190 protein-coding genes, 3 tRNA genes and 2 other RNA genes (2 of these 195 running past the window's edge) are annotated in these 230,686 nt (G+C 64.4%); 82 read left to right on the top strand and 113 right to left on the bottom strand.

Annotated elements, in window-relative coordinates:
• On the top strand, positions 1 to 432 hold the 3' portion of the coding sequence (locus LAN61_06945; GenBank protein MBZ5540243.1) for an alpha/beta hydrolase. The gene continues 663 nt to the left of window position 1, outside the view; the window shows 432 of its 1,095 coding nt (coding positions 664–1,095); the start codon falls outside the window, past its left edge; the stop codon is at positions 430 to 432.
• Positions 433 to 511: 79 nt separating this feature from the next.
• On the top strand, positions 512 to 1,183 hold the full coding sequence (locus LAN61_06940) for a dienelactone hydrolase family protein (GenBank protein MBZ5540242.1): 672 nt from the start codon (positions 512 to 514) through the stop codon (positions 1,181 to 1,183).
• A 245-nt stretch (positions 1,184 to 1,428) separates the two neighbouring features.
• On the opposite strand, the gene rnpB is transcribed toward LAN61_06940, so the two are convergent.
• An RNA gene (gene rnpB, locus LAN61_06935) (RNase P RNA component class A) lies at positions 1,429 to 1,915 on the bottom strand.
• A gap of 98 nt (positions 1,916 to 2,013) precedes the next feature.
• Positions 2,014 to 4,032: an NAD-dependent DNA ligase LigA gene (ligA, locus tag LAN61_06930; protein ID MBZ5540241.1), complete on the bottom strand. Its 2,019-nt coding sequence runs from the start codon at positions 4,030 to 4,032 to the stop codon at positions 2,014 to 2,016.
• A 92-nt stretch (positions 4,033 to 4,124) separates the two neighbouring features.
• Between ligA and LAN61_06925 the strand changes: the two genes are divergently transcribed.
• Both LAN61_06925 and LAN61_06920 read left to right on the top strand, forming a co-directional pair.
• A complete protein-coding gene (locus LAN61_06925) occupies positions 4,125 to 5,069 on the top strand; it encodes a diacylglycerol kinase family lipid kinase (GenBank protein MBZ5540240.1) in 945 nt (314 codons plus the stop codon).
• 8 nt (positions 5,070 to 5,077) lie between these two features.
• Positions 5,078 to 6,112 carry a metal-dependent hydrolase gene (locus tag LAN61_06920; protein ID MBZ5540239.1) on the top strand — a complete coding sequence of 345 codons (1,035 nt, stop codon included), beginning with the start codon at positions 5,078 to 5,080 and terminating at the stop codon, positions 6,110 to 6,112.
• Positions 6,113 to 6,131: 19 nt separating this feature from the next.
• Here the strand turns inward: LAN61_06920 and LAN61_06915 are convergent, their stop codons facing one another.
• From LAN61_06915 to bioB, 5 genes are read right to left on the bottom strand one after another with little or no spacing between them, the layout of a single operon-like run.
• Positions 6,132 to 6,764, bottom strand: coding sequence for a VTT domain-containing protein (locus LAN61_06915; protein MBZ5540238.1), 633 nt, complete (start codon positions 6,762 to 6,764; stop codon positions 6,132 to 6,134).
• A 60-nt stretch (positions 6,765 to 6,824) separates the two neighbouring features.
• Complete coding sequence (gene bioA / locus LAN61_06910; GenBank protein MBZ5540237.1) at positions 6,825 to 8,123, bottom strand: adenosylmethionine--8-amino-7-oxononanoate transaminase; 1,299 nt, start codon at positions 8,121 to 8,123, stop codon at positions 6,825 to 6,827.
• A gap of 5 nt (positions 8,124 to 8,128) precedes the next feature.
• Positions 8,129 to 8,764, bottom strand: a complete 636-nt coding sequence (gene bioD, locus LAN61_06905) for a dethiobiotin synthase (protein MBZ5540236.1) — start codon at positions 8,762 to 8,764, stop codon at positions 8,129 to 8,131.
• Positions 8,761 to 9,939: an 8-amino-7-oxononanoate synthase gene (locus LAN61_06900; GenBank protein MBZ5540235.1), complete on the bottom strand. Its 1,179-nt coding sequence runs from the start codon at positions 9,937 to 9,939 to the stop codon at positions 8,761 to 8,763. The genes bioD and LAN61_06900 overlap by 4 nt, the downstream gene beginning before the upstream one ends.
• The gene (gene bioB / locus LAN61_06895) at positions 9,929 to 10,906 is read right to left on the bottom strand and encodes a biotin synthase BioB (protein ID MBZ5540234.1); all 978 of its coding nucleotides are present in this window, start codon (positions 10,904 to 10,906) and stop codon (positions 9,929 to 9,931) included. Before bioB ends, LAN61_06900 begins: the two co-directional genes overlap by 11 nt.
• Before the next feature lie 453 nt (positions 10,907 to 11,359).
• Here bioB and LAN61_06890 point away from each other — a divergent pair, with 453 nt between their 5' ends.
• Entirely contained in the window at positions 11,360 to 13,822 is a 2,463-nt protein-coding gene (locus tag LAN61_06890; protein MBZ5540233.1) for a sodium-translocating pyrophosphatase, read from the top strand.
• 164 nt (positions 13,823 to 13,986) lie between these two features.
• Here the strand turns inward: LAN61_06890 and LAN61_06885 are convergent, their stop codons facing one another.
• Together LAN61_06885 and LAN61_06880 are read right to left on the bottom strand one after the other, a co-directional pair.
• Entirely contained in the window at positions 13,987 to 14,277 is a 291-nt protein-coding gene (locus tag LAN61_06885; protein ID MBZ5540232.1) for a hypothetical protein, read from the bottom strand.
• A gap of 22 nt (positions 14,278 to 14,299) precedes the next feature.
• The gene (locus LAN61_06880; protein MBZ5540231.1) at positions 14,300 to 15,124 is read right to left on the bottom strand and encodes a YihY/virulence factor BrkB family protein; all 825 of its coding nucleotides are present in this window, start codon (positions 15,122 to 15,124) and stop codon (positions 14,300 to 14,302) included.
• Between the two features lie 199 nt (positions 15,125 to 15,323).
• On the opposite strand from LAN61_06880, the gene LAN61_06875 reads away from it, so the two are divergent.
• Positions 15,324 to 15,818 carry a hypothetical protein gene (locus LAN61_06875; GenBank protein MBZ5540230.1) on the top strand — a complete coding sequence of 165 codons (495 nt, stop codon included), beginning with the start codon at positions 15,324 to 15,326 and terminating at the stop codon, positions 15,816 to 15,818.
• A 91-nt stretch (positions 15,819 to 15,909) separates the two neighbouring features.
• Here LAN61_06875 and LAN61_06870 read toward each other — a convergent pair whose 3' ends face one another.
• The 4 genes from LAN61_06870 to LAN61_06855 all read right to left on the bottom strand — a co-directional run bounded on the left by LAN61_06870 (position 15,910) and on the right by LAN61_06855 (position 18,667).
• Positions 15,910 to 16,500: a hypothetical protein gene (locus LAN61_06870; protein ID MBZ5540229.1), complete on the bottom strand. Its 591-nt coding sequence runs from the start codon at positions 16,498 to 16,500 to the stop codon at positions 15,910 to 15,912.
• A gap of 4 nt (positions 16,501 to 16,504) precedes the next feature.
• Positions 16,505 to 16,801 carry a PilZ domain-containing protein gene (locus LAN61_06865; GenBank protein MBZ5540228.1) on the bottom strand — a complete coding sequence of 99 codons (297 nt, stop codon included), beginning with the start codon at positions 16,799 to 16,801 and terminating at the stop codon, positions 16,505 to 16,507.
• A gap of 126 nt (positions 16,802 to 16,927) precedes the next feature.
• Positions 16,928 to 17,719 (bottom strand): hypothetical protein, encoded by a 792-nt coding sequence (locus LAN61_06860; GenBank protein MBZ5540227.1) that lies wholly within the window; start codon positions 17,717 to 17,719, stop codon positions 16,928 to 16,930.
• Positions 17,720 to 17,728: 9 nt separating this feature from the next.
• The gene (locus tag LAN61_06855; protein ID MBZ5540226.1) at positions 17,729 to 18,667 is read right to left on the bottom strand and encodes a hypothetical protein; all 939 of its coding nucleotides are present in this window, start codon (positions 18,665 to 18,667) and stop codon (positions 17,729 to 17,731) included.
• A 164-nt stretch (positions 18,668 to 18,831) separates the two neighbouring features.
• Here LAN61_06855 and LAN61_06850 point away from each other — a divergent pair, with 164 nt between their 5' ends.
• On the top strand, positions 18,832 to 20,289 hold the full coding sequence (locus tag LAN61_06850; GenBank protein ID MBZ5540225.1) for a sodium:solute symporter: 1,458 nt from the start codon (positions 18,832 to 18,834) through the stop codon (positions 20,287 to 20,289).
• Positions 20,286 to 21,689, top strand: a complete 1,404-nt coding sequence (locus tag LAN61_06845) for an amino acid permease (protein ID MBZ5540224.1) — start codon at positions 20,286 to 20,288, stop codon at positions 21,687 to 21,689. Before LAN61_06850 ends, LAN61_06845 begins: the two co-directional genes overlap by 4 nt.
• A 144-nt stretch (positions 21,690 to 21,833) precedes the next feature.
• Here the strand turns inward: LAN61_06845 and LAN61_06840 are convergent, their stop codons facing one another.
• Positions 21,834 to 23,102 (bottom strand): DUF1343 domain-containing protein, encoded by a 1,269-nt coding sequence (locus tag LAN61_06840; protein ID MBZ5540223.1) that lies wholly within the window; start codon positions 23,100 to 23,102, stop codon positions 21,834 to 21,836.
• Between the two features lie 149 nt (positions 23,103 to 23,251).
• On the opposite strand from LAN61_06840, the gene LAN61_06835 reads away from it, so the two are divergent.
• The 3 genes from LAN61_06835 to murA all read left to right on the top strand — a co-directional run bounded on the left by LAN61_06835 (position 23,252) and on the right by murA (position 28,782).
• Entirely contained in the window at positions 23,252 to 26,224 is a 2,973-nt protein-coding gene (locus LAN61_06835) for a serine hydrolase (GenBank protein ID MBZ5540222.1), read from the top strand.
• A gap of 242 nt (positions 26,225 to 26,466) precedes the next feature.
• On the top strand, positions 26,467 to 27,369 hold the full coding sequence (murQ, locus tag LAN61_06830) for an N-acetylmuramic acid 6-phosphate etherase (GenBank protein ID MBZ5540221.1): 903 nt from the start codon (positions 26,467 to 26,469) through the stop codon (positions 27,367 to 27,369).
• Positions 27,370 to 27,498: 129 nt separating this feature from the next.
• Complete coding sequence (murA, locus tag LAN61_06825) at positions 27,499 to 28,782, top strand: UDP-N-acetylglucosamine 1-carboxyvinyltransferase (GenBank protein ID MBZ5540220.1); 1,284 nt, start codon at positions 27,499 to 27,501, stop codon at positions 28,780 to 28,782.
• Positions 28,783 to 28,937: 155 nt separating this feature from the next.
• On the opposite strand, the gene LAN61_06820 is transcribed toward murA, so the two are convergent.
• Positions 28,938 to 30,509 carry a B12-binding domain-containing radical SAM protein gene (locus LAN61_06820; GenBank protein ID MBZ5540219.1) on the bottom strand — a complete coding sequence of 524 codons (1,572 nt, stop codon included), beginning with the start codon at positions 30,507 to 30,509 and terminating at the stop codon, positions 28,938 to 28,940.
• A 462-nt stretch (positions 30,510 to 30,971) separates the two neighbouring features.
• Here LAN61_06820 and LAN61_06815 point away from each other — a divergent pair, with 462 nt between their 5' ends.
• Together LAN61_06815 and LAN61_06810 are read left to right on the top strand one after the other, a co-directional pair.
• Positions 30,972 to 32,270 (top strand): molybdopterin-dependent oxidoreductase, encoded by a 1,299-nt coding sequence (locus LAN61_06815; GenBank protein ID MBZ5540218.1) that lies wholly within the window; start codon positions 30,972 to 30,974, stop codon positions 32,268 to 32,270.
• 14 nt (positions 32,271 to 32,284) lie between these two features.
• Complete coding sequence (locus LAN61_06810; protein MBZ5540217.1) at positions 32,285 to 32,698, top strand: sulfide dehydrogenase; 414 nt, start codon at positions 32,285 to 32,287, stop codon at positions 32,696 to 32,698.
• Between the two features lie 709 nt (positions 32,699 to 33,407).
• Here the strand turns inward: LAN61_06810 and pnp are convergent.
• Together pnp and rpsO are read right to left on the bottom strand one after the other, a co-directional pair.
• A complete protein-coding gene (gene pnp, locus LAN61_06805; GenBank protein MBZ5540216.1) occupies positions 33,408 to 35,573 on the bottom strand; it encodes a polyribonucleotide nucleotidyltransferase in 2,166 nt (721 codons plus the stop codon).
• A 216-nt stretch (positions 35,574 to 35,789) separates the two neighbouring features.
• The gene (rpsO, locus tag LAN61_06800) at positions 35,790 to 36,035 is read right to left on the bottom strand and encodes a 30S ribosomal protein S15 (GenBank protein MBZ5540215.1); all 246 of its coding nucleotides are present in this window, start codon (positions 36,033 to 36,035) and stop codon (positions 35,790 to 35,792) included.
• A 240-nt stretch (positions 36,036 to 36,275) separates the two neighbouring features.
• Here rpsO and LAN61_06795 point away from each other — a divergent pair, with 240 nt between their 5' ends.
• Positions 36,276 to 36,983, top strand: coding sequence for a VIT1/CCC1 transporter family protein (locus LAN61_06795; GenBank protein ID MBZ5540214.1), 708 nt, complete (start codon positions 36,276 to 36,278; stop codon positions 36,981 to 36,983).
• Positions 36,984 to 37,146: 163 nt separating this feature from the next.
• The gene (locus LAN61_06790) at positions 37,147 to 38,778 is read left to right on the top strand and encodes a bifunctional GNAT family N-acetyltransferase/carbon-nitrogen hydrolase family protein (protein MBZ5540213.1); all 1,632 of its coding nucleotides are present in this window, start codon (positions 37,147 to 37,149) and stop codon (positions 38,776 to 38,778) included.
• A gap of 30 nt (positions 38,779 to 38,808) precedes the next feature.
• Here LAN61_06790 and cfa read toward each other — a convergent pair whose 3' ends face one another.
• The 5 genes from cfa to LAN61_06765 form a co-directional block, all read right to left on the bottom strand.
• Positions 38,809 to 39,924, bottom strand: coding sequence for a cyclopropane fatty acyl phospholipid synthase (gene cfa / locus LAN61_06785; protein ID MBZ5540212.1), 1,116 nt, complete (start codon positions 39,922 to 39,924; stop codon positions 38,809 to 38,811).
• 226 nt (positions 39,925 to 40,150) lie between these two features.
• Complete coding sequence (folE, locus tag LAN61_06780; GenBank protein MBZ5540211.1) at positions 40,151 to 40,753, bottom strand: GTP cyclohydrolase I FolE; 603 nt, start codon at positions 40,751 to 40,753, stop codon at positions 40,151 to 40,153.
• A 13-nt stretch (positions 40,754 to 40,766) separates the two neighbouring features.
• Positions 40,767 to 41,210 (bottom strand): 6-carboxytetrahydropterin synthase, encoded by a 444-nt coding sequence (locus tag LAN61_06775; GenBank protein MBZ5540210.1) that lies wholly within the window; start codon positions 41,208 to 41,210, stop codon positions 40,767 to 40,769.
• A complete protein-coding gene (locus LAN61_06770) occupies positions 41,207 to 41,629 on the bottom strand; it encodes a 6-carboxytetrahydropterin synthase (protein ID MBZ5540209.1) in 423 nt (140 codons plus the stop codon). The genes LAN61_06775 and LAN61_06770 overlap by 4 nt, the downstream gene beginning before the upstream one ends.
• Entirely contained in the window at positions 41,629 to 42,711 is a 1,083-nt protein-coding gene (locus LAN61_06765; protein MBZ5540208.1) for a glycosyltransferase family 2 protein, read from the bottom strand. Before LAN61_06765 ends, LAN61_06770 begins: the two co-directional genes overlap by 1 nt.
• Before the next feature lie 69 nt (positions 42,712 to 42,780).
• On the opposite strand from LAN61_06765, the gene LAN61_06760 reads away from it, so the two are divergent.
• Positions 42,781 to 43,299, top strand: a complete 519-nt coding sequence (locus LAN61_06760) for a TlpA family protein disulfide reductase (GenBank protein ID MBZ5540207.1) — start codon at positions 42,781 to 42,783, stop codon at positions 43,297 to 43,299.
• A gap of 83 nt (positions 43,300 to 43,382) precedes the next feature.
• Here the strand turns inward: LAN61_06760 and LAN61_06755 are convergent, their stop codons facing one another.
• The 6 genes from LAN61_06755 to LAN61_06730 form a co-directional block, all read right to left on the bottom strand.
• Positions 43,383 to 44,636, bottom strand: a complete 1,254-nt coding sequence (locus LAN61_06755; protein ID MBZ5540206.1) for an ABC transporter permease — start codon at positions 44,634 to 44,636, stop codon at positions 43,383 to 43,385.
• On the bottom strand, positions 44,637 to 45,893 hold the full coding sequence (locus LAN61_06750) for an ABC transporter permease (protein ID MBZ5540205.1): 1,257 nt from the start codon (positions 45,891 to 45,893) through the stop codon (positions 44,637 to 44,639).
• A 21-nt stretch (positions 45,894 to 45,914) separates the two neighbouring features.
• On the bottom strand, positions 45,915 to 47,141 hold the full coding sequence (locus LAN61_06745) for an efflux RND transporter periplasmic adaptor subunit (protein ID MBZ5540204.1): 1,227 nt from the start codon (positions 47,139 to 47,141) through the stop codon (positions 45,915 to 45,917).
• A 382-nt stretch (positions 47,142 to 47,523) separates the two neighbouring features.
• Positions 47,524 to 47,787, bottom strand: coding sequence for a DUF5676 family membrane protein (locus tag LAN61_06740; protein MBZ5540203.1), 264 nt, complete (start codon positions 47,785 to 47,787; stop codon positions 47,524 to 47,526).
• Positions 47,788 to 47,789: 2 nt separating this feature from the next.
• Positions 47,790 to 48,077 carry a YHS domain-containing protein gene (locus LAN61_06735; protein MBZ5540202.1) on the bottom strand — a complete coding sequence of 96 codons (288 nt, stop codon included), beginning with the start codon at positions 48,075 to 48,077 and terminating at the stop codon, positions 47,790 to 47,792.
• 54 nt (positions 48,078 to 48,131) lie between these two features.
• On the bottom strand, positions 48,132 to 50,504 hold the full coding sequence (locus LAN61_06730) for a heavy metal translocating P-type ATPase (protein ID MBZ5540201.1): 2,373 nt from the start codon (positions 50,502 to 50,504) through the stop codon (positions 48,132 to 48,134).
• Positions 50,505 to 50,577: 73 nt separating this feature from the next.
• On the opposite strand from LAN61_06730, the gene LAN61_06725 reads away from it, so the two are divergent.
• Positions 50,578 to 50,799: a hypothetical protein gene (locus LAN61_06725; GenBank protein ID MBZ5540200.1), complete on the top strand. Its 222-nt coding sequence runs from the start codon at positions 50,578 to 50,580 to the stop codon at positions 50,797 to 50,799.
• Positions 50,800 to 51,447: 648 nt separating this feature from the next.
• On the opposite strand, the gene LAN61_06720 is transcribed toward LAN61_06725, so the two are convergent.
• A complete protein-coding gene (locus LAN61_06720) occupies positions 51,448 to 52,644 on the bottom strand; it encodes a galactosyldiacylglycerol synthase (GenBank protein MBZ5540199.1) in 1,197 nt (398 codons plus the stop codon).
• Positions 52,645 to 52,808: 164 nt separating this feature from the next.
• On the opposite strand from LAN61_06720, the gene LAN61_06715 reads away from it, so the two are divergent.
• The 3 genes from LAN61_06715 to LAN61_06705 all read left to right on the top strand — a co-directional run bounded on the left by LAN61_06715 (position 52,809) and on the right by LAN61_06705 (position 56,616).
• A complete protein-coding gene (locus tag LAN61_06715) occupies positions 52,809 to 53,693 on the top strand; it encodes a PHP domain-containing protein (protein ID MBZ5540198.1) in 885 nt (294 codons plus the stop codon).
• A 4-nt stretch (positions 53,694 to 53,697) separates the two neighbouring features.
• The gene (locus LAN61_06710; protein ID MBZ5540197.1) at positions 53,698 to 54,246 is read left to right on the top strand and encodes a phosphatase PAP2 family protein; all 549 of its coding nucleotides are present in this window, start codon (positions 53,698 to 53,700) and stop codon (positions 54,244 to 54,246) included.
• A 141-nt stretch (positions 54,247 to 54,387) separates the two neighbouring features.
• Positions 54,388 to 56,616 (top strand): carbohydrate binding family 9 domain-containing protein, encoded by a 2,229-nt coding sequence (locus LAN61_06705; protein ID MBZ5540196.1) that lies wholly within the window; start codon positions 54,388 to 54,390, stop codon positions 56,614 to 56,616.
• 179 nt (positions 56,617 to 56,795) lie between these two features.
• On the opposite strand, the gene LAN61_06700 is transcribed toward LAN61_06705, so the two are convergent.
• The 17 genes from LAN61_06700 to LAN61_06620 form a co-directional block, all read right to left on the bottom strand.
• Entirely contained in the window at positions 56,796 to 57,380 is a 585-nt protein-coding gene (locus LAN61_06700; protein ID MBZ5540195.1) for an SAM-dependent methyltransferase, read from the bottom strand.
• Between the two features lie 25 nt (positions 57,381 to 57,405).
• A complete protein-coding gene (locus LAN61_06695; GenBank protein ID MBZ5540194.1) occupies positions 57,406 to 57,948 on the bottom strand; it encodes a hypothetical protein in 543 nt (180 codons plus the stop codon).
• Positions 57,949 to 58,282: 334 nt separating this feature from the next.
• Positions 58,283 to 59,479 (bottom strand): cell division protein FtsZ, encoded by a 1,197-nt coding sequence (ftsZ, locus tag LAN61_06690; GenBank protein MBZ5540193.1) that lies wholly within the window; start codon positions 59,477 to 59,479, stop codon positions 58,283 to 58,285.
• A 43-nt stretch (positions 59,480 to 59,522) separates the two neighbouring features.
• On the bottom strand, positions 59,523 to 60,737 hold the full coding sequence (gene ftsA / locus LAN61_06685; protein ID MBZ5540192.1) for a cell division protein FtsA: 1,215 nt from the start codon (positions 60,735 to 60,737) through the stop codon (positions 59,523 to 59,525).
• A gap of 83 nt (positions 60,738 to 60,820) precedes the next feature.
• A complete protein-coding gene (locus LAN61_06680; protein MBZ5540191.1) occupies positions 60,821 to 61,774 on the bottom strand; it encodes an FtsQ-type POTRA domain-containing protein in 954 nt (317 codons plus the stop codon).
• Positions 61,771 to 62,688 (bottom strand): UDP-N-acetylmuramate dehydrogenase, encoded by a 918-nt coding sequence (gene murB / locus LAN61_06675; protein MBZ5540190.1) that lies wholly within the window; start codon positions 62,686 to 62,688, stop codon positions 61,771 to 61,773. Before murB ends, LAN61_06680 begins: the two co-directional genes overlap by 4 nt.
• A 54-nt stretch (positions 62,689 to 62,742) precedes the next feature.
• Complete coding sequence (gene murC, locus LAN61_06670; GenBank protein ID MBZ5540189.1) at positions 62,743 to 64,170, bottom strand: UDP-N-acetylmuramate--L-alanine ligase; 1,428 nt, start codon at positions 64,168 to 64,170, stop codon at positions 62,743 to 62,745.
• The gene (gene murG, locus LAN61_06665; protein MBZ5540188.1) at positions 64,170 to 65,255 is read right to left on the bottom strand and encodes an undecaprenyldiphospho-muramoylpentapeptide beta-N-acetylglucosaminyltransferase; all 1,086 of its coding nucleotides are present in this window, start codon (positions 65,253 to 65,255) and stop codon (positions 64,170 to 64,172) included. Before murG ends, murC begins: the two co-directional genes overlap by 1 nt.
• Before the next feature lie 25 nt (positions 65,256 to 65,280).
• Positions 65,281 to 66,417, bottom strand: coding sequence for a putative lipid II flippase FtsW (gene ftsW, locus LAN61_06660; GenBank protein MBZ5540187.1), 1,137 nt, complete (start codon positions 66,415 to 66,417; stop codon positions 65,281 to 65,283).
• 2 nt (positions 66,418 to 66,419) lie between these two features.
• Positions 66,420 to 67,847: a UDP-N-acetylmuramoyl-L-alanine--D-glutamate ligase gene (gene murD / locus LAN61_06655; GenBank protein MBZ5540186.1), complete on the bottom strand. Its 1,428-nt coding sequence runs from the start codon at positions 67,845 to 67,847 to the stop codon at positions 66,420 to 66,422.
• Positions 67,848 to 67,878: 31 nt separating this feature from the next.
• Complete coding sequence (gene mraY, locus LAN61_06650) at positions 67,879 to 69,012, bottom strand: phospho-N-acetylmuramoyl-pentapeptide-transferase (GenBank protein ID MBZ5540185.1); 1,134 nt, start codon at positions 69,010 to 69,012, stop codon at positions 67,879 to 67,881.
• A 1-nt stretch (position 69,013) separates the two neighbouring features.
• The gene (locus LAN61_06645; protein MBZ5540184.1) at positions 69,014 to 70,417 is read right to left on the bottom strand and encodes a UDP-N-acetylmuramoyl-tripeptide--D-alanyl-D-alanine ligase; all 1,404 of its coding nucleotides are present in this window, start codon (positions 70,415 to 70,417) and stop codon (positions 69,014 to 69,016) included.
• A gap of 163 nt (positions 70,418 to 70,580) precedes the next feature.
• The gene (locus LAN61_06640) at positions 70,581 to 72,059 is read right to left on the bottom strand and encodes a UDP-N-acetylmuramoyl-L-alanyl-D-glutamate--2,6-diaminopimelate ligase (GenBank protein ID MBZ5540183.1); all 1,479 of its coding nucleotides are present in this window, start codon (positions 72,057 to 72,059) and stop codon (positions 70,581 to 70,583) included.
• 89 nt (positions 72,060 to 72,148) lie between these two features.
• The gene (locus LAN61_06635) at positions 72,149 to 74,260 is read right to left on the bottom strand and encodes a transpeptidase family protein (GenBank protein ID MBZ5540182.1); all 2,112 of its coding nucleotides are present in this window, start codon (positions 74,258 to 74,260) and stop codon (positions 72,149 to 72,151) included.
• 143 nt (positions 74,261 to 74,403) lie between these two features.
• The gene (locus LAN61_06630; protein ID MBZ5540181.1) at positions 74,404 to 74,793 is read right to left on the bottom strand and encodes a cell division protein FtsL; all 390 of its coding nucleotides are present in this window, start codon (positions 74,791 to 74,793) and stop codon (positions 74,404 to 74,406) included.
• 26 nt (positions 74,794 to 74,819) lie between these two features.
• Entirely contained in the window at positions 74,820 to 75,695 is an 876-nt protein-coding gene (rsmH, locus tag LAN61_06625) for a 16S rRNA (cytosine(1402)-N(4))-methyltransferase RsmH (GenBank protein ID MBZ5540180.1), read from the bottom strand.
• Between the two features lie 27 nt (positions 75,696 to 75,722).
• Entirely contained in the window at positions 75,723 to 76,163 is a 441-nt protein-coding gene (locus LAN61_06620; protein MBZ5540179.1) for a division/cell wall cluster transcriptional repressor MraZ, read from the bottom strand.
• Positions 76,164 to 76,698: 535 nt separating this feature from the next.
• Here LAN61_06620 and pqqB point away from each other — a divergent pair.
• Entirely contained in the window at positions 76,699 to 77,631 is a 933-nt protein-coding gene (gene pqqB / locus LAN61_06615; protein MBZ5540178.1) for a pyrroloquinoline quinone biosynthesis protein PqqB, read from the top strand.
• A gap of 213 nt (positions 77,632 to 77,844) precedes the next feature.
• Here pqqB and LAN61_06610 read toward each other — a convergent pair whose 3' ends face one another.
• The 6 genes from LAN61_06610 to ychF form a co-directional block, all read right to left on the bottom strand.
• Positions 77,845 to 79,074, bottom strand: coding sequence for an MFS transporter (locus LAN61_06610; protein MBZ5540177.1), 1,230 nt, complete (start codon positions 79,072 to 79,074; stop codon positions 77,845 to 77,847).
• Between the two features lie 172 nt (positions 79,075 to 79,246).
• Positions 79,247 to 80,032, bottom strand: a complete 786-nt coding sequence (locus LAN61_06605; protein ID MBZ5540176.1) for a DUF3106 domain-containing protein — start codon at positions 80,030 to 80,032, stop codon at positions 79,247 to 79,249.
• A gap of 28 nt (positions 80,033 to 80,060) precedes the next feature.
• Positions 80,061 to 80,525 (bottom strand): zf-HC2 domain-containing protein, encoded by a 465-nt coding sequence (locus LAN61_06600; protein ID MBZ5540175.1) that lies wholly within the window; start codon positions 80,523 to 80,525, stop codon positions 80,061 to 80,063.
• 15 nt (positions 80,526 to 80,540) lie between these two features.
• A complete protein-coding gene (locus LAN61_06595; protein ID MBZ5540174.1) occupies positions 80,541 to 81,155 on the bottom strand; it encodes a sigma-70 family RNA polymerase sigma factor in 615 nt (204 codons plus the stop codon).
• A gap of 72 nt (positions 81,156 to 81,227) precedes the next feature.
• Entirely contained in the window at positions 81,228 to 81,971 is a 744-nt protein-coding gene (locus LAN61_06590; GenBank protein MBZ5540173.1) for a ZIP family metal transporter, read from the bottom strand.
• 6 nt (positions 81,972 to 81,977) lie between these two features.
• Positions 81,978 to 83,054 carry a redox-regulated ATPase YchF gene (gene ychF, locus LAN61_06585; GenBank protein ID MBZ5540172.1) on the bottom strand — a complete coding sequence of 359 codons (1,077 nt, stop codon included), beginning with the start codon at positions 83,052 to 83,054 and terminating at the stop codon, positions 81,978 to 81,980.
• Positions 83,055 to 83,176: 122 nt separating this feature from the next.
• Between ychF and LAN61_06580 the strand changes: the two genes are divergently transcribed.
• The gene (locus LAN61_06580) at positions 83,177 to 83,917 is read left to right on the top strand and encodes a DNA-3-methyladenine glycosylase 2 family protein (GenBank protein ID MBZ5540171.1); all 741 of its coding nucleotides are present in this window, start codon (positions 83,177 to 83,179) and stop codon (positions 83,915 to 83,917) included.
• Here LAN61_06580 and LAN61_06575 read toward each other — a convergent pair.
• Both LAN61_06575 and LAN61_06570 read right to left on the bottom strand, forming a co-directional pair.
• The gene (locus LAN61_06575) at positions 83,887 to 84,360 is read right to left on the bottom strand and encodes a DUF4149 domain-containing protein (GenBank protein ID MBZ5540170.1); all 474 of its coding nucleotides are present in this window, start codon (positions 84,358 to 84,360) and stop codon (positions 83,887 to 83,889) included. The genes LAN61_06580 and LAN61_06575 overlap by 31 nt on opposite strands.
• A 41-nt stretch (positions 84,361 to 84,401) precedes the next feature.
• Positions 84,402 to 84,478, bottom strand: a tRNA-Val gene (locus tag LAN61_06570).
• Between the two features lie 45 nt (positions 84,479 to 84,523).
• Here LAN61_06570 and LAN61_06565 point away from each other — a divergent pair.
• From LAN61_06565 to LAN61_06490, 16 genes are all read left to right on the top strand, one after another.
• Positions 84,524 to 85,489 (top strand): MoxR family ATPase, encoded by a 966-nt coding sequence (locus LAN61_06565; GenBank protein MBZ5540169.1) that lies wholly within the window; start codon positions 84,524 to 84,526, stop codon positions 85,487 to 85,489.
• Positions 85,486 to 86,805 (top strand): DUF58 domain-containing protein, encoded by a 1,320-nt coding sequence (locus tag LAN61_06560; protein MBZ5540168.1) that lies wholly within the window; start codon positions 85,486 to 85,488, stop codon positions 86,803 to 86,805. The genes LAN61_06565 and LAN61_06560 overlap by 4 nt, the downstream gene beginning before the upstream one ends.
• A gap of 117 nt (positions 86,806 to 86,922) precedes the next feature.
• Positions 86,923 to 87,996 (top strand): A/G-specific adenine glycosylase, encoded by a 1,074-nt coding sequence (gene mutY, locus LAN61_06555; GenBank protein MBZ5540167.1) that lies wholly within the window; start codon positions 86,923 to 86,925, stop codon positions 87,994 to 87,996.
• Between the two features lie 123 nt (positions 87,997 to 88,119).
• On the top strand, positions 88,120 to 90,357 hold the full coding sequence (locus tag LAN61_06550; protein ID MBZ5540166.1) for a DUF3488 and transglutaminase-like domain-containing protein: 2,238 nt from the start codon (positions 88,120 to 88,122) through the stop codon (positions 90,355 to 90,357).
• A 140-nt stretch (positions 90,358 to 90,497) separates the two neighbouring features.
• Positions 90,498 to 91,964 carry a 30S ribosomal protein S12 methylthiotransferase RimO gene (gene rimO / locus LAN61_06545; GenBank protein MBZ5540165.1) on the top strand — a complete coding sequence of 489 codons (1,467 nt, stop codon included), beginning with the start codon at positions 90,498 to 90,500 and terminating at the stop codon, positions 91,962 to 91,964.
• 184 nt (positions 91,965 to 92,148) lie between these two features.
• The gene (locus LAN61_06540; GenBank protein MBZ5540164.1) at positions 92,149 to 92,340 is read left to right on the top strand and encodes a DNA gyrase inhibitor YacG; all 192 of its coding nucleotides are present in this window, start codon (positions 92,149 to 92,151) and stop codon (positions 92,338 to 92,340) included.
• Entirely contained in the window at positions 92,324 to 92,938 is a 615-nt protein-coding gene (locus LAN61_06535; protein MBZ5540163.1) for a phosphatidylglycerophosphatase A, read from the top strand. Before LAN61_06540 ends, LAN61_06535 begins: the two co-directional genes overlap by 17 nt.
• Before the next feature lie 8 nt (positions 92,939 to 92,946).
• Positions 92,947 to 94,002: a gluconolaconase gene (locus LAN61_06530; GenBank protein ID MBZ5540162.1), complete on the top strand. Its 1,056-nt coding sequence runs from the start codon at positions 92,947 to 92,949 to the stop codon at positions 94,000 to 94,002.
• Positions 93,999 to 95,288 (top strand): competence/damage-inducible protein A, encoded by a 1,290-nt coding sequence (locus LAN61_06525; GenBank protein ID MBZ5540161.1) that lies wholly within the window; start codon positions 93,999 to 94,001, stop codon positions 95,286 to 95,288. The genes LAN61_06530 and LAN61_06525 overlap by 4 nt, the downstream gene beginning before the upstream one ends.
• Before the next feature lie 4 nt (positions 95,289 to 95,292).
• Positions 95,293 to 95,868 carry an RNA 2',3'-cyclic phosphodiesterase gene (gene thpR / locus LAN61_06520; protein MBZ5540160.1) on the top strand — a complete coding sequence of 192 codons (576 nt, stop codon included), beginning with the start codon at positions 95,293 to 95,295 and terminating at the stop codon, positions 95,866 to 95,868.
• Positions 95,869 to 95,874: 6 nt separating this feature from the next.
• Positions 95,875 to 96,519 (top strand): glycerol-3-phosphate 1-O-acyltransferase PlsY, encoded by a 645-nt coding sequence (plsY, locus tag LAN61_06515; protein ID MBZ5540159.1) that lies wholly within the window; start codon positions 95,875 to 95,877, stop codon positions 96,517 to 96,519.
• Between the two features lie 22 nt (positions 96,520 to 96,541).
• Positions 96,542 to 97,546, top strand: a complete 1,005-nt coding sequence (locus LAN61_06510) for an NAD(P)-dependent glycerol-3-phosphate dehydrogenase (GenBank protein ID MBZ5540158.1) — start codon at positions 96,542 to 96,544, stop codon at positions 97,544 to 97,546.
• Between the two features lie 112 nt (positions 97,547 to 97,658).
• The gene (locus LAN61_06505) at positions 97,659 to 99,440 is read left to right on the top strand and encodes an HD domain-containing protein (protein MBZ5540157.1); all 1,782 of its coding nucleotides are present in this window, start codon (positions 97,659 to 97,661) and stop codon (positions 99,438 to 99,440) included.
• 139 nt (positions 99,441 to 99,579) lie between these two features.
• Positions 99,580 to 100,536, top strand: a complete 957-nt coding sequence (gene ftsY, locus LAN61_06500) for a signal recognition particle-docking protein FtsY (protein ID MBZ5540156.1) — start codon at positions 99,580 to 99,582, stop codon at positions 100,534 to 100,536.
• 20 nt (positions 100,537 to 100,556) lie between these two features.
• On the top strand, positions 100,557 to 101,681 hold the full coding sequence (gene ribD, locus LAN61_06495) for a bifunctional diaminohydroxyphosphoribosylaminopyrimidine deaminase/5-amino-6-(5-phosphoribosylamino)uracil reductase RibD (protein MBZ5540155.1): 1,125 nt from the start codon (positions 100,557 to 100,559) through the stop codon (positions 101,679 to 101,681).
• A complete protein-coding gene (locus LAN61_06490; GenBank protein MBZ5540154.1) occupies positions 101,662 to 102,306 on the top strand; it encodes a riboflavin synthase in 645 nt (214 codons plus the stop codon). Before ribD ends, LAN61_06490 begins: the two co-directional genes overlap by 20 nt.
• Before the next feature lie 18 nt (positions 102,307 to 102,324).
• On the opposite strand, the gene LAN61_06485 is transcribed toward LAN61_06490, so the two are convergent.
• The 5 genes from LAN61_06485 to LAN61_06465 are packed head-to-tail and all read right to left on the bottom strand — an operon-like array spanning position 102,325 to position 108,627.
• Entirely contained in the window at positions 102,325 to 103,773 is a 1,449-nt protein-coding gene (locus LAN61_06485; protein ID MBZ5540153.1) for an APC family permease, read from the bottom strand.
• Complete coding sequence (locus LAN61_06480) at positions 103,770 to 104,534, bottom strand: ATP-binding cassette domain-containing protein (GenBank protein MBZ5540152.1); 765 nt, start codon at positions 104,532 to 104,534, stop codon at positions 103,770 to 103,772. Before LAN61_06480 ends, LAN61_06485 begins: the two co-directional genes overlap by 4 nt.
• Complete coding sequence (locus LAN61_06475; GenBank protein ID MBZ5540151.1) at positions 104,531 to 105,172, bottom strand: molybdenum cofactor guanylyltransferase; 642 nt, start codon at positions 105,170 to 105,172, stop codon at positions 104,531 to 104,533. Before LAN61_06475 ends, LAN61_06480 begins: the two co-directional genes overlap by 4 nt.
• A gap of 6 nt (positions 105,173 to 105,178) precedes the next feature.
• Positions 105,179 to 106,588, bottom strand: a complete 1,410-nt coding sequence (locus tag LAN61_06470; protein MBZ5540150.1) for a sigma-54 dependent transcriptional regulator — start codon at positions 106,586 to 106,588, stop codon at positions 105,179 to 105,181.
• Complete coding sequence (locus LAN61_06465; protein MBZ5540149.1) at positions 106,585 to 108,627, bottom strand: hypothetical protein; 2,043 nt, start codon at positions 108,625 to 108,627, stop codon at positions 106,585 to 106,587. The genes LAN61_06470 and LAN61_06465 overlap by 4 nt, the downstream gene beginning before the upstream one ends.
• Positions 108,628 to 108,996: 369 nt before the next feature.
• Between LAN61_06465 and LAN61_06460 the strand changes: the two genes are divergently transcribed.
• The 6 genes from LAN61_06460 (at position 108,997) to LAN61_06435 (ending at position 114,674) form a co-directional block, all read left to right on the top strand.
• Complete coding sequence (locus LAN61_06460) at positions 108,997 to 109,314, top strand: co-chaperone GroES (GenBank protein MBZ5540148.1); 318 nt, start codon at positions 108,997 to 108,999, stop codon at positions 109,312 to 109,314.
• A 60-nt stretch (positions 109,315 to 109,374) separates the two neighbouring features.
• On the top strand, positions 109,375 to 111,009 hold the full coding sequence (groL, locus tag LAN61_06455; protein ID MBZ5540147.1) for a chaperonin GroEL: 1,635 nt from the start codon (positions 109,375 to 109,377) through the stop codon (positions 111,007 to 111,009).
• A 198-nt stretch (positions 111,010 to 111,207) separates the two neighbouring features.
• A complete protein-coding gene (locus tag LAN61_06450) occupies positions 111,208 to 111,822 on the top strand; it encodes a DUF47 family protein (GenBank protein MBZ5540146.1) in 615 nt (204 codons plus the stop codon).
• A gap of 40 nt (positions 111,823 to 111,862) precedes the next feature.
• A complete protein-coding gene (locus LAN61_06445) occupies positions 111,863 to 112,894 on the top strand; it encodes an inorganic phosphate transporter (GenBank protein MBZ5540145.1) in 1,032 nt (343 codons plus the stop codon).
• A gap of 606 nt (positions 112,895 to 113,500) precedes the next feature.
• Complete coding sequence (locus LAN61_06440; GenBank protein MBZ5540144.1) at positions 113,501 to 113,959, top strand: hypothetical protein; 459 nt, start codon at positions 113,501 to 113,503, stop codon at positions 113,957 to 113,959.
• A 394-nt stretch (positions 113,960 to 114,353) separates the two neighbouring features.
• Positions 114,354 to 114,674: a hypothetical protein gene (locus LAN61_06435; GenBank protein ID MBZ5540143.1), complete on the top strand. Its 321-nt coding sequence runs from the start codon at positions 114,354 to 114,356 to the stop codon at positions 114,672 to 114,674.
• Between the two features lie 823 nt (positions 114,675 to 115,497).
• Here LAN61_06435 and LAN61_06430 read toward each other — a convergent pair.
• The gene (locus tag LAN61_06430) at positions 115,498 to 116,106 is read right to left on the bottom strand and encodes a transposase (GenBank protein ID MBZ5540142.1); all 609 of its coding nucleotides are present in this window, start codon (positions 116,104 to 116,106) and stop codon (positions 115,498 to 115,500) included.
• A gap of 229 nt (positions 116,107 to 116,335) precedes the next feature.
• Here LAN61_06430 and LAN61_06425 point away from each other — a divergent pair, with 229 nt between their 5' ends.
• Positions 116,336 to 116,824: a hypothetical protein gene (locus LAN61_06425; protein ID MBZ5540141.1), complete on the top strand. Its 489-nt coding sequence runs from the start codon at positions 116,336 to 116,338 to the stop codon at positions 116,822 to 116,824.
• A gap of 336 nt (positions 116,825 to 117,160) precedes the next feature.
• Here the strand turns inward: LAN61_06425 and LAN61_06420 are convergent, their stop codons facing one another.
• Positions 117,161 to 118,132: an HNH endonuclease gene (locus LAN61_06420; protein MBZ5540140.1), complete on the bottom strand. Its 972-nt coding sequence runs from the start codon at positions 118,130 to 118,132 to the stop codon at positions 117,161 to 117,163.
• A gap of 524 nt (positions 118,133 to 118,656) precedes the next feature.
• Here LAN61_06420 and ribB point away from each other — a divergent pair.
• On the top strand, positions 118,657 to 119,841 hold the full coding sequence (gene ribB, locus LAN61_06415; protein MBZ5540139.1) for a 3,4-dihydroxy-2-butanone-4-phosphate synthase: 1,185 nt from the start codon (positions 118,657 to 118,659) through the stop codon (positions 119,839 to 119,841).
• A 47-nt stretch (positions 119,842 to 119,888) separates the two neighbouring features.
• Here the strand turns inward: ribB and LAN61_06410 are convergent, their stop codons facing one another.
• The 4 genes from LAN61_06410 to LAN61_06395 form a co-directional block, all read right to left on the bottom strand.
• The gene (locus LAN61_06410; GenBank protein MBZ5540138.1) at positions 119,889 to 120,263 is read right to left on the bottom strand and encodes a helix-hairpin-helix domain-containing protein; all 375 of its coding nucleotides are present in this window, start codon (positions 120,261 to 120,263) and stop codon (positions 119,889 to 119,891) included.
• An 82-nt stretch (positions 120,264 to 120,345) separates the two neighbouring features.
• A complete protein-coding gene (locus LAN61_06405; protein MBZ5540137.1) occupies positions 120,346 to 121,722 on the bottom strand; it encodes an insulinase family protein in 1,377 nt (458 codons plus the stop codon).
• On the bottom strand, positions 121,722 to 123,035 hold the full coding sequence (locus LAN61_06400; protein ID MBZ5540136.1) for an insulinase family protein: 1,314 nt from the start codon (positions 123,033 to 123,035) through the stop codon (positions 121,722 to 121,724). Before LAN61_06400 ends, LAN61_06405 begins: the two co-directional genes overlap by 1 nt.
• Entirely contained in the window at positions 123,032 to 123,928 is an 897-nt protein-coding gene (locus LAN61_06395; protein MBZ5540135.1) for a DUF2520 domain-containing protein, read from the bottom strand. Before LAN61_06395 ends, LAN61_06400 begins: the two co-directional genes overlap by 4 nt.
• Before the next feature lie 51 nt (positions 123,929 to 123,979).
• Here LAN61_06395 and LAN61_06390 point away from each other — a divergent pair, with 51 nt between their 5' ends.
• Positions 123,980 to 125,149 carry a glycosyltransferase gene (locus LAN61_06390; protein MBZ5540134.1) on the top strand — a complete coding sequence of 390 codons (1,170 nt, stop codon included), beginning with the start codon at positions 123,980 to 123,982 and terminating at the stop codon, positions 125,147 to 125,149.
• Between the two features lie 175 nt (positions 125,150 to 125,324).
• Here LAN61_06390 and uvrB read toward each other — a convergent pair whose 3' ends face one another.
• The 9 genes from uvrB to LAN61_06345 all read right to left on the bottom strand — a co-directional run bounded on the left by uvrB (position 125,325) and on the right by LAN61_06345 (position 138,749).
• Positions 125,325 to 127,370, bottom strand: coding sequence for an excinuclease ABC subunit UvrB (gene uvrB, locus LAN61_06385; GenBank protein MBZ5540133.1), 2,046 nt, complete (start codon positions 127,368 to 127,370; stop codon positions 125,325 to 125,327).
• 174 nt (positions 127,371 to 127,544) lie between these two features.
• Entirely contained in the window at positions 127,545 to 128,522 is a 978-nt protein-coding gene (locus LAN61_06380) for a hypothetical protein (GenBank protein ID MBZ5540132.1), read from the bottom strand.
• The gene (locus tag LAN61_06375) at positions 128,519 to 129,439 is read right to left on the bottom strand and encodes a hypothetical protein (GenBank protein MBZ5540131.1); all 921 of its coding nucleotides are present in this window, start codon (positions 129,437 to 129,439) and stop codon (positions 128,519 to 128,521) included. Before LAN61_06375 ends, LAN61_06380 begins: the two co-directional genes overlap by 4 nt.
• Before the next feature lie 22 nt (positions 129,440 to 129,461).
• A complete protein-coding gene (locus tag LAN61_06370) occupies positions 129,462 to 131,588 on the bottom strand; it encodes a prolyl oligopeptidase family serine peptidase (protein MBZ5540130.1) in 2,127 nt (708 codons plus the stop codon).
• A 96-nt stretch (positions 131,589 to 131,684) separates the two neighbouring features.
• A complete protein-coding gene (locus tag LAN61_06365; GenBank protein MBZ5540129.1) occupies positions 131,685 to 134,336 on the bottom strand; it encodes an AsmA family protein in 2,652 nt (883 codons plus the stop codon).
• Between the two features lie 282 nt (positions 134,337 to 134,618).
• Positions 134,619 to 135,404, bottom strand: coding sequence for a signal peptidase I (gene lepB / locus LAN61_06360; protein ID MBZ5540128.1), 786 nt, complete (start codon positions 135,402 to 135,404; stop codon positions 134,619 to 134,621).
• 63 nt (positions 135,405 to 135,467) lie between these two features.
• On the bottom strand, positions 135,468 to 136,181 hold the full coding sequence (gene rnc, locus LAN61_06355) for a ribonuclease III (GenBank protein ID MBZ5540127.1): 714 nt from the start codon (positions 136,179 to 136,181) through the stop codon (positions 135,468 to 135,470).
• Positions 136,182 to 136,201: 20 nt separating this feature from the next.
• The gene (locus LAN61_06350; GenBank protein ID MBZ5540126.1) at positions 136,202 to 137,041 is read right to left on the bottom strand and encodes a hypothetical protein; all 840 of its coding nucleotides are present in this window, start codon (positions 137,039 to 137,041) and stop codon (positions 136,202 to 136,204) included.
• A 94-nt stretch (positions 137,042 to 137,135) separates the two neighbouring features.
• Positions 137,136 to 138,749, bottom strand: a complete 1,614-nt coding sequence (locus LAN61_06345) for a tetratricopeptide repeat protein (GenBank protein ID MBZ5540125.1) — start codon at positions 138,747 to 138,749, stop codon at positions 137,136 to 137,138.
• 373 nt (positions 138,750 to 139,122) lie between these two features.
• On the opposite strand from LAN61_06345, the gene LAN61_06340 reads away from it, so the two are divergent.
• Positions 139,123 to 140,322, top strand: coding sequence for an LssY C-terminal domain-containing protein (locus LAN61_06340; protein ID MBZ5540124.1), 1,200 nt, complete (start codon positions 139,123 to 139,125; stop codon positions 140,320 to 140,322).
• A gap of 90 nt (positions 140,323 to 140,412) precedes the next feature.
• Here LAN61_06340 and LAN61_06335 read toward each other — a convergent pair whose 3' ends face one another.
• From LAN61_06335 to LAN61_06320, 4 genes are all read right to left on the bottom strand, one after another.
• Positions 140,413 to 141,123 carry a zf-HC2 domain-containing protein gene (locus tag LAN61_06335; GenBank protein MBZ5540123.1) on the bottom strand — a complete coding sequence of 237 codons (711 nt, stop codon included), beginning with the start codon at positions 141,121 to 141,123 and terminating at the stop codon, positions 140,413 to 140,415.
• On the bottom strand, positions 141,120 to 141,851 hold the full coding sequence (locus tag LAN61_06330; GenBank protein ID MBZ5540122.1) for a sigma-70 family RNA polymerase sigma factor: 732 nt from the start codon (positions 141,849 to 141,851) through the stop codon (positions 141,120 to 141,122). Before LAN61_06330 ends, LAN61_06335 begins: the two co-directional genes overlap by 4 nt.
• Positions 141,852 to 142,268: 417 nt before the next feature.
• Positions 142,269 to 142,344 (bottom strand) — tRNA-Ala (locus tag LAN61_06325).
• Positions 142,345 to 142,458: 114 nt separating this feature from the next.
• A complete protein-coding gene (locus tag LAN61_06320) occupies positions 142,459 to 143,487 on the bottom strand; it encodes a hypothetical protein (GenBank protein ID MBZ5540121.1) in 1,029 nt (342 codons plus the stop codon).
• A 119-nt stretch (positions 143,488 to 143,606) separates the two neighbouring features.
• On the opposite strand from LAN61_06320, the gene LAN61_06315 reads away from it, so the two are divergent.
• Together LAN61_06315 and LAN61_06310 are read left to right on the top strand one after the other, a co-directional pair.
• A complete protein-coding gene (locus tag LAN61_06315) occupies positions 143,607 to 144,827 on the top strand; it encodes a hypothetical protein (protein MBZ5540120.1) in 1,221 nt (406 codons plus the stop codon).
• Positions 144,828 to 145,049: 222 nt separating this feature from the next.
• Complete coding sequence (locus tag LAN61_06310; GenBank protein MBZ5540119.1) at positions 145,050 to 148,817, top strand: DUF3857 domain-containing protein; 3,768 nt, start codon at positions 145,050 to 145,052, stop codon at positions 148,815 to 148,817.
• A 301-nt stretch (positions 148,818 to 149,118) separates the two neighbouring features.
• Here LAN61_06310 and ssrA read toward each other — a convergent pair.
• Positions 149,119 to 149,472: a transfer-messenger RNA gene (ssrA, locus tag LAN61_06305) on the bottom strand.
• A 244-nt stretch (positions 149,473 to 149,716) separates the two neighbouring features.
• Here ssrA and LAN61_06300 point away from each other — a divergent pair.
• The 4 genes from LAN61_06300 to LAN61_06285 are packed head-to-tail and all read left to right on the top strand — an operon-like array spanning position 149,717 to position 154,284.
• Positions 149,717 to 150,442 (top strand): hypothetical protein, encoded by a 726-nt coding sequence (locus LAN61_06300; GenBank protein ID MBZ5540118.1) that lies wholly within the window; start codon positions 149,717 to 149,719, stop codon positions 150,440 to 150,442.
• A complete protein-coding gene (locus LAN61_06295) occupies positions 150,435 to 152,801 on the top strand; it encodes a transglycosylase SLT domain-containing protein (GenBank protein MBZ5540117.1) in 2,367 nt (788 codons plus the stop codon). Before LAN61_06300 ends, LAN61_06295 begins: the two co-directional genes overlap by 8 nt.
• A gap of 13 nt (positions 152,802 to 152,814) precedes the next feature.
• Complete coding sequence (locus tag LAN61_06290; GenBank protein ID MBZ5540116.1) at positions 152,815 to 154,050, top strand: aminotransferase class I/II-fold pyridoxal phosphate-dependent enzyme; 1,236 nt, start codon at positions 152,815 to 152,817, stop codon at positions 154,048 to 154,050.
• A gap of 12 nt (positions 154,051 to 154,062) precedes the next feature.
• Positions 154,063 to 154,284 (top strand): type II toxin-antitoxin system HicB family antitoxin, encoded by a 222-nt coding sequence (locus LAN61_06285; GenBank protein ID MBZ5540115.1) that lies wholly within the window; start codon positions 154,063 to 154,065, stop codon positions 154,282 to 154,284.
• 27 nt (positions 154,285 to 154,311) lie between these two features.
• On the opposite strand, the gene LAN61_06280 is transcribed toward LAN61_06285, so the two are convergent.
• Entirely contained in the window at positions 154,312 to 155,652 is a 1,341-nt protein-coding gene (locus LAN61_06280; GenBank protein MBZ5540114.1) for an amidohydrolase, read from the bottom strand.
• Positions 155,653 to 155,750: 98 nt separating this feature from the next.
• Here LAN61_06280 and LAN61_06275 point away from each other — a divergent pair, with 98 nt between their 5' ends.
• Together LAN61_06275 and LAN61_06270 are read left to right on the top strand one after the other, a co-directional pair.
• Positions 155,751 to 156,782 (top strand): CapA family protein, encoded by a 1,032-nt coding sequence (locus LAN61_06275; GenBank protein MBZ5540113.1) that lies wholly within the window; start codon positions 155,751 to 155,753, stop codon positions 156,780 to 156,782.
• A 60-nt stretch (positions 156,783 to 156,842) separates the two neighbouring features.
• Positions 156,843 to 157,256 carry a hypothetical protein gene (locus LAN61_06270; protein ID MBZ5540112.1) on the top strand — a complete coding sequence of 138 codons (414 nt, stop codon included), beginning with the start codon at positions 156,843 to 156,845 and terminating at the stop codon, positions 157,254 to 157,256.
• 287 nt (positions 157,257 to 157,543) lie between these two features.
• On the opposite strand, the gene LAN61_06265 is transcribed toward LAN61_06270, so the two are convergent.
• On the bottom strand, positions 157,544 to 158,941 hold the full coding sequence (locus tag LAN61_06265) for an MBL fold metallo-hydrolase (GenBank protein ID MBZ5540111.1): 1,398 nt from the start codon (positions 158,939 to 158,941) through the stop codon (positions 157,544 to 157,546).
• A 141-nt stretch (positions 158,942 to 159,082) separates the two neighbouring features.
• Between LAN61_06265 and LAN61_06260 the strand changes: the two genes are divergently transcribed.
• Complete coding sequence (locus LAN61_06260; protein MBZ5540110.1) at positions 159,083 to 159,832, top strand: methyltransferase domain-containing protein; 750 nt, start codon at positions 159,083 to 159,085, stop codon at positions 159,830 to 159,832.
• On the opposite strand, the gene LAN61_06255 is transcribed toward LAN61_06260, so the two are convergent.
• From LAN61_06255 to LAN61_06245, 3 genes are all read right to left on the bottom strand, one after another.
• On the bottom strand, positions 159,750 to 160,574 hold the full coding sequence (locus tag LAN61_06255) for a hypothetical protein (GenBank protein ID MBZ5540109.1): 825 nt from the start codon (positions 160,572 to 160,574) through the stop codon (positions 159,750 to 159,752). The genes LAN61_06260 and LAN61_06255 overlap by 83 nt on opposite strands.
• Before the next feature lie 299 nt (positions 160,575 to 160,873).
• Entirely contained in the window at positions 160,874 to 161,539 is a 666-nt protein-coding gene (locus LAN61_06250) for a response regulator transcription factor (GenBank protein ID MBZ5540108.1), read from the bottom strand.
• A gap of 1 nt (position 161,540) precedes the next feature.
• The gene (locus tag LAN61_06245) at positions 161,541 to 163,211 is read right to left on the bottom strand and encodes a sensor histidine kinase (GenBank protein ID MBZ5540107.1); all 1,671 of its coding nucleotides are present in this window, start codon (positions 163,209 to 163,211) and stop codon (positions 161,541 to 161,543) included.
• Between the two features lie 256 nt (positions 163,212 to 163,467).
• On the opposite strand from LAN61_06245, the gene LAN61_06240 reads away from it, so the two are divergent.
• The 4 genes from LAN61_06240 to LAN61_06225 all read left to right on the top strand — a co-directional run bounded on the left by LAN61_06240 (position 163,468) and on the right by LAN61_06225 (position 168,514).
• Positions 163,468 to 163,543, top strand: a tRNA-His gene (locus tag LAN61_06240).
• 204 nt (positions 163,544 to 163,747) lie between these two features.
• A complete protein-coding gene (locus tag LAN61_06235; GenBank protein ID MBZ5540106.1) occupies positions 163,748 to 165,229 on the top strand; it encodes a DUF4382 domain-containing protein in 1,482 nt (493 codons plus the stop codon).
• A 202-nt stretch (positions 165,230 to 165,431) separates the two neighbouring features.
• The gene (locus LAN61_06230) at positions 165,432 to 167,000 is read left to right on the top strand and encodes a peptidase S10 (protein ID MBZ5540105.1); all 1,569 of its coding nucleotides are present in this window, start codon (positions 165,432 to 165,434) and stop codon (positions 166,998 to 167,000) included.
• 317 nt (positions 167,001 to 167,317) lie between these two features.
• On the top strand, positions 167,318 to 168,514 hold the full coding sequence (locus tag LAN61_06225) for a PilT/PilU family type 4a pilus ATPase (GenBank protein MBZ5540104.1): 1,197 nt from the start codon (positions 167,318 to 167,320) through the stop codon (positions 168,512 to 168,514).
• A 57-nt stretch (positions 168,515 to 168,571) separates the two neighbouring features.
• Here the strand turns inward: LAN61_06225 and LAN61_06220 are convergent, their stop codons facing one another.
• The 6 genes from LAN61_06220 to LAN61_06195 are packed head-to-tail and all read right to left on the bottom strand — an operon-like array spanning position 168,572 to position 174,471.
• Positions 168,572 to 169,792 carry a glycosyltransferase family 2 protein gene (locus tag LAN61_06220; protein MBZ5540103.1) on the bottom strand — a complete coding sequence of 407 codons (1,221 nt, stop codon included), beginning with the start codon at positions 169,790 to 169,792 and terminating at the stop codon, positions 168,572 to 168,574.
• Positions 169,793 to 169,836: 44 nt separating this feature from the next.
• Complete coding sequence (locus tag LAN61_06215; GenBank protein MBZ5540102.1) at positions 169,837 to 170,595, bottom strand: class I SAM-dependent methyltransferase; 759 nt, start codon at positions 170,593 to 170,595, stop codon at positions 169,837 to 169,839.
• A gap of 5 nt (positions 170,596 to 170,600) precedes the next feature.
• Complete coding sequence (locus LAN61_06210; GenBank protein ID MBZ5540101.1) at positions 170,601 to 172,073, bottom strand: glycosyltransferase; 1,473 nt, start codon at positions 172,071 to 172,073, stop codon at positions 170,601 to 170,603.
• Between the two features lie 13 nt (positions 172,074 to 172,086).
• Positions 172,087 to 172,833 (bottom strand): class I SAM-dependent methyltransferase, encoded by a 747-nt coding sequence (locus tag LAN61_06205; GenBank protein MBZ5540100.1) that lies wholly within the window; start codon positions 172,831 to 172,833, stop codon positions 172,087 to 172,089.
• Between the two features lie 28 nt (positions 172,834 to 172,861).
• Positions 172,862 to 173,872, bottom strand: a complete 1,011-nt coding sequence (locus LAN61_06200; protein MBZ5540099.1) for a glycosyltransferase family 2 protein — start codon at positions 173,870 to 173,872, stop codon at positions 172,862 to 172,864.
• On the bottom strand, positions 173,869 to 174,471 hold the full coding sequence (locus LAN61_06195) for a class I SAM-dependent methyltransferase (GenBank protein ID MBZ5540098.1): 603 nt from the start codon (positions 174,469 to 174,471) through the stop codon (positions 173,869 to 173,871). Before LAN61_06195 ends, LAN61_06200 begins: the two co-directional genes overlap by 4 nt.
• Before the next feature lie 354 nt (positions 174,472 to 174,825).
• On the opposite strand from LAN61_06195, the gene LAN61_06190 reads away from it, so the two are divergent.
• From LAN61_06190 to LAN61_06165, 6 genes are all read left to right on the top strand, one after another.
• On the top strand, positions 174,826 to 176,505 hold the full coding sequence (locus LAN61_06190) for a hypothetical protein (protein ID MBZ5540097.1): 1,680 nt from the start codon (positions 174,826 to 174,828) through the stop codon (positions 176,503 to 176,505).
• 94 nt (positions 176,506 to 176,599) lie between these two features.
• The gene (locus LAN61_06185; protein MBZ5540096.1) at positions 176,600 to 178,279 is read left to right on the top strand and encodes a hypothetical protein; all 1,680 of its coding nucleotides are present in this window, start codon (positions 176,600 to 176,602) and stop codon (positions 178,277 to 178,279) included.
• A 188-nt stretch (positions 178,280 to 178,467) separates the two neighbouring features.
• A complete protein-coding gene (locus LAN61_06180; protein ID MBZ5540095.1) occupies positions 178,468 to 179,154 on the top strand; it encodes a class I SAM-dependent methyltransferase in 687 nt (228 codons plus the stop codon).
• Entirely contained in the window at positions 179,151 to 179,945 is a 795-nt protein-coding gene (locus LAN61_06175; GenBank protein MBZ5540094.1) for a glycosyltransferase family 2 protein, read from the top strand. Before LAN61_06180 ends, LAN61_06175 begins: the two co-directional genes overlap by 4 nt.
• 154 nt (positions 179,946 to 180,099) lie before the next feature.
• On the top strand, positions 180,100 to 181,779 hold the full coding sequence (locus LAN61_06170; GenBank protein MBZ5540093.1) for a hypothetical protein: 1,680 nt from the start codon (positions 180,100 to 180,102) through the stop codon (positions 181,777 to 181,779).
• Between the two features lie 93 nt (positions 181,780 to 181,872).
• The gene (locus LAN61_06165) at positions 181,873 to 183,297 is read left to right on the top strand and encodes an APC family permease (protein MBZ5540092.1); all 1,425 of its coding nucleotides are present in this window, start codon (positions 181,873 to 181,875) and stop codon (positions 183,295 to 183,297) included.
• Positions 183,298 to 183,327: 30 nt separating this feature from the next.
• On the opposite strand, the gene pruA is transcribed toward LAN61_06165, so the two are convergent.
• The 4 genes from pruA to LAN61_06145 form a co-directional block, all read right to left on the bottom strand.
• Positions 183,328 to 184,899 carry an L-glutamate gamma-semialdehyde dehydrogenase gene (pruA, locus tag LAN61_06160; protein ID MBZ5540091.1) on the bottom strand — a complete coding sequence of 524 codons (1,572 nt, stop codon included), beginning with the start codon at positions 184,897 to 184,899 and terminating at the stop codon, positions 183,328 to 183,330.
• A 182-nt stretch (positions 184,900 to 185,081) separates the two neighbouring features.
• Positions 185,082 to 185,609 (bottom strand): hypothetical protein, encoded by a 528-nt coding sequence (locus LAN61_06155; GenBank protein MBZ5540090.1) that lies wholly within the window; start codon positions 185,607 to 185,609, stop codon positions 185,082 to 185,084.
• A gap of 620 nt (positions 185,610 to 186,229) precedes the next feature.
• A complete protein-coding gene (locus LAN61_06150; GenBank protein ID MBZ5540089.1) occupies positions 186,230 to 186,868 on the bottom strand; it encodes a hypothetical protein in 639 nt (212 codons plus the stop codon).
• Between the two features lie 17 nt (positions 186,869 to 186,885).
• Complete coding sequence (locus LAN61_06145; GenBank protein ID MBZ5540088.1) at positions 186,886 to 187,707, bottom strand: hypothetical protein; 822 nt, start codon at positions 187,705 to 187,707, stop codon at positions 186,886 to 186,888.
• A 950-nt stretch (positions 187,708 to 188,657) separates the two neighbouring features.
• Here LAN61_06145 and LAN61_06140 point away from each other — a divergent pair.
• From LAN61_06140 to LAN61_06130, 3 genes are all read left to right on the top strand, one after another.
• On the top strand, positions 188,658 to 188,930 hold the full coding sequence (locus LAN61_06140) for a type II toxin-antitoxin system ParD family antitoxin (protein ID MBZ5540087.1): 273 nt from the start codon (positions 188,658 to 188,660) through the stop codon (positions 188,928 to 188,930).
• Positions 188,927 to 189,229, top strand: a complete 303-nt coding sequence (locus LAN61_06135) for a type II toxin-antitoxin system RelE/ParE family toxin (GenBank protein MBZ5540086.1) — start codon at positions 188,927 to 188,929, stop codon at positions 189,227 to 189,229. Before LAN61_06140 ends, LAN61_06135 begins: the two co-directional genes overlap by 4 nt.
• Before the next feature lie 492 nt (positions 189,230 to 189,721).
• Complete coding sequence (locus LAN61_06130; protein ID MBZ5540085.1) at positions 189,722 to 190,780, top strand: S1C family serine protease; 1,059 nt, start codon at positions 189,722 to 189,724, stop codon at positions 190,778 to 190,780.
• A gap of 185 nt (positions 190,781 to 190,965) precedes the next feature.
• Here the strand turns inward: LAN61_06130 and LAN61_06125 are convergent, their stop codons facing one another.
• The 4 genes from LAN61_06125 to LAN61_06110 form a co-directional block, all read right to left on the bottom strand.
• Positions 190,966 to 191,463, bottom strand: a complete 498-nt coding sequence (locus LAN61_06125) for a carbonic anhydrase (GenBank protein ID MBZ5540084.1) — start codon at positions 191,461 to 191,463, stop codon at positions 190,966 to 190,968.
• Positions 191,464 to 191,672: 209 nt separating this feature from the next.
• Positions 191,673 to 193,028 carry an aspartate aminotransferase family protein gene (locus LAN61_06120; GenBank protein ID MBZ5540083.1) on the bottom strand — a complete coding sequence of 452 codons (1,356 nt, stop codon included), beginning with the start codon at positions 193,026 to 193,028 and terminating at the stop codon, positions 191,673 to 191,675.
• Between the two features lie 76 nt (positions 193,029 to 193,104).
• Complete coding sequence (locus tag LAN61_06115) at positions 193,105 to 194,703, bottom strand: NAD(P)/FAD-dependent oxidoreductase (protein MBZ5540082.1); 1,599 nt, start codon at positions 194,701 to 194,703, stop codon at positions 193,105 to 193,107.
• A gap of 2 nt (positions 194,704 to 194,705) precedes the next feature.
• Positions 194,706 to 196,301, bottom strand: coding sequence for an NAD(P)/FAD-dependent oxidoreductase (locus LAN61_06110; protein MBZ5540081.1), 1,596 nt, complete (start codon positions 196,299 to 196,301; stop codon positions 194,706 to 194,708).
• Positions 196,302 to 196,680: 379 nt separating this feature from the next.
• On the opposite strand from LAN61_06110, the gene LAN61_06105 reads away from it, so the two are divergent.
• The 3 genes from LAN61_06105 (at position 196,681) to LAN61_06095 (ending at position 201,392) form a co-directional block, all read left to right on the top strand.
• Positions 196,681 to 198,663, top strand: coding sequence for a CocE/NonD family hydrolase (locus tag LAN61_06105; GenBank protein MBZ5540080.1), 1,983 nt, complete (start codon positions 196,681 to 196,683; stop codon positions 198,661 to 198,663).
• Positions 198,664 to 199,228: 565 nt separating this feature from the next.
• Entirely contained in the window at positions 199,229 to 199,996 is a 768-nt protein-coding gene (locus LAN61_06100) for a hypothetical protein (GenBank protein ID MBZ5540079.1), read from the top strand.
• A 142-nt stretch (positions 199,997 to 200,138) separates the two neighbouring features.
• On the top strand, positions 200,139 to 201,392 hold the full coding sequence (locus LAN61_06095; protein MBZ5540078.1) for an aminomethyltransferase family protein: 1,254 nt from the start codon (positions 200,139 to 200,141) through the stop codon (positions 201,390 to 201,392).
• 35 nt (positions 201,393 to 201,427) lie between these two features.
• Here the strand turns inward: LAN61_06095 and LAN61_06090 are convergent, their stop codons facing one another.
• The 4 genes from LAN61_06090 to LAN61_06075 form a co-directional block, all read right to left on the bottom strand.
• Entirely contained in the window at positions 201,428 to 201,835 is a 408-nt protein-coding gene (locus LAN61_06090; protein MBZ5540077.1) for a nitrile hydratase accessory protein, read from the bottom strand.
• Positions 201,813 to 202,472 carry a nitrile hydratase subunit beta gene (nthB, locus tag LAN61_06085; GenBank protein MBZ5540076.1) on the bottom strand — a complete coding sequence of 220 codons (660 nt, stop codon included), beginning with the start codon at positions 202,470 to 202,472 and terminating at the stop codon, positions 201,813 to 201,815. The genes LAN61_06090 and nthB overlap by 23 nt, the downstream gene beginning before the upstream one ends.
• On the bottom strand, positions 202,469 to 203,092 hold the full coding sequence (gene nthA / locus LAN61_06080; protein ID MBZ5540075.1) for a nitrile hydratase subunit alpha: 624 nt from the start codon (positions 203,090 to 203,092) through the stop codon (positions 202,469 to 202,471). Before nthA ends, nthB begins: the two co-directional genes overlap by 4 nt.
• Positions 203,093 to 203,359: 267 nt before the next feature.
• Complete coding sequence (locus tag LAN61_06075) at positions 203,360 to 203,749, bottom strand: hypothetical protein (protein MBZ5540074.1); 390 nt, start codon at positions 203,747 to 203,749, stop codon at positions 203,360 to 203,362.
• Between the two features lie 404 nt (positions 203,750 to 204,153).
• Here LAN61_06075 and LAN61_06070 point away from each other — a divergent pair, with 404 nt between their 5' ends.
• The 3 genes from LAN61_06070 to LAN61_06060 all read left to right on the top strand — a co-directional run bounded on the left by LAN61_06070 (position 204,154) and on the right by LAN61_06060 (position 206,529).
• Entirely contained in the window at positions 204,154 to 204,849 is a 696-nt protein-coding gene (locus LAN61_06070) for a hypothetical protein (GenBank protein MBZ5540073.1), read from the top strand.
• Between the two features lie 70 nt (positions 204,850 to 204,919).
• A complete protein-coding gene (locus LAN61_06065; GenBank protein MBZ5540072.1) occupies positions 204,920 to 205,924 on the top strand; it encodes a VWA domain-containing protein in 1,005 nt (334 codons plus the stop codon).
• Complete coding sequence (locus tag LAN61_06060) at positions 205,921 to 206,529, top strand: class D sortase (GenBank protein MBZ5540071.1); 609 nt, start codon at positions 205,921 to 205,923, stop codon at positions 206,527 to 206,529. The genes LAN61_06065 and LAN61_06060 overlap by 4 nt, the downstream gene beginning before the upstream one ends.
• On the opposite strand, the gene LAN61_06055 is transcribed toward LAN61_06060, so the two are convergent.
• From LAN61_06055 to LAN61_06045, 3 genes are read right to left on the bottom strand one after another with little or no spacing between them, the layout of a single operon-like run.
• Positions 206,501 to 207,895: a P1 family peptidase gene (locus tag LAN61_06055; GenBank protein ID MBZ5540070.1), complete on the bottom strand. Its 1,395-nt coding sequence runs from the start codon at positions 207,893 to 207,895 to the stop codon at positions 206,501 to 206,503. The genes LAN61_06060 and LAN61_06055 overlap by 29 nt on opposite strands.
• Entirely contained in the window at positions 207,876 to 210,140 is a 2,265-nt protein-coding gene (locus tag LAN61_06050; GenBank protein MBZ5540069.1) for a M28 family metallopeptidase, read from the bottom strand. The genes LAN61_06055 and LAN61_06050 overlap by 20 nt, the downstream gene beginning before the upstream one ends.
• Before the next feature lie 13 nt (positions 210,141 to 210,153).
• On the bottom strand, positions 210,154 to 211,491 hold the full coding sequence (locus tag LAN61_06045) for an aspartate aminotransferase family protein (GenBank protein ID MBZ5540068.1): 1,338 nt from the start codon (positions 211,489 to 211,491) through the stop codon (positions 210,154 to 210,156).
• Positions 211,492 to 211,668: 177 nt separating this feature from the next.
• Between LAN61_06045 and LAN61_06040 the strand changes: the two genes are divergently transcribed.
• From LAN61_06040 to LAN61_06020, 5 genes are all read left to right on the top strand, one after another.
• Positions 211,669 to 212,988, top strand: coding sequence for an APC family permease (locus LAN61_06040; GenBank protein ID MBZ5540067.1), 1,320 nt, complete (start codon positions 211,669 to 211,671; stop codon positions 212,986 to 212,988).
• Positions 212,985 to 213,425: a VOC family protein gene (locus LAN61_06035; protein ID MBZ5540066.1), complete on the top strand. Its 441-nt coding sequence runs from the start codon at positions 212,985 to 212,987 to the stop codon at positions 213,423 to 213,425. The genes LAN61_06040 and LAN61_06035 overlap by 4 nt, the downstream gene beginning before the upstream one ends.
• A 96-nt stretch (positions 213,426 to 213,521) precedes the next feature.
• On the top strand, positions 213,522 to 215,228 hold the full coding sequence (locus tag LAN61_06030; GenBank protein ID MBZ5540065.1) for an amidohydrolase: 1,707 nt from the start codon (positions 213,522 to 213,524) through the stop codon (positions 215,226 to 215,228).
• Positions 215,229 to 215,273: 45 nt separating this feature from the next.
• Positions 215,274 to 217,319, top strand: a complete 2,046-nt coding sequence (locus LAN61_06025; protein ID MBZ5540064.1) for a S9 family peptidase — start codon at positions 215,274 to 215,276, stop codon at positions 217,317 to 217,319.
• Between the two features lie 177 nt (positions 217,320 to 217,496).
• On the top strand, positions 217,497 to 219,347 hold the full coding sequence (locus LAN61_06020; protein ID MBZ5540063.1) for an NAD(P)-binding protein: 1,851 nt from the start codon (positions 217,497 to 217,499) through the stop codon (positions 219,345 to 219,347).
• A gap of 51 nt (positions 219,348 to 219,398) precedes the next feature.
• On the opposite strand, the gene LAN61_06015 is transcribed toward LAN61_06020, so the two are convergent.
• The 4 genes from LAN61_06015 to mgtA form a co-directional block, all read right to left on the bottom strand.
• Entirely contained in the window at positions 219,399 to 219,989 is a 591-nt protein-coding gene (locus LAN61_06015; GenBank protein MBZ5540062.1) for a DUF4126 domain-containing protein, read from the bottom strand.
• A gap of 136 nt (positions 219,990 to 220,125) precedes the next feature.
• On the bottom strand, positions 220,126 to 221,076 hold the full coding sequence (locus LAN61_06010) for an NAD(P)H-binding protein (protein ID MBZ5540061.1): 951 nt from the start codon (positions 221,074 to 221,076) through the stop codon (positions 220,126 to 220,128).
• A gap of 111 nt (positions 221,077 to 221,187) precedes the next feature.
• Entirely contained in the window at positions 221,188 to 221,676 is a 489-nt protein-coding gene (locus LAN61_06005; protein MBZ5540060.1) for a MarR family transcriptional regulator, read from the bottom strand.
• 145 nt (positions 221,677 to 221,821) lie between these two features.
• Positions 221,822 to 224,332 (bottom strand): magnesium-translocating P-type ATPase, encoded by a 2,511-nt coding sequence (gene mgtA, locus LAN61_06000; GenBank protein ID MBZ5540059.1) that lies wholly within the window; start codon positions 224,330 to 224,332, stop codon positions 221,822 to 221,824.
• A 531-nt stretch (positions 224,333 to 224,863) separates the two neighbouring features.
• Here mgtA and LAN61_05995 point away from each other — a divergent pair.
• Complete coding sequence (locus LAN61_05995) at positions 224,864 to 225,550, top strand: LysR family transcriptional regulator (GenBank protein MBZ5540058.1); 687 nt, start codon at positions 224,864 to 224,866, stop codon at positions 225,548 to 225,550.
• A 36-nt stretch (positions 225,551 to 225,586) separates the two neighbouring features.
• On the opposite strand, the gene LAN61_05990 is transcribed toward LAN61_05995, so the two are convergent.
• The 4 genes in view from LAN61_05990 to LAN61_05975 are tightly spaced (at most 7 nt apart) and all read right to left on the bottom strand, a layout consistent with a single transcriptional unit that may run on beyond the window.
• Complete coding sequence (locus tag LAN61_05990; GenBank protein MBZ5540057.1) at positions 225,587 to 227,056, bottom strand: NAD(P)/FAD-dependent oxidoreductase; 1,470 nt, start codon at positions 227,054 to 227,056, stop codon at positions 225,587 to 225,589.
• Positions 227,053 to 228,675 (bottom strand): acyl--CoA ligase, encoded by a 1,623-nt coding sequence (locus LAN61_05985; protein MBZ5540056.1) that lies wholly within the window; start codon positions 228,673 to 228,675, stop codon positions 227,053 to 227,055. The genes LAN61_05990 and LAN61_05985 overlap by 4 nt, the downstream gene beginning before the upstream one ends.
• A gap of 7 nt (positions 228,676 to 228,682) precedes the next feature.
• Positions 228,683 to 230,407 (bottom strand): AMP-binding protein, encoded by a 1,725-nt coding sequence (locus tag LAN61_05980; GenBank protein MBZ5540055.1) that lies wholly within the window; start codon positions 230,405 to 230,407, stop codon positions 228,683 to 228,685.
• On the bottom strand, positions 230,407 to 230,686 hold the final stretch of the coding sequence (locus LAN61_05975; GenBank protein ID MBZ5540054.1) for a S8 family serine peptidase. The gene runs 509 nt beyond the window's last position; 280 of the gene's 789 nt are visible here — the last part of the coding sequence; its start codon lies beyond the right edge, outside the window — the gene reads right to left on this strand; its stop codon occupies positions 230,407 to 230,409. Before LAN61_05975 ends, LAN61_05980 begins: the two co-directional genes overlap by 1 nt.

The raw sequence follows: 230,686 nt of genomic DNA, 5'->3' as shown, positions 1-230,686 counted from the left end.
GACGACGAGTACTGGAGAGCGGACCGCTACATGGCGAATCTCCCGAAGTCGAAGGAAGCCCAGGCCAAGCTGGCCGCCGGCGCCGGCGAACCCTTGCGCTCGAAGGAGTTCCCCGCCTTCCGGCAGCAGATGCTGGATCGTGTGGAGAAAGACGGCGTGTTACAGATGCCTGTGCTGCTGGTGGCCGGGAAAAACGATGTGCTCGATTGGGGCGAAAACGACGCGACGGCGAAACTTTCCGGAGAGTTGGCCCTGTTCGACGTGATCGCCGCGAAAAACACGAAGGTGCAGATGATCGTCTTCACCAACAGCGGCCACTTCATGTACCGCGAGCACCCCGAGCAGTTCAACGCGCAGCTCGTCACCTGGATCGACTACTGGGCGCACAACCCGACCGCGCCACCCCAGGGCGATTTCCAGCTGCCCCAATAGAGGGGAGTAGCCAATCCTTGCGGGTTTTGCAAGGATGAGGGGATGGCGGGGAAATTCCGATTGCGAGTGGAGGGATTCCATGGGTGAGATCATTCAGTTCCAGCGGCCGGATGGAAAAACCTGCCCGGGCTATCTGGCGATGCCCAAGACGGGATCGAGCGCGCCCGGCTTTGTGGTCATCCAGGAGTGGTGGGGACTAAACGATCAAATCAAAAAGACTGCGGACCGGCTCGCCGGGGCCGGTTACCGGGCGCTCGTGCCGGACCTCTACCGCGGCAAGGTCACCACGGCCAACGACGAGGCCAACCACCTGATGACGAACCTCAACTTCCCCGATGCCGCCGGTCAAGACATCCGCGGCGCCGTGCAGTACCTGAAACAATCCTCGAAGAAGGTGGCCGTGGGCGGCTTCTGCATGGGTGGGGCGCTGACCATCCTGTCTGCCGTCCGGGTGCCGGAGATGGACGCGGGCGCCTGCTTCTATGGCATTCCGTCCCTCGACGCCGCCGATTTGAAGAAAATCAAAATTCCCCTGATTTGCCACTTCGCGAACAGGGATGACTGGTGCACGCCCGCCAAGGTGAACGAACTGGAGGCCGCGCTCAAGCAGTCGAAATCACCGTTCGAATTCTATCGCTACGACGCGCAGCACGCTTTCATGAACGAAGCCCGTCCCCAGGTGTATGACGCGGTATCTGCAAAGACGGCGTGGGAGAGGACGCTCGACTTCCTGAAAAAGGCACTCGCGTAAGCGATCTCCTCGCCGCCCGTCACGCAAGGATGAAAGCGCCCGCCCTGGTATGACAGCGCGTGCATCGCCGAATTGCCCTGCCAAGCTAGCCCGCGAGAGCACATCGTTAGATATCCGGTAAGACGAATCATGGAGAATGGCGAAGTTTTGGAGAAGAAGTTGGACACATTCTGGACACAGTCAGAACAAGCTGAAGAAAAGATCAATTGATAACGGATGACAGCAAAAGACTTTAAGCTAAAAATTTGGCGGATGGGCCTGTAAGCCGGATTCTGTGCGGCGCGCGTCCCAAATGCGGCCTGCGCGCTGCGGCGACCATTCCTCTAGGTCACGGCTCGCGCCGTGACTCCAGCAGCCTACCCGAGGGTTGATAACGGGCCGGGCCAGCCCTCCCCTCCTATTTGGCCTTGCACCACGCGGGGTTTGCCGTGCCCCCGATGTTGCCACCGGGGCGGTGGGCTCTTACCCCACCTTTTCACCCTTACCAAACGAAGCGTGCGATCCGAAGACGTCTCGAAGGTTTTCCTCCGAGCTGTCACCGAGCTGCGTTCCGCCGGCGGTATCTTCTCTGTGGCGCTGTCCGTGACCGGATCGTTCCCAACCCGGCCCCCTGGCGTTACCAGGCGCGTTGCCCTCTGGTCCCCAGCCTTGCGGCCTGGACCAGGGTGTCCGGACTTTCCTCCCGTCCAGCCATCTTGCGATGACCAAACCAGCGATCGCCCGGCCCACCCGCCAACTCCTATTATACCTCGAAGCGCTGCCCATGCGGGAAAAGGCCGCTCAAAAGTTAAACGGTTGAACAGTTCAACGGTTCCAATAGCTCAAATGAATCAGCGAAGGTCCAGGAGTTTTTCGAATTCGCTCTCGGAGAGGATGGTCACGCCAAGCTCCTTGGCTTTCTCGTACTTCGAGCCCGGGTCGGTGCCCACGACGACGTAATCCGTTTTCTTGCTGACCGCGCCGGAAACTTTTCCCCCGTGCTGCTGCACCAATTCGCCAGCCTCTTCGCGGCTGCGGTTGGCCAGGCCCCCGGTAAAGACGAAGCTCTTTCCGGCCAGCTTCTGGCTTTTCACTTCGCGCTTTTCCACGGTAGGGTGAACGCCGGCCTTGCGCAGCTTCTTGATCAACTCCCGGTTGGCCGCTTCGGAAGAAAACTCGGCGATGCTCGCGGCAACCTTCGGCCCGACCTCCGGCACCTCGACAAGCTGCTCCTCGCTGGCCGCGGCCAGCTCTTCGAGCGAGGAAAACTGCTCGGCCAGCAGTTGTCCCGTGCGTTCCCCGACAAAGCGGATGCCCAGCGCGAAGATCAGCCGCGCCAGGCTGTTCTTCTTGCTGGCCGCGATCTCCTCCAGCAGGTTCTGCGCGGATTTTTCGCCCATGCGCTCGAGCTCGGCCACTTCTTCCATCTCGAGCGCATAGAGATCGGCGAAATCTTCCACCAGCTTCTGGTCCACCAGTTGGTCCACGATCTTTTCGCCCAGGCCGTCGATATTCATCGCGTGGCGCCCGGCGAAGTGTAGCAGCGACTCCTTGCGCTTGGCCGGGCAGGCGGCGTTCACGCAGCGGTAGGCCACTTCGTCTTCTGACTTGTGGATGTGGCTGCCGCACTCCGGACACTCTTTGGGCATGCGGAAGGCCTTGCGGTGCTTCCCTTCCTTCGTCACCTTGATGACGTGCGGGATCACTTCCCCGGCGCGCTCGATCAGCACCGTGTCGCCGATATGCAGCCCCAGGCGCTCGATTTCGTCCATGTTGTGCAGCGTCGAGCGGCTGACGGTGACTCCGCCGACCTGCACCGGTTCGAGCACCGCCACCGGCGTGAGCGCGCCGGTGCGTCCCACCTGCACCAGGATGTCGTTCACGACCGTGGTCTCCTGCGTGGCGGGATACTTGTAGGCGATGGCCCACCGCGGGGCCTTGGCGGTGTAACCCAGTTCCTGCTGCATGGCCGTGGCGTTGACCTTGATCACCACGCCGTCGATTTCATATGGCAGTTTCTCGCGCTTGCTGTCCCAGGCATCGCAATAGGCGAAAACGTCGTCTATCGCTGGGCAGAGCTTCCAGTCGTCGGAAGCGTGGAAATGCAGCTGCCTCAGGACCTGCAAGCACTCGGAATGCTTTGCGAACGGCACCCTGCCGTCCACCAGCAGGTAGTAGGCGAAAAATTCGAGGCGGCGCGAGGCGGTAATCGCGGGATCGAGGACGCGCACGGCGCCCGCGGCAGCGTTGCGCGGATTGGCGAAGATCTTGCCGCCCAGGCGTTCCTGCTCGCGGTTCAGCGCCTCGAACGACTTCCGCGGCATCATGACCTCGCCACGCACCTCGAAATCGGCGGCCAAGCCGTCCTTCTTCAACGCCGCAGAATCCACACGCAGCGGAATCGATCGGATGGTTCGCACGTTAGGCGTGACGTCCTCGCCCGTGGTGCCGTCGCCGCGCGTCACGCCCCGCGCCAGCACTCCCTCCTCGTATTGCAGGGAGATGCTCAAGCCGTCGAATTTGTGCTCGGCGATGTATTCGATTTTGGCGCGCCCGCTGAGCTCGCGCGCGCGGCGGTCGAAATCGCGCAGCTCGTCGTATGTATAAGCATTGTCCAGGCTGAGCATGGGCCGCGCGTGGCGCACGGTCTGGAAGCCTTCGCGCGGCGCCCCGCCCACGCGCTGGCTCGGCGAATCCAGCGTGACCAGCTCGGGATGCTTGGCCTCCAGCGCCTTCAGGCGCTCCATCAGGCGGTCGAATTGCGCGTCGGAGATCTCCGGCTCGTCCAGCACGTAATAGAGGTACTCGTGACGGCGAATCTCTTCGCGCAGCTTCTCGATTTCCTGTTTCGCTGAGGCGGCTTTCGCCATGCGTCCCCCGGGACGAACCTGCCGGAACAAACTGCCCGTTATTATATAGAATGCTTGCTGCGGAGACAGAGAAACACACTTTCCGGAGGTCCATGCCCGCCGAACCCCAGAACGCCCTGCTCATCCACAACCCGCGCGCCGGAAACGGCGGGCGCCGGCGCACCCTCGACGAGGCGCGGCGCATTCTCGCCGCGGGCGGCATCGCCACGGAGTTAGCGGAAACCGGCGGCCCGGGGCATGCCACCGAACTGGCCGCACACGCCGGAGCCAGAGGGCACGGCCTGGTGATCGTCTGCGGCGGCGACGGCACGCTGAACGAAGCCGTCAATGGCCTCGCGGCCCAGGAGGACGGCCGGCGCGTGCCCCTTGGCCTCCTGCCCGGCGGCACGGCCAACGTGCTGGCCAAAGAGCTGGGCATCCCGTGGAACCTACCGCGCGCGGCGCAGAAGCTGCTGCGCTGCCGTCCGCAGGAGATCGCCCTGGGGCTGGCTACGCCCCTTGCGCAGGCTGAGAAGAAGCGCTACTTCATCAGCGTGGCCGGAGCCGGGCCGGACGGCATGATCGTCTATTCGCTGGACCCGGCGCTCAAGGCGCGCGTCGGCATTCTCGCCTACTGGTTCGAAGGCCTTCGCCAGGCCGTGCGCTACCGCTTTCCGAAGCTGCGCATCAGCTCCAGGGAGCAGCAACTGGAGGCCACCATCATCATCGTGGGACGCACCAAGCATTACGGCGGGCCGTTCCAGATCACCACCGGCGCGGACCTGCGCGAAGACTGCTTCGAGCTCGTCGCGCTCACCAGCCAGAGCGGCGTGCGCTACTTCAGCTATTTGCCGGTCCTCTGGTTCGGCGATCTGCGCCGCAGCAAAGGCGTCCATTTTTGGAAGTCGGACACGGTCCTGTGCGAGCCCGCCGGCAAGGAGCCGGTCTACGCACAGGTGGACGGCGAAGCGCTGGCGCGCTTGCCGGTCGAGTTCCGCATCGTGCCGCGCGCGCTGACTTTACTGATGCCGCCGCGCGAAGAGCAAGGTACTGCTTAGGCGCTGTCATGGATCCGCTCACACATGGCCTCGCATCGTTCGCCGCCACGCGGGCGTTCTTTCCCCGCGCCTCGCGCCTCACGATCGTCGCCGCCGTCGCTGCGGGCACCGCCGCCGATCTCGACGAACTCAGCGCCTTCTTCGGTCCCTCGGCCTATTTCGCCGCGCACCATACCTGGACGCACTCCCTCCTGGGAACCGTCCTTCTCGCGCTTTTCGCCGCCGCGCTGCTTTCCGCCCTCTTTCCAGGAGTTGACCGCTTCGCGGTCACAGCCAGCAAAGATCACCACCTCCCGCGGTTTCTTCCCGCCTTCGCCGCGGCCCTTCTGGCCGCAGCGCTGCACCTGGCGATGGATCTGGCGCAAGCCGGGGGCGTGGCGCTGTTCTGGCCGTTCCGCACCCACCGCTATGCGCTGGACTGGCTGGGCGGAGTTGACCCGTGGATTCTGGCCATCCTTGCGGCCGGCGTGCTCTTTCCCATGTTGCTGCGCCTGGTCACCGAGGAGATCGGTGCCAAAGAAAAAGGTCCGCGCGGACGCGCGGGCGCTGTGCTGGCGCTGCTTGCGGTGCTGGCCTACACCGGTGCGCGCGCTTCTCTTCACGCCGGCGCGGTTGCGGCGCTCGAATCGCGCACCTATCGCGGCCAGATCGCGCGCCGCGCCGCGGCGTTTCCGGAAGCCGCCTCGCCGTTCGCCTGGCGTGGCATCGTGGAAACGGAAAGCGCCCTGCACCTGGTTGCGGTTCCCGCCGGGCCCGGAGCATCGTTCAATCCCGAAGCGGGGCAGACCATCTTCAAGCCGGAGCCTTCCGCCGCGCTGGACGCCGCCCGCGACACGGACGCCGCGCGCCGCTTTCTGGCCGTGGCGCGCTTTCCCAAAGCCACGGTGGAAAAAACGCCCGAAGGCTACCGCGTCGCGCTGCGCGACCTGGCCTGCGCCGCGGCGGGCGAGAGCGCGCGGGCGCTAGCGGCCGTCATCGACCTCAGCCCGGACGCACAGATCCGCCGCCAGGCCATCGTCTGGGAACGCGACCTCACGCAGTGACGCTCCTTCTGCCTATCCCTTAAACCTGGTCGGATTTTGCCGCGGGGGGTGTTTCGGGATGCCGCTTCTTCAGCACAATCTGTGAAAGCATGTAGCTCACGGTCACCAGTCCGATCACCAGCACCGTCACATGCAGCTTGTGGTGCGCGAGGTAGGGCAAAGCGTCCGCGCCGTAGCGGATGGACAGGTAGCCGATGCCGAAATAGCGGAACAGCCGCGCCGAGAGAACCGCCAGGATAAATCGCAGCAACGGCACTTCGAAAACGCCCGCGGCAAAGACAAACACTTTGAACGGCGTCGGCGGCGGCAGCAGCGCGGCAATCAACACCCCGAAAAATCCGTTCTGCTCGACCCAGTGGCGGATGACGCCCGCGCGCCCCCCGGCCTTCTGGTGGAAAAGCGCTTCCCCGCCCTTGCGCGCCAGAAAGTAGAGCAGGACGCAGCCCGCGACCGACCCCACCGTTGCCGAGAGCGCATAGAGCGGCATGCGCGCCGGATGCTTGATGGACAAATCGATGAGCAGAAGATCGTTGAGGATCGGAAAACTGAGCACCGAGGAATCGAGAAAGGAGATGGTAAAGAGTCCGGTGGCGCCCAGGCCGCCGGCAAACGCCGCAATTTTGTTCCGCACCAGAACCAGCTTCGATGGCAAACCCGATCCCTCCCTGGCTTCCTGCCAGTTTAGCAGGGAGCGCCAGCGCGCGCCCACTCGTCAGAGCAGCGTCTGGATCGCCTCGGCGACCACGTCGTGGACGCGATGCAGCTCGCCCGGCTCGATCACGTATGGCGGCAGCACGTAAATCACGTTGCCCAGCGGGCGCAGGAGCACCCCGCGTTCGCGGAAAAAGCGGTACAGCCGCGGGCGCAGGCTGGAAAGATAGCCGGCGTCTTCGGCGCGCAGCTCGACGGCCGCCACGGTCCCGATCTGCCGCACCTCCCCCACCGCCGCATGCCCCTTCAGCTGCGCCAGCCGCTCGGCATGAATCCGGGCGATCCCCGCGATGCGCTCGAAGACCGGCTCGTCGTCGAAGATCTGCAGGCTGGCGCAGGCCGCCGCGCAAGCCAGCGCGTTCCCGGTGAAGGAGTGCCCGTGAAAAAACGTGCGCAGCCGGTCTTCGCTGCGGAACGCCGCTTCCACACGGTCGGTCGTGAGCGTCAGGGCCATGGGCAGAAACCCCGCGGTCAGCCCTTTGGACAGGCACATGAGGTCGGGCATGACGCCGGCATGCTCGCAGGCGAACATCTTCCCGGTGCGCCCGAAGCCGGTGAGCACCTCATCCGCGATCAGCAGCACGCCGTGCCGCGTGCAGAGTTCGCGCACCTTCTGCAGGAATTCCACGGGGTGCACGATCATTCCGCCCGCGCCCTGCAGCAGCGGCTCCACGATCACCGCCGCGATCCGTTCGCCGCGCTCCGCCAGCAGCTTCTCGAGACTCGCGGCGCAGTCGATGCCGCACGACTCTCTCTTCAGTCCCACCGGGCAGCGGTGGCAATACGCGGAGTGCGCGCGGTGCGCGGGGAAACGCATCTCCCGGAAGGGCGCGGTAAACGGCGAATCGTCGCTCACGGACATGGCCCCCACGGTGTCCCCGTGATAGCCGTGCTCCAGCGCCACGATCTCGTTGCGCTCCGCCTGTCCCAGGTTGCTCCAGTACTGCACGGCGAGCTTCAGCGCCACCTCCACCGCCGTCGAGCCGTCGTCCGAGAAAAACATGTGCGTCAGCTCGGCCGGCAGCCACTTGCGCAGCCGCTGCGCCAGCTCCTCCGCGGCATCGTGCGTGAATCCCGCGAGGATCACCTGCTCCAGCTTCTGCGCCTGCGCGGCGATGGCCGCGGCGATGCGCGGATGGGCGTGGCCGTGGAGGTTCACCCACCAGGAGGAGATGGCGTCCACCACGCGGCTGCCGTCCTCCAGGATCAGGTGCGCGCCTTCGCCGCGCACCACGCGCAGCGGCGGCGGGTCCAGCGCCGCCTGCGTGAAGGGATGCCAGATGCGAAGAGCGGGGCGCATGGACTTCATCGCGGGAAGGCGTCGCGGTCAAATTGGGTCAGAAAGACCTGCAGCAGCGCGCTGCGGTGCAATTGCGCGAGCATGGGAATTTCCCCGAGCACCCGGGTGTGGCCGTAGCGTTCGATGGTCGCGCGATTGTCCTTGTTGGGTTCGCCGATCAGCACCACGCCGTGCACCGGAACTTCCGCCGAGTGCAGCGCAGCCAGCGAAAGCAGCGTGTGGTTGATCGTGCCCAGTCCGCTGCGCGCGGCGAGAATCACCGGCATGTGCAGCCGGACGATCAGGTCCAGCATGAACTGCCGGTCGTTGAGCGGCACGAGCAGTCCGCCCGCTCCCTCCACGATCAGCCACTGCCCGCCGACCTCCGCCGGGACCCGGAAGCGCTCCAGCTCAATCCTCACGCCGGCCCAGTGCGCCGCCAGGTGCGGCGACACCGGCGGAACAAAGGAATACGTCTCCTCCAGGGTGCGCTCCGCGCCGATGCCTGCCAGGCGCATCACCGTCGCCCGGTCGGAACCTTCCGCCGTGCCGGTCTGCACCGGCTTCCAATACCAGGCATCCAGCCCCGCGCACAGCACCGCCGAGAGAACGGTCTTGCCGACTCCCGTGTCCGTGCCGGTGACGAAGAAGTGCTTGTTCATGCGTGGATCACGGCGGCGCCCTGCGGACGCTGCTCGCGCCAGTCCTTCAGCGCCGCGCCGAGCCGCTGCAGCGTTTCCGCGGTAATCGCGGAAGTAAGCGAAAGCCGCAGCCGCGACGTGCCTTCCGGTACCGTGGGCGGGCGAATCGGGCGCACGGCAAAGCCCGCGGCCTGCAGGTGTTCCGCTGCGGCGATGGCCTCGCCGTTCCCGCCGATCAGCACCGGAACAATCTGCGAAGCGCTGCCCGCCGTATTCCAGCCCGCGCTGCGCAGATCCGCCGCAAAGCTCCGCGAACGCTCCAGCAGCGCGGCCCGCTCCGCGTCCATGGCCCGCGCCAGGCGCAGCGCCGCGCGGATCTGCCCCGTGAGATACGGGGGCATGGCCGTGCTGAAGATCAGCGGGCGCGCGCGATTCACCAGCATCTGCTTCAGCAGTTCGCTTCCGCAGACGAACGCCCCGGCGCTGGCCAGCGCCTTCCCGCACATGTGCAGGACCGCCCACGCGTGCTGCTCCGCGCCGGCCGCCGCTGCCAGCCCGCGCCCCGCCGGGCCGTGCACCGCCGTGGCGTGGGCCTCGTCCACGATCAGCCCGGCGCCGTGCCGCTCCCCCAATTCCAGAAGTTGCGCGATCGGCGCGCAGTCGCCGTCCATGCCGAAAACGCTTTCCGTGACGATGACCTTGCGCCCGGGTGCGGCGGCGTGCTCGCGCAGCGCGGACTCCAGCGCCCCCAGATCGAGATGCGGGTAGACCACCTTGCGCGCCCCGGAAAGCCGCAGGCCGTCGATCAAGCTGGCATGGTTCAATGCGTCGGAAAAGGCCAGGTCGTCCTTGCCGAGCAGCGCCCCGAGCAGCCCGAGATTCGCCGCATACCCGCTGCCGAAATACAGCGCCGCCTCCGTTCCCGCAAAGCGCGCAAACTCCTCCTCGAGCTCCTCCCAAACCGCGCTGTGCCCGGAGAGCAGGCGCGAGCCGGTGCCGCCGACGCGCAGCGTATCCTCGACCGCCCGCACCACCGCGGCATGCAGCTCCGCATTCTCCGCTAGCCCGAGATAATCGTTGGAGCATAGATTGACGCCGGCCGGCGCGGCCAGCGTGCGCCGCTGCCGCCGCGCTTCGAGCGCGCGCAACTCGCGCTCTAGCTCTTGCCGCAATCGGGCGTGGGTCTTAGTGGGCATGCGGTTCGAGCGGCTTCATTCCCAGCGCTTCCAGCATCTGGTAATCCTCGTCCGGGCCGGGATTCGGCGTGGTCAGCAGCCGTTCTCCCACGAAGATGGAGTTGGCTCCCGCCAGGAAGCAGAGCGCCACGGCCTCCGGCGAAAGCTGCTTGCGCCCCGCGGCCAGGCGCACCCGCGAGGCCGGCATCAGGATGCGCGCCGTGGCAATCGCGCGCACCATCTCCAGCGGGTCCAGCGCCGGCACATCGGCCAGCGGCGTGCCCTCCACTCGCACCAGCATGTTCACCGGCACGCTTTCCGGATGCGGCTGCAGCGTGGCCAGTTGCTGCAGCAGGCCGATGCGGTCCTGCTCGCTCTCGCCCATGCCCAGAATGCCCCCGCAGCACACCGTGATGCCCGCCTTGCGCACCGCCGCCAGCGTGCGCAGCCGGTCCTCATACACCCGCGTGGTGATGATGTTGCCGTAGAACTCCGGCGAGGTGTCCAGGTTGTGGTTGTAGGCCGTCAGCCCCGCGTCCTTGAGCCGCTGCGCCTGTTCTTCCCGCAGCATGCCCAGCGTGCAGCACACTTCCAATCCCGCCGCCGCCACGCCGCGCACCATCTCCAGCACCGCCTCGAACTCTTTCCCCTGCGGCGCTTCCCGCCACGCCGCGCCCATGCAGAAGCGCGTCACCCCGCGCCCCGCCGCCTCTTTCGCCGCCGCAATCACCTCTTGCGGGTCCAACAGCCCGTGCCCGCTCACTTCCGCGTCGTAGTGCGCGCTCTGCGGACAATACGCGCAGTCTTCCGGGCAGCCTCCGGTCTTGATGGATATGAGCTGGCAGGTTTGCACGCACTCCGGCGCGTGATGTTCGCGGTGCGCGCTCTGCGCCCGGAAAACCAGCTCCGGCAGCGGCAGCCGGTAGATCGCGGCTACTTCTTCCCGCTTCCAATCGTGGCGCAAAAGCCCTGGCGCGCCTGCCCGCATGCCTGTCTGCATGATCCCTCGTTCCCTAAGATGACCGGATGAAGCTTCGAACAAAAAAGAAATGGTACCATCGCTCGGTGCCTTCATGCTCCTGCCGTTTTTGATGAAGCCGGCGGCCCCCAGCCTCGCGCCCCGGCGGGCTCCTGCGCCCCATCGCCAACCCCGCCCATGGTTTGACCAACCCCGCGCAAAATGTTATAAAAGTTCACTTTGCTTGTGGGCTCGCGGGGACCGGGAAGCTCCCTGCCCGCCGTGCCGCCGGAATTCGGAGGCGCTGCGAGCGCAAGCTCAGCACTCCTTTCGCGTATTTGCTGTGGAGGCCTGCATTCATCTCCGGCAATCTGCTCCGCGCCGCTTCTAGAACAAGCGTCCGGTAGAAATTCGGTGCCGGCAAGAAGTGTCCAGATATGGCTTCGTGCTGAAGTTCGATTTTTTATGGAGGATAGAGTTCGCATGCGCAACTGGCTTACCACCCTTTGGTCTTTCCGCGGCCGCGCCGCGAAGACCCTGGCGGCACTCGCCGCCCTGCTGCTGATCACCGCGCCCGTCGTTCTGGCCCAGCCCGCCCCGGAAGCCGCCGGCGGCGAGGCCGCCCTGAAGCTCCCGGACCTCTCACAGGTCCAGTTCCTCGGCATCGATGGCCACCGCCTGCTGACCATCGGCATTCTCTTCTGCGTCTTCGGTCTGCTCTTCGGCCTGACCATCTACACCCGGCTGAAGAACCTGCCCGTGCACCGGGCCATGCGCGAGATCTCCGAGCTGATCTACGAGACCTGCAAGACCTACCTGGTCACCCAGGGCAGGTTCCTGCTGCTGCTGGAGAGCTTCATCGCCGTGGTCATCATCCTGTACTTCGGCGTGCTCCTGAAGTTTGAGGCCATGCGCGTGGCCATCATCCTGCTCTTCAGCCTCATCGGCATCGCCGGCAGCTACGGCGTGGCCTGGTTCGGCATCCGCGTGAACACTTTCGCCAACTCGCGCACCGCCTTCGCCAGCCTGCGCGGCAAGCCCTATCCCATCTACGACATTCCCCTGGAAGCAGGCATGAGCATCGGCATGATGCTCATCAGCGTCGAACTGCTGATGATGCTCTTCATCCTGCTCTTCATTCCTCGTGATTACGCCGGGCCCTGCTTCATCGGCTTCGCCATCGGCGAATCCCTCGGCGCGGCCGCCCTGCGCATCGCCGGCGGCATCTTCACCAAGATCGCGGACATCGGCGCCGATTTGATGAAGATCGTTTTCAAGGTCAAGGAAGACGACCCACGCAACCCCGGCGTCATCGCCGATTGCACCGGCGACAACGCCGGCGACTCCGTCGGGCCGACCGCCGACGGCTTCGAGACCTACGGCGTCACCGGCGTTGCCCTCATCACCTTCATCCTGCTGGGCGTCAAGAACCCCACCGTCCAGGTCCAGTTGCTGGTGTGGATCTTCGTGATGCGCATCGTCATGCTCATCGCCAGCGCCGCCGCCTACTTCCTCAACGGCGCCATCGCCAAGGCCCGCTACGCCCACGCCGACAAGATGAACTTTGAGGCCCCGCTCACTTCCCTGGTCTGGATCACCTCCCTCGTCTCCATCATCCTGACCTTCGTCGTCTCTTCCCTGATCATTCCGGCCCTGGGCGGCGATTCCTCGCAATGGTGGAAGCTGGCCACCATCATCTCCTGCGGCACGCTGGCCGGCGCCATCATTCCGGAGTTCGTCAAGGTCTTCACCTCCGTTGACTCCCGCCACGTCCGCGAAGTGGTCAGTTCGGCGCAGGAAGGCGGCGCGTCTCTGGGCATCCTGTCCGGCTTCGTGGCCGGCAACTTCTCCGCCTACTACCTGGGCTTGTCCATGGTTTCCCTGATGTCCATCAGCTACCTGGTCAGCCTGCACGGCCTCGCCAACCTGATGATCGCCGCGCCGGTCTTCGCCTTCGGCCTGGTGGCCTTCGGTTTCCTGGGCATGGGCCCGGTCACCATCGCCGTGGACTCCTACGGCCCGGTCACCGACAACGCTCAGTCCGTCTATGAGCTTTCGCTGATCGAGCATCTCCCCGGCATCAAGGAAGAGCTGAAGAAGGACTTCAACATCGACGTGAAGTTTGACCGCGCCAAGCACCTGTTGGAAGAGAACGACGGCGCCGGCAACACTTTCAAGGCCACCGCCAAGCCCGTGCTCATCGGCACCGCGGTCGTCGGCGCCACCACCATGATCTTTTCCATCATCATGGCGCTGACCCAGGGCCTCACCTCCGGCGTGGACAAGCTCTCGCTCCTCCACGCGCCTTTCGTCCTCGGCTTGGTCACCGGCGGCGCCATGATCTACTGGTTCACCGGCGCTTCCACCCAGGCCGTCACCACCGGCGCCTACCGCGCCGTGGAATTCATCAAAGCCAACATGAAGCTGGAGGGCGTCGAGAAGGCTTCCGTCACCGACAGCAAGAAGGTCGTGCAGATTTGCACCCAGTACGCGCAGAAGGGCATGCTGAACATCTTCATCGCGGTGTTCTTCGCCACCCTGGCTTTCGCCTTCGTCGATCCCTTCTTTTTCATCGGCTACCTCCTGTCCATCGCCATCTTCGGCTTGTACCAGGCCATCTTCATGGCCAACGCCGGCGCGGCCTGGGACAACGCCAAGAAGATCGTCGAGGTCGAGTTCAAGCAGAAAGGCACGCCGCTGCATGACGCCACTGTCGTGGGCGACACCGTCGGCGATCCTTTCAAGGACACCTCTTCGGTTGCCCTCAACCCGGTCATCAAGTTCACCACCCTCTTCGGCCTGCTGGCCGTCGAACTGGCCGTGAAGCTCACCTCGGAGACCGGCGGCGCACTGACCCACGTCCTGGCTGCGGCTTTCTTCGTCATCTCCTTCACCTTCGTCTACCGCTCCTTCTACGGCATGCGCATCCGCTCGGAAGCGCACTAGAGAGCGAGTCCACAGTTGGCAGTTAAAAGCGAAACGGGGCGGCCACCAGCCGCCCCGTTTCATTTTTGCGCAAGGGCACGATCGATCCTGCCCGTTCTCGCTCTTTCATCCTGCGGGATGCTATAGCCGCCCTCTTCAGAGGGCGGTCTTTGTCGCTGCGCAGCTCAGTGCACCGTGCCGGTGTCGTCGGTGCCGGGCGGAGGTGAAGCGGGCGTGGCGCGGAAACCGGTGAGGCTCCACACGTCCTGGGCTTCGTCGTGGCGCAGGATGTAGCGGTTGCCGTCCGTGGCGATCACCCGAAAATAGGCCGCGCCGGGCGAATACCACTGGTCCTCAACGGAAGTGACCTCGTAGGGATGCCCGTCCAGAACGAAGCGCACGGGCCGCTCGTCGGCGCGATACCCCGCGTAGCATTCCACCTGAACCGTTTTTTCTGTGCTGGATTTTTCCGCCATGGCCGCCTCCACCACGGGCGCTTCAATCGTGGGCTTCCGCCTTGCGCCGCCGCGAATCCCTCTCCGCATTCCACGCCGCGCCCAGGAAAATCACCACCGCGGAGAGCTGCATCCACACCATCAGTCCGATGACCGCGGCCAATCCCCCATAAACCTGCCCGTACTGCATCCTGCGCACGTAGCCGCCCAGGAGCAGGTCCGCGAACCACCACAGCAGCGTGGCCAGCACCGCTCCGGGCAGCACCCCGCGCAGGCCGTGCTCCGCCGGGCGCGCCACCCGGTAAATTATGGTCAGCGCGGTCATGCTCAGGAGGATCGCGGCGACCTGGAAGAGCACCGTCCAGCTATTATGCAGCAGGCTGCGCCGCCCAAACTCTTCCGCCAACCAGTGCCGCAAGGGCCTTCCCAGCACGCCCAGGATCGACGCCGCCAGCATCGGCACCAGGGTCACCAGCAGCAGCACCAGTCCCCGGAATTGCCGGTGCCAGAAGCCGATTCGCTCGTGGTCCCCGTAGATCACGTGAATGCCTTCCATCACCAACTTCATCACCTGCGAGCCCGCCAGCAGCGTTCCCGTCCAGCCCACCAGCACCCATTTCCATGCGTGCGGTCCGCGCTTGATCAGATATTCCTCCACGAACTGCTGGCTGCCCGGCGGAAGAAAACTCGTGAGGTCGGCGATCAACTCGGGCAGATTGGCGCGCCCCCCCGCCGGGCTGGTGGCAAAGGCGATGGCGATCAGCAGCGTCGGGAAAAACGCCAGAAACAGGTTAAATGCGATGGCCTGCGAAATCATCCCGCAGCGCGGAAAGACCCGGCGGATAATGCGGTAGACGCGTGCGCTCAATCCGGACGAGGAAAGCATCCTAACTAGTATACCTGCCTGGACTGTCGCGCTTCGCTGCTCTTAAGCCGGCGTTTGCCCCGAACGCCGCGCAAGCGTAAACTGTTTGCGACTCCTTCGACCGACCGAGGATCCACGTCGTGGCCATTTCGGCAAAGCCCGCAACCCCCAGCGCAGTGCTCGCGCCCCAACCGTGCCGCGCATGAGCTCCCGGACTGCTTCCCTGCCGCTTCCCTTCGCCTGCCTGCTCCTCGCGGCGGCCCTGTTGTCTTCGGCCGCCCCCGCGCGCGCGCAGGCCCCGGAAAAGAAGCTCCTCTGGAAGCCGGTGGAATTTGCCATCCTGAAATTCGACAATGAGCCTCCGAAATCCTGGAACGCCTACCACGCCGAAGGCCGCCGCGGCTGGATCCTCATCCGCCTCTGGAAGCGCTACCTGCTCGTGGATCTCCGCGAGCAGGAGGTCTTCGATCTGGACCCCCAGAAGTTCGTCCCCGTTGACCGCTCCGCGGTCACACAGACTAAGGGCGCATCGCTGGAATGGCCGCTGGCGGAACTCCCGGAAAAACCCGTGGAGATTACAGAATGGAATGAGCGCGACGTCGGCCCGCTGCACCGTGTGCGCTTCCGCTTCGGCAAGAAGGGTCACGCTGTCGAAATCCAGCTTCCGCAGCGCGCCGACGGCCGCCCCATCTACTGATCGTACGACAGGCATTCCTGCCTGTTCTCTTTCTTCTTCCTTCTTCTTTTTTTATTTTTTTACTTCTTTACTTCTCTGATTCTTTAATTCCTTATCTCCGGTACACCCCGTACAGCCACGGGATCCCTAGCGCCCCGGACATGACCCCGACCACGATCGCGTCGCCGTCGCGAAAGCGGTCGAAATCGTCGGCCTCCGCCGCCAGCCGCTCGACGCGGTGCCCCGCGCGCCACGACGGCACCACCAGCCGCCGGCTGCCCCGCACGATGCCCTTCATCTCGAACTTCCCCACCACCATCGTCGGATGAAACTCCGGCTTGCCCGTGTCCAGCCGCCCGTTGACGAACAGTGTCGCCGCCAGCACCCACGGCAATGGGATGATCCCAAAATAGATGCGCTTGAGCACCTCCACTTCGCCGTGGCTGCGCGTGCGCCGCTCGATCAGCACCGCCAGGGCGATCGCCAGGAAAAAGACGATGCCGTAGAACACCATCATCGCGTCGAGATCCAGCGGCGGATAGATCTGGCTGATGTAGGGAAACAGCAGCGAACCGCCGAGAAAGACCAGTGTCCGCCGCAGCAATCGCCGCAGCAGCAGCACTTCCGCGGCCGCGGCCGTCAGCCCGCAGCCTGGGCACTGCTCCGCGCCGCGCTCGGCGCCGCACTCCAGACAGCGCTTCATGACCTTATCCCGGCTCGCTCCGCGCGAGCGCCTGTACAAACTGCTGATAGTGCTGGCGCGGCCCTTCTTCCGGCAGCGCCACGCTCACTCCCATGCCCCGCCCCGCCTCGACCCGCCGCACGAAGCAATCCACCTGCACCGGCTGGTCCAGCGTCAGCCACGCACGGAATCCCGCGCCCACCCACAGCGGGTCCGCCGATTCGATGAACATGCCGCTGGCGCTGGCGTCGCAAATTCGCCCGCGCAGCCGCTCCGAGCCCCACTCCATCTCCAGTTCCACGCTGCATGCAAACCGCGGCATCCTCCGCCGCTCCAGATTCCTCTCCCTCAGTTCTCTGTTGCCCATACGGCGCGCCACGCCCCCCGCCGGCATGCGCAGTCTACCTTACAGGACACCGCGCCATCCGGATTTGTTCCCGCCACCCTGCTACTTCTCCGCCTTCTCCCCGGCTCCCGCATGCATCCGTCGCGCCACTTCCGCCTGCAGATACTTGCGCAAACTTTCCGCCAGCAGCCCCGGCGCGGCCAGTTCCCGCAGGTCGCTCAGCGTCAGGTGGGGCAAGAAACTGAGCACCACCCCCAGCGGCGAAGCCGGATTCCGCACCAGCGCGATCCGTACGTTGTAGGAGACCGACCACTTGCGGTGGTGCGCCACCGCCTGCAGCACCGCCTCCGGCAGCTTCTCCCGCGCCAGCACCTTCAGCACGTGCCCTTCGTTCAAATTCGGATTGTCCAGCACTACCGCCAGCACGTGCGCATGCCCCTCCGCCAGCAGCGCCCCCGCCACGCGTCCCGGACCGCGCCGCGCCAGCGTCACCTTCTGCCCCAGCGCAATCTGCGGCATCCGGGCCAGCAATTGCTCCTCCGCCTGGCGCTTCAGCTCCGCGGAAACTCCGGGCAGCAGCGCCAGCTGCACCAAATCCATCAGATACAGGTCGCGCAGCAGCCGCAGGCTCACCAGCCGCGGCGCGTGCGGATGAAACGCAATCGCCCGCTTCACCCGGTAGCTCTTCAGCACCGCCTTGCGCCGCGCTACTTCCTCGAGAATTTCTCCCGGAAGATCCTTGCGCTCCAGCAGCCGGCACAGCTGCGCTTCCTTCAGCGCCCGGTTGTCCAGCAGCGCCCGCAGCACGTCCGGCGAGGAGTGCTGCAGCAGCGCCGCGAGCTCTTCCCCGCTCGCCGTCAGCGCCCGCTCGCGAATTGTGCTCTGGTCTTCCATCCTGCTCCGTCACTGCTTTGTCGCGCCGCGCCCCGCTCCGCCCGCCAATTTCAGCGCCAGCCGCGCCGCCGCTTCCGCCGGCGGCACCGCCGGCAGGCAGATTTTCGCTTGCGGCGCCGCCTGGCGCAGCCGTTCGTCGAGCTGCGCATCGAAATACGCGCTGCGCCCGATGAGCCCGCCGGCCTTGGCCAGCGCAAACGGCATCCCGCCGAGCCCCATGCGCTCGGCCAGCCCGCCCGCTAGCCTGGCCAGCTCCGCCGCGGCCTCGCGCAGAAGACCCTGCGCCGTCGCGTCACCGGCCGCAGCTTCTTCCGCGAGATACGGAAACACCCGCGGGTAGATCTCATCCGCCGCTTCCCGCGCCCGCGCCTGCACTTCCTCCCACGACGAAACTCCCAGCCCCTGCAGAATCCTCCGCCCCAGCGCGGATTCCACGCCGCTGCGCTCCCGCTCTTCCCGCGCCGCGGCTACCGCCTTGCGCCCAATGTCGTACGCGCTGCCCTCATCGCCCGTGCTCGGTCCCAGGCCGCCCGCGCGCATTACGTTTCCGGCCGCGTCGCGCCCGATCGCCGCGGAACCCGTTCCGGCCACCAGCACCACCGCCGGACTCTTGCCCACCGCCACCAGCGCCAGCTCCAGGTCCGTGCACACCCTCACCGCGCAACCCGGGAAGCCACGCTGCAGTTCCGCGCGCATCCGCTCCGCCATCTCTGCGCGTCCCGCGCCTGCTAGCCCCGCAACCAGCGCGGCCACATCTGCACGCGCCGCCTGCGCTGCAACCAGGGCCGCCTGCGCCGCCTCTTCCACAGCCGCCACCGCCGCTTCCACCCCCACGCGCAGCGGATTCGACGGTCCCGAGCGGCTGCGCGCCTGCACGCGCCCCTGCTCGTCCAGCAGCACGCACTCGGTCTTCGTCCCCCCGCCGTCCAGCCCCAAAACGCAGCGCATAGCAAAAGCATATGCCAGAACGGCGCGAAACGTAGCTCTTCTCCGCCCCCGCGTCGCCAAAAAGTCTGCAGCCCCGCTCCCTTCCCTTGACGCCCCGCACTTCCCCCTCTATCCTCAACCCGCTTCCCCGCGGCCTCTGCCGGGCCGCGCGGCGCAAGCACCGCATGCGCATCCATCCCATCGATCTGGCCATCGTCGTCGCCTATCTTCTGGGCGTGACCTCCCTCGGCGTCTATTTCCGCCGCGGCCAGCACACCGTCCACGACTATTTTCTCGGCGGGCGCACCGCTCCCTGGTGGGCCCTGGCCTTCTCCATCGTGGCCACGGAAACCTCCACGCTGACCATCATCGGCACCCCGGCGCTCTCCTACACCGGCAACCTGGCCTTCCTTCAGCTCGTCTTCGGCTATCTGCTCGGCCGCGTCTTGATCGTCCTCCTGTTGCTTCCCGGCTATTTCCGCGGAGAGCTCTACACCGCCTACGAGCTCATCGAAAAGCGTTTCGGCGAACGCATGCGCTCCGTGGCTGCCACTACGTTTCTGGTCACCCGCGCCGTCGCCGAAGGCGTGCGCGTTTCGGCCATCGCCCTGGTTGTCAGCGTCGTCCTTGGCACCTCTGAGCGTCTCGCCGTAGTCCTCGTCATCACCCTCACCATCCTCTACACCTTCGAAGGCGGCATGAAAGCCGTCATCTGGACCGACGTCGCCCAGCTCCTCCTCTATCTCACCGGCTCCGCCGTCACCTTCTTCGTCCTTCTTCACCGCATTCCCGGCGGTTGGACGGAAGTCGCGCAGACCGCCGCGGCCTCCGGCCACAAGCTGCGCTTCCTCGATTTTTCCTGGAACCTCTCCACCGAATTCACCATCTGGTCCGGCGTGCTCGGCGGGGCTTTTCTCACCATGGCCAGCCACGGCACCGACCAGACCATCGTGCAGCGCCTGCTCGCCGCCCGCGATCAGCGCGACAGCCGCCGCGCCCTCCTCGCCAGCGGCGTCATCATCCTCGCGCAGTTCGCCGTATTCTTGCTCATCGGCGTGCTCCTCTTCGTTTTCGCCCAGCACACCCCGCTTCTCGCTCCCGGCGAGCGCACCGACCGCGTCCTCCCGCTCTTCCTCGTCCGCGAAATGCCCCCCGGCCTCGCCGGCCTGCTCCTCGCCTCCATCCTCGCCGTGGCCATGTCCAACGCCAGCGGCTCCCTCAACTCCCTCGCCGCTTCCAGCGTCTTCGATTTCGCCGCCCTGCGCGGCCGCTCCGGCGACCCCGTGCGCTTCCTGCGCTTCTCGCGACGCATGACCCTGGTCTGGGGCGGCGTGCTCTTGGGCTTCGGCCTGGTCAACTGGGGTCCGCTCCTCAAAGCCGGCCTCACCGTGGCTTCCATCTCTTTCGGCAGCCTGCTCGGCCTGTTTCTCCTCGGCACGCTCGACCGCCGCGCCACTCCCAACGGCGCGCTGGTTGGCATGTTCGCCGGCCTCGCCGCCGTACTCGCCATCCATGCCTTTACCACGGTCGCCTTCACGTGGTACGTCTTACTGGGCGCGGCCATTACCTACACCGCCGGCGCCGCCGTCAGCCGCCTGGCAGCCCCGCGGGAAGATCACCCGCCGGAGATGGGACCCGCATGACCGAGAAACGCCTCGAGCTTGTCCGCGGCCTGGGTACCTGGTCCTCGGCGGCCATCGTCGTGGGCACCATGATCGGCACCGGCATCTTCCTCAAGCCCGCGGAGATGGCCCGCGAGGGCCGTTTCGTCTCCGTGGTCTTTGCCGCGTGGATCGTCGGCGCGGTGCTTTCGCTCTTCGGCGCCCTCGCCTTCGCCGAACTCGGCGCGGCCATCCCGGAGGCCGGCGGCGAATACGCCTATCTGCGCCGCGGCTTCAGTCCCGTCTGGGGCTTCCTCTTCGGCTGGATGCACTCCATCGTCGGCCGCACCGCCTCCGCCGCCTCCATCGCCGCCGGCCTGATGCGCTTTCTCGGCTTTCTCCTGCCCGCCGTGGCCGCGCCGCTCTTCACCGTGCACATCGCCCTCCCGGGTCTGCAGCGCTGGATTCCGCCCTACGATTTCGTCTTCACCTGGGCCCAACCCCTGGCCGTCCTGTGGCTCGCCCTGATGACCGGCATCAACTATCTCGGCGTGCGCCTCGGCGGCCGTGTCCAGGTGGGGCTCACGCTGATCAAGGTTTTTTCCGTGCTCATCGTTATCGGCGTGGCGCTTTTCGCGCCATCCCACGCCGCACACGCCGCGCCCGGTCCCATCTGGCCCGCCGCGCTCGATCGCGGCGTCTTCGGGGCCTTCCTCGCGGCCCTGGCCGCCGCGCTGTGGGCCTATGACGGCTGGGAAGATCTGAACCTGGTGGGCTCGGAGGTGCAGGATCCGCAGCGCAATTTTCCCCGGGCCCTGGTCGGCGGCGTGGCCTTCGTCGCCCTGGTCTATCTGCTCTTCAACGCTGCTTGCCTGCGCGTGCTCCCCTTCGGCGAAGTGGCCGCCTCGGCGCACGTGGCCTCCGACGTCGTCGCCCGCGTCGCCGGCAGCAACGCCGCCATCTGGATCACCTTGGCGATGGCCATCTCCGCTCTCGGCTCCATGAACTCTTCCATCCTCAGCGGCGCCCGCGTCCCTTACGCCATGGCCCGCGACGGCATCTTCTTCCGCATCGCCGGCGGCATCCACCCCAAGTTCCGCACTCCCGGCCGCGCCCTCGTCTTTCAGGGCGTCCTGGCCAGCGTCATGGCCCTCACCGGCACCTTCGAGGAGCTGACCAACCTCTTCATTTTTGCGGGATGGATTTTCTACGGCCTTGCCGTCGTGGCTCTCTTCCGCCTGCGCCGCACCGAGCCGGACCTGCCCCGCCCCTACCGCTGCTGGGGCTATCCCTGGGTCCCCGGCCTCTTCGTCGCCGGCGCTCTGGCCCTCACCGTCAATCTCTGGCTCGACCGCCCCGGCCGCTCTTCCATCGGCCTGCTCGTAATCCTCGCCGGCCTGCCCTTCTACCGCCGCTGGACCCGCTACCAAACTCCCGCCTGAGCCGCTCTCCCGCAGCGCACTTCACACCCCGCGCAAACTCCTGCGCACTTGTCATCCTGAAGGGTCGACGAAGTCGAACCCAAAAGATTTCCACCATCTGTGTTTGAAATACTGGATGTTGCGATTCTTCGCGCTCTGCATTCTCTATTTGTAGAGGAAATACTTCCGCCGCAGCGTTTCATACGCGGCGAGATCCGCCGCCCAGCTGCGCACCACTTCTTCCGGCGCCGCGCCCTGCTCCAGCATCTCTACCGTCGCGGTGTTGCCCAACAGCAGCAGCATCTTCCCCGCATCGAACTGCTGCGGGTATAGCTTCTTCAGCACCGTCGCGATCTCCATGCCCATGCGCAGCGGCCGCGCCACGTTGCGGTCGGTCACCCGCACGGCCACGCCGCCGCAGCGTTGCCCCCTGTACGGCCCCGCCCCCGGCAGGAACGGCGCCGCCTTGAACTTCAGCCCCGGCAACCGCCGCGCGTTCAATTCCGCGGCCACGCGCTCGCCGTCCAGCCACGGCGCGCCGAACTTCTCGAACGGCATCTCCGTGCCCCGCCCCACCGACAGATTCGCGTTCTGCAGAATCTCCAGCCCGGGATAGAGCACCGCACCCTTCAGCGTGCGCAGGGCCGGCGAAGGCGGAATCCAGCGTACGCCGGTATTGTCGTAGTACGCGCCGCGCCGCCAGTTGCGCATGGCAATCACGTGCAGCTCGCACCCGATCTTGTTCTCCGCGTTGAAGAGCTGCGCCAGTTCGCCGATCGTCAGCCCGTAACGCACCGGCAGCGGAAAATAGCCCGTGAAGCTGGTCTTATCCGGGTCCAGAACCGGCCCCTCCACAATCTCCCCGCCCAGCGGATTGGGCCGGTCCAGCACGTAAAACGCGATCCCCTGCTTCGCGGCTTCCTCCATGCAATAGGCCATCGTCGTCGTGTAGGTATAGAACCGCACGCCCGCGTCCTGGATGTCGAAGACCAGCGCGTCAATGCCCTGCAGCATCTCCTCGGTCGGGCGCCGCGTCTCGCCATAGAGGCTGTAGACCGGCAGTCCGGTCGCGGGATCTTTCGAACCCGCCACTTTGTCATCGGCGCGTCCCGCAATGCCGTGCTCCGGGCTGAACAGCGCCACCAGGTGCACGCCGGGCGCGTGCGCCAGCAGCTCGATCGCCGAGCGGCCTTGCGCGTCCACCCCCGTGTGGTTGGTGATCAGCCCCACGCGCTTCCCGCGCAGCGCCGCAAACTTCTCCGCCTCTAGCACGTCCAGCCCCGTTTGCGTGCGCACTCCGCGCCCGCGCTTGCCTGCGGCGTGTTTTGCTGCCCCGCGCTTCGCCGCGGCCGCGGGCCAATTCCCCAGCAGGCACGCCGCAATCACCAGCAGCACCCGCGCCCCACGAAACCAACCTTCTCTCCTCAGCCCCATTTTTCTCCTGTCTCTTCCCCGAACCGCCCACAATGATATGCTGGAACGCCGCCGCCCGCGCTGCGTTGTGAGCGCACTGGCCCTGTGCTATATACAGACGCAGGGTCTTGCCGTCAACCGGGGGGCGTCAACCGGGAGATACGCACTCGATGAAAGGACGCATCGCCGGACTCTTTCTTCTTCCACTGCTTCTTCTTATGGCCAACACTTCGCGCAGCCACAGCCGCTCCACACCGCAGGCGAAACCCCCGGCTCCAGCCGCGAAAAAAGCCAAGCCGGACCAGCGCCGCCTCTCTCCCGCCGCCGAGAAGTGGGTCGAATCCACACTCCGCAAGATGAGTGTCGAGGAAAAGGTCGGCCAGCTGCTCTTCACCACCTATCACGGCAGCCTGCTGGCTACCGACCGCGCGCCCTACGCGGAACTCCAGCACGACATCCAGAAGCTGCACGTCGGCGGCCTCATCAACGCCACCCTGATCTCGCCCCTGGGCATCGTCAAAAGCCAGGCCTACCCCAGCGCCGTCCTCGCCAACCAATTCCAGTCCATGGCCAAGCTTCCCCTGCTCATCGGCGCCGACTTCGAGCGCGGCACCGCCATGCGCCTCGACGAAGGCACCTCCTTCCCCATGGCCATGGCCGTCGCCGCCGCCGGCCGCCCGCAGGACGCCTACACTATGGGCAAGATCACCGCTCTCGAAGCCCGCGCTACCGGTATCCAGTGGATTTACGCCCCCGATGCCGACGTCAACAGCAATCCCGCCAATCCCATCATCAACACCCGCTCCTTCGGCGAAGATCCCGCGCGCGTCTCCCAATTCGTCACGCAGTTCATCCGCGGCGTCGAGGATAACGGCGCCCTGGCCACCGCCAAGCACTTCCCCGGCCACGGCGACACCTCCACCGACTCGCACCTCGATCTCCCTGTGGTCCACGCCGATAAAGAGCGCCTCGACCGGCTCGAGCTCGCGCCCTTCCGCGCCGCCATCGCCGCCGGCGTCAGCTCCATCATGACCGGCCACCTCTCCGTCCCCGCTCTGGAGCCCGATCCCGACACGCCCGCTACGCTCTCTTCCAACATCCTCACCGGCCTGCTGCGCCAGCGACTCGGCTTCCACGGCCTCATCGTCACCGATGCCATGAACATGGGTGGCATCACCGTGCGCTACGCCCCCGGCGAAGCCGCCGTGCGCGCCGTCCTCGCCGGCGCTGATTGCCTGCTCATGCCCCCGGTGCCCAACGCCGCCTTCGAAGCCCTCAAAGACGCCGTGGCCTCCGGCCGCATCCCGCGCCAGCGCCTCGACGAATCCGTGCGCCGCATTCTCCGCGCCAAGGCCCGCCTCGGCCTCCAGAAAAATCGCCTGGTGGACGTCAACGCACTCAACAACCACTTTGCCAAAACCGGCTTCGAGCAGGCCGCGCAAGACATCGGCGACCGCGGCATCACCCTGCTCCGCGACACCGCGCACCTTCTCCCTCTCGACCCCACCAAGCCCGTTCGCGCACTCCTTCTCGCCGTCTCCGGCGATCCCGAACCTTACCCCGCCGAAGACCTCGAGCGCGAGCTGCGCTGGCGCGTCGATTCCCTCACCACCGTGCGCACCGACACCCAATTCGTGCTGGCCCAAACCGTCAAGCTCCCGCCTCCTGGCAGCTATGACGTAGCCATCGTCGCCCTCTTCGTCCGCGTCAGCGACCGCAAAGGCAGCGTCGAACTTCCCGCGGAGCAGGCCGCGCTCGTCCGGCAGGTCTTCTCCAGCGGCAAGCCCGTCGTCTGCATCGGCTTCGGCAGCCCCTATCTCATCGAGCGCTTTCCCCAGGCGGAAACCTGGCTGGCGGCAATGGGCATCAGTGATGTCGTGCAGATCTCCGCCGCGCGCGCCCTCTTCGGCCAGATCGCCATCGCCGGGCGCCTGCCCGTCAGCATTCCCGCCGCCAATCTCAAGGCCGGCGACGGCATCGCTCTCCCCGCCAATCCCATGACCCTCGAGCCCATGGACACCCGCGGCGAAGCCCTGCTCCACCCGGCCTACGGCGTGATCGAGCGTGCCGTCGCCGACAAAGCCTTTCCCGGCGCGGTCTTGGCCGTCGGCTACCGCGGCAAGCTCGCCGTGCACCCCTTCGGCAACCTCAGCTACGCCGCCAAATCTCCCGCCGTCACCCCCGCCACCATTTACGACATCGCCTCGCTCAGCAAAGTCGTCAGCACCACCACGCTCACCGCGCGCCTGGTCGAGGGGGACTTCCCCGTTCCTCTCGATCTGGACCTGCCCATCGAGCGCTATCTCCCCGAATGGAAGACCGGCCCGCAGCCCGAATGGCGCCACCGCGTCACCGCCCGCCATCTCCTCACGCACACTTCCGGCCTGCCGCCCTTCAAGGAATACTGGCGCACCTCCAAAAGCAAGCGCGAAACCCTCGCCGCGATCTTCGCCGAGCCGCTCGAATCCGAGCCCGGCGCCAAAGAGGTCTATTCCGACCTGGGCATCATCCTCCTCGGAGAAATCATCGAGCGCCTCACCGGCCAGCCCCTCGACGCACTGGCCCAGCAGCAGCTTTTCGTGCCCCTCGGCATGCACGACACGCAATACAATCCCCCGAAAAAACTCTGGCCGCTCATCGCCCCCACCGAATTCGACAAGATCCTGCGCAAGCGTCTCGTCCAGGGCCAGGTCCACGACGAAAATGCCTTCGTCATGGGCGGCGTCGCCGGACACGCCGGCCTCTTCAGCACCGCCCCGGATCTCGCCGTCTTCTGCCAGATGCTCCTCAACGGCGGCATCTACGCCCACCACCGCCTGCTCCGCCGCTCGACCGTCGTACAGTTCACCGCCCCGGAAAAGCTCGCCAACGGCGCGCGCACCCTCGGCTGGGCCGTGCCCACCGAAAACTCCTCCAGCGGACACTTCTTCTCGCCGCACAGCTTCGGCCACACCGGCTTCACCGGCACCTCCATCTGGATCGACCCCGATCGCCAGCTCTTCGTCATCCTGCTCACCAACCGCGTCCACCCCACCCGCGAAAACCACAAGATCGCCGACGTCCGCCCCGCCGTCCACGACGCCGTCCTCCAGGGTCTGGGCCTCGCCCCCGCGGCCGCCTCCCCCGCCTCCGCCCCCCGCTGACATCCTTTCCTTTTGGCGTCTCTCCTCCCAAGCCCCCGCCCGCTTTTTCCGGGGTCTCCGCATCTCAACTCCCCTCCTCCCCTATTTTCTCTGCGTCCTTCTCCGCGCCCTCTGCGTCTCTGCGTTATCTTTTTCCTTCTTCTCCCCTCTCCCGCCACCCCGGCCGCAAAAGATGTCACTTTCCGCACTCTTTCCCCACGCATCGCCCGCGCATCCGCTCATCCCGCGGGTATAATGCGGCGATGCCTCCCCGCAAGAACGCCGTCCGCCGCACCGAACAGCGCAACCCCGCCTCGCGCGGCCTGGACCGCCTCTCCTCGGAAAAAATTCTCCGCGTGATGAACCGCGAAGACACCAAGGTCCCCCGCGCCGTCGCCCGCGAAATTCCCGCGATCGCCCGCGCCGTGGACGCCATCGTCCGCGCCATCCGCAGCGGCGGCAGGCTTTTCTACGTCGGCGCCGGCACCAGCGGCCGCCTCGCCGTCCTCGACGCCGCCGAGTGCCCGCCCACCTTCGGCACCTCCCCCCGCCTCGTGCAGGCGGTGATCGCCGGAGGCCGCCGCGCCCTCACCGGCGCCGTCGAAGGCGCGGAAGATTCCTACCCCCACGGTGCGCGCGACCTGCGGCGCAAGAACCTCACCGCCCGCGACGTCGTCGTCGGCATCGCCGCCAGCGGCGCCACTCCCTACGTCCTCGGCGCGCTCGCCTATGCACGCCAGCGCCGCGCCGTCACCGTGGCCATCACTTCCGATCCCGGTTCGTCCCTGGCCCGCGCCGCCCGCATCCCCATCGTTCCTGCCGTCGGCTCCGAAGTCCTCACCGGCTCCACGCGCCTGAAAGCCGGCACCGCACAGAAATTGGTCCTCAACATGCTCTCTACCGCCGCGATGGCGCGCCTCGGCCATGTGTACGATAATTGGATGATTGACGTGGCGCTGACCAATCGGAAGTTACGCCGGCGCGGCTTGCGCATCCTCAGCGAAGCAAGCGGCCGCCGGCCGTCTGCCGCGGCACACGCCCTGCGTCAGGCCCGACATGATCTCCGCGCCGCGCTGGTCATGCTCAAGCGCGGCGTCACGGCTCGCGAAGCGCGCACTCTCCTGCGGCGCGCCGGCGGCAATCTCCGCCGCGCGCTCGGCGAGTAGCGGAAACCTGTAGCGCGGGGCGAAGCCCCGCGGCCTTTCCAGTAAGAAAGGTAACGTTTCAACGAGCATTTCGTCGAAACGTTGACCGCTTCGCGGTCACAGAAATCAAGGACGGTACAAAGACGGCCCATGGACAAATTCCTCATTCGCGGCGGCAAGCCGCTGCACGGCACGGTGGCCATCAGCGGCGCCAAGAACTCCGCGCTGCCGTTGATGGCCGCGGCCCTGCTCACCGCCGAACCCGTCAAGCTCCACAACATCCCCCGCGTCCGCGACATCATCACCATGGGCAAACTCCTCGCGCACATGTCCGCGCACGTCTTCACTCAGGAATTTCCCGCCACCGACTACCTCATCGAAGCCGCCACCCTCAACGACGCCGAAGCTCCCTACGAGCTTGTGCGCACCATGCGCGCCTCCATCCTCACCCTCGGCCCGCTCGTCGCCCGCCTCGGCAAGGCCCGCGTCTCCCTCCCCGGCGGCTGCGCCATCGGCGCCCGCCCCGTGGATCTCCATCTCTCCGCCCTCGAAAAAATGGGCGCGGAGATCACCACCAGCCACGGCTACGTCGAAGCCGCCGTACCCAAAGGCGGCCGCCTCCAGGGCGCGCACATCGTCTTTGAAAAGATCACCGTCACCGGCACGGAAAATATCCTCATGGCCGCGGCTCTCGCCGAGGGCGAAACCATCCTCGAAAATTCCGCGCGCGAGCCGGAGATCACCGACCTCCTCGAGCTCCTCCGCAAGATGGGCGCGGACATTTCCGGCGACGGCACCTCCACCCTGCGCATTCGCGGCAAGGATAAGCTGCACGGCGCCGAGCACACCGTCATCCCCGACCGCATCGAAGCCGGCACCTTCCTCGTCGCCGGCGCCATCACCGGCGGTGATCTCCTCCTCACCGGCTGCGCCCCCGAACACCTCGGCGCCGTCCTCGAGAAGCTTCGCCAGACCGGCGTGCGCATTGACACGGACACTCCCGGCACCATGCGCGTCCGCCCCGCCAAAAATCTCGTGGCCGCCGACGTCACCACCGAGGAGTACCCCGGCTTCGCCACCGACATGCAGGCCCAGTACATGGCCCTGGCCACTCAGGCCGAAGGCACCTCCATCATCACCGAAACCATCTTCGAGAACCGCTTCCTCCACGCCAGCGAAATGATGCGCATGGGCGCCAACATCTCCATCGACGGCCGCCGCGCCGTCGTTCGCGGCCCCGCTCCCCTCACCGGCACCTCCGTCCTCGCCTCCGACCTCCGCGCCAGCGCCTCCCTGGTCCTCGCCGGCCTCGTCGCCCAGGGCGAAACCCTCATCGACCGCGTCTACCATATCGACCGCGGCTACGAAGGCATCGTCGAAAAACTCTCCGCCGTCGGCGCGGACATCCACCGCGTCCACGCCCCCTCCTCCTAACTCCGCACATCGCCTCCCCGCAAAAACAAAAATCCCCACTCTTCTGCCTTCGCAAAAGAGTGGGGCGCATGCCGGCAAATTCCTTTTTTGACCTCTAACCGAACGATCCCGCCGCTGGACAGCGCGTGCGGCCTACCCGTTGCATGTATGCGACGTTATTGTTCCAGGGAAGGAGCGACGGCTCCCGCATCCGATCCCAAGTCCGGTACGACAGCAGCGGGAACTCCACGCCAGGCGCGGTAACCCTCCTTCATAAGACTGAAGATCACCCGGCGATTTTCTTTCAGCACCTGCCACCAGGCCCGTGGACCCATCTGCGGGAAGTAGATCCCGCGAAAACAGAGGCGTGAGATCAGAATGTTTACACGGTACCCAAGAGGTTTGTGACCCACTGAGTTGACGGCATGTTCGATGGCTTCCGGGCTATAGGAATTGGCCCAGCCCTTCTTCACCTCGGCATGTGCTTCCGCGATGCTCATTTTCAGCGGCGTGTGCGCCATCGCGAAGGGTATAAATTCCTGCCAATGCTTCGGCCGCGTCAAACGCCCCGCAGCTTCCAGTCTTTTGAAAAGTGGCGTCCCGGGCAGCGGGGTAAGTAAACCAAATATGGGCAGCCCGGGAGGCCAACCGCGGATTTCCTGCAGCGTGCGTTCCGCAACTCCCGTGGTGTCGTTATCCATCCCGAAAATAAACGATGTAATGGCAAAGACGTTGCGCTGCGCCAATCTCTCCAGCACCGCCGCATACTCACCCGGCTTGTTGAACCCTTTGTTCACGTCCTTGAGGTTGGCGGGATCGATGGACTCCATGCCGATGAAGATCCACTTGCCGCCCGCCGCTGCGATCAGGTCCACCAGTTCCTCGTCGCGCAGCAGATTGGCGCTGATCTGCGCCACCCAGTGCACCTGGGCGCCGGCGGCGATGATGTCCCGCAGAAGAGACTTGGTGCGCTTCACATTGATCGCAAAGTTGTCGTCGATGAAAAAGACGGCCATCTGCCCGCGCTCTTTCGTTGCGCGCGCCTTTAATAGCAGCAGCTCGTTGACCACGCTTTCGTTGCTGCGGAAGCGGATCGAGTCTCCAAAAAAGCCGGTGACCGTGCAGAACTCGCATCCGTAAGGACAACCGCGCCCGGATTCCACCGGAATGATGCGGAACGTTCCCCACCCGGCCCCCAGCTTGCGCAGCAGCGGGGTCGCCACTTTGGGAACCAGATTAAATTGCTCCAGGTCGATTTTGTCCCACGGAATTTCCGGATACGCCTCCAGGGAAGGTTTGCTTTCCTGGCCAAACGCATCCACGGGGGCGTAAATATCCTTCAGCTTGCCCTGCGCCGCGTCCGCCACGATTCGCGGCCACGTTTGATCGGCCTCCCCGAGCGCTACCGCATCCGCATGACGTGATCCGCCGTTTCGCCCCAGCGCTTCCTCGGCCATTTCGGTCACGTGCGGCCCGCCCATCACCACCGGCACGCCTGCTGCGCGCACCGCGTCGGCGACGCGATACGCTTTGGCGATCATGCGCGTCATGGCTCCGATGCCCACGAGTCCGATGTTTTGTTCGCGCACGTATCGCGCGATGCCTTCTTCATCCATGGGCTGCGCATTCCCGTCAATGAGCAGGACCTCATGGCCGGCCGGCGTGAGCGCTTTCAGCAAAAACATCCAAAGATGCGGCATGAAATTGCGCGTGACGCCGTTATCCGGGTTGTACAGAAGAATTCGCAAAGTTGGCCTCTCCTGCGCGACTCCCGCCATCCCCGGGGATTCGCGCTTCTCCCTTGGCCGTGGACCACGGGACCGTGCTGCATGCGTGCTTCTTCTTCACATGCGCCGCCAGGCCCGCACATTGGCTGCCCAGGCCAGCCCGCAGAGGACGAACTCTTGCGCCAATGAGAACCAGTGTCGTGCGCGGAAGTTAGTCAGCCCAAGAAAAGATGCAGGGCCCGGGGAAGAGGCTACCTGACTCGCAGGCAACAAGTAAAGCGCGCTGTCGCAGCCTGTGCCAGGCCGGCACTCATGTCTTAACCAATCAGGTATGGACGAACGGTAAGCTCTGCTGGGGCTGCGGAGATTCAAATTCCCGACACCCGCTTTAGGGATCAATTCCGCGTTTCGCACAACGCCCAAACCCACGATTGACTTTCCGCGCGCGCGCAAAGAATATGTTTACCTTCGGAGGTTCCCTGAATGAACCGAATCGCTCATGAACTTTCCCGCCGCGGCCTGCTGAAGCTGCTCGGCGCAACCACCGGCGGCCTCGCCCTCGCCGGCTGGACCGCCGCCAACGACGCCCTCGCCCAGGAGCCGGTCCCCGCCGCTCCCCTCCAGACCTTCACCGGCCCCGGCGCCAATCCCTACTGGAATTCCGTCGGCCCCTACGTCAGCGAGCCGCAAAAGGCCCCGCTCATTCTCCTCACCGACCGCCCCGTGCAGCTCGAAACCCCGCGCCACTACTTTCGCACCGCCTTCACCCCCAACGAAGCCTTCTACGTGCGCTGGCATCTCGACGGCATCCCCAACGCCGTGGACCTCAAAACCTGGAAGCTGACCATCGATGGCAACGTCGAGAAGCCTCTCTCCTTCACCCTTCCCGACCTCATGTCCAAATTCAAGCCCGTCTCCCTCGCCGCCGTCAACCAGTGCTCCGGCAACAGCCGCAGCCGCTTCCAGCCCCGCGTCCCCGGCGGGCAATGGGGCCACGGCGCCATGGGCAACGCCCTGTGGACCGGCGTGCGTCTGCGTGAGCTCCTCGACGCCGCCAAAGTGAAACCCGGCTCCCTGCAAGTCCAGGTTCAGGGTCTCGAGACCGGCTCCGGCCCCAAAGGCTTCGGCTCCAACCGCTTCCTCAAGTCCCTGGACCTCACCAATCCCGCGCTCGACGAAGCCGTGGTCGCCTACCTCATGAATGGCGAGCCCCTGCCCGTCCTCAACGGCTTCCCCGTGCGCCTGATCGTCCCCGGCTACTTCGCCACCTATTGGACGAAGTGCCTCACTTGGATCCGCGTCCTCGACCAGCCCGATGAAAATTTCTGGGTCAAGACCGCCTACCGCGTTCCCGATACCCCGCGCGGCAACACCACTCCCGCGGAGATGCAGGCCGGCGCCGTCAAAACCATCCCCATCAATCGCATGGTCGTCCGCTCGTTTCTCATCTCCCCGGACGGCGGCTCGAAGATCCCCGCCGGCATGACCGTAACCCTGCGCGGCATCGCTTTCAGCGGCAACGGCCGCGTCATCAAAACCGAAATTTCCGAGGACGGCGGCAAGACCTGGTTCGCCGCCCGGCTCGGCGAGGATCACGGCCCCTACTCCTTCCGCACCTGGGAGGCGCTGTGGACCCCGAAATCCCCGGGCCGCTATACCGTGGCCGTGCGCGCCACGGATGAAAAAGGAAACATCCAGCCCGATGAGCCGGTCTGGAATCCCGGCGGCTATCTCTGGAATCGCATCGAGCGCCAGGAATTCATCGTCGGAAGCGCGGGATAAAGGAGAGCCACCCCATGAAAACAAGAGTGCCGGTCCTGATTCTTCTCTCCTGCGCCGTTATCTTCCTCGCAGGCTTCGCGGTCTACGCCCAGCTCCAGAACGGCGATTACCAGCCCCCGGCGCTCGGCCAATTGCAGCAGCCCGCCCCGCCCGATCTCGCCCCGGACTCCCGCTACGGCGGCGCTTCCTATCCTCTCTACCCGCCGGAGCTGGCCCCCGGCGACGGCAAAGCGGAAGTCGAAGGCTACTGCGGCATGTGCCACAGCACCCGCTACATCACCATGCAGCCGCCCCTGCCCGCCGCCGTCTGGGAAGCCGAAGTCAACAAAATGAAAAAGGCTCTCGGCGCCACCATCCCCGACGCCGTCGCCCCCAAAATCATCCACTACCTGCAAACCCACTACACCCCGGAAACCCGCCAGCCGTAGCCGCCAGCCCGCGGCAAAACCCGGTAGCACAGGCGGAACTTGTCCCGACTCGGTCGGGACCCTGTGCACGCCAGATGACCGCACACACGAAGGCGGGTGGCAGTTCCTCGATGATTCGGCAGAGCCTGGGTGCCGCATCCCTTCGCGTTTTTGGTGCAGGGTGCGGGTTTTTTCTTTCTCTTGCGGGTCCTCCTCGCCCGTCATTTCGAACGAACGTGAGAAATCTCTCTTCACTCCGTCTCGGGCGGGTGGCCCTCGATAAGAGCGAAGGTGTTGCGTGTGGGGGTTTTGACGTTTCTGGCTGCAAGCGCGCGTCACCATCGTATTTTTCCACAGCCCATTCGAATACCACTCAGTAATCTGTTGAAAAAATGTAACTCTTCAGCTATCCTTCTCTGTGTTACGTCAATTCACAGTTCGAAAACTTTCCCGGTGTCCTTCCCGCCTCCTCTTGCTTTCAACTTTTAACCGTCAACTGTTAACTGCCCCTCTAACTCCTTTATTTGCCGCTCTTACGCACTCCCGAAAACAGGAGCGTGCCGCAACTCTCTTGAAATCAAGCCGATGCGCACTCTTTGCAAAAACACCCGGGGGTGGGGTATCCCCCGCGCCGGCATATCTAAACAAAAACTTTCACTCTTCCCCAAAAAGAAAAGGCCCGGCGCCCTCTGCAGGGGCCGGGCCTTCTCGGTTCTTGATGGAAGCGGGGTCAGTCCGCGCTGGCGGTGCCCGTTCCGGCTTCCTTCTGGTGCATCTGCTTTTCGCGCGCTTCCTTGATCAGCGCCTTGCGCGACAGGCGGATCTTGTTGCCCTCGATGGAGAGCACCTTGACCAGCACCTGGTCGCCGAGCTTCAGCTCATCGCGCACGTCGCGGATGCGCTGCTCGGAGATTTCGCTGATGTGCAGCAGGCCGTCGGTGCCCGGGAAGATTTCGACGAAGGCGCCGAAATCCGCCAGCCGCACCACTTTGCCCAGGTAGGTCTTGCCGATTTCCGCCGAGGCCGTAACCTCGCGGATCATCGCCAGGGCCTGGTCGCCGGCCGCACCGCTCGTCGAGAAGACGTGCACCTTGCCGTCTTCCATGACGTCGATCTTCACGCCGGTGGCTTCGATGATGGACCGGATTTTCTTGCCGCCCGGGCCGATCAGGTCGCGGATCTTGTCCGTGGGAATCTGCAGCATGAACAAACGCGGCGCGTAGGCCGAAATGTTCGGGCGCGTCGCGTTCAGCGTTTTGTCCATGATGTCGAGAATGTGCAGCCGCGCCGCCTTGGCCTGCGCCAGCGCTTCCCGCATCATCCCGATGCTGATCCCGCCAACCTTGATGTCCATCTGCAGGGCGGTGATGCCCTCGCGGGTTCCAGCGACCTTGAAGTCCATGTCGCCGTAGTGGTCTTCCGCACCGGCAATGTCCGTCAGGATGGCGTACTTGCTGGGGCTTTCCACCAGCAAGCCCATGGCGATGCCCGCGCACGGAGACTTGATGGGCACGCCCGCATCCATCAGCGCCAGCGAGCCGCCGCAAATGGTGGCCATCGAAGAGGAGCCGTTGGATTCCAGGATGTCCGAAACCAGCCGCATGGCGTAGGGGAATTCCGCCTCGGCCGGCAGCAGGTTGGCCAGCGCGCGTTCCGCCAGCGCTCCGTGGCCGATCTCCCGGCGCCCCGGTCCGCGCAGGAACTTCACTTCGCCCACGCTGAACGGCGGGAAATTGTAGTGCAGCATGAAGCGCTTGAAGGTGTCCTGCTCGAACAGCAGGTCCAGGCGCTGCATGTCTTCCTTGGTGCCCAGGGTCAGCGTGGCCAGCGCCTGGGTCTCGCCGCGGGTGAAGAGCGCCGAGCCGTGCACGCGCGGCAGCAAGCCCGCTTCGCAGGTGATGGGACGCACCTGGTCGAACTTGCGGCCGTCCGGACGGCGGTGCCGCTCCAGCATGTCGTCGCGGAAGAACTTCTCGCGCAGGCGCTCGAAGGCGCGCAGCGCCAGCTTCAGCTTCTCCGCTTCTTCCTTGGGGTAGGACGCCTTGATCTCGTCCTTCAGCGTGTCCACCAGGCGGTAGCTTTCCTTCTTGGGGTGCTTCTCGGTGTTCAGGGCGTCGTGCAGCCGCTCGCCGTATTTCGCCTGGATTTCCTTGTAGATGGCTTCGTCGAAGGCCAGCGGCGCAACCACCACTTTCTTGGGGTTGACCTTGGCGTACAGCTCGCGGATGGCCGTGATGATGCGCTTGATCTGCGCGTGGCCGAACTCCAGGGCCTCGGCTACCGTCTCTTCGGAAACTTCCAGCGCGCCCGCTTCCACCATGACGATGGCGCTTTCGCTGGCCGCGATGGTGATGTTCAGCTTGCTGATCTTCTGGTCGGCCACCGTCGGGTTGGCCACCAGTTGCCCGTTCAGCATGCCCACGCGCACCGCGGCGATGGGCGTCTCAAACGGCAGTTCCGAGCAGAACGCCGCGGCGGAGGCCCCGGTCATGGCGATCACGTCGGGGTCGTTCTCGCTGTCCGCGGAGAGCACCATGGACACGATCTGGGTTTCATTGCGCCAGGCTTCCGGAAACAGCGGGCGCATCGGCCGGTCGATCTGCCGCGAAGTCAGAATTTCTTTCTCCGAAGGCCGCCCTTCGCGCTTGAAGAAGCCGCCGGGAATTTTTCCCGCGGAGTAGGTGTACTCGCGGTAGTCCACCGTGAGCGGCAGAAAGTCGCGGTCGTTCAGGGTCGAGGCCATGCAGGCGGTCGTCAGCACCACCGTATCGCCGTAGCGCGCTACGATGGCGCCGTGCGCTTGCCGGGCGATCTTGCCCGTTTCGAGCGTCAGGGTGCGTCCCCCGACCTCGACGGTAACTGTGTGCGGTGCCGGTAGATGTGAATTTTCAGACATAAGTTACTTTCCTTTTTCCCCGTTGCGGGGCCTTTTCCCGTGGAAGCGCAATGCTCCATCGGGTGCCGGAAAGAAGAGAGATGGCGAGGCGCAAACGAGCGGCGTCAGACAGAGAGAGGCCCGGGCGTGCGGCCAACGAGCCGCAACGCTGCGGGCAGACTCGGCTGCATCAGCGTAATTTCGCTCTGTAAAGGAAGAAGCCGGCGGTAAAGTCGGCTACTTGCGCAGGCTAAGACGTTCGACAATCTCGCGATACCGTTCTGGGTCACGGCGGTTGAGGTAGTCCAGCAGGCGCCGGCGCTTGTTGACCATCATGATCAACCCCCGCCGCGAAGCATGGTCCTTCATGTGCGACTTGAGATGCGAGGTAAGATAGTTGATCCGCTCGCTCAAAAGAGCGATTTGCACTTCCGGCGAGCCCGTATCCTTCACATGGCTACGGAACTGTTCGATCAACACCATTTTCGCGTCGCTCAAGGCCGCCCTCTCCGTCATTCCCACAAAAGTGTTTTTCTCTTTTCTTCGACCACAAACAGGCTAACACAACATCCGCAAAGGTGTAAAGAAATGTAAAACTCCCGCCCCGCCCTCTTCCCGCCTGGCAGCCGCTCCGCAGCCCCTGCCGTAATGGTATACTGCGCGGTCTTTTGCCGCGCACCCTGCGGGCCACGGCGCAGAGCGCCGGAAATCGAGGAACCCTTCATGCCCACCACACCGCACGTGGAAAAGCACTTCACCGCCAGCGCATCGGTCCGCGACGTGGTCATCGGCATGGCCGACGGCCTGACCGTGCCCTTCGCCCTGGCCGCGGGGATTTCCGGCGCCGTCGCCGCCGTGGCCGGCGCCAGCGGCCTGGTGGTCACCGCCGGCCTGGCGGAAATCGCCGCTGGTTCCATTGCCATGGGCCTCGGCGGCTACCTGGCCGCCAAAACCGACGCCGAACACTACGCCAGCGAGCTCCAGCGCGAATACCACGAAATCGTCGATCTGCGCGAGCACGAAGTCCAGGAGGTGATGGACATTTTCCACGGCTACGGGCTCACCCCCGAACAGATGGCCCCGGTAGTCACCGCCATCTGCTCCGACAACAAGCGCTGGGTGGACTTCATGATGCGCTTCGAACTGGGCCTCGAAGAGCCGCACCCGCAGCGCGCCAGCCGCAGCGCCTTGACCATCGCCGCCTCGTACATCTTCGGCGGCCTCATTCCCCTCGCCCCCTACATGCTCCAGCACAACGTCATCACCGGGCTGTGGTATTCGGTGGGCATCACCCTGCTGGCCCTGGCCATCTTCGGCGGGGTGAAGGCGCATTACACCGGCATCGCCCCGCTGCGCGGCGCCCTGCAAACCGTCTCCACCGGCGGCCTGGCCGCCGGCGCCGCCTTCTTCATCGCCCGGCTGATCAGCTAGGGCGCAGCGTTTGCGCGTCCCTGAGGGCCGATTCCCGCAAAGCCCCTTTAGGCCGTTCCTATCTTCCCGCCACCGGGGGAAAACCGCCGCACTCATGACATCCTCGTTTAATATTTGCTATCCTCCTTGCTAGAGCGGCTCCATGAGCGCCGAGAGATCTCGCGTGCTAGTAAGACCGATGACCCTGGAGGACATACCGGGGGTAGTGGAGCTGCAGGTCCGGGTCTTCCCGGAAATGCTGAGCTGGACGACCGAGGAGCTTTCCCACCATCTTTCCGTCTTCCCCGAAGGCCAGCTGGTCGCCGTGGACGAGACCGGGCGGCTGCTGGGTTCCGCGAGTTCCCTCATCATCGATTGGGACGACTACGCCGAGTCGGCCAAGTGGTCCGCGATCACCGGACGCGGAACATTCGACACCCATGACCCGCTCGGCAAGACCCTCTACGGCGCGGACATGTGCGTGGACCCGCTGGCGCGCCGGAATGGCGTGGGCTCGCGCTTCTACGACGCGCGCAAGAAGATGGTGCGGGAGCGCGGGCTGAAGCGCCTGCTGACCGGCGGACGGATTCCGGGCTACGCGGAGATCGCGCAGAAGATGACGCCGCGGGAATACGTGGAAGAAGTGGTGCAGGGAAAAAGAAAGGACCCGACGCTGAGCTTCCAGCTGGCAAACGGGCTGGTGGTTCTGGACGTCGTCCCGGAATATCTGGAAGACATCGAGTCGCGGGGCTACGCGACGCTGCTGGAATGGCTGAACCCGGAATACGTGGCGACCGTAAGCCTGGAGGCCGGCGAGCAGCACGCGGCCCTGGAGGAACCGGGCGAAGAGGCCCTGCGCGAACGATTGGGCCCGTCGCGCGTGCGCATCGCCGCGCTGCAGTACCTGCTCCGCCCCATCCGGCGCTTCGAGGACTTTGCGACCCAGGTGGAGTTCTTCGTGCGCAGCGCCCGCGATTACCGCAGCCACTTCGTGGTCTTCCCCGAGTACTTCACGATGCAACTGCTGAGCTACCTGCGCGAGCCGGCTCCGGGCCGCGCGGTGCGCCGTCTGGCACAGCTCACCCTGGAGTACGAGGACCTCTTCCAGCGGCTGGCGGCGGAAACCGGGCTGTACATCATCGCCGGGACGCATCCCGTTATTCAGCAAGGCGCGCTGTTTAACGCGGCGCACCTGTTCACCCCGAACGGCCGGGTGTTCCGGCAGAAGAAGGTGCACCTCACGCCCACGGAGAGGAATCTCTACCAGATGAGCCGGGGCCACGGATTTTATGTCTACCATACGGACTACGGCAGGATCGCCATTCTGGTGTGTTACGACGTGGAGTTTCCGGAAGCCGCGCGGGCGCTGGCGGAAGGCGGAGCGCAGATTCTGTTCGTGCCGTCGTGCACGGACGAGCGGCAGGGATTCTGCCGGGTGCGCTACTGCGCCCAGGCGCGGGCGATCGAGAATCAGATCTACGTGGCCATGGCGGGGACCGTGGGCAACCTTCCCGACGTGCCGTGCATGGCCACGCACTACGGCCAGGCAGCGATCCTCACGCCCTCGGACTATTTCTTTGCCCGCGACGGGGTGGCGGCCGAGGGCATCGTCAACCAGGAGCAGATGGTCCTCTCGGATGTGGACTTGGATCTGCTGGCCGAGCAAAGCGTCAGCGGCACGGTCATTCCGATCAATGACGTGATCCGCGACGCCTACGACCGGGTGATCCACTATGCGGACCGCCGCGACGGGAACAAGGCGGCGGGCTCGCCGGCCGCTGCCCAACCGGAGCCGCATTTGCGTTCAGAAGGATGATCGATTGGGAACCGGCGTCCCGGCGCAGCCCTAGCTGGCTGAGGGTGCTGACGGTCCTGTGGGGGCAAACAGGAACTGCCATCGCTGAATTCTCCGGGAACGAAAGTACCCCGCGCTTGCCAGCAGATAATATTTCCACATTCTGTGGAATCGCTCGCCATAGTGGGACGCGAGCGCGCCCCAGTGTTCCTGGAAATTGTGGAACCAGGCCATCAGCGTCTTGTCGTAGTAGTGCCCCCAATTCTGCAGTTCCTCGACGATAAATAGTCCGTCGATCGAGGCCCCGATCTGCTTCATGGACGGCAGCAACGCGTTCGGGAAAATATACCTATCCATCCAGGGATCCATCGAGCGGGTGGAGAGGTTTGTGCCGATAGTGCCCAGGACAAAGAGCCCGTCCTTTTTCAAACAGCGATGCGCAATCTCCATATAGGTCCGGTAGTTCTTGTAGCCGACGTGTTCGAACATCCCGAGCGATACGATATGGTCAAACTGTCCGCGGAGATCGCGGTAATCCTGCAGCCGAATTTCAACCGGCAGGCCCTTGCAGTTCTGCCGAGCCAGTTGAAGCTGATTCTCGGAAAGGGTGATCCCCAGAACCTTAGCCCCGTATTTCTCCGCCGCAAATTTCGCAAAACTTCCCCAACCACAGCCGATATCGAGGACTTGCGAATTCGGCCGCAGATTCAGCTTCCGGCAAACGAAGTGCAGGTTGTTTTCCTGAGCTTCGTCCAAGCTGGAAGCCCGCTCCCAGTTGGCACACGAATAAACCATGCGCTGGTCCAGCATGCGCGTGTATAAGTCGTTCCCGATGTCGTAGTGCCTTTTCACATTGCCGGAAGCTCTGGCTTTTATTTGCAGGTTGAGAAAGAAAGCCTTGAGATAAGACAAGGCGAGTTGCCAGCCGAAGGGCACTTTCCGTTCCAGATCGGCCGTGAAGATCCTGCAGAACATCTGGTCCAACTCCGGACAATCCCACCAGGCGTCCATATAGGATTCGCCCAGTCCCAGGGAGCCTCTCTGCGGCACCACTCGATAAAAGCGGTCGTCGTGGACCGCGATATCCCAGGGGCGGTCTCCATTGATGCGGATGTCCGCAAGCCCCAGCACTTCCTGCGTCCTGGCTTTCTGATTTGTTTCGGGCATACCTGCCTCCCTGACCGGGCTGCAGACGAAAGGCTAGCGAAAGAGCCACAATTCACACTCAGACTAGCAAATCGGCATTTTCCTTTGCTGTGACCCAAATCACGCCGGTTTGTGAGCAGCCGGCCCAGGGCATCCGGGGGCGGCTCAACTCCGGAGGGGAGTTCCCGGGCGGAATGGAACCGCCGGACAGCTTCGGATGAAGAGAAGCGCCTAACATACTGGGCGCTCAGCGCCGCCGGGTGTGCGCCAGGGAGAGGAATTCGTCGCGGGTCTGCTTGCTGGTGCGGAAGGCGCCGAGCATGGCGCTGGTCACCGCCTGGCCGTGCTGTTTTTCGACGCCGCGCATCTGCATGCACAAATGCCGCGCTTCGATGATCACACCCACGCCTTCCGGGCTGATCTTCTCCTGGATGGCCTGGGCGATCTGGCTGGTCAGGCGCTCCTGGATCTGCAGGCGCCGGGCGAACATGTTGACCAGGCGCGCCACCTTGCTGAGTCCGATCACGCGCTTGCTCGGGAGGTAGGCCACGTGGCACTTCCCGAAGAACGGCAGCAGGTGGTGCTCGCAGAGGCTGAAGAACTCGATGTCCTTCACCACCACCATCTCGTCGTAGCATACGGCGAAGGTGGCCCCGTTCAGCACCTGGTCCGCGTTCATGTGATAGCCACTGGTGAGAAAGCGCAGCGCCTTCTCGAAGCGCTCCGGGGTCTTGTGCAGCCCCTCGCGCTCGGGGTCCTCGCCCACCAGGACCAGCATGCGGCGCACGAGGTCGGCGATGGTCTCGCCCTTCTTCTCGTTCAGCAGAATTTCCGCAGCCTGTTTGGCCATGACGCGCTCCCTTTCATTCTCCAGCATACTCAAAACTGTTGTTGCCCGTCTCCTCGACGCGCACGCGCTCGAGGCGCGCGGCCGGGAACCCCTGCAGCCGCGCGTAAATCTCCACGCACAGGTTTTCCGTCGTCGGCACCACGCCGCGGAACGCCGCAACCTCTTCGTTCAGGTTGCGGTGATCGAACGCCTGCAGCACCTGGCGCGCGACGTAGCCGTCCAGCTCGGTGAGATTCGCGATCATGCCCGTCGCCGGGTCCACCGCGCCGGACACGCTCACTTCCAGCACATAATTGTGTCCGTGGCCGTAGGGGTTGTTGCACTTGCCGTACACCCGCTGGTTCTCTTCCGTGCTCAACCGGGCGCTGTGCAGGCGGTGCGACGCCGCAAAACGGTACCTGCGGCACAGCTCGAACTTCAGCTCGCCAAGTCCGATGGTTTTTGGGGCGAAGCTCATGCGCGCAGCGCTCCGTGGCGGTAGCAATCCACGAAAAGGTCCGCCGACTCATGCAGCCGGATGCGGTGCAGCCGCCCCTGCGTGATCTTCGGCTCCAGCAGGTCCCAGATCACCCGCGCGACATTCTCGCAGGTGGGAATTTTCCCGGCCAGTTCCGGCACTTCGAAATTCAAGTGGCGGTGGTCCATGCGCTGCATCACTTCCCGCTCCAGCAGATCCTTCAGCTCCTTCAAGTCCAGGACCATTCCCGTCACCGGGTCCGGCTCCCCCGCCACGGTCACTTCCAGCGTGTAATTGTGGCCGTGCCCGTGCGGATTATTGCACTTGCCGAAGACGCGGCGGTTCTCTTCCTCGGAGAATGCCGGGTTGTGATACCGGTGCGAGGCGGCGAACTCGATCTTGCGCGTGATCGTGACCATCAGCGTCCCTGACCCTCCGCCGCCGGCGTGCCCACCGGATATTCCCGGCCCTTCCAGCTAACCCGGCCCCGCGCATGGCTGATCCAGGAAGCGGCCAGCACGGCGGCATACATTAGGACGGCGGGCACGTAATAAAGGATTCGAGAAACCGGGAAATGGTTACGCGCCAAAGCCGCGGCATAGGTGGCGTGGCGCAGCAGGAGCAGAAGCAGCCCCGCCAGCGCACTCACGGGCCACGCCAGGCCCGCGAGCAGCAACACGCCGGGAATCCACGGCACGGCCGTCAGCAGCTCCCGCCGCATCCCCGCGGCGTTGCCGCCCATCAACTGGAAGAGGTTCTTCCGCCACCCTTCCCACATGGCGCCGAAGCTGCGGTACATGCGCACGCGCACCACGCCCTGGCCCGGCCCGAACCACAGCCGGAAGCCCGCGCCCTTCACGCGCCCGGCCAGCGCCACGTCCTCCAGAATCTCTCCCGCCACAGCGCGGTGGCCTCCCACGGCATCGTAGGCCGCGCGGCAGAGCAGCAGATATTGGCCGTTGGCCGCGGCCGCGGGCGCCGCCGCATCGTTCACGGCCGCGTAGGAGAAGCGCCGCGCCAGCCGGCAATAGATGAAGGGAATGAGCGCCTTCTCCCACCATGCCTCGGTCGCCTGCTGCGGGGAAAAGGAGACCAGCGCGGCATCGTGCTCTTGCGCCAGGTGCAGGGCGCGCGCAGCCGCTCCCGCCAGATGCTCGGCATCGGCATCCGTGAAGAGCAGCCACGGCAGACGGGCCTGCTGCGCGCCCAGCCAGACTGCGTGGTTCTTTCCCACCCAGCCGGGCGGCACGCCCGGCGACTCGACAACGCGCAAGCGCGGAATCGTCTCCTGCAAGCGGCGCAGAAGCGCCGCGGTGCCGTCCGTGGATTCGTCGTTCACCACGATGATTTCGCCGATCTCCGGCTGGCGCGCCAGCGACGCGACGCACGCGGCGAGGATCGCTTCTTCATTGCGCGCCGGGACAATGGCGCAGATTGGCGCGCCTACGGCCGCGGAAAGAGGTGCGCAGGCAGCAGGACCGTTGGAGAAGTCTCTTGGCATCGCTGTAAGGAGTAAAGGACCGTTTCCCGGTCCGGGGCAGAAGTTGTATTATAGCACTCGATGGAATTCATGCGGAAACTCTTCGCCTGGGGCGGCCTTGCGCTCGCCGCTCTTCTGCTTCTTGCCTTCGTCCGGCCTCTCTATCGCCAGGGAGAAGCCTCGGTTGCCGGAAAAAAAGCTCCGGATTTCGCGCTGACGATGGACAAGAAGGAGCTGCACCTCTCGGATCTGCGCGGCAAGGTGGTGGTGGTGAATTTCTGGGCCACCTGGTGCCCGCCGTGCGTCGAAGAGACTCCCGCGCTCAACCTCTTGCAAGAACACATCGCGTCGCGCGGAGGCGTGGTCCTGGGCGTGAGCGTGGACGAGGACGAGGCGGCCTACCAGAGCTTTCTCCGGCAGCAGGGGGTGGTCTTCCCCACCTTCCGCGATCCCTCCAAGCAGATTCCGCTCGATTACGGCACCTCGATGTATCCGGAAACCTACGTGGTGGACCGCCACGGCAGAATCGCCCGCAAGATTATCGGCCCGCAGAAGTGGGACTCCCCGGAAATGCTCGCTTACTTCGACGCCCTGCTCGGCCAGCCCTAACGAGTAGAAGAAAATCTGCCACAGAGGCACAGAGAAGAGAGCAAATTATTTTTCGCTCTCCGTGGCTATTCTTTCCGAAGGGCCTACTCGTAGCGCAGGGCTTCCACGGGGTCGAGCTTGGCGGCCTGCATAGCGGGCAGCCAGCCGCTGAGCACACCGACCACCACGAGAATTCCGGTGGAGAGCAGCATGGTGGCCACGGACAGCGTGAGGTGGATGTCCACTTTTCCGGAATCGTCTTCGTAGGCCGGCCCCAGGAACGGCAGCGTCCCGATCGAGGAGGTGATGGCGGCGGAGAGCAGCATTCCGATGGCGCCGGCGGCCAGGGTCATGACCAGGGCTTCCATCAGGAATTGCCAGCGGATGTGCGCGCGTCTGGCGCCCAGGGCGCGCCGCAAGCCGATCTCGCGCACGCGCTCCTCCACCGACACCAGCATGATATTCATCACGCCCACGCCGCCGATTCCCAAGGTCAGCGCGCCCACGAAAAACAGCAGAGCCTCGATCCCCAGGGTGATGCCTTCATAGATGGGCTTGAACTCTTCCCGGCCGTACATGGTGATGGCACGCTTGTCGTTCGCGGAAAAGCGCTGGCGAGTGGCCACTGCCGCGCGCACCTGTTGCATGGCCTGCGCTTCGAAGACCGGGGCCACCGGCTCGAACAGCAGCACGCTGGCATAGCGGGTGTCCCACAGGTCGCCCGCCGCGGTGTAGGGAATGAAAGCCGATTCGTCGTCGCTGGTGAAGTAGTTGCTGTCGGAAAACTTGGTGTCCATCGCGCCGATCACGTTGAAGCGCACGCCGTTGATGCGCACCATCTCCCCGACCGCCGGGGTCCCGCTGAAGAGCTTCTTGCGCAGAATAGCGCCCAGAAAGACCACGCGACGCCGCTCGGCGACGTCTTCCGGAGAAATCCAGCGCCCTTCCACGGGGACCTCGTTGCGCATCTCTCCGTATTCGGGATAGACGCCGCGGATCGCGGTGTCCGAAAGCCGCTCCTCGTGGGTGATGCCGCGGAAGCGCACCGTCTCCAGGGTCACGCGCTTCACCAGCGGGGATTGCGCTTTGATCCACTCCGCGTCCTCTTTTTCGAAGTGCACGGCCTTGCCCGCGCGCTCGCCGCCGGCCTGCTCGCTGGTGGTCCCCGGCCAGCAGACTACCGCGCCCTTGCCGAAGACCTCGAAGGTGTACATCAGCACGCTGCGGAAACCCGAGCCATAGCTCAGGAGCAGGGTGACCGCCACGATGCCCCAGGCGATCCCGGTCATAGTCAGCAGGCTGCGCACCGGATTGCGCCCCAGCGCGGCCCAGGCCTCGCGAAAGATCTCGAGTAGCATCTAGCCTCCCGCCTCGAAGCGCAGCGCCTCGATGGGGTCCACCGAGGCCGCACGGTTCGCCGGATAGACCCCGGACAGAACCGCGATGCCGCCCAGCAGCGTGACCGACAGCGCCGCGAGCTTCCAACTTGCCACGAGCCCCGCAAAAAACGGCGGCATGGGCAGCAGATTCACGAGCGCGCAAAAGCCGTAGGAGACGGCCAGGCCCGTGCCGCCGCTCAGCAGGGCCACGATGACCGTTTCCAAAAAGAACTGGCGGAGGATGGAGCGCCGCGTGGCGCCCAAGGCCATGCGCACGCCGATCTCCCGGGTGCGCTCCCGTACGGAGACCAGCATCACGTTCATCACGCCCAGCCCGCCCAGAAACAGGGTGACCACGCCCACCGCGCCCATGAAAATCTCCATGCCCACGATGATCATGCGGTTGGCCTGGGCATTTTTCACGGTGTCCCAGATGCTCGCGGCTTCCTTGTCGCGGGGGTCAAAGTCGTGCAGGCGGCCCAGGGAGCGCCGCAGCTGCCGCACGCAATCCAGGTGGGTCTCCAGCGACCAGGGCGCCACCAGCAGGCGGTTCACGGTGTGCTCGACAGCCGGGGGCTTGTTCGGGAAATCCCGGCGCATGGCATTGAAGGGGATAAAAATTTTGCGCACGTCTCTGCCGTCGTAGCTGGAATCCTGGTCCTTGGCCTTCATCACCCCGATCACGACGTAGGGAATGCCGTTCATCCAGATCGTCGCGCCGAGGGCCTCGCGGGAGGCAAAGAGCTGCTTCTTGGTGTCGCTTCCGAGGAAGGCCACGCGCCGGCCGTCTTCGTTGTCCTGCTGGTTGTAGAAGCGGCCCTGGGCCACGGTGACGCCGCGGATTTCACGGAAGGCCGGCAGGGAGCCGACCGTGAGGATCGTTCCGCTGTTGAAGAGGCTGTGCACCTGCAACTCATTGCCCAGCTCGGGCATGACGTATTTGCAGGCCGGCGATTCCGCGGCCACCTGCACGTAGTCGTCTTCGCCCCAGCGCACGACGCGTCCGGCCCGCGCTCCCCCGGCCTGCATGCTGGTGCGCCCGGAAAAGACGATCATTACGTCTTTGCCGAACGTTTCCTGCTGCTTCTGGATCCCCTCGCCCAGGCCCTCGCTGGCCGCCACCATCAGGGTGATGGAGATGATCCCCCAGGCGATGCCGAACATGGTCAGCAGCGTGCGGCGCTTGTGGGCCCACAGCGTCGCCAGGGTGTCCCGCAACAGGTCCAGGAAGGACATGACTTTCGCTCCCTCCGGCCGCTACTGCAGCACGACCTGCTGCTTCTCGTTGAGCCCGGCCACGATCTCCGTTTTCACGCCGTTGGAGATCCCCAGCTGCACCGGGACTTTCTTCTTGCCGTTATCCGCCTTGGCATCCGGCGTCTCCACCGAGGCTTTTCTTTCCTTGTCGTAGATCAGCGCGGCTTCGGGAATCATGAGGACGTTCTTCTTTTCTTCGAGGAGGATCTCGGCGTTGGCGCTCATGTTGGCCTTCAGCTCGCCGGTGGGGTTGGAGATGGAGACGCGCACTTCGAAGGTGGTCACGTTGTCCTTCTCCTTGCCCAGGGGAGAAATCTTGGTCACCTTGCCGGTGAACTTTTTGTCCTTGAAGGATTCCACGACGATGCGCGCGGGCTGATCCAGATAGACCTTGCCGATATCCGCCTCGTCCACCTTGCCCTGCACGTAGACCTCGCGGATGTCCCCCAGGGTCAGCAGCAGCGTGGCCTGCGAGCCCAGGACCAGGATGGAGCTGACCGCGTCGCCGACCTGCACGTCGCGCGACAGCACGATTCCGTCGATGGGGCTGACGATCGTCGAATTCCGCAGATCCTCGGCCACCCGCTCCAGCGCCGCCCGTGTCTGCGCTACCTGCGCCTCGGCCTTGGCGATCTCCGCGCGCGAAACCGCCAGGGTGCGCTGCGCGCTCATCTGGTGGTTCAGCGCCATCTGATAATTCTTCTCGGCATCCTCGACGAAGGACTTGGCGATCAGGCCGTCCTTGTACATCTTCTCTGCGCGCTCCATGTTGGTCTTCAGGAACGGCACATCCGGGCCTTCGGCGTCGACCTTATTGCGCTCCAGAGTGGAGACTGCCGAATCCCGCGCCGCCTGGGCCACCTGCAAATTGGCCTGGGCTTCGCGCACATTGGCTTCCAGCTGCACCTTGTCCAGCTCCGCCAGCACCTGCCCGGCCTTCACCCGGTCGCCATAATCCACGTACAGGCGCTTCACGATCCCGCTGGCCTTGGATTTGATCTCCACCTTGGCCAGCGGCTGGATCTTCCCCGTGGCCACCACCACCCGCGCCAGGTCGCCGCGTTCCACCGCGGCCAGCTTCGAGGGGTCAATCGTGCGGTTCGGGCGCAAGGCAGCGGTCACCCCGTAGCCCCCGGCAATCAGCACCGCGGCCGCCACCGAAATCCAGATAATCCGCCGCCGGCGCTTTTTTCCGTTCTTGCCGTTTCCGTTGCCGTTGCCTGCCATAGGAAACCCCCAGCGGCTCAAATGTCGCTTCTAATGAACCATACGCCAGGACCCTGGGAAATGTTCCACCCTATATGCTTATAGACGCGGAGCATGCGAAATAGTCGGGGGGGATATCCTTCTGCGGGGCGGTTTCTTACGGGTAGTGCGGTGCGTTTAACGGTCAAATCGGTCAACCGTTTAACGGCTCGAAGAAAGGGGGTTTGCTTATCGCAGGGCCGGCTTATACAGCCGCAGGGCGTTTCCAATGACCGACACCGATCAGAATCCACAGAATCCCAACCACAACCGGGCTTGCTCGCGTTCACATACAGGGCCCCTTTCTCCCTGTTTTTCCCGGTACCAGAACTCCAGATCGATCGAACGGACGAGCTTCCGGCAGCTAACGCTGGCCGCGCGCAGCGAATACGTTGTACAGCGGCACCCAGATCAGCGCGAAGTACCATCCGTAACCGTAGCTTTCGACCAATCCGAGAAGGAAACTCTTCCAACTGATCCACTGGAAACCAGGCAACAGTTTCTGCCATGCCTGGAACATCGCATGTTGCGGGAGAAGCAAGTCGAACGCCACGCAGGCTGCAAAAGTGATCGCCAAGAACAAACTGGTTGCGTGGCCCACTCCCTTCAGCGAAAGACCTTGTCTCATGTTTAACTCCTGCCACTCGAAATGTACCGCCCCGGGTCGGCCTCAAACTGATCCAGACATTTCCTGGAACAGAAGCGGTACTCCCGCCCATCCTGCAACTTGGCATAGCCCTGCCCGGGATGAACCTGCATGCCACAGACTGGGTCTCTGCCTGTGCTACCGCCCAGGCCCTCGCCGGCGCCCGGTCCGTGACCGGGGTGATGGCCGTGCACCATATGGGCGCCACAGCCGAAGCGCATCATCAGGTAGAAAAACGCTGCGAACAGCAGCAACGAAAGCAAACCGCTCATAATTCCTCCCTCAAATCTTGACCTACATATGCCTCCTTCTCGCTTCAAGCCGCATTAGAGACGCACGCGTCTCAGACGGAGAGCATTACTCACCACCGAAACCGAACTGAAGCTCATTGCCGCAGCGGCGATGATCGGGCTCAGGAGAATGCCGAAGAAGGGGTAGAGCACGCCCGCAGCAATGGGCACGCCAAGGGCGTTATAGACGAACGCAAAGAACAGGTTCTGCTTGATGTTTTTCATGGTGGCCCGGCTGAGCATCCGGGAGCGCGCGATGCCGCGGAGGTCGCCTTTGACCAGCGTGACTCCCGCGCTCTCCATCGCGACATCGGTGCCCGTGCCCATGGCGATGCCGACCTGCGCTTGGGCCAGCGCGGGAGCATCATTGATGCCATCGCCAGCCATGGCCACGAAGCGGCCTTCGCCTTGAAGCCGCTTCACGATACTGATCTTGTCTTGAGGCAAAACCTCGGCGATCACTTCGTCGATCTGGAGCTTGCCGGCCACGGCTTGAGCCGTGGTCCGGCTGTCGCCGGTCAGCATAACAACGCGGATGCCGTCTTTGTGAAGCTGGCGAATCGCCTCCGGAGTGGTCTGTTTGATGGGATCGGCGACGCCGAGCAGGCCGACTACCTTGTTCTCCACAACCACAAACATGACGGTCTGGCCATCGGCGCGCATGGCTTCGGCCTTCTGCGCGATTCCTCCGGGATCGACGCCGAGTTCCTCGAGAAGCTTGCGATTGCCCAAGGCGACCGGAAGGTTATCCACGCGTCCGCGGACGCCCCGGCCTGTCAATGATTCGAACACCTCGACGGAGGTAATTGTGATTCCCCGTTCCTCCGCGCCCTTGACGATGGCCGCAGCCAGGGGATGCTCACTGCCGCGTTCGAGCGAACTCGCAAGACGCAGGAGCTTGTTTGCTTCAAACCCACCCAGCGACTCGACCGAGACCAATTGCGGCTTGCCTTCGGTGAGAGTGCCGGTCTTGTCGATCACAAGCGTATCCACTTTCCGCAGCAATTCGATCGCTTCCGCGTTCTTGAAGAGGACACCCATCGTGGCGCCCTTGCCCGTCGCCACCATAATCGACATCGGCGTGGCCAGGCCGAGTGCACAGGGGCAGGCAATGATCAACACAGCGACGGCATTGATCAGAGCATGCGCCATGCGGGGACTTTGTCCCCAGAAACCCCAAACAATAAAGGTCACGACTGCGATGGCCACGACGACCGGCACAAAATATCCGGCGACCACATCCGCGAGCTTTTGAATCGGGGCGCGGCTGCGCTGGGCCTCGCTCACCATGTGCACGATCTGGGCCAACAGGGTTTCGGCGCCGACTCGCTCCGCGCGCATCACCAGCGAACCGGTGCCGTTCACGGTCGCGCCAGTTACGCGAGCGCCCTTTTGTTTTTCGACCGGGATGGGTTCGCCAGTAATCATGGATTCATCCACGCTGCTTAATCCCTCCAGTACGATCCCATCCACCGGGATTTTTTCGCCGGGGCGCACGCGCAGAAGGTCGCCGGCCTTGACCTGATCGAGCGGTACGTCCACTTCCGCGCCGTCGTCGCGAACCAAACGCGCTGTTTTCGGAGCAAGCCCGAGGAGAGCTCTGATCGCTGCGCCAGTTTGACTTCTCGCCCGGAGCTCCAGAACCTGTCCGAGAAGCACGAGTGTGGTGATGACCGCGGCGGCCTCGTAATAGACCGGCACCTCGTTCATCCCGGTGCGAAATGACGCCGGAAACCACTGCGGGAAGAGAGTCGCCGCCACGCTTTCCAGAAATGCCGCGCCCGTTCCCAGCGCAATCAGCGTGAACATGTTCGGGCTGCGGTGAACCAGCGATTGCCACGCGCGCACGAAGAACGGCCAGCCGCCCCACAGCACCACTGGCGCCGCCAGCACCAACTCCACCCAGGCGCGCGCGCTGGCCGGCAATTGCGCATCGAACTTTCCGCCGAACATTCCCAGCAGCAGCACCGGCAGAGAAAGCGCCGCGCTCACCCAGAAACGCCGCGTCATCGACGCCAGCTCCGGATCCGGTCCAGTTTCCGCCAGCACATCCATCGGCTCCAGCGCCATCCCACACTTCGGGCACACTCCCGGCCCGATCTGTACCACCTCGGGATGCATCGGGCAGGTGTAGCGCACGTTTTGAGCCGCCGCGGACGCCGCGCCCCGCGCCGGCGCCGCCGGGGCCATCCCCGCCGTCCCGGGAGCCGCCAGGAATTTCGCGGGCTCCGCGCGGAATCGCTCCCCGCAGCGCACCGAGCAGAAGTGATACGTCTTCCCGGCGTGCTCGGCTCTGGCCGCAGCCTTTCCCTGCTCCACCATCATTCCGCACACGGGGTCCTGCACCCGCGGCGCGGAGGCCAGTATGGGCAAACCGGGAAATTGCGGTTTTGGGGGTTGGTCCGGCATGGCCCTATATTAGATGAATTCCGGTCCTGCGTTGCTCTGTCCCTGAATTTGCACCGGCTGGTATAATAATCGCATGACACTCGTCGAAGTCACCTACGAACTGCAAGCCCCGCTGAGCCTGGAGGAACTGCGCTGCCTCGGGCAGTTCGCCAACACCTACGGCCTGCGCCGCTTCCGCGTGGACGATCCCAACAAGCAGTTGTCGTTCGAATACGACGCCTCGCGCCTGCGCGAAACGCAGGTGGCGCACATTCTGCACGCGGCGCGCATCGCGGTCACGCGCAAGGTCAACTAAGCGGAACGGTCAGTTTTATCTGTGACCGCGAAGCGGTCAACCCGGAGCAGGCGGGCGAGAGGGCGGAACAAACGGCGGAGAAAAAATAGGGGTCCCCGCTTGGGAACGGGAACCCCCGAAGGCGCGTTTCGTTTCCGGCGTCGTTTTCACACCGGAGCGTGGGGTCATCCATCCTAGCTTCCCTCTCAGAGGCAGGTGGGAACGACCTGTTCAAAGCACCGAGCAAGCCCCTTCCCCCTCACTCGGCTCTCTGTTCAGATCGTCAACCGAAACGCGCCCACGGCAACTGAACTTGCAACTGCAAGGCCAAATACCATTTCTCAGCTTTTTTCATAACGTCCTTAAAACCTTGCGCTTAGCGGCGCCGAAATCTCACCATACCGCTGCTTTTATTTCTTTGTTAGTTCAATTCGGCACGCGCCACCGGGTCGCGTTCTAATTCGGAACTTCACGTGGCTTATCGATTTTTGTCTTTCGTGCGCGCTCGCACTCCTGTTGGCGCTCTCCCGCCAGGTTTCTCCCGGCAATCCTTAACCATACCTCATCTTGTTACACTGGTTTACCCGGTTCTGAGCGGGCATATCCAGAGCGGAGGCAGCAGATCGTTGGAATTTTCATCCGTGAAATGCAGCTAAGAGGCCACCAGGTTCAGGCCGGTGCGCAAGCATGCGCCGCAGGAGCGTTTCCGGTTTCGGAGCGAGCCAGCGCCGGTCCTTGCCCGGCGAGAAGCTGCGCCAGGAGTTCGGCGATCTCAAACACGGCACGGTTTTCAAGCGCTCGGGCGTTGGCGCGGTACTGCGCCAGCGTCCCCGCCGCGAGGAACTGCGCAACGGCCGCGGCAATCCCCTCGAAATTCTTCAGCACCACACCGACGCGCTTCTCCTTTATCCACTCGGCGTTGTAGCGCTCCTGCGGCAGGGTCCAGGCGTTGCACTCGATGATCACCGGGAGGCCGCGCGTCATCGCTTCGGAAATGCTCCCCGGCCCGGGCTTGCCGATGAAAAAATCCGCGGCGCGCATGATCCGGTGTACTTCCGCGGTGAAGCCCATCACGTGGACCGGCATGCGCCACGGCCGGGCGCGCAGCTTCGCCGCCAGCGCCTCGTTCTTTCCGCAAATCAGAATGAGCTGGATCGGCAGCCCCGCTGCATCCAGCCGCTCGGTGATCTCGTACATCGCTTTCGAACCCTGCCCGCCGAAAAGCACGATGCCCGTCGGCAAATCCTCCTGCAGTCCCAGCTCCCGCCGCAGCGCCAGCGGATCGGAATCATCCGGCGCGTAGAATTCCGGCCGCAAAATCATCCCGGAGACGCGGGAGATCTGCGCTTTTTCGCCGCCGAACTGGCGCACCTGTTCGACGGCCCGGTCGGTGCCGCAGACAAAATGCTGCTCCTGTTTCTCGATCCAGAAGTGCGGGGGATAATCGGCCAAATCGGTGAGGATGGTGACGAACGGCGTTTCCCCGTGGACCGCGCGCCAGCTTTCCCGCAGAACGCGGTTGAAATGGGGCACGACCGAGATCAGCAGGTCCCCCGGGTGCTGCTCCCAATAGGCTTGCAAGCGCTTGAGCGCCGCAGGGTGATAGACACGGATGGTCGCTTGCAGCAAGCGCAGCAGCCAGGTGCTGCCGAGCGTCCAGCCGTTCTGCAGCAAGCTGTTGTAGCACTCCTGCGTGCGGATGTCCGTCAACTGCCGGAACCAGTCCAGATCATCGAGGATCTCCTGTAGGTGCACCAATTGCACATTCCAGGGCCTCTTCTGCTCCGCGATGATTTTTTGCAGCGCCAGGGCGGCATTGCGGTGCCCGCCGCCAGCGTCGTGAAAAACAATTTGAATTGTTTTCATCCCGGGCATTCTGGCATGTCTTGGGCGGCGCGCAGCAAGAGCAAGCGGCCCGCCACATTTCGCATGACGTAAGTCGCATGTGCTCAAGGAGTTTCGGGGGCACATTCACAGACAATTCGCCGCCCTTTCATGGTGCATTCATCGCCACCCGTTACTTATATAGCATGCGCTGCGACCTGCATGTTCACACGGCCGCCTCGGGTATGTGCAACACCCCCGGCATCCGCCGGATCTGCCGGGAGTCCTACAACCACCCCGCGGAATTGTATTCGCGTCTGAAACAGCGTGGCATGTCCCTGGTCACCATCACCGACCACGACTCTATCGATGCCGCGGAGAGCCTTCGCCGCCACCCGGACTTTTTCGTCAGCGAAGAGGTCACCTGCACCCTCCCCAGCGGCACCCAGATGCACCTCGCCGTCTACGGCATCGCCGAACGCGAGCACCTGGAGATCCAGCGCCGCCGCAACGACTTCCTGGCGCTCCTCATGTACCTCACCGAGCGCAAGCTCTTCTTCAGCGTGAATCACGTCTTTTCCGGACTCACGGGCCACCGTAGCGAAGAGGATTTCCAGTGGTTCGCCTCTTACGTCCCTGCCTATGAGACGCGCAACGGCCAGATGCCCCCGCAACAGAACGCCGCCGCAGAGCGCCTGGCGGTCCGCCACCGCAAAATCGCCATCGGCGGCAGCGATGCCCATACTCTGGCCCACGCCGGCGCCACCTACACCGAAGTCCCCGGCGCACGCACGGTGGACGAGTTCCTCACCGGGTTGCGCGCCGGCCGCGGCAGCATCCATGGCGCGCACGGCAGCTATGCCAAGCTCACCGGCGATGTCCTGCGCATTGCCAGAGCGCTCTTCCGCGAAAAACCGGCGGCCCTGCTCCTCGCACCACTCGCCGTTTTCGTCCCGGCCATTACCCTGGGGCACTGGCTGCAGGAACAGCGGTTCTGCCGGCAGTGGTCCTCTCTTCTGGAAACGGACGCGCAGGCGCCGCACATGCTCTGGGATCTCGATGCGCAGTGGGAAACCAACGGAGGGAGGTGAAGCCATGGCTGTCGCACGCACCGTCTGGGGAATGATTGAAACCCGCGACCACCGCCTGATGCGCACCGTGAACCGTTGGCGCGCCCCGCGCTGGATCCGCTGCTGGATGATTTCGTCCACCCGCGCGGGCGACGGCTGGCTGTGGTACACGCTCGGCGTGATTCTGCTTCTCTTCGGCGGTTCGCAGCGCTTTGCCGCGGTTGGCGCAGCCGCATCCGCCGCCATCGCCGGGGTCTTTCTTTTCAAGCTGCTCAAGAAAGTCAGTCACCGTCCGCGCCCCTGCCAGATCGAGTCCCACTGCTGGGCCCAGGTTCTGCCTCCCGACCAGTTTTCCTTTCCTTCCGGCCACACCATGACGGCTTTCTCCATTGCCGTGGTGCTCAGCTCGTTTTACCCGGTTCTCGAAGGCCCTTTCTTTTTTGTGGCCTGCAGTATCGCCGTGTCCCGCATCGTCCTGGGGATGCACTTCCTCAGCGATGTGCTCGCCGGCGCGCTGCTGGGAACCGGCTTGGGCTGCGCCGCGCTGGCGCTGAACAGTTTCCTGCTGCGCTGACCGTCCGGCAATTCCGCGCGAACCGCTTCTCCTTTGCTCTAAGCCTGCTATACTCACCGTTCCACTTTTTTTTGGGCCCGACACTTGCGCCGCGAAAGACAAGCTCTGAATCCTCCCTGCTCGGCATGGCCCCTGGCCTGCGTGCTCGCTCTTTTCGTCTCCCTGCCGGTGGCCGCGCAGGCTCCCGCCGCGCACACCGCCTCCACCCCTCACGTGCGCGCCGCCATCCACGTGGACGGGCGTCTCGACGAGCCCGTCTGGAGCCAGCTCACCCCCATCACCGACTTCGTGCAGACCGAGCCCAGCGAAGGCGCCCCCGCCAGCGAAAAGACCGAGGCCTTCCTCTTCTACGACGACGAGAACCTCTATTTCGGGTTCAAATGCTACGATTCCGAGCCGCGCAAAATCGTCGCCCGCTACGACACCCACGACGCGCGCACGAACTCCGACAGCATCAACATCTTCCTCGGCCCTTACGGCGACCGTCGCACCGGCTACTTCTTCAGCGTCAACGCCCGCGGCGTGCAGTATGACGGGCTGATGAAGGAAGGCCAGCCGCTCGACGGCACCTGGGACGGCATCTGGCAGAGCGCCGCGCGCCTCGAGGACTGGGGCTGGTCCGTGGAAGTGGCCATCCCCTTCAAGTCCATCCGCTTCCGCCTGGGGGAGAGCTGGGGCCTGAATCTGGGCCGCGACATCGTGCGCAAGAACGAGAACGACAACTGGCAGATCGTTACGCGCTTCGACGGCTTCATGCGCCCCTCCAAGGCCGGGGAGCTTACCGGCATCGAAGGTGTGCGCTCCGGGCGCAACATTGAGGTCATTCCGTACTTCTCCGCGCGCACCCGGCGCGGCGCTCCCAGCCCCCTCGACAACGGCCAGAAATACGAGGGCGGCGCCGACCTGCGCTGGGGGCTCGGCCCCAACCTGGCCATCAACGCCACGCTCAATCCCGATTTCGCGGACACCGAAGCCGACGAAATCAACATCACCATCTCGCGCTACGAACTCTTTTTTCCGGAAAAGCGCACCTTTTTCACCGAGGGCGCCGATTTCTTCTCCACCCCTATGAATCTTTTCTATTCCCGGCGCATCGGCGCACGGCTCACCGACGCCAACGGTCTCAGCAACGGCCAGCCGCAGCGCATCCTCTTCGGCGCCAAACTCACCGGCAAGCAGGGGCCGTGGTCCATCGGCCTGATGGAGACCCGGACGCAGGCCGGCGATTTCACGGTCACCGATCCCGTGACGGGTAACCGCCGCAACGAATTCGCCCCCGGCGCCAACTTTTTTGTCCTGCGCGTGGCCCACGACATCGGCAAGAATTCCTCCATCGGCTTCCTCACCGTCAACCGCGACCAGGCTGCGGGCGACGTGGGCTCTACCGAGCGCGTCCACGCCGTGGACCTCAACCTCGTCCTTGGCCCGCACTGGTCGTGGCAGAACCAGGCCGGCTACAACCAGAACCAGATCACCTCCAGCGGCGGCATCCAGCGCGCCACGTTCGGCTCGCTGGCCAAGTACAACTCCGAAAAGTGGGAACTCATCGCCACGTACAAGTTCCTCGGCCGCGGCTTCGATATCACCCAGATCGGTATCGAGCCCGAGACCGACCGCCACCGCGCCGGTCTGGACCTCATCTACAAGCCCTTCCTCAACCGCTTCTACATCCGCCAGCTCTTTTTCGAGCTGAACTATGACACCCTCAGCGACACCGCCGGGCTGCTCCAGGGGGCCGGCGGCGATGCCCTCGTGAAAGCGCAACTCAAGAATTTCTGGACGGTGACCGTGGACTACTCCTACGACCGCACGCGCTATAACCAGTTCACGCCCAATTTCGCCCTGCTGGTTCCCACGCGCGTCTACATCCAGCCGCGCGAGCAATTCCAGATCACCACCAACGAAAACCGGCCGGTCTCCTTCACTTACCTCTTCGTACACCGCAAAGTAGCCGAGTTCCACGAGAATTTTTACGGCCGCGAACAGCGCCACGAACTGGGCCTGCTGGCCCACGCCTTTGGCCGCACTAAAGTGCAGTTCAGCGGCGTGTACGACCGCGAATTTCTCATGGACGGCACGCCCTTCCAAGACCGCCGCCTGCTCATCACCCGCATCAACCAGCAGTTCACCACCCGATGGCGCGCCCGCATCCTCGCGCAGTTCGAAAACAACCGCCACGGGGGCAGCTGGAACGTCAACTCCATCATGGCTTACGACTTCACCGCGCGCTCCGCCTTTCTCGCCGGCTACAACTACCAGAAGAGCCACGACATCTTCCAGCTCTCCCCCCTTCCCCTGCTTAACCCCAGGCACCCCTCCGACCTGGGCAACGAATTCTTCGTCAAGTTCTCCTACCTCTTCGACTTCTAACCCGCCGCATCCTTCCTGGCTGCGTCGCGGGCGGTGCTGCGACCGCCGGGGCGCGATAAATCGCGCTTCCGCGCCACGCCGGGCAAAAAAAAGGGGCACGATGTACCGTGCCCCGGCAAGAAAATCCGTCAACCCATCTCACATCTGCGTTCAAATCACCTCGACTGCATCCGCCAGCCTCACACTTCGCGCAGATCCGCGGCAGTGGCTCCTTCCGCAGTGGGAACCGCCTGGCGCCGGTAGAGAAACAACAGGTAGGAAACGTTGTTCTCGGACTTCACCTCGACCTGCTGCTCGGCGCGCCATCCCGGCACGGGGTAATCGATCGTCACCACGCGCGCGCCCGGCGACAGCTGACTTGCCAGATGGAATTGCAAGGCGGCATTCGTGGCGGTCAGAAGGTACAGCGTCACCACCGTGGCCGCCCGCACATCCGTTTCGAAAAAGCTGCCTCGCTGGAACTGCACGCGCTCTTCCAGCCGCAGGCGCTTCACCAGATCATTCGAATCGCGCCACAGCTTGCCGTTGATCTCCACTCCCACGGCGCGGCACCCGAACTCCTGCGCCGCCAGAATGGGTATCCGCCCGTCGCCCGACCCCAGGTCATAGACAACGTCCGCGGGTCCCACGCTGGCGAACTCCAGCATCTGCCGCGCCACCGCGAACGGTGTTGGGCAGTAGGGAACCCCCTTGGGACTTCGGGAAAAAAGATCTCTGCATCTCGCGGCCAGGCTCGCTCCGCGGCGCAATCCGGCAAGCAGCATCGCGTGTCCTTCCGGCGGCCGCAGCTTAGGGCTGCTTGTTGGGCGGCGGAGTGACCACGGGCGCCTGGCTCTTCGCAGTCTTATCCACCGCTGCATTCTTATCGAGCTTTATTGCCTGACGGTTCTTCTCGGCCTTCAGTTCCGCGGCGCTCTTCTCCATCTTGATCGCCGCCTGCCCCTTCTCGCCCTTGATCTCAGCGTCGTTTTTCGTCCACTTCTCGTGCACCTTTTGTTTATCGCTCTGTTGCCCGGCATCCGTCTTTTGCATCTTGATGTACCCGGCGTTTTTCTCGCTCTGCTGCTCGGCGTCCGCCTTGTGCATCTTGATGTGCATGGCCTCTTTCTGGAGCTTGAGCTCCAGTTGCCGCGCGGCTTCCTTGTGCGCCAGCTCTTCCTGCTGCTTCTTCAGATCCGCGTCTTTCTGGGTCACGGTCTGCGGCGTGTTCGGCGCTGTAGGCGCCGGCGGCGGAGTGCCCGCCGGCTTGTTCTGCGCGCCGGCCGGCAGCGCGGCGCTCACCGGCCCGGCCAAGCCCAGAACCGAAAGAAGTGCTGTCAGTCGTTTACGCATCGTGTTTTCTCCTGGAAAATCAGCGAAATCGCGTCTCCACTGCCCTTCCCTGCACTGCAGCGGCATTCCTGCCCGGCTTGCCATTCCGCGATCTCCACCGGCTGAAATCATCCCGGTATCCGTCGAGGCAGGCGCCGCGAATTGCTGTGCACGTTACGCCACCTGCTTTCCCCCCGTCAACAGCCGATTCCTCTTCCCGTTCGCATCCGGCACGCAAACAAAACGCAAACTGGCCCCTTGGCCGAGGATGGCGGCACCGCCGTAGCCCGCTACACGAAAGGGGCACGAAATATCGTGCCCCATCGAGGAAGTCTTTCGAGTTATTGGATCGCGGCTAGGCTTTTTGGGCCTGGCGGCGGAGAAAGGTGGGGACATCCAGATCGTCAGCTGGCACTTCGGCGCTGACTTCCCGGACGTTCTGCTGCACCTGGTGCACGACGTTCGGCAGCTCGCCCTGGGCGCCCGCCCCTGCGACGGCCGCGGCGGCTTGCTCCTTGCCCGCCTTCCAGGTGCGCGGCAGGAATTGCGGCTTCTGCGCGGGAAACTTCTTGTGCACTTCCTTGAAGCCCGCGGCGATGACCGTGATCTTGATGGAGTCTTTCATGGCGTCGTCCTGCACCGCGCCGAAAATGATGTTGGCGTTCTCGTGGGCGGCCTTCTGGATGATCGAGGAAGCCTCATGGACTTCATGCAGCGTCACGCTGGAGCTGCCGCAGATGTTGATGAGGATGCCGTGCGCGCCCTGGATGGAATTGTCCTCCAGCAGGGGGCTGGCGATGGCCCGGTTGGCGGCGTCCACCGCGCGGTTGGAGCCGGAAGCCACGGCCGTGCCCATCACCGCGTAGCCCTGCCCCTGCATGATGGCCTTCACGTCGGCAAAGTCGCGGTTGATAATGCCCGGGACGGTGATGATGTCCGAGATGCCCTGCACCGCCTGGCGCAAGATGTCGTCGGCAATGCGGAAAGCGTCGAAGAAGCTCGTGCCGCGCTCCACCGTCTCCATCAGGCGCTCGTTGGGGATGACGATGACCGTATCCACCGCGCCCACCAGCTCCGCCAGGGCCTGCTCGGCCTGCTGCATGCGCCGCTTGCCTTCAAAGGCAAACGGCTTGGTGACCACGGCCACGGTCAGCGCGCCCAGCTCGGAAGCCAGCGAAGCCACCACCGGCGCCGCGCCGCTGCCCGTGCCCCCGCCCAGCCCGGAGGTGATGAAGATCATGTCCGAGCCTTCCAGCGCTTCGATGATCTTCTCGGTGTCTTCGAGCGCGGCTTTGCGCCCAACCTCAGGATTGGCGCCCGCGCCCAGCCCTTTGGTGAGCTTCCCGCCGAGCTGCAGCTTCACCGGAGCCTGCGACAGCTTGAGCGCCTGCAGGTCGGTGTTGGCCGCGATGAACTCGACGCCCTCGACCTTGGCGCGGATCATGCGGTTGACGGCGTTGCACCCGCCGCCGCCCACGCCCACCACCTTGATCTTTGCCGGCTGCAGCTCCTCGCTGAAGCTCATCCGGATTCCCGTGTCTTTTGCTGTCATGCTTCCCCCTGGTCTATCCATTTAACGCGGCGCTTCGTCTGGGTCACGAAGCGCCGGCAAACATGGCCCGCAATCTGGAGACAAAATTTCCCGGGCGCTGCGTCGCATTGCGCCGCGCCCGCGCCGCATACAGCACCAGCCCCACCACCGTGGCGTATTCGGGGTGGGCCACGGCCTCCGGCAGATCCACCAGCCCGCGCGGCTCGGCGATGCGCACCGGATGATGGAAGGCCTGCTCGGCCATCTCCAACAGGCCGCGCAGCCGCGCCCCGCCCCCGGCCAGGACGAAGCCCGCGGGAATCTGGGAGTCCAGGCCTTCGCGCTGCAGGTCGTCGCGGATCAGCGCCAGCAGCTCCTGCGCGCGCGGCTCGATGATTTCCGTGAGCATGCGCGAAAAGACGGTGCGCGGCGGGCGGTCGCCCACGCTGGCGATTTCGATCCCCTGGTCTTCCCGCAGCAGCCATGCCGCGGCGCAGCCGTGGGCGCGCTTGATCTTCTCCGCTTCGGGGATGGGGGTGCGCAGACCCACCGCGAGGTCGTTGGTGAAATGGTCGCCGCCCACGGGCACGGCGCTGGAATGGCGCACCACGCCGCCGCCATAGACGATCAGCTCGGTCGTGCCCCCGCCGATATCCAGCAGGCAGCAGCCCAGTTCGCGCTCGTCCTGCGTCAGGCAGGATTCTGCGGAAGCCAGGGGTTCGAGAACCGTGTCGCTGATGAGGATGCCGGCCTTGTTCGCCGCGGTGACCAGATTCTGGGTGGCGGCGGCCGAGGAAGTGACCACATGGACGTTGGCCTCGAGGCGCTGCCCGACCATGCCCAGCGGATCGCGGATGCCATCCTGAGCGTCCACGATGAATTCATGGGGCAGCACGTGGAGCACTTCGCGGTCCTCGGGAAGCGTGATGTTGCGCGCGGCGTCCACGGCGCGGCGCACGTCGTCGCGCTCGATGTCGCGCGCGCGCTGCCCCAGGGTAATCCCGCCGCGGCTGTTCACCCCGCGCACGTGGCTCCCGGCCACGCCGATCACCGCCGACTCCACCGGAACCCCGGCGACGCTCTCCGCCTCTTCGACCGCCCGGCGGATGGAGCTGACCGTGGAATCGAGGTTGACGATGAGGCCCTTGCGCAGGCCCTTGGATTCAGCCGCGCCCAGCGCCACGAACTTAATCTGCTCGCCGTCCAGTTCGGCGATGAGCGCGCAGGTCTTCGTGCTGCCGATGTCCAGCCCTACCAGGTAGCGTTCTTTCTTGGCCAAGCCCCTGCTCCCTTGTTCCCGAATCCCCGCCCTGCCCGGTCACTTCCCGGCTGCTCTTTCTTATCGCGCTTCGCGGCGCGGCGCTATCGCGCTTTGGCCTTTGGCGCATCCGGCTTCGCGGTGGCTTTGCTCGTCTCCGGATTGACCACCACCTGCCGCGTGTACTGCAAATCGATGGACTGCACGCGGCCGGCATTGGCCTGCCACTGCGCGAAATTCTCCACCAGCATGCGGTACTTGTTCACGAAATTGTCCTGGCCGAAGTGCACGGTGACGGCTTGCGCGTCGCTGCCCGGTCCGGCGAGGCCGGTCAGGACCACGCGCAGATCCTTGGGGTTGGCCAGGTCCACTTCGCTCACGAGCTCGGACGAGCCCGCCTTGACCAGGTCCACGCCCTTCAGGAAGTCCTGGTAGACCTGCATGCGCCGCTCGCGCTCCGGCAGCGGCAGGCTCTCCGGCACACCGGAGACTACCGGAAACTGGAACTCCTGTCCGGCGGGGCGGTCGAGAATCACGCCGTGCGCATCAATCAGCGCCAATTCATTGCCGGAGCGGAGGAAAGCGATGGGGGTGCGCTCGGTGATTTCCACGCGCACGCGGTTCGGCAGCACGCGCTGCACGCTGGCCTGCTCCACCCAGGGAAGCTCTTCGAGGGCGAGGCGGCGCTCTTCCAGCGGGATGCGCAGAACGCTGCGCCCGCGGTCGGCGTAGAATTTGGAGACGATCGCTTCGCGGGCCACCAGATGCGCGCCGCTCACCTCGATCTGGTCGGGCTTCAGCAGCAGCACCTGCGGCGAATAAAGAAAGAAGCGCCCGGTGACGAACAGCACCGCGCCGCCCGCCAGCACCGCCGCGCTCACCAGCAGCACCCGGCGATAGAAGGCCCAGGAGCGCGGTGTGAACTTGCGCTTGCGGATCTCCATCGGCTTCTGGCGGCGCAGATAGCGCGGCTCTTCCTCGGCGAGCAGCTCCGGCTGGTACAGATTCTCTTCCGGAGTGTCGGCGGCCGCGGCCCGGCTCCTCGCGATGGGCTTCATCCGTTCCAGATGATCACCTCGTTCTCCAGCTCAAACCCGTAGGCCTGGCGCACGCGCTCGCGCACGTCGGCGATCAGCGCCAGCATGTCCGCGGCGGTGGCGTGCCCGGCGTTGACGAAGAAGTTGGCGTGGCGGTCGCTGACCCGCGCGTCGCCCACGGAATGTCCCTTGAGCCCCAGCTCGTCGATCATGCGCCCGGCGGACGCGCCCGGAGGATTCTTGAAAATGCAGCCGGCGCTTTTCTGGTTGAGCGGCTGGGAGGAGCGCCGCTTCTCATTGCAGATACGAATCCCTTGGAGTATTTCGCGGAACGGTTTGGAGGGAAGTTCCAGTTTCACCGCGAGCATCATATCATCAGGCGCAAAAGAAGTGTGCCGGTATTCAAAGGAAATCCGGTCCCCCCGGAGGGTCTCCATCCGGCGGGCGGCCGCGCGGTACAGCGTTACCTCGCGGACGTAGCTGCCGATCTGCATGCCGTAAGCGCCGGCGTTCATGCGCAGCGCCCCGCCCACCGTGCCGGGCACGCCGATGAGCCCTTCCATGCCGCCGAGATCGTGCTTGGCGCAGAAGGTGACGGTGCGGCCGAGGTCCGCCGCGGCGTCCACCCAGACGAAATTGCCCTCGATGCGCACCTCCGGCTCGGAGCGCGCCAATTGCAGCACCACCCAGGGCAGCTCGCCGTCGCGCACCAGCAGGTTGCTGCCCCCGCCCAGGAAGCGGTGGGGAATGCCGCGCTCGTCGAGCAGGCGGATCAGCTCCGGAATGGTGTCGTGGCGATGCATACGCAGCAGGTCGGTGGTGCCGCCGATACCCAGCGAGGTCAGTTCGGCCATCGACACGCCCCGGCGCAGCTCCACGCCGAGTTCCGGGAGCGCCGCGAGAATCTTGGGATCGTCAATGGTCATGGGCTTCATTCGCCGTTCTTGGTGACCGCCAAGCGGTCAAAGTTCTCGGTGACCGCAAAGCGGTCAACGCGCTTCAGGAGGCTTCGCGGATTTCTCCGCAACCTCCGGATATTTCGCGCCGAGCAGCAGCGCCAGCTCGTGGCTGGCGCGGCTGACGCTTCCCGCGCCGATCGTCAGGATGGCGTCGCCGGGCCGCGCTTCGCGCAGCAGATGCTCGATGCCCTCCTGCAGGGAGGCGCAGTAGAAAACGTTTTTGTGGCCGGCGCCGCGGATGGCGGCGGCCAGGGCTGCGCTGGTGATGCCGGAAATAGGCGCTTCGCCCGCCGCGTAGATGTCGGTGAGGACCAGGACGTCGGCCTGGTTGAAAGCGCGGCAGAAGTCGTCCCAGAGATGCTCGGTGCGCGAGTAGCGGTGCGGCTGAAAGAGCACCAGGAGGCGGCTGAACTTGCAGCCGCGCGCGGCGTCCAGCGTGGCTTTGATTTCCGCGGGGTGATGGCCGTAGTCGTCCACCACGGTGATGTCGTGGATCACGCCCTTGATGTCGAAGCGGCGGCCCACGCCCGCGAATTTGGCCAGGCCCTCGCGGATCAGGTCCGAGGGAACGTTGAGATACAGCGCGACGGCGGCGGCTGCGGCGGCGTTGCGCACGTTGTGCACGCCCGGGGGCGTGGGCAGGTGGAACAGGCCGAGGTCCTCGCCCTTGTAGGTGAGGCGGAAGTCGCTGCCCAAATCCCTGGTCGCGATGTCGCTGATGACCAGGTCGGCCTGGCTGGAGGTGCCGTAGGTGATGATCGGGCGCTTCACGCAGGGGATGATGGCCTGCACGTTGGGCTCGTCCAGGCACAGGATGGCCGCGCCGTAGAAGGGCACGCGGTTGACGAACTGCGTGAAGGCTTCCTGGATGTCCTCGAGCGAGGCGTACTGGTCGAGGTGCTCGCGGTCGATGGTGGTGACCACGGCGACGACCGGAGCCAGCAGCAGGAAGGTGCGGTCGCTCTCGTCGGCTTCGACGACGAAATACTCGCCCTTGCCGAGCCGCGCCGTGGTGCCCGCCTGGTTCACTCTGCCGCCGATGACGAAAGTCGGGTCGAGATGCGCCGCAGCGAGAACGGAGGCGACGAGTGAAGTCGTGGTGGTTTTGCCGTGCGCGCCGGCCACGGCGATGCCGTATTTCAGGCGCATCAGCTCGGCGAGCATCTCCGCGCGGGGGATGACCGGAATTTTGTGCTTGTGCGCCTCGACCACTTCGGGGTTCTCCGCCTTGATCGCGGAAGAGATAACCACCACGTGCGCGCCCTCCACGTTTTCGGCCTTGTGGCCCTCGTAGATGGCCGCGCCGAGATTGCGCAACCGCTCGGTGATGGGCGAGGGCCTGGTGTCCGAGCCGCTGACGGAATAGCCGAGCGTGAGCAGCACTTCAGCGATGCCGCTCATGCCGATGCCGCCGATGCCCACCAGGTGCATGCGTTGAAAATTGCGGAACGTGACCATCATGACTGCCCCCCGCAGGGCCGCAGAGCCCCTTCAATCAGAGTGACGATGTCGCGGGCGGCCGTGGGCCGGGCCAGGCCCCGCGCGTTTTCCGAAAGCTTTTCGATCTCCTGCGGCTGGTCGAGGAGGGAAAAAATCTCGCTGGTCAGACGATCCGGGGTGAGCTCCGGCTCGGGAATCACGCGGCCCGCTCCGGTCCGCGCCATCTCCTGCGCATTGCGCAGCTGGTGGCTGTCGGTGGCGGCCCCGAAGGGGATGAAGATGGCGGCGCGGCCCGCGGCCGCAACTTCCGCAACGGTGATAGCTCCTGCGCGGCAGAGAATGAGGTCCGCCCAGGCAAAGCGCTCCGCCATATTCGTCAGAAAAGGAACCACCTCCGCCGGAAATGCGCACCGTTCGTAAGCGGCGCGCACAACATTATAATCGCGTTCGCCGGTCTGGTGCACTACGCGCAACTCATTTTTTCGCGCCGCCAGGCGCTCCATGGCGCCCACGAAGGCGCGGTTCACCTTCACGGCGCCCTGGCTGCCGCCGGTGATGAGCAGGCGGAAAGGCGGCTGGGGCTTGCGCGCGGCGATGGCGAAAAATTCCGGGCGCACGGGACAGCCGGTGAGCACGGCTTTCGCGCCCCACTTCCTTGCGGGCGCTTCGTAGGCCGTGGCAATGCGCGTGGCCAGCCGCGCCAGGACGCGGTTGGTGAAGCCGGGCTCGGCGTTGGGCTCAAAGATGATGGTGGGAATGCGCGCCAGCCACGCCGCCAGGAGCATGGGACCCGCGGCGTAGCCGCCCACGCCAAAGGCCGCGACAGGTTTGTGGCGCCGCAGAACGCTCGCGGCATCCTGCATGGCGGGAAAGAGCATGGCCAGATTTCTGGCCAGCGTCGCGCCGCCTTTGCCTTTCAGTCCGGCGACGCGCAGCGTCTCCAGGGGGAGCCCGGCCTGCCGCACGAGCTTCGCTTCCATTCCGCGCTGTGTTCCCACCAGCACCACTTCCCTGCCTTCTCCGCGGGCCAGCCATTCCCGGGCGATGGCCATCGCCGGGAAGACGTGGCCGCCGGTGCCGCCGCCTGCGATTAAGAGTTTCACGCGATCTATCCATCCACCGTTGTGCCTACCAGTCCTGTGACTGCGACTGCGGCTGCGCCTGCTGGCTGATATTGAGGAGCACGCCGGTGGCCAGCAGCATCACCAGCAGGCTCGAACCGCCGTAGCTCACAAACGGCAGCGGAATCCCCTTGGTGGGCATCATGCCCAAAACCACCGCGAAATTGATCAGGGCCTGGCTGAGGACCATGGCGGTGATGCCCAGCGCCAGAAACTGCCCGAAACGGTCGGGGGCGGCAAAAGCGGCGCGCAATCCCCGCCAGCCGTAAGCCACGAACAGCGCGATGATCACCAGCGCGCCGAGGAAGCCCATCTCTTCGCAGATCACCGCGAAGATGAAATCCGTATGCGCTTCGGGCAGGTAGAAGAGCTTCTGCTTGCTCTCCATCAGGCCCACGCCGGTGAAGCCGCCGGAGCCGACGGCGATGAGCGACTGCAGCAGCTGAAAGCCCTTGCCCTGGGGATCGGCCTCGGGATTGAGGAAGCCGAGGATGCGGTCGTGGCGGTAACCGACGCGCATGATCAGGAGATAGAGCACGGGGATCGCCGCGGCGAGGCCGGCGCCGATCCATTTCGGGGAAAGCCCGGCGACGAAGAGGACCGCAAAGGCGATGAGCACGATCTCGACGGAGGTGCCGAGGTCCGGTTGCAGGACGATCAGGGCGAAAAACAGGAGCACCGGCGCGGCGGCGGGAGCCAAAGTCTGCAGCAGGTCTTTCTTGCTGAATTCGAGAGCCGTGGCCTGGCGGCGCTTCTGGCCAAAAAACCAGGCGAGATAGAGGATCACGGCGAGCTTGGCCAGCTCGGAGGGCTGGATGCCGATGCCGCCAAAGCGGATCCAGCGGTGCGTGGCGTGCGACTTATCCAAAAAAAAGACGCCCACGAGCAACAGGAAGACGACACACACCACGGAGAAAACCACGGCGGGCTCGCGCAGGCGGTGGTAATCGAGGCGCATGAGGGCCAGCATGCCCCCGAGGCCGAGGACCAGCCAGACGAGCTGGCGCAGGAGAAAATGCGCGGACTCCCCGTACTGCTCGCCGGCGGTGACCGCCGAGGCGCTGTAGACCATGACCGCACCGGCAAAGCACAGCGTCAGCGTCACTCCAAATAACCAGCGATCCATTTCGAGGCGGCGCGGCACGTTTACCCCTTTCCTGCAGGCGCATCGGCGGCCTGCGTGTTGCCCGGATTGCCGTTCTGGCCGTTGGCCCGGCCGGCGAGCTGGCGGACGAGCTGCTTAAAGACGCGGCCGCGGTGCTCGTAATTCTGAAACTGGTCGAAGCTGGCGCAGGCGGGCGCGAGGAGCACGACGTCGCCGGAACGCGCGCGCTGCGCGGCGATCTCCAGAGCGCGCTCGAGCGTGCCGGCGCGCTCGAGGGGCGCGCTGCCGGTGATCTGCGCGCCGATCTTGTCCGCGGCAGCGCCGATGAGCAGGGCCAGCAGGGCTTTTTCGCGCAGGGGCTGCTGCAGCAGGGTATAGTCGCTGCCTTTATCCTTTCCACCGAGGATCACCAGAAGGCGGCCGGGAAAAGCGTCCAGGGCCTTGAGCGTGGCGTCCACGTTGGTGGCTTTGGAATCGTTGTAGTAGCGCACGCCGGCGATTTCCGCGACAAATTCCAGGCGGTGCTCGACGCCGGCGAAGCTGCGCACGCCGCGGGCAATGGCTCCTGCGCCGGCGCCGGCGAGGTGCGCAGCCAGCGCCGCGGCCAGAACGTTTTCGAGATTGTGCGCGCCGGGCAGGCCGACGTCTTCGAGGAGCAGCAGGATCTCTTCTTTGCCGTCGCGGCGGAAGACGATTTCGTTTCCGCGCAGGTAAACGCCCTGCGCGACGCGCTGCTTGCGGCTGAACCAGAAGACCTGCGGGCGCGCGGGGGCATACTGCGCGGTGAGCGGGTCGTCGGCGTTGAGGAGAGCGCAGTCGGCTTCGGTCTGGTTGGCAAACATGCGCGCCTTGGCCCGGCCGTAGGTTTCCAGGCTGGCATGGCGGTCCAGATGATCGGGGGTGAGATTCAGGAAGAGGCCGATGTTCGGGCGGAAGGCCGCGGTGAGCTCCAGTTGGAAGCTGGAGAGCTCGACGACCGAGATGCTCGTGTCGCTGGTGACCTCCACGCGGGCGATGAGCGGCGTGCCGATATTTCCGGCGAGGATCACGGGCAGGCCCGCGGCTTCGAGCAGGTGGGCCACCAGCGAGGTGGTGGTGGTCTTGCCGTTGGAGCCGGTGATGCCGATGAGGCGGCCCTTCAGGAAGCGGCTGGCCAGCTCGATTTCGCTCCAGATGGGGATGCCCTGGGCGCGCGCGGCTTCGAGCAGCGGAGCATCCGCGGGAACGCCGGGACTGGGGACGATGAGGTCCTGCGCGAGAAAGGTTTCCGGGCGGTGCCCGCCGAGCTCGAGGGCGCAGCCGGCGGCGCGCAGCTTGTCCACCGGCTCGCCAATCTCACTGGCACTGCGCGATTCCGTGGCGGTAACGCGGGCGCCGCGCGCGGCGCAGAACAGAGCCGTGGCAATGCCCGTCCGCGCCAGTCCGACGACCAGCACGCGCTTGCCCCGAAGTTCGACTGTTTCCGGCATGCTTCCCGCAAAACCCCTTTGCAAAAATCGCCTAGCGCAACTTCAGCGTGGTCAGCGCGAAGAGCGCGAAAATCAGCGCCGCAATCCAAAAGCGCACGATCACTTTCGATTCGCTCCAGCCCAGCAGCTCGAAATGGTGATGGATGGGCGCCATGCGGAAGATGCGCTTGCCGCGCAGGCGGAACGACGCCACCTGCAGGATCACGGACACCGCTTCCACCACGAAGATTCCGCCCACGAAGAAGAGCAGGATCTCCTGCTTGATGATGACCGCGACCACGCCCAGGGTGCCGCCGAGCGCCAGCGAGCCCACGTCGCCCATGAACACTTCCGCGGGGTGCGCGTTGTACCAGAGAAAGCCCAGCGAAGCTCCCACCAGCGCGCCGCAGAAGACCGTAAGCTCGCCCACGCGCGGGATGTACTGAATCTCGAGATAGGTGGCCCAGCGGTAGTTGCTGCTCACGTAGGTGAGGACCGTGAGCGCGCCCGCGGCGATCACCGTGCAGCCGATGGCCAGGCCGTCGAGACCGTCGGTGAGGTTCACCGCGTTCGAGGAGCCCACAATGACCAGGGTCACGAAGACCAGAAACGGCACAAATGCCAGCGGCCACAAGTGCGCATGCCCTCGCAGGGAGTGGATGACCATGTCCGGGTGCAGGCGCTTGAAAAAGGGAAAGACCAGCTCGGTGGAATAGGCGCGAAACGCCGCCAGCACCAGCAGCACCACCCCGACGCCCACGCTGACCAGTCCCTGGAAGAAGAGCTTCCGGCGGCCGCTCATCCCGCGGTTGTGCTTCCGGGAAACCTTGGAATAGTCGTCGACGAAGCCGATGGCCGCAAACCCGAAGAGGGCAAAGAGCGCGAGAAGCACAAAGATGTTGGTCAGATCGGCCCACAGCAGCGTGGGCACCGCGGTAGCCAGAACGATGAGCACGCCGCCCATGGTCGGTGTCCCAGCCTTCTTGCGGTGCTCCTGCGGCCCCTCCTCGCGGATGTACTGGCCGATCTGCAGCTCGCGCAGCTTGCGGATGACCCAGGGCCCAAAGACCAGCGAGAGAAACAGCGCCGTGAGGCTGGCATAGGCGGTGCGCACGGTCAGATAACGAAAGACGTTGAAGGGGCTGAAAGTGCGGTGCAGCAATTCGTAAAGGAGGTAGTAGAGCATCTCAGTGCTGCGCCCCCTGGCGCGCGTTGGCCACGGGTGTGTGGCGGGCGAGCAGCGCCTCGACGATGCGTTCCATCTGCACTCCGCGCGAGCCCTTTACCAGCAGCAGGTCGCCCGGCTGCAGAAATGCGGCGAGAAACTCCGCGGCCTCGGCGGAAGAGGCGAAATGCTTCGTCTGCGCGCGGGGATGCCCGGCGGAGACCGCGCTTTCGGCAATTTCCCGGGCCTGGCCTTGCACGCTGAGGATCCAGTCCACCTTCCCGGTTTTCACGGCTGCGCGGCCCGCTTCGCGGTGCAGCTCCGGCGAGGCCGCGCCGAGCTCGAGCATTTCCCCGGCGGCGAGAATGCGGCGGCGGAAGCCCGGGGTGGCGGCGAGAACGTCGATAGCCGCTACCAGCGAGGCCGGGCTGCAATTGTAGCTGTCGTCGATGACCGCGGTGTCGTCGTCAAAGCGCAGCAGCTCCCCGCGCATGGCCGCGGGATGCAGTTGCGGGAAGACGCGCTGCGCCTCGGCCGCGCCCACGCCCCAAACACTGGCCGCGGCCAGCGCCGCCAGGGCGTTGGCGACCAGGTGCCGTCCGGGCAAGGACAGTTCGAGGCGCGCACGCCCGGCGGGCGCGACGTAGACGAACGCAGAGCCCAGCGCGCCGCGGTCCTCGATGGCCTCCACGCGGAACGCGGCGGGCTGCTCGACCCCATAGGTGAGCACGCTCCCGGGGGCAAACGCGGCAAAGGCCGCCACGCGCGGATCGTCGGCGTTGAGCACGGCCACGGAATCGGGACCGTTCAGACCTTCGATCAGCTCGCGCTTGGCCAGGGCGATTTCGTCGAGGGAAGCGAAAAATTCGAGATGCGCGGGGGTTACGCGCGTGACCACGCCCACATCCGGGCGGGCCACGGCCGCGAGGCGCGCCAGCTCTCCGCGCCGCGACATCCCCATTTCCAGCACCGCGGCTTCGTGCGTCTCTTCCAGGCGGCACAGCGTCAGCGGCAGTCCATATTCGTTATTCAGGTTGCCCTCGGATTTCAGGACGCGGAACCGCGCGCCCAGCAGGGCTGCCAGGATCTCTTTCGTGGTGGTCTTGCCCACCGAGCCGGTGACGCCGGCGATGCGGCGGCCCCAGGCCTGGCGCTGTGCGCTTCCCAGCCGCTGCAGCGCTTGAAAGGTGTCTTCCACGACGAGGCAGCGCGCGAGCACGGCTTCGGAAAAGCGCCCGGCTTCCGCGCGCGCCACCACCGCGGCCACGGCCCCGCGCTCCAGCGCGGCGGCCACGAACTCGTGTCCGTTATGACGCGGACCGTGGATGGCGATAAACAGGTCGCCGGCTCGAAGCGTGCGAGAATCAATCGAGACGCCGGCCATCCGGGCCAGGGGGGCGAGCCCGGGGCCCGGGGGAACAGCCAAAGCGCCAGCCACTTGTGTAAGCGTCCACCGCATAAAGTCCTCAAGGCACTGCTCTTACGCAGATTTACCGCACGTGCGTGGGGTCTCACCGGTTTTGAGGATTCCTCCTTTCGGAAGTCTGCCTCTGGCGCGCCCCGCGCTCCCTCCTATTCGGGAGAGCGCGTTACGTGCCAAACCCGCGTTGCCGCAAGGCGCGCCGCGCCATCTCGCGGTCGTCAAACTCCAAGGTGCGATCCGCCAGAATCTGGCGGTTCTCATGGCCTTTGCCGGCCAGCAGGACGATATCGCCGGCGCGGGCCTCGTCGAATGCCAGGCCGATGGCCTTTTCGCGGTCCGGTTCGATCAGATACTTTCCCGCGGTTTTCTGCATTCCCACCACGATGTCGCTGATGATCTTCAGCGGATCCTCGCTGCGCGGATTGTCGCTGGAGAGCACGGTGAGGTCGCTGAGCCGCCCGGCCACTTCGCCCATGACCGGGCGCTTGGTGCGGTCTTTTTCGCCGCCGCAGCCGAAGAGCAGGATGATGCGGCCCTTGGGATTAAGCTCGCGCGCGGTGCGGATGAGATTATCCAGCGCGTCGTCGGTGTGCGCATAATCCACGATGACCAGGAAGGGCTGGCCGAGGTCGATGCGCTGGAAGCGGCCGGAAACGTGTTCGAGCTGCGCGATGCCCGCGGCAATGAGCTCATTGGAAATGCCCAGACCCTGCGCCGCGCCGATGGCCGCGAGAATGTTGTAAACGTTGATGCGGCCCACCAGCGGAGACTGGATGGCGATCTTCCCCGCCGGGGTCTGCGCGCTGAAGGAGAGGCCGGCGAAGGAGAGGGCGAACTTCTTCGCGGTGATGTCCGCGGGCTCCTGCAAGCCGTAGGTGAGGGTTTGCTGAGCGAGGCCGGCGAGGCGCGGGCCGTAAGGATCGTCGGCATTGACGACGGCACAGCCCGGGGCGCCCGCGCCCGTGCCTTCGAAAAGGCGGCGCTTGGCGGCGAAATAGTCTTCGAAAGTCTTGTGATAGTCGAGATGCTCGCGGGTGAGGTTGGTAAAGACGGCGGCGGCGAAGCGGCAGCCCCACAAGCGGTCCATCGAGAGAGCGTGGGAGCTGGCTTCCAGCACGGCGTAGTTGCCGCCGGCGTCGCGGATCTCGGCGAAAAAGCCCTGGAGGTCCACGGACTCCGGGGTAGTGTTGGGCGCGGGATAGCAGCCGCGCGGGGTGTGGTATTCGATGGTGCCGAAGAGGCCGGTCTTTGCCCCGGAGGCCTTGAGAATGGCGTCCACGAGATGCGTAGTGGTGGTTTTGCCGTTGGTGCCGGTGACGGCGACGAGTTGCAGGGCCTCCGCGGGATGCCCGAAGAAGTTGGCAGCGGTGATAGCCAGGGCTTTGCGCGGCTCACGCACCTGGACCCAGGCGATCTGCGCCGGGAGTTCCGCCGGACGCGGCTCCTCGCTGGCAATGGCCAGGGCGCCGCGGGCGATGGCCTCGGCGACGTACTTGTGGCCGTCGGCCTTGGCGCCGTGCAGGGCGAAGAAGAGCGCGCCGGGCTGCACTTTCGCGGAGTGACAGACGACCTGGCGGATCTCGGCGTCCATCGCCACCGCCGCGGGGAGCCGCTCCACACCTTGCAATAGATCGCCGAGGTTCATGCTACGTTTTTCCCCTGCGCCCGGAAAAATTTCCGGGGCTTCCTCCCTGTGTGCATCCTTACATTCCGGGGCATTGCGCACTCCGCTGGTCATTTCTGTTTTCCTGTTCCGGTGCGGGGCTTCCGCTCCTGCGGCGGATTCTGCGCCGCCAACTGCGGCGCGCCGAAGCGCACGATGATCTTGCTGCCGCGCCGGACTTTGACGCCGGGCTGCGGCGATTGCTCGGTAACCACGCCGGTACCCACGAGCACGGGGTCGAGGCCGAGGCGCAGGCAGTCGCTGGTGACGTCGCGCATGGTTTTGCCCTGCAGCAGGGGCACGGCAATGTCGCCGCCTTGGTCCACCGCAATGGTGACGCTGGGGGGCTCCGACTCCGTCCTTTTATTAGATTCGGTCAGGGCCCCTTCGGGCTGTGCGGAAAAATCGACCGCGGCAAAATCTTCGAGGTCGCCGTCGTCGCGCCTGGAGCCGATCCCGGCTGGACCGCGGTAGGAAGCCAGCAGCAGGCGGCGGCTTCCAGGGACGTCGCGCGGCACATCCAGATAGGCCAGAACCTGTTCGGCGATGCGCTTGAAGACCGGTGCGGCCACCTGCCCGCCTTCGTGCAGTCCTACCGGCGAATCGAGGGAAACGAGTATGGTCACCGCCGGATTGTTGAGCGGCGCAAAGCCCGAAAACGAGGCGATGAGCTTGTCCGGGGAGTAGCGCCCGGTGGCCGGATCGATCTTCTGCGCCGAGCCGGTCTTGCCCGCGGCGGTCCAGCCGTCGAGGCGGGCCAGTTTGCCGGTACCATCCAGGATCACGCCTTCCATCAGCCGGCGCAGCGTCGCGGCGGTCTCCGGACGGATGACGCGCCGCGGCTCTCGCGGAGCCAGCGCGGCGGGCAGGGACGCCGCTTCCTCGCCGCGGCGGAGTTCCTGGACGACGCGCGGCTGGTACAGCAGACCGCCGTTGGCGATGGCGGAAACCGCGGTAACCAGCTGGATAGGGGTAACGCCGACCTCCTGCCCCATGGAGATGGAGCCGATGGAGACCGGGGTCCAGTTCTCCAGACGCCGCAGCAGCCCTTTGCTCTCGCCGGGCAGGTCCACGCCGGTGGGCGCACCGAATCCGAAGGCGCGGATGTATTCATAGAATTTAGGAGCGCCAAGGCGCAGAGCGATCTTGATGGCGCCCACGTCGCTGGACTCCGCCAGGATCTGTTTCACGCTGAGCAAGCCGAAGGGCTTGTGGTCGCGGATGCGGTGCCCGGCGATGTACACGGCGCCGTTCTGGCAATCGAAGACGTCGTCGGGACGGATGAGGCGCTCGTCGAAGGCCGCGGCCAGGGTGATGAGCTTGAAGGTGGAGCCGGGCTCGTAGAGGGCGCTGATGGCGCGGTCCATGTGGGCTTCGGCGGGGCTCTCGGCGGCGGCGTTGGGATTGAAGCGCGGCCAGTTGGCGACGGCCAGCAGCTCGCCGTTGGCCGGGTTCTGGACCACCACGGTGCCGGCCACGGCGTGGGTGCGCGCGATGGCTGCGGCCAATTCGCGCTCGGCGATGTACTGAATTTTTTCGTCCAGGGTCAGGACCACGCTGGCGGCGCCATCGCGCGTGGTTTCCGTGGCGTCGAACCAGCGGCGCCGGGCGTCGGACATGACCAGGATCTTTTCGGCTTTGCCGCGGATCTGGCGGTCGAGGGCGTATTCAATGCCGCCGATGCCCTTTTCGTCCAGGTCCACGTAGCCCAGGACGTGCGCGGCCAGCTCGCGCTTGGGATAGAAGCGCTGGTTTTCCTTCTGGAAGTAGATGCCGCGGAGATTGAGCGCGGCCAGAGCCTGAGCCTTTTCCGGGGGAAGCTTGCGGGCGATCCACACGAAGGAGCGCGAGGGATCGAGGCGCGCTTCGAGAACGTCGCGGGGGATGTGCAGGACGCTGGAGAGCAGGCGCGCAGCGAGCGGCGTGTCGCGGATCTCCGCGGGCACGGCAAAGGCGGAATCCACCGGGACGCTCATGGCCAGGGGATGCAGGTTGCGGTCGTAGATGGAGCCGCGGCGCGGGGTGACTTCAACGATGCGCTGCTGCTGGCGCTGCGCCCGGCCCAGATAGTCGCTGTAACGGAAAAGCTGCAGGTAGGCGAGGCGGCCGGTCACCGCCAGCGTCCAGAGCAGCACCACGCCGGCGACGAGCAGCAAACGGACGTGGGAACGGGGCGCTGACATGTCGTTTCAGGCCGGCCGGTGTTTTTCTGCCCTGCGCACCGCCGCTTGCATCCTTATTCTGGGTGACCGCAAAGCGGTCAACCCCCGGTTGGCTCGCGGGCCGTGCTGGCGTCCGCCCCGGCGGTTCTGAAACTGTTCCGCGGCTATTGCGCGCGGCCGGGCCGCGCTTCCTGCACGGCGGCCACTTCCGCGTCGCTGGGGCCGCTGCCAGCCTCCATCTGGTTCGGCAGAGGCTCGGTCAAGCCGAGCTGGCGGCGCGCGATCAGATCGATGCGGCTGGGATTGCGCAGACCGGCAACTTCCAGCTTGAGTTCCGTGTTGGTGGCCGAAGCCTGCGTCTGCCGGGCTTTCAAGTCCTCCAGCTGGAAACTGAGCTCGATGCAATTAAAGCGCTGGTAGCCGTAGCACAGGAAGAAAGCGGCGACCGCGCACCACAGGGCCACGGTGCGCGCCAGATCGCGGGTTCGCGCGGGCTGCATGGCGCGGACCAGCCGCGAGTTGTCGATGCGCTTGATGGTGTGAAATTCAGTCATGGCGGCCCGCTTCTTCCCAAGGAAACTCATATTTTCTCGGCGCAGCGGAGCTTCGCGCTGCGCGACCGGGGATTGGCGGCGATTTCCGCGGCCCTCGGGGGAATCACATGCTTGGTCAGGTTGCGCAGCACCCCCTGGCGCTGGCCTTCCCGAAAAGCCTGTTTCACCAGGCAGTCTTCCCGCGAGTGGTAGCTGAGCACTACCCAGCGTCCGCCGGAATTCAAAGTAGCAGGGGTCCGGAGAAGAAACTGCCCGAGTTCCTCCACCTCTCGATTCACCGCTATCCGCAGCGCCAGAAATGTTTTTGTCGCGGGATGCAGTCTCTGCCTTCCCCATTGCTTCCGGGCCCCTGCTACAACCGTTGCCAGGTGCGCGGTGTCCCGGATGGGACGCGCGCGGACAATGGCCCTGGCGATCCTTCTGGAATCGTGCTCTTCGGCTTCCCGATAGAGCAAATCGGCCAGTTCCTGCTCCGGCCAGCGATTCACAATCTCGTCTGCGGTCTCGGCGTCGCGGTCGTCCATGCGCATGTCCAGCGGACCCGCTTCGCGAAACGAAAAGCCGCGCTCGGCGCGGTCAAGCTGCATGCTGGAAACTCCCAGATCGGCCAGCACGCCGTCCAACGGCGGCAGCTCCAGCTCCTGCACGACCGTCGCAATCCTCGAAAACGGCGACTGCACCAGCGTCACTGTCGCCCCAAAGCTCTTCAGGCGCTCCCGCGCCAGCTCGATAGCCCGTGCGTCCCGGTCCAGGCCGATCAACCGCCCGGAGGTCAAGTGCCGCGCGATGGCTTCCGCATGGCCGCCGGCGCCCAGGGTGGCGTCCAGATACGTTCCGTCGGGCCTGATTCGCAGCCATTCGAGCACCTCCTGCAAGAGCACCGGCGTGTGCGGCGCTGTCAAATTCTCCCTGCCCTGGCTTTGGCAGCCTCAAATCCCCAGGTCTTCCAATGCCTTGTCGTCGTCATCGGTGTACGGCGAATTTTTCAGGTCTTCCATCACTCGGCTATGGTTCATGACCTCGAGATAGTCGAGGTTGCCGAAGACGTCCACTTCGCCCTTCATCCGCGCGGCCTCGCGCAGCACCGCGGGCACCAGCACCCGGCCCTGCCCGTCCACTTCGACCGTCTGTCCGAAATAGCTGGTGCGCATCAGAAACTTCCTCTTGGCCCGGTTCTGCGAGGAGACTTTAGCCAGCTTGTCCTCGATCTCAGACCAGACTTTCATCGGATAGATCCGCGCCGATTCCCCCGTGGTGCTGGTGATGTAGAACTGGTTCCCGTACTCCTTGAGCGCGTCGAGAAACACGGCGGGTATCTTCAACCGACCCTTCTCGTCGACCTTCGCCGGACAGTTCCCCCGCAGTTTCATGTGTTTGGCTCAAAGTGTGGCAGCGATTATGGCGAATCACCACGACCCTCTAATGTCCTCTACTCTTCTCTACTGCTCACCACTTCCTTCCACTTTGTGCCACATAATAGACTGGATTCCGGGCTTGTCAAGGGGAATTCTCAATATTGATAAAAATATTTCGCAGGCCGAAGCAGAAAGTGGAACACCCTGCGCAGCGCGGAAAAATAGCCCCTAGGGATTGCGCTCCGGGGGTCCGGAGCGACGAGGATTGGTGGTGGCCTTGCTGCTCCCGGTGCGAGTCACAGCATGCGCCGGTGGGAGCCAGACCAGGCTCACGCGGCGGAAACCTGGCGCGGGCAGAATGGGCCGTGGAAAAAACCTCTTGCGGCAGCGAGGGCAACGTTATACTGCGCGGGTCGCGCCATCTGAGCGGGCGCGGCGAGATGACCGCTCGCAGGGGGGTGCACCAATGGAACGGGTCACGCCACAGCACGAAGAGATGGACCTGAACTGCGAAATTAACTCTTCCGCCGGTGCGGAACTGTAAGCCTGTATGCGCGTCAAGGTCCTCGGCTCCGCCGCCGGGGGCGGATTTCCCCAGTGGAATTGCGCCTGCCGCAATTGCAGCCGCCTGCGCGATGGCACCCTGCGCGGGCGCGCGCGCACCCAGGCGCAGCTCGCGGTTTCGCCCGACGGTTCTTCCTGGTTCCTCCTGAACGCTTCTCCCGACTTGCGGCAACAGCTCGCCGCGCACTCTGAATTTGCTCCGAAGGGCGCGCCGCGCAGCACCCCCATCTCCGCGATCCTGCTTACGAGTGCGGACGTGGAGTGCGTACTGGGCCTGCTCCATCTGCGGGAATTCCAGCCGCTGCGGATCTATTCGACCTTATCGGTGCGGCGCATACTGACCGAGGACAACAGCCTTTTCCGCACCTTAGCGCGCTCCAACCCTCCGTCGCGCTGGGAAGTTCTTCCTCTGGACCGGCTGATTTCCCTCGTCGCGCAGGGCCCGGCCGGAGCAAAAATGAATCTTTTCTGCAAGGCCGTGCCGCTGAACGGGAGTTTTCCGGACTATGTGAGCGACCATCTGCGGAGCAGCTTGCCGGAAGAAGAAGCCGTGATCGGCCTGCAGCTGGTGCAAGGCGAGAAGAGGTTTTTCTATGCTCCCAGCCTGCCGGGCCGCGGCGAAGATTGGAAACGACGCATCAGCGAGAGCCATCTGGCATTGCTTGACGGGACCTTCTGGACGGACGACGAACTCATCAAAATACAAAGCAGCGGCAAGACGGCCCGGCAGCTGGGGCACTTGCCGCTCTCTGGCGCAAGCGGCCTTCTCGGGCAATTGCAGTCCGCTCATCAGACGCGCTGCGTGCTCATCCATCTGAACAACACCAACCCCATTCTCGATGAGGAGAGCGCGGAACACCGGGAGTTGCTGGCGGCGGGGCGGGCGATCGCTTTCGATGGGATGGAGCTGGAACTGTGACAACTGGTGCGGGCAACTGCCGGCCTAGGCGCTGACTGGCTTTACCGCCCCATCCCGCTCGAGAGTTCGCCGAACCGCACATCTGCATCCGCCATTCCAAGCGCAGCGCGGAATCTCTCTTCGATTGCGGAAAGATTCCTCGACTCACTCCTGATGAAGAACATCGGGACTTCCCTCGGAATGACTGAAATAGACGTCGCTCTCCGCAGCTGGCTACGAAGGGGCGGGGAGTGGCGGGGACGGCTCGATGCGCAAAAGCACGCGGAAGACGAAGAGGAGCGTGCCGGCAAGGCACACCGAGCCGAAGATGGTGAGCGTGAGCGGCGCGCCGATGTGCCGCGCGATGATGCCGGCAAACAGCGCGCCGATGGGCTGCACGCCCATGAACATCGCGGCGTAAACGGCCATGACCCGGCCGCGCAGTTCGTCCGAGACGCGGTTCTGCACGATGGTGTTGGTGGCGGCCATCTGCGCGGTGGCGGCGAAGCCGACCACGGCGAGCACGCCCGCCGAGAGCAGAAAGAGCTGCGACTGGGAGAAGACGATGAGACCGGCGGCGCAGATGGAAGAGGTCACGGCGATAAAACGCGCCAGGCCCTTGTAGGCGGTCCGCGCGGCGAAGTGCAGCGCTCCGATCACCGCGCCGACGCCCGCCGCGCTCATCAGGAAGCCCAGGCCGCGCGGGCCGCCATGCAGGATGTCGGTGGCGAAGATGGGCATAAAGACGGAATACTGCAGGCCGAGCAGGCTGAGCAGGCTGAGCAGCAGCAGCGCCGAACGGATGGGCACATCGCCCATGACGAAGCGGAAGCCCTCGATGAAATTCTGCAGCGGCGAGCCGCCTTCGGGCTTGGGCGCAACCGGCGCGAGGCGCATGGCCAGCAGCGCGGCGATGACGGCGAGGAAACTCAAGGCGTTGAAGAAAAAACACCAGCCTTCGCCGACCCAGGCGATGGCCAGACCGGCGAGGGCCGGGCCCACGACGCGTGCTCCGTTGAAGATCGAGGAGTTCAGGGCGATGGCGTTGGGCAGGTCGGGCCTGCCAACCATCTGGATGATGAAGGCCTGGCGGATGGGCACGTCAAAGGCGTTGACGATGCCAACGAGGAAGGCGATGACGATGAGATGCCACACCCGGACGTGGTGCGACAGGGTGAGCGCGGCGAGCAGCAGGGCCAGGCACATGGAGGCCGTTTGCGTCCAGATGACGCCGCGGTGGCGGTTGAAGTGGTCGGCGACATAGCCGCCCACGGCGGCCAGCAGCAGGATGGGGATCTGGTTGGCGAAAGCGAACAGACCGAGCAGGGCCGCCGAGCCGGTCAGCTTATAGACGAGCCAGAGCTGCGCGGTGGACTGCATCCACGTGCCGATGAGCGAAGTAAGCTGACCGGCGAAGAAGAGTTGGAAATTACGGTGCTGCAGAGCGCGGAAGCGCGCGGACACGTGCGGGTTGTTCCTCCCCCCGATTGGATGCAACGGAACTGCAACAGTCACGATGACGCCGCGGGAGGGCTGTTGTCAACGCGGCAGCGCAGAGCGCGTTCGTCAAAACAGGTGGGTACGGCCCCGGCTGCTGTCCGGGGCATGGCGTGCCGTGCCTCTGCGGCTGTCGCGGCTAATGCTCGGCGGGAAGTTCGGGGGCGCCGCCGACGTGGAGGTGGCTGAGGTCGTCGAGCAGAGCCTGGTCCTCCCGGCTCATGCCGCGGGTGAAATTGGGATCGCGGAGGTGCTGGTTGCGCGCCGATTCCGGCATCTCACGGAGGACGCGCAGGCGCCGCTGGATGGCCTGGCGGCGTTCAAAGGGCATCTGCTCCCAGCGTGGCAGGACGTCGGCGCGGATGTGCTCGCGCTGCTCGGGCGTCATCTGGCGCCAGACCCGCTCGCGGTCGCGCAGTTCGTCGCGCTGCAGGGGCGTCAGGCGGTCCCAGCGCTGGAAGTCGCGGCGAATGTGCTCCTGGCGGTCCGGAGGCAGAGAGCGGAATTTGCCCTGGTTCTCGAGAACGCGCTCGCGCTCCTGTGGCGACATGTTGCGCAGGCGGTCCACCCAGGGAGGCTGTGTGCCCGCGCGCGGCGCTTCGGCGGGCCGCTCACTCGGAGCAAACTGCCGTCCGGACGCCGAGGGCGGCTGGAGTCCCGGCGCGCGCGAAGGAGGCGCTGCGCGGCCGGGCAGGGAGCGCTGCGCATTACCGGCGGGCGGGCGCTGCCGCTGCCGTTCCTGCTGACGCTCTGCCCGGGACTGCTGCTGCCGTTGTTCGTGGCGCTGTTCGCGAGGCCGTTCGCGGTTCTGTTCGCGCTTATCCGGGCGGTCGGACTGGTTCTGCGCCGCCACGGCGGCCAGCGGAAGCGCCAGCGCGGCGAGGGGGACCAGAAGCCAGCGAGCGAATTGTGCGGTGCGGTGCATGTTCCACTCTTACCGGGAAAATCTCCTCTTACTGGTTCTCCGCATCCACGGGTGGCGGAAGATCCGGGAGCGGCTCGAAGTTGGCGAGCACGTCGTAATCTTCCAGCACCGGCAGGTCCTTCATCATGCGCACTTCGGTGTCGGGCGCGGCCATGTTGAGTCCCTGCTCGGCGGGCCGCGAGGCGACCCAGACGGTAGCCAGCAGAAGCAGTGAAGCGGCAAAGGCCACGCGCGGCGAAGGGGCGAGCCAGGCCCACCAGCTCTGGCGCGGGGGCTCGGCGGCGATGCGCGCCTGCATCCGCAGATCGAAACCCGCGGACGGCTCGATCTTCGGCAGCTCGTCGAGCAGCCCGGAGAGGGAGCGGAATTCGTTGACGCGCAGACGGCAGACGGCGCACGCCGTGAGGTGCTTCTCCGCCTCGGCCCGCTCGCCTTCCTTCAGGCGGCCGTCGAGGTACGGCAGGATCCGGCTTTCCATTCGCGCACAGTTCATGACCTTCTTCCCTTCTTATCCCTGCTGCTTTGGCGGCTGGCCCACCAGGGGAGCCAGCTCGATGCGCAGCGTTTCATAGGCCCGGAAGAGCAGCGATTTCAGCGCGCTTTCCGAGCATTCCAGAATCCGGGCGATTTCGCGGTAGTCCAGCTCCTGATACTTGTGCAGGAGCACGGCCGCGCGCTGCTTTTCCGGCAGCTTGGCGATGGCGCGGCGGATCATGGCCTGCCGGGCCTGCTCGACCAAATGCTGCTCGATGTCCAGGTGGCCGTCGGCCACGTCCAGGCGGCGCTCATCGCCGTCCTCGGCATCCGCCGCCAGCGGCTGATCGATGGATATTTCCATCTGCCGGTGGTGATTGTCGCGGATGGAATTCAGCGCCAGATTGGTGGCGATGCGGAAAAGCCAGGTGGTGAACTTCGCGCTGGGTTCGTAGTCTTCGCGCGCGCGGTAAACGCGGATGAAAACTTCCTGCGCGAGGTCCTCGGCCTGCTCGCGATTGCGCACCATCCGGTGAAGGAAGTTGACCAGCGGACTCCGATAGCGGTGCAGGAGCAGGGCGAAGGACTGCTCGTCGCCCGACTTTACGTCCTGCATCAACTGGACGTCGGTTCTGGCCATGACCTCCATAGTCTATACAACCCGTTCAGAGACAGAAAGTTGCAGCCGAAGAAGTGTGCGCCAGAGGAAACAGGGGTGCGCTTAGAAATGCGCTAAATGCTTCAGCGCCAGCAGGCTGGCGACGCCCAGAAAGACCAGCAGGGCGGTACGCCAGCCGGGCTCGCGGTTGACCTCGGGGAGCAGGTCGGTGGCCGCTACATAAACCGTCACGCCGCCGGAAAGTGGCAGAGCGTACTGGAGTTGCGCCTGCAGCAGGGTGGTGAGCAGGACTCCGGCGAGCGTCGCGGCTCCCAGAAACCCCGCTGCATAAAGGGCCTGCCGCCGGCCTTGCCCGCTGGCCAGGACCACGGAGGCCACGGTAAAGCCTTCGGGGAGTTTGTGCAGGAAGACGGCGACGAAGATGACCACGCCCAGCCAGGTGGAGACGAGAAAGCCCGCGGCGATGGCCACGCCGTCGAAAAACGTGTGGATCACCAGACCCAGCAGCGCCGTCGTGCTGGCATGGTGGTGGCGGATCTCCTCGGCGTGCGTTTCTTCGCCGAAGTGAAAATGCGGCGCAAGGATGTGTTCGAACAGGTGCACCAGGAAGTAGCCGGCGAGGACAAATAGCAGCGCGTTCTCTCCGCCCAGGTGCACCGCCTCGGGAATGATCTCCAGGAAGGCCACGGCCAGCATGTAGCCGGCGCCGAGGGCCAGAAAATAGTGGAGAAACTGGCGCGGCCAGTCCCGCCGCACCACGAAATAGCCGCCGAGGATATTGCCGCCGGCGGCCACCAGGCCGAGGCCGGCGGCCAGCGCAATGCGGACTGTTTCGGAGTGCAGCATGCCGCGTCAGCCGCTGTGGCGGAAGAGAATGACGTCGCCTTCCTGCACGATGTAATCGCGCCCTTCGAGGCGGACCTTGGCCTTTTCGCGGGCGGCGGCGAGGCTGCCGGCCTCCAGCAGGTCGTTCCAGCGCACGACTTCCGCGCGGATGAAGCCTTTTTCGATGTCGCTGTGAATCTCGCCCGCGGCTTTGGACGCCGTGGAGCCCTTGCGGATGGTCCAGGCGCGGACTTCCGGCTCGCCGGCGGTGAAGAAGGAGATCAGGCCCATCAAGTCGTAGGTGGCGCGGATCAAGCGGTTGAGGCCCGGTTCTTTCAAGCCGTAGGAGGCCAGCAGCTCGGCCGCTTCCTTCTCGTCCATTTCGGCGAGCTCGGCTTCCAGGCGGCCGCAGATGGCCACGACCGCGGTGTTCGGCCGGCCCTGCAGCGCGCCGAGCTTGTGGCGCTCGACGGCGGTGGAGAGCTCGGCGGCTTCTTCGTCGCCGAGATTCAGCACAAAGAGCATGGGGCGCTGGGAGAGGAAGAGGAAGCCGCTGATGAACTTCTTCTCTTCCGGAGTGATCTCCAGCTCGCGCAGGGGCTTTTCCGATTCGAGGTGCGCCTTGCAGCGCTCGAGCACTGCCTTCTCACCCTCCAGGACCGGGTCGCGCTTCTTCTTGAGGTCTTTGTCCAGGCGCTCCAGGCGGCGGATGATCTGGTCGTGGTCGGCGAGGATCAGCTCCAGCTCGAGGTTGGTGGCGTCGCGCAGCGGGTCAATGCTCCCGGCGGAATGCGGCACGGAGGGATCGTCGAAGACGCGGAGAACGTGGGCGATGGTGTCCACGTCGCGCAGCGGCGCGAGCACCCCGGAATCTTTGGCGCGGTCCTTCTGCATGCCGCCGACGTCCACGTACTGCACCGTGGCATAAGTGATCTTCTTGGGGTTATAGAGCTTGGCCAGCTCGAGCAGGCGCGGCTCCGGCACCTTGGCCACGCCCACGTGGGTCGCCTGGGCGCCGGCTTTGCCTTCGACGTGCGCCTTGGTGAGGATGCGGAAGAGCGTGGTCTTGCCGACCTGGGGTAGTCCAATAATGCCTGTTTGCATAAGCGTGAAATTTTAGCACACGTGGAGCATGGAGCAGTGACTGGTGACTCGCGGCAAGATTCCTGGGGCGGTGGTTCGCAGGGCTTGGTATTCTCTTGCGCATCGCCGGCGGGAGAGAGCACGTGACGACCGAAAGACGATTGCCGCCTTTTGACCTGCGCCTGGCCATGGACAGACTGGCCGCCAAGGACCAGCGGCTGGCGCGGCTGATGCAGAGTACCGAGGAGTTCCGGACGGAAACCGACGGGACGGAGAGCCCTTATGCGGCGCTGCTCGAAGCTGTCACGTATCAGTCCATCTCCGGCAAGGCCGCGGAGACGATCTTCAACCGCGTGAAGGCTCTGGGCGCGGGCAGGAGCGCGCCGTCACCGGTAGAGATGCTGAAGCTGCCCACGCGGGCGCTGCGCAAGGCGGGGCTCTCGGGGGCCAAGGTGCGGGCCATGAAGGACCTCGCGCGGAAGACGCTCTCGGGCGTGGTTCCTTCTCGCGCCGAGGCGGAGGCGCTTTCGGACGAGGAGCTGGTCGCGCGGCTGATCTCCGTGCGCGGGGTGGGCGCGTGGACCGTGGAGATGTTCCTGATCTTCCGGCTGGGCCGGCCGGACGTGCTGCCGATTCACGATTTGGGCGTACAGAAGGGCTACGCGCTGACCTACGGCAAACGTTACATACCCAAGCCGAAGGAGCTGCTGGCGTTCGGCGAGCGCTGGCGGCCGTATCGCACGGTCGCGAGCTGGTACATGTGGCGCGCGGTGCAGCGGGACAGCCGCAAAGCCCGCAAGATCGGGCGCGCCCCGGCGAAAAAGAAGAACAAGAGAAGGAAGGCCAGCCGGCGTCAGCGAACGGCTTCGCGGGTGAGCAGGTAGAGGGCGGCGAGGCCGCCGAGGAGGACGCCGGATTCGAGCTGGACGGAGAGGCGGTGCAGACGGTCGAATTCGCGGCGCAGGGGATTATCGGCGGCAGTGTTCTGCACGGAGCCCATCTCCGAGCGCAAGCGGGCAAGGCGCGAGGTGACGCCGTACTGCGAGGCCACAGTGAGCGCGAGCATGAGCACCACGGCCAGGGCCACGGGCGCGGCGAAGTTGGCGAAGGAGCGCGTGCGGGCCAGCCGCGCGGCGAAGAAGACTATGCCGCAGACGATGCCGAGAATGTGCAGGCGGCCCAGGGCGTAGCCGACCATCGAGCCGGCGAGATCGCGCCCCGGCAGCACCGCAAACGCCCCGGGCGCGACGACAAAGCTGAGGAAAATGTCGCCGCCGAGCCACAGGCTCAGGGATAGAAACTCGAGGCTACGGAGGACCGTTGACATGGGGAAAATTCCGCTAGAATCGGGTACAGGCGTTTAAGAGATGGTGGGCGACAAAGGACTTGAACCTTTGACCTCTCCCGTGTGAGGGGAGCGCTCTAACCAACTGAGCTAGTCGCCCACGGTACTAATTATTTTTAACACGAAGCAGAGCGAGATTCAACCGATGCCCATCGCCGCCGCCCAGATCGTCTCGCAATTGCAGCGCAGCCTTTCCCGCGCCATCTACGGGAAAGAAGAGGCCATTCAGCTGGCGCTGGTGGCCTTGCTGGCCCGCGGGCACCTGCTGATCGAAGACGTGCCGGGCGTGGGCAAGACGACGCTGGCGCAGGCCCTGGCGCGCTCCTTCCACTGCACCTTCCAGCGCATCCAGTTCACCTCCGACCTGCTGCCGAGCGACGTGCTGGGCGTGAGCGTCTACAACCCCGAAAACCGCGAATTCGAATTCCGCCCCGGGCCGATCTTCGCCAACGTCATCCTGGCCGACGAGATCAACCGCACCACGCCGCGCACGCAATCGGCGCTGCTGGAGGCCATGAACGAGGCCCAGGTGACCGTGGACGGGCGGACGCACCCGCTGCCGCTGCCTTTCCTGGTGGTGGCCACGCAGAACCCGGTGGAGCACCACGGCACCTACCCGCTGCCGGAATCGCAGCTGGACCGCTTCCTGATGCGCATCCGCATGGGCTACCCCTCCGTGGAGACCGAGAAAGAGATTCTGCGCAAGCGCTCCAGCCAGACGAGCGACGATCCGCTGAAGGATCTGGAGCCCCTGGCCACCGCACAGGACGTGCTGGCGATGCAGGAGGCGGTCTCGCGCGTGCGCGTGGAGAACAGCCTGCTGGATTACGCCATGGCCATCGTCACGCGGACGCGGCAGGCGCCGGAACTGGCGCTGGGGGTGAGCCCGCGCGGGACGCTGATGCTGCAGCGCGCGGCGCAGGCCCGCGCGTATCTGGACGGGCGCGACTTCTGCCTGCCCGACGATTTCAAGCAGCTCTTCGTGCCGGTGCTCGCCCACCGCGTGATCGCCAACATCAAGAGCGCCGGGCCCGCCGCCGGGGCCAAGAAGACCGACTGGGTCGAGGCGTTTCTCCGCGAAATCGTCGAATCTGCACGCGTACCCCTGTGAACCGCACGGCCACGCTGGCGAAGCTCTGGGTAAGAATGGACAGCCCGGGCGTCCGCGCGTTTTTCCTGGCCATGGCCGCGCTGACCGTGGCCTTGCTTCTCGCTCTCTATTCCGGCGCCGCTGCGGAGATGGGCCACGTCGCCCTGGCCGGAATTTCCGCGCTCTCCTCGCTGGTGCTGGCGGGCTGGGTGGCGGTGACGCTGGTGCCGGTGCTGGCGCGGCGCACGCCGCTGCGCTGGGTCGCCTACAAAATGGAGTACAAGCTGACCCGCGAGGGCTGGATCTACATCGGCGGAGTGTTTGCCGTGGCCCTGGCGGCGATGAATACCGGCAATAACCTGCTCTTTCTGATTCTGGCCAGCCTGATCGCCGCCATTCTCATGTCCGGCATTCTCTCCACCATCACGCTTTCGGGCGTGGCCATTCGCCTGGAGCTGCCGGAGGAGATTTTCGCGGGCGCGCCGGTGCGTGCCAGCGTCGAGCTGCAGAACGAGAAGCTGACGCTGCCGTCGTTCTCGTTGCGCCTGGAGGGCGTGGCAGCGAAGGGAGCGGCGCGCGCGGCGGTGCTGGAGACCCCGGTCTATTTCCCGTACGTGCCGCGGCAGGGGCGGGTGCAGCAGTGGGTGCCCCTGCTGTTTCCGCGGCGCGGAGTGTATCGCCAGGAGGCCTTCAAGATCGTCACGCGCTTCCCCTTCGGGTTTCTGCAGAAGGCGCGCCCCGTGGACCTGCGCACGGAAGCGCTGGTTTATCCGTCGGTGGAAGCCACGGCGGATTTTCGCGCGGTGCTGCCCGCGCTGCAGGGCTCGATCGAAAGCCTGAAGAAGGGCCGCGGCCAGGACCTGCACGCCCTGCGCGACTACCTGCCCACGGACAGCGCCCGGCACGTGCACTGGAAGGCTTCGGCGCGCACCGGCACCCTGCTGGTGCGCGAGTTCAACCGCGAAGACGACCGCCGCGTGCTGCTGGTCTTCGACCCGGCGCTGCCCGCGGAGTTGCCGGACGCCGCGGAGATGTTCGAGCGCGCCGTGGCCCTCTGCGCCAGCATCGCCTGGCACTTCTACGAAACCAACGCCCTGCTGCGCTTCCGCACCCTCGGCGCGGAAACGCCCCTGGCTCCCGCCGCGGAGATTATCTCCGACGTGCTGCGCCTGCTCGCCCTCAGCGAGCCGCTGCGCCAGGAGGGCGGAGCGCAGCTGCTGCAATCGCTCAGCGGCGATCCCGAGCTTGCCAAGATCGTGCTGACCAGCCAGTCGCCCGGCACGATCCCCGAAGATCTGTGGAATTCCGCGTACTTCATCTTCCTGCCCGAACTGTAGTGGGCCTCGCACAAACTCAGTGAAGAACGGCGGTACGCAGAGAGGAAACGCGCGCCGGGTGTGCGAAAATGGCGCGTGCCTCTCGCAGGGAAAGAACTCGGAAAATTCCGGCGGCAGCTGCTGGCGTGGTTCGCGCGCCGGCAGCGCGACCTGCCCTGGCGCCGCACCCAGGATCCCGGCCGCATCTGGCTTTCGGAGATCATGCTGCAGCAGACGCGCGTGGCCGCGGTGATTCCCTACTACGAGCGCTTCGTGGCGCGCTTTCAGGATGTGCGCGCGCTGGCCGAGGCTCCCGAAGAGGAGATTCTGCGGCACTGGTCGGGGCTCGGCTATTACAGCCGGGCGCGCAACCTCCAGCGCGCGGCGCGGGAGATCGTGGCCCGCCACGCCGGCGTATTTCCGCGCGACTACCAAGCCGCGCTGGCGTTGCCCGGAATCGGGCGCTATACGGCCGCGGCGATTCTGAGCATCGCCTATGGCGCGCCGCACGCCGTGCTCGACGGCAACGTGGCCCGGGTGCTGGCGCGGCTGGAAGCGCTGCGCGGGGACCTGCGCGCGCCGCGCCGCTGGCAAGGCCTGCAAGCTTCCGCGGACCGCCTGCTGGAGCGCAATCATCCCGGCGACTGGAACCAGGCGATGATGGAGCTGGGCGCGACGCTCTGCACGCCGCGCGCGCCGGACTGCGCGGCGTGCCCGGTGGCGCGCTGGTGCCGCGCGCGCCGCCGGGGCCTTGCGGAGACCATTCCGGAAAAGCGCCGCAAGCGCGCGCCGGTGCAGGTGCATCTCGCGGCCGCGGTCTTCCTCGACCCGCAGGGACGCACCCTGCTGCTCCCTCCGCCGCGCCGCGCCGCCGCGCCCGGGACACCCGGGGAACTCTCGCCGCTCTTCTCACGGATGTGGCATTTCCCGGCGGTGCGCGCTGGAAAAAACGCGCGGAGCGCTCTGCGCACTCATCTCGGGAAGAGTTTCGGTCTGGCCGCGGCGGCCGGCGCGCAGATTGCCGCGGCAAAACCCGTGCGCCAGGCCGTCACCCACCGCGAGATCACGATTGCGCCGTTTCTGGTGCGCGTGAAGAAGCTGCCGCGCCCGCGCGGCGCGCGCGCCCTGCTTCTGGGCGAATTGCACACGCTTCCCGTCTCCAACCTCACGCGCAAGATCGCGCGGGCCGCAGCCCCAGTCCGGCCGGAATAGAAGTTTCCGGCTCCTTCGCACGCGCTTTCCCTGCACGAAGAATTATTCCGCCCGGCAGACGTTGGCAGATTCGCGCTGCCACGGCCACGCGCAGCGGCGCGGTGCTAGGATGAAATCTGCGCCATGTCGAGCACCGCTACAGCCTTTCCCGCAGCGGCACCGCCCGCCGAGCGGTTCTTCCGCACCGCGCTCTTCTGCCTGATTCTTACGGCCGTGAGCACGCTGGCCGCGACGGGCAAACTCGACCCGCCGACGGCGGTCTTCGCGCCGCTGGCCGTGCTCTACAAGGGAATTCGCGGCTGGCGGAGGCACGGGCCGGAGTTCAGCCACCGGCTGGCGACCTGGCTGGTCATCGCCTACTTCGCGGTCTTCCCCGCGGACTACCTGATCTTTTCACGGAACTATGCGGCGGGCGCGCCCAATCCCGGCCTGTACGCCGCTCTGCTCGCCGCCGTGCATCTCCTGCTGTACGTGTTCTTTGTGCGCCTGTACAGCGCGGCCAACGACCGGGACGCGCTCTTCCTGGCGCTGCTATCGTTCGGCACGGTGCTGGCAGCTGCGGTGCTCACCATCGACACCTATTTCCTGGGGCTCTTTTTCCTGTATCTGCTTTTTGCCGTGGCCACGTTTCTCGGCTACGAGATGCGCCGCGGCGCCCAGGGCGCGGTGTCACTGTCGCTGGCCGCCCGGCCGGGGCTGGAGAAGCGCTTCCACCGCGCCCTGGGCATCGCCGCGTTGAGCGTGACGCTGGGCGCGATCCTTCTCGGCTCGCTGTTCTTCTTCTTCTTTCCGCGCTTCAGCGCCGGATATTTCGGAAAAATGGGCCTGCAGCCCGCGCTGATGTCCGGCTTCAGCGAGGATGTCGAGCTGGGACAGATCGGCGAGATCAAGAAAGACTCCACGGTGGTCATGCGCGTGAAGGCCGGCCAGCTTCCGCGCAGTGTGCGTCTGCGCTGGCGCGGCATCGCGCTCACGGATTTCGACGGCAAGCGCTGGTTCACGCCGGAGCGGACGCGGGAAGCGCTGTCCGTGGATGGCGACGGCTGGATTCGCCCGCCGGCGTTTCCGGCCGGCCTGCGCGCGCATTCCATGTCGCTGCACTATACGGTGCTGCTCGAGCCGGTGGCGACCGACGCGGTGTTCGCGCCCTCCTACGTCCTCTCGCTGCGGGGAACTTTTTCCGCTGACATGGGAATTACCGCAAGCCGGCGCGCCTACTTGCTGATGGATCCCACCTCTTCGTTCTTCAATCCTTTCCACAACTACACGCCCACGCGCTACGAGGGATATTCCCTGCTGCCCCGGGTGGCCCCGGCTCTGCTGCGTTCCGCCTCCGCGAAATATCCCCCAGGGCTCCGCGAGACCTACCTGCAGCTCCCCGTGCTCGATCCGCGCATCGCCGCACTGGCGCGGCAGATCACCGCGCGCGCGGCAACGCCTTTCGACAAAGCCGCGGCCATCGAAGCCTACCTGCAGAGCAATTACGCCTATTCGCTGAACCTTACGGGCCGTCCCGGCGACGACGCCCTGGCGCACTTCCTGTTCGTGACCCGCGCCGGGCATTGCGAATACTTCGCCTCGGCCATGACCGTGCTCCTGCGCACACTGGGCATCCCCGCGCGCCTGGTGAACGGCTTTCTCCCCGGCGAGTACAACGACGTCGGCAAGGACTACATCGTGCGCGCCAGCGACGCGCACAGCTGGGTCGAGGTGTACTTCCCCAACTACGGCTGGCTCACCTTCGATCCCACCCCCGGGGCGGCGGAAGCCGAAAAGAACCTGCTCGGGCGGATGGCCGCGTATTGGGACTGGTTCCAGCTCTCCTGGAATGAATGGGTCATCAACTACGATTTCGCGCACCAGATTACGCTCGCACAGACGGTGCAGCGCGGCTCGCGCTCCTGGAACGAGCGAGCGCGGAACTTCTTCGACGAACTGCAGGAGCGCGGGAAAGAGCGCCTCAAGTCCTGGCAGAAAAGCCACGGAACGCTGCGCGCTGTGCTTCCTGTCGCCCTGGTACTTCTCCTGCTGCTGTTGAACTTCGGCGGCTTGCGGCGCCTCGCGCGGCGGATGCGCCTCGAATGGCGGGTGCGCGCTCCGGGCGGGGCGCGGCGTGACCCGCAGCTCGCTTCCCTGCTCTACCAGGAGTTTCTGCGCGTGCTCTCGCGGCGCGGCTGGAAGCACAGCGAAGCGCAAACGCCGTACGAATTCGCGGCGGCCATCGAGGCCCCGGGAATCGCTCCCGCGGTGAGCGAGTTCACGCAGATCTATGCGCGGGCCCGCTATGGCGGCGTGCCCTGCGATGCGCTGCGGTTGCGCGCGCTGCTGGCGGAAATTCGCGCCGCGCTGCGCGCACGATAACTTTCCGAGTGCAGCGGCGAGTTTATCTCGCCCCCGGACGGCCCCCCGGCCCGCTCGGGTTAAATGCCGCCGCCGCTGCAAAATCCCCTCCGCGCTGCGTGTTACACTAGGGAATTGCGTGGAAGCGCAAATTCCTGCTGATGGCCAAGACACCCAAAGTCGGATTCGTGAGCCTGGGCTGCCCCAAGAACCTCGTGGACAGCGAGGTCATGATGGGCATCCTCACGCACGGCGGATACGAGCTGACGCCGCGCGCGGACGAGGCCGATGTGCTGGTGGTGAACACCTGCAGCTTCATCGAGGCGGCGCAGAAGGAATCGGTGGACACCATCCTGGAAATGGCCGAGCACAAGAAGTTCGGCGCGGCCAGGAAGCTGATCGTCGCCGGGTGCCTGGTGGAGCGCTTCCGCCAGCAGATTCTGGAGCAGATTCCGGAAGTGGACGCGGTGGTGGGCACGGGCGAAGTGGAGCGCATCCTGGAAGCGGTGCGCGGCGACCTGCGCGTGCTGCCCGCGGCGGCGCCCGCGTTTCTCTACCACGATCTGACGCCGCGCGTCGTCACCACGCCGCGCCACGCCGCCTACATCAAGATCGCCGAGGGCTGCGATCATCCCTGCACCTTCTGCATCATTCCGCAGCTGCGCGGGAAGTTCCGCAGCCGGCGCTTCGAATCGGTGGTGCGCGAGGCGGAAAACCTCGCGGCGGGCGGCGCGCGGGAGATCACCCTGATCGGGCAGGATACGACTTCTTACGGCGAAGACCTCGGCCTGCGCGACGGCCTGGCGCAATTGCTCGAAAAGCTGGCGCAGGTGGGCGGCGAAGCCGGTCTGCTCTGGGTGCGCTTCCTCTACGCCTATCCCAACCGCGTGACCCAGAAGCTGCTGGACACGCTCGCGGCGCAGCCGCGCCTCGCCAAGTACATGGACATGCCGCTGCAGCACGCCAGCCGCAACCTGCTGGCGCGCATGAAGCGCGGGTCCAACGGCGAAGCCTTCCTCAAGCTGCTGGAACGCATTCGCGCGACGATTCCCGGCGTGGCCTTGCGCACCTCGTTCATCGTCGGCTTCCCCGGCGAGACCTCCGCTGATTTCGACGAACTGTGCGCTTTCGTGCGCGCTGCGGAGTTCGACTGGATGGGCGTGTTCGAATATTCCGACGTGGAGACCGCGGCGAGCGCCGCGCTCGGCGGTAAAGTGGACGCCGCGACGATGGCCGGCCGCCGCGGCCAGTTGATGGCCCTCCAGAAGCAGATTTCCCGCAAGAAACTGCGCGCCTTCAAGGGCCAGACGCACACCGCCCTGGTCGAGGGCCCTTCCGCGGACAATCCGCTGGTCTGGGAAGCGCGCCTCGAAGGCATGGCCCCGGACATTGACGGCAAACTCTACCTCACGGACATCGAAGTGCGCGGCGCAGCCGCCGAGGCCGGCGACGCTGTGCGCGTGGAGATCACCAAGACCGACGCTTACGACCTGATCGCCCGCGTCCTGGAGATTCTGCCCCGCCCCGCAGCCCGCGCCGCCCAGGCCGTCAGCGCAACGCCGCCTCCTCCGCCCGCCGAGAAGCTGCACCGCATCTCCACCGGCGCACCCCTCCGCGTTCTCGGCTAAATCGCGTTATAGTGTCAGTCGAAGAGAGTTCGTCACAGACGGGCGATGCGGAATTTTTCTGCGCCTCTGGGGTTCGGAACTTTAGCGCAGAGCTGTAGCCGCGGTCTTAAGACCGCGGGCCTTTTCGATCGAAACCGAGGAGCAGACCCCGCCCTCTGAAGAGGGCGGCTACAACACCTGAGACATGAAACACCGGTGCCCCATCTGCAAGAAACCCACGGACTCCGACAAGGACGCCGACTTCCCCTTCTGCAGCGAACGCTGCCGGGAGATCGATCTCGGTCACTGGGCCAGCGAAAAATACGTCGTCTCCGAACCGGTTTTCGACGAAGAGGATCTCGAAGAGAAACCCAAACCGAATGAATCCGAACACTGACACCCCGGCCACGGACGCGCCGCCCTCTGAAGTGCCGGAAGCCGCACCGCGCAAGAAACCGCGCCTGGCCCTCGCCCTCGCAACAGGCCTAGGCGTCGGTTACGCTCCCAAAGCCCCCGGCACGTTTGGCTCGATCGTTGGTGTAGCGCTAACAGTATGCGTGCTGCACCTGGGATGGCGATTGTCTTCTCTTCTGGATTCCGGCGTGATCCCCGGTTTTCGAAATCAACCGTCCTCCGCACTCCCATTTGTCTTTCTTCCATCACTTGTGCTGCTCCTTGTTGCAGGGATCGGCGTGTGGAGCGCGGCGCGAGTTGCGAAGTATGCGGGAATTGAGGATCCGCAGTCCGTGGTGATTGATGAAGTTTCCGGCCAGCATCTCGCGCTACTTCTCGGCGGCGGGCCCTTCGCGCTCCTGCACTGGAAAACCCTCTTGCTGGGTTTTATACTTTTTCGCGTGTTCGACATCTGGAAGCCGTTTCCGGCGCGGCAACTGGAAAAACTTCCCGGCGGCTGGGGTATCATGGCCGATGACTGGATGGCGGCCGTGTACGCCGCGCTGGTATTGCGCCTGGTGCTGCACCTGGGCCTGATCTGAAACCAACCATGAAATTCGGAGACACGGCGGCAAAGAACGGCATTCCGCGGATCGAGCGCGTCACGCCCGCGGCCGCCATTCCCGGCGGCGAAATCTCCATCCTGGGCAGCGGCTTTTCCACGCGCAGCCACGCGCGGCCCCTGGTGCGTTTCGGCGAGGCCGAGGGCGGGCTGCTCCTGGCTGCGGAAAAGCGCCTGATCGCGCGCGTGCCGGAGGGAGCCAGCGGCGGCACGGTGCGCGTCTCCACGGGCGCCGCGGAGAGCCGGCCGCATCCCCTCGCCATCGGCGTGCAGGTGGCGGACAATCTGCACCCCGTGGCCAACCCCGCGGTGGACCCCGAGGGCAACATCTACGTGACCTTCAGCGGGCCGCGCGGGCAGCGCGTGCCGGTCTCGCTCTACAAGATCACCGCCAACTACAGCATCAAGCCGTTCCTCACTTCGCTGATCAATCCCACGGGGCTGGCGCTGGACCGCGCCGGAGATCTCTTCGTCACCTGCCGCCACGACGGCACGGTGCACCGCATCACGCCGGACGGGCGCGCCGAACAGTGGATCGAGGGCATGGGCATCGCCACTGGGCTGGCCTTCGACCACGCCGGAAATCTCTACGTCGGCGACCGCAGCGGCACCATCTTCAAGATCAGCCCGGAGCGCGAGATCTTCGTCTTCGCCACGCTGGAGCCTTCCATCTCCGCCTATCACCTGGCGTTTCACCCTTCCGGCGAGCTCTACGTCACCGGGCCGACCACCTCCAGCTTCGACCGCGTCTACCGCATCACCCGCGGCGGCGAGGTGCACACGTTTTATCGCGGGCTGGGCCGCCCGCAGGGGCTGGCCTTCGATCGCGACTTGAATCTCTACGTGGCCGCGTCGCACGGCGGCCGCCGCGGCATCGTGCGCCTCACCCCGCAGGGCCAGCCCGAACTGGTGTTGAGCGGCCCGGGCGTGGTCGGCCTGGCGTTGCAGCCGGGTGGCCGCGCCATCATCGCCACCACCGGCGAACTCTACACCTTGGACTGGGACGTCTTCGGCCTGCCGCTTCCTGGATCGGCGCAAGCATGAAAGCGGAAATCATCGCCGTGGGTTCGGAGATGCTCACCCCGGACCGCGTGGACACCAACTCGCTCTTCCTCACCGAGGAGCTGAACAAACTGGGCATCGAGGTGGTGCGCAAGACGATTGTGGGCGACGACCGCCAGCTGCTCGCCGACGCTTTTCGCGGCGCCTTGCAGCGCGTCGAGCTGGTGATCACCTCAGGCGGGCTGGGCCCCACCGAAGACGACCTGACGCGCGAAACGCTGGCCGGCCTGCTCGGGCGCCAGCTGCGCCGCGACGAGGCCATCGTGCGCGCCATCGAAGCGCGCTTCCGCAGCTTCGGCCGGGAGATGCCGCCGGTCAACGTGCGCCAGGCCATGGTGCCGGAAGGCGCGGAGGCCCTGGACAATCCGCGAGGCACCGCGCCGGGTCTGTGGCTCGAGGACGCCGGGCGGATGATCGCGCTGCTGCCCGGGCCGCCGCGCGAGCTGAAGCCCATGTTCCTGGAACAGATCGTGCCGCGGCTCCTGCGGCGCATCTCCGGCGTGCGCATGTTCCACCGCGAGCTGCGCGTGGCGGGCATGGGCGAATCGCACGTCGAGCAGCTCATCGCCCCCATCTACAAGCGCTACACGGACGTGAACACCACGGTGCTGGCCGCGCCGGGCGAAGTGCAGATCCACCTGCGGCTGTGGACCGGCGACGCCCGGCACGCCGAAAAGACGCTCGGCGAAATCACCGAGGGGCTGCAACTGGCGCTCGGCGAGCGCCTCTTCACCACCACGGGCGAATCGCTCGAGGAGGTCGTGGCGCAGCTGCTCATGATGAACAACGCCACCATCGCCGCGGCGGAAAGCTGCACCGGCGGCCTGGTGGCCCAGCGGCTGACCAGCCTCGCGGGCAGCTCGGCCTATTTTCTCGGCGGCGTGGTTTGCTACAGCAACGAACTGAAAACCGCGTGGGTGAATGTCCCTGCGGAAACGATCCAGACCAAGGGCGCGGTCAGCTCCGAGGTGGCCATCGCCCTGGCCGAAGGCATCCGCCGCAGCGTGGGCAGCACGCTCGGCCTGGGCATCACCGGCATCGCCGGGCCCGGCGGCGGCTCGGAAGAAAAGCCCGTGGGCACGGTGCACATCGGGCTGGCCAGCGCCGCCGGCGTCAAGGAGCGCTCCCTGCTCTTCCCCGGCGACCGCGAAGGCATCCGCTGGCAGGCTTCCCAGATCGCGCTGGACATGGTGCGCGTGCATTTCCTCTACAGCGGCTCCGCGAAAGGATCCTTGAAGGCCACGGGCAAAGAGCCCGGGCGAGGCTGACGCGATGCGCCTCTTTGTTGCGCTGGAGATTCCCGCGGGAGTGCGCGAGAATCTGGCGGCGCTGATCCGGGAGCTGCGGCCGCTGGCGCCGCAGGCGCGCTGGATCCGCGCGGAGAATCTTCACGTGACCCTGAAATTCATCGGCGAAACGGCGCCGGAGAAACTGGACGCCATCCGCGCTGCGCTCTCTTCCGTGCGCGGCCCGGGACCCATCGCGCTGGACTTCCGCGGACTGGGCTTTTTCCCCGACGAAAAGCGGCCGCGCATCTTCTGGGCGGACATCGCCGTGGGTCCGGAGGAAAAGGCCATGGCGCGGCTGGCGCGTGGCATTGAAGACAGTCTCGAGCCGCTGGGCATCGCGCGCGAGCAGCGCAACTTTTCGGCGCACCTGACGCTGGCCCGCTTTCCGCAGGGGCCGGGCAATATCGAAAAACTGCGGGCCGCCGCGCACGAACGCGCCGCGCTGAGCTTCGGGCAACACACGGCGCGCGAATTCTGCCTTTTCGAGAGCGACCTGCAGCCCGCCGCAGCGAAATACACGCGCCTGGCGGCGTATCCTCTCGACCGGGAGGAGGGCTAGCCGCGCATGGACCGCACTTTCCTGCTCTACCTGGCCATTCCCCTCGCGGGCTACCTGCTCGGCTCCATCCCTTTTGGCCTGCTGCTGGGCAAGCTGTTTGGCGGCCAGGACGTGCGCCGCGTGGGCAGCGGCAATATCGGCGCGACCAACGTGGCCCGCGCCGCCGGCGCCGCCGCGGGCATCCTGACGCTGCTCCTCGATACCGCCAAGGGCGCCCTGCCGGTGTGGCTGGCGGCGCATTTTGCCGGCGAATCCGCCATCTGGATGATCCTTGCCGGGCTGGCGGCAATCGCCGGACACTGCTTCCCGGTGTGGCTGGGGTTTCGCGGCGGAAAAGGCGTGGCTTCCGCCGCGGGCGTCTTCTTCGTGCTCTGCCCGCTGGCGATGAGCGCCGCGATCGTCCTGTTCATCCTCGTGGTGGTTTTCTGGGGCTACGTGTCGCTGGGCTCGATCGCCGCCGCCGCAGCCATGCCCCTGCTGGTCTATCTCTTCTGGGCGCCGCACCACGCGCCGCCGCTTAGCGTGAGTTTCGGCACGCTGCTGGCCGCGCTGCTGATCATCTGGAAGCACGAAGGCAACATCCGCCGCCTGCTGGCAGGCGAAGAGCCGCGCTTTGTGCTGCGCCGCCGCAAGAACGGCGAGGACAGTTGACCGCTTCGCGGTCACACTTGAAATGACGCAGATCGCCATCCTCGGAGGCGGGAGCTGGGGCACGGCGCTGGCCATCCTGCTGGCGCAGAACCCCAAGGGGCACGGCGTCTCGCTGTGGGTGCACGACCCGGCGCTGGCCGCAGCCATGCGCCGCGATCGCGTCAACGCCGTCTATCTGCCGGGCTGGGCGATCCCACCCGGGGTGCGTGTCACGCCGGAGGCTGGCGAGGCGCTGGCTGGCGCGCGCATCGTGCTCGGGGTGATGCCCTCGGCGCACGCGCGCAGCGTTTATACGCTGGCGCTGCCGCATCTCCAGCCGGAAATGGCCTTCGTCAGCGCCACCAAGGGCCTCGAGCCGCGCACCCACGCGCGCATGAGCGAAGTCCTCGCGCAGGTCGTCTCGCCGAAGTTTGTTCCGCGCATCGCGGTGCTCTCCGGGCCGTCGTTTGCCGCGGAGGCCGTGCGCGGCGACCCCACGGCGGTGGTGCTGGCTTCGCGCGACACGGCGCTCGCGGCCACCCTGCAGGAGGAACTCTCCGGGCCCGCCTTCCGGCTGTACACCAACGACGACGTTCGCGGCGTGGAATACGCCGGGGCCATGAAGAACGTCATCGCCATCGCCGCCGGAGCCTGCCAGGGCCTGGGACTGGGCTCCAACTCCCTGGCGGCGCTGATCACCCGCGGCCTTGCGGAGATGACCCGGCTGGCCGTGGCCCTGGGAGCGCAGCCGGAAACGCTGAGCGGCCTCGCCGGGCTGGGCGATCTGGTCCTCACCTGCACGGGAGCGCTCAGCCGCAACCGCCACATCGGGGTGGAGCTGGGCAAAGGCCGGGCGCTGGGCGAAATCCTTGCCGGAATGCGCATGGTGGCCGAGGGCGTGCACACCACCGACGCCCTGCGCGAACTGGCGCACCGTCCGGGCGTGGAGCTGCCCATCACCGAGCAGGTCTACGCCATCCTGCACGGGCAGCGCTCACCGCGTGAGGCCATCCGCGCGATCATGGAACGCCCGCTCAAACACGAATAGAGCGCGCGGCGCGGGGCGTTGCGATGGTACCAAAGTGCTAGTTGGAAAACGGTGACACGCCCTGGAACTGCCGCCCCACCTTCTCCGCGGGTTGCGTAGAATAAGAGGCGGTATGGCCGAAATCCTCGTTCGCGGTTGGAAGAAATTGCGCTCGGGACGCGTGCGCATTTTGTGGCTCGTGCTGGGCGCGATGCTGCTGGTCAGCGCCTTGCCCCTGGGCCTCTATCACCGCCAGGTGCTGCAGCTCAGCGAGGGCAAGCTGGTGGACACCGAGCGTGTCCAGCAGAGCGAGCTGACGCGCTCGCTCGCCGACGAAATCAATTTGTTCGATTCCAACCTGACGCAGCAGCTGATCAGCCAGCGGCAGATCCTCATGCTGACCGGGCTGATCCAGAACGTGGAAGACCCCGAAGCGCAGCCCAAGGTGACGCGTCTGCTGGAAAATTTCGTCGCCAGCAATCCGAGCACCTTCATCTACCTGACCGCCGTGGGCCGCACGGGAAAAGGCACGGGCGCGTCGCCGGGCAATTTCCGGCCGGACCAGGATCCCTTCGTGAACAAGGCGCTGCAGCGGGCCTTCGAAACCTGCGTGCAGTCGCTGAAGTTCCGCAGCGACCCGCTGGCGCTGGGGCAGGATAACCGCCCGGCATTCGTCATCGCCTTGCCCCTGAAGGTGGGCGACGAATTCACGGGGATGCTGGCCGCAGTGGTCTCGCTGGATCCCCTGCTGCGCCGCCTGAAGGAAACCAGCGTGCGCGGCCGCGTCGTTTTTGTCGTGGACCACTACGGCCACGTCGTCGCCCATCCCAGTCAGGGCGACTTCGTGCCGGGCACCGATCTCAGCGCCATGTCCACGATCGTCGGCCAGGTGCGCTCGCTGCCGCAGGAGCTGCGCGCCACGGAAACCATGCGCTTCTCGGAGAAGGACAAGAGCCACTCCATTGAGATGATCGGCACTTACAGCACGCTGCCGGAAGTGGACTGGGCGGTGATCGCCCAGCGCAGCCTGGCCCAGGCCCGGGAAGACGCCGGGGTGAAGGAGTTGAACCGCCAGGCGCTCATCTTCGTGGTCATCGTGACCCTGGCGGCCATCCTCGTCGGATACTTTTTTGCCGTGGGCATCAGCCAGCCCATCCGCAGCCTCGCGGAATCCACGCGCGCCATCAGCCGCGGAGAATTCCACCAGCGCACGCCGGTGCGCGGCGCCGAGGAAATCAGCGAACTCGCCGAAACCTTCAACAAGATGGCCGGGGACATCGAGGAGTACATCGAGCGGCTGAAGGAAGCCGCCGAGGAAAACCGCGAACTCTTTCTCGGCTCCATCCGCATGCTCGCCGCGGCCATCGACGAAAAGGACCCCTACACCCGCGGTCATTCCGGCCGCGTGGCCAAGTATTCCATGCTCATCGCCCAGGAGCTGGGCCTGAACGCCGCGGACCTCGACCGCCTGAGCATCTCCGCATTGCTCCACGACGTGGGGAAGATCGGCGTGGACGACCGCGTGCTCAAAAAGCCCGGCGCGCTGACCTCGGAAGAATTCGACCTGATGAAGCAGCACACCGTCAAGGGCGCCAACATCATGCGCCCGGTCTCCCAGCTCAAGGAGATGCTCCCGGGCATCGAGCTGCACCACGAGCACATGGACGGGCGCGGCTATCCCTACGGCCTGCAGGGGACCCAGATCCCCCTGATGGCGCGCATCATCGCCGTGGCCGACACCTTCGACGCCATGACCACCAACCGCCCCTACCAGTCGGCCATGGAGACTGACTTCGCCCTGGGTAAGATCAAGGCCCTGGCGGGCACCAAGTTCGACGGCTCCATCGTCCACGCCCTCGAAACCACCATCCACAAGGGCAAGCTGAAGCTCACCGCCGTCGAAGTGCAGGTGTAACGGCGGATTTATCGCCTCATTTGGCGGCGGAAAGCGGCCGCCACGGCAAAGGTACCCGCTGCCGCCCGCCCTTTCCGTTCCCCGCCCTCCCTCTTCTGCTACAATTTTGGTTTACCCCTGCAGGCGCAGAGACAACTGTATGATTTCGCTCTTCGGAAAAAAAGACCAGCAGGACGCGTCACTGCTCGACCGCCTGAAACAGTCGGTGAGCAAGACGCGCGCCGCGCTTTCCACCAAAGTCGAGGAGATCTTCCGCGGCGAGCGGCAGATCAGCCCCGCGCTGCTGCAGAAGCTGGAGACGGCGCTGCTGGCCGCGGACCTGGGCGTGGGCACCACGCGCGAGATCCTGGAAGCGGTGCGCGAAAAGATGGACCGTGCGGCACTGGCCGACGCCGCGCAGGTCAAGCGCGAAATCAAGCAGCAGATTCTGCGCATTCTAACCCCGGCCGCGGGTGCGGGCGCCGCGAATGGCGCCAGCGGCGAAGGGCCGCGCGTGCTCTTCATCGTCGGCGTCAACGGCGCGGGCAAGACCACTAGCATCGGCAAGCTCGCCAACCGCCTGCGCCAGGAGGGCCGCAGCGTGCTCCTGTGCGCCGCGGACACCTTCCGCGCCGCGGCCATCGAACAGCTGGAGATCTGGGCGCAGCGCAACGCCGTGGAAATGATCCGCCAGAAGCCCGGCGCGGACCCTGCCGCGGTCGTCTTCGACGCCGTGGCCGCCGCCAAATCCCGCGCCGTGGATGCGGTCATCGTGGACACCGCCGGGCGCCTGCACACCAAATCGAACCTGATGGCCGAGCTCGAGAAGATGAAACGCACCGCGGCAAAAGTCATCCCCGGCGCGCCGCATGACGTCTTGCTCGTCCTCGACGCCACCACCGGGCAGAACGGCCTGGCGCAAGCCCGCGAATTCACCGCCGCCGTCGGCGTCACCGGCATCATCCTGACCAAGCTGGACGGCACGGCCAAGGGCGGCATCGTCGTGGCCATCGCCCGCGAGCTGGGCCTGCCCATCCGCTTTGTCGGCACCGGCGAGCAGATCGGCGACCTCGTGCCCTTTGACGCGGCGGCCTACGTCGATTCGCTTTTCGACTGACTGAGACGGCTACGCAAACAATGGACCGCTACGACATTCCGTTTATGGAGCGTGCGCTGGCCCTGGCGCGCAAGGGCGCCGGCCTCGCCAGCCCCAACCCCATGGTGGGCGCGGTGATCGTGCGCGACGGCGAGCTCGTCGGCGAAGGTTCCCATCAGTACCAGGGGCGCGACCACGCCGAAATCATCGCCCTGAAAGCGGCGGGCGAGAAGGCCCGCGGCGCCACCCTCTACGTCAGCCTCGAGCCCTGCTGCCACACCGGCCGCACCGGGCCCTGCACCGGCGCCATCCTCGCCGCGGGCATTCGCCGCGTCGTCGCCGCCATGCAGGACCCTAACCCCGCCGTGGCCGGCCAGGGCTTCGAGCAACTGCGCGCCGCGGGCGTGGAAGCCGATGGCGGCGTTCTCGAAGAGGACGCGCAGCGCCTGAACGAGCCCTTCGCCTGCTGGATCCGCACCAGGCAGCCGATGGTCACGCTGAAATCGGCGCTGACGCTGGACGGCCAGCTGGCTTTGCCGCAAACCAGGAAGAAGCAGAAAAGCTCCACGTGGATCACCAGCGAGGAATCCCGCGCTGAAGTCCACCGCATGCGCCACGCGAGCGACGCCCTGCTCACCGGCGTCGGCACGGTCCTCGCCGACGATCCACTGATGACCGACCGCAGCGGCCTGGACCGCCGCCGGCGCCTGCTGCGCGTCGTCCTCGATTCCAAGCTGCGTCTGCCGCTTGCCTCGCGCCTCGTGGAAACCGCCGGCGACGACCTGCTGGTCTTCACCCTGGCCCCGCGCGGCACGGCCCGCGTAAAGCGCCTCGAGCGCGCCGGCGTGGAAGTGCTCACCCTGCGCGCCCCTGCCAGATCGCCCGGGCGCATCCCCCTGCGGAAGGTGCTGCAGGAGCTGGGCCGCCGCGATATCCTGAGCGTGCTGCTGGAAGCGGGCAGCGAGCTGAACGGCGCGGCCCTGGCCGCCGGCATCGTGCACAAATTGGTGCTCTTTTACGCGCCCAAGCTCGCCGGGGAAACCGGCGTGCCCTTCGCCCGCGCGAAAAACCTGGCGCTTCCGCCGCTCGCCAAGGTGCGCCTGCGGCAGTTCGGTCCGGACTTTGCCATCGAGGGATACCTGCGCGATGTTTACGGGAATCATTGAGCACACCGGCACGATCGAAACGCTGAAGCTCACGGGCGAAGGCGGGCGGGTGACGATTCACGCCCCGGCCGTGGCCCCGCGGCTGGCCATCGCCAATTCCATCGCCGTGAACGGCTGTTGCCTCACCGTCATCGCCTGCGACCCGCAGCGCTTTTCCGCGGACCTCTCTGGCGAGACCATCCGCAAAACCTCCTTTGGCGAGCTGCAGCCCGGCGCGCGCGTCAATCTCGAGCAGCCCCTCACCGCCGGCAAGGAGTTCGGCGGCCATTTCGTGCTGGGCCACGTGGACGGCGTCGGCCGCGTCACGCACCTTACTCCCGAAGGCGAAAACTTCTGGTGGGGCGTCGAAGTCCCGAAAGAGTTCGCGCGCTACATCGTGCCCAAGGGCTCGATCACCATCGACGGCATCAGCCTCACCGTCGCCCGCTGCGGCGCCCGCATCGCCGAGATTGCCGTCATCCCCTATACTCACGCGCACACCAACATCCGCGACCGCCAGCCCGGCGATCCCGTCAACCTCGAAGGCGATGTCCTGGGAAAATACGTGGAGCGCTACCTGCAAGCCCGCAATGCGGCTCCCGAGTCAAAGCTCACCATCGATAAGTTAATGGAAGAAGGCTTTTGAAGATTCGACCGGCTCTCTTCACGAGCCGCCAGTCGCTTCTTCCCGTTTCTTCGCCCGCGCCCCGCGCCAGTACAGCGCCAGGCCGATCCCCACGGCAATGGCCGAGCCGCCCAGCAGCTTCACTTCGAAGAGCAGCTTGTTCGTCGTTTCGCCCGGCGGAATCATCGAAAACAGGATGCTCGCCAGCGTCACCGTAAAGCCCAGCCCGCCGCACAGCCACACCCCGAACTTCCCGCCGGGCACCAGCACATGGTGCTCGTTCTCCCCGCGGTCTTTGCGCGCCGCCAGCTTGATCACTGCCGCGTACATGTACAGAAACGGAATGAAGTACAGGATCACCGCGGCATCCACCAGAATCTGATAGGAACTGTTCGCCGTCTCATTGATCTGGCTCAGCAGCAGCACGAGTCCCGTAATTCCCGCCTGCACCAGGATCGCGATATAGGGCGTCCGCCAGCGCGGGTGAATCTTTCCGAACGCGGAAGGCAGATAGCGGTCCACGCCCACCACAAACGGCACGCGCGAAACCCCGGCCACCGTCGTGCCGATGCCGCCCGCATTTCCCACCGCCGCCAGCAGCGCCGCAAACATGCCCACGATCCCCACCTTCAGGATCCCGGTGCCGACCGCCAGCGCCTGGAACACCCCGGATTTCGCGTCCACCTGCATATCCTGCAGGAGCATCAGCAGGGCGACAGTGGCCGCAATGTAAATCCCGGCGATGAGCACTCCCGAGCCCAGAATGGCGCGGGCCAGCGTGCGCCGCGGTTCGCGGATCTCGTCGCTCATTGCCGAGACCAGCTCCAGCCCCGTAAACGCAAAGGCGATCTGCGACCAGAAGTTCACCGTATCCCAGTTCCACACCGGCAGAATGTTGTGCATGGTGAAATGCGTGACCGACCCGTGGCGCCACCGCACCACAATCGCGGTCAGCACCAGCAGCAGCAGCGGCAGATAGGTGCCCACGCCGCCGGCGTTCTGCAGCCATTTGCCGATATTCAGCCCTATCAGGTTCAGCGCCACCGCCACAAACAGCAGCACGAAGGAGCCCCACAGAAGAAATGTGCGGCTCTGCGCCAGGTACCCAAAGGAATTTCCGCCCACGTACGCGGCCATCGCCGCGCTCGCCAGCAGCAGCCCCGGAAAATAGAAAAACGTATAGACCCAGTAGGTCCAGCCGGCCACAAAGCCGTGGAAATCCCCGAACGCTTCCTTGGACCAGACGTACAGCCCGCCCTCGTGCGGAAAGCGCGTGGACAACTCGGTGATGACCAGCGCCGTGGGCACGAAAAAGAAGAGCGCGGCGATGACCCACAGGCTGATCGAGGAGGCGCCGTTGTGGGCCGCGGCCGCAATCCAGCGCGGCCCCAGCACCGCCGCAATATTGAACAGCAGCACGTCCCAGAAGCCCATCGTGCGGCGCAGTTGCGGCGCCGCTTCCCCGGTGGTGGAGGCTGGATGGCTCACACGGTCACGTCCAGTGCGGGGATCAGTTCGTCCTGCATGCGGAAATTGCGGAGAAACGCGTCCGGGGAGCCTTCGAACTCTTCCCACGGGCCGAAAAAGGAGACCCGGCCTTCCTGCAGGAAGACCACCCGGTCGGCGAGCTTCTTCGCCAGGTGCGTGTCGTGGGTCACCACGATGGAAGTCTTGTGGAAGCGCTCCTTGAGCCGCAGGATCAGGTCGCTCATGTGCGAAACCATGATGGGGTCCACCATGGTGGTCGGCTCGTCGTAGAGTATCGCCTCGGGATCCTGCGCCAGCGCGCGGGCCATGGCCACGGCGCGCTTCGTGCCCGTGGAAAGCTCCGAGGGCAGCTTGTCGAGCACGTCGGCGACCTCCAGCATCTCCGCCAGTTCCTGCACGCGCGCTTCGATGGCTTCGTCGTCCAGCTCTTTCTTGCTGGCCAGCGGAAAAGCGATGTTTTCGCCGACGGTCAGCGAATCGAAAAGCGCGCCGGACTGAAAGACCATGGTCACCTTGGAGCGCACGCGCATGAATTCCTCTTCGGAAAATTGCGTCACGTCTTCGCCGTCCACCAGGATCTGCCCGGAATCGCCGTGCAGAAAGCCCATGATGTGCTTCAGCGCGACCGATTTGCCGACGCCGCTGCGCCCCATGATCACGCAGGTCTCCCCGCGCCGCACCGTGAAGCTCACATGGTCCAGCACCAGATGGTCGTCGAACGATTTGCAGACGTCGCGGAACTCGAAGAAGACCTCGCTCACGGCTTGTTCTCTTCCCCTCCGGCGCGGATGCGCGCGTACTCCGCGGCCGTATTCATGTTCAGGAACAAACGCCCCGCGCTATCAAACCGTTTCCAGTGCCCCTCGTCAAGGACTTCCATCCGCACGCGTTCGAGCGCGGCCATGATCTTGCGCACCCCGCCCTCCAGCAGCGCCGCCAGCGCCGGCCCGGCGTCCGTGCGGTAGCAGGCGCACAGCGGTTCGGGGCCTTCGGCGGAAACCGGCAGGACCGCCTGCGCGCCGCTCTTGCGCGCATAGTCCACGAGATAGCTCAGCCACTCCCCGCTCAGAAACGGCAGATCGCAGCCGAGCACCAGGTTCCACTCGCAGCCGGGCAGCGTCTCCGCGGCATGCAGCAGCGCCGTGGCGATCCCCCCGAGCGGCCCCGCGCCGGGCCAGCGGTCCGCCACGATGCGCACCCCCAGCCCCGCGTAGCGCTCCGCCGGCGCCACCACCGACGCCGCTCCCGCCACTTTCTCGACCAGCGCCGTCATGCGCAGCAGCAGGGGCTGGCCCTCCAGCTTGGCCAGCGCTTTATCGCTGCCAAAGCGCGTGCTGCCCCCGCCGGCCAGGACGTAGCCGGCCAGCGCCGCCGCAGCAAACTTTGCCTCACCGCTCACGTCCGCCTACTCCTCTTCCCCCGCGTCGGCAGCCTCGTGCCCGGGGCGCCGGATGCCCAGCTCGCGCAGCTTTTCCTGCAGGCTCTGGCGATGCAGCCCGATGGCCGCCGCCGTGCGCGACACGTTCCACCTGCGCTCCGCCAGCTGCCGCGTCAGATAGGCGATCTCGAACTTGCGCTTGGCTTCCCGGAAATCCGTCTCCCCCAAGCCGGCCTCCCCGGCGCCCCCGCCGGGTTTCGCGGTGAGCGGCTCGCCGCGCACGATCTCCCCGGGCAGGTCGTCCACGGCAATTTCCGCGCCGCGGCACAACACCAGGCTGCGCTCCAGCGCGTTCTTCAGTTCGCGGACGTTGCCGGGCCAGTCGTAGCGCTCCAGCGCGGCCAGCGCCTCGCGCGTCAGCTGCGCGCCGCGCCCCAGCCGCGCCGCGTGCAGCCGCAGAAAGGACTCCGCCAGCAGCGGAATGTCTTCCTTGTGCGCGCGCAGCGGCGGCAGCTCCACGGCCACCACGCGCAGCCGGTAGAACAGGTCTTCGCGGAATTTCCCGGCGCGAATCTCCGCCGGCAGGTCGCGGTGCGTCGCGCTGATCACGCGCACGTCCACCGCAATGGCCTGCGTTCCTCCGAGCCGCTCGATAGTGCGGTTTTCCAACGCGCGCAGCACCTTGGCCTGCGTCACCGGATTCATGTCCCCGATCTCGTCCAGAAACAGCGTGCCCCCCGTGGCCTGCTCGAATTTGCCCTTCTTCTGCTGCGCCGCTCCGGTGAACGCCCCGCGCTCGTAGCCGAACAGCTCCGATTCGATCAGCGTTTCCGGCAGCGCCGCGCAGTTCACCGCCACGAACGGCCGGCCCGCGCGCGGCGAACGGTTGTGAATCTCCTGCGCCAGCAGGTCCTTGCCCGTGCCGCTCTCCCCCAGGATCAGCACCGTGGAGTCGGTGGGCGCCACGCGGTCGGCCACCTCGAAGGCCCGGCGCATCTCCGCCGCGCGCCCCAGCATCGGCCCGAACTGCCCTTCGCCGGCCAGTTGCTGGCGCAGCCGCGCATTTTCCTGCTCCAGCGAGCAGAGCTTGAGCAGGTTGGCCACGCGCTGCCGCAGTTCGTCCAGCTCGAAGCCTTTCACCAAATAGTCCGCCGCGCCCAGCCGCAGCGCTTCCACCGCGGTCCTGGCCGTGTCCAGCGCGGACACCATCAACACCGGCACTTCGCTGCCCTGCTCGCGCAGCCAGCGCAGAAACGACAGACCGTCTTCTCCCGGCAAAATCGCATCGAGCAGAATCAGATCGGGCTTCTCCCGCGGCAGCGCCGCGCGCGCCGCTTCCACGGAATCGGCCTCCGCGATGCGGTAGCTGCTTTCCAGCGCCCGCCGCAACCCGTAGCGCGCCGCCGGTTCGTCGTCCACGATGAGAATCGTCTTCATGGCTTCCCCCGGTTCCCCGCTGTGGATTTCCCCGCTTCTTCCTGCGCCAGCGGCAGCGTCACGCGAAACCGCGTGCCGCGCCCGTTCGCCGCGGGACTCTCCCACTCCAGCCGCCCCCCCGATTCCGCCACCCGCCGCGAGACGATCGCCAGGCCCAGCCCCGTGCCGTGCGCCTTGGTGGTAAAAAAAGGCTGCAGCACGCGGCTGCGCAGCACCGCCGGGATGCCCGGGCCGTCGTCCTCCACGCTCAGCACCGCATGGCCGTTCTCCGCGGTCAGGCGCAGCGCCACGTGCCCGCCCTTCGGCGCCGCTTCCAGCGCGTTCACCAGCAGGTTGGAAAGTACGTCGCTCAGCGCATCGCGGCTCGCGGTCACCTCCAGCGGCCCCTCCGGGAAACTCGTCTCCAGGGCGACGCCGCGGCCTTCGGCCTCGTGCCGCAGGACGCTCGCGACTTCCTCGCCCACCGAACGGGCGTCGCAGCTCGCCGTCAAACGCTGGCCGCGCACCGCCGGCCGGCTGAACTGCAGCAACTGGCTCAGTTTCGCCGAGAGCCGCCCCACCTCCTCGAGCACCAGGCGCGTCTCCCCGCGCAGCTTCTCCGGCAGCTCTGGGCTTTCCAGCTGCACCTGCAGGATGGTCTTGATCGAGCCCAGCGGGTTTTTCAGGTTGTGCGAGATGCTGGCGGCCATCTGCCCCACCAGCGCCAGCCGCTCGCGTTCCGCCAGTTCCCGCTCCAGCCGCAGCTTTTCTTCGATCAACCGGCACAGGTCCAGCGCCCCCGGCAGCTGTTCGCACAGAAATTCCAGCGCCGCGCAAGTCTCTCCGGAGAGCGCGGCGCCGTGCGGCTGCGCATGCAGGTAGCCGAATACTTCTTCGCCCTGGCGGATGGCAAACTCGCGCTGCGCAAAGGGCAGCACCGCAGGCTCGGGCGCCTCCGGCGCTTGCTCCGCCGTGAACCCCGCGCCGTGGCTGCTCCCCGTCAGTTCCAGGCGCACCGACTCCACCTCAAAAGCCTCCTTGACGCGCTGCTCGATAAAGCGGATCAGCGCGGCGAGGTCGCCTTGCCGGGCTTCCTGCTGAATCTCCGCGGTGAGCCGCTGCAGACGGTCCATTTCCTGGTGCAGCGTGTCGCGCAAGCGGCCGCCGAGCACTCGCTGCAGCGGCTCTACGAAGATCACCAGCATAAACAGCAGCACCGCGGCGGTGGCCTCCGGCGGCAGGATGGGCTCCAGCCACCCGCTTACCCGCCGCACCAGGCTCAGGTAGAGCAGCGCCAGAAACGTTGCCGAGACGGCGTACAGCAGGTTCTTCTGCTGCCCGATTTCCAGGAAGTTGTAACGCTGCACCAGGTAGATCAACACCGCCAGCGGCAAAATCGGCAGCAGCAGCAGCGCCGTGTTCAGCGCCCCGGCCAGGGCCTGATTCGCGGGCCACTGGAAAACGTGCAGGGAGAAGACCAGCGCGGCGCCCATCCCCAGCAGCCCGGCGAGAAAGCGGTGAAATGCGCGCACGGGCGGAAATCCGGCGGCCTCCGCCAGGCGCAGTTCCAGCCCTGTGCAGAACAGCAGGCTAACCCCGAGCCAGAAACTGTATACCCTGCCCAGGCCGTTCCCCGGTTCCAGAAGTCCGAAGCCGTAGCCCGCGGTCAGCCGCGGGTAGGTCTGCACCGCGAAATACAGCCCCGGAAGATACGTCAGGAACAGCCGCAACCGCTTCTTCGTCAGTTGCAGCGGCACCCCCTGGGTCCCCGCGTATTCGGCATGCAGGTGGATGAGAAGCGGCGGCAGGAAACACAGTCCCGCGCTGAGCAGGGTCACGGCGAAAGCCAGCAGCGCCGCTGGCGGCTCCGCATAATGAATCTGCGCATTCAGAGCTAGCAGCGAGCCGCCGTAAAAGGCCAGCAGCGCCAGGCACAGGAAGAACAGCACGCGCTCGAAGTTGCGCTGCCGGCGGTGGCCCAGAATCACCACCATCCAAAACAGCGGCAGGAGCGTTCCAGCCGTGAAGCCGATCAGGCGGATGTAGGGCAAGAGATGCATCGCTCTCCCGCGCGGGGCATGTTGACCGCTTTGCGGTCACAAAGATAGCTGACCGCTTCGCGGTCACAGAAATAGCTGACCGCTTGGCGGTCGCCACGATACAAGGATCAGCCGGATTCTACGCCGGGAAAGAGTGCACGACAACGCCCAAGTGCAAGATTTTCCTTGCACCATTTAAGTCATTCTATTTATGAAGTTTAGTAATGCATTGCCCTGAAAGCGCGGGACCGGCAAGCACTCCGGGTGTCCGCTAAGGACTTGACTTGCAAGGACATTGTGCCTATATTAGCACTCGACTGGGAGGAGTGCTAATCTCTTTCCTCCCGCTCAAATCCCGGTTTTAGATCCGCTTATGGAGGAATGTGCACGATGGCAGTCAATCTGACACCGCTCCACGATCGTGTGATTGTGAAGCGCATTGAAGAAAAAGAGTCCGTCAAGGGCGGCATCATCATCCCGGACACGGCCAAAGAGAAGCCCCAAGAAGGTGAAGTCATCGCAGCCGGCTCCGGCCGCCGCGAGAAGGGCGAATTGATCCCGCTGGATGTGAAGGCGGGCGATCGCGTTCTTTTCGGCAAGTACAGCGGCACGGAGATCAAGATCGAGGACGAAGAGTACCTGATCCTGCGCGAGGACGAGATCCTGGCGAAGCTCAGCGGCGCAGCCAAGGCTGCGTCGAAGAGGTAGCTTTCGTTTTCATCCCAATGCAAGAAACGGTTTTGACCGAATCGAGGAGGAGATAGAGGCATGGCGAAGCAGATTGTAACGGGAGAGAATTCGCGCCAGGCGATTTTACGGGGCGTGAACATTCTCGCAGACGCGGTAAAAATCACCCTCGGCCCCAAGGGCCGTAACGCGGTGATCGAAAAGAAGTTCGGCGCGCCGGTGATCACCAAGGACGGCGTGACCGTAGCCAAGGAAATCGAGCTGCAGGATCCGCTCGAAAACATGGGCGCGCAGATGGTCCGGGAGGTCGCTTCCAAGACCTCCGACGTTGCCGGCGACGGCACGACCACGGCCACCGTTCTGGCGCAGGCCATCTTCCGCGAAGGCGTGAAGACGGTTGCCGCCGGTGCGAGCCCGATGGCCCTGAAGCGCGGCATCGACAAGGCTGTCGAAGCCGCCATCGAGGAGATCAAGCGCCTCTCGCGCGACGTCAAGGGCGACATGATCGCCCAGGTCGGCACGATCAGCGCCAACAACGACAAGCAGATCGGCAGCATCATCGCCGAAGCCATGAAGAAGGTGGGCAAGGACGGCGTCATCACCGTCGAGGAATCGCGCACGATGGAGACCACGCTGGAAGTCGTGGAAGGCATGCAGTTCGACCGCGGCTACCTCTCCCCCTACTTCGTCACCGATCCCGAGCGCATGGAGTGCGTTCTCGAAGACGTGCGCATCCTCATCCATGAGAAGAAGATCAGCTCGATGAAGGACCTGCTTCCCCTCCTCGAGTCCATCGCCAAGATGGGCAAGCCGCTGTTGATCATCGCCGAGGACGTCGAGGGCGAAGCGCTCGCGACCCTGGTGGTGAATAAACTCCGCGGCACGCTGCAGTGCGCGGCCGTCAAGGCCCCGGGCTTCGGCGACCGCCGCAAGGCCATGCTCGAGGATATCGCCACCCTGACCGGCGGCAAGGCCATCACGGAAGATCTCGGGATCAAGCTCGAGAACGTGAAGGTCGAAGATCTCGGGCGCGCCAAGAAGATCACCATCGACAAGGACAACAGCACCATCGTCGAGGGTGGCGGCAAGTCCACGGAGATCGAAGGCCGCGTCAAGCAGATCCGCGCGCAGGTCGAGGAAACCACCTCGGACTACGACAAGGAAAAGCTCCAGGAGCGCCTGGCCAAGCTCGTCGGCGGCGTCGCCGTCATCAAAGTCGGCGCAGCCACCGAGACCGAGCTCAAGGAAAAGAAGGCCCGTGTCGAGGACGCCATGCACGCCACCCGCGCGGCTGTCGAGGAAGGCATTGTTCCCGGCGGCGGTTCGGCCCTGCTGCGCTGCCTCGGCCCGATCGAGAAGCTCAAGCTGCACGATGACGAGGCCGTTGGCGTCAGCATCGTGAGGCGCGCTCTCGAAGAACCCGCCCGCCAGATCGCCCAGAACGCCGGCTGTGAAGGCGCCGTGGTGATCGGCAAGATCCGCGAGTCCAAGGACGAGAACTTCGGCTTCAACGCGGACTCCGGCGAATACGGCGACATGGTCAAGATGGGCGTCATCGACCCGGCCAAGGTCACCCGTTTGGCGCTGCAGAACGCAGCCTCCATCGCGGGCCTGATGCTCACCACCGAAGCGCTCATCGCCGAAATCAAGGAAGACGAAAAGAAGGGCGCCGCTGCCGGCGCTCCCGGCCCGGGCGGCATGGGCGGCATGTACTAGACCGCTCCCTAACTAACCCCATGTACACAAAGGGCGTCCCGGACCACCGGGGCGCCCTTTTCACTTTTGCTGGCGCGTCACAAGTCCCGCCTCCCCACTCGCGCCCCCCGCTTCCTTGCCTCCCGCCCTGTGCTCCGCTATAGTCTTTCTGCCTCATCCTGATTCCAGACGGGGGAGTCCGAACTTATGCCAGGCATTCTGCGGCGCTTTCTTCCACGCCAAGAGGATTTCTACGATCTCTTTGTAAAGCAAGCGGATAACATCCATGGGGGAGCCAAGGCCCTGGTCGAGATGCTTTCGCACTACACCGCCGTGCCCGAGCAGGCCACCAACATCAAGGCCATCGAGCACGCCGGGGATGAAATCACCCACGCCCTCTTCACCAAGCTCAACCAGACCTTCGTCACCCCCTTCGACCGCGAAGACATCCACGAGTTGTGCTCCAAGCTGGACGACGTCCTCGACCTCATCGACGCCGCCGCCGGCCGCTTCGTCCTCTACCGCGTGGCCGCCATTCGCCCCGGCACCGAGGAGCTGGCCAAGATCCTGCTCGACACCACCGCCGAGGTGGTCATCGCCGTGCGCGCCCTGAACAAGCCCGCCTTCGTCCTCAAGCACTGCATCGAGATCAACCGCCTGGAAAACGAGAGCGACCGCCTCTGCCGCAAGCTCATCGCCCAGCTCTTCGATGAAGAGAAAGATCCCGTCCAGATCATCAAATGGAAGGAGATCTTCGAGGTCATCGAGACCGCCGTGGACAAGTGCGAGGACGTCGCCAACGTCATCGAAACCATCACCCTGAAGAGCACCTGACCAGGAGCGAGCTCCGCTATGCCACGACCCATTTCCGTTTCTGCCGCTCCGCCTCTGCTCCGCGAGGTCCCGCACCGTGGGTAGCCTGGGCCTCGTCGGCATCATCATCGCTCTCACCCTGGCCTTCGAGTTCACCAACGGCTGGCATGACGCCGCCAACTCCATCGCCACCGTCGTCTCCACCCGCGTGCTTACCCCCTTCCGCGCCGTGGTCTGGGCCGCCTTCTGGAATTTCGTCGCGGCCTTCGCCTTCGGCACCGCCGTGGCCAAGACCATCGGCAAGGGCCTCGTACACATCGAGATGGTCAACGAGCACGTGCTCCTCGCCGGGCTCATCGGCGCCATCCTCTGGAACATGATTACCCTGGCCCTCGGCCTGCCCACCAGTTCCTCCCACGCCCTTATGGGCGGCTACGGCGGCGCCGCCGTCGCCAATGCCGGCTTCCGCGCCCTCGTCCTCCACGGCTGGACCATGCCCGTGCTGTTCATCTTTCTCGCCCCCATCATCGGCCTGATCATCGCCCTGCTGGTCAGCGTGGCCACCAGTTGGCTGGCCCGCCACCAGCGCCCCCTCAAGGTGGACCGCTGGTTCCGCCGCTTGCAGCTCTTCTCTGCCGCCGCCTACAGCCTGGGCCACGGCACCAATGACGCCCAGAAAGGCATGGGCATCATCACCGCCGCCCTGGTCGCCGGCGGCCTCATGAAGACCTACTCCGTGCCTTTCTGGGTCATCATCTGTTGTCACTTGGCGATGGCCGGCGGCACCATGGCCGGCGGCTGGCGCGTCATCAAGACCATGGGCCAGCGCATCACCAAGCTGAACCCCTTCGGCGGATTTTCCGCCGAAGCCGCCGGCGCTCTGACGCTCGGCGTCACCGCCCATTTCGGCATTCCGGTGAGCACCACGCACACCATCACCGGCGCCATCGTGGGCGTCGGCGCCTCGCACCGCCTCACCGCGGTGCGCTGGGGCGTCACCCGCCGCATCGTCTGGGCCTGGGTGCTCACAATCCCTGGCGCCGCCCTCTTCGGCGCCGCCCTCTTCCACGTCATGCACTCCTTCCTGCCCTGACGCCCTCCGCAGCGCCACCCGCCCCCACTCCCTGCCCCCTCTCTTCCTTCCCAATTTCGCTTTTCGAATTTCGAATTTCGGCGGGTGCCCCAGACGTCAGCTCGTAGATTGTTGGGGGGGCCCACGTGTCGGTGTTACACGTGGGTCTTCGCTCTGCGCGGCTGTTCGTTTACGGGCTCTCTAATCCACCCGATTCCCGTGCACCTACTCCGGTGATCATTTCCGTTCCAGAACAGCTCCATCGCAACTCTCTCTGTGAATTCTTCCGCCGCCCGTAGCGCCAACCTGTAGCGCAGGGCTGCGCCCTGCGGCTTTCTCTTGCTTTTCGACGGCCGCCTGCTCTTCGCACCTCTTCTTGCCTCTCCTTCTGCCCTCTTTCCTATGCGCTCTTTCCTATGTAGCGGCCGGGCTTTAGCCCGGCCCAGCTCCCAAACCTGGAGCAAAGAGCGATCTCGGATGGCCTTCGCTCTTATCGAAGCCCACCCGATATGGTGCCCTTTTATCACTCCGGAATGACGTATGACAGTGGTATCCTCGCCATGATCTGCGAGAAACGAAATGCGCTCCGAAGAATGCGCCACCCGCAGTCCGGGAGAAACTAACCATATGAAGCATCCGCATTCATATAGAGCTCTCGTCTTCGTTGGAACAGTCCTGGCAGTTCTCCTCGCCCTATTCGTGCACTATACGTCGGCTCAGACGTACAACCGGGAAGGGGATGCATGGCTAAGCATGAACTCCGACACCCGGCTTGGTTTTGTCTGGGGCTACACGATTGGACTAAGCCGCGGATTTGCACAAGGGTGTGAGGCATATTACGAAGTCGCGCCGCCGCAGGAACCACACAGCTTTCAGGACGATCTGTTTGGCAAGTGTGCCACCAGGGGCGTTGGCTTCTCCAAGCCCGTGGCGTATTACGAGAAACAGATCACGGATTTCTACACGTCGTTTCCCGCAGAACGCAAAGTGCCGTTTGAGGACGTCCTAAAGAAGCTGTCCGATTCCGAAAACATGACGCCCCAGCAGATGCACGAGTGGTTCAAGGAACACGGATACAAAAAATAGAATAAATGGGCGGGTGGCGCATGGAACCTTCCCTCTTGTTTGCTGATGCAAGAACCACGCGGTGGGAACGAGCGAAGCTCCCCAACCATGCATAAAGACCAATTCCGGGTAGCCCATCCTTTGCGGTTTTTCAAAGGGTGGGCTCTTCCTCTTTCGCGAGTAGCCCAGGTTTGATCAAGGGGCACCCTCATCGCACTACCCCACGCTGACTTGCCGACGTGGTATCCTCTCGCCGTGCGCCGCCAGGAAGAAGGGAAAAATCCGCAGGAGTGGACGACCCGCCCAGTAATTAACAATCGAAAGGGACCATACCTGCGAGCTTCCAACGGAGGGCCGTGATTTGTCGCTTCTCACTGTGTCCATCCAACTGATGTACCTGATATGCCCCGCAGTCTTGATTGCACTGATCAGTGCGATTCTCTGGCGCCCGTCGGAGTCCAGCAGAGTGTGGCTGTTTTCCATCTTTATCGTGGGCCTCTTGTCCCTTTTGCTGTTCCTGTTCTCGCATCTGTGGGTCCTGCGCTCATCTATCGCGGTAGCTTTCGCCGGAGGAGGCGTCCTGGTCGTTTATTCCTGTCTTGCTATCTCAACAGGTATTCTTGGCAACCGTATTTTCCGCCCGCCTTGGAGGTACGCCTCGCTCCTCATTGCCATCTACGGCATGCTCGTGCTCCTACAAAGGCTGAAGATTTACTGGCTTATTCACCGCAAATAAAGAGTGTTCGAGATGTCGGGCGGGTGGCGCATGGAAACTTCCCGTTTGTTTGCTGCTGCCAGAATCACGCGGTGGGCACGAGCGAAATTCCCCAACCTGGACTAAAGAGCGATTTCGGGTGGTCTACCCTTTGTGGTTTTTCAAAGGGTGGGCTCATCCTCTTTCTTCTTTCTCTCCCACGCTCATTCAAACACGGGTGGCTCAGGTTTGATGAGGGGCACCCCATCGCACTACTCCACGATAACTTACAGAAGTGGTATCCTCTCACCGTGCACCCCAAGGAAGAAAGGAAAATCCGAAGGAATGGGCCACCCGCCCATTTCAACGTTCACCCGGTGATAATCGACCCGCTCTATAACCCTCCGCGAGCAACTGGGAACATGCACTTTGGCGAACACAACCTTTTCAGTCCCCTAGGGTGGGCTGCTCACTGTGTCGGAGATGGGGCATGCTTTTAGGATCGCGCAGGCTGGCGAACGCTTTTGGAATAGCCAGCGTCGTTCTTTCTTTCGGCTATTGGGTATACATGTACATCCCGACCGACTGGCCGCATCCGGGGAGGTACGAGGTATCGCTGGTTGCTTTAGTTGCAATGCTGTGCGCAGCCCTGGCGACAGCTTTGATCGCAGGCCTCTGGGGTTCGAGGTGGTGGTTTCTAGCTGTCGCAGGCCCTGTCTGCGGCGCGATGTTTCTCCTATCACTTCAAACTTAACGCTGGCTGGTGGCCCAGACGTCAGCTCGTAGATTGTTTGGGGGGGGGTGCCCCACGTGTCGGTGTTACACGTGGGTCTTCGCTTTGCGCGGTTGCTCGTTTACGGGCTCTCTAATCCACCGGATCGATCGGCACCAATCCGGTCTCCCCTTTCTCGTAAAAGAGAGCACTGCTCCACATCCAAGCGCCCGGATTTTTCACCAGTCCCCGTTTCACGGGATTGGCATGCATGTATTCCAGCTTCTCCCTCTTCTTCTTCGCGCTGTAGACATTGAAGTCGTAAAATCTAGGCTGCCAAAATCGCGGCAGCCCGCCGCCAGCGCTCATGAATGGCAGCCGCAACTGCGCCGTCGAAATGCGGCGTTTGTTTCTCCGCAAATCCCGTGAGACGCGCTGCTTCAGCGCTTTCAGCACTACCGAGGGCGTAACCTTCGGCGGCTCGCTGATCAAAAGATGCACGTGGTCTGGCATCACCACGTATCCCACCAGCAGAAATTTATGCCGCTCGCGTATCTTTCCCAGTGCGTGCACGAACACGTTTCGCGCACGAATCGTCCTCAGCAGCGGCAGCCGCCGGTAACAACTGAAGGTAAGAAAATGCAAATCCCCGCGTCCGTAGTAGCGTTTGAGCTTTATCGGCATCGGAAAGACCCCACGTGCAAAACCGGCACGTGGGGCACCCGCACGCCCGCATTTTAACGCTCCAGTGAGATGCAACAATGATATTCTCCCGTCGTGTATTCCTTAGCGAGACAAAAAAGACAATCATCGGTGGCCTCTGGGCCACCCGCCATCTTCCCGTGAAGGAGTAATACAAACAGTGTGCACAAACACTCTAAATGGCTTCTTAGCGTGGAGCTTGCTCACCATTTTGTGTGTCGGATTTTCACCGCTTCAGACGTCGGATGAACCCGCAGGTATTAAGGTTGTCCTTGAACGAGTCGAGAGGGTGAGTCGCGACGAGGTTCACTTCTCGCTGAAGGTGGCCAATATGTCAGGCAGACCGGCTTTCCTGACTGGGATCAATTACGAATCAGGGCCACGCCTCTATCCCGTGTTTCTTGAACAGTGGCGAACGAAGGAAGGCTGGAAAATCGTGATCCCTTGTGTGGACACGCCACCCCCGGACGTGGTCAAGCTGAACCCAAGCGGGGCCACAACTTTGGACTTCGTCCTTAAGGTTCCCCTGTTTGGGGTCTGTAAGGAACAGAACATTCGGCTCGAAGGCAAATTCCGATTTCGAATCAATTATTTCGAAACTGAAGAGAAGGCACGAGCCTACCTGAAGAAGTTCTTCTCTCAGAGCTGGCGAGAGGCACACGCCGCCGTCGCACTGTCGGAGCCATTTGAGATTCCACCGTTCCGCGACCAAGCGGGTGGTTTAGACTTAATGAATAAGCAGATTCGGGGTGCTCCCCATCACACTAATCCAAGCTAATTTACAGAAGTGGTATCCTCGCCGTGGGCTGCGCGGAGCGAAATGCGATCCGAAGAATACGCCACCCGCCCGCCCTTTATGCCTCGATACCTCGAAATCAAATGCGACCCCTGCAAGAGAATGATGGCTACTGACTTTTGCTCTCCTGCCCTTGATTCCGCTTCAACAACGCGCGTTTGCGTAGCCTATCCCTATTGCCATATAAGAAACCTTCGTTTTTATTCCGACCTGAAACCGTTTGTAGTTTCTCGACCAAGTGCTCGAATGAGCTAAGCTACGGTATGGCTCCCGCTCACGACCCGTCTCCTGTGTGAGACGCCTCCTTGTAACTTCTAGTTACTCGAATTTCAGACCTAGTGCCTTCGAGAAATTCCGCATCAGATAGTCCCCGGACGCTTTTATATCGTCCCAATGAGTGTTTCCAGATGCGATGTCCTCCAACATCAGGAACTCGTTGTCATACTCACCGACAATAAACTTCACCTCTTCGTCTCTTTGGGCATCGCAAGCCATCGTCCAGTTAAAATCGGCTCCCTCGTATGTGTCACTCACTCGCACATAATAGAATAGGTTTCCGAAATAGATAACGAGAGCATGTGTCCGCTTAGTTTTTGCATCACCAGCGCAGACGATTGCGTGTTGGTGGGGGCCAATGTGAAAGCTGGCCTGAAAATTGTCGTTTAGAAACAGGCGAGCGGGCGTCGGAGTACCTCCATTGCGGCAATAGTTTCTTACCGTATCGAACGTTCCAGAAAGCGCATACCCTACGCCGGTCTTCAGGGCGAGAGCCGCATAGGCAGCCTTCGCAGCAGTTCGCAGTCCGCTTTGTCTTCCAATGAAGTCCAATGAAACATGGACTACAGCATCGACTTCACGTGCTAGGTCCGCGATGGGGGCGTTCTCAAGTTCAATTCCTTTGCTCTTCGCCTTCTCGATGATTTTCTCAGCGTCCCCTTTCTTGAAGGTCCTGTAGATGATTTCTTTTCTGCCCGCTTCGTCTTGCCGCTCAATCTTCATTGGAGGTATTTCGATTTTGCCCTCTGGTTTGATTGTGGCCACATGTGCTTGACCTTCGATTTCCACTGTTGCCTTCAGGCTAGGCACCTTGCCCTCTCTGTTCTCAATCCCCAACAGTTGCCGAACAATTGCGAATCCATTGATGAACTCCGCTTCGAATTGCGTCGAAGCAGTGCTATTGCAAGTGGCGCACGTCCCATTTGCGAGCACCACACACCCACCTAGCGCGTCAGGAAAGATGTGTTCCTCCGTTAGGTTCTCCGCCGAACCGCACAAGATGCATTTACTCATATTTCTTACCTTCGTCCGCACTGCACGCGCAGTTTGCCGCCGGGTGCCTTGGGTGCTAGTTTCGCACCTGGGGCTTTTGACTTTGCTTTTTTCTTGTTCGTCTTGCTGCCGCCCGCACCGTTAATCCCGCCCCATTGCCGTCCACTCCTCAATTCTCCCCGTTCCCTGCATAACATTTAACCAGTTGATACCCCCATGCTATCCTTCCCCGTGTTTGCCAAGCTCCAGCCCCGGCCCGATCCCCAAGTGACGCTCTCTCGTCTCGTCCTCTTTTCCGTCCCCTTTATTCAACCCCTTTGCTTTCAAACTCTTACACACTCTTTTCCGCAACGGCGTTCATGCAACCCTTTTCTTTTCAATCGATTCCGCACTCTTTCCATCGCTACGGGGGGTGGGGGGTATGAAAGAGCCATCACCTTCAACCGTCACTTTACATTTCCCCGTGCACGCCTCGCGCGGGCTATTCTCTTGCTTCCTTACCTCCTTGCGTCATTACCCCTCACTTCTGCTATATTTTCAACGACATGACTGATACCCGCGCCAATTTCGCCACCGTCGAGGAAGCCATCGAAGAGATCCGCCTGGGGCGCATGATCGTCCTGGTGGACGACGAGGACCGCGAAAACGAAGGCGACCTGGCCATGGCCGCGGAAAAGGTCACCCCGGAAGCCATCAACTTCATGGCCAAGTACGGCCGCGGCCTGGTCTGCCTCACCCTCACCGAGGAGCGCTGCGACGAGCTGCACCTGCCGCTGATGTCCTCCATCAACACCTCGGCGCACGGCACCGCCTTCTGCGAAGCCATTGACGCCCGCCTGGGCACCACCACCGGCATCAGCGCCTCCGACCGCGCCACCACCATCCTCGCCGCCACAGACCCCAAGACCAAACCGCAGGACCTCGCCCGTCCCGGCCACGTCTTCCCGCTCCGCGCGCGCAATGGCGGCGTCCTCGTGCGCGCCGGCCAGACCGAAGCCTCCGTGGACCTCGCGCGCATCGCCGGCCTCAATTCCGCCGGGGTCATCTGCGAAATCATGAACGAAGACGGCACCATGAGCCGCGTCCCGCAGCTCCTCGACTTCTGCCGCCTGCACAACCTCAAGATGCTCACCGTCGCCGACCTCATCCGCTACCGCATGCAGCACGAGCGCTACGTGCGCCGCGTCGCGGAAACCGTTCTGCCCACGCGCAACGGCGACTTCCGCATGATCGCCTATGCCAGCGACGTCGACCGCGACCAGCACATCGCCCTCATCCGCGGCGATCTCGAGGGCCCCACCCCGCCCCTCGTCCGCGTGCACAGCCATTGCCTCTCCGGCGACGTCTTCGGCTCCACCTCCTGCGATTGCCACGACATCATCGCCCGCTCCCTGGAAGCCATCGCCCAAGCCGGCCGCGGCGTCTTTCTTTACCTGCACCACACCGGACGCGGCTTCGGCATCGAGACCGGCGACGCCGAGCCCGGCGCGCTCCCCAAGATCCACTTCCACGAACGCGGCCAGATCGACCGCGAGCTCGCCTACCAGCGCATGGTGCAGCACGAAAGCGGCATCGGCGCGCAGATCCTCATCGACCTCGGCCTCAAGGATATCCGCGTCCTCACCAACCACCCCAAAAAGGTCGTCGCCCTCGAAGGTTACGGCATCCGCATCGCCGATCAGGTGCCCCTGCGCATCGACACACCCCGGCCGACGCATCAAAAACTCTAATGCCAGAGACGGACACCGCGCTCGCTTCTCTTCACTCTCCTGCGGTTTCACTCTTTCGTCTTTGCGCTTGGCACTCGGAGCTTCTGCTGCACCGCTGGCGGGGCCTTGTTCCCCGGCGCAGGCGTCTTCCCCATCGTCAAGTATTTCCGCATCTTCTCCAGGCGCTTGCGCCCGATTCCCCGGATCGCCAGCAAATCGTCCACGCTCCGGAACGTCCCGTACGACTTGCGCATCTCCACGATGTTCTTCGCCGTCGCCGGACCGATTCCCGGCACCTGCTGCAGTTCCGCCGCCGTCGCCGTATTGATGTTCACCGGCCGCACCGGTGGCTTTTTCGTGGATGCCTGGAGAATTACCGGGGAGAGGAAAAATAGCAGAACAACGAACAGGGACAGCCGCGGAACTGGTGACCGCCACGCCATGGCGGGATTATGATGCCTGCACCACGTATATAAATCAACAATCGGACGAGGCCGCCGCCTTCGGACGCCGATCCTTGCGCCCTTACTCCATGTGCTGGCCCTGCGCGTCGTACACGTCCACCTCCCCGTACAGAGCGGCCTGGGCCTCGATCTGCGCGCGATCGCCCACCACCACGATCTGCATGTTCGCCGCATCGAAGTGCCGGCGCGCCGCCGCCAGCACATCCGCCGCTGTCAGCGCGCGGATGCCGTCGCGATAGGTTTCCAGGTAGTCGTCCGGCAGCTCATTCAGCGCCACCGTAGCCAGCTGCCCGAGAAAGCCGCTCTGCGTGCCCAGCCCGAGCGAGAAGACCCCGCTCAGATAGTTGCGCGCGTCGGCCAGTTCGTCTTCCGGCACTGGCAGCGCCCGCATGCGGTCCAGCTCGTAGAAGATTTCGCTGAGCGATGCGGCCACCACGTCGCTGCGCACCGCCGCGGAAACGGAAAAGTAGCCGTGCTCGCGCAGCGCGTTCACTCCGCTGCGCGGACTGTACGTGTAGCCCTTGGCCTCGCGGATGTTCATCACCAACCGCGAATTGAACGCCCCACCGTAGATGCTGTTCGCCAGGCTCAGCCGCAGCCAGTCCGGATGCTTGCGCGTGATCGCCGGGCAGCCCGTCACGATCTGCGCCTGCACCGCGCCCGGCAGGTGCACGAAATGCACCCGCCGCCCGCGCAGCCGCGGCGGCAGCGCCGGAGTGCGCGCGGCCGGCTTCGGCCCCGTCCACCCGCCGAAGATTTTCTCGATCTGCCGCAACATCGCTTCCGGCTGAAAATCTCCGACCATCAGCAGCAGCGCATTCGCAGGCGCGTAGAACTCCTTGTACACCGTGACCAGCTCCTCCAGCCGGTACGCCGCCACCTGCGCCTCGCTCGGCGAGACCTGCGCGTAGGGATGGGCCCCGAAGAGCACCTTGCGCAGCCGCTCCCCCGCCAAAAACCCCGGCGTGGTCCGCTCGATGCGCACCTCCTCCAGCTTCTGCCGGCGCTCGCGCTCGAATTCGCCCTCCGGAAACGACGCCTCCCGCGCCAGCTCGCTTACCAGCGCCAGCAGCGGCTCGGACAATTCCGAGAGCCCGTCGAAGGAGATCGCCGTGGTATCCGCTCCCGCGCCGGTCGAAAGATCGGCGCCGATGCGCCGCAGGTCCTCTTCGATCTGCCGGCTGCTGCGGCGCGCCGTTCCCGTGCGCACCACCGTCGCGGTCATCTCCGCCAGGCCCGGCGCGCGCTCGGCAGCCGCCGCGTTCCCCGAGCGGAAAAAGAGCTGCCCGGTAAACTTCGGAACGCTGTGCGATTCCGCCAGTACAATTTCCAGGCCGTTCGCCAGCCGCGCGCGCGTGCGTTTCGGCCAGCGCACCGGGCGCTCCGCCGAGAGCGCTGGCGCCGCGATGCGTGTTTCGGGAGCAGGACTGGTAGCCATTACGCCGCCTCCTTCTTCCCCGCCACCGGCTGGCGCAAGACGATCGCCCGCTTTTCTGGGCGCAGATATTTCCGCGCCGCCGCCTGCACCTCCGCGGGCGTCACCGCCAGGAAGCCGTCCAGGATCGTGTTCACCAGTTGCGGCTCGCCGTCGAACAGCGTGAAGCACGCCAGCAGATGCATCAGCCCGTAGCGCGGCATGCTCCCGCCTTCCAGCGTCGAATAGTAGTCCGAGCGGAATTTCACCTTGATCGGCTCCAGTTCGTCCGCGGCAAGGCCCTGCTCCTGCATCTCCCGGATGACGGCGTCGAATTCCGCCAGCGTCGCCTCCGCGCTGATCTCCGGCTTGTGCAGGATTCGCGTCACCATCTGCATCGGCCCGTTGTAGTCGAAGACGTCGCCCATCGGATAGTGAATCCCGCCCGCGGTGTCCACGGCGATCTGCTTTTCCAGCACCAGCCGCCGGTAGATGCGTCCGGCGCGCCCCCCGTGCAGCGCCTGGTCCAGCAGCGCCATCGCGCACCAGTCCTTGGTGCGCCGCTCCGGAGCCCGGTAGCCGATGGCCATGGCCGGCAGGGTCCCGAACTTCTCCTCCACGCTGCCGCGGCGCTCTTCCGTCTGCTCCGGCTCGCTGGGATCGGCGAAGGGCGGCGCGGCGCCCGCCGCAATACCGCCGAAATGCTTCTGCGCCAGCGCCAGGCCTTCTTCCGGCTGCACGTCGCCGAGCATCAGCAGCACCGCGTTATTCGGCGCATAGTAGGTCTTGAAGAACGCCTGCACGTCCGCCAGCGTCGCCGCATCCAGGTCGGCGAAATCCCCGTAAAAATTGTGCGCGTTGGCCCAGTTGCGAAAGGCCACCGGCGGCAGGTCCAGCCACGGAAAGCCCCCGTAGGGCTGGTTCAGCACGTTCACCCGCACCTCTTCCTTCACCACGTCGCGCTGGTTGCGCAGGTTTTCGTCGTCCACCTGCAGCGCGCGCATGCGGTCGGCCTCCAGCCACAGGATGCGCTCCAGGGCGTTCGACGGCACGGCCTCGAAATAGTTGGTCACGTCGTAGTGCGTCGAGCCGTTCAGCGTCCCGCCCGAGGAGTTGATCAGCTTGATGTGCGCCATCTTCGGCGCGTTCGCCGAGCCCTGGAACATCATGTGCTCGAACAGGTGCGCGAACCCGCTGCGCCCGCGCGGCTCCAGCCGGAACCCGATCTTGTAGTACACCCCCACGGTCACGATCGGCGCCGCCGCGTCCGGCGCGATCACCACCCGCAGGCCGTTCGCGAGCGTCTTGCTTTCCACTCGAATCTGCAACGTGTTCACCCTTTTCCCCCGCTGGCTTTTTTCTGCAGCTTGGCTTCCTCAAAAATCCGATCCAGCGCCGCGCGCGCTTCCTCCGGCCTCCGCGCCAGCACCGCCGCACCCAGCCGGGCCAGCGCTTCGTGCGCCGCGCCGTACGCCGGCGGAAACTCCCGCAAGGCCGCGGCATGCGCCGCAACGACTCCATAATCGCCGCGCGAGAGCGGCCCGGTCCACGCTGTCGCCGGCCCCAGGCGCTCGAAATTCTCCAGCATCTGCCGCGTCAGCGGCAGCAGCGCGCGCAGCGCCTCGCGCCGCTTCATCCCCGTGGCCAGCAGCATCTGCGTGGCCGCCTCCATCACCGCCAGCACATGCCCCGCGGCCAGCGCGCACGCCGCGTGGTACAGCGGCTTCTTCTCCCCCGGGATACGCACCGGCACGCCTTTGAGCGCGCGGATGATCTGCCGCGCCACGCGCAGCGCCGCCGCGTCTCCTTCGATCGCAAACACTTTCCCTTCCAGCGGCGGCACACCCACTCCGCTGAACGTCTGCAGCGGGTGCATGGAGCCCACTGCGGCGCCGCAGGCGCGTACCGCTCCCAGCACGCGCGCATCCAGCGCGCCGCTCGTGTGCAGCACCACCTTGCCGCGCAATTCCTCGCCGCCGATCCGTGCCAGCTCCCCCGCAACATCCGCCAGCGCGCGGTCCGGAACCGCGATCAGGATCAATTGCGCGCCCAGCAACTGCCGCGTCAGCCTGCCGTACGCCTGCCCCGCCCCGATAAAGCGCACCGCGCGCCGCGCGCTGCCAGCGCTGCGGGTCACCACGGCGCCAATCCTCCAGCCCAGCCCGCACAGGCGCTTGCCCAGCGCCCGCCCGACGCGTCCTCCGCCCAGGATGGCCATGCTCCGATTCATCGCGGATGCTAGAATAGCCTGTCAGCGAATCCGCTGCCAGAAAACTCCGTCTTGCATAACCTTTGGGCCATCTGCTTTGCCGGCGTCACCCTGGCGTGGTTTCTCCAGGGCCTGCGCTCCATTCGCGGACTGCGCCGTCTGCCCCACCTCCGCGACGCTTCTCCGCTCCCTCCGGCAGACTGCCCTTCCGTCACCCTGGTCTTCGCCGCACGCGACGAAGCAGAAAAACTCCCCGCGGCCCTCGCCACCATGCTCGCCCTCGACTATCCCGCCCTGCACTTCGTCGCCGTCAACGACCGCTCCGCCGACTCCACCGGCGCCATCCTCGACGCCGCCGCCGCGCGCGACCCGCGCCTCCGCGTCGTGCACCTCCGCGAGCTGCCTCCCGGCTGGCTCGGGAAGACCCACGCCCTGCACTGCGGCGCGCAGCAGGCGCGCACCGACTGGATCCTCTTCACCGACGCCGACGTCCTTTTCGCTCCGGATGCCCTGCGCCGCGCCATGACCCTGGCCTTGCGCGGCTCCGCCGATCATTTCACGCTTCTCGCGCAGATCATCGTCCACGGCTTCTGGGAAAAAGTGGTCATCCCCTATTTCGGTCTGGGCTTCGTCTTCGGCAGCGAGCTCTGGCGCGTCTCCGATCCGCGCTCCCGCCGCTACATGGGCGTGGGCGCGTTTCAGCTCGTGCGCCGCGCCGCCTACGAATCCTGCGGCGGCCATACCCGCCTGGCTCTCGAAGTCATCGACGACATGAAACTCGGCCGCCTGCTCAAGCAGAGGGGCTTCCGCTCTCAGGTGGCCTTCTCCGATGCCTGGGTGCGCATCCGCTGGCACGCCGGTCTTGCTAATCTCGTACGCGGCGTGGAAAAGAATTTTTTCGCGGGTCTCGAATACCGCCTCGCGCTGGCGTTCCTCGCCGTCGCCGTGAACATCTCCGTCAGTATCGCGCCGGTGATCGCCCTCTTCGCCGCCACCGGCTGGACCAGGCTCTTCGCCGCCACCGCCACTCTCGGCGGCATCGTGGTGCAGGCATTTCTCGCCGGCGCGATCACCGCGCAGGTCGCTCCGGCCTACGCCCTTTTCCACCCCGCCGCCGCGGCCATCTTCGACTACATGCTCGCGCGCTCCGTTGCCGTTACCCTCTGGCGCGGCGGCGTCACCTGGCGCGGCACGTTTTATCCCCTCTGCCAACTCAAACGCGCCTCCCGCAATCCTCTCTGACCCCGCTCTTTTCCGAATCCTGAAGTGCGGTTTTTTTCAGGTGGGTTGTAAACCGACGTTGCGCCGGGAGCGCCGGAACATGCAAGCGTGCTCGTGTTGCAGCGGGCGGGGGAAGAGAAAGATAACGCAGAGACGCAGAGGGCGCGGAGGGTACGCAGACGAGGGCCACATCTCTTTATCCTTGTTCCGGCGCGGCGGGGTTCGTCTCCGCCGCGAACAACCCCGCCAGATCCTTCTCCTTCAGCGCGCGGATGCGGTCGCGGAGCTGCGCCGCCCGCTCGAACTCGAACTTCTTCGCCGCGTCGCGCATCTGTCCTTCGAGTTGCTGCAGCACCTCCGCCAACTGCGCCTCGTTCTTGACGTTCGCCGTGAGCGCATCCAGCTCGCCCTCGTCCGCGGCCAGCGTCACGTAGTCCGCCGCCACGATCTTGGCCAGCTCCATGTCCACCGATTTCACGATGGAGAGCGGCGTGATGTTGTGCTCCGCGTTGTACTCCAGCTGCTTCTCCCGCCGCCGGTTGGTCTCCGCGATCGCCTCGTTGATCGACCGCGTGTAGCGGTCGGCGTAGAGGATCGCCCTGCCGGAGATGTGCCGCGCGCACCGCCCCATGGTCTGGATCAGCGCCGTCGTACTCCGCAGATACCCTTCTTTGTCCGCGTCCAGAACCGCCACCAGCGAAACTTCCGGCAGGTCCAGCCCCTCGCGCAGCAGGTTGATCCCGATCAGCACGTCGAACTCCCCGCGCCGCAGATCGCGCAGGATCTTCACCCGCTCCAGCGTCTCGATCTCCGAGTGCATGTAGCGGCAGCGCACGCCCACCTCCGCGAAATACTCCGCCAGGTCCTCGGACATGCGCTTCGTCAGCGTGGTCACCAGCACGCGCTCCTTGCGCTCCGCGCGCACCCGGATCTCTTCCAGCAGGTCGTCCACCTGCCCCTTCACGGGACGCACCTCCACCAGCGGGTCCACCAGCCCCGTCGGCCGGATCACCTGCTCCACGAACGCCCCGCCGGTCTTTCCCAGTTCGTACGGCCCCGGCGTCGCCGACACGTACACCGCCTGGTTCACCCGGTGCTCGAACTCCTCGAAGGTCAGGGGCCGGTTGTCCAGCGCCGAGGGCATGCGGAAGCCGTAGTCCACCAGCGTCTGCTTGCGGGCGCGGTCCCCGTTGAACATCCCGCGCACCTGCGGCACCGTCTGGTGCGACTCATCGAGGAACAGCAGGAAATCCTCGGGCACGTAGTCGAACAGCGTCGGCGGCGCCTCCCCCGGCAGGCGCCCCGAAAGATGCCGCGAATAGTTCTCGATGCCGTGGCAGTAGCCGATCGTGCGGATCATCTCGATGTCGAACATCGTGCGCTGCGTCACCCGCTGCGCCTCCACGAACTTCCCCTGCTTCTCCAGTTCGCGCTTCCACCACTCCAGCTCTTCGTAGATCCCGGTGATGGCCCGCTCCTTCTGTTCCGCGCGCACCACGTAGTGCGTCTTCGGATAGATGGGCAGCTTCGCCAGGTCCTCGCGTCCCGCGCGCACTTCGCCGGTCAGCGGATCGATCTGCCGGATCGCCTCCACCTGCTCGCCCCACATCTCGATGCGGTAGGCCATGTCGTCGTAGGGCGGGTAAATCTCGATCACGTCGCCGCGCGCACGGAACGCCCCGCGCCGCAGCTCCTCGCTGCGTTCGTACTGGATGTCCACCAGCCGCCGCAGCAGCGCCTCCCGCGACGTCTGCTGTCCCTTCTCCAGCATCACCAGCATCGCGAAATAGGCTTCCGGCGAGCCGATGCCGTAGATGCACGACACGCTGGCCACGATCACCACGTCCCGGCGCTCGAAGAGCGAGCGCGTCGCGCTCATGCGCAGCTTGTCCAGCTCGTCGTTGATCGTCGCTTCCTTCTCGATGTACAGGTCCGCCGCGGGCACGTACGCTTCCGGCTGGTAGTAGTCGTAGTAGCTGACGAAGTATTCGACCGCGTTCTCCGGAAAAAAGCCCTTGAACTCGTGGTACAGCTGCGCCGCCAGCGTCTTGTTGTGCGCCAGCACCAGCGCCGGGCGGTTGGCGCGCTCCATCAGCTTGGCCATGGTGAACGTCTTGCCCGACCCCGTCACCCCCAGCAATACCTGGTGCTTTTCGCCGTCCTCGATGCCCCGCGAAAGCTGCTCGATCGCCGCCGGCTGGTCCCCGCGTGGCTGATAGCTGCTGTGTAGCTTGAAATCCATCGCGCTGCCCCTCAGGCGCGTCTCGCGCCCCTTGCACAAACTTTCATTATACCCCGCCGGGCAAACTCAGCCTCTTGCGCGGCTACGCTACTCGCTCCTTGAGAGGCGGCGAAATTTGTCCCGGCCTGTCCCGGTCGGGAGCGCCCTCGAGGGATGTCGCCGGCTGGCCACAACTCAGGGGGCGTCACGGACAAGCGTGAGCCCGGAATCAGTCTTCAGTTCGGTGGTGGTGTGGATTTTTCGGCCGCCGTCCGCGGTGGACACGGTGACGTCGCTGCTCTGCCAGCCGGATTCGCTCGCGCTCTCCACCAGCCCGCTCGCCAGCGAGATGCGCGTCAGCGATTCGTTGGCTCCGCGCGCTGTCCCCGCGGTGCGCAACCCCTTCTCGCGGAACGCTTCGGGCGTGGCATCCTTGCCCCCGCCCTTGCGGATCAGCAGGCTCCGCGCGCGGATCACCGCGCAGGTTTCCGCCGCCGCGCTCCCTTTTCCCGCCGCGCCCGCCGCCAACAGGCACGGCTCGTTCCCCACATAAGTGAACTGCCGCACCCAGCGCAGCCCCGCGAGCGGAATCGCCCCGCCCACTTCCTGCTCATCGCCCCAGCGCTCGCCCGGCGCAATTCCCTTTTGCGGGATGCCCCGCCCGCCGAAGACCTGCGCGACCCACCCATGCAATTCCTCCGCCGCACCCGGCGCCGCCTGCTCGTGCCCGGAGCAGTCGGCCGCGCCGCTGCCGTCCAGCACGCATTCGAACGCCTTGCCCTCCAGCGCAGCCGCGCCCCGCGCGCCATTTTTCGCGCTGCGCGGGGAACCCGCCGCATTCTCCGTGCCCCGAGTCACCGCCACCCGCTCGTAGGTCACGCGCAGCCGCACCACGGGCCGCGCATTGCTCCCCCCCGCGGCGGGCTGCACGTCCAGCACGTCCACCCGCAACCCGATGCCCAGCGCCAGTTCCGCATCCGCCGCAGGCTCCGGATCCACGATCACGCTCTCCGTGCGGCTCTTCGACGTGCTGTGAAACGCCAGTTGATACCGCAGCATCTGCCCCTTCGCCAGCCGCGGCGCCAGCACCACCCTGCCCTGTTTTTTTTCCGCCGCCGCGGCGCTCCCCGCGAGCAGCATCCCCAGCAACGCCAGCTGGCACACGCGCTTCATGGCAACCGCCGGATCGTCACGCTGACGGAGAGTTTCGCCGCGAACCGCGGCGCCTCCGGCAAACCTTCCACGGGCGCCAGCGTCCATGATGTTTCGCGCGCCGCCGAGCGCACCGCGCTCAGTAAACTCCCGTCCAGCAAACTCACCGTGGAAAGCGCATCCGCGAAAAAACTCCCCCGCCGCGCTGCCGCCTCTCCCGGCTTCCCCGCCGCCGGAATCTCCCCGGTCAGTTCCTGCGTCACGTGCAGCGTCGCCGCCGGCGCATCCCCCGCCGCTGCGGCCCATTCTCCCGTCTCCGCGCCCTGCACCGCGTTCCACGGCGGCACGCGCCCTTGCGGCCGGTGCTGCCAGCGCTCGCCAAAGCGCAGCGGGGCCGCCGGCAGGATCACGCTGGGCCGCAGCGCGTGCAGCAGCCACGGCGCCAGCAGCCGCGGCTCCTCCTCGCCAAATCCCGCGGCCTCTTCCGCCTGCAAGCCCTGCATGTGCCCGTCGCGCGCCTCGCGGTAGCGCAGCACAAACGGCTGCTCCCACTTCGCGGCCGCGCCCCGCAGCGCCTCCTGCAGCTTGCGCGCTGCCGCGTCCTCTTCGGGCTCGCAGCGGTATGCGGCCGCCACAGGCTCCCGCATCTCTTCGATTTCCGCCGACCCGTCGCCCAGCACCGCCACGATGCGCCGCGCGGCGTTCCACGTCAGGGTGCCCTCCGCTGCCTGCGTGAACGGCCGCACGTAGGTCTTCGCCCCGATCGTTTCCGGCCGCACCCCGCGCAACTCGCTCCGCACGGTAACTTCCACGCGATAGCTTTCCGCCGCGCCCTGCGCAAACGTGCGCAGCAGCGGCTTTTCCTGCGCCGGCAGCGCCGCCGCCACGGCGCACAGACACGCCACGCCGCACCACACTCCCGCCTGTCTGCGCCTCATCCGCACCCGGCCGCCCCGCTACTCACCGCGCCGCTTTCGCCGCACCCGCCGCCGCGCCGCGCATCTCCCGTTCGAAGAAATCCGCTCCCGCGCGATACGCCTCCACCCAGTGCCGGTACAACAGGAAATCATGCACCTCGTCCGGGAAAATCAGCTGCTCGACGTGCACCCCGCGCGGCCGCAGCCGCGCCACCAGGTCCACCGTCTGCGTGAACATCACGTTGCGGTCGTCATCCCCGTGCACGAACAGCACCGGCGAGCGCCACGTGTTCACCGCCGTCACCGGAGAGGATTCGTGCGCCAGCCGCGTCAGCTCCGGCGGAATGTTTTTCCCGTCCCAGTTGTCGGTCGGCCAGTCGTGCACGCCGTGCAGGTCTACCCCCGCGGCGAAGAGATCGGAATTGCGCGCCAGTCCCAGCGCCGTCAGGTACCCGCCGTAGCTCCCGCCCCACAGCCCGATCCGCCGCGAATCCACGTCCTCGCGCCCGCGCAGGTACAGCCCCGCCGCGACCACGTCCTGGTATTCGCTGGCCCCGCGCCCCGCGCGCCCCGGGGCTTCCCGGAACGCCCGCCCGTAGCCGACCCCGCTGCGGTAGTTCAGCGACAGCACCACGTAGCCGCGGCTGGCCAGGTACTGGTTCATCGCATAGGCGTTCGAGTAGTAGTACATGTAGTGCCAGCCCAGCAGCATCTGCCGCATCGAGCCGCCGTGCATGAACACCACGGCCGGCCGCTTCTCCCCCGCCTTCGCTCCCGGCGGCAGAAAAAGCTGCACGTGGATCGCCAGCCCGTCCGTCGAAGTGATCACCTCTTGCTGCGGCACCACCAGACTCGCCGCCGGAAAATCCGCCGGCAGCGTCTCTGCCGCAAGCTGCTTCGCCTTCCCCGGCACCTCCAGGCTCGCCACAAACGGCCGTCCCGGCCACCGCGCATCGGACGCCAGATACGCCAGCGTCTTCCCGTCGCCCAAGATCGCCGGGCTCCACTCGATCCCCTCGCCGACGGTCACCCGCTGCGGTTTGCCTCCGGCCACGCCGGCGCGCCACAGGTGCCGCCGGTCCACATCCTCGCAGTTGGAGCTGAACACGATGACGGCACGGTCCGGTGAAAACGCCCACTGCTCCACTTCGCAGTTCCCCGGCGTCAGCAGTTGCGCCGCGCCGCCCTCCGCGGAAATCGCATAGAGATGCTGCCACCCGTCCTGCTCCGAGGCGAATACCAGCCGGTTCCCCGCTCCCCAGTGCAGCACGCCCCCGCCCGTATCCCCCGCCATGTACGGAAACGAACCTTCGGCTGTCGCCGTGCTCTTCCACACTTCTTGCGCGCCGCCGCTGGCCACCTCCCCCACCCAGATGGCCCACGGATGCGCCGCGTCTGGCGCGATGAAATAGCCTTCCGGCGTGTCCCGCGGAACCGCCGGCCGCCGCACGAACGCGATGCGCTTGCCGTCGCCCGACCACTGCGGATCGCCGTCGCTGTCCACCGACGGCGCGAGATACCGCACCGTCTTGGCCGCCGCGTCATACACCGCGATAAAACTGTGATCCCCGCGCAACGACGCGAACGCCAGCTGGCTCCCATCCGGCGACCACCGCGGCTCCGTGTTGCGCCCCCGCGCCACCACCTGCTGCGGCTTTTCTTCTCCCGCCAGCGCCGCCAGCCAGATCTGCCCGTCCTTCCCGTACGCCACGACGCCCCGCGCGGAAATCCTCGGCGAATTCCCCGCATCGATCCGCCTGGCCTCGCCTCCGCTCCAGCGCACCGCCCACACCGCCTGCTCCGCCCCCGCGGGATTGCTCGTGGGATTCGGCGCCTGCCCCGCCGCATTCTTCTCCCCGCCACGCACGTACACGATCGTGCCGCCGTCCGCCGAGAACTCCAGCTCCGCGATTTCCTGCCCGTCATCCTCGCCGTATTTCGTCAACTGCCGCGCCGCAAACTCCGGCCCTTCCGCCACCCAGATGTTCCGCCGTCCTTCCTGCGCGAACGTCCACGCCACGCGGCTGCCCGCCCGCGCCGCCGTCAGATTTTCCGGAAACGGCGCGCGCAGCACCTGCTCCAGCGTGAACCCCTTCTGCGCCCCCGCCCGCGGCGCTCCCCCCATCACCAGCACAACCACCGAGAAAATCAGCAGCACACGGCTCTTCATCGCCAGCCTCCGTTGTCGGGCTTCTCTCCCTGGTTCCCGGCGCCTTTCCGGCTCATCTCTGGTCCGCTCCGGCGCCCATACTACAATGACCAACCCTCAGCGAATTTGCGTCTCCACCGCAACCTGCGGCTCATCCAGCGAGCCGCTGAGCCGCAGCAGCCGGATCGTTCCCGCGCCTTCCGCCGCACGCTTCCCGGCCGCCGTCTGCAGCGTGAGTTCCGCGCGGCGCGCAAAGCTTACCTTGCCGCTCACCAGCACCTGCTCCCCGCCGCTCCCCAGGCGCAACGGATCGAACACGATCGAGCTCTGCCGGATCGCAAAATCCCCGGTGCCCGCGGTCCACCGCGAAGTCCCCGCCCGCGGCGCGCCCGCCGCCAGGCTCGCCGGAACATCCCACCCGCGCAGCGCCACGTTTCGCAACTGCACGCGTCCGCGCCCTTCCAGCGTGCGCAGCAATTCCTCCCGCCCCACGCCTTCCGTGGCCAGCCGCAGTTCGCCCGTGGCCAGGCCCTCCAGCCGGTTCACCGGCGCGCGCGGCCCCTTGCCCGGCGCCAGCAGCTCCCCCAGCCGGACCTTCTCCAGTTGCGCCTCCAGGAGATAGCGCGGCCGCGGCGCAAAGTCCGCCTGCAGCGACCCGCGCACCATGCCTCCGGCATATTCGGCCGTGGCTTCGCGCACCACCAGGCGGAAGTCGCGCAGCGATGCCGCCGCTTTCACATTCGTCAGTCTCAGCCGTTCGATGCTGAGCTGGTCCACGCGGATCTCGCCCGCGGCGCGAATCCGCCGGATCAGCTCGCTGGCTCCCGCTCCTGCACCCCGCGCCGTGTTTCCCAGCAGCGACGGCAGCAGCCGCTCCAGCCAGCCCGGCCGCGCCCGCGGCCCCGTCCAGCGGTCCAGCTCCGCGGCGTTCAGGTGATCGGCGTGCAACTGAAACTTCCAGCCTGGCGCCCCTTCAGAAACTTGTCCGCCGTCTTCCTCGATCTCCCCGGACCACTCTGCGCCGAATCCTTCCACCGACCCCAGGCGCGCGCCGCGCTTCCCCTCGCGCCACAACAACTGTGCCTCGTGCAGAACCAGCGGCAGGTTCAACCCCGCCGCCTGCAGTTCACCTGTGGTCACATCCACGTGCCCGCTCAGCTTCGCGCTCCGCGGACTGCCCTGCCACTCCCAGCGCAGCGCGCCCGCGGCGCTGCCCTTGCCCTTCCACCCGCGCTCCAGCGGCCGCCCCAGGGCTGCCGCCAGCGCCAGCACGTCCTCCCCGCGCTCCACGCGCCCCTCCAGCGTGAACCAGCCCGCACCGCTCTCCAGATCGTGCGCCGCTTCGGCCACCACCGCGTTCGCCGGCACCTCAACATGCCGGCTTAGTACTCCGCGCTTTGCCGGAGCTTTTTTCGCGCCCGCCGCCGGCAGCGCCGCCGGCACGGCGCCCAGCGCCACCCACACCGGCTCCAGCTCCACCCGGCCGCGCACCCGCCCGCCCTGCACCGGCCCGACGTGCAGCGCCTGCTTGAGCCCCGGCACGCGCAGCGTCGCCCCATTCATCGCAAACGCCGCATTCTGCAGGGTAAGCGGCCAGCCGTTCAGCGTTGCGGCCCCGGTCAGAAAGCCTTCCGCCGCTGTCTCCTCGGCCACATTCTCATGAAATCCGCGCACCCACGCCAGCACATCCGCCATCTGAATTCCCGCGGAATCCAGCCGCAGTTGCATGGCCGGCCGCGCGCTCAGCGAAACCACCGCCTCGCCGCGCACATTCGAATGCGGCCCTTCCACCACCAGCGGCGCCACGCGCACTTCCTTCCCCGTGATGTTCCAGCGCCCGTCCAGCAGCACATTCACCGCCGGATTATCCCGCCGCTCCGTCAGGTCCCAGCGATGGATGCGCTGCGAGCGCGCCTCGATATGGAAACTCCACTCGCCGCCCGGGCCGCCGCTCGCCGCGCCGCTTCTCGCCACCGCGTCTACCGTCACGTCCCCGCGCAACCCGTAATCCTGCCCGCGCACCAGCCGCAGCAGATCGGCCAGCGACACCTCGCCCCAGTGCACGCGGATCTCCGCGGGCTGCAGCCGCGCCGAGGTCCCCGCCAAGTCGCCGCGCACCAGCAGCGTCCCCGCGGCCTGCAGCAGCGTGCCGCTGCGCCACGGCTCCGCTTTCAGCCGCAGGGTCCAGCGCCCCGGAGCAATCTGCTCGACACTCCCGGTCACACCCGTAAACGCAAGCGGCAGCTTATCCTCTCCATTTTTGAAATTGATGCGCCCTTCGTCGAACTCCACGAGGTCCAGGCGAATCGGCGGCGCCGGCGGCGCCGCAGGACTCGCCAGCGGCGCTCCCGCAGCCCCGCCCACCACCCGCGCCGGCGGCAGCCAGCGCTCCAGGTTCCACCGCCCCGCGGCGTCGCGTACCAGATTCAGGCTCGGCCGCGTAAACGAAAACGTCCCGAACTCCAGCCGCCCGCGCAGCAGCCCGCTCCAGCGCAGCCCCGCCGTCACCTGCTCCGCGCGCAGAAAATATTCATACCCGAAAGCCGGATCTTCCCCGACGCTCACCCCCTGCGCCTCCAGCCGCGGGCTCGGCAGCAGGCTCAGTTCGAAGCGCTGCACTTCCACCGGCCTTCCGAACGCTGTCGCAAAACGGGCCGTAAACGCCCGCTTCAGCCGCCCCGTCTGCAGCGCCGCGTTAAACGCAAAGTGCCCGGCCACCAGCGCCAGCACTACCAGCCCCGCCCGCCGCAGCCATCGTTTTCGCATCATGAATTGTGCCCGGAATTTCCGCCCTGAAAGTTTCGCAAAGTGCCCTCCAAAAGGAAAGCCCGCCTCGTGGCGCGGCGCCGCTCGTACGGACTTCCGCCTCGGCCGCCGGTGGAACAGGCTTCCGCCGGTTCTCTTCACCCGGAGCAGGCAACCTGCCGGAAGCCTGTGCGACGCCATCGCGTTGCGTATTTTTTCGCCGGCGGAAATGATGCGGGGTTTGCTTCGCTCGTTCTGCAGGGATGGTTATGGGGCGGAAGATATTTCGGGTGATCGGGTGGCTCTCTAGTGCACCGTATGCAGCATGCGGTTCCAGCGCGTCCTCTCGGGCAGGTGCGTCAGCGTCTCCACGACGCCCCGCAGCCGCCCCCAGAAGCTCGCTTCTCCGTAGTCCGCGCTGGTCGCTTCCACCGACCAGTAAATCAAAAACGGCCGCCCCATGATCGCCTGGCGATCCACGAATCCCCAGTACCGGCTGTCTAGGCTGCGATCGCGGTTGTCGCCCATGGCAAAATATTTCCCCGGCGGCACCACGATCTCATCCCCCACGGTGTAGTTGCGCAGGTCATGCGCCCACTGCAGGATCACCGTCCCGGGGATCAGCTGGTTGCCGGCCGGCGGAAAGCTGTAATTGAAGGGGTCGTACATCGCCGCCGGGTCGTGCACCACGTACGGCTCGTTCAGCAGCTTGCCGTTGATGTACACCTGCTGCTCCACGACCTTCAAATGGTCGCCCGGCAGGCCGATCACCCGCTTCACGAAATGCTGGTGGTCCGCGTAGGGATACTTGAAGACGATGATGTCGCCGCGCTGCAGCCCGCGGTACGGCAGAAATTTCTCATACCACGCCCCGTGCCCGCCGAAGATGAACTTGTTCACCAGCAGGTGGTCGCCGACCAGCAGCGTGCGCTCCATCGAAGGCGAGGGAATCTTGAAGGCCTGCACCACGAAGCTGGTGCCGAAGAGCGCCAGCAGCACGGTCACCAGCAGCGATTCCATGTATTCGGAAACGGTGGTCTGGACGCGCTGCGCCGCTGCCTGCTGTTGTACGGGGTTGGCCTCGGCCGCCATGCGCTCCTATCCTTTAGATGCGTAACCACACAGCGGTCAACTCTATGCGCGACCGCGAAGCGGTCAACTCGTTTCCGACGCCGCCAAAAGCTCCAGCGCCTGCCGCGCCGCCAACTGTTCCGCTTCCTTCTTGGTGCTCCCGCTGCCGGAGGCCAGCCGCACGCCGCCCACCCAGACTTCCACTTCAAACTGTTTGTGGTGGTCCGGCCCGCTTTCCCCGGCGATGCGGTATTCCGCCGGAGGCCGTCCCCGGGCCTGCAAAAATTCCTGCAGCGCGGATTTGCGGTCGGATTCCGAAAGCCGCACGCCGTCTTCCGCCAGCGCGCTCCCGAACAGCGTGCGCTGCAAAAACTCCCGCGCCGCCTCCAGACCCCCGTCCAGATAGATAGCCGCCACCACGGCTTCGAAGGCGTCGGCCAGCAGGGCGTGTTTCTCGCGCCCGCCGGTCTTCTCTTCGCCCCGGCCCAGGCGCAGCTCGCCGCCCAGTCCCAGTTGCCGCGCCGCGGCCTCCAGCGAGTGGGCGTTGACGATGCGCGCGCGGCTCCGGGAAAGCGGGCCTTCGCTCCAGTCCGGGAAAGAGTCCAGCAGCGATTCGCTGGCGATCAGCTCCAGCACCGCGTCGCCGAGAAACTCCAGCCGCTCGTTGTGCGCCAGGGCAGCGGCTTCCGGGGCTCCGGCCACGGCCGAGCGGTGGGTCAAGGCTCGCGTCAGCAGTTCGGGACTGCGGAAGCGGTAGCCCAGCCGCTCTTCGAGGCTCTCTGGGGCCCGAGACGCCATAGGCCGTTCCAAGCGCGCCGTTATTTCGGCGCGCTGAGCTCCGTTTCGGCTTTCTTCTTGGCTTCCGCGATGCCGGCCTTGCAGGTCGCCTGCAACTGTCCGGGAATGGCCGCGCACTTGGTGAACGCCGCGGCGGCGTCATCGAAATGCGAAGCGTTCTCATTGGCCAGGCCCAGCAGGAAATAATTGACGGGGTCCGGCTGCGTATCCAGCTTCACCGCCAGCTCCAGTTCCGAAATGGCCTCGCCGAATTTCTGCCGCTTAATGTGGATCAGCCCCAGCCCGCTGTGCGCCATGGCCAGCACGACGTTCTTCGCCGCGGCAAATGCTTCGTCCGTGAGTGCCGGTGGCTTCGGTATCGTCGGCGTGATCTCGATGGCTCGCTTGGCATATCCCTCCGCCAGCGTGAGCTGCTTGCTGGCTTCCGCCGGATCCTTGCTCAGCACCCGCGGCATGATCTGCCCCATCAACGCCAGAATATTTACGTCCGTGGGCGTCAGCTCCACATCTTTCGCGCCGGTCTCCACCATCTTCTGGATCTGCCCCGCGTTGTAATAGGTCATGGTCAGCGTGGAGAACACCAGCGGGCGGTAGCGGCTCTCCGGATACTTTTGCAAAAAATCCTCGCCGAGCTTCGCCTTCGCCGCCAGATCCCCCGGCCCCGCCGCGTCATAGGCCTTGTACGCCGCTTCCTCTTCCGCATTCAGCGGCGCCGGTACCCCACCCTCTTTCTTCGCGTCTTTGTCTTTCTCCAGCGAGGGCTTGTCCTGTCCCTGGGCTGCCGGCGCGCAGAAGCCCGCCGCTCCCAGCAGGAGCACCAGTGCGCCCGCGCCGATCCATGCCATGTATCTCGCTTTCATCGCTTTTCTTCTCCTCGTGCAGTGGTTGGAAATTTCCACCCTCGCCGGGCGGTCCTTCCAACTTGATTTATAAAATTGTTGGGCTCCGCGCCGGCTAGGGCCGTTCCCCGGCCTTCGCTTCGCCGGCCGCGCTCAAACCCTTCTGCGCCGCGTGCCGCGCCGCCTCCGGACCATTCGGCACCTCCAGCGCAGCCCGGTACTCCTGCCGGGCGGCATCCATCCGCCCGTTGTTCTCCTGAATGCGCCCGAGATAGACGTGGGACCAGGCCAGCACCAGGGGATCCTCCGTCGCCGCGTGTTCGCCGCTCACCAGCCGCCCGAAAACCTCCTCGGCGCGCGCCGCATCCCGCTGCAGCATGGCCACCAGCCCCAGCCCGTACCACGCCCGCGTCTGCTCCGGATATTTCGCCAGGACCTTCTGGAACGCGGCTTCGGCGCCTCGCGCATTCTTGTCCGCGATCATGCGCTCGCCTTCGGTCAGGGCGGCAATGGCCTCGGGATCGTTGGGCACCGTGCTGGGTATCTTGGCCGCGCGGCGCCGCGAAAGCCGCGTCACTTCCTGCTGCTCCACCGCGACGGGTGCGGCGGTTTCATCGGCCGCGGCGAATTTCACGCTTTCCAGGCGCTTGGCTTCCGCCGCGGTATCCACCGCGCGCACCATCTCGGGAAAGAAGCGGTCCATGGACGGCTCCGACTTCTCAAAATTGCCCAGCGCGCGGAAGAGCGGGCGCACCAGAATGTAGCCGTTGGCGTCGTTCACGTCCATGGCCGCGTCGCGTTCCCCGGGGGACATCTTGCGCAGCTTCAATTCCACCGCGCGCACCATGCATTCGGCGAAGAAGGAGGTGAAATCGTCCTTCAACTCCGCGGGCAGGCGCGGGGCCCGCGCCGCGACATCCAGCAGCGGGCGCTTGACGGCCACTACGTGCGGATAGCGCAGCGGCAGCGGATCGAGCAGGAAGTGCAGAAACGCATGGCGCACCACATCCACGGGGATTTCATCCGTCGCGCTCAGCACGATGGCGTAGTGGTCGCCGAAATTGCGCACGTTGGTAATGCGTCCGACCAGCGGCTCGACCACCACCGTGAAGCTGCGCGGGTTGGCCGGCTCCGGAATCTCCCGCAGATATCCGGTCGCGATAAACACCACCTGGGAAACCGGCTCGTGCAGCCGCTCGATCTCCTTCTGGTACACCGGCTGCACCTGCCCCCAGAGCTGGCCGATCTTCTGCTCGCGGTAATAGGCGGCCAGCAGTTCGCTGAATCCTTCCAGCGCCAGCACGTCCGGGGGCAGCTCCTCATGGCGCATGGTCGGCTTGAAGTCGGGCGCCGGCCCGGCCACCAGGCCGAACCATACATAGCGGGAAAGCGTCGCGCCGGGGTCGGCCAGCTCATGCTCCTGGTAGAACTTCCGGATGGCGTCGACGGCGGGGCCCTGTTGCTTCTGCAGCATGTCGCGCAGCCGGGCCCGCAGCGGGTGCCAGCCCGCGGCGCCGACCTCCTGCTCGAAACCCGCGGCGTGCAGCGCGCACATAGTGGTGAACATGGTCTCGCTGCCGTCCACGGTCACGCTGGTCGCCGGAACGGGATGCCTCTGCGCGGGCAACGGCACCTGCGCCACCGCCGCGCCCTGCCCCAGCAGCAGGGCCAGGAAGCCCAGAAGGAGATATCCGGCACGAATGAGTTTGGAATGAGTTCCCGATGTCACGCCCGATGTCCCGCCCGAACGGTCAACAGCATGTGTGACCGCGAAGCGGTCAACAGTAGGCGTGACCGCGAAGCGGTCAACCCGCACTGCTTGCTTGAAGACCAGACTGTCACCGTCCCTCGAGTGGTGTGTACACAGCCCCAGCGATTCTTCGCGCCGCGCGGCCGGCCAGGGCATCTTGTCAATTTACAGGCGCGCTTCGATGGAGTCAAGGAACCGTGTGTGTCAGCGGCCCGCAACCCCTGGGGACCCGGGCACGGCCCCCGATGGAGCCGCAATTGTCAAACAACTCCTCCCCGGCTTCTTGCGTCCTACCGGGCATACGCATACTCTCAAGATGCATCCACAGCTCATTCAGGATGGCTGGCCTCTTATGCGCAAGACCTCTCCCCGCACCCTGCTTGTCCTCTTGAGTCTTGCTCTTCTCGCCCTGCTCGCGCCCCCGCGGCTCGCGGCCCAGTTCACCCGCGAAAACGCTCCGCCCGCCCAGGCCGCGCCGCCCGCGCCCGCGGATCTGCCGCCCGGCAAGCTGCGCGTCGCGCAGGAGCTGCAGCTCACGGGCGATCAGCACTGGGTGGACAGCGGAATCGCCGTCCAGGCCGGCGAGCGCGTCCTGCTCACCGCTTCCGGCACGCTGCGCTACGCCGACGCCCCCGACGAGAACGGCCCGGAAGGCCGCCCGCGCGGCTGGAAAGACCTGGTGCGCATTCTGCCCTTCAATGAAGCGGGGCGCGGAGCCCTGCTGGCGCGCATCGGCGACGCGGAGACGGCTCAGCCCTTTGTGGTGGGAGCCCGCCGGGAATTCCCCGCGCGCTTCACCGGGCGGCTGTTTCTGGGGATCAATCAGGCCGGCAACGATGCCGCCGACGGAACCTACCGCGTTCGCGTGGAGATCTACGTTCCGGAGACCGGAGCGGCGCCCGCGGCCGCTGCATTTCGCGACGTGGCCAAGATCCCCGGCCTGGACGCGGAGCTCTTTTCGAAGATTCCCCGCCGCATCAGCGACAAGGACGGCAATCCCGGGGACATGGTCAACTTCCTGATTCTCGGCTCGGAAGCGGGCCTGCAGCGGGCCTTCGAACTGGCCGGTTGGGTGAAGGTGGACCGCACCTCGAAGGACGCGGTGCTGCATGGCCTCCTCGCCAGCCTTTCCAAGGAATCCTACGTGCAAATGCCGATGAGCGAGTTGTATCTCTTCGGCCGCTTCCAGGACTACGGCTACGCCCACGCCGAGCCTTTGCAGGTCGTCGCGCAGCGCCATCACCTGCGCCTTTGGAAGACGCCCTTTCAAGTGCACGGCATGCCCGTGTGGGCCGGGGCCGCCACCCACGACATCGGCTTCGACCGCGACAAACGCAACAACGGCATCACCCACAAGATCGATCCCAACATCGACGCGGAGCGCGACTACGTCGGAAAAACCCTCAGCGAGTCCGGCGCCGTCAGCCTGCGCTCCTTCTTCCTTCCCCCCAATCCCATGCGCGAAGCCAAGACCGCCACCGGCGGCTCTTTCCATTCCAACGGACAGGTGCTCCTCCTGCAGCTCGCCGATTCCGGCCGCGATCCGCACTGACGCAGCGGTGCTGCGGCAAAACACAAAAACGCCTCCGGCCGGGCCGGAGGCGTTTCCATTTTTTCTGCGCTTGATTTTTTCCTGCTGCGCCTAGCCCCGCACGCGGATTTCGCTGAAGCTGAGGACCACGTGCCCGCCCGAAGTGGGCCGCCCGAAGCTCATCATCGGACGGAAGCGCGAGAACAGCAGCACCTGGTCGAGCTGCCGCCGCAGCGTGGGATCCCTGGGGCCGGCGAGAATCTGGTAGTCCACCATCTGGCCCTGCTCATCCACGGTGACATCCACCAGCAGGCCGTGCGGCAGCGCCAGGGCTTCGTTGCTCTGATCCGGAGCCAGCGAAATGGGATACTCGGAGAGCGACAGCACTTCCGCGGGGCGCATCAGATTCAACGGCACGTCGTTCTGCACCGCGCGCACCGTGGTACCCGGCACGATCAGTTGCAGCACCACGATAAACACCAGAATCGCGGAGAAAAATCCGCCGGTGGCGGGCACGGCCAGCGGCTGGAAGGCATTCTCCATCCGCACCTGAATGTGTTCCCACCAGGCGTGCAGCACACTGGGCCCATTCTGCGCGGCACGCGCCTGCGCCGTGGCCACCCGGATCTTCATCCCCAGATCCGCCGGAGCAGCCGCCGTTACCGTGCGCGAAAGCAGCATGGAAAGCTTGCGGTAACGTTCCAGCTCCTCGCGGCAGGCCCCGCAGGTCACCAAGTGCTCCTGCACACGCACCCGCTCGGAGGGACGCACCGCGCCATCCAGATATCCCGCCAGCTTTTTGTGAACCGTCGTGCACTTCATGACAGACCCTCGCCTGTGGCCCCTCGCCGCAGGACAGTCCCGAACGAAGTATTCGTTTCGCAGCCCGCACTCCGAGCCGCGCCGGCCCGCGCACCCGCCGGCGCCCTTCGCCGCCTGGGAGCTTCGCGCTCGCTCAGCAGCGGCTCCAGAATCTCTTTCAGCGCGCGACGCCCGCGCAGGATGCGCGACTTCACCGTGCCCGTGTTGCACTCCAGAATTTCCGCCACTTCCTCGTAGCTCATGCCCTCGAGGTCGCGCAGGATCACCGCGCTGCGGAAGACTTCAGGAACCTGCTGCAGCGCGCCCTGCACCGCTTCCTGAATCTCGCGCGTCTCCAGCTGCTCGAAGGGCGTCGCGGTCAGATCGCGCACTTCGATGGGCGCCTGCCCTTCCTGCGGCTCCGCGTCGATCGACGTCTCGTTGCGCTTGTGCCGCTTGAACCAGCGCTTCTGGTTCAGCGCCTCGCGAATGGCGATGCGGTACAGCCAGGTCTTCAGCGAGCTGCCCTGCCGGAAACCCTGAATCCCGCGGAAGGATTTCAAAAACACTTCTTGCGTGGCGTCGGCGGCGTCCGACACATCTCCCAGCATTCCCAGAATGAGGTTGTAGACCGGACCGTGGTAGTGCGTGACCAGCCAGTCGAAGGCCGCTTCAGAACCCGACTGGAGTTCCGTCACCAGTTCGGCTTCATCCTGAGCCCACGGGAGGGCGCTCGCCCATTCGGACACTTGCCGGCCTTTCCGGTCCGCTCGCCTGCTGCGCGCGCGGGCCTTGCTGCCATTACGGGTCGCCTGGCGTTACGCTGTACCTGCCCAGCGCCCGATGTCCGCTCTACTAGCTTAGACACCGGAGACCGCCAAAGGTTTCCCGGTTAATGCCTATTCTCGCACTCCTTTACCCCGCCTGCAATGGTACGCCGGGGCCCATCCAGGGCTTCGGAGGACGCAGCTTCCCTGCTTTTACCGGAACGCCTGGCCGGACACTGTCATCTGCGCTTTTTGCATCCCGAGCGGTCCTACGGGACCGCGCGCAGCGAGGAGCACTTGCGCTTCGCGCGATTCTTGCGCGAAGAATCGCTCTGCGATTTTGGTATTTAGGAGCTGTGCTGTACTTGTTTAGGGAAGAGAAAAACAGTGCGGAAAAATTGGTGGAGCCGAAGGGATTCGAACCCTCGACCTCCTCGATGCCATCGAGGCGCGCTCCCAACTGCGCCACGGCCCCACCGTTGGACCACAACTTCTAAAAGATTATAGCAGAGAGTCGCGTTTGGTCCATAACGCAGGACGTCGCTGGAAACAACTACCAGCGCCGTCCTGCTCCCATCCGCTTTCTCGATTAATCGCGGTCGTGATCCCCCTCGTGGCCGTGGTCCTTGTACCAGCCTTTATGCTTGCCGTGATCGTGGCCGCCCTTGATTTTGATCCTCGCGCGCACGACTTCGACGCGGAAGCCGGTGTGTCGCGCCAGCGGCCGGCAAATGTCGTCCAGGTCGTCGCCGCGCATTCGCAGATGCTCCACGCCCTGCGGCCAGTACACATCCACATTGGCGTAATGGTTGTCGAGGAACACGACGTAGATGCTGCGCGGCGCTTCCGTCCCGTGATGCTCGTGATAGCGCACGTGACCGTGCTCGCCCTCGTCTTCGTAATAGTCGTCATCATCGTCACGATCGCGCCGCCGCCGCACCTCGATGGGATAGGGCTCGCTCGACGCAGGATAATCCCGCGCATCGGGCTGCGGCGGGGGCGGCGCCTGCCCGGCGCGCTGCATGTTTTCAAGTTCCTTCGGGCCAATGGTCACCGAGTTCACGTGAAACGTCAGCAGCGTCTCCGACGGCAGCACGATTTCGCGCTTCCCGGTCAGATAGGCACCGCCGCTTCCCGCGCCTGCACCCGCCAGCGCACCGATCGCCGCGCCGCGTCCGCCGCCCGCGGCCCCGCCCAGCAAGGCTCCCATACCCGCCGAGCCGCCGATGATTAGCAAGTTGCGCGTGGCATGCGAATCGGCCTTGATCGTCAGCTCGCCGGTCTGCATGGGCAGCCGCCCCGAGGGCGCCTGCACTGTTCTCAGGCTGAGGGTGATTACCGCCGGCTTGCTCAGCCGCCCCGAGCTGACCGCTTGCCGCACCTGGCCCGTCACCATCTCCCCGCGATCCGCCACGATACGGTCATTCATCACCAGGGGCGTGGTCAGAGTGCCCGTGAACGTGTCCCCCGGCTGGCTGCTGCCGCTGCTCAGTCCGTCCACCAGACGGATCGTAATCGTGCTGCGCTCCTGCCCGGCCGCGCTTCCCGCCAGGACCGAAAACAAGCCCAGGAATACGAGCAGCGCGCCCGCGCCATTGACTGTCAGAATCCTTCGCATGCTATCCCTCCTGTTACCATCCAGAACAAACCCGGTTGGTGCTCTTCCAATTTTGATGCATCCTAGTACTGGGACCATACATTTTCGGCAAAAGTACTAGTTACTCTTTGGCGCGACCCATGGCCTACCCCAATTCTGTGCCCAACCGAAGGAGAAGCCGGGCCTTTGCGCTTCCCCGGGCTTGTCTTGTCGTTTGTGCGCTCCTGCTCGGCGCAGCGCAGCTTGCGGCTGCCCCGCAAGAGGCCGGGCCCCGCCTGCTGACTTCCGAAGAGGGCCAGGCCATCATCACGGCCGCCTGGGAACATCAGCAGCAGATCGCCGGAAAACCCGACTGCTCCCATCTGATCCATGAGATCTACCGCCTGGCGGGTTTCCCGTACGCCTACGCCAGCTCCTTCGATCTTTATTCCGGGGGCGGCCATTTCGTGCGCGTACGCAACGCGCAGCCCGGCGACCTGATCGTCTGGCCCGGCCACGTGGGCTTGGTGGTGGACCCCGCCGAGCACTCTTTCTACAGCTCCGTGAATACCGGTCTGGAGACCGAAAACTACAGCTCGCCGTACTGGCGCGGCTACGGAATTGCCCGTTTTTACCGCTATCGCACGGAGGAGCCCGGCAATATCCCGCTGGCCGCGGCCCGGCCTACGCCGCGCAATGCACCGGAGCCGGTGCAGGTGCTGACCGTGCCGGTCATCAATACGGGTAACGACGACCCGGATTCTCCGCCGCAGACCTCTGGACCATCGGCACGCGCGGCCCGGGAATCCGTGCGTGCCGCGGTCTCTCCACGCGCGCGTGAGGTGGAGCAGTTCAGCTTCGAGGTTCCCCCCAGCATTCAACTGGTGACGCAGCACGGGAAACCAACGCGCGAGGAGGTCGCCGAGGCCCTCTCCGAATTGAGCAACGCCTCGCAGAACATTCTGCGCACCGCGGATCCTTTGCAGCCGCGCCTGCCGGTGGTGATCTACGACCAGTTGCGCGTGGAGCGCGTGCAGGTCAAAGGAGAACGTGGCTGGGCCGATGTGCGCATCGAGACACGAGCCTCGCTAGGCGGCGGGTCCAGCGCTTCGCGGTCGCGCATAGCAAAGATGGATCGGAAGAAGCGTCAGGAGAAGCGCCGCTGGGAACTGCGGCGCAGCGCGTCGGGCTGGACGGCCTTCACGCCGCTGGAGTGCGCCTATGTGCCGCGCGATGCCGTGGTGCGCATCCTCGCCGAGCAGCTCGCCCGGCTCGCCGCCAAAGACAGCGGCGGACCGCAAGCGCCCGCCACCCTGCGCCAGGAGGCGCAACTCGCCAGCGTCCTCAACGACCTGCTGCAGGAGAAAGAACCGCGCCACTAGGCTGGAAAAGGTTTAGCCCGCCAATTGCGGGCATAAGCAAGGCAGATGGTGGAGGCTGGGGGAGCCGGAATATCGACGAAAAATTGAAACGCTAAGACCGCTGAAACCTTAAAAAATAAGCCTCCACTGTAACGGGACTGGAACGCGGGATTCGAAATTTACCGTTGACGGAGGCCTTATTGACTATTACTGGACCTACAGACTAAGATTCTCTTCAATCTCATGAAGATCCATCTCGAAAGGCTTCTGCTTCTCGCTCTGTTGCTGTGCTTGTCCTTTGTCTTTTCTGCTGCCTCTTTTGCTCAGAAGGAAGCCGAGGGCGAGGGATCTCCGAAGAACCTAGTCATCGAGCTTCTCGAAACCACTTACCGTTTTCAAAACGACGGCACCGGCGAGATCACCCAGACCGTTCGCATGCGTGTACTGACCCAGGCTGGTCGCGATGCCATCGGGCAGATATACTTTTCGTATTCCAGCCAGCTCGAAGACCTTCACATCGACTACTTCCGAACCCTGAAGAAAGATGGCACCGTGGCGGAGGTGGATCCTGCCAAGGCGATGGATGTCGCTCCCAACGCTACACAGATCGCCCCCACCTTCAGCGATTTGCGAGCCAAGGCAATGGTGGCTTCCCAGCTTGAGGTGGGTGACGCACTCGAATACCGATTCGAGCGGATCATTCGGGTAGCCCTGAAGCCAGGAGATTTTTGGGCCATACACTACGCGGAGCGCTCCCTACCAGTCGAATCGGAGCGGACCATTCTCGACGTACCCCAGGGGCGAGCTCTGGCTTTCAAATCCCGTGCGAGCGAAAGCTGTGCAAGCGAGGAAAAGAACGGCCGCAAGATCTATCGCTGGGAACTCAAGAACACCAAGCCGGACCAGGCCGGAGACTCTTCTGAGGACCCACTATTTGTTGTAAGCACAATCAAAGACTGGAAGGATGTGGGTGAATGGTACACGAGCCTGCAGGCGGGACGCACGGAAGTTACACCGGAAATTCGGGCGCTTGTGGCGCAGCTCACCAAGGGCAAAAATACGCCGCGCGAAAAGCTGGAAGCTATCTATGACTACATTGTGGGGTCGGTTCGTTATGTGGCGCTGGAGTTCGGCACAGGCGGCTACCAGGCTCATCCGGCGGCGGAAGTGCTGCGCAACGGCTACGGCGATTGCAAAGACAAAGCCGGGTTGATTTCCGCGCTGCTCGATTCCGTGGGCCTGAAGGCCTATCCGGTGCTGGTCAACTCAAAGCGCGGGATTGTCGAGCCCCTCGTGCCCGCCCCGGGACAGTTCGATCACGTCATCGTCGCCGTACCGCTGGACGGCGAACTCTTATGGCTGGATCCCACGTTCGAGCTTGCTCCTCTTGGACTTCTTGCAGACGACCTCAACGGCAAGCAAGCCTTGCTCACGCAACCGGGAAACTCGCACTTGGTGCGCATCCCGGAAGAATCAGCCGTTCCTGAGCGGCTGAAGATGTCTATTTCCGGCAAACTGGACGCCGCCGGCAAGATCGCGCTCGATTGTCAAGTCGAGATGCGGGGCCGTATGGAAGTGCTCTATCGAAGACTCTTCCGCTCCGGGAACCAGAAGGCCATCAAGGCCATGGCCAATGTGCTTTCGGCGATGCAGATGGATGGCGCTACGGCGGAAAACCCGGAAAGCTCTGACCCGGCGGATTTGCAGCAGCCGTTCCGCGTGCGTTACAAGCTGACGCGTTCCGGCCTTTTCGAACCGTTCCAGAAGAGTCTGGAAATCGCGGTGCCCCACGTATTGATGTCGGCGGGCGCTTGGAACGACGAGCTTTCGAAACAAGAGAAAGACCGAAATCAGGCTATCACTGAAAAAACCGTTAACAAGAATAACGAAGAAAAGAAAAAGGACCTGAACCTGGGGGAAGTGGGGCAGGTCGAGGAGTCTTTCGACCTCGAGTTCGATCCAGGGTATCAGGCCGAGGTCCCCCTGCCTGTCCAGGTGGACCGCTCCTTCGCATCGTACAGCTCAACGTATAGCCTCGGTCAGAATCACCTGAGGTCCGAGCGCATCCTCAAGATGAAGATGCGGAAACTGAGCGCTGATCGCTGGCAGGAGTTGGCGAACTACCAGAAGCAGGTAGACGGCGACCTGGACCAGAAGATGCTCCTGCGCCGTACAGGTTCGTTCGACCTCCGCTCACAGCTCCAGAACTTGACCGCCGATGAACTGAACCACGCCGGCGCTATCGCCCTCGACGAACGCAAGGACTTCGCGCTCGCGCGGGATCTGCTGCTGAAAGCCACGGAGAAAGACCCAAAACATAAGTGGGCCTGGAACAACTTGGGACGCGCCTATCTGGGACTGGGCATGATCGATGAGGCGGAGCATACTTTCAAAAAACAGATCGAGGTCAACCCAGACGACGAATACGCTCACACCAACTTGGGGAGGGTGTATGCGGCCCGCAGGCAGTACGGCCAGGCAGTTGTTGAATTCAAGAAGCAGCTGGAACTCAATCCGCTGGACCAGTACACCTATCCCAACCTGGCGAACGCCTATGGCGAGCTCGAACAATGGAATGACGCGGCAGAAGCTTGGAAGAGAGCTATCACCATCGAGCGTGAAAGGCCTGAGTACTACGGGAGCCTGGCCCACGCCTTGATCAAGGCTGGTAAACCCGAGGAAGCCCGCGAGGCGCTCCATCGCGCCCTGGAAAAAGATCACAGCGCCATGATGCTGAACAATGTGGCCTTCGAACTGGCCGGCGCCGGATTGGATCTCGACGCCGCAGAACGAGATGCCAAGGTCGCTGTTGCCGAGGTTGCCAGGTCCGTCGAGAACCCCACGCTGGCCTCCGCGACACCCGAAATGACCGCTCAGCTTGGGGTACTGGGTGCCTATCTCGACACGCTCGGATGGATCTACTTCCGCCAGGGCCGCTTGGCTGAAAGTGAGCCCTATCTCGAGGCCGCTTACAAATTGAATCATACGGCGGTAATCGCGGAACACTTGGCATTATTGCGGTCGCGGCTCGATGACTCTGATTCCGCCCTGCGCCTCTATGGTTGCTCCAGAATCGGAAATGGTTCGGCCGAGCCAGATAAGGACCTCCTCGTTTATCTCAAGAAGAAATACGGAAACGAAGACGAGATCGAATCGCGCACCAGGCAGCAGTCGCAGACCTGCTTTGATCTGTACCGTGTCACGGTGCCCGACAGTCGCAACTTCGCATGGCCTCCGGCTGGGGAGGCAAAAACGGGATCAGCCTGGATTGCCGTTCTAGTGAACGAGCAAGGCTCAGTGGAGGAAGCAGAAGCGCTTTCCGGTGACGAGCCCTTCCGCCAGGCGGCGCTTACTCTAGCCAGGCAGCTTCACTTTCCACCAATCACATGGCCCGGCCGCTCCCTGAAGACCGTCCGCACCGTCATGTTCGCGTTTCCAAGCGGGGAAAAAGTGGCGGCCGTCTGGAGCTTCGGCAAATTCAGTGCACAGCTTGCACCAGGGATCCTAGTGTTTGCAGGCGATCCGCGCTCCTCACCCGGATTCCAGGCGGGCGAGACAGAAGGTCTGGATGCGTATGACGCGCACATCAAGGCGGCCACCGCCTTTCGCAGGCAACGGAATCTCGAGCAGGCCATCGCGGAGTTTCGCAGCGCGGTGAAAATGAATCCAGAAGCCGTAACGGCGCATCAAGGGCTCGCGGATGCGCTAATGGACACGGGCGACCAGGAATCCGCCGCGAAGGAATATATGGAAGTCACGCGGTTGGATCCAAACGATGCCGAAGCTCACTTCCGGGTGGGCGCATACTACGAAGCCCACGACACTAAGGGTGTGGTTGGTTTCGTCTATGACTCCAAAACCGAACGGCTTGTAGCGCCCAAAAACTGGAAGCCGTCTCCGGAGTTGAAGAAGGCCTTCGAAGAGTACAAGAAAGCCCACGAGCTTGCGCTCGAAAACGCCATCTACAAAGCCGCCTACGAGCGGCTCGCCCAGAGACTAAACCAGCGCTGACGTTCTGGTCCTGGAAGGTTAGGAAAGGCTGACCACTTTCCTCATCATGGCCGACGGAAAAAGCCTCGAACACTCGGGCGTTCTCCCGGATGAGATTGTGCTGCCGACGGCAGCGGACCTGGCCAATGGGACGGACCCGGTTCTCGCCCGCGCTGCGGAAACGCTGGGAGTCAGCCTTAGCCCGCAAGAGGCCGGAAAATTCTTCCCATACGAATGGCCCAAAGAATAACTGCCTGAGCATTCTTGTGAGGTCTGCCCTCAAACTCAGGCGTCGCCAGCGCGACAGGGGAGAATCTAAGAATGGTGGAGGCGGGGGGAGTCGAACCCCCGTCCGAAAAGCGCTACGGCCAGAAGCCTACATGCTTAGCTCAATTCCGTTTGGGTTCGCCCTCCGCGCTTAGAATGAGCAAGAAACGCGGCCGGCTAGTCCGATGGTTCTCGCCGCTGCATTACGGACCGAAACGCAGAAGCCAGCCTACTGTGTGACGCCTCATCTCAAGCCCGTAGGCGAAGCTTGAGGAGACGTTGCGCTTAATTAATTAAGCAGCAAGTGCCAGTTCAGAGTTGGCAGTTCTAGTTTCCACCCGATTACGGGCAGGTGGCGCCCGGCATGCCTTCGGGTCGCGACAGCTTCCGTCGAAACCGTGTCGCCCCCGTGGTCCTCTCCATTCTACCACTTACCTGCTATTGGATGCGCTCTGCGGGCCGCGCGGTTTACTCCCCGGGGACAGCAAACCGGGCAAGGCGCGCGTCCGGGCATGGGGCCAGGCCCTGCGCGGAAGGGGTTCGCAATAGGCCATAAGGCACGGGGCTGCCGTTATGGAGTTGACAAGGGAGTAGACCACTTCCAATATTCAAGGATAGAGGATTTGCGGGGAAAGACGCCCCCCAAACTGGCTATGGCACAAGAACAAAGCCCGGTGGAACAGGCGGTCTCCCGCGCACTGCGCGAGAATCTCGAGCGCATCCAGAATACCGCGGATGAGCTGCAGCAGGCCGTCAACGACGTAACCGCGGCGTGCGCCAGCACCAGGCCCGCCAATACCCTGCCCCCCATGCTGCGCGCGCAGACCGCGGCGGCATCTCTGGCCGCGGCCCTGGACGTTCTTTCCCGCTTTGTGGCCTCCTCGCTGCAGATCGGCCCGCGCAGCCCCGCCGAAGCGGAATTGACCCGCTTGGCCGCAGCCGCCGCGGAGCAAACCGAGCCCGCAGCGCCGGTGTACGAAGAATATCTCGAGCCGGTGGCCGAGGAAGCGCCAACCGAGCTTGCCGCGTCCGCCGAGGAGGAAGCCGTATCCGCGGCCGAGCAACCTTTTGACCTCAACCGCCTCTCCGCCGAAGAGCAGGAACTGCACCGGCGGGCGAATCGGGTTGCCAAAGTTTCGATGCAGGACATTAAAATGTTGAAGCCGGACCAGGTCAAACTGGGCCGCGAAAACAAGGATATTTGCATCCGATTGCGTGATGACATTGATAAAGCGCACAGAGAATACGACCGCCGGTTCAAACCGATCATGGCCCACCCTGTGGATTACTTCTATCACTGGATGGTGCAGATTCTTGCCGACGGAGACGCCAAGGCCCTCGGGGACTATCCGTACCGCTCCCATGCCGGGCATGCCTGAAGGCCGGCCCGTACTTCCCACTCGCCGGACGCTTCCCACAAGGACGCTGTGGGCCCGCGCGCGCGCGGCCACCGCTTCGCTGCTCATCCTGAGTCTGAGCCTCGGCGGAGCGGCCGGAACTTTCGCGCACGCCGCCCCCCAGAAGAAAAAGAAGCCGCGGCCCAAAGCTGCCGCCTGCCGCGCCGGCTGCACGCCGCAGACTCTCGCGCCGGAGATCACCGCGGCGACCCCGGAGGACGAAGCGGCGCAGCGCGAACTGGCGGATCTGGCCCGGGCGCTGCACAACGACCTTCCCGGAGCGTACGCCAAGCTGGCTGCGTTCTCCGCCAAACATTCCACCTCGGTCTGGGGCGCGCGCGCGGCCCTGGCTCTGGGCTACGCCGATGAATCCAAGAACCGCCACAAGGAAGCGCTGCAGTGGCTGGGCAAGGCGCGCCGGGACCAGCTCCTCGGCGACTACGCCCTGTTCTGGAGCGCGCAGGCCAACCGCGCCCTGAAGCATCCCGCGGAAGCGCTGGAGAATCTGCGCGCGCTCGAGCGCGACTATCCGCACACGGCCATGCGCGAGCAGGTCATCGAGGCGCTGGCGGCCACGGCTCTGGACCTGGGCAAGCCCCAGGAAACCCTGGAGGCGCTGGAGAGCTATCCCCCGGCCTCGGGAAAGCCGGAACTCCTGCTGCTCCTGGCCCGCGCCCGGCAGGCCGCGCGGCAGACTGCGCGCGCCGCCGCGGACTACCAGACCATCTACTACCGCTACCCGCTGAGCGATGAGGCCAAGACCGCCGGGAGCGCCCTGCCCGCATTGCAGCGCAGCCTGCGCCAGGAATATCCGCGCCCGTCGCTCGAGCTGCAACTGAAGCGCGCGCAGTCCTTCTACGACGCCAAGAAATGGCGCGAAGCCCGCGCGGAATTCGAAAAAGTTCTGGCGCAGGCGCCGCGCGAGGCCGCCGATCCGCTGCGCCAGCATGCGCAACTGCGCATCGCCGAGGCCCGCGTGCAGTCCAATGCGTCGCCCGCGCTGCTTGCCAACCTGACCTTGAGCGATGCGGAAACCGACGCCGAGCGCCTCTACGCTCTTTCGCAGATCTGGCGCACCCGGAAAAACGACGCGGAAATGTTCCGCGCCATCCGCCAGCTCCTCGAAAAATACCCGCAAAGCCGCTGGGCCGAGGATGCGCTCATGGCCGAGGCCAACTATTACTGGGTGCAGCTGGACCGTGTGCGTGCCGCGGAGGACTACCGGCGCGTCGCGGAAGCCTATCCCGGCGGCAAGAACGCGCAGATCGCGGAATGGCGCATCGCCTGGGTGGCCTATCTCAACCGCCAGTCCGATGCCGTCGATCGTTTCCAGGCCTTCCTGCTCAAGTATCCTTCCTCGCCGTACACCGTGAACGCACTCTACTGGCTGGGACGCAGCGCCGAGCGCAACGGCAATCCCGCGCACGCCCGCAGTTTCTTCGACAAAGCGGTGAGCCGTTTCCCGCAGAGTTATTTCGGGATGGCCGCGGCGCAGCGCCTGGCGGTCATCGGGCCCGGCGCGGAAAACCCCGCGGAGTTCCTCGACAAAATTCCGCCCGCACCGCCGTTGCGCCCCCTGGACGAGCCCCTTCCCGCGGCCGCTGCAGAGCGCTGGGCCCGCGCGCAGGCCCTGCGGGCCATTGCCTTCGACGCTTCCGCGGAGCAGGAACTGAAATTCGCCTACTTTGCCACCGCCGCGCCGCGCCTCCTGCTGGAGGCGGCGCAGGCGGCTTTCGACCAGGGGCATTTCGCCGCGGGCATGGCTTACGGGCGGCTGGTGATGCCGAACCTCGAGGCCCGCAAGAAAGAGGACGCGCCGCTGGCCGCGTGGAAGGCCCTCTATCCCCTGCCCTACGAGGCAGCGCTGCGCCGCGAGGCCGCCAGGAACGGCCTGGACCCGGCGCTGGTCGCCGGACTGATCCGCCAGGAGTCCACCTTCCAGGCGGACGCGGTGTCCCATGCCGACGCCATCGGACTCATGCAGATGCTGCCGAAAACCGGGCGGCTGGTGGCCCGGAAACTGCACCTGCGCTACTCCAAGAAAAAATTGTTCGATCCGGAGTTCAACCTCACGGTGGGCACCGTCTATCTCGCGGGCCTGTTGCGCGCCACGGGCGGGCCGGAGCAGGCCCTGGCGGCGTTCAACGCCGGGGAAGATCGCATCGCCTCCTGGAGCGCGGAACGCAAGTACGACGAGATCGCCGAGCTCGTGGAATCCATCCCCTTCACCGAAACCCGCGAGTACGTGCAAATCGTCTTGCGCAACGCCGAACTCTACCGGATGATTTATGGTGCGGCCGGCATGCAGACTGCCACGTGGCATCTGCCGGTACGCCAATAGCGAGCCCACAACCATGACCACTTCTGATTCCCGGCCCGCGCCCTCCCCTGTTGGGGAAGCCGCGCGGCGCATGCTCTCCGCCAAGGCCGAACAGTTCACCGAATCGGTGATCCGCGAGATGACCCGGCTGGCGATGAAACACCACGCCGTCAACCTCTCGCAGGGCTTTCCCGATTTCGCGGCCCCCGGGGAGCTGAAAGAAGCGGCGCGCCAGGCCATCGCCGACGACTTCAACCAGTACGCCATCACCTGGGGCGCCAAGCCCCTGCGCGACGCCGTGGTCGACAAATTCGCGCGCACCCAGGGTGTCGCCTACGACCCGGAGCGCGAGATCACCGTGTGCTGCGGCTCGACCGAAGCCATGATGGCGGTCATGCTGGCCATCATCAATCCCGGCGACGAGGTGGTGGTCTTCGAGCCCTTCTACGAAAACTACGGGCCCGACGCGATCCTCAGCGGGGCCACGCCGAAGTTCGTGAAGCTGCGCACGCCCGACTGGTCCTTCGACGAGAAGGAGCTGGCCGCAGCCTTCGGCCCGCGCACCAAGGCCATCATCCTCAACACACCCAACAATCCCACCGGAAAAGTCTTCACCCGCGGCGAGCTGGAGTTCATCCGCGACCTCTGCCTGCGCTGGAACGCCTTCTGCATCACCGACGAAATCTACGAGCACATCCTCTACGACGGCGCCCAGCACGTCTCCATGGCCAGCCTCGACGGCATGCGCGAACACACCATCGTCATCAATGGCATGTCCAAGACCTACAGCGTCACCGGCTGGCGCGTGGGTTGGGCTCTGGCTCCGCCGGAAGCCACCTCGGCGATCCGCAAGGTCCACGACTTCCTCACCGTGGGCGCGGCTGCTCCCCTGCAGCAGGCCGGCGCCACGGCCCTGCGCCTGCCCCAGAGCTACTACGACAAGCTCGCCGCCAGCTACGCGGAGAAGCGCGAACGCCTGCTGAAGATTCTGGAGCAGGCGGGCTTCACGGTCTTCAAGCCCCGCGGCGCGTACTACATCATGACCGACATTTCGCGCTTCCGCTTCCCCGGCGCCGGCGGCTCTGCGGCCGCAACGAACGACGTGGCCTTCGCGAAGTACCTGATCGAAACCATCGGCGTCGCCGTCGTCCCCGGCTCCAGCTTCTACCGCAACGCGCAGGACGGCGCACAGCAGGTGCGCTTCACCTTCTGCAAGAAGGAAAGCACCCTGGCCGCCGCCGCCGAGCGCCTCGCCAAGCTGCACGTCTGAGGAAACAGCGCCATGCGCTATACAGTGATTCTGCAGCGGGAGAGCGACGGCGGCTATGTGGTCACAGTGCCGGCGCTTCCCGGATGCGTTTCTCAGGGCGACACGCGTGAAGAGGCCCTCAAGAACATTGAGGAAGCGATGGAGCTGTACATCGAAGACATGAAAGCGCTGGGCGAGCCGCTCCCACTCGGGGATGAAAGAGAGTACGTCGAGCTGAAGACCGCAACTCGATGAGCAAGCTTCCTACCGCCCCTGCACGACCTACTTTTTCAGTAAATCCAGCACCGCCGCGGTCATGGCTTTGACCGCCGTGCGAATCGTGGGCTCGGGTGTCGGCCAGAAGAGGCTCGAGTGCAGCGACGGAACGGGCGTCCCGCTCTGCTTCATGGCCGCGAGGCGCGCCGCGTCAATGGCCCCGACGCCGAACATGAACGTGGGAATCTTGCGGTCCTCCAGCCCCAGCGCGCCGAAGTCCTCGCTGCCCATCACCGGCGGGGTTTCCACCACATTCTCCGCACCCAGCTCCTTTTTCATGGCCGCGGCCACGCGCGCGGCCAGCGCCGGATCGTTGTACATGGCCGGGGTATATTCCGTTTCGCTGGCCTTCACGATCGGCGCGCGATCTTCCGGGACGCCCCCCGCGAGGGCCACGCCCCGCGCGATGCGCTCCAGCGAAGCCAGGATGTGCTGGCGCACTTCTTCCTTGTAGGTGCGCACGGTGAGCTGCAGGCGCACCTCGTCCGGGATGATGTTGGACTTGGTGCCGCCATGGATGGAGCCGACGGTGACCACCGCGGGATCAAACGGCGAAAGCTCCCGGCTGACGATGGTCTGTATCGCCAGGATGTATTCGGCGGCCAGGACGATGGGGTCCTTGCTGGCTTCCGGGCGCGAGCCGTGCGCGCCGCGCCCCCGGATGGTCACGTCCACCGAACTGGAACTGGCCAGCGCATAGCCTGGCGTGAAGCCCACCTTGCCGGCTTCCAGGTCCGGGGTGTCGTGCAGCGCCACGGCGTAGTCCGGCTTGGGGAAGCGCGTGTACAGGCCGTCGGCGAGCATGGCCTTTGCGCCGTCAATCATTTCCTCGGCGGGCTGCCCGATCAGGACCAGCGTGCCCCGCCACTGGTCCTTGAGCTGCACCAGCATCTTTGCCGTGCCCATCAGCGCGCTGACATGGATGTCGTGGCCGCAGGCGTGCATCACGGGTGTGTCCACCCCGGCGTCGTTCTTGGTGTGCACGTGGCTGGCATACGCAACGCCGGTCTTTTCCTCCACCGGCAGCGCGTCCATATCCGCGCGCACCAGCACCGTGGGCCCCGCCCCGTTCTTCAGCACCGCCACGACCCCGTAGCCCTTCCACTCGCCATTTGGGTACTTGCCGACGTGCTCGGTCACTTCGTAGCCCAGCCCGCGCAGTTGCTGCGCCAGCAGCGCCGAAGTTTTCTCCTCGTGGTGCGAGAGCTCCGGCGCGGCATGGATCGCTTTGTAGGTGGAGACCAGCGCGGGAAGTTCCTGCTCCACGAGTTTGTCGAGGGCCGGCTGCTGCGCGGCGGCGCCCAGGGATAACAGCGTGCAGAACACGGCGGCCAAAAACATTCTCATTGCGGTCTCCTCACCCTTGGGGATAGAACGGGGATTATACGACGAGAAGCGCTGGGAACCGCGGGCACTTTGCGGAATATGCCTCCCGGCCGGGCCAAATGAGTGCGCCATTCATCGCCGGATTGAAGCCGCTCGAACTCTTGTTGCTGGGCGACTGCATGCTCGGGCGCCTGCTGGACGAGGTCCTGCAAAACGCCCCGCCGCACTACCCCTGGGGCGACACCCTCCCGCTCCTGGAGAGCGCCGACTGGCGCCTCTGCAACCTCGAATGCGTCCTTTCGGACCGCGGAAGCCCCTGGTCCGTTTTTCCCAAGACCTTCCACTTCCGCTCCGCCGCAAAAAACATTGCCGTGCTGCAAGCCGCGCGCATCAACGCCGTCTCCCTCGCAAATAACCACGTTCTGGATTACGGCTACGACGCGCTCCTCGAAATGCTGGAGATCCTGGACCGCGCGGGCATCGTGCATAGCGGCGCGGGCGCGAATCTGGAGCAGGCCTCGCGGCTGGCCTCCGCCACCGTCTGCGGGAGGAAGCTGGGGCTGCTGGCGTTCACCGACAACGAGCCGGAATGGGAAGCGGGCGCGGATTGGCCGGGCACCTTCTACGTGCCCACAGACTTGGCCGACGCGCGCGCCAAAAAGCTTTTGCAGGCCGTTCGCGAACACCGCAAGGCCGTGGATCTGCTGATCGTCTCGGCGCACTGGGGCGGCAACTGGGGATACACGCCCCCCGAGGAGCATGTGCTTTTCGCGCATGCCCTCCTGGATGCCGGAGCCGATCTGCTTTTCGGCCACTCCAGCCATGTTTTCCGCGGCATCGAATTCTACCGGGGCCGCCCGATCCTCTACGGCGCCGGAAACTTCGTGGATGATTATGCGGTGGACCGCATCGAGCGCAACGACCAGTCCTTCATCTATGTCGCGGAGTTCGCCAACAACCAGCCGCGCGCTCTGCGCCTCTATCCCACGCTGATCCGCGGCTTTCGGGCCAACCGCGCCGAAGGGATTCACGCGCAGAACATCGCCGGGAAGATGACCAAACTCTGCGCCGATTTGCAGACCGCCGCGAAGTGGAATTCCGAGCGCCAGCGCCTGGAGATCCACGGCCCCGCCGCGAAACGTGCGGAATGACGCAACACACGCGGCGAACTCCTGTGCTAAAATCCGCGGCCAGAGCGGGCGGGAGCAAAAATGGCGATGCAACTGGCGTTGCTGGCGGCAGGGACACGGTTGGAAGCGAACGGGGAAGGCCCGGCGGCCGGCATATCGGGCAGCGCGACGCGCACCTTTCTCTGCCGCTTGCAGATCACCGAGCAGATCGAGCAGGAGTCCCTGGACATCGCCATCTGGGGCTCGCCGGACGGCGAAAACTGGGGCACCAAGCCCCTGCTCAAGATGCCCCAGGGCTTCTATCGCGGGGAAAGCAAGCTGGTCCTGGACCTCACCCTCCGCCCGGAGATCCGCTTTATCCGCGCGCGCTGGGAATTAAACCGCTGGGGGCGCGTAGCGCCGGCTCCGATGTTCGTGGCTGAGCTGCGCCTCGAGGAGATTCCGCCCATGTCCCGGGAGACCCCGACGCGCCGCATGACTCCACAGCAAGTCTAGTCTTTTCTTTTAGATAGATACTGGAAAACACTGCAGAATTTGATCCCTTCGCGGTCACACATAGAGTCATCCGCAAAAGGTCCAGTGAGGAAGGGGTAGACGGCTGATGGTCGGTTGCCCTGTGGTGGTTAGCCATCTACCCCGCGAGTGGTCTTAATTTTTAGACGTATCCCCCGCCAAAGATGTTTCACTTCCGCAAAAAATAGTTTCCCTTTCTCAATATTTGCGGAAAGAACAGTCGTTTTTAGGGCAGCGCTGCGCCCGGCCCCGCAGAATTCCACAACCGCCTAGGAACCGAGGTCCACGGTGTCCAGGTAGCGCGCGACGTCCACGTTCCAGTGCAACTGCGCCTGGATCGCGGCTTGCAAGGATTGCGCGGCGGCGGGCTCGCCGTGAGTCAGCCAGGTCTGCCGCGGAGCGCCCTGGATGCCCCCTACCCAGCGCAGCAGCTCGCTTTTTCCGGCGTGTGCGGAAAACTGCCCGAGCTCGAGGACCTCCGCGAGTACCGGCACTTCCTGACCATGGATATGCAGGAGCTTGGCGCCTTCCAGGAGCGCGCGCCCGCGCGTGCCCTCGGCTTGAAAGCCGGCGAGGATAACGGCGTTGCGGGCGTCGGGCAGGCGCCGCGCCAGGTGATGCAGGACGCGCCCGCCGCTGGCCATGCCGCTGGCGGAAATAATGATGCAGGGGGTGGTGACGTCGTTGATGCGCTTGGAATCCTCCACGCTGCGCGCCAGATGAAACTCGTGGACATCCAGGGGATCCCCGGAGCCCCCTTTTTCTTCCCGGGTGAATTCCAGGTCGTGATCTTCGTGATGGCGCAAGTACAGGTCGGTGGCGCTGAGGGCCATGGGGCTGTCCACATAGACCGGAATGCGCGGGATGCGCTTCGTATCCTCGAGCTGCCGCAGGTAATACATCAGCGTCTGCGTGCGCCCGATGGCGAAGGCCGGAAAGACGATCGAGCCGCCGCGCCGGACCACGCGGTTGACCACCGTGGCCAGCGCCTCGTCGGGAGCCCCGTCCGGGTGCTCCCGGTCGCCGTACGTGGATTCGCACAGCAGCACATCGGCGCGCGGCGGCGTGACCGGATCGTTGAGGATGGGCTGGTTGTAGCGCCCGACATCGCCGGAGAAGACCACCACGGTCTTCTTCCCGTTTTCGCTGATCGTCAGCTCCAGGCTGGAGGAGCCCAGAATGTGCCCGGCGTCGTAGGAAACCATCCGGAATTCCGGCGAGATGTCGAAGCCTCCCTTGCGCGGAATCGGCTTCAACTGCTGCAGCACCGGCTCCACGTCTTCCGTCGTGTACAGCGCCAGCGGCTCGGCATGCCGGCTGTATTTCTTGCGCCGCGCGTGCTCCGTGTCTTCTTCCTGCAGGTGCGCCGAATCCTTCAGCAGGATTTCCGTGAGCTCGATCGTGGCCGGGTTGGCGAAGATGGGGCCCCCGTAGCCGTCCTCCACCAGCTTGGGCAGCCATCCCGTGTGATCGAGATGCGCGTGCGTCAGCACGGCGTAGTCGATCGTTTTGGCATCGAGCGGCAGCGGCTTCCAGTTGCGGTCCTTCAGCTCGTTCGAGCCCTGGAACAGCCCGCAGTCCACCAGCAGCTTTTTCCCGGCGGCTTCCACCAGGTATTTCGATCCCGTGACGCAGCCTGCCGCGCCTAAAAAAGTGAGTTTGGCCATGGTCCGGCTATTTTACTCACAAGCGCGAATTTCCAAATGCAAATCTATCCCGGCACCGGGCAGGAAACCCGGACGGATGGCTCTTGCTGGCCGGCGGCGGAATGGCATACGCTGGAAATCGCCTGGTAGAATCGAGTGCCCATGAACGACACGAACCCCGGTCCCTCTCCTCCATCGCGCATCGCCAGTGAAATCGCGCACGGCCGTTTCCTCGCGGAAAACGATCCCGAACTGCAGTGGGGTTGGGGGACCCCCGCCGGAAAGGTGCGTGCCCGGCGGCGCGCGCAACGGATCGTCAGCGGCGCGCACATCGCTCCCGGCAGCCGCGTTCTGGAGATCGGTTGCGGCAGCGGTCTGTTTACCGGCATGTTCGCCGCTTCCGGCGCGGAGATTCTGGCGGTGGACCTTTCCCCGGAGCTGATCCGCCTGGCGCAAATGCGGGATATTCCCAACGCCCGTTTTATCTTGAAGAATTTCGAGGACTGCGCCCTGGATGGGCCCTTCGACGCGGTGATTGGCTCCTCGGTGCTGCATCACCTGGATCTCACCCGCACCTGGCAGAAGATTCTGCAGCTTCTCAAGCCCGGCGGCAGGATGAGCTTCGCCGAACCCAACATGGCCAACCCGCAAGTCTGGATGGAACGCCACTTCCGCAGTTTCTTTCCGCAGGTCTCCCCGGAGGAAACCGCCTTCTACCGCTGCAGCTTGCGCCACGCCCTGCAGCGCGCCGGCTTTTGCGATGTGCGGGTTACCCCCTTCGACTGGCTGCACCCGGCGACTCCCGAGCCCTTGATCCCCGCGGTATCCGCTATCGGCCGCCTCCTGGAAAGGGCCTGGCCCCTCCGGGAAATCTGCGGCTCTCTGCACATCGTCGCCAGGAAACCGCGGTAAGCCGCACCGGCTGGCGCCGAAACGCGGCGTTGCTGCCGGAAGTGGCTTCTTGTTTCTTGATCAGGGCTTTGCGCGTGGCTTCCAGCAAATGGGTCAGGTATTCGCGCGGGACGCTCTTGACGTAGGGATTGACCAACCAGGCAAAAATCCACGGCACGCTGCGGCTCAAGGCGATGAACTCAATCTGGATGTACACCCCGCCGTCTTTCTCCTGATACCGCGTGTAGGTATTCAGCCTCCACAGATAGCCGCGATCCCGGCCTACGGGCTTTTCGTGCTCGGAGGCCATGCCGGGGTCCGCCACTTCCGCAATGCGCGTCGAGTAGGAGCGGCTCCAGGCCCGCGTCGCGTCCAGCGGGAAGTAGCGGATGGCGAACTCGGCGTTGTACACCGCGGTGACGATGGCCTTGCGGTGGAAGCGAAAGTCCACCGTGAAGTCATTGCCCTCGTGGCTCACCAGCCGGGAGCGCTGCACCTCCGGCTTGTACATCTCCTGATGGTGGTCGTAGTCCTGTTGCAGCGCCAGAACCTGCGCCAGGCTCACACCGGGAACGAAGACCAAGGCGATCCAGTGGTGGACCAGGCCGTCGGGAACCGCAATGCGATTCCCTCCCTCAAGTGTTTCCAGGTGTTCGGTAATGACGCGCCCCTGCAAAAGCTGCGCGAGCGGCGTCTGGCGGTGCGCCGCGGGCAGCCGGTCCACCCACAGGAACCCCTCCGGGTCCGCGAGTTCCGTCGCCATGCGCGCTTCGGAGATCTCCACGTAGTGTTGGAAAGCCTCGATGGTTTTTTGCTTGAGCTCGGCGCCCCGCGCCGGAACTGCCAGGGTGCAGAAGCACAGGAAGAACAGAGCGCAAGCCGCCCAGGAAAAGAACCGGCGGATGATCGGGGCCCCGGGTTGGTCCTTGAGTGCGGCAGGGCAAGTCACAAACTGATAATATCACTGCCTTCTTGCCTGGCGAAGCAAGGCAGCGCAGCGGGCGGGCGCCATGCGCGGAAGTGCAGCGCCCGAAGCGGTGTTGCTGCAAGGTCAGGAACGGCTTAGGAGTGGTCGATGAGCCGGTGGTGGATGGCGTAGAGGGCCAGCTCGAGCCGGTCGGAGACTCCGAGCTTGTCGAAAATGTTGTGCAGGTGGTTCTTCACCGTCTGCTCGCTGATGAACAGCTTTTCCCCGATCTCCTTGTTGCGGAATCCTTGCGCCACCAGCTGCACGATCTCTTTTTCCCGGTCGCTGAGCAGCGGCTTTTCCCGCCGCGGCCCGGATTCCGACGACTTGGAGAACGCCTTCATGACCTCCGCGGTCATGCGGTTGTCCAGCCAGATCTCTCCGGCGTGTACCCGGTAGATGCTCTTGACCAGCAGATCTGTAGCCGACTGCTTCAGCACCACGCCGCGCGCACCCAGCCGCATCGCGCGCACCACGTCGCGATCATCCTCGGCCGCGGTCAGCACGATCACCCGCGTCGGCAGCGTGTCGAAATTCACTTCCTCCAGCACCGCCAGACCGTCCTTGTCCGGCATGCGCAGGTCCAGCAGCAGAATATCCGGTTTCAGCTTGGTGATCAGCTTGATGCATTCCGCGCCGTTCTGCGCCTCGCCCACAATGGCCAGGTCGTCGTCGGCATCCAGCAGTTTGCGCAGACCGTCGCGGAATATCGCGTGGTCGTCTGCCAGCAAAACGCGAATCTGTTGTTTGTTCTTGGCCATGTCAACCGAGTGGAATCTCTAGACTCAAACGCGCTCCGTGGCCCGGACTGGACTCCACCGTTAACACACCACCAACGGTACGCGTGCGCTCCTTGATGGAAATCGGCCCCAGCCGCAGGCGGTCCAGCTCATCCCCGGAGAAGCGCCCGGCGAAGCTGAAGCCTTCGCCATTATCGTCCACGACCAGGACGATGCGGCTGTCATCCTGCGTAAGTTTTACCACGACATGGGAAGCCTTCGCATGCTTTTTTATGTTGTTGAGTGCTTCTCGGTAAATCTGGAAAAGCTCCCGGCAGACCCGGTCGGGCGCTTGGATGGACGTGGAATCCACCAGCAGGTCCAGCGCCAGCCCCGATTCATTGCGAAAACGCTCGGCAAACCCCCGCATCAGGTCCACCAAATCCGCGCTCTGCACCCGCGACGGGCGCAGGTCGGTCACCAGCCGGCGCAGCTCCGCGGACTCGTTGCGCACCGTCTGCTGCAGCGTGGCCAGGCTCGTGGCCGCCTGTTCGGGGGCCACCGGCAGTTTGCGCCGCAGCACGTCGATCTGGATCTCGATGCTCAGCAGCGTCTGCAGGATCCCGTCATGCAGGTCCCGCGAGATGCGGCTGCGCTCCCCCTCGATGGCCCGCGCGCGCATGTGCCGCAGCAGGAAGAGATTTTCCAGCGGCGCGGCGAAATGCCCGGCGATGCGCTCGAACCAGCGCAGATCCTCGCCGGTGAAGGTCCGCCGCCCATTGAGCAGGAACAGCCGCCCGGCGGGCTCCCCGTACTGCTCGAAGGCCACGCTCATCATCGAGCGCAGCTGCAATTCCTGTTGCGCGGGGCCCGGGATGCGCGGCAACGGATCGAGCGGGCGGGCGTCGCGGCGGTTCCAGCCGAAGCCGTCTCCGCGCCCTTCCAGGCTGTTCCAGCAGACCGCCGCATCCAGATCGTCCAGCAAAAAGCCGTCGGCCCGCGACAGCGGCATGCTCTCCGGAAAGATGCGCTCGGTCGTCCCGGGCTTCAGCCGCCACAGAAAAATGCGCTCGAGATCCTGATCGCGATAGGCCAGCACCGCCTCCTCGCAGTGGAAGGCGCGGGCCAGTTCGTCCAGGAGCAGCCGCAGCGATTCCGCCAGGCCCTGCTCCACGCGCAACGCCGAAGAGATGCGCGCGAAAAAATCGTTTTCCGCCGCGTAGCGCCGGTTGCTCTCGCCCAGAAAGGCCAGCCCCGTGCCCGCGCCAAACGTCGCCCCCACCAGCCCCACCCAGGAAATCACGCGCACCCACTGCAGCTCGCCATGCACCGCCGTGCGCAGCACCAGCGCCAGCGAGAACCCGCCCAGCAGCCACACCGCCGCGCGCATTCCCCACCGCCCGCCCACCGCAAAGCCCACGAACAGATACGGGAACCACACCGCGGTCTGCGAGGGACTCAGCCAGGCAAAGACCAGCAGCGCGGCGAGATCCGCCGCCAGCGGCACATACAGATTGCGCCGCTCCAGCAGCCGCGCCAGCAGCACTACCGCCACTCCGAACAGCAGATAGCCGGCAAGAAAGCCGATGGCCCGCGTGCGCGTATGATCCAGCGGCCGCTCCAGCAGCGCCAGCAGCGCCAGCAGCGCGATGATCGGCCGCGCGTACGTCAGTTGCCGCTCAAAGTGGCGGCGATGCGATGTTGGGGGGCTCATGCGCGGGGACGCGTTTTCCCTCATGTCGAGTCTATCAAGATGCCACCCCCGCGCAATGCCACGTTTCCACCCTGCTAACGTGCCTTTGCGCAAATCCACACGGGCTGGCTGCCGTCGCGGCGAGGGAATTCATCCCGGCTGGATCGAGACTCCGCCATGTGGCTTGCAAATCCGCCTCTCCACCAGACCGCCCCCACGCCTCCCGCGTGCCTGCCATTTTCACCCGCCCAGCCTCGTGTTACCATGGAGCACAGCGGTGGGCGTAGCTCAGCTGGTAGAGCGCCGGTCTGTGGCACCGGATGTCGCGGGTTCAAATCCCGTCGCCCACCCCAACCACCCAAGTTCGCATTTGCTCCGGAAATGACGGCAGTCTATTACTTTGGTAATAGTAGTTCTCCCTCCAAAAAATCCCGCGTTCGCGCGCTCTTCTTCTTGACGCCGCAACCCCGCCACCAACATAATTGTCAGGAAATATCTCCCGAACTCAGCCTCCGGGATTTCCAAAATTTGCATTCTGTCCCGTAAGAGGTCCTGCCATGCACAACATTCGCCAGGCAAAAGAAGGAACTGCCACTGCTCTCTTTTATTCCACGCTGTTCGCCGCGATTTTCTCGGCGGCCATGCTGATGACCAGTTGCGGCGGCGCCAGCGTCACCACCGCCCCGCAGGGATTCGGCACCGTGAGCGTGAGTATCAGCGACCCGCCGACCTGCTCCGCTCCCAGCGGAGATTTCCAGAGCGTCTATGTGACCATCCGCTCCCTGCAGGCCCACACCAGCGCTACCGCCGGCAACTCTTCCGCGGGCTGGCAGGAATTGGCCCCGCAACTCGTCTCCCAGCCCGTGCAGGTCGACCTGCTGCACCTCCCGGCCAGCGGCCAGTGCTTGCTCTCGCAACTGGGCTCTACTTCCCTGCCCGCGGGCGATTACCAGCAATTGCGCCTGTTGCTCCTCGCCAACCAGCTTCCCAGCGGGCCGCCGCCTCTCGCCAATGCCTGCGCGGCGCTCGGCCAGGTCTTCAACTGCGTTGTGGACCGCAACGGCGTGCCGCACACGCTGGATCTCAGCAGCCAGGACATCACCGGGCTGAAGATTCCTCCCGGCCAGGTTATGGGCGGCCCCATTCATGTCGCCGCGGGGCAGTCCGTGGACATCAACGTGGACTTCGATGCCTGCCGCTCGATCGTCGCCATGGGCCACATGGGCTATCGCCTGAAGCCCGTACTCACGGCCGGCCAGGTGAGCAAGAACCTCTCGGGCATCAGCGGACAGATCGTGGACCAGCAGACGCTGCAGCCCCTTGCCGGAGCCATGGTGGCGATCGAGGCTCCCGACAGCACCGCCACGGACCGCATCTTCATGCAGGCCCTGACCGATTCCACCGGCCACTTCAGCTTCTGCCCGTTGCCCGTGGGGGCCACCTTCGACGTGGTCGCTGACGCCGTGGACAGCAACGGCGTCGCCTACAACGCCACGGTCGTCTTGAATGTCCCCGGGGGAACCGCTGTCGGCGCAATCCCCCTGCTCGCCGAAACCGGCACCCCCAACGGGCCGGGCACCATTCAGGGCTCGGTCACCGCACTCAGCGGAACCTCCGGAGCAGAGCTGGACGCGGCAGCAAGCGCCTTCCAGACAGTCACCCTTTCCGGTGGCGCCATGCGTCCAGTCACCATTCCCCCGCTGCCGGGTTCGACTCCCAATTTCCCGGTGAATGCCACCAATCTCTGCCCCGCCGGCAGCCCCACGGGCGCCTACTGCGGCTCGTACATGCTGCTCGTGCCCGCCAGCAATCCCAGCGTCGGCACTTTTTCCGCCGGGCAGATCACCTACACCGCGCCAGCCCCGGGAGATGTCCTCTACCAGGCCGAAGTGCGCGCTTATCAGCCGTCCTCCGGCGGGACTCCCCTCTGCACGCCCTCCTTGCTGCTGACCAGCAAGGACTCCAGCAACCAGCCTCTGAAGGTCACTGCCGGAGCGGCGACAACCGCGAGCCGCCTCGACTTCACCGGCTGCTCCTGAATCACGCCAGTCTTCTGCGGCGGCGGCCCCGCGCCCGGCGCTTCGCGGGGCGCTGCCTCGTTTGGACCAGCATTCCTGCCTCTTTTTTCCGGTCCCGCCCGGATTTTTTGAACAAAAAGCCTTTGCCCTGCGTCTAATCAACCGCGTACCATCCCCATGTTCCGGGTATGCGAGAAGCACAATTCAAGCGAGGAGCGAAACGATGAATAGGCCCATTGGCCTCAGAGTGTGGCTGGGATTTGCATTGCTGGCGCTGGTTCTGCCCGCCGGCGTGTTGGCGCAGGAGAAAGAGACGAAGGAAGCGAAGCCCGCCGAGACACCGGCCGCCGCCGCTAGCGCCGCCCCCAAAGAAGAATCCTCGGTCACCGAGCACTCCATCAAGATCGCCGGCCAGACCATCCCCTACAAAGCCACGGCACAAACGATCCTCCTGAAGGACGACAAGGGCGAACCCACGGCCCTGCTCTATTCCACCGCTTACACCCGCAGCGACGTCAAGGACCTCAGCCAGCGCCCGGTGGTTTTTCTCTACAACGGCGGGCCGGGCTCCTCCTCCATCTGGCTGCACATGGGCTCGGTGGGGCCGCGCCGCGTGCTCACCACCAACGCGGAAATGACCCCGCCCGCGCCCTACAAGCTCACTGACAACCCCGACTGCCTCCTGGACAAGGCCGACCTGGTGTTCATCGATCCCATCGGCACGGGCTTCAGCCACGCCGTCGGCAAGTCCCAGGACAAGGACTTCTGGGGCGTGGATCAGGACGTCAAGTCCATCGCTCAGTTCATCACCACCTATGTGAGCCGCAACAACCGCTGGAACTCCCCCAAATTCCTGATGGGCGAGAGCTACGGCACGTTCCGCTCCGCAGCCCTGGCGGCCTACATGCAAGAGCACGACAACCTCTTCCTCAACGGCATCGTGCTGGTCTCCAACGTCCTCGACCTGGGCTCCATCTCCTTCTCTGCCGGTCAGGACATGCCCTACATTTTCTACCTCCCCAGCTACGCCGCCACCGCCTGGTATCACAAGATGCTCAAGGACCGCCCGGAGAACCTCCAGCCGTTTCTGGAGGAAGCGCGGCGCTTCGCCCAGGGCCCCTATTTGGCCGCCCTGCTGCAGGGCTCCCGCCTCAGCGCCGCCGAAAAAGCGGACACCGCCAAAAAGCTCGCGCGCTTCACGGGCTTGAGCGAGGAATACATCACGCAAGCCAATCTCCGCGTCAACCTCTTCCAGTTCATGAAGGAGTTGCAGCGCAGCCGCGGCCTCACCACCGGACGCCTGGATGCCCGCTTCTCCGGGCCCAGCTACGACCAGCTCGGGGAGTTTGCCGAATATGACCCGCTGGAGCCCGCCATCGGCGGGGCGTTCGTTGCCGTCTTCAACTCCTACGTCCGCGAGGAGCTGAAATTCGGCCAGGACAAGACCTACAAGCCCGCCGCTGAGGGCGCCGGGCGCGCCTGGGACTGGAAACACCAGAGCGGCGAGAACTTCGGCTTCCCCGGCGCTCCCAACGTCGAAGGCGACCTTGTTCAGGCCATGATCACCAATCCCCGCCTCAAGATCGAGGTGGAAAACGGCATCTACGACCTGGCCACGCCCTTCTACGGCACTGAATACACCATGGACCACCTGGGCCTTTCGGACAAACTGCGCAGCAATATCCATCTGCAGTACTACCAGGCGGGCCACATGATGTACCTTCGCGACGAGGACCTGGCTCAGCTGAAGAAGAACGTGGCCAGCTTCATCGATAGCGCCACGAAACCCTGAGCACAGAATTCACGCCCGGCCCCGGCAAACCCGGGGCCGGACAACAACGCGGGCCGCAGCACCACGCTGCGGCCCGTTTTTTTTCCCGCCAGGGCCTTCCCGGACTCCCGGGGAAAGCCTCGGGACTATGGACTCTCACGGCACACCGGGCTCTCGCCGGAGACCTTGCCCGGGGTGGCTTCCGGTAAGCTGGCATTCCCTTCCCGGAACGGGCGCGAGCCCGCCTGGACCGGTTTGCCGAAAGCATGACTTTATGTTGACCGCTTTGCGGTCACCCAGAACAACGACCCTGCAAAACAGGTGTCGCCGAGGACCCGATGAGCACGCCACCACAGCCGCCCCCGCAAGCACCCGCCATCCCTCTGCCCCAGTTGGTGGGGGCTATGCTCAAGGCCCGCGATCACGTCAGCGACCTCATCTTTTCCCCGGGCCGCGCCCCGCAGGTGGAATCCAGCGGCGAGCTCGTGGAGCTCAAATTCAAAGGCCTGGAATGTCTGACCCCGCAGATGACCGAGCAGATCGCCAGGGACCTCATTGGCGGCGTCGAGCATCCCGCCCGCAAACTCGAGCAGGAAGGCTCCGCGGACCTGTCCTACGCGGTCTCGGGACTCGCGCGCTTCCGCGTCAACATTTTCCGCCAGCGCGGCACCTGCGCCATCGTCATGCGCGTCATCCCCAACAATATCCCCACCTTCGAGGAGCTTAACCTGCCCCCGCAGATCGCCGAAGTCGCCGAGCTGCGCAACGGCATCGCCCTGGTCACCGGACCCACAGGCTCCGGCAAGTCCTCCACCCTGGCGGCCATCATGGACGTCATGAACACCACCCGCGCCATCCACATCCTGACCATCGAAGACCCCATCGAATTTCTGCACCGCCACAAAAAAGGCACGGTGCACCAGCGCGAGCTGCACAGCGACACACCCACCTTCGCCTTGGCTCTGCGCGCCGCCCTGCGCCAGGCCCCCAAAGTCATCCTCGTCGGGGAGATGCGCGACCGCGAAACCATCGAGATCGCCCTGGAAGCCGCGGAAACCGGTCACTTGGTCCTCTCCACCCTGCACACCACCGACGCCGCCAAGACCGTCGAACGCATCATCGGCTCCTTTCCCCTCAGCGAACAGCAGGGCATCCGCGCCCGCTTTTCCAAATCCTTCCGCTACATCATTTCCCAGCGTCTGCTGCCCCGCAAAGAAACTAGAGGGCGCATAGCGGCCCTGGAAATTCTCAAGTCCACCATGCGCACCCGCGAATATGTGGAAAAGGGCGAGAACGAAGGCAAATCCCTGCTCGACGCCATGCGCGACGGCACTAACGACGGCATGCAGCACTTCGACGGCGAGCTCGAGCGCTTCGTCCGCGAGGGCCTCATCGAGTACGAGACCGCGCTCCTCTACGCCACCAATGCCGGCAACCTCAAGCTGGCCCTCTCCGACATTCCCGAGGACCGCAAGCAGCTTAAAAACGCCAAGCCCTCCGCAGGCAAACTGACCGAGGTCGAGATCGAGCGCTAACGCTCCCGGGCTCTCCCGCCTGTGCCCGCAAAGCAAGCCGCAACTTTCCGCCCGTCCTCAGCGCTCCCCCGAGCGCTCGTAATCCCCGATATACGTGCCGCGGCTGATCCCCAGCATGCTCAGAAAAAACGACGAAAAGACGATCTGCACTCCCAGAAACAGCCACATCGACCAGAACAGCACCTGCCGCACCTGCTGCAGCGGCCCGAAGCCGCTGGCCGCCCATTGCCATACCACGTAGCCGCTGCCCGCCAGGCCCGCCAAAAACAGCAGGCCCCCGAAAAGCAACCCGTGCTCCAGCGTCACCCGCCGCAGCACGCGCTTCAGCGAAATCTGCCGGCGGTCGAAGCGCTCCGCGTAACTGAACACCTTGGCAAAGAAACCCACGGAAATGATCTGCGCGCCGAGCAGCGTGAAGATCACCCCGAAAATCATGGTGTGGATGTCCAGGACGACACTGGGCCGGATTCTGCGCGGCCCCGGAAGCAGCCAGAACGTCAGAAACAGCCCAAAAACCATGAGCATTCCTCCGGGCAGAAGGAACAGCCAGTTGGGCGCGTACAGCAGCATGAAGCGCAGATGCCGCCAGCCGTCGCGGAAGCTGCGCAGATGCGGCGGGCGCCCGCGCTTGTCCGGCCAGAGTGTGATGGGAATTTCGGTGATCCGCGCGCCGAGTTGCGCGGCCTTGATCACGAACTCCGAGGCAAACTCCATCCCCGTGCAGCGCAGATCCATGCGCTCGAAGATGGCCCGGGAAAATCCCCGCATCCCGCAGTGGCTGTCTCCGATTCCGGCGTGAAAAAACAGATTGAGCAGCGCGGTAAGAACCGGATTCCCGAAGTACTTGTGATGCCAGGGCATGGCCCCGGGCTTGATTGCCCCGCGGAAGCGGTTGCCCATAACCACGTCGTAGCCCTTGCGCCAGGCCTCCACAAAGCGCGGCGCCTCCGAAAAATCGTAACTGTCGTCGGCGTCGCCCATGACGATGAACGCGCCGCGCGCCGCGCGGATCCCGGCGCGCAACGCCGACCCGTATCCGCGCTCCGGCACCTCCACCACCCGCCCGCCGCAGGCCCGCACGGCTTCCACCGAGCCGTCGCTCGAGCCGTTATCGGCAACCACAACTTCGCCGCGCAGCCCGGCATCCCGGAAGGCTTGCAGCGCCTTCCGCACGCAGATGGCCACTGAGTTGACTTCGTTTAGACAGGGGATGACCACGGAAACTTCGATGCTGTTCTCCGTACCGGGATTGTTTGCCGACACGCCACCCTCCGGCAGTCATTGCACCACGCCTGCCCGGCGAAGGGAATACCCTTCCCGAACTAGGCGGACTTTTCCAGAACCAGCAGAATACGCAGGGCCGCCAGCGAACGCCACAGCGGCAGCGTCGCGCGTTCGCATCTCGCAACCAGCGGATACAGCGATTCCGGCAACAGGTTCCAGCGCTGGAAGCCCAGACTGAGCAAATACGCAAACAGGCAAAAACGCTCCCTCCGCAGGAGCTGGAAGGCCGGCAGCGCGGCCAGCGTTTGCCGCAGATGCCGCGTTCCGAACAGCAGATAAGGTATGGCGGGGTTGCCGTCAAACGCTTTCTTCTCTTGCGCGCCGGCGCCGGGAGTTTTCTCCCACGGGCGCGCCGCAAGATCGCACCCCTCCTGATGCAAATAGCGATACACGAGATAAGAAAACGGGGTGATCCAGGGCTCCACCAGAAGCAAACGCCCCCCGGGAACGAGAATCCGCTGCGCTTCCTCCAGAAACTTCATCGGCTCGGCCAGGTGATGCAGAACATCCAGGCCCAGAATATTGCTGGCGCTGCCGCTCCGGAAAGGCAGATTCTGGGCGTCGGCCACCGCGTCCAGCCAGGGCACCCGCACGATATCGGTGGAGAGGATGTCCGGAAGCAACTCGCGGAGATAGCCGGGGCCTCCCCCGATCTCCAGCGAAATGCCGCCCGGCTTGCGCGCGGCGATCAGACGGGCGAAGAATTCCTCGTTATAAATGCGGCGCAGGACCGCCTTCTCCTGCCAGACGCGGCGATGCTCCGTGAGGATCGTCTGCGCTTGGGCGTCTTGGGCCATGGAACTTAGCGCGTGCCGGCGCTCTGCGCGTCCGGCCGGAATTCCTGGCTCTGCGGGATGGGCGCCTGGCTGTGCGCCCAGGGAGTCTTCTCCGGAAAACGCAGCATGTGCCAGCCGCAGAGGCACGCCCACAGAAATCGCCACACTTCGATGAACGCACGCATTTTGGAAGCCCCGGCGCGCCGCTCCGTATAGTGCACGGGAATTTCCAGGATGCGCAGGCGCAAGCGGGCGGCGCCGAAGAGCAGGTCAAAGTCGCCCCAGCGTTCATTGCCCCCCAGCGGCATGCGCAGGTAGTCGCGCTTGAGAAAGGCCTTGGTCCCGCACAAGGTGTCGCTGACCCGCTGCCGGATGGCCCAGCTCGCCAGATAACAGAAGGCCTTGTTCCCCAGGTAATTGAGCATCTTCATGGCCCGGCCCTGCATGGGATAGATGAGCCGCGTGCCATTGACGAAATCCGCCGTGCCTTGCTGCAACGGCGTCAGGAACTTGGGCAATTCCTCCGGGGTCACCGCCATGTCCGCGTCCAGGATCATCAGCACATCGCCGCGCGCCGCTTCGAAGCCGGCGCGCACCGCGCCGGCTTTGCCCTGATTTTTTTCCAGAATAATCAGGCGCACGCGGGAATCTTCGGCCATCAGCTCCTTCACTTTTTCGGCGGTGTCATCCGTGGAACCGTCGTCGACCACCACGATCTCCGTCCACGCCCCCATGTTGGGGACCCGCCGCACACATTCCGCGATATTCTCCGCCTCGTTGTGGCAGGGTACGACCACCGAACAGGACAGCGCGGGCCGCGCCAGCCGCGGCCGGGCGGCGATGTACTGGATCGACGAGGTGAAGCGCAGCACCGGCAATTCCGGCAGCACGGCGTTCAGCAGCGCCCCCAGAAGAGGGATGCGCTTGGGAACCGGCAGCGTCAGCCCTTCCTCCACAATGTCGTAACCCTGCAGATTCAGCACGCTGCAGATATCCTTGTTGGTGATGAAATTGCGCGGCGAATCGGGAATGCGCAGGCGCAGTTTGCTCGCCAGACGCAACAGCGGTGCCCACAGCGGGTTGTTGGTGGTGATCACCAGCAGCGTCTGTTCGCTGACCAGCGCCTTCAAGTCTTCCAACATGTCCCAGACATCGTAGACATAGTCCAGCATGTTGGTCATCACCACGTATTGCGGCTGGAACTCCCGTGGCAATTTTGCGGAGTCCACTTCCACGGTGTAAAACTCCAATTGCGGATACTTCTCGCGGGCCCGATCGGTAAAGGCTGGCGCCACATTCAGGCCGATGCCGCAGCCGGGCCGCAGGGAAACCAGCATTTCGCCCGTCTCGCTCCCCAGTTCCAGCACCTGCGCCCCCGGCGGCACCATCCCCCCGACCAGGTGGCGCATGGCGCGGTGGTAAAAATAGTTCTTCTTCTGCCACTGCTCCCACCGCGGCGCTAGACGCTCAAAATATTCTCGGGTGCTTGCTTTGCTCAAGAAATCTCCTCGGTCACCTGCGGCGGCCGTCCTCCCGGCTGGCCTTCGCTCCAACGGCCAGCAGCGAATTCCCCAAAGGAATGGCCAGCCCGCGCAGAACTCTCTCTTCGGCGCGCGTAAAACAGTACAGCCAGCGATTCAGCCACCGCGGGGGCAGCCTCGGAATTCCCGGCGCGGAGGGAAAGAGGCTTTCCTTCAGGCGCACGGCCAGCTTCACGGGAAACATCCAGAAGAAAAAATAACGGCACTCCAGAATCTGCAGCCCTGCCGCGCCCGCGACCCGCCGGAAGCTCGCCTTAGTGTAGCGCGTACGGTGCTGATTGAGCCGGTCGTGATTGGTCCACAGCAGCCGGAATGCCGGAACGGTGATCAGCACCAGCCCCCCCGGCTCCAGCAGCTCGAGCGCATGGCGCAGCGCCTCTTCCGGAGCGTCAAGGTGCTCGAGCACGTCGAGCATGAGAATCAGCGAATAGCTGCGGCCGGGCTGAAACGTGGAATCAAATGGCGCCACGCGGATGCGCTCGCGATGCGGCCCCCGCGGATCCACCAGGTCGCCGGCGGGTTCGATGCCCTCCACCTCCCCAAACTCGCTCAGGCGATCGAAGAACAGTCCGTCCCCGCAGCCCACGTCCAGGATGCGGTGCCCGGAAGCGGGCCGCAGGCGCCGCCGCAGCGCCTCCACGATCACCTCTTCGCGGGCGCGCCACCACCAGTGCCGGGTATACAGTTCGCGGTACTTTCTGCCGTAGTCTGGATCCAAGCCGAATCTCGCTCTGCCGGGCTGTCCCTCAGCGGGGATGCTCGTGCGGCGGAGACAGCATGCGCTGCCGCTCCGCAGCCTCCGCGGCGCCGCGCGGTGTGGAGACCCCGCCGAGGACTCGCTCCACGATGTAAATCGGGCGCCCCTTGGATTCTTCGTAGATGCGGCCCACGTACTCCCCGATCACCCCGAGAAAAAACAGTATCACACCGGACAGGAACGTCATCAGAAAGATCAGCGCGGTAAAGCCCTGCGGAGAGCGGTGCAGAACGGCCTTCGCCAATAGCGCGTAAAACGCAAAGAGGAAAGATATGACGATCGCCGTCGCGCCGAGCAGCGCGGCCGCGCGGATGGGCACAATGGAGAAGGCGAAGATGCCGTCGGAAGCCAGCCGCAGAAGCCGCAAGAGATTGTATTTGCTCTTTCCGGAATGGCGCTCGGAACGCTCCACGGGCACCCCGGTCTGCCGGAAGCCGGCCCAGCTGCGCATGCCCCGCAGGTAGCGATGATGCTCCGGCATGCGCCGCAGCTGCTCCACCACGCGCCGCGACATCAGTCCGAAATCCCCGGCGTCCAGCGGCAAGCGGATGTCCGAAAGCTTGGCCATCATCCGGTAAAAGAGGAAGTAGCAGAGGCGCAGCGGCCACACCTCCTTGCGCCCGGTGCGCTGCGCATAGACCACGTCGTAGCCTTCCTGGAAGCGCTGCACCAGTTGCGGAATGACTTCCGGAACATCCTGCAGGTCTCCGTCCATCACCACCGTGGCGTCTCCCGTCACGTGATCGAGCGCCGCCGTCAGCGCGGCCTGATGACCGAAGTTCCGCGAGAGCGACACGACCACGATGCGCGCGTCTTTCCCCGCCGCTTCTTCCAGAATTCCCAGCGTGCCATCCATGCTTCCGTCGTCTACGAAGAGCAGCTCGTGCGGCCCGCCGCTTAATTTGTCGAGCACCTCCAGCGTGCGCCGCAGCAGCTCCGGCAGCACGCTCTCTTCATTGTGAATGGGGATGGCGACGGAAAGACGAAATCCGGCATTCATGGCTTGGCCTTTCCCTTGCAATAAACCATGTTCCAGAGCCCGATGCCCAGCGCCCTGAGCGCATAGGGCTCGAAAACGGCAATGTCCAGGTGCGCCTCGAACAGCTCCCGCCATTCGGCCAGCGGCCGCGCGTACTTGCCGCGGTCGCAATTGGCGAGGAGTTGCGCAATCGAACGGTCGCCCGGTGCCACCAGTTCGAGAATGTGCATGTGCCCGTCCGGGGACAGCCAGGAGCGCAGACGCTCCAGAATCCTGTGCGCGGAAGGCGTATCGATGTGGTGCAGAAAGCTGTTGATCAGGATGAAGTCGAACTCCCCGCCGGCGGCGTCTTCGTACGTCGTCACGTCGGCCACCACGTAGCGGCGGTTGTGTTTGCGGCGCGCGTGTTCGATGTACCCAGGATTGATGTCCATGCCCAGGTAATCGGCGTGCCCGAACAGGTGCGTGTTGGTACCCGGGCCGCAGCCCACATCCAGCACGCGCCGCGCCTGCCGGATATCGTTGTGCGCCAGCACAGGCGCCAGTTTTTCCGCCGCGAAGGGCGCCTGCCACAGGCTGTACACCGCAGTCTGTTCCAGCAGATAGTTCAGCAGGCTCATGGCCGCCAGCCTATCTCGAACCAGCCGCTCCGCTGCACCGAAAGGAAATGCGCCGGGGCGGTATTCCCCGTGGTCTTTCCCAAGGCAGTTTTGGTTTCCAACGCCACAGCCTCCGGAACCTATTGCACCACGCCTGCACGGCGAAGGGAATACGCCTGATGTTTTTCTCTGTTCAGCGTATGCCTCGGGGCGCGCGCTGCCGCCTTCGCAGGGCTTCGGGTTTTCGGGGAGGAAACTCCCGTCCGTTCGGAGATGGACAAGCGCTGTGCTTCAACGGAAAAATAGGACACCGCATCGGCAAGCTACGCCGCGCGCGCGAGACGCTCCACGCCCCGCCGTGCAAGGAGAGGCAGAGTGCCGCACTGGGACTGGCTGATCATGGCGGTCGTGCTGGCCTTCGGCTGGCTTGCGCCGCACCTCGGAGAACGCTGGTTCCACGCGCTGGAAACTTTCTTTTCGCGAATCGCCGCGCGCCGCACGGCTGCGGTTGCGCTGATCTTCTTCTCCACCATTGCTCTGCGCCTCGCGCTCCTCCCGCTGATGCCCGTCCCCGCACCCGGCATTGCCGATGAATTCAGCTACCTGTTGATGGGCGATACCTTCGCCCACGGACGGCTCGCCAACCCCACTCCTCCCCTGTGGGTCAGCTTCGAATCCTTTCACATCAACATGTTTCCCACCTATTCCTCGATGTACCCGCCCGCCCAGGGTTTCGTGCTCATGCTGGGCCAGCTTCTGGGCCACCCGTGGATCGGCGTTTTGTTGAGCGTCGCCGCCATGTGCGCGGCCCTCGTGTGGATGCTCCAGGCCTGGATTCCTGCGCGCTGGGCCTTTCTCGGGGGCGTCATCGCCGTCCTCAAGTTCGGACTCATCAGCTACTGGATGAACAGCTACTGGGGCGGCGCTGTGGCCGCGGCCGGAGGCGCGCTGGTCCTCGGGGCGCTGGCACGCATCTTGCGGCGGCCGCGGCCGCGGACGCGCGACGCCCTGCTGCTCGGTCTGGGCGTGGCCATTCTGGCCAATAGCCGGCCCTATGAGGGTCTCGTGTTTTGTGTGCCCGCAGCGGGAGCCTTTCTCCTTTGGCTCAATCGCCGCTCTTCCCTCCCCTGGGACGTGAAGCTCCGCCGCATTGTGTTGCCGCTGGCCGCCTGCCTGGCGCTCACCGGCGCCTTCATCGCTTACTACAACTGGCGCCTGACCGGCGATGCCTTGCTGATGCCCCACGTGTTGAACAACCGCACCTATCGTTCCACCGGGGAGTTCATCTGGGATCAGACGAAACCTCCCCTGCACTACCGCAATCATCAGTTTGAAGTCGCCTACAACCTGTTCTTTCGCAACTATTATCAGGGCACCTGGAATGATCTGAAGCGCATCACCGCCAACAAGATCAAGCTCTACAACGAGGTCTTTCTTTGGCTCGGCGCGGTTCCCCTTCTTTGCTGTCTGCCGCTCACCTTCGGAGACCGCCACAAACGCCTGCTCCTCGTGGAACTTGCTGTTTCTATCCTGGCATTCTTTCCCGTCGTCTGGTTTTACCCCCACTATCAGGCTCCCGCGCTTTGCGTCCTCTACGCCCTGCTGCTCCAGACCCTGCGGCACATCCGCACCTTCTCCTTCCACGGCCGGCCGGTAGGCCGGGGGCTTTCCCGCGCCGTATTCCTGCTTCTGCTCCTTAGCCTGGCCATATCCTTCTCCGGCCGAATCCAGAATGTTTCCTACGGATTCTGGAACAACGACACGGGCATTTTGGAACGGGCTCGCATCGCCGGGATATTGAACCACACACCCGGCAAGCATCTGGTCCTGGTCCGTTACGGCCGGGTCCACTATGTTCATTCGGAATGGGTCTACAACGCCGCCGACATTGACGGCTCCAAAGTGGTCTGGGCGCGGGAAATGGACCCACAGCAGAACCAGAAGCTGCTGGCGTACTTCCATGACCGCAGAGTCTGGCTCGTGCAACCCGAAGAATTGGACCACATGTTGAGCGCCTACACGCCGCCGGAAATGCCGGCGCCGGGAAAACCATGAGGAGCCTCCGCGGCGGACGGCTTCCCTCTTTCCCGCGGCTTGCTTCGCCGCGGGTTTCCGGAAACTGTCCGTCTCGGTAGCGAGGAGAAACATCTTGGAGCATTGGGACTGGTTGATCCTTACGATTTTACTGGCAGGGGCCTGGCTGGCGCCGAACCTGGGCCAGCGCTGGTTCCGCCCCATCGAAGCGGCCTTCTCGCGGCTGGCGGCGCGGCGCACGTTCGTGGTCGTGCTGATCTTTTTTGCGGCTATCGTGCTGCGGCTGTCGCTCCTGCCGGTGATCCCCGTGCCGGTCCCGGGCATCCACGACGAATTCGCCTATCTGTTGCAGGCCGACACCTTCGCCCACGGCCGCCTCGCCAATCCCCCGCATCCCCTGTGGCTGAGTTTTGAAACCTTCCACGTCAATTGGTTCCCCACTTATTCGGGTATGTTTCCGCCGGCGCAAAGTTTTGTGCTGGCTGTCGGCCAGCTCTTGGGCCATCCGTGGATCGGCGTGCTGCTGAGCACGGCGGCGATGCTTGCCGCCATCACCTGGATGCTCCAGGGATGGCTGCCGGCGCGCTGGGCCCTGCTCGGCGGCGTGATCGCGCTCCTCAAGCTGGGGCTCATCAGCTACTGGATGAACAGTTATTGGGGCGGCTCGGTGGCGGCCGGAGCGGGCGCGCTGGTGTTGGGCGCGCTGGTGCGCATCCAGCGCCAGGCGCGGCTGCGCGACGCCATGCTGCTGGGGTTGGGAGTGGCGGTCCTGGCCAACAGCCGCCCGATGGAGGGGCTGATCTTCTCCCTGCCCGCCGCCGTCACTATTCTGTTCTGGCTGTGGAGAAGTTCGCTGGTGCCCCGGCGTGTAAAATTCCAGCGGGTGCTCGCCCCCGTGGCCATTATTCTGGTGCTGACCGGCGCGTTCATCCTGTACTACGACTGGCGGTTGACGGGGAACCCCCTGCTTATGCCGCACCTCTGGAACTGGCGGCGCACGGTCAACACCGCTCTTTTCGTCTGGCAAAAGAATGGTCCGCCCTTCCACTTCCGCAATCGGCAATTGGACTTCTACTACAACGTCTGGGTTCGCGCTCACTATACGCGCTCCTGGGATGCGGCCATCCGCGTCTGGGGAGAAACGATCGACAACTGCTCCGCAACTTTTCTGTGGGCCGGCGCGTTTCCCTTGTGGTTCTGCATCCCGCTGGTCTTTCGCGATCGCCGCATGCGCCTGCTGCTGGCCACGCTGCTGCTCAGCTCCGCGGCGCTTTTCGCGGTGGCCTGGTCCCTGCCGCACTATGCGGCCCCGGCGGTCTGTGTCCTGTATGCCGTGCTGCTGCAGAGCCTGCGGCACTTGCGCACCATGCGCTTCGCGGGGCGCCGGGTCGGCATCGGTCTTTCGCGCCTGATCATCCTGCTCCTGCTGTTCACCGTGGGCTTGGGCTTCTACCACCGCATGGAATATCCCTACGCCTGGAACTGGAACGGCAACATGGGCAATTGGCGGCGCGCTGCCGTTTCTGCAATGCTCCAGCGCATGCCGGGAAAACAACTTGCCGTGGTGCGCTACGGAAGGCTTCACAATATTCACGAGGAATGGGTCTATAACGGCGCGGACATCGACGGTTCAAAAGTGGTCTGGGCCCGCGAACTGGACGACCGGCAAAATCAGAAGCTGCTTGCCTATTTCCATGACCGTCAGGCCTGGCTCGTGCAGCCCGAAGACGCTCCCGGCAAGCTCACTCCATACACCCCGGCCCAGGCAACGGCCGCCGCCGCCCCGAAACCTTGAATCGCCTCCCCAGCCAGGGCCGTTTTCCCAGCCGCCCTGCTCCCCAAAGACCCGCCGCGCTCTCCGCAACGGGAGAGTAAGGAGTTTGACACCTGCACAGATGCTTCCCCTCCTTCCTTTGCGGGGTGGGATACACTGTCCCTGACGTGGCCACGGCAAAATGCCAATCTCAAGCGGTTTACTCCTTCATGGCCAACAGCCCTTATCAGCTGAAGAGCGACCCCTATTCCAGCCACTCCGTCATTCTCTCCTATCTGGGTGCGGGCCAGGGGCGGCGGGTGCTCGACGTGGGCGCAGCTCACGGCTATTTGGCGGAATTGCTCACCGCCCGCGGCTTTGAAGTCACCGCCCTCGAGGGGGATCCTTCCCTGGCCGCGATCGCCAGAACCAAGTGCGCTGCCCTGCATTTGGCGGACCTCGACGCGCCCCTGCCGCAACTGGACGGTCTGTTTGATGTGATTATTTATGGGGATGTTCTCGAACACTTGAAAGATCCCCTGCGCGTCCTGCGGACCCTGAACGAACATCTCGCGAGCGGCGGCATCGCCATCGTCTCCGTTCCCAATGTCGCCCACCTCTGGATTCGTCTGCAGCTGCTTTGGGGCAAGTTCGACTATGCGGATCGCGGGATTCTGGACCGCACCCACCTGCGATTTTTTACCCTGGCCTCCTTTCGCCAATTTCTTCTCGACGCCGGACTCCGCATTGTCCGGCTGCTGCCCACTCCCGTGCCGCTCCCCCTGGTGGTTCCCGAGCGCTTCCAGGGCCGCATCTTCCGTGCCCTGCATGCCCTGAACGCCGCCGCAGCGCGAGCCTGCAAATCTCTTCTCGCCTATCAATTCGTGGCTGTGGCGCAAAAAAGGGAGGCTCGATGATTCCCAAAGTCGTCGTCGTGATGCCCGCCTACAACGCCGGCCGCACCCTGCGCATGACCTACGAGAAGCTGCCCAAAGAGGCGGTCCACCTGGTCATTCTGGTGGACGATGGGTCCACCGACGCCACCCTGGAGATTGCGCGCCAGTTGAATTTGCAGATCTTCGTGCACGACCGCAACTACGGTTACGGGGCCAACCAGAAAACCTGCTACACCGAAGCGCTGAAGGCCGGCGCGGAAGTGGTGGTCATGGTTCACCCCGACTATCAATATGACCCCACGCTGGTGCCGCAGATCATCGCACCCATCCTCCAGGGGGAAGCCGATCTCGTTCTGGGCTCCCGCCTCAAACAGGGCTCTGCGATTCGCCAGGGAATGCCCTGGTGGAAATACGTGTCCAACCGCTTCTTGACGGCTCTCGAAAACATGGCCTTCCGCCTGCATCACAGCGAATATCACACCGGATACCGGGCTTTTCGCCGCGAGGTCCTGGAAACCGTCAATTTCGCCATGAACTCGGATGGTTTCGTCTTCGATCAGGAGATCATCGCCCAGGCCGTATTGGCTCGTTTTCGGCTGGCGGAGATAGCCGTTCCCGTGCGCTACTTCGCCGAAGCGTCGTCCGCAAGCTTCTTTCAGAGCGCGGTGTATGGCCTCAAGATTCTCGTGCTGCTGGGCCGCTACTCGCTCCACCGTTTCGGAATCCTTCGCAGCAGGCAATTCCAGAGTCTCCGCGCGCGCTACGCTTCCCTTCCCAAGGAATCCGCGCCCACCCATATCCGCCAAACCTAGCGTTCCGCTCCGGAAGTACGGAGCGCCGGTTTTGTTGGAATCGCGGGGCTCTCCCGTGCACAATGGAGCATTTCGGAAGCACCGGGAGGCGGAAAGCCGCCGTTGGCATTGAGCCGCGGTGACTCGACTCCCCGGGCCCGAAAGGAGAGTCCCATTGGACAGCTTGTCCTGGCTGGTCCTGGCGGCGTTGCTGGTCTTCGCAGGGCTCGTGCCGCGGATCGGTGACCGCTGGTTTCGGTTCATCGAAACTTGCTTTTCCAGGATGGCCGCCCGGCGAACGGCCGCGGTCGCCCTGATCTTTTTTGCGGCTGTCGTGTTGCGGCTGTCGCTTCTGCCCGTGATTCCTGTGCCGGTCCCGGGCAACCACGACGAATTTGCCTATCTGTTGCAGGCCGACACCTTCGTTCACGGCCGCCTCGCCAATCCCCCGCATCCCCTGTGGCTGAGTTTCGAAACCTTCCACGTCAATTGGTTCCCCACCTATTCGGGCATGTTTCCGCCGGCGCAGAGTTTCGCGCTGGCCGCCGGCCAGCTTTTGGGACATCCCTGGATCGGGGTGCTCCTCAGCGTGGCCGCCATGTGCGCTGCGATCACCTGGATGCTGCAGGCCTGGCTGCCGGCGCGCTGGGCATTGCTCGGCGGCGTGATCGCCGTCCTCAAGCTGGGGCTCATCAGCTACTGGGTGAACAGCTACTGGGGCGGCGCGGTGGCCGCGGCCGGGGGCGCGCTGGTCCTGGGGGCGCTGCCGCGGATCCTCCGCAAACATTTGCTGCGCGACGCCTTGCTGCTCGGTTTGGGAGTCGCGATCCTGGCCAACAGCCGGCCGCTCGAAGGGCTGATCCTGTGCCTGCCGGCCGCGGCTGTTCTCTTGTTCTGGCTGGGAGGCCGCTCCTCGCCACCCCTGCGCGTGACCTTCCGCCGGGTCGTCGCGCCGCTGGCGCTGCTGCTCGTTCTCCTGGCGGGGTTCATCGCCTATTACAACTGGAGACTGACGGGAAATGCCCTGCTGATGCCCCACGTGCTGAACACACGCACCTATCACACCACCGGCCTTTTCCTCTGGCAGCCGCGGAACCCCCCGCTGCATTACCACAATCCCCAGATGGAGTACTTCTACAACATCTGGGCCCGCGGCCAGTACTCCAGAACGTGGGATGGCGTAATCTCCGTCTCCCGGGAAAAACTGGAAAATTACGCGGAGGTATATTTTTGGCCCGGCGCGTTCCCCCTGCTTTTCTGCCTGCCCCTCCTGTTCCGCGACCGCCGCATGCGCCTGCTGCTCGTGACCTTTCTGCTCAGTGCCCTGGGGCTCTTCGCCGTGGTCTGGTCCCTGCCGCACTATTCGGCCCCGCTGGCCTGCGTGCTCTATGCCCTGCTGCTCCAGTGCTTGCGGCACTTGCGCACCATGCGCTTCGCGGGGCGTCGGGCCGGCCTGGGCCTTTCGCGCCTGATCATCCTGCTCCTGCTGTTCACCGTGGGCTCGGGCCTTTATCAGCGCATCGCGGATCCCTACGCCTGGGACTGGAACGGCAACATGGGCAATTGGCGCCGCGCTCGCGTTTCCGCAAAGCTCCAGCGCCTGCCGGGAAAACAACTCGTTCTGGTGCGCTACGGAAAGCTGCACAATATTCACGAGGAATGGGTCTATAACGCCGCGGACATCGACGCCTCGAAAGTGGTCTGGGCCCGCGATATGGGGCCGGAGCAGAACCGCAAACTACTCGAGTATTTCCGCGACCGCCAGGTCTGGCTCGTTCAGCCCGAAGTCGATCCCGAGGGCATCACTCCCTTCGCGAGACCTTCCGCGTCTTCTCCCCCGCTCGGGCGCCCTTGAGGAGCTCCCCCCGCCGCCGCGCTTTCCGGTTTGCAATTTCTTTCCCGGCGGTTATGATGGCCGCTCTTTCGAGCCGCCCGTGAGCAGAAACTCTTGACCACCGAATCCGGCGCACGCGCCTCCTCCCCGCCATCCCGCGGCCGCCTGCTGCAAATTTTGGGTGTGGGCTTCGGCGTCGCCGTCGCCGTCGGCAATGCCATCGCCGCGGGCATCGTGCGCACCCCGGGCGACATCGCCACTATTCTTCCGAATGTCTGGCTCTTCCTGGGCGTCTGGGTGGGCGGGGCGGTCTACGCGCTGCTCGGCGCGGCGCAGCTCGCGGAGCTGGGCGCCGCCGTCCCGCGCAGCGGCGGCCAGTACAATTATTCGCGGCGCGCCCTGGGCGAATACGCCGGCTTCATCGTCGGCTGGAGCGACTGGCTCTCCACCTGCGGCACCAATGCCGCCGTGGGCCTGGTCATCGGCGAGTATTCCGGCGACCTCTTCCCGGTCTTGCACCGCTACGACCAGGCCGCCAGAGCCGCCATCGGCCGCTCTTTCGGGCACTTCCCCACCGAACATATTTACGATAAAGTTATAGCCGTATTCGTAATTATACTCTTTGCCCTGCTGCAGTACCGCAGCCTGCGCCTCGGCAGCCTCATTCAGAATGTCAGCTCCCTGCTCAAGGCCCTGGCGTTCCTGGCCGTGGTCGCCGCCTGTTTCGTCATGGGCCATGGCGGGTGGTCCACCGGGCATGCCATCATCCAGCCCGTGGGCTGGAAGCTCTTCCTCGGCTTCGTGCTGGGGCTGCAGGCGACCATCTACACTTTCGACGGCTGGGACGGCGTCATCTATTTCGGCGCCGAGGTGCGCGACCCGGGCCGCGATGTTCCCCGCGCGATCTACGGGAGCGTGGTGTCGCTGCTGGGGATCTACCTGCTGCTGAATGCCGCGGTGGTTTTCGTCCTGCCGATGAGCGAGATTGCGGGGAACAATTTCGCGCTGGGCGCGGCGGCGCAGCGCGTCTTCGGCCCCCACGGGGATACCATCATCCGCGCGATCATGGTCTTCTCGCTGCTCAGCAGCCTCAATGCGCTGCACCTGATGGGCACGCGCATCATCCATGCCATGAGCAGCGACGGTCTCTTCTTCCGCCCGGTCGCCAACGTGAACAAAGGCGGAACGCCCACGCTGGCGCTGGCGCTGAGCGCAGCCGTCGGCGTGATCTTCGCGGTCTTCAGTTTCCAGCGGGTGATTGCGATGCTGGCGTTTTTCTTCGTCACCAATTACACGCTGTCGTTCGTTTCCCTGTTCGTGCTGCGGAGGCGCGAGCCGGAGATGAAGCGGCCATACCGCGCCTGGGGCTATCCGTGGACGACGGGCGCGGCGCTCGCGGGGTCGGTGCTGTTTCTGCTGGGAGTCCTCAAGGAAGACATGGACAACAGCAGGCTGACACTGCTGGCGCTGGCGGCGAGTTATCCGGTGTTTCGCGCGCTGAAGTGGGCGGCGCAGCGCGCTGCCCGGAACGCAGCCTAATTCAACGCTTATCGAATCGCTGCACGCTCCTCAGATTTTCTCGGCGACGGCTTTGGCCTGCAGGAAGAGCATGACGTAGTCTTTCCCGCCAGTCTTGGAATCGGTGCCGGACATGTTGAAGCCGCCGAAGGGGTGCGCGCCGACCATGGCGCCGGTGCACTTGCGGTTGAGGTAGAGATTGCCGACGTGGAAGACGCCGGCGGCCTTGGCGAGCTTCGCGGGGTTCTTGGAGTAGACCGCGCCGGTGAGGCCGAACTGCGTGCCGTTGGCGATCTCGAGGGCGTGGTCGAAGTCGCGGGCCTTGATGACCGTGAGGACCGGGCCGAAGATCTCTTCCTGAGCGATGCGCGCCGTGGGGGCCACATCGGCGATGATGGTGGGCTGCACGAAGTAGCCGTCGCCGGGAGCGCGCCCGCCGCCAGTGAGCAGCTTCCCTTCCTTCTTGCCGATCTCGATGTAATCGAGGATGGTCTTCATCGCGCCTTTGCTGACCACCGGGCCCATGTAGTTGTTGGGGTCCTCGGCGGGGCCGGTGGTGATCCTGTTGGTGCGCGCGACGAGCTTGACCAAAAAGGCGTCGTAGATCTTTTCGGAAACGATGGCGCGGGAGCAGGCCGAGCACTTCTGGCCGGAATAGCCGAACGTGGCCTGCACGACGCCCTCGACGGCGGATTCCAGATCCGCTTCCTCATCCACGATGGTGGCGTCCTTGCCGCCCATTTCCAGCACGGTGCGCTTGATCCAGACCTGCCCGGGCTGCTTCTTGCTGGCCAGCTCGTGAATGCGCAAGCCGACTTCCATGGAGCCGGTGAAACCGATGTAGCGAATCTTGGGGTGCGAGACCAGGGCATCGCCCATGCTGCCGCCGGGGCCGGTGAGGAATTGCACGGCCTCCCTGGGGACGCCGGCCTCGTGCAGGATTTCCAGGAACTTGGCGGCCACCGCCGGAGAATCGCTGGCGGGCTTGAGCACGATGGTGTTGCCGGTCACCAGACCGGCGACGACCAGGCCGGCCATGATGGCGCAGGGGAAATTCCACGGGGGAATGACGGCGCCAACGCCGAGCGGAATGTATTCCAGGTAGTTCTTTTCGCCCTTCATGGGCACGAGCTTGTGGTGTCCGGCGACGCGGAGCATCTCGCGGCCGTAGAATTCGCAGAAATCGATGGTTTCGGCGGTGTCGGCGTCGGCTTCGATCCAGGATTTGCCCACTTCGTAGCAGACCAGAGCATTCATCTCGAATTTGCGGCTGCGGAGGATTTCGGCGGCGCGAAAGAGGCACTGGACACGCTGCTCGACGGGCACATGCTTCCAGGTTTGAAAATACTTGTTGGCGGCTTCCACGGCCTGGTTGACGTGGTCCACGGTGGCCACCTGGAAGGTGCCGACGACCTGCGCGGGGTGCGAGGGATTGGTGGAGGTGCGCTTTTCGGAGGTGGTGACCGGCTTTCCGGCGATGTACATGGGGTACTCGCGGGTGAATTCGGCGGCGACCTTTTTCAGGGCCGCTTCCATGGCTTTGCGGCTTTCCGGTTTGGAATAGTCGATGAAGGGTTCGTTGGTGAATTCCGGGATGTTGAGTTTTGTTTCGGTGGTGGCCATGGCGGGTTTCCTCCTGATCGAACAAACGGCTAATTGTACTGCGGGGGACGAGCCAGGGACAAGGATGGGGCAGGCGCCTAGGGGAATCGAGCGCCAAAATGGGCGGGATCCGCGTAAACCCCAAGAACGGGCACGATGTATCGTGCCCCTACAAGTTGCAAGCCGGAGGTGGGCGGCGGGGGTCATGAGGGCTGGCCCCGACTGCTGTCCCCGACTGCTGTCCCCGACGGCTGTCCGGGGCGTGGCCGGGGCATGGCTGGGGCATGGCCGGACTGCGGGCCCCGATCTATCGAGGGCGGGCGGGTTGGGCGGGCAACATCCATGACGATGACGGGAGTGGAGGCGTCCTCGGGCGACTGGAGGTCGCATTCCTGCTCGATGGCCGGAAGGGTGCGGAGGAGGAGTTGATTGATGTAGGCGAGGACGGCGGCGCGGCGCGAGGAGATGCGGTTCTGGGCGAGGAGGACCACGAGTTTGGAGAGGAAGTCGTTGATCTGGGCGGCGGACTTGAAGCCGCTGAGCAGGCCGGAGAAGGCAGCGGTGAGGTCGCTGTCGGCGGCATCGGCCTGCTTATTCTGGAGGCCAGCATGTCGAAAGCAGAGACCGGAATGAGGGTTCAGAATGCGCAGGCGGCAGCGGCGGCCTTCGCGAGTGAAATGGCGGCAGCGGGAGTCGTTGGCGGAGCTGGATTTGGAGTGTTCTTTTTTCATTTTGATCCTCGATGACAGGGGCAGGGGGGCACCCCCACCCCCCGTGTGATGGTAAAGAGTGCGGGAGTGCTTGATTGCAAAGGAGTTGTTGCGGGGCCGTGGGCGCAAAGAGTTTGTAAGCTATGGGAAATACAGGAGATAAATGGAAGTAAGGAGGTACAGAGATAATGAGGTAAGGAGGGGAGCGGGCGACCATTTGCGGGTTCGCAGGGGTGAAGTGGAAGCGTCACGGGGCATGGTAGCACGGTATTTATACTTCGTCAATATATTACTGTGTGGTACTAGTTTCGAATGAGTGGGTGATAGTACGTTCGAATGATCTCGGTTCGACGGGCTGGCGTCCATCTGCCGTTGAGATCCTTCGCTTCGCTCAGGATGACTATCCTTGTCGGATAGTCAGTTTCGAATGGTGGGTGATAGTACGTTCGAATGGCGTGTAGCAGAGTGCGGGAAAAGGGCTAGAACAAGTGCAGCGGCCGTTTCCATGCGGCCAAAGCATTGAAAACAGGAGGCCGGGCTAAAGCCCGGCCTCTACAAAATCGAGAGGAAAAAGCCTGGTAGAGGAAGAGAAGAAGGTCTGGCGCCGGAAAAGAAAAGCATTCGAAGGTAAGGCCGTCTACTCAACTCGCGTGTTTGGACGCAAGCATGTTTTTCACAATGTCTGTTGCGCTTGACAAACCGCGGGCACTGAGCACATATGCGGTGCTCTTGTCTCCCGTCACCTCTGCCGAGAAGTCTTTTAAGTAGGTGGCAAAATTGGCCGAGTCAAAGGCTTTATAGTGTAAACATGCCTCCTTGAGCTGTTCATGGGTGAACCGAGCTGCACCACTTCCAAGGTAGGCTGCAATTCCTTTCAAAAGTAGAACCGAATGCATTCTCTCCCTTTTGCTTTTTCCAGGAATCTCTTTAGCAATCAAGTCGATCTCATCACCTCCAAGACTGAAGATCGTAGAAAGCGTTTCAGCCTTCAGACCATTTCGGGTCATCCATTTCCTTGCTACAGGACTGATACCCTCGAGTCCGCCTTCCTCAACCTTCGAACTTTCCGACGATTTCTCGCTGGGTAGTGGTTCAAATGTATCCTCAATGTCCTTCTCCAGTTTTCCAGTACCGGGTGCCGATTTAAGATTCAGTTTGTCCCAGACGTAGCTCAGGACTCGGGCGGCTTCCTCGTGAGTTAGTTTCTCAACTGCTCCGTACACAATTCCAATTGCGGCGATCTCTGGATTCTTTTTTGTCAGTTGTTTTTTGCTGTTCATCTAAGCCCTCCGCCATTTCAATTTGTGGGCCATAAGGCGGCCCATTCTTGTCTGAAAAACTCGCTTGCAAACTCTGCAGCCATAAAGGCGGCGTATTCCTGCCACGAATCTGATTTTTCTGCCGCAAAATCGCATACCGCCTTGAATGATACGACCCGTGGTTTTGGTTCAGGTGACTCGTGGACCGCACGGTACACCCCGTATGTTTCCATCTCTACACCGATCAGTTTTCTCCAGTTCTTTTGAATCTCGAGTATGCGCCCCGCATCGTCAATAACCTGGTCAGCTGCGCCAACAGGACCTAAATGAAGACGATTAGGTTCCGCTGGTCTGGCACCGTGCCATCGACCACGTATTCCTTCGAATACTTGATTTGCATTGCGGTACTTTTGCAGGACACTGCGAAGTCGAGGATTAAGCCCAATTGGATAGGGATCTGGCTGAAATTCCCTAATTCCATTCTGGAGAGCAACTTTTCCAGAGTTGTAGTCAACGCTCGGGTCTGCGACCAGGATGTCGCCGAACTGCTTACCACCAGACCGTGTTCCGGCAGCTATCCCAATCATAGCAACCAGCCGCGGACGAAACTGGAGGACAAGTTGAGTCGTCGCGATTGCAGCTGCGGTGAGCCCCATTGACGTGGAAGTGGTTGCTACTATTCGCAGAGTTGTACCTTCCGCGGTAGTCAAACTACCTTCACGATAGACGTGTGTGTAGCGAGTGTCGCCGACTTCTTTCCAGGCACTTTTGCCACCGAATGCTTTAAGCACTGCTGCGAGCTCCGGAAATTCTAGAGCGCAGATTATGCCGATGTCTGACCTAAAACTTTCGGCGTCCAATGTTCTGGAGAGACTAAGCCCACTTAATGATCGAAGATGTTCGATTCCCTTATCTGTTAGAGTCCATCGCAGACGAGGGCCTTGGTCCGTTGGGCTTGCGTAAGCCGTGTACGCACGGAGACTGGAAGGCACATTATCAGGCGCCTTCGTTCGTAGATGTAAATTAAGTAAGTGGGATATCTCTTTTGCGGTCACTGGAGATCTATGTGCATTCAGAACGAACATTGCTGAGAGGATTACATATTGGTCTGTACGATTCTTGGGCTTAATGGCACTCAGTAATGTCGAGATTTCCATCGTTTGGCAAAGACCCGGTCTTCTTCTTGCGGCCTTGCAAAATTCCCAAGAGCCTGACAACAGACATAACTGTCTTTAAAGGACAGAACCGCTGTTGATCATACCAACTAGACCTGAGGCTGTTTCGTTGGTGGACTCTTTCGCATTTTCAATAGCTCTCGATTACGTTATGAACAAATACGACCATTAGTGGACATGTTATCACAGTTTAGAAGGTGGAGCTGTAATGAAGATTTATGGCGAGCATCCTTTCTGGGCAAAGTCTTTTCAATTGTTCTGATTTGCTGGCCATGAGGTAGACGTGGGAGGTGCGCTCCATGGGGGCGGATTGTGGCACGGAGACGGGAGTTCTTCAGATGCGAAGAGAGGCAAAAACGAAGAGAGATTTCTCACTGCGCAGGCCAACCCTTTCCGGCCGGACCGGAATCTTCGATCGCAGGAGCGAAGGGGAAAGAAAGCGTTGGCCTGCTTCGTTCGAAATGACGGGCGGGTGGGCGAATGGGAGCGGATGGCCGACCCTTGGAGCAGTGAGAGGAATCCGGGTGGCCATCCTTGTTCTGGGTGACCGCAAAGCGGTCAACGCGGGGTTCGCGAGGGTGGGGGTTTTCTCTTCGCTCTTTCTTGGCGAGGAAAACCTGGGGTAGACTATGGGCATGAAGATTCATCTGCGGCCGGAGCTGGAAGAACTGATCAAGCAGGACGTGCAGCGCGGGCCGTACCAATCCGTGGATGAATTCGTGGAGCACGCCGTTTCCCTGCTCCACGAGCAAGAAACCTGGCTGGCCGAGCATAGAACGGAGATCGCGGCAAAAATCGAGCAAGGCTATGCCGCCGCGCAGCGCGGGGAGTTGCTCGATTCCGACCAGGTTCGAGCCACACTGGAGAAGAGGAAACGCGCCTGGCTCGCTGAAAAGCGCCAGGCATGAGCGCCTGCCAATTCACCCCCCAAGCTGCAGAAGATCTATTCGACATTTGGAGTTACATCGCCGAAGATTCCGCTGACGCAGCCGGCCGCGTTGAAGAGGCGATTTATTCCGCCTGCGCGTTTCTGGCCGAGATTCCGCTGGCTGGTCATGCGCGCACGGACTTGACCGCTTTGCCCTTGCGCTTCTGGCTGGTGCAGCCCTACCGGAGTTACTGGATCGTGTACGACCCAGAGACAAAGCCGCTGCAAATCATCCGGATTCTTCACGGGGCCCGAAACATTCCTTCCCTTTTGAAATAGGCCCAAGCTTAACGACCGAGAGAGATTTCGGGCAGCGCATCGTTATTCCAGGTGACCGCAAAGCGGTCAATGTTTTAGGTGACCGCAAAGCGGTCAACGCGGGGTTCGGGTGGGTGGGGTTTTTCTCTTCGCACTTTCCTGACGATTCGAGGGATACGGCAAGGAAGTGGTGAGCGGGCGCTAAGACGGGGCTAGCCGCGCGGGTTCGCGCTTTTCGCCAATGGAGTGGGAGGAATGCGAGGAGAGGTTCTTCGCTCGTAAACCCCGCGAGCGACGGACGGACTAAAGTCCGTCCCCTACACAAACCGGGAAGCGATGGACGGACTAAAGGTCGTCGCCTACACAAACCGGGACGCGGCGGACGGACTAAAGTCCGTCCCCTACACAAGTCGCCTACACAAGCCGGGACGCAAAGGGCTGGGGAGGGGGCTGCTGGCACTTCCCTATCGTTAGGGAGTAGTATTAGGTGAATGGTCCCTCCGAGGTGCTCCCATGAGAAAAGAACTTCTTGCCGCCGGGTTCGGGATTGCTCTGTGCACGCTTGCGAACAACGGATGGTGCCAACAGGGGATTGTGGAGAAGACCGCCGCGGAGATTGCCACGGCATCGGGACCGGCGGTGGTTTTCCTGCAAACGCGGGACGCCAAGGGCAGCCCGCTGGGGCTGGGCAGCGGATTCATCGTGGATGCCTCCGGCGTGATCGCAACCAACTTCCACGTGATTGCGGGGGCCGAGCGCGTGGAGGTGAAACTGGAAAATGGGGAGATCTTCGACAGCACCGGGGTGGTCGCTTTCGACGCCCGCCGGGATATTGCGCTGATCAAAATCAGGAAGAGCAAACTGCCGACCTTGCGGATCGGGAATACGGAGCAGCTCAAACAAGGCCAGCGGATCGTGGCCATGGGAAACCCGATGGGTCTGGAGCGGACGCTGGCGGAAGGGATCATCAGCGCGATCCGCGTGGTCGAGGGCACGCGCTATTTACAGATATCGGCTCCCTCTTCGCCGGGCAGCAGCGGGGGACCGGTGTTGAATCTGCAAGGCGAGGTGGTGGGAATCACGACCAAGGGCATTACCGGGCAGGGAGCGCAAAACCTGAATTTCGCCGTCCCCATCGACTATGTCGAGCCTCTATTGGGTCAAGAAGCAAAGTACACCTTCGGCGAACTGGCGCGCGAATATGGTGCGGTCCGCCCGGACAAACAGCCTGCACCAGGCGCCGGCGCAAGCGAAGCCTCCGGCCAGGAATTCATCGTCTGGCACGATCATGGGGACGGCTTCCTGAGCTTCTGCATGGGAACGCTTATCGTCAGCGAAAGTTCGCTTGCCTTCCGGACCACACAGGCCCCGCACTCCTTCGAAACGCCGTTGGAGGGCATAGACGAGGTGCGGAAGAATGACGTGTACTCCTCCGACCGGGATGCGTTTCACATCCGCCTGAAGAACCAGAACAATTTCAACTTCGCGTATGCCCCGTCCGGACAAGCGATCGCTTCGGACCCGGTGCTGGCGGCCATCTATAAGGTGATGGCCAAGATCCCGCACCACTAACACAGGCCTTCCCTGAGAATGTTTCCGCGCCAGTTTGCCAGCGCTTCCCTCCCCTGGTGCGGGAACGGGTGCGCAGCGCTCCGTCCATCACGGCCACCCGCGGCCGCTTTTCAATTGCTTCCAGGCCACCATTGCAAAACCCGCAAGAACGGGGGCCGCGGCCGACGCTCTCCGCGGCGGGTGATTCAGCGGAGGACTTCGCGGAGATGGCCGGTGCGAACATCGAAGACGAAGCCGCGGATCTTCAGGCCGCTGTGGATCCAACTGTGGGCGTCGAGCTTGGCGAGCTGTTCGCGGACATTGGCTTCCACGTCGCGAAAGGCATAGAAATGGACGGGCGAACTGGGCGGGAGCCCCGCCTGGCGCTCGATTTGCGCGTGGAGAGCTTCCTCGGACGCCTTCATCAAGCCGCAGTCGGTGTGATTGATGACCATGACTTCCGAGGTTTCGAGGACGTAGTGGGAAATGAGCAGGGAGCGCAGGACATCGTCGGTCACAATCCCGCCGGCGTTGCGGATGATGTGGGCATCTTGGGGACCGAGGCCCAGGGCCCGGCGGGAGAGCCGGGTGTCCATGCAGGTGAGCACGGCCAGGCCGAGGCGGGGCCGCGGGGAAACGAGTCCCGGGTCATAATCGAGAGCGAATTGCGCATTTGCGGCCAAGACTTTTTCAATGGCGCCCATAGATGGATTGTTCTCCGGGAGCGGAAGTGTTCCAGGGCATTAGTTGTAAGCGGGCGGGTGGCGGAATGCCAGAAGAAATTTCGGCGCGGCTGGGAGTTGCGGGGGCGGGCACGGCGTGCCGTGCCCCTACTCGGACGAGAGAAAAGAGAAAGATGCCGGGCTAAAGCCCGGCATCTACACGGGAAAGGCGACGCAGAAGAGGCTTCTGGTCAGCCGACCAACTCCCGGGCGGCTTCGGCGAAGATTTTGGTGTGCAGGTCGACGTCGGCCTCGGTGGTGGCGGGGCACATGAGGGCCATGTTGTGGAACGGGGTGAGGAGGACGCCGCGGTTGAGGGCGTGGAGGTGCAGGAAGCGCTCGAGTTCGAAGTCGCCGGCAGCGGCGGATTCGCCGCCGTTGCGCGGGGCGGGATCGCGGAAAGTGTATTCGGCGCGGCAGCCGAGCTGCTGGATGTTCCAGGGAAGGCCGGCGGCGCGGATTTCCCTGGCGACGCCGTCGTTGAAGCGCTTGGCGAGGGGGATCATGCGGGAGAAGGCCTCGGGGGTGAGGACTTTTTCGAGAGTGACGCGCATGGCGGCGAGGGAGAGGGCGTTGCCGGCGAGCGTGCCGCCGATGCCGCCGACGTCGCAATCCTCGAGGTGGATGCGGGCGGCGATGCGCCGGGCGACCTCTTCGGTGCAGCCGTAGGCGCCGCCGGGAATGCCGCTGCCGATGGGCTTGCCCATGACGAAGAAGTCAGGCTCGAGATGCCACAATTGGGTGCAGCCGCCGGGGCCGGCGCAGATGGTGTGGGTCTCATCGGCGATGAACAGGGAGCCGTAGCGGCGAATGAGGGCGCGGGCGGATTTCCAGTAGCCATTGTCGGGGAGGATGATGCCGACGTTGGTCATGGCGGGCTCGGCGAGGACGCAGGCGACGTCGTTGTGCTTGAGGGCGTCTTCGAGAGCGGCGAGGTCGTTGAATTCGACGACGCGGGTGGTTTCGGCGGGATTGACGGGGGGGCCGAGATTGCCGCGGCGCGGGCCGACGACGCCGTCGTGCAGGGAGACGACGGTTTCGTCCACGGTGCCGTGGTAGCAGTAGTGGAAGACGAGGATTTTGGAGCGCTGGGTGATTTCGCGGGCGATGCGGATGGCGAAGCGGTTGGCGTCGGTGGCGGTGAGAGTGAACTGCCAGTAGGGCAGGCCGAAGCGGCGCTGGAGCTCTTCGCCGACCCAGACGGAGTCTTCAGTGGGAAGCATGAAGGTGATGCCTTCGCGGAGACGGCGGGCGACGGCTTCGGCGACGATTTCGGGGGAGTGGCCGGTCATGGCGCCGGTGTCGCCGAGGCAGAGGTCCACGTAATCGCGGCCGTCGACGTCGGTAAAGTGGGCGCCCTGGGCGGTCTCGACGAAAACGGGGAAGGCGCCGGCCCACTTCTTCATCCAGTTCATGGGGACGCCGCCGAGGAGGGAGTTCTGGGCGCGCTGGTAGAGCGCGGCGGAGCGGGGGTGCTCGGCGATGAAGCGCTGTTCCTCGCGGGCGTGGAGTTTCTTCAGTTTGTTGCGGTCGATCTTCGTGGTCATGTGCCCTGCCATCGTATGAATTGCAATCATGAGGGGCCGACAGGAGCCGTCCCTTCAGGAAGACCAACTAAGAAAACTACCGGAGATCACGGCTGATTTCGCGGGCGGCGTTGGCGCCGGAAGCGCCGGTGAGGCCGTTGCCGGGATGGGTGCCGGAGCCGCAGAGATAGAGGCCGCGCAGGGGCGAGCGGTAACGGGCCCAGTCGAGGACGGGGCGCATGGTGAAGAGCTGGTCGAGGGCCAGCTCGCCGTGGAAGATGTGGCCGCCGGTGAGGCCGTAAGCGGACTCGAGGTCCTGCGGAGTGATGACCTGCATGGCTTCGACGAGATGGGAGATGCCGGGGGAATAGGTTTCCAGGGTTTCGAGGACGGCCTTGCCGAGGGCGTCGCGCTGGGTGGTCCAGTCGCCGTGGCGCAGGCGGAAGGGGGCGAACTGCACGCAGGCGGAGAGAACGTGCTTGCCGGCAGGGGCGAGGGTGGAGTCGCTGAAGGTGGGGATGGTGACGTCGAGCCAGGGATGGGCGGAAAATTCGCCGTACTTGGAGGCGTCGAAGGCGCGCTCGAGGTAATCGAGGTCGGGGCCGATGTGGATGCGGCCGGAAAGGCCCTGGCGGAAGCCATCGGGGCCGATGACAGAGGCGAGCGCTGGAAAGGCCGGAGCGTCGCCGAGAGCGAGATGGACTTTGGCGACGGTGCCAGAGGCGCGAAGATTCTTGATGCGCAGGACGAAGGCGGGATCGAGCTGCGCGGGGTCCACGAGCCGGAAGAAGGTGCGCTTGGGGTCCACGCCGGAGACGACGGCGTCGCAGGCGATCTCTTCGCCGGAGGCCAGGACCACGCCGGTGACCGCGCCGCCCGTGCTGCGGATGTGGGCGACTTCGGCGTTGGTGCGGATTTCGGCGCCGGCTTTGCGGGCGGATTCGGCGAGGGCGCGGGTGAGCGAGCCGAGGCCGCCGCGGGAGAAGGAGGCCGCGCCAGCGGGGTGGGGATCCGCGGCGGCACGCAGGAGAAGCACGGCCGTGGAGCCGGCCGACCAGGGGCCGAGGGCCGCGCCGAAGATGCCGCGGGCGGCGATGGTGGAACGCAAGAGCTCGGTCTCGAAGAATTCGGAGACGAAATCGGCGACGGCCATGGGAGCCCAGCGGAGGAGGTCGAACATGCGCTTTTTGCCGAGAGCGCGGATGTTGCGGCCGGCTTTAAGGAGATTCCAGAGATCTTCGGGGGAGGGCTGGTCGATGGCCGGAGGGGTGACGCGGGTGAGCTGGGCGAGGACTTCGGCGACTTCGGCGAGGGCGGCGGCGAATTCGGTGTACCTGGCGGCGTCCTTGGCGGAGAGGCGGGCGATGTTGCCGGCGGTCTTGGCGTGGTCGTTATAGAAGAGGATGGCGCGGCCGTCGGGCGCGGGAGCGAAGACGCGGGGATCGGGGTGGATCATGGAGCAATCGAATTTTTCCACCCGCATGTCGCGAGCGACGTCGGTGCGGAGGGGGCCGGCGGTGTGCGCGAGAGAAGAGACGCGGAAGCCGGGATGAAACTCCTCGGTGACGGCGGCGCCGCCGGGCATGGCGCGGCGCTCGAGGACCAGGGGCTTGAAGCCGGCCTTGGCGAGATAGAAAGCGGCGACGAGGGCGTTGTGCCCGCCGCCAACGAGAACGATGCGCTGTCGCGGGGCCATGGTCAGCTCGCCTTCTTCCAGTCTTTGAGGATGACCTGGCTGGCAATGCGTCCAGGAGCGCCCATGATGCCGCCGCCGGGATGGGTGGCCGAGCCGCACATGTAGAGATTGTCGATGGGGGTGCGGTAGTAAGCCCAGCCGGGAGCGGGGCGCAGGAAGAAGAGCTGCTCGAGGGAGAGCTCGCCCTGGAAGATGTTGCCCTGGGTGAGGCCGAATTCGCGCTCGAGATCGAGCGGGGTGAGGACCTGGCGGCCGCGGATGATGCTTTTGATGTTGGGGGCGTGCTCGGCAATGGTGTCAATGACGGTGTCGCCGAATTTTTCGCGCTGGTCGTCCCAGGTGCCTTCGCCGGGGGCGAGCTTGTAGGGGGCGTACTGCACGAAGCAGGAGAGGACGTGCTTGCCCGCGGGAGCCACGGAGGGATCGGTGAGGCTGGGGATGACCATGTCAATGTAGGGGCGGCGAGAGAAGCGGCCGTACTTGGCGTCGTCGTAGGCGCGTTCCATGTGATCCATGCTGGGGGAGATGGAGATGGCGCCGCGGAGGTGCGCACCGGGGCCGGGAATGGCCTTGAAGTCGGGGAGGGCGTCGAGGGCCATGTTGACCTTGCCGGAGGAGCCGCGGAACTTGTAGCGGTGGATGTCCTCGAGGAAGTCGGAGGGAAGTTCCTTAGGGTCGAGAAATATTTCGAAGGTGAGATGCGGGTCGGCGCTGGAAGAGACGATAGTGGCGGAGAGCTCTTCCCCGCTCTCGAGGGCCACGCCGGTGGCGCGGCCGTTTTTCACGAGGATCTTGGCGACCGGGGCTTGGGTGCGGATCTCGACGCCGGCTTCGCGGGCGGCGGAGGCGATGGAGAGGGAGATGGCGCCGGTGCCGCCGCGGCTGAAGCCCCAGGAGCGGAACGCGCCGTCAATCTCGCCCATGTAGTGGTGGAGGAGGACGTAGGCGGTACCCGGGGAACGGATGCCGAGGAAGGTGCCGATGATGCCGGAGGCGGACATGGTGGCCTTGAGGGCATCGGTCTCGAACCACTGGTCGAGGAAATCGGCGGCGCTCATGGTCATGAGCTGGATGAGGGTGTAGCGCTCGTCGGAGGAGAGTTGCTGCAGGCGGCGGCCGAGGAAATAGAGCTTGCGGAGGTCGCGGGGATTGAGGGAGGTGGGGTCGGGCGGGATCATGGAGAGGATGGGCTTCACGAAGCGGCACATGGGCACCATCATCTTGCTGAATTCGTCGTAGGCCTCGGCGTCGAGGCGGGAGTGGCGGCGGATCTCGCGCTGGGTCTTGGCGTGGTCGTTGACGCGCCAGAGATGGTCGCCATTGAGCATGGGGGTGAAGGTGCCGTCGAGGGGCAGGATTTCCAGGCCGTGGCGGGGGAGGTCCAGCTCGCGGATGATCTCCGGGCGCAGGAGGGAGACGACGTAGGAGCACTCGGAGAAGAGGAAGCCGGGGATGATCTCTTCGGTGACGGCGGAGCCGCCGAGGACGCCGCGGCGTTCGAGGACGAGGACTTTCTTCCCGGCACGGGCCAGATAGGCGGCGTTGACCAGACCGTTGTGCCCGCCGCCGATGACGATAACGTCGTAGTGCTGGCCCATCCCGAAGAACCCCGCTATAAAAAAATAAACTTCCGGTACTGCCGAACGGACATTCTACTGTCAGGCGCGGCGCGATACAAGTCAGGGGAAGTCCCCCGCCATCCCAAGGAGCATGCGCACACCCGGCCGCAATTTCGAGCGTAAGCGCGCTGGTGTGCACTGGGAATCTGCGGGTGGCATGGGGAGGCGCACCAGGGATATAATCGCGCCGCTCAGCCGCCGGAGCGGGCGCAATAGACGCGACGCTTGAGCGCTTCCTACAAACAGCGAAGAGAGATTTCTCGCTTCGTTCGAAATGACGGCGTATGGTGGGCCGTCCCAGGGAGTTAGGGGATAGCTTGTAGAAGGCTTCCTATCCTCACAGTTCGGAGAGACTCCCATGAAATTGATTGACCGGATTCGCGCGGTGGTGATTTTCGCGCCGGTGCTGCTGGCCTTCTTATCCGCCGAACCGTGCGCGGCGCAGTCTGCTTCGCAGACGCCGCAGTATCCGGGGCTGCCGAGCGAGACGCCGACGAAGTTCGTGGCGGTGACGGACAGCTTCGACTACGTGAAACGCGACGTGATGATCCCGATGCGCGACGGGGTGAAGCTGCACACCGTCATTCTGGTACCCAAGGGGGCCAAGTGCGCGCCGATCCTGCTGACGCGCACGCCATACGACGCCACGGAACTGACCAGTCATGCGGAAAGCGCGCACCTGGGGCCGATCCTGCAGGGATACGACAATGCGACGGAGGTGATCGTCGAGGGCGGGTACATCCGGGTGGTGCAGGACGTGCGCGGGAAATACGGCTCCGAGGGGGACTACGTGATGACGCGGCCGCTGCACGGGCCGCTGAACCCCACCCCGGTGGACCATTCGACGGATACCTACGACACGATCGACTGGCTGGTGAAGAACATTCCGGAAAGCAACGGCAAGGTGGGAATCCTGGGGATCTCCTACGACGGGTTTTTGCCATTGATGGCGCTGGTAAATCCGCACCCGGCGCTGAAGGTGGCGGTGCCGATGAATTCGATGGTGGACGGATGGATGGGGGACGATTGGTTCCACAACGGCGCGTTCCGGCAGCAGAATCTGCCGTATATCTACGAGCAGGAGGCGACGCGGAAGAACGACGAGAAGTGGTGGACCAGCCACTACGACGATTACGACATGTACCTGGAGGCGGGCTCGGCGGGGGAACTGGCACGGCGGCGCGGCCTGGAACAGGCGGGCTTCTGGCGAAAGATTCTGGAGCATCCGAGCTACGACGCCTTCTGGCAGGAGCAGGCGATGGACAAGATTCTCGCCGGGCAGCCGCTGAAGGTCCCAGTGATGCTGGTGCACAGCCTGTGGGACCAGGAGGACATCTACGGCCCCATCGCGGTGTACAAGGCCCTCAAGCCGAAGGACACGGGAAACGACAAGGTGTTCCTGGTGCTGGGACCGTGGCATCACGGGCAGGAGATCGGAGACGGGAGCACGCTGGGGGCGCTGAAATTCAACAGCGACACTGGACTGTATTTCCGGCGGGAGATCCTGCGGCCGTTCCTGGACCAGTATCTGAAGGACGGAGCGCCGAAGGCGGACATTGCGGCGGTCACCGCGTTTGAAACCGGGACGAACACCTGGAGGCGGCTGCCGGGATGGCCGGCGGGTTGCGCGAGCGGCTGCACGGTGAAGGCGACGCCGCTGTATCTGGGAGCGGGGCTGAAGCTGGGGTTTGCCGGGCCGAAGGCCGGCGAAGCAACGTTCGACGAATACGTTTCCGACCCGGCAAAGCCGGTGCCGTTCCGCGCGCGGCCCATCCGGCCCGTGGGGTATGACGAGAACAAAGGGCTGACCTGGCCGCGGTGGCTGGTGGATGACCAGCGCGAGGCGTCGGGGCGGCCGGATGTGGCGGTGTTTGTTTCGGACGCGCTGCGCGCGCCGGTGAAGATCAGCGGGCAGCCGATTGCCAATCTGGTGGCTTCCACCAGCGGAACAGATTCGGACTGGGTGGTGAAGCTGATTGATGTGTACCCGGACGAGGTGGCCAGCCAGCCGGAGATGGGCGGGTATCAATTGATGGTTTCCGCGGACATCTTCCGCGGCCGCTACCGCGAAAGCCTAGAGACGGCGAAAGCGATCGAGGCGGACAAGCCGCTTCCCTACCGCTTCGCGCTGCCCACGGCAAACCACGTGTTCCTGCCCGGACACCGGATCATGGTGCAGGTGCAGTCGAGCTGGTTCCCGCTCTACGACCGCAATCCGCAGACGTTCGTGGGGAGCATCTTCTGGGCCAAGCCCGAGGATTACAAGAAGGCCGTGCAGAGGATTTACCACGCGCCAGGACAGGCGAGCTACATCGAGCTGCCGCTGGTCACGGAGCCGTAGCAGCGCGGGCGGGAGTTCTGGCGCTCGATGAGCATAGGCCTGCCGCCCGCCAGACTTCAGGTATTGCCGAACGGACATTCGGCTGTTCCATGCGACGGGGCACAAGCCCGGCGGAGTTCCGGTAGTAGATAAGTCCCTTGGAAGCGCGTTATACAGACAAGGGCATTCCTTCCGAGTGCAGCGTGATGCTGTCGAATGCGCTGAGGCAGCACGCAATTGACTTGTAAGTGAACTCGACCTTATTCTCATCTCATCTATGAGTCAGTCCACGGGCCGCCACCATAGGTTGTTGCAGGCTCTAGCCATATTCGGCTTTCTCTATTTTCCATTCTGGGGTCTTGCCCAATCGCCTCTGGCTCCGCCACTAACCATCGACCTGCATTCGCATGATTTCCCCTCCAGAGCTGAAGCTTCCTCGTCTTGGAATGTGAAGAATGGACTTTTTTATTTGTCAGGAGACCGGCTTGCCGTATTTTTTGACCGACAGCTGTCTGGGTCCCGGCCGGATTCCCATAGTTTTCAAATATTGACAATCGATATGAAGGGACTAGTACACGCAAAGCGCGTGATTCCAGCTGACCCGAAGAACATCGACTTTTCGGCTGGACCCGGGGGAGGAATTCTAATAGGCAAGGCAGACGGCTTGGACTTTTATGATGCAGACCTTGAACTGCTCAGGTCTAGCTCGTTGCCTAAAACAGCTACGAGCGTCAAGTTCGACAGAAAGCTGAACCAACTCGTCCTATCTACCATCAACCAAGAACTGAACAATCGAACGGCGCATTTTCTCGATGGCAAGACTCTCGAAGAGCTAGCAAGTCTCTCCTATCCACTGAAGTCCAGGGCAATATTCGGCGAACGACAGCTCGCGTATATCCTGCCCGGCATGTGCCAAGGTGCATTGCATGTAGAGCCAACTCACCACAATTGGACAGCTCTAGACGGTTTGCAGGCATGCGACGCACTCACTTTCATTGGAAATGAAGCGTTGGCCTATGCATTGAGTCAAGACTTGTATGTCGTTGACGCGAACGGGAAACAGTTGTTTGACGGGCACATTCCTGCCCCGGATTCGTTTAGTTTACCGAGCTTGGTTGGTCTTTCTGATGACGATACCCGCGTGGCAATCATGGCAAACATGAAAAGGTCTCTCTTTTCCTCGCATCGCGGTTGGCAATACTACAATGAAGTATTCGTGTACGACTTGAGAGCCAATCACATGATATTCAAACACGTATTGGCTGAAGGGGCGTACGCTGCTGCACTTTCTCCTGATGGGCGCCAACTAGCCACGGTCGAGGAAGGCATACTAAAACTGTTCTCCATTCCTTAGACGTGAGCTGCTCACAACAGGGTTTCCCAGCAGACAATGGAGCCAATGCCCGATTAGCGCGGTGATCGGAAACTAACCCGCTAACGGAGTGCCGGGACTGCGGGCGTCTTGCGGGGGCGCGGAGTTCGCACCTATAATCCGGATGCCCTGCGGCGCGGTGCGCCGGCAGGGGAACTGGGAGGATACCGTGCCCGTCGGAACCGCGTTTCACGAGAGAACCTTTGCGCTGTGCGAGAGCCTGAACTACCGGGAGTGGTCGGGGTACTACACGGTGGGCGTGTATGAGATGCACCACGAGCACGAGTACAACGCGATCCGCAACTCGGCGGCGCTGATCGATATTTCGCCGCTGTTCAAATACCGGGTGACGGGGCGGGACGCGACGAAATTCGTGAACCGGGTGATCACGCGGGACGTTAATAAGGTGGCGGCGGGCCAGGTGATCTACGGCTGCTGGTGCGACCCCGAGGGCAAGGTCATTGATGATGGGACGATCACGCGCCTGGGAGAGAACGAGTACCGCTGGACGGCGGCGGACCCGAGCCTGCGGTGGTTCCGGCAGAACGCGCTGGGGCTGGAAGTGACGATCGAGGATATTTCGGAGAGCGTGGCGGCGCTGGCGCTGCAGGGGCCGACCTCCGGGCGGCTGCTGCAGGCGGTGGCGGAGGCGGAGATCGCCAACCTGAAATATTTCCGGGTAACGCACGGGAAGATCGCGGGCGTGCCGGTGGACATTTCGCGCACGGGATACACCGGGGACCTGGGATTCGAGATCTGGATGCCGTGGCAGGACGCGGTGAAGGTGTGGGACGAGCTGATGGGCAAGGGCCGGGCGTGGGACATTCATCCGGCGGGGATGATCGCGCTGGACATCGCGCGGATCGAGGCAGGGCTGATCCTGATCGAAGTGGATTATTTTTCCAGCAAGAAGGCGCTGATCGAAGAGCAGAAATATTCGCCGGCGGAGATCGGGCTGGGGAAACTGGTGGATTTGAAGAAAGAGAGCTTCGTGGGGCGCGAGGCGCTGCTGCGGGAGCAGAAGACGGGAGCGGCGCGGGCGCTGGTGGGGCTGGAGATTGATTGGACGGAGGTCGAGGAGCGCTACGAGAAGATGGGGCTGGCGCCGCAGGTGCCGGGGACGGCGTCGCGGGTGGCCGTGCCGGTCTATTGCCCGGGGCGCGGAGGCAAGCAGGCGGGGAAGGCGACGTCGACGACGTGGTCGCCGACGCTGAAGAGGATGATCGCGCTGGCGAGCGTGGCGCGGGAGTATTCCGAACCGGGGACGGTGCTGCAGATGGAATTGACGGTGGAGGCGGTGCGGCAGGCGGTCGCGGCGAAGGTAGTGGCGCTGCCCTTCTTCAATCCGAAACGCAAGACGGCGGTGCCGGTCCTCTGAACTGGCGTACTGGCCCGCAAATGCCGGACGTCAGTTCAAGGGCGCTTTTGTCCGCTAGAGGCGGCGCTCAACTCGACGGGCTTCCCGTGGGGGGTGCGGCGGTAGGCTTCGGCCCAAGCCTCCTTGCGCGCCAGCAGCGCGGCCGGATTGGACAAGCCCTTGACCGTGACCAGACGCTCGAGAGCGGCCAGCCAGTGGTGGTAGTAGCGCGAGCCGTCATCGGGCTCGCCGCGACTGGCGGCGGCCTTGAGTTCGTCCGCGAGCGCGGCCGCCCACTCCTTCCAGGTGAAATGCCCTTGCGCGGAGAGCGAGACGGCCAGTGAGAAGGCCTGGGCCTGCCAGGGTTCGGCAAAGACCGGCCCGCCCGCATCGCGCGGGAGGCGCGGCAGGGCCGCCAGGTTCTCGGGCTCGCGAATGGGGTCAGGCTGGCTCAAGGTAGTCATCCCAGAGATCAACATAGACAGCGTCGTGCGGCGCAGCCTGCTCGCCCCACAACTCGCGCGCTTCGAAGCGCACCGAGTAGAGATGCTGGGGCTTCTCGCCGAGGTCATGAGCGTTGGTGTCCGGAAAAACGAAGACGCCATAGTCCCGAGCAAGGGTGCCCAGCTTTCCTCGGGCATAGCGCGGCAGGCGAGTGTGGCCGACCGGATGCATGTTGCGGGCGCGGACGCGCTGGCCGGCCCGGAAGCGCGGAACTGCCGGGACGTTGCGATTCGTGGGTCCGCCGCTCGCGACCATTTGGGGCACCTGATCGGCGGAGAGCGCCGGGCTCAACCGGGGCGAACCAAATGCCAGCGTCCCGCTTTCGGCCTCCGCCCGCGTCACCAGGCCGGCCTTGACCATTAGCTCGACCAATGCGGTAATCCATTTCTCGTAGTAGGACACGCGCAAATATTCTGCCGGGGGGATCAGCTCAATCTGGTGCCGGAGGGCGTCCAGCGGCCACTTACCCCAGGCACCCATCGCGAACAACAACGCGAACGTGCGGGCTTCCCAACGCGCATGGAACACGGGTTCGTTTTTTTCGCATTGGATCGGGCCCATGCCGTGCATGCCGCCCATGTCATGCACGCCATTCATGAGCGGCCTCCCTGAGCCGGGGGCATGAGCCTGGCCACGCCAATCATCGAATCGCGGGTGACCAAGGCGGCGAGGGCCTCCTCGCTGAGTTGTTCCGTGCCGGAGGGCCGCTCGGGCAAGACGAGGTAGCGCACCTCGGCGGTGCTGTCCCAAACGCGAACCTCGACCTGCGGCGACAGCTCCAGGCCGAATTCGCGCAACACGCCACGCGGGTCGATCACCGAGCGGGAGCGATAGGGCGCGGACTTGTACCAGACCGGCGGGAGACCAAGGACCGCCCAGGGATAACAGGAGCACAGCGTGCAAACGACCAGGTTGTGCAGCTTGGGGGTATTCTCGACCACCACCATGTGCTCGCCCTGCAAGCCGCCATAGCCGAGCTCCGCGATGGCGGCGTCGGCGTCGGTCAGCAGGCGCTGCTTGTAGGCGGGATTCACCCAGGCCCGCGCGACCACGCGCGCGCCGTTACGCGGACCGACCTTGTGCTCGTAGGTATCGATCAACGCGTCGAGAGCTGCGCGATCGACCAGCTTCTTTTCGACCAACAGCGATTCGAGGGCCTTGACGCGCAAGGCAGGGTCGGAAGGAACCGCCTGGTGGCTGTGATCATGGTCGTGCATCAGACCATCTACTCCCAGTCCCCTCTGAGGATTCCAGCCAAGCGCAAGCGGCGGCGGAAGGGACAGCGCTCAGCACTTGCAGCGCATCATGATTGACCACGTTCCGGGCGGTGTCAAGCAGAGCCTGATGGAGCCGGAAAGTTTTCGGGAACCAGGGTGTGAATCGGATCGCACGCCATAAATGCCGCAGGGTCGACCGATGGAGTCCGCCGTCGATTCCTGTTGATGAATCTACCGAGCACCAGTCATCGGGGCGGATGAGCGATCTCATTTTCGAGCCACGAGACTGGGCATGAGCGCAAAGATCGCGAGGAGCACAAAATAGACCGTTCCCGAAACCGGGTCGCGAGCGGCGAGGTATTCGCGGATGGTGAGGCCGCGCAGCCCGAGTACGAGTGTGAATTCCACGACGAGCATCAGGCCGAGCGCGAGGAAACCGACCGCAAGCCTGGCCGCCGGTGCGGGCGACAAGGAAAGACGCCGGGCCACCCACCGCGCCGCAAGAACGGTTACCACGAGCATGACGGGCGCTTCCATGAGCTCGGCTGTCCGCGTGCCGAAGCGCGGGACTATCCAAAGCACGCGAACGGTCCCAAGAACAAAGCCCGCGCCGAACACCAGAGCGAAGTAGAGCGCGCCAGCTTTCAGAATTTGCATGACAGCGGGATACCTCCTCTGCCGGGGTTGCCAGGCCGCGTCCTAAAGAGAGCGCCCATATGGACGACAGCTCTATCGAAGAGAGAACTGCCGATAAATCCACTTCTGACCCGGACTGCCGCGGGCAGCCAGGCAAGGCCGAGCCCCAATCCTTTCCTCTCGGACCTTATGCCAGGGATCCCTTTACTTCCAAGAAATAGAAACAGCAAGACTTTTGGGCATTCGTGGCGGCACATCGAAGCGTGACAGAGATCACAGATTTATCCATTGCAAAGGATATAAATAAAGCAGGAGCAAAGACCGGACGTTGTGACGAGGGCGTGTGTGACCGGAGTGCTCGCATCAGGTGCTACCGCTGAGTGACCAGTGATCGTCAAGGTCCGGCGTTCCAGGAGAAATTACCTATGCGTTTCCTTAAGGCAGTATTTGTTGGGCTTATGCTTTCTCTGCTTGCTGGCATGTTTTTCAATCCAGCGCAAGCAGACCAATGGACCAAGAGAACCACTTTTACCTTTGATCAACCAACTGAGGTCCCCGGAAGAGTGCTTCCGGCGGGGACCTATGTGTTCAAGCTGTTTGACTCCTCTTCGAACCGGCATATCGTGCAGATCTGGAACGAAGACGAAACACAACTGGTTACGACAGTCCTTGCGATTTCCAATTACCGGCTGGTACCAACCGGTGAGACGGTGATCAAGTTCCGTGAGATGCCGGGCGAATCACCCGTTGCCCTAAAAGCCTGGATTTATCCAGGGGACAATTTCGGGCAGGAATTCGTATATCCGAAGGCCCGGGCTATCCAACTGGCCGAGGCATCGAAGGAAGTCGTGCCCGCAGAGACCGTGGAACCCACGGAAAGTACTCTGACCACTGTTCCGCTCATTGCGATAACGCCGGAAAGGAAAGAAAAGCCGATAGCCGAAGCGATTCAGACCATTCCGTTGCAGGCCGCGCAGGCACCGAGTCCGGCACTGGCGCCGGTGACAGCGGCTAAGGAGTTGCCGAAGACCGGCAGCGCGATTCCACTGATCGGCCTGCTGAGCGCAATCTCCATCGGCGCAGCCTTCGGCCTGAGGCTGCTGGCAAAACAACTCTCTTAGACTGAAGCAGGCCCTTCGGGCCGCGGACCTGATGGAATTGCTGCCCGCCGCGGCCCGGGGAGGTCTCATTATGAATGCTCTCCAGGGATCGCGACGCCCCGGACTGCGCGGCGGGATGTGCCTGCTGTCCGCGCTTCTATGCGCCATCTGGTTCTCCGCCGATTTGCGGTCCGCGCAAACGCTTTCTGCGCCGCGGGTTCCGGAGCAGGCCAAGATCACGGTCCGCACAGATCTCGTCGTTCTTCCCGTAAGCGTGACAGATGAGAAAGGCGTGTTTGTCTCCGGGTTGCAGGAGCCGAATTTTCAGGTTTACGAAAAGGGAAGACTTCAGAGAATCACATTGTTCGTGGAGGAAGATACTCCAGTGACCGTGGGCTTGCTCGTGGACCACAGCCGGAGCATGCGTCCCAAGCTGCCCGATGTGATCACCGCGGTAACCACTTTTGCGCATTCGAGTAATCCCGAAGACGAGATGTTCGTGGTGGATTTTGGCGATACGGTATCCATCGAATTGCTCGACGGAAAAGCCTTCACGAGCGATGCAAAAGTCCTCGAAAAAGCAGTCGCAGCGGTTTCGGCCCGGGGCCGGACCGCGCTGTATGACGCGGTGGCCGCAGGGTTGAAGCACTTAGAACTTGGCAAGCATGAAAAGAAAGCGCTCATCCTGGTGAGTGATGGCGGGGATAATGCCAGCCATTATAAATATGGGGACGTCCTAGCCCTGGCAAGGCAAGCGCATGCAGTGATTTATTCGATCGCCCTGGCGGGGAACTCCGTAGAAGAGGAGAACCCGCGGGTGCTCGAAAGGCTCTGCAAAGACACCGGCGGGATTGCCTTCTTTCCGCGCGCCGGGGAGAGCATCTCCGAGATTGCCAAAGAAATCGCCCGCGATCTCCGCGAACAATACACGCTGGGGTTTGCGCCCGAGAAGAGAATCAAAGGCGATGCCTTCCGGAAGGTCACGGTGCGGGTAAGTGCTCCGGGCCGCGGCAAGGTGCGGGTGCGGACACGAGCCGGCTATTCCCTACCGGCGGAAAAAGCGCTGCCGACCCAACCCAATGGAGAGCGGCGATGAATGCCACCCGGCGCACGCCCTCAGCATCGCGCAGATTGATTTCCATCGGTCTTTGCTGGGCGTCCTACTTTTTTCTTTTGACGGGCGTTCTCGCCGCCAGTTACGCCGGGTATGTCCTTCTGGACGCGCAAGTTTATCAGGCGATCGAGTTACGCAAGTTCAAACTTCATGTTCCGCTGGCAGAACCACACCTGCGAACCATCGGCGAGGCTGTGGGCCAGATTGAAATACCGAGTGTGGGGATTCGAGCCATCGTTCTTCACGGCGATTCGCCCGGAATCCTGCGGCGAGGGGTTGGGCATCTCCCCGAAACACCCATGCCGGGGGAATGGGGCAACGTCGCCCTCGCCGGACATCGGGACACCTTCTTCCGTCCCTTGCATCAGATTCGAACTGGAGACGTCATCACTCTGGAGACCAGCAGCGGGTCCTATCGGTATCGAGTGGAATCAACTGAAGTCGTCCCACCCACAAACACGGAGGTCTTACGGCCGTCGAACCGGCGGGAGCTGACTCTGATCACGTGCTTCCCGTTTGACTATGTTGGTCCCGCGCCGAAGCGTTTCATCGTGCGGGCTATCGAAGTCGGAGCGTCCCCGGAATGAGTCCGGGCGAACATGCAGAACGAGGGAAGCACCCGAAGAACCGCAACGCCAAGTATTGCAGACACTGACAGTTGAGATCCTTTCCGACCGGGCCGGAATCTGCGATCGGCCCCGATACAAAGCATCGGGGCTTCAGGATGACATGCGCATGGAGTGCGGATGTGTCGGGGCGCGCGAATCGGGTGTGCTGGGGCGGCGGGCCCGGTGCACTGGCTACGTTGTCGTGGGGGAGGGCGATGACGCGGTGGTTATCGATGCCGGTCATGGTTTCGGCGGCGACCATGGCGTTGACGACGGCTTCCTCGACGGCCTGGACGGTGGCCTGGAAGAGGGGATCGATGCGGTCGTTGGGGAGCATGGTGAGGGTGGCGAGGCCCGCGGACTTGACGGCGCCGGGATTGGCGGTGGAGAAGGCGATGAAGATGTCGCCGGAGCCATTGCCGGAGATGCTGCCGTTGCGGCCGAGCCCGAGAGAGACGCGGCGGGCGAGGCGCTTGAGCTGGTGCGGGAGGAGCGGGGCATCGGTGGCGACGACGACGATGATGGAGCCGCGGTCGAGTTCGTCGAAATGGGCGGAGGCGTAGGCGGGGTCCTCTGGAATTTCTTTCCCCACGGGGACGCCGGCGATGCGCAGGTTGGGGCGAACGCCGTAGTTGCACTGCACGAGGACGCCGACGGTGTAGCCGCCGTCTTTCGCTGCGAGCTTGCGCGAGGAGGTGCCGATGCCACCCTTGAATTCGTTGCAGACCATACCGGTGCCGCCGCCGACGTTGCCTTCGGCGACGGGGCCGGAGCTGGCGGAATCGATGGCGTGGAAAGCATCCTCGGGCTTGACGTGAAAGCCGTTGATGTCGTTGAGCCAGCCGTCCCAGGTCTCGGCGACGACGGGGAGCGACCACCAGTAACCAGTGGGGTCGTGCTGGCCGTGGGCGACGCGCCACTGGATGACGGCGTCGCGGACGAGGCCGACACTGTGGGTATTGGTAATCATTACCGGACCTTCGAGGAAGCCGGATTCCTCGATCCAGGTGGTGCCGGTCATTTCGCCATTGCCGTTCTGGGAGAACCATCCGGCGAAAACGGGATTCATCATGGTGTCTTTGCCGCGGGGGAGAACGGCGGTGACGCCGGTGCGCACGGGGCCCTGGCCGACCTGCAGCTTCCCTTCCCCGGAAATGAGCGTGGTGTGGCCGACAGTGACGCCGGAGACGTCGGTGATGGCGTTGAGCGGGCCGGGGGCGCCGTCGAAGGGAACGCCGAGGTCGCGCGCGCGAGGCTTGGGCGCAGGCGTCTGGGCGTGGGCAGAAACGGCTGCCAGCAGGAAGATGAGCGCGACGAGCGGAAAATTAGCGCGAAGATTTTTCATGCGGGGTAAGGGCCTCCATTTCGTCCAGCTCGGTGTGAGCCACACGCAACAGCTCGGTATTCTTTTCCACGGCTTTTTCCAGCAGAGACAATTGTTCCTGGGCGGTCTTCCAGTCGCCCTGCTCCACGGCCTCGGTCAGGCCGGGAAACTCGAGGTGCGCGTAGGTGTAGCGCGCGGCATAGAGGAGGTGCTTGAACCAGGGGCGGCCAGGAATGCCGTCTTCGTTGAGCCAGTTGGATTCGACGCGCAGGAAGCGGTCGTTAATATCCGGAACGAGGCTCTCCTCGATGGCTCCGGCGGCCAGAGCTTTGTTCAGCGAACCGTTGAGCTCGCCGCCGACGCGCTGGAATTCGGCGAGGCGGGCGCGCAGGGGCTGCAGGTCCAGGTTGGCGCCGGCGTGCGAGCGCTGGTCGAGCTCATCCAGGAATTGCGTGAGGGTCTTGCCATAGAAAGCGAAATCGAAGGGCAGCACATCGGCGTTGGCGAGGCGCAGGGCGAGGAGGCCCCAGATACGGGTGAGAGCAATGTGATATTCGAAAGTAGGATCGCCGATGCGGGCCATCCAGAAGAAGTCGTCGTATTGGGAATGGTAGACGCCGTAATCGCCGGAGAAGGTGAGATTGGCGACGGGGCGGCCGAGATGGTTGAGGAAGACGGTGTGGTCGGAGCCGCTGCCGATGCGGGTCTCGACGAGGGAAGAGTCTTCGGGGAGGGATGTGGATTTATCGTCGCGCATGCGCGTGGCGCGCCAGGAATCGTAGAGGCTGCGGCCGGAGGGCATGCGGACGTCGTGGGAAGCCTCGACAAGCATGGGAGCCAGGGAGCCGACGGCATCGGGTTTGAATCTCAGGCCGTCGGGGCCGGCGGTGGCGGCGGCGCCGGAGACGGATTCGTCGACGTTGAGATAGGCGACGAGATTTTTGCGCAGATGATCGGCGAACTGCTCGCCCCATTCGGTGGAACCGGTGAGGGCGTACTCCTCGCCGTCCCAGCTGCAGGCGACGATGGTGCGGCGGGGGCGCTGGCCACGCTTCTTCATCTCGCCGAGGGAGCGGGTGAGCTCCATGAGGGAGGCGGTGCCGCTGGAGGGATCTACGCCGCCGAAGGCCCAGGCGTCGCGGTGATTGCCGAGGAGGACCCATTCGTCGGGGAGCTCGCTGCCCTTGATGCGGGCTTCGACGACGGTGTAGGGCTGAATGCTGGTGTCCATGTCGATTTTGACGTGGGCTTTCACGCTGCCGGTGAAGCGGTAGGTGATGGGGAGAGCGCCCTGCCAGTCTTTGGGAACTTCCGCACCGGTCATGTTTGCGAGGAGAGGCTGGGCATCACGCCAGGAGAGCGGGAGAGCCATGATCTTGGGGAGGGAGCGGGCTTCGGAGACGGGGATGCGCTTGGCGCCGGGGAGCGAGGGCCAGCCGGGAGTGAGCGGGTCGCCGGGGACGATGTAGTCGTAGGTGATGGCGCCGCGCTGGATGTGGCTCTCGGGGCCCCAGGGGCCGTCGGGAAAGACTTTGCCGCGGGTGTAGCCGTCTTCGGCGGGGTCGGAATAGATGAGGAGTGCGGCGGCGCCTTCGCGCTCGGCGGTGAGGGCCTTGAAGCCGCGATAGCTGTAGGGATTGGAATAGCGCACGAGGACGATCTTGCCTTTGACGCTGATGCCGTTCTTGCGGAGGAGGTCGTAGTCTTCGGGGTTGCCGCTGTGGGCGTAGACGACTTCGGCGGTGACTTCGCCGGAGGCGGAATAGCCGAAATAGGCACCGGAGACGGCGGGATTCTTGGTGTCGGGGTCGGCGGGGTAGGCGTCCTCGCGGAGGCCGGCTTTGTAGCTGACGGGGGCGACCATTTCGAGCGAGACGTTGCGGGGGCGGGAGTGCAGGACGTCGTAGCGGCGCAGGACGACATCTTCCCAGCCTTGCTTGCGCCACTCCTCGGCGATGTAGTCGGCGAGTTTATTGTTGCGCGCGGAGGCGGCGGGATGGGGCTCGGCGGTGAATTCGCGGAGCCAGGCGCGGGCCTTCTCCGGGGAAGGAATGGCCTGGAAGCGAGTTTCGAGCTGGCGTTCGCGCTGCGCATGCTGGGGGGTAAAGCCGCGGATGGAGGCTTTGGCAGCGGCGGGAGGCGCGGCGGGCTGTTCCTGGCCGCGGAGCTGCGGGCCGCGGGCCGCGAGAAGCAGCGAGGCCGCGGCCAGAAGGAAGAGTGCGGCGCGGCGGATGTTGCCAGTCTGGTACGGAATTGGTGAAGGCAAGTGTGGTCCCCTCTCAGGTGGAAAAAACTCGAGCGAGCGCGGCGGAAAGAGCTTGCGCGATAGTGTGCGCTTCCCCACCGGACAGAATGAACGGCGGAGCCAGCAAAAGATGATCGCCGCGGGAGCCGTCCACGCAGCCCTGCGAGGGATAGGTGAGGACACCTTCGTCCATGGTGGCACGGCGGATTTTCTCGGCGACACCCTCGGAGGGTTCGAAGGGCGCGCGCGCGGCTTTGTCGCGAACAAACTCGATGCCGATGAGCAGGCCCAGGCCGCGGACCTCGGCGACATGGGGATGGGATTCGAGCGGAGCGAGTGCAGCGCGCAGCGAGGCGGCGGCGGGAGCGACGCGGTCGAAGAGGCGATGCGTCTCTAGATAGTCGAGAACGGCGTTGCCGGCGGCGGCGGCGACGGGATGGGCCTGATAGGTGAAACCGTGGGCGAAAGAGCCGGAGCCGCGTTCGAAAGCGGCGACGACGCGCGGGCCGACGAGAACGGCGCCGAGCGGGGCGTAGCCGCCGCCGATACCTTTGCCGACGGTGATGAGATCGGGCTCGAGGCCCCAGTGCTCGACAGCGAAAGGCTTTCCGGTGCGGCCGAGGCCGGTCATAACTTCATCGGCGATGAGCAGGAGGCCATGGCGGCGGCAGATCTCGGCGATGCGCGCGGCGTAATCGGCGGGCGGGACAGCGGCGCCGAGGGTGGCGCCGACGACGGGCTCGAAGAGAAAGGCCGCGGCGTCGTGAGCGCCCTTTTCGCGCAGGTGGGTTTCGAGATCGTCGGCGCAGGCGAGGCGGCAGGCGGGATAGCGGGCGTCGAAGGGGCAGCGCGAGCAGAAGCAGGGAGCGATGTGTCCCCACTCGGGCATGAGCGGGAGATAGGGGAGGCGGCGACCGACGTTGCCGCTGACGGTCATGGCGCCGAGGGTGCTGCCGTGATAGCTCTGGCGGCGGGAAAGGACGCGGTAGCGGGGGGTGTCGCCGCACTCGAGATGATACTGGCGGGCGAGCTTGATGGCGGTTTCGGTAGCTTCGCTGCCGCCAGAGACGAGATAGACGCGGCCGCCATGGCGGAAGGAGGGCGGGGCAAGAGCGAGGAGGCGCGCGGCGAGACGCTCGGCGACTTCGGAATGGAACTGGGAGGTGTGCGCGAAGGCGATTTGCGAGGCCTGCGCGGCCATGGCGCGGCCAATCTCGGGAACGCCGTGGCCGATATTGACGACGGCGGCCTGCCCGGCGGCGTCGAGATAGCGCTTGCCGTCCGCGGCGTGAATCCAGCAGCCTTCGCCGCGCACGGCGACGGGATAGTCCTTCTTGAAATTTCGCGGAAACAGCGCGGATCGAATGGTCATGCGGTGTCCGGAAGGCGATTGTAGCAGAGTCAGCGGGTGAGCCATATGGCTCGGATAGCTGTCCGGCTCTCCACCACTAGACTTTTGGAGGTTGTGCTACTCTTGCGCCGTTTCCCGGAGAGTTTTGTTTAAGCACGGCAGTTTCGGCTGCGGAGAACCTGGCGGAGGGAGCGCAGAGTGGCAGACGGACAGACGGGTCTGGTGCGCACGATCGGCCGGTGGAGCCTGACGGCGCTGATGGTCAATTCGATCATCGGGGCGGGAATATTCGGGCTGCCGTCGCTGCTGGCGGGACGGCTGGGCGGATACAGCCCGCTGGCCGGAATGCTGGCGGGAGCGGGCATCGTGGTCATCGCGGCGTGCATCGCGGAGATCTCCTCGCGGTACGAGGAGACCGGCGGGATCTACCTGTATGCGCGCGAGGCGTTCGGGCAGTTCACCGGGCTGGTGATGGCGTGGCTGACCTGGCTGACGCGGATTGCGGCGCCGGCGGCGGCGGCGAACCTCTTCGTGACGTATGCGGCGCAGTTTTTTCCGGTGCTGGGGCGGCCGGGACCGCGGCTGGGAGTGCTGGCGGTGCTGATCGGGCAACTGGCGGTCTTCAATCACTTCGGCGTGAGCCTGGGGAATACGGTGAGCAACATCTTCACTGGGGTGAAGGTGGGGTTTTTGTCGTTTTTCGTGGTGGGGGGATTGTTGGCGGTGTGGTTTCTGCATCCGGCGCTGCGGCTGCCGCTGGCGCTGCCGGCGGCTTCGCGGGGGGACTGGATGGAGAGCGTGCTGCTGATGGTTTACGCCTACGGAGGGTTCGAGGGCGCGCTGTTCGTGGGAGGCGAGGCGCGGGACCCGCGGAGGGATACGCCAGTGGCGCTGCTGGTGGCGCTGGCCATCGTGGCGGCGATCTACACGGCGGTGCAGTACGTGGTGATCGTGACGCTGCCGGGAGCGGGAGGCTCGGCGCGGCCGCTGGGGGATGCGGCGCGGGTGTTTCTGGGACCGGCGGGAGCGACGGCGATGGGGCTGGCGGCGCTGGTTTCCACCTACGGCTACCTGAGCGCGAATATGCTGCACGCGCCGCGCATCACGTATGCGCTGGGGCGGCAAAGGGACTTCCCGAAATTTTTTGCGGCGGTGCATCCGCGCTACCGCACGCCGCACATCTCGATCTGGCTGTACGCGGGGCTGCTGTTCGGGTTTGCGGCGCTGGGAACGTTCCAGTGGAATGCGGTGCTCTCGGCGGTGGCGCGGCTGGGAGTGTACGGGGCGATGGCCGTGGCGGTGCCGTGGCTGCGACGGAAGGATCCGACGGGAGCGAGGTTCCGGCTGCCGGCGCCGTATCTGTTCGCGGCGGTGGGGGTGGGTTTCGCAGCGGTGATGCTCACGCGGATGGGGCGCAGCGAGTTCCTGGTGGTGGGGGGGATGCTGGTGGTGGCGACGCTGAACTGGGTGGCGGTGCACGGCGGAGCCGCAGGCGCGGAAAGAGAGGAGAAGCCATGACGAAAAAGCGCGTGGGAGAGCCGTGGATGCCGGCGGACGAATACGGGAGGTCGCTGCCGCGCTTCTCGGTGAATCTGCTGGTGCGGGAAATCGCGCGGGCGCTTCCCTTCTACACGCAGGTGCTGGGGGCGATGGTGCACTATTCCGATGCGGACTTTGCGGCGCTGAATTTCGCGGGGCTGGAGTTCATGCTGCACGCCGATCACGCTTACGACCATCACGGGTCGTATGCGCGGTTGAGCCAGGCGGGGCTGCGCGGAACGGGCGCCGAGCTGCGTGTGCTGGGCGTGGACCCGGACGGGCTGGAGGCGCGGGCGAAAGCCGCGGGTGCGACGGTTCTCGCGCCCGCCACGGACTATCCGCACGGCTGGCGCGAGGCCGTGGTGGCAGATGTGGATGGCTACATCTGGGCGGTGGGCATGGCGCTTCCGAAATAGCCAGGCCGGTAGTTGCGGACGCTTGGCAGAGCGCCGGGAACGTGCCATCATGCGGCTGCCAGCGAGTCTTCGCAATCCGAGAGGATCCTTCCGCATATGATTCCCAGGGTATGCGCATCTTCCCTGCTCTTCCTTGTTTCGACCATTTGGTGCGCTGTGCCGGAGGGCGTGGCGGCGCAATGTCTGGATGCCGATCTGCTGGTGCGGCACGCGAAAATCGTAACCATGGACGATGCGGATCACGTCGCGGAGGCGCTGGCGGTGCGCGACGGGAAGATTCTGGGCGTGGGGACGGAGGCGGAGCTGGCCGGGTGCGTTTCGCCGCGCACCAAGGTACTCGACCTGGAGGGGCGCACCGTGCTGCCCGGGCTGATCGACGTGCATGCGCATGCGATCGAGTGGGCGAAGAGCGAGCTGCAGTCCGAGGTGGAGATCAGCTATCAGAGCGTGCATTCGATTGCGGAGATCGCGGAGCGGGTGAAGCGGAGCGCGGGGACACGGAAGGCGGGCGAATGGATCCGCGGGGCGGGCTGGGACCAGGACAAACTGGCGGAGCGGCGCTACATCACGCGCGGGGATCTGGACCGCGTGGCTCCGAACAATCCGGTGTACCTGGGGCACCGCACAGGGCACCTGGCGGCGGTGAACAGCATGGCGCTGCGACTGGCGAAGATTACGGGGGCCACGCCAGACCCGCCGGGCGGGGTGATCGAGCACGACGCCGCGGGCGAGCCGACCGGGATCCTGAAAGACAATGCCATGGAGCTGGTGTCGAAGTTTTTTCCCGCCGATCCCGCCGACCTCAGTGTGGAAGCGGCGAAATACGTTTCCGAGCACGCGCTGGAGGAAGGGCTGACGACGATTCACAACATCGCCGTGCAGCCGGAGGAGATGCGGGCGTACCAGGAGGCGCGGCGGCGGGGGTGGCTGAAGGTGCGGGTGCAGATGGTGCCGCTGGTCTCCAAGCTAGGGGATGCGGAGCGGCTGGCGGCATCGGGGCTGCACACGGGATTCGGCGATGACCGGCTGAAGCTGGGGGCGGTAAAGATGTTCGCGGACGGCGGGATGGGGGCGCGGACAATCGCGATTTACCCGCCGGAATTGAAGGGCGAAAAGAATCCGCTGGGGCTGCTGGTGTGGAAGACGGAGGAGATGCAGAAGGCGCACCTTCTGCTGGCCGGGGCGGGGTGGCAGCTGGTGACGCACGCGATCGGGGACCGAGCGATCGACCAGGTGCTGGATTCGTATGCGCGGGTGAAGAAGGAGCTGGGGCTGAAGGACGCGCGCTTCCGGATCGCGCACTGCGGGATCGCGACGCCGGCGATTCAGAAGCGGATGCGGGAGATCGGGGTGATCGCCGACGGGAATCCGGCGTTCATTTACTGGATCGGGAGCTATTTCGCGACGTACGGTGCGGAGCGCACGCGCTGGGCGTATCTGGCGAAGTCGTACATCGAGAACGGGGTGATCGAGGCCGCGGGATCGGACGTGGACGTGACGCCGCTGCGGCCGTGGTGGGGGATCTGGGCGGCGGTGGTGCGGCGGGAAGCGCAAACGGACAAGGTGCTGGCGCCGGAAGAGCGGCTGACGGTGCGCGAAGCGCTGCGGCTGTATACGCGCAACGCGGCGTACGACGGGTTCGAGGAAAAGCAGAAGGGCACGCTGGAGGCGGGCAAGCTGGCGGATTTCATCGTGGTGGACCGGGATGTGCTGACGGTGGCCGCGGACGAATTGAAGGATGTGAGCGTGCTGAAGACATTTGTGGGCGGCGAACTGGTGTACGAGAAGAGCGGCAGGCGCTGACGCGAGAGGACAGAGAGGAGAGAGACGATGCACAGGATGAGGCGAATGGCGGTGGTAATCGGCAGCGCGGTGCTGGCGCTGGGGCTTGCGGCGGGAGTGCGCGCGCAGAATGCGGCCCGGCACGCGATTACGTTTGAGGATTTGGTGCGCATGCAGCGGGTGCACGAGCCGCAGATTTCGCCGGACGGCAAGTGGGTGGCGTACACGGTGACGATGCCGGACCTGGAGGCCAACCGCAACAGCAGCAATATCTGGCTGGTGGCCACAGGGGGCGGAGCGGCGGTGCAGCTGACGCGCAGCGGGCGGGACACTTCGCCGGTGTGGTCGCCGGACGGCAAGACGCTGGCGTTTCTCTCGGCGCGCAGCGGGGATTCGCAGGTGTATCTGCTGGCGATGGACGGCGGGGAGGCGCGGGCGCTGACCAGCCTCTCGACGGGGGCGGACATCGTGAAGTGGTCGCCGGACGGAAAGACGATCGCGTTCACGTCGTCCGTGTACCCGGATTGTAAGGATGACGAGTGCAACCGGGCGCGGGATGCGGAAAAGGAGAAGAGCAAGGTGAAGGCGCACGTGGCGGAACACCTGCTCTACCGGCACTGGACGCACTGGAACGAGGGCAAGCGCGGACACCTGTTCGTAGTGCCGGCGGATGGGAGCGAGGCGCCGCGCGACTTGACGGCGGGAGCAAACTACGATGTGCCGCCCGACGAGCGCGGCGGTCCGGCAGACATCGCGTTTTCGCCGGACAGCAAGGAGCTGTGCTTCGTGGCGGTAACGGACAAGGTGGAAGCGATCAGCACGAACGGGGACCTATTCGTGGTACCGGCGGCGGGGGGCGAAGCGAAACGCATCACGACGAACCCGGGGTTCGACGGAGGGCCGGCGTATGCGCCGAACGGGCAGTGGATTGCGTACCGCTCGCAGGCGCGGGCCAGCTATGAATCCGACCATTGGCGGCTGATGCTCTACGAGCGCAAGAGCGGGACGCACACGCACATCGCAGCGGGCTTCGACCGCAACCCGGAGGAGCTCTCGTGGTCGCCGGACAGCAAGACGATCTATTTTGGGGCGGAGAACGAGACGCTCATGCCGGTGTATGCCGCACCGGCGGGGGCTGGAGGGGAGCCGAAAAAGATTGTCGCGGAAGGGTTTAACAGCGAAGTCAGCGTCAGCGGCGACGGGAAGACGATCGTTTTCACACGATCGAGCCTGACGATGCCGGCGGAGATTTTCGCGGCGGGGAGCGACGGGAGCGGGGTGCGGCAGCTTACACATCAGAATGACGCGCTGCTGGGCACGCTGGAGATGAATGCGCCGGAAACGTTCTGGTTCGAGGGAGCGGGCGGGACGAAGGTGCAAGCGATGCTGATCCGGCCGCCGAAGTTCGATGCGGCGAAGAAGTACCCGGTGCTGGTGCTGCTGCACGGGGGGCCGCAGACGATGTGGGGGAATTCGTGGGGCTACCGATGGAACCCGCAGGTGTTTTCGGCGCCGGGATACGTGACGCTGATGATCAACCGGCGGGGCTCGACGGGCTACGGGCAGAAGTTTACGGATGAGATCACGGGGGACTGGGGCGGGAAGGCATATGAGGATGTGATGAAAGGCGTGGACGTCGCGCTCGCGAAATACTCGTTCCTGGACGGCGCGCGAATGGCCGCGGCGGGCGGATCTTATGGGGGGTACATGGCGGACTGGATCGCGACGCACACGGGCCGCTTCAAGGCCATCATCAGCCATGCGGGGGTGTACGACAAAGTGTCCATGTACGCGACTGAGGAGTTGTGGTTCGAAGAGCACGACATGCAGGGCACGCCATGGGGGAATCCGGAGGGATACCGGAAGTGGGCGCCGGTGACGTATGCGGGAGAGCTGGGGAAATTCAAGACGCCAACGCTGGTGTTCGCGGGGGAAATGGACTACCGCGTGCCGTATACGCAGAGCCTGGAATTTTTCTCGGCTCTGCAGCGGCAGGACGTGCCATCCAAGCTGGTGGTCTTCCCCGACGAGGGGCACTGGGTGCTGAAGCCGCAGAACAGCCAGTTCTGGTATAAGACGTTTCTGGATTGGCTGGCGGTTTACCTGAAGTAACCGGAAACGTTGCACGTGCCGGGCGGGTGCTGCGCCGCCCGGCACATTCCCTCCGGCACACTCCCTCCGAGCATCCCTGCTATAAATAAATAACCTTGCAAAACCCTCGCCAGAGGACTAGATTCCGCAGTAATCCAGGTTGTTACTCCTTTCAAATATTCCTCAAGGAGCACTCTCATGACTCATAAAACCAGGGACGACGGAATCCGGCGGCGTGATTTTATCAACGGGATGCTGATTGCCGCGGGCACGGCGGCGGTCGGGTCCTCCTTCCCCATGAAGTTCTATGCGGCAACCACCACCTATCCTTGCGACGGCTCCATCGGCAGCGACCCGCGGGTGCTGCGCGGCGGGAATCTGCCTTCGGTGTTCAATATCGGCCACTGGCTGCGCGACGGGCGGCTGACCTTCAAGAGCGACAGCGTGGTGATTTCGCCATCGCCCTGCGATAGCTACCAGGGAAGCCAGCCAATTTTGGCGGACAACGGAAACTATGAAGTGATCATCGTCGGCAGCGGCATGTCGGGGTGCTCGGCGGCGTTTTATCTCACGCGCCAGCGGCCAGGGACCAAGATCCTGATCCTCGACGGACAGGCGACTCCGGGGGGAAATGCGAACCGCGATGACGCCGCACCCATTCCGGACATTTCGTCCACGGCAACGGCTTATGCCGTGCAACCTTATGCTCCGTTCCTGGACGACATCTACAATACGACGGGAATCCTCTGGCAGAACTACATTTTGCCAGCACCGTTGTACAGCTACTACTTTGACAGCGCGACACCCTATGTGAATCCCGGCACGAGCAGTTGGAATGTGGACACGTATGGAAAGGGTCTGAACAGCGTTCCCTACCCCAACAATATCGTGAATGATTTGAAGGCAGCGCGGCAGGACCTGATGAACTGGTATCACAAGCCCGGCTCGCCCACGGATCCGGCGGACAACAGCGACCCGAAATACGACTATCTCTCGCCGATGACGTTTGATTACTACCTGACGCAGGTCCAGAAATACCACCCGGCGGTCTCCGACTTTTACACGCGCTACGCGGTGGACGCGCTGGACGGGATGACAACACAGGTCTCCGCGTACACCTCGATCAGCTTTTTGGGCGCGGAATACTACCCGGAGTTTGCGTATCCCGGGGGAAACTCCGGGATGCTGCGGCACATCGTGAAGTGGCTGATCCCCACGGCGATCAGCGGGAGCACGGATGCGGAGCTCCTGAACAATCCGTATAACCTGACGGCCATGGACGACCCCGGCAACAACGTGCGCATCCGGCAGGGAGCCATGGTGGTGCGCGGCGACACGGCGGCGAGCAACGCCAGCGTGGTCTATTTCAGCAACGGGCAGTTCTACCGGGCGACGGCCAAGGCGGTGATTTTCGCGGGGCAGGCGCACACCGCGCGCACGGCCTGCGAGCATCTGTTCAGCGCGCCGCAGCTAGCGGCCTACGACGATGTGACGCTAGGCCCCGTGATGGTGGCCAACGTCACGCTGCGCAGCGCGGCGCCGGTGGTGGACCTGGGCTACGATGCCTACTACTGGGGCAGCCAGTACTGGGCGGATTTTGTTGTTGCGGACTGGGTCGGCCCCGACCGCGTAAACCCGAACCGCCCGACGGTGCTGACTTTCTACGGAGGGAACACGGCGTCGCCCGCGGATCAGCCCAACGAGCGGATCAAGCTGCTGACAACGCCCTTTTCGAGCTACGAGGATTCGCTGCGCGCGGATCTGAATCGCGTGCTCGCGGGGCCCAATTTCGACTTCAACCGCGACGTCAGCGCCGTCTACCTCTATCGCTGGGGGCACAGCATGGTCTATCCGAAGCCGGGCTGGCCCTTCAGCGCTCCGATCATGAACGGCGGCCAGGCGACGCGCGTGCCTTCCAACCGATATTACGCGCGGCAGCAGGTCGGGCGGATATCGTTTGGCGGACAGGACGTGGAGTCCAGCCCGGCAAACGAAAGCGCAATCGGCTCGGGAGTGCGGACGAGCAGCGAAGTCCTGCCTTTGCTCTAATTCGTGTCTCGCCGGAGAAGTGATCTCCAAGGCTGCGCGTTTTTGCGGGCGTCAGGAAGAGCCCGCAAGAACGCGCCCAAACGCGCGGCGCAGGAAACGGAACAGGTGCAGGAGCAGATAGAGGGAGAGCGCAAGGAGCGCGGCAACAACCGCGGCCGTCAGGATCGGATGGGTCGCCGCGAGCCAGGAGAGCCAGACGGCCAGCACATCTTCGCCGAGGCTCAGCGTCCAATTGCTGAAGGGCTCGGGGCTGGTGTTGGCGGCGGCGCGGGTGCACGCTTTGGCGCCGTGGGCGGTGAGGGCGACGCTGCCGGCGAGGAGCGCGGCGGCCCAGCGCCAAGAGGGCGCGACGCCGCCGAGAGCGCCGTAGGCGAGAAGAGCCGCGGCCGGGGGGCGGATAAAAGTGTGCACGAGGTCCCAGACGGTGTCCACGTAGGGGACTTTGTCGGCGAGGAATTCCACGAGATAGAGGGCGATGGCGATAGCGAGAACGGCGGGGTGGGCGATGACGCGCAGGGGATCGGGCAGGTGGATCACGCCGAAACGCTGCAGCAGGCCGAGGGTGGCTACTGTGGCATAAAGGTTCAGGCCAGAAGAAAACCCCGCGCCGAGGACCAGGCCGAGAGCTGCGAGGGGATTCATGATGTGGATTGTACGGGAACCGGGAAGCGGGCGGAAGCGCCCGGGGAAGAGTCAGTGGGAGCGAGCTTTCTCAAGGGCGCCTTCCCTATCCGAAGTCAGGAGCGCTCGGAAGGCCGCACGGGCACCGCACCAAAGCTTACGACCGGTAATGCCGTTCAAGTTCCGAGGCGTAGTGCCTTCCGGTTGTGCGGGCATGTGTCTGCAACCACGCGCGAAGACTTGTGCTGCCCGTTGGCGACTCCTTGGAGACGAGCAGATTGGCCATAAGGCCGCTGACTTCATCTTTCGTCAAAACGACATCGTTGACCAGGCGGCTGAGCAGCCAGGAAGCGAGGACAACCCCGGCTGCAGGGATGCGCACGACGCGGCTGCGACTGCCGATCGTGCCGCGAATGAGCTGCACGAGATCAGCGTAGGAGTAGGTCTCCGGGCCCACCGCGTCCACCACGATATTCTCACGGCTGCGGCCACTGTCGACGGCAAGCGCGGCCAGATCCTCCACGAAGATGGGTTGCAACCCGTAATCGCCCTTGCCAGGCAATGCAAAGACCGGGAAGCGCCTTAACATCCAGGCGATATTGTTGAGCAGAATGTCTTCCGCTCCAAAGACCACCGCAGGCCGCAGGATGGCGTAGGACAGCGCGGAAGAGCGGATAGCCTCCTCCACCGCGGCTTTTCCCCGAAAGTACGGCAAAGGCGAAGACGGCGAGGGATTGGTAATGCTGACGTGCACGATGCGTTGCACGCCCGCCTGTGCCGCAGCGCGGATGAGGACCTTTGTGTTTTGGACGGCAGTTTCGTGGTTCATCCTTCCGCGGGCGAAGCGCACCCAATAGGTGTTATAGACCGTCGCCGCGCCCTGCAAGCTGTGGGCCAGCTCTGCCATATTTTTGAAATTGAGCGGGGCCACCTCGATCCTGCTGTGCAAGGGAGAGTCCCCACCCGGGTGATTGGTCAGCGTGCGCACACGGATGCCCCGCTCCAGCAGGCGCAGGGCAATGTATTTGCCGGAAAATCCGAAGGCACCGGTAACGACATGCAACGGCGCGCCGGGTGCGGGGGCGGGGTTAACTGTGGTGTCCTGCATCATCGGTATCTCCCAGGATGCGGAGAAGGGGCCGGCAGCTCGGCTGGGTCAAGCAACCGCTCCGTACCTCAGTCTTTCCTTTCACGACAGAACTACATAGCAAAAAAAGGCCTAGCGGCCGAGCTTCAAAGAGAGCAACTTGCGGACCGTGCCGCGCGCCTTGACCAGGCTGCGCAGCGTTGCCACCGGGAATTGCCGCACGTCGGAGTACAACGCCTCGACGTCGGCGAAGAACTCGTAGATTTCCTCGAGGCGCTCCCGAGTATAAGCATCGGCTTCCTTCCCCTGCCGGAGTTCCGCGATGCACAGGCGGAGGAGCTCCAGGGTGGGATCGATCTCCCGCTTCTTGCGCTGGTCGATGATGATGCGGAACATCTCCCAAACGTCCTTGATGGACTCGTAATGCTGGCAGCGGTCGCCGAGGACGTGCACCGGGCGAACGAGCCCCCAGCCCTGCAGTTCGCGGATGCTGGTGCTGACATTGGAGCGGGCCACATGGAGGGTCTTGGCAATCTCCTCGGCAGTTAAGGGAGTGGCAGAAACGTGGAGAAGGGCGTGAACCTGAGCGACGGTGCGGTTGATCCCCCAGCGGGCGCCCATTTCGCCCCAGTGGAGGATGAACTGCTTTTTGGCGGTGCTTAGCTGGGTCATACAGTTCTTTCTGTCACAACAGATATTACTGACATAACTGACAATTGTCAAGACCCGCCCGGCAAGCGCGCACGCAGAAACCTATCCCGAAACGTCAGGGGCGGTGGGTGGCGAAGAGGCGGCGCTTCACCAGTTCGACGAAGGCGAGGTAGGTGACGGCGGCGAAGATGAGGAAGGCGAAGTATTTTGCGGGGAGCGGGGTGAAGCCGAGGATGTGCGCGAGCGGGGAGAACGGCAGGACGACGCCGATGAGGACGATGAGGAGGGTGGTGATGGTGAGCGGGCGGCTGGGGCGGCTGCGCAGGGGATTGCCCATGGTGCGGATGACGAAGAGGACCAGGGTTTGCGTGGCGAGGGACTCGACAAACCAGCCGGTGTGGAACAGCGGCTTGCTGGCGTGGAAGACGGCGAGGAGGACGTAGAAGGTGAGGAAGTCGTAGAGGGAGCTGACGGGGCCGATGGCGAGCATGAAGTTGCGGATGAGGCGAAGGTCCCAGCGCTGCGGGGTGCGCAGTTGCTGGTCCTCGACGTTGTCGGTGGGGATGGTGACCTGGGCGAGGTCGTAGAGGAAATTGTTGAGGAGGATCTGCAAGGGGAGCATGGGCAGGAAGGGGAGAAAGAGCGAAGCGGCGGCCATGCTGAACATGTTGCCGAAGTTGGAGCTGGTGCCCATGAGGAGATATTTGAGGACGTTGGCGGAGGCTTTGCGGCCTTCGATGATGCCGCGATGGAGGACGCTGAGGCCGGGTTCGACGAGGATGAGGTCGGCGGCGTCGCGAGCGATGTCCACAGCGGTGGAGACGGAGATGCCGACATCGGCGGCGTGCAGGGAGGGAGCGTCATTGATGCCGTCGCCGATGTAGCCAACGACGTGAGAGCGGTGCTTGAGGGCGAGAATGATGCGGTGTTTCTGCATGGGGGAGATGCGGGCGAAGAGCATGGTCTGTTCGGCGACGTGGCCGAGGGCGGCATCACTGGTGCGCTCGAGCTCCTCGCCGAGAACGGTGGGGGGATCCACGATGCCGAGCTGCTTGCAGACATGGCGGGCGACGAGCTCGTTGTCGCCGGTGAGGATTTTCAGCTGCACGCCGTCGCGTTCGAGAGCTTGGAGCGCCAAGGCGGCATCCTCGCGGAGCGGGTCGGAGAAGGCCAGGAAGCCGGCGAGGGTCAGTTCCCTTTCGTCCTGGACGGTGAGGCCGTCGGTGAGCCGGACTTCGCGCCAGGCGACGGCGAGAACGCGGAAGCCGTCGGAGCAGAGCGCCTCGTAGAGCCGGGCGCAGCGCTCGTGCGCCGCTTCGTCCATGGGCACACGCTGACCATCCATCTCGCAGGCCACGCACAAGGCCAGGATGCCTTCGGGAGCGCCTTTGGTGATGAGCAGGTGCCGCGAGCTGGCGGCGGATTTCTGGTCAACGACGATGGAGAGGCGGCGGCGCTCGAAGTCGAAGGGAATTTCATCGCGCTTGGAGTATTCCTCGGCGTGGGAGACCTGGGCCTGCAGGATGGTGGCGTCCAGGGGGCTGCGAATGCCAGTTTCGAACTGGCTGTTGAGATAGGCGAGGAGGAGGGGGTGCTCGGCGGGCTGGCCGGCGGCGTCGAGCGTCTTCTCCAGGGACATTTCGCCGCGGGTGAGAGTGCCGGTCTTGTCGCTGCAGAAGACGTCAATGCTGCCGAGATTCTGGATGGCGGAGAGATGCTTGACGATCATCTTGACACGGGCCATGCGCACCGCGCCTTTGGCCAGGGTAACGGAGGTGATCATGGGGAGAAATTCAGGGGTGAGGCCGACGGCGAGGGCGACGGCGAAGATCAGGGATTCGAGGGCGTCCTTGTGCAGGGCCACGCGCAGGACCAGGATGAACAGCACCAGGAAGAAGACGGTGCGCATGATGAGCATGCTGAACTGGCGCAGGCCGCGCTCGAATTCGGTTTCTTCGGGGCGCATGGCCAGGCGCTCGGCGATGGAGCCGAAGGCGGTGCGGGGGCCGGTGACGAGCACGCGGGCGAGGGCGGCGCCGCTGACGACCGAAGTGCCGAGGAAGACGAGGTCGGGGGCGGCGGGGCCCGCCGCGAGAGGGCTGGGCTGGGGGAGGAGTTCCTTGTCCACGGGCATGGATTCGCCAGTGAGGGCGGCCTGCTGCACGAAGAGGTCGCGCGCGGCGAGCAGGCGGGCGTCGGCGGGAACCAAGTCGCCGGCGGAGAGGCGGACCAGGTCGCCGGGGACGATTTGGCTGCGGTGGATTTCCTGCCAGGCGGCGTCGCGGAGAACGGTGGCAGTGGGAGCGACGCGCGCGCGGAGCAGTTCGACGGCGCGGTTGGAGCGGTAGGTCTGCACAAAATTAATGCCGGCGCCAACGAGAACGATGCCGACGATGAGGCCCGCGTTCAGCAACTCGCCGAGAAAGGCAGCGACGATGCTGGCGAGCAGCAGGATGACGACAAGGGGATTCAGGAAGAAGTGGAGGAATTCGAGGAGTTCGGAGCGGCGGACTCGCGGGCTGGGTTCATTGGGGCCGTACTGCGCGAGGCGCTCTTCGGCCTGGCGCGCGGTCAGTCCTTCTTCCTGCGGCGCTTTGGCGAGTTCGGGCTCGGCCAGTATGGGCATGTGCACTGCACCGAAAGGGACCCGGGGCACGCCCGGCAAGCCAGAGGAGGCCGGGGCGCGAGTTGAGTATGGCACGGGGCATGCTTGCCTGCCAGCCGCGCGGCGAACTGGGCAGGGGGGCGGGCTAGATTGGCGGAGCGACTTAGTCGCGCCGCATTCGAATACAGTTGGCATCCAGCTTTAGAGTCCGCCATTAATAAGAGCTATTTATTTGACGAAATACGGCCATAATGATATTTAATAACAACAATGAGCAGCCAGAGTCAGCGACGGAGCGCCTCTCTCGTGCCGCGAAGGATGGATGAGCGTCCTGTGCGCATGCGCCCCACGATACTGACCATCCGCTTTTTTTCGCCTCTGCTCCTTACCATCGCTATTCTTGCGCGACTTATCCTGCTTCTCCCCAGCGGATAACGGCCAGATCCCAAGATTTTCATTTAGCACTGCCAGAGGCCGTTATACCGGGAAGGTATAACGGCCTCTTTGTTTTTAGCGGACAGAACAGCCCGAAGAAAAACAGGAGAGCGCCCCATGGAAATGATGCAACTGGAGATGTTCATCGGAGTCGTGGAAGAGCGCAGCGTGCACAAAGCCGCCGCGCGGGTATGCCGCACGCAGCCGGCCGTCAGCATTGCGCTGGGTAAACTTGCAGAGGAGATCGGCACGCCCCTGTTTGCGCGCGCGCACAAGAGGGATTTCCGGCTGACGCACGCGGGTGAAGTTCTCTACGAATTTGCCTCGAGGATCATCGGCTTGCGGGACGAGGCTCTTTCCACACTGAAGCAGAGCGAGACTGCCTGCCCGGGGCGCATTGGGGTGGGCGTCAGCGGAGCCGCGGGTCTCCGGCTCTTTCTGCTGGTGACCAAGTCCTTCCGGCTGCAATATCTCAACGCCCGCATCGAGATGATGTGCGACCGTCCCGAAAAGCTGCTGCACGAACTCGCAGAACGCAAGATCGATTTCGTGTTTTTACCATCGCCCCCCGCAAGTACCGAAGCGCAGACCGATTTCATGGTGGCGGGTCTCCCGGCTTTCGGGGGGAAGGAAACGGTGTGGATGGTGCGGCGGACCGTGGGGCAATCGCATCTTGCAAAACAGTTCGAGCAGGCAAGCATGCGCCCTGCAGACAACGAAATCAGCGCGAGGAGACGAATGCGGACGGCAAGAGGCCCGATCCTCCTCAGGGCACCGGGCTGCAAGAGCCATGCGGTTTCCTGAAGCGGGAGGTTTCTGAAGCATGCACTTGGGAGACCCTTAGCGGGACGCTTCGATCACGCCCAGGGCCAGGAGTTGCGTCAGACCATCGCGCAAGGCGGCGGAAGAAACGCCGGCATGGAGCTGGCGGTATTGCTGCACAAGCGCGGCCACCGTGGGTCTGGTGTCCAGTAATTCCACGAGTTCCGGCACGCACACTGGCCCGCAGTAACGCAGCCCGCGTGGCGCCCGCGGGGAGACCACAACCAACTTCTCGGCGATGAACTCCCCCTGGATGACGGGGCGAACAAGAACTTTCGCGGCCGGCGCGCGCATGATCCGATCCGCGGCCTGAAGCTGCGGCCTGCGCAGGCTGGATTCCATCTCCGGCGCGGGACCGGCCCCCGGCGGGCAGGCGTGACGCCGCTTCCAAAACGGCCGCCCGCTCCATCGCTGTTCGCGCCGGTAGTACCCGGCCAGTGCATCCAGGTGGGAATGAAAACCGGCGCTCTCTTTCTCCCGGTAGAACTGCATCGCCGCGGCACGGCTGGCCGGCTGTGCCAGCACGGTGTGGACGACCGCGGCCGCTGCCAGCGCCGAGGTGACTGCCTTCTGGACACCCTGCGAGCACAGGGGATCCACCGTAGAAGCGGCATCGCCCACCAGCAGCCAGTCGGGGCCGCAGGAGGAATCCAGCAGGGTGGGGTTGGCGGCAAATATCTTCACCTCGCCGCTGCAGCGTGCATTGCGCAGGCGGAGCCGTACATGCTTCGTCTGCCGCAAGGCATGGAGGTAGGCTTGCCGGGCGGATTTCCGCAGGCTGGGAGGAAGAAGATCGCGATCCGTCATCCAGCCGGCCACACGCCGCCCATCACCCAGCGGGGCCGTGTAGAACCATCCGCCGGGAAGAGACTCGACCAAGGTGTTGCAGCCGTCCGACTGCCGCGTGTCCGCGGGAACGTCCCAATAAGCCACCAGACCCAGCAAATGTCCACACGCCCGAGCACGCAGGCGCAGCTTTCCGGCCAGTACGCGCGCGCGCCCCGTCGCATCACACAGGAATCGCGTCTCGATCTCCTGCGATTGGCCGTCCGGCAACGCCAGCACGACGGTCCAGCAGCCCGGCTCGATGTGGCGCATCTCCGCCGGGCGGCAGCCTGCAAACAGCTCCACACCGGCAGTGCGGGCCGCCTGCACCAGCAAGCCATCGAAGCGCGCTCTTTCCACCTGTAAGCCGTGGCTGCGCATATCCGCCGCATGCGGATGGAAGGTGACCTCTTTACTCCCCCAAGCCGACAAGTTCCCTGTGGTGCGGGGAAATTCCAGAGAGGTGGAGGATGGCAGGATACCTGTCCGGTTCAAAAGCAGATTAACCGACGGAGGCAGGGTTTCTCCAATGGCGTAGCGCGGACCCGGCTGCCGCTCGACAAGAGCCACACGGTAGCCTTTCCGGCTCAGACGTTCGGCCAGGACGGCGCCGGCGGGACCGGCGCCCAGGATCGCTACGTCGAATCTGTCCCGGCAAATCATGAAGAGGCCGAGCTGGCCCTTTTCTTTTTCACTTCCCGCATGCGCAGTTCGACTCTGCGAATTTTGCCGCTGATCGTTTTCGGCAGCTGCGCAACGAATTCAATCTCGCGCGGATATTTATACGGGGCGGTGACCTTCTTAACATGCTCTTGCAACTCGCGCACCAACTCCGGCGATCCGTGGTAGCCACTGCGCAGCACGACAAACGCTTTCACGATATCCCCGCGCACCTCGTCGGGACTGGCGACGGCCGCGGCCTCCACCACGGCAGGGTGTTCAATCAGAGCGCTTTCCACTTCGAAGGGGCCGATACGGTATCCGGCACTGATGATGACGTCGTCCGCGCGCCCCACAAACCAGTAGTAGCCGTCCTGGTCTCTGTAGGCCTTGTCACCGGTGACATACCAGGGGCCGCGGCGCGAGGCCTGCGTGAGTTCCGGCTCTTTCCAGTATCCGAGGAACAACGAAGGCGGATTCCCCTTGATGGCTATTTCTCCTTCCTCGTCCGCCGGAAGTTCGTTGCCGTCTTCATCCACGATGGCGATCACATGTCCGGGCATGGGCTTGCCCATCGAACCCGGCCGCACCGGGATGCTGGGGTGATTGCAAACCACGATGATCGACTCCGTTTGTCCATAGCCGTCATAGATGGTCTGTCCCGTCCCTTCCTTCCAGACTTCGATCACCTCGGGATTCAGCGGTTCGCCAGCTCCCACCACATGGCGCAGCGAGAATCGATATTTCTTCAGGTCCTCCTTGACCATGAGCCGGAAAGCGGTCGGCGGAGCGCAGAAGGTGGTAATCTTGTATTTCTCCAGCATCTCCAGGGTCTTCCGCGGCTCGAAGTTTCCCTTATACGAAAAGACCGCGCAACCGGAATGCCAGGGGCCGAACAACGTGCTGTAAGCGGCCTTGGCCCAACCGGTGTCCGACATATTCCAGTGCAGGTCCGTAGGTTTCAGATCGATCCAGTATTCTCCCGTCAAGCGGTGCGCCCAGGTATAGGCGTGGCTGTGCAGAACCATTTTCGGGCCGCCCGTGGTCCCCGAAGTGAAAAAGATGAGGGCCGGGTCCTTCGAGAGGTTGTGTTCCGCGGTGAAGGCCGTTGCTGCGCGTTGCATCCCCTCCTCGTAACTGGCCCATCCCGGACGGCTGCCTCCCACGAGAATCCGGTGCCGAAAGTCCGGGCCAACTTCGCCGATGCTCTCGACTTTTCCGCAGTTTTCCACGTCCGTGACCAGGGCGCGCGCACCGGCAAGCTGGATGCGATAGGCAATGTCCTTGGGCTGCAGGAGCGTGGCCCCCGGAGCCGCAATCGCGCCAAGCTTGAGCAACCCGAGCATCACCACCTGCCAGGCCGGCACCCGCGGCAGGATCACCAGCACCACATCGCCCTTGCCGATCCCCAAGCCAGCCATGAGGTTGGCAAACCGATTGGACAGGTCACGGAGCTGCGCGAAAGTGTATTTTTCCTCGCGCCCTGTCTCATCGGTCCAGAAGAGGGCGAGAAGGCCGGGATCCTGCGCATGGCGATCCACGATGTCGCGGGCAAAATTGAATCGCTCCGGCACATCCCAACGGAAATTCCGAAAGAGCTGTTCGTAGCGATCGTCCTTCATCGTGACCTCAAGCCGTGTAAATGCGCGCGGCGTCCTGCAACGACAGTTCCTGGATGGAAATCTCGCGCATCTTGAATTTCTGAACCTTGCCCGTCACCGTCATCGGGAAGGAATCGACGAATTTGATGTACTTGGGGATTTTGTACTTGGCGATGCGACCCTCGCTGAACTGAGTGATCGCTTCAGGAGTCAGCGTGGCACCGGGCAGGGGCTTCACCCAGGCCATCACCTGTTCGCCATAAACGGGGTCGGGAACACCAATCACCTGCACACTGCTGACGCCCGGACAGGTGTGCAGGAATTCCTCGATCTCCCGCGGATAGATGTTCTCGCCGCCGCGAATAATGACGTCCTTGCCGCGGCCGGTGATCCGGAAATAGCCGTTCTCGTCCATCGCCGCGAGGTCGCCGGTATGCAACCAGCCGTCCGCGTCGATGGCCAGGCGGCTGGCTTCGGGATTGTTGTAGTAACCCTTCATCACCATGTAGCCGCGCGCGCAGAGTTCCCCCGTCGTGCCAATGGGAACAATCTTGCCCGTGGCTGGATTGATGATTTTCACTTCCGTGTGCGGCAGCGCTTTTCCCACAGTGGTCACGCGCAGCTCGAGAGGATCGTCGGTCTTGGTCTGGGTGATGACGGGGGAAGCCTCGGTCAGCCCGTAGGCGATGGTCATCTCCGAACAGTGCATAAGATTCACTACCCGCTTCATCACTTCAATCGGGCAGGGCGAGCCGGCCATGATACCGGTGCGCAGATGGTGAAGGTCGAAGCGGCCAAATTCCGGGTGTCCCAGTTCTTCGATAAACATGGTAGGGACACCCTGCAATGCAGTGCACTTCTCTTCCGAAGCCGCGCGCAGGGTTTCCAGGGGGTCAAAGTACGCGGCGGGGATCACCATCGTCGCTCCCGAGATCACGCACGCCATGTTGCTCAGGACCATGCCGAAGCAATGATAGAAAGGGACCGGAATACACATGCGGTCGCGGGGAGTAAACTTCATCGAAGCCGCGATCAACTGGGCGTTATTCACGATGTTGTGGTGGCTCAGTGTCGCGCCCTTGGGCATTCCCGTGGTCCCCGACGTATATTGAATATTGATGGCGTCGTCGGCTTCCAGGGCCGCTTCCCGCTTGCGGAGTTCCTCCGCGGGGAGTTCCCTCCCCATGGCCAGGAGGTCCTGCCAGTGGAACATGCCAGGGGGAGCAGTCTCTCCTCCCAAGAAGATCAGGTTCTTCAGGTGCGGCAACTTTTCGGAGCGCAGGGCGCCGGGACGGCTTCCCGCAAGCTCCGGGCAGAGACTGCTCACCGTGGCCACGTAATCGCAGTCGCGGAATCCGTGGATCAGCAGCAGGGACTGACACTCCGACTGCCGCAGCGCATATTCGAGCTCAAAGGTTCGATTTGCGGGATTGATGGTGACCAGGATAGCGCCGATTTTTGCCGTGGCAAATTGCGCGACGACCCACTCGGCGCAGTTGGTCGCCCAGATTCCCACGCGGTCGCCCTTCCGAATTCCCAAACGAAGAAAACCGCACGCAGCCTGTTCGACCTCTGCGTGAAACTGCCGATAGGTATAGCGCTTCTTCTGGTGGCGGACGACCAGCGCTTCGTTGTCCGGATAGGCTGCGGCAGTTTCATCGAGGACCTGGCCGATGCAGCTTCCCAGCAGGGGCGTGGAGCCGGTGCCGTGGGAATAGCTCAAACGCCTCGCCTTCGTCTGTCTATCGGCCATCAATCAAGGGCCTCCTGGGGGAGAGCCACCTGCTGGTTGCCGGCCGTCCTTCGCGGCCGGCTCGAATTCGCAAAGAGAATGCCGGAGACTCGATGGCGTTCCGCAGGGGGCAACTGTTCACAGAGACGCGCGAGGCACGCGGCGATATGCGCCGCAGCGAAACTGTGACCGCGCAGATTTCTCTCCTGCGGCCGGCCGGGCAGAGGACGCGGGCAAGGGTGGGCGCGGAATACGGGCGTGCCTTTTCCGCAGGCGTAGAACTCATCCCACCCGCAATTC

The sequence above is a fragment of the Terriglobia bacterium genome, assembly GCA_020072785.1.
GTDB lineage: Bacteria > Acidobacteriota > Terriglobia > Acidiferrales > UBA7541 > Acidiferrum.
The sequence above is the reverse complement of the archived record's forward strand: the minus strand, read 5'-3'. Positions and strand labels throughout refer to the sequence as shown.

What these genes read in the sequence shown, in the direction of transcription:
- LAN61_06030 (MBZ5540065.1), top strand. Translation starts at nt 213,522, where the DNA reads ATGATTCCCAGGGTATGCGCATCTTCCCTGCTCTTCCTTGTTTCGACC.
- nthB (MBZ5540076.1), bottom strand. Translation starts at nt 202,472, where the DNA reads ATGAATGGCGTGCATGACATGGGCGGCATGCACGGCATGGGCCCGATC.
- LAN61_06075 (MBZ5540074.1), bottom strand. Translation starts at nt 203,749, where the DNA reads ATGCAAATTCTGAAAGCTGGCGCGCTCTACTTCGCTCTGGTGTTCGGC.
- LAN61_05980 (MBZ5540055.1), bottom strand. Translation starts at nt 230,407, where the DNA reads ATGGCCGATAGACAGACGAAGGCGAGGCGTTTGAGCTATTCCCACGGC.
- folE (MBZ5540211.1), bottom strand. Translation starts at nt 40,753, where the DNA reads ATGGCCAAACAGGCTGCGGAAATTCTGCTGAACGAGAAGAAGGGCGAG.
- LAN61_06700 (MBZ5540195.1), bottom strand. Translation starts at nt 57,380, where the DNA reads ATGCTGCTTGCCGGATTGCGCCGCGGAGCGAGCCTGGCCGCGAGATGC.
- LAN61_06635 (MBZ5540182.1), bottom strand. Translation starts at nt 74,260, where the DNA reads ATGTCAGCGCCCCGTTCCCACGTCCGTTTGCTGCTCGTCGCCGGCGTG.
- murA (MBZ5540220.1), top strand. Translation starts at nt 27,499, where the DNA reads ATGGACAAATTCCTCATTCGCGGCGGCAAGCCGCTGCACGGCACGGTG.
- LAN61_06310 (MBZ5540119.1), top strand. Translation starts at nt 145,050, where the DNA reads ATGAAGATCCATCTCGAAAGGCTTCTGCTTCTCGCTCTGTTGCTGTGC.
- LAN61_06010 (MBZ5540061.1), bottom strand. Translation starts at nt 221,076, where the DNA reads ATGCAGGACACCACAGTTAACCCCGCCCCCGCACCCGGCGCGCCGTTG.
- bioA (MBZ5540237.1), bottom strand. Translation starts at nt 8,123, where the DNA reads ATGCGCCCCGCTCTTCGCATCTGGCATCCCTTCACGCAGGCGGCGCTG.
- ligA (MBZ5540241.1), bottom strand. Translation starts at nt 4,032, where the DNA reads ATGGCGAAAGCCGCCTCAGCGAAACAGGAAATCGAGAAGCTGCGCGAA.
- LAN61_06920 (MBZ5540239.1), top strand. Translation starts at nt 5,078, where the DNA reads ATGGATCCGCTCACACATGGCCTCGCATCGTTCGCCGCCACGCGGGCG.
- LAN61_06725 (MBZ5540200.1), top strand. Translation starts at nt 50,578, where the DNA reads ATGACACTCGTCGAAGTCACCTACGAACTGCAAGCCCCGCTGAGCCTG.
- LAN61_06925 (MBZ5540240.1), top strand. Translation starts at nt 4,125, where the DNA reads ATGCCCGCCGAACCCCAGAACGCCCTGCTCATCCACAACCCGCGCGCC.
- LAN61_06365 (MBZ5540129.1), bottom strand. Translation starts at nt 134,336, where the DNA reads ATGATGCGAAAACGATGGCTGCGGCGGGCGGGGCTGGTAGTGCTGGCG.
- groL (MBZ5540147.1), top strand. Translation starts at nt 109,375, where the DNA reads ATGGCGAAGCAGATTGTAACGGGAGAGAATTCGCGCCAGGCGATTTTA.
- LAN61_06815 (MBZ5540218.1), top strand. Translation starts at nt 30,972, where the DNA reads ATGAACCGAATCGCTCATGAACTTTCCCGCCGCGGCCTGCTGAAGCTG.
- LAN61_06055 (MBZ5540070.1), bottom strand. Translation starts at nt 207,895, where the DNA reads ATGAAAAATCTTCGCGCTAATTTTCCGCTCGTCGCGCTCATCTTCCTG.
- LAN61_06175 (MBZ5540094.1), top strand. Translation starts at nt 179,151, where the DNA reads ATGATTCCCAAAGTCGTCGTCGTGATGCCCGCCTACAACGCCGGCCGC.
- LAN61_06490 (MBZ5540154.1), top strand. Translation starts at nt 101,662, where the DNA reads ATGTTTACGGGAATCATTGAGCACACCGGCACGATCGAAACGCTGAAG.
- LAN61_06110 (MBZ5540081.1), bottom strand. Translation starts at nt 196,301, where the DNA reads ATGGGCCAGCACTACGACGTTATCGTCATCGGCGGCGGGCACAACGGT.
- LAN61_06315 (MBZ5540120.1), top strand. Translation starts at nt 143,607, where the DNA reads ATGGCCTACCCCAATTCTGTGCCCAACCGAAGGAGAAGCCGGGCCTTT.
- LAN61_06095 (MBZ5540078.1), top strand. Translation starts at nt 200,139, where the DNA reads ATGCCCTGCGGCGCGGTGCGCCGGCAGGGGAACTGGGAGGATACCGTG.
- LAN61_06405 (MBZ5540137.1), bottom strand. Translation starts at nt 121,722, where the DNA reads ATGGCTACCAGTCCTGCTCCCGAAACACGCATCGCGGCGCCAGCGCTC.
- LAN61_06090 (MBZ5540077.1), bottom strand. Translation starts at nt 201,835, where the DNA reads ATGACTACCTTGAGCCAGCCTGACCCCATTCGCGAGCCCGAGAACCTG.
- LAN61_06865 (MBZ5540228.1), bottom strand. Translation starts at nt 16,801, where the DNA reads ATGCCGCGGTTTGCATGCAGCGTGGAACTGGAGATGGAGTGGGGCTCG.
- murC (MBZ5540189.1), bottom strand. Translation starts at nt 64,170, where the DNA reads ATGGTCACGTTCCGCAATTTTCAACGCATGCACCTGGTGGGCATCGGC.
- LAN61_06900 (MBZ5540235.1), bottom strand. Translation starts at nt 9,939, where the DNA reads ATGCCCACTAAGACCCACGCCCGATTGCGGCAAGAGCTAGAGCGCGAG.
- nthA (MBZ5540075.1), bottom strand. Translation starts at nt 203,092, where the DNA reads ATGCACGACCATGATCACAGCCACCAGGCGGTTCCTTCCGACCCTGCC.
- LAN61_06575 (MBZ5540170.1), bottom strand. Translation starts at nt 84,360, where the DNA reads ATGTCAACGGTCCTCCGTAGCCTCGAGTTTCTATCCCTGAGCCTGTGG.
- LAN61_06150 (MBZ5540089.1), bottom strand. Translation starts at nt 186,868, where the DNA reads ATGAACAGCAAAAAACAACTGACAAAAAAGAATCCAGAGATCGCCGCA.
- ftsZ (MBZ5540193.1), bottom strand. Translation starts at nt 59,479, where the DNA reads ATGACAGCAAAAGACACGGGAATCCGGATGAGCTTCAGCGAGGAGCTG.
- LAN61_06680 (MBZ5540191.1), bottom strand. Translation starts at nt 61,774, where the DNA reads ATGAAGCCCATCGCGAGGAGCCGGGCCGCGGCCGCCGACACTCCGGAA.
- LAN61_06260 (MBZ5540110.1), top strand. Translation starts at nt 159,083, where the DNA reads ATGAACGACACGAACCCCGGTCCCTCTCCTCCATCGCGCATCGCCAGT.
- pruA (MBZ5540091.1), bottom strand. Translation starts at nt 184,899, where the DNA reads ATGGCCACCACCGAAACAAAACTCAACATCCCGGAATTCACCAACGAA.
- ribB (MBZ5540139.1), top strand. Translation starts at nt 118,657, where the DNA reads ATGACTGATACCCGCGCCAATTTCGCCACCGTCGAGGAAGCCATCGAA.
- LAN61_06235 (MBZ5540106.1), top strand. Translation starts at nt 163,748, where the DNA reads ATGCACAACATTCGCCAGGCAAAAGAAGGAACTGCCACTGCTCTCTTT.
- LAN61_06720 (MBZ5540199.1), bottom strand. Translation starts at nt 52,644, where the DNA reads ATGAAAACAATTCAAATTGTTTTTCACGACGCTGGCGGCGGGCACCGC.
- plsY (MBZ5540159.1), top strand. Translation starts at nt 95,875, where the DNA reads ATGGACCGCACTTTCCTGCTCTACCTGGCCATTCCCCTCGCGGGCTAC.
- LAN61_06340 (MBZ5540124.1), top strand. Translation starts at nt 139,123, where the DNA reads ATGCGCAAGACCTCTCCCCGCACCCTGCTTGTCCTCTTGAGTCTTGCT.
- LAN61_06740 (MBZ5540203.1), bottom strand. Translation starts at nt 47,787, where the DNA reads ATGAGACAAGGTCTTTCGCTGAAGGGAGTGGGCCACGCAACCAGTTTG.
- LAN61_06300 (MBZ5540118.1), top strand. Translation starts at nt 149,717, where the DNA reads ATGGCACAAGAACAAAGCCCGGTGGAACAGGCGGTCTCCCGCGCACTG.
- LAN61_06860 (MBZ5540227.1), bottom strand. Translation starts at nt 17,719, where the DNA reads ATGGAAGACCAGAGCACAATTCGCGAGCGGGCGCTGACGGCGAGCGGG.
- LAN61_06065 (MBZ5540072.1), top strand. Translation starts at nt 204,920, where the DNA reads ATGAATGCTCTCCAGGGATCGCGACGCCCCGGACTGCGCGGCGGGATG.
- LAN61_06470 (MBZ5540150.1), bottom strand. Translation starts at nt 106,588, where the DNA reads ATGAAGACGATTCTCATCGTGGACGACGAACCGGCGGCGCGCTACGGG.
- pqqB (MBZ5540178.1), top strand. Translation starts at nt 76,699, where the DNA reads ATGCGCGTCAAGGTCCTCGGCTCCGCCGCCGGGGGCGGATTTCCCCAG.
- LAN61_06875 (MBZ5540230.1), top strand. Translation starts at nt 15,324, where the DNA reads ATGAGCTCCCGGACTGCTTCCCTGCCGCTTCCCTTCGCCTGCCTGCTC.
- LAN61_06215 (MBZ5540102.1), bottom strand. Translation starts at nt 170,595, where the DNA reads ATGGCCCAAGACGCCCAAGCGCAGACGATCCTCACGGAGCATCGCCGC.
- LAN61_06140 (MBZ5540087.1), top strand. Translation starts at nt 188,658, where the DNA reads ATGAAGATTCATCTGCGGCCGGAGCTGGAAGAACTGATCAAGCAGGAC.
- LAN61_06795 (MBZ5540214.1), top strand. Translation starts at nt 36,276, where the DNA reads ATGCCCACCACACCGCACGTGGAAAAGCACTTCACCGCCAGCGCATCG.
- LAN61_06775 (MBZ5540210.1), bottom strand. Translation starts at nt 41,210, where the DNA reads ATGAGCTTCGCCCCAAAAACCATCGGACTTGGCGAGCTGAAGTTCGAG.
- LAN61_06595 (MBZ5540174.1), bottom strand. Translation starts at nt 81,155, where the DNA reads ATGGAGGTCATGGCCAGAACCGACGTCCAGTTGATGCAGGACGTAAAG.
- LAN61_06420 (MBZ5540140.1), bottom strand. Translation starts at nt 118,132, where the DNA reads ATGAGTAAATGCATCTTGTGCGGTTCGGCGGAGAACCTAACGGAGGAA.
- pnp (MBZ5540216.1), bottom strand. Translation starts at nt 35,573, where the DNA reads ATGTCTGAAAATTCACATCTACCGGCACCGCACACAGTTACCGTCGAG.
- LAN61_06155 (MBZ5540090.1), bottom strand. Translation starts at nt 185,609, where the DNA reads ATGAAAAAAGAACACTCCAAATCCAGCTCCGCCAACGACTCCCGCTGC.
- LAN61_06715 (MBZ5540198.1), top strand. Translation starts at nt 52,809, where the DNA reads ATGCGCTGCGACCTGCATGTTCACACGGCCGCCTCGGGTATGTGCAAC.
- mraY (MBZ5540185.1), bottom strand. Translation starts at nt 69,012, where the DNA reads ATGCTCTACTACCTCCTTTACGAATTGCTGCACCGCACTTTCAGCCCC.
- LAN61_06250 (MBZ5540108.1), bottom strand. Translation starts at nt 161,539, where the DNA reads ATGGCCAAGAACAAACAACAGATTCGCGTTTTGCTGGCAGACGACCAC.
- LAN61_06265 (MBZ5540111.1), bottom strand. Translation starts at nt 158,941, where the DNA reads ATGGCCAAACTCACTTTTTTAGGCGCGGCAGGCTGCGTCACGGGATCG.
- LAN61_06115 (MBZ5540082.1), bottom strand. Translation starts at nt 194,703, where the DNA reads ATGGCCCCGCGACAGCGCATCGTTCTCGTTGGCGGCGGGCACAACGCC.
- LAN61_06130 (MBZ5540085.1), top strand. Translation starts at nt 189,722, where the DNA reads ATGAGAAAAGAACTTCTTGCCGCCGGGTTCGGGATTGCTCTGTGCACG.
- LAN61_06465 (MBZ5540149.1), bottom strand. Translation starts at nt 108,627, where the DNA reads ATGCATCTCTTGCCCTACATCCGCCTGATCGGCTTCACGGCTGGAACG.
- LAN61_06120 (MBZ5540083.1), bottom strand. Translation starts at nt 193,028, where the DNA reads ATGACCACGAAGATCGACCGCAACAAACTGAAGAAACTCCACGCCCGC.
- bioD (MBZ5540236.1), bottom strand. Translation starts at nt 8,764, where the DNA reads ATGAACAAGCACTTCTTCGTCACCGGCACGGACACGGGAGTCGGCAAG.
- LAN61_06845 (MBZ5540224.1), top strand. Translation starts at nt 20,286, where the DNA reads ATGACCGAGAAACGCCTCGAGCTTGTCCGCGGCCTGGGTACCTGGTCC.
- LAN61_06590 (MBZ5540173.1), bottom strand. Translation starts at nt 81,971, where the DNA reads ATGCTGCACTCCGAAACAGTCCGCATTGCGCTGGCCGCCGGCCTCGGC.
- LAN61_06225 (MBZ5540104.1), top strand. Translation starts at nt 167,318, where the DNA reads ATGAGCACGCCACCACAGCCGCCCCCGCAAGCACCCGCCATCCCTCTG.
- LAN61_06125 (MBZ5540084.1), bottom strand. Translation starts at nt 191,463, where the DNA reads ATGGGCGCCATTGAAAAAGTCTTGGCCGCAAATGCGCAATTCGCTCTC.
- murD (MBZ5540186.1), bottom strand. Translation starts at nt 67,847, where the DNA reads ATGCCGGAAACAGTCGAACTTCGGGGCAAGCGCGTGCTGGTCGTCGGA.
- LAN61_06550 (MBZ5540166.1), top strand. Translation starts at nt 88,120, where the DNA reads ATGTCGAGCACCGCTACAGCCTTTCCCGCAGCGGCACCGCCCGCCGAG.
- ribD (MBZ5540155.1), top strand. Translation starts at nt 100,557, where the DNA reads ATGGACCGCTACGACATTCCGTTTATGGAGCGTGCGCTGGCCCTGGCG.
- LAN61_06280 (MBZ5540114.1), bottom strand. Translation starts at nt 155,652, where the DNA reads ATGAGAATGTTTTTGGCCGCCGTGTTCTGCACGCTGTTATCCCTGGGC.
- thpR (MBZ5540160.1), top strand. Translation starts at nt 95,293, where the DNA reads ATGCGCCTCTTTGTTGCGCTGGAGATTCCCGCGGGAGTGCGCGAGAAT.
- LAN61_06530 (MBZ5540162.1), top strand. Translation starts at nt 92,947, where the DNA reads ATGAAATTCGGAGACACGGCGGCAAAGAACGGCATTCCGCGGATCGAG.
- LAN61_06735 (MBZ5540202.1), bottom strand. Translation starts at nt 48,077, where the DNA reads ATGAGCGGTTTGCTTTCGTTGCTGCTGTTCGCAGCGTTTTTCTACCTG.
- LAN61_06200 (MBZ5540099.1), bottom strand. Translation starts at nt 173,872, where the DNA reads ATGAATGCCGGATTTCGTCTTTCCGTCGCCATCCCCATTCACAATGAA.
- LAN61_06605 (MBZ5540176.1), bottom strand. Translation starts at nt 80,032, where the DNA reads ATGCACCGCACCGCACAATTCGCTCGCTGGCTTCTGGTCCCCCTCGCC.
- LAN61_05985 (MBZ5540056.1), bottom strand. Translation starts at nt 228,675, where the DNA reads ATGAAGGACGATCGCTACGAACAGCTCTTTCGGAATTTCCGTTGGGAT.
- cfa (MBZ5540212.1), bottom strand. Translation starts at nt 39,924, where the DNA reads ATGCCCGAAACAAATCAGAAAGCCAGGACGCAGGAAGTGCTGGGGCTT.
- LAN61_06375 (MBZ5540131.1), bottom strand. Translation starts at nt 129,439, where the DNA reads ATGAGGCGCAGACAGGCGGGAGTGTGGTGCGGCGTGGCGTGTCTGTGC.
- LAN61_06270 (MBZ5540112.1), top strand. Translation starts at nt 156,843, where the DNA reads ATGGCGATGCAACTGGCGTTGCTGGCGGCAGGGACACGGTTGGAAGCG.
- ftsY (MBZ5540156.1), top strand. Translation starts at nt 99,580, where the DNA reads ATGATTTCGCTCTTCGGAAAAAAAGACCAGCAGGACGCGTCACTGCTC.
- LAN61_06105 (MBZ5540080.1), top strand. Translation starts at nt 196,681, where the DNA reads ATGAAATTGATTGACCGGATTCGCGCGGTGGTGATTTTCGCGCCGGTG.
- LAN61_06230 (MBZ5540105.1), top strand. Translation starts at nt 165,432, where the DNA reads ATGAATAGGCCCATTGGCCTCAGAGTGTGGCTGGGATTTGCATTGCTG.
- LAN61_06760 (MBZ5540207.1), top strand. Translation starts at nt 42,781, where the DNA reads ATGCGGAAACTCTTCGCCTGGGGCGGCCTTGCGCTCGCCGCTCTTCTG.
- LAN61_05995 (MBZ5540058.1), top strand. Translation starts at nt 224,864, where the DNA reads ATGGAAATGATGCAACTGGAGATGTTCATCGGAGTCGTGGAAGAGCGC.
- LAN61_06290 (MBZ5540116.1), top strand. Translation starts at nt 152,815, where the DNA reads ATGACCACTTCTGATTCCCGGCCCGCGCCCTCCCCTGTTGGGGAAGCC.
- LAN61_06070 (MBZ5540073.1), top strand. Translation starts at nt 204,154, where the DNA reads ATGCGTTTCCTTAAGGCAGTATTTGTTGGGCTTATGCTTTCTCTGCTT.
- LAN61_06870 (MBZ5540229.1), bottom strand. Translation starts at nt 16,500, where the DNA reads ATGAAGCGCTGTCTGGAGTGCGGCGCCGAGCGCGGCGCGGAGCAGTGC.
- lepB (MBZ5540128.1), bottom strand. Translation starts at nt 135,404, where the DNA reads ATGGCGGCCGAGGCCAACCCCGTACAACAGCAGGCAGCGGCGCAGCGC.
- LAN61_06060 (MBZ5540071.1), top strand. Translation starts at nt 205,921, where the DNA reads ATGAATGCCACCCGGCGCACGCCCTCAGCATCGCGCAGATTGATTTCC.
- LAN61_06295 (MBZ5540117.1), top strand. Translation starts at nt 150,435, where the DNA reads ATGCCTGAAGGCCGGCCCGTACTTCCCACTCGCCGGACGCTTCCCACA.
- LAN61_06745 (MBZ5540204.1), bottom strand. Translation starts at nt 47,141, where the DNA reads ATGGCAGGCAACGGCAACGGAAACGGCAAGAACGGAAAAAAGCGCCGG.
- LAN61_06035 (MBZ5540066.1), top strand. Translation starts at nt 212,985, where the DNA reads ATGACGAAAAAGCGCGTGGGAGAGCCGTGGATGCCGGCGGACGAATAC.
- LAN61_05990 (MBZ5540057.1), bottom strand. Translation starts at nt 227,056, where the DNA reads ATGATTTGCCGGGACAGATTCGACGTAGCGATCCTGGGCGCCGGTCCC.
- LAN61_06275 (MBZ5540113.1), top strand. Translation starts at nt 155,751, where the DNA reads ATGAGTGCGCCATTCATCGCCGGATTGAAGCCGCTCGAACTCTTGTTG.
- uvrB (MBZ5540133.1), bottom strand. Translation starts at nt 127,370, where the DNA reads ATGGATTTCAAGCTACACAGCAGCTATCAGCCACGCGGGGACCAGCCG.
- LAN61_06765 (MBZ5540208.1), bottom strand. Translation starts at nt 42,711, where the DNA reads ATGCCAAGAGACTTCTCCAACGGTCCTGCTGCCTGCGCACCTCTTTCC.
- ychF (MBZ5540172.1), bottom strand. Translation starts at nt 83,054, where the DNA reads ATGCAAACAGGCATTATTGGACTACCCCAGGTCGGCAAGACCACGCTC.
- LAN61_06750 (MBZ5540205.1), bottom strand. Translation starts at nt 45,893, where the DNA reads ATGTCCTTCCTGGACCTGTTGCGGGACACCCTGGCGACGCTGTGGGCC.
- LAN61_06025 (MBZ5540064.1), top strand. Translation starts at nt 215,274, where the DNA reads ATGGCGGTGGTAATCGGCAGCGCGGTGCTGGCGCTGGGGCTTGCGGCG.
- LAN61_06890 (MBZ5540233.1), top strand. Translation starts at nt 11,360, where the DNA reads ATGCGCAACTGGCTTACCACCCTTTGGTCTTTCCGCGGCCGCGCCGCG.
- LAN61_06005 (MBZ5540060.1), bottom strand. Translation starts at nt 221,676, where the DNA reads ATGGGCGCCCGCTGGGGGATCAACCGCACCGTCGCTCAGGTTCACGCC.
- LAN61_06525 (MBZ5540161.1), top strand. Translation starts at nt 93,999, where the DNA reads ATGAAAGCGGAAATCATCGCCGTGGGTTCGGAGATGCTCACCCCGGAC.
- LAN61_06335 (MBZ5540123.1), bottom strand. Translation starts at nt 141,123, where the DNA reads ATGAAGTGCACGACGGTTCACAAAAAGCTGGCGGGATATCTGGATGGC.
- LAN61_06695 (MBZ5540194.1), bottom strand. Translation starts at nt 57,948, where the DNA reads ATGCGTAAACGACTGACAGCACTTCTTTCGGTTCTGGGCTTGGCCGGG.
- LAN61_06320 (MBZ5540121.1), bottom strand. Translation starts at nt 143,487, where the DNA reads ATGCGAAGGATTCTGACAGTCAATGGCGCGGGCGCGCTGCTCGTATTC.
- LAN61_06395 (MBZ5540135.1), bottom strand. Translation starts at nt 123,928, where the DNA reads ATGAATCGGAGCATGGCCATCCTGGGCGGAGGACGCGTCGGGCGGGCG.
- rimO (MBZ5540165.1), top strand. Translation starts at nt 90,498, where the DNA reads ATGGCCAAGACACCCAAAGTCGGATTCGTGAGCCTGGGCTGCCCCAAG.
- LAN61_06855 (MBZ5540226.1), bottom strand. Translation starts at nt 18,667, where the DNA reads ATGCGCTGCGTTTTGGGGCTGGACGGCGGGGGGACGAAGACCGAGTGC.
- LAN61_06710 (MBZ5540197.1), top strand. Translation starts at nt 53,698, where the DNA reads ATGGCTGTCGCACGCACCGTCTGGGGAATGATTGAAACCCGCGACCAC.
- LAN61_06730 (MBZ5540201.1), bottom strand. Translation starts at nt 50,504, where the DNA reads ATGCCGGACCAACCCCCAAAACCGCAATTTCCCGGTTTGCCCATACTG.
- LAN61_06850 (MBZ5540225.1), top strand. Translation starts at nt 18,832, where the DNA reads ATGCGCATCCATCCCATCGATCTGGCCATCGTCGTCGCCTATCTTCTG.
- LAN61_06460 (MBZ5540148.1), top strand. Translation starts at nt 108,997, where the DNA reads ATGGCAGTCAATCTGACACCGCTCCACGATCGTGTGATTGTGAAGCGC.
- murQ (MBZ5540221.1), top strand. Translation starts at nt 26,467, where the DNA reads ATGCCTCCCCGCAAGAACGCCGTCCGCCGCACCGAACAGCGCAACCCC.
- LAN61_06535 (MBZ5540163.1), top strand. Translation starts at nt 92,324, where the DNA reads ATGAATCCGAACACTGACACCCCGGCCACGGACGCGCCGCCCTCTGAA.
- LAN61_06370 (MBZ5540130.1), bottom strand. Translation starts at nt 131,588, where the DNA reads ATGAAGAGCCGTGTGCTGCTGATTTTCTCGGTGGTTGTGCTGGTGATG.
- LAN61_06810 (MBZ5540217.1), top strand. Translation starts at nt 32,285, where the DNA reads ATGAAAACAAGAGTGCCGGTCCTGATTCTTCTCTCCTGCGCCGTTATC.
- LAN61_06410 (MBZ5540138.1), bottom strand. Translation starts at nt 120,263, where the DNA reads ATGGCGTGGCGGTCACCAGTTCCGCGGCTGTCCCTGTTCGTTGTTCTG.
- LAN61_06755 (MBZ5540206.1), bottom strand. Translation starts at nt 44,636, where the DNA reads ATGCTACTCGAGATCTTTCGCGAGGCCTGGGCCGCGCTGGGGCGCAAT.
- LAN61_06195 (MBZ5540098.1), bottom strand. Translation starts at nt 174,471, where the DNA reads ATGAGCCTGCTGAACTATCTGCTGGAACAGACTGCGGTGTACAGCCTG.
- LAN61_06045 (MBZ5540068.1), bottom strand. Translation starts at nt 211,491, where the DNA reads ATGACCATTCGATCCGCGCTGTTTCCGCGAAATTTCAAGAAGGACTAT.
- LAN61_06285 (MBZ5540115.1), top strand. Translation starts at nt 154,063, where the DNA reads ATGCGCTATACAGTGATTCTGCAGCGGGAGAGCGACGGCGGCTATGTG.
- LAN61_06640 (MBZ5540183.1), bottom strand. Translation starts at nt 72,059, where the DNA reads ATGAACCTCGGCGATCTATTGCAAGGTGTGGAGCGGCTCCCCGCGGCG.
- LAN61_06770 (MBZ5540209.1), bottom strand. Translation starts at nt 41,629, where the DNA reads ATGGTCACGATCACGCGCAAGATCGAGTTCGCCGCCTCGCACCGGTAT.
- LAN61_06940 (MBZ5540242.1), top strand. Translation starts at nt 512, where the DNA reads ATGGGTGAGATCATTCAGTTCCAGCGGCCGGATGGAAAAACCTGCCCG.
- LAN61_06840 (MBZ5540223.1), bottom strand. Translation starts at nt 23,102, where the DNA reads ATGGGGCTGAGGAGAGAAGGTTGGTTTCGTGGGGCGCGGGTGCTGCTG.
- LAN61_06015 (MBZ5540062.1), bottom strand. Translation starts at nt 219,989, where the DNA reads ATGAATCCCCTCGCAGCTCTCGGCCTGGTCCTCGGCGCGGGGTTTTCT.
- LAN61_06540 (MBZ5540164.1), top strand. Translation starts at nt 92,149, where the DNA reads ATGAAACACCGGTGCCCCATCTGCAAGAAACCCACGGACTCCGACAAG.
- rnc (MBZ5540127.1), bottom strand. Translation starts at nt 136,181, where the DNA reads ATGGCGTCTCGGGCCCCAGAGAGCCTCGAAGAGCGGCTGGGCTACCGC.
- LAN61_06135 (MBZ5540086.1), top strand. Translation starts at nt 188,927, where the DNA reads ATGAGCGCCTGCCAATTCACCCCCCAAGCTGCAGAAGATCTATTCGAC.
- LAN61_06565 (MBZ5540169.1), top strand. Translation starts at nt 84,524, where the DNA reads ATGCCCATCGCCGCCGCCCAGATCGTCTCGCAATTGCAGCGCAGCCTT.
- LAN61_06630 (MBZ5540181.1), bottom strand. Translation starts at nt 74,793, where the DNA reads ATGACTGAATTTCACACCATCAAGCGCATCGACAACTCGCGGCTGGTC.
- LAN61_06620 (MBZ5540179.1), bottom strand. Translation starts at nt 76,163, where the DNA reads ATGAAACTGCGGGGGAACTGTCCGGCGAAGGTCGACGAGAAGGGTCGG.
- LAN61_06380 (MBZ5540132.1), bottom strand. Translation starts at nt 128,522, where the DNA reads ATGAAGCGCGTGTGCCAGCTGGCGTTGCTGGGGATGCTGCTCGCGGGG.
- LAN61_06350 (MBZ5540126.1), bottom strand. Translation starts at nt 137,041, where the DNA reads ATGAAAGCGAGATACATGGCATGGATCGGCGCGGGCGCACTGGTGCTC.
- bioB (MBZ5540234.1), bottom strand. Translation starts at nt 10,906, where the DNA reads ATGCGGGCAGGCGCGCCAGGGCTTTTGCGCCACGATTGGAAGCGGGAA.
- LAN61_06885 (MBZ5540232.1), bottom strand. Translation starts at nt 14,277, where the DNA reads ATGGCGGAAAAATCCAGCACAGAAAAAACGGTTCAGGTGGAATGCTAC.
- LAN61_06510 (MBZ5540158.1), top strand. Translation starts at nt 96,542, where the DNA reads ATGACGCAGATCGCCATCCTCGGAGGCGGGAGCTGGGGCACGGCGCTG.
- LAN61_06600 (MBZ5540175.1), bottom strand. Translation starts at nt 80,525, where the DNA reads ATGAACTGTGCGCGAATGGAAAGCCGGATCCTGCCGTACCTCGACGGC.
- rpsO (MBZ5540215.1), bottom strand. Translation starts at nt 36,035, where the DNA reads ATGGTGTTGATCGAACAGTTCCGTAGCCATGTGAAGGATACGGGCTCG.
- LAN61_06440 (MBZ5540144.1), top strand. Translation starts at nt 113,501, where the DNA reads ATGAAGCATCCGCATTCATATAGAGCTCTCGTCTTCGTTGGAACAGTC.
- LAN61_06180 (MBZ5540095.1), top strand. Translation starts at nt 178,468, where the DNA reads ATGGCCAACAGCCCTTATCAGCTGAAGAGCGACCCCTATTCCAGCCAC.
- LAN61_06245 (MBZ5540107.1), bottom strand. Translation starts at nt 163,211, where the DNA reads ATGAGCCCCCCAACATCGCATCGCCGCCACTTTGAGCGGCAACTGACG.
- murB (MBZ5540190.1), bottom strand. Translation starts at nt 62,688, where the DNA reads ATGAAGCCCATGACCATTGACGATCCCAAGATTCTCGCGGCGCTCCCG.
- LAN61_06020 (MBZ5540063.1), top strand. Translation starts at nt 217,497, where the DNA reads ATGACTCATAAAACCAGGGACGACGGAATCCGGCGGCGTGATTTTATC.
- mgtA (MBZ5540059.1), bottom strand. Translation starts at nt 224,332, where the DNA reads ATGCCCATACTGGCCGAGCCCGAACTCGCCAAAGCGCCGCAGGAAGAA.
- LAN61_06835 (MBZ5540222.1), top strand. Translation starts at nt 23,252, where the DNA reads ATGAAAGGACGCATCGCCGGACTCTTTCTTCTTCCACTGCTTCTTCTT.
- LAN61_06505 (MBZ5540157.1), top strand. Translation starts at nt 97,659, where the DNA reads ATGGCCGAAATCCTCGTTCGCGGTTGGAAGAAATTGCGCTCGGGACGC.
- LAN61_06255 (MBZ5540109.1), bottom strand. Translation starts at nt 160,574, where the DNA reads ATGGCGACGGAACTCGCGGACCCGGAGGGGTTCCTGTGGGTGGACCGG.